Source organism: Streptomyces actinomycinicus, from assembly GCF_016741775.1.
GTDB lineage: Bacteria > Actinomycetota > Actinomycetes > Streptomycetales > Streptomycetaceae > Streptomyces > Streptomyces actinomycinicus.
In genome coordinates, this window is the sequence record NZ_JAERRK010000003.1 from 110,713 (window position 1) to 335,683 (window position 224,971).

Sequence of the window (224,971 nt, forward strand, 5' to 3'; positions counted from 1 at the left end):
CGGTTCCGGCGGGGAGCCCACCGGTTCCGGCGGGGAGCCCACCGGTTCCGGCGGGGGGGGGACTACTGGTTCCGGCCGGGGTCCCACCGGTTCCGGCGGGGGTCCCACCGGTTCCGGCACCCCGCAGCTCATGGCTCCAGCACCACCTTTCCGATCGTGCCGCGCTGCTCCAGGGCGCGGTGCGCGGCGGCCGCCTGTGCGAGCGGGAAGCGGGTGACGGCCGGACGCAGCCGGCCCCGGGCGGCCTCGTCGAGGGCGCGCAGTTCCAGCGCGCGCAGGCCGCCCGCCCTCTGCGGCATCGCCGGGCCGAGGACGGATTCCGAGACGCCGTCGGCGAAGTGACCGCGGCCCTCCGTGATGCCCTCGGCCGACCAGCCGAAGACCAGGTGCCGGCCGCCGGGGCCGAGCAGGGCGACGGCCTCGCGGGCGACCGTGCCCGCGACGCCGTCGTAGACGATGGTGGCCGCCCTTCCGCCGAGGTGGGCGCGGACCTCGGCGGGCCAGCCGGGGTCGGAGTAGTCGACGGCGAGGTCGGCGCCCTCCGCCCGTACCCGGGCTGTCTTCTCCGGGCCGCCCGCGAGTCCGATCACGGTTGCCCGGGCGTTCTTGGCGTACTGCACGAGCAGGGTGCCGATGCCGCCGGCCGCGGCCGGTACGACGACCACGTCGTCAGGTCCGGGCTCGGCGAACTGCAGGATGCCCAGCGCCGTACGTCCTGTGCCGATCATGGCCACGGCCGCGGCGAAGTCCAGGTTCCCGGGCACTTCGTGGAGGCGTTCGGCCCCGGTGACGGCGAGTTCGGCGTACCGGGCGCGTTCCCGAGGTGGGCCACCACCCGCTTGCCGAGCCAGGTGCCGTCGACGCCGTCGCCGAGCGCGTCCACGACTCCCGCCACCTCCCGGCCGGGCACGGTCGGCAGGCCGGGCAGTTCGGGCAGCGGACCCCGGTGGCCCTCGCGCAGAGCGGTGTCGAGCAGGTGCACCCCGGCGGCGGCGACGGTGATCCGTACCTGGCCGGGTCCCGGGACCGGGTCGGCGACCTCCTCGTAGGTCAGGTTCTCGGCCGGGCCGAAGGCGTGCAGGCGCACGGCGTGCATGGGACCCCCCAGGGGAGACGGCTTGGTGCGGCGGCTTGGTGCAGCGGCTTGGTGCAGCGGCTTCGCGTGCCCCCGAGCCTGTTACCTCAAGCGTGCTTGAGGTCAAGAGCGGCCCGGCCGGGTTCCGGCGGGAGCGGTCAAGGGTGGTCCGGCCGGGTTCCGGCGGGAGCGGTCAAGGGTGGCCCGGCCGGGTTCCGGCGGGAGCGGTCAAGGGTGGCCCGGCCGGGTTCCGGCGGGAGCTTTCCCGGCTCACGGCCGATTGTCAGTGGCGGGGTGCAGCATGGGGGCATGGTGAGGCGAGCGACGGGGAGCCGGCCGGCGGGCGGGCAGACGGTGAAGGGTGCGCGGCGGCCGGAGGTGCGGCTGCCGGCTCTGCTGCCCTGGGCCGGCGGGGAGCTGGAGCCGGACGGTGACTACGACGGGCTGGAGTTCCGGGAGGCGGACCTGGCCGGGCATGACGGCGTGGGCGCCCGGTTCATGGACTGCGCGGTCACGGGCTGCGCGGTGGACGGGACGGCGCTGGGCCGGGCGCGTGTGCTGGACTCGGTGCTGACCGGGCTGCGCGGGGTCGGTACGCAGCTCGCCGAGTCCACGTTCCGGGACGTGGAGCTGGTCGAACCACGGCTGGGCGGCACCCAGTTGCACGGCGCGGTGCTGGAGCGGGTCGTGATCCGGGGCGGGAAGATCGACTTCCTGAATCTGCGCGAGGCCCGGCTGACGGACGTGGTCTTCGAGTCCTGCGTCCTGATCGAACCGGACTTCGCCGGCGCACGGCTGGAGCGGGTGGAGTTCGTCGACTGTGCCCTGAAGGGCGCCGACTTCGGGGGCGCCGCCCTGAAGGACGTGGACCTGCGGGGTGCCGCCCCGCTGGAGATCGTGCGCGGCCTGGACCGCCTGTCCGGAGCGGTCGTCAGCCCGGCCCAGCTGCTGGACCTGGCTCCGGTGCTGGCGGCCGAGCTGGGGATCCGGGTGGAGGGCTGAGGTGTCAGGGCAGGCGGGGGAAGCGGGACTGGAGGGTCCAGATCGCCGGGTTCTCGGCCAGGTCGTCGTGGAGGTCGGTGAGGTCGGCCACGAGGTCGTGGAGGAAGTCGCGGGCCTCGCGGCGCAGCTCTGCGTGGGAGAAGGCCAGCGGGGGCTCCTCGGCGGGCTGCCAGTCGGAGGTGATGTCGACCCAGCCGAAGCGGCGCTCGAAGAGCAGCCGGTCGGTGGATTCGGTGAAGTCCAGCTCGGCCCGCTGGGGCCGGGCGGCGCGGGAGCCCATCGGGTCGCGGTCCAGCTGCTCCACGATGTCGCACAGCGCCCAGGCGAAGTCCAGCACCGGCACCCATCCCCAGGCTGTGGACAGTTCCCGGTCGCTGTCGGTGTCGGCGAGGTAGACGTCCCCGCAGAACAGGTCGTGCCGCAGCGCATGGACGTCCGCGCGGCGGTAGTCGGTCTGCGGCGGGTCCGGGAACCGGTTGGAGAGGGCGTAGCCGATGTCGAGCACGCAGCAGATGGTGTCACGCCGGTCGGCCGGGCCCTGCGGTCGGTGCGTGCCGCCCGCCTAAGATCACTGACATGTCCAGATCTGCGCGCCTTGTCCCGGCCGTCGCCGTCGCCCTCGCCCTCATAGGCACCGGATGCGACGGTGGTGTGCGGGGCACCCCGGGCGGCTCGGGCGTGCGCGACCCGTACTTCCCCAAGGCGGGCAACGGCGGCTACGACGTCGGTCACTACGCGCTCACCCTGGACTACACCCCGGCCGGCCGCCGTCTCACCGGCACGGCGGTCATCACCGCCCGGGCCACCCAGGACCTGTCGGCGTTCGATCTCGACCTCACCGGGCTGCACGTCGACTCGGTCACCGTCGACGGCAAGGACGCCCGCTGGAACCGCGCGGGCCAGGAACTCACCGTCCGCCCGCACGACGACCTCCGCAAGGGCGAGACGTTCCGCACGGCCGTCCGCTACTCGGGCACTCCGCAGACCCTCACCGACCCCGACGGCGCCGAGGAGGGCTGGCTGCCCACCGCCGACGGCGCCCTCGCCCTCGGCGAACCGGTCGGTTCCATGGCCTGGTTCCCCGGCAACGCCCATCCCTCGGACAAGGCCGCCTACGACATCACCGTCACCGTGCCCAAGGGCCTCCAGGCGGTCTCGAACGGTGAGTTGAGCGACCGGTCCGACGAGGGCGGACGCACGGCCTACCACTGGCACACCGCCCAGCCCATGGCGAGCTACGTCGCCACGGTCGCGATCGGCCACTACGACATCGGCCGTGCCACCGGCCCGCACGGTCTGCCCGTGCTCACCGCGGTCGATCCGGAGCAGGCCGGGGCGAGCGCGAAGGTCCTGGCGAAGATCCCCGGGATCCTCGACTGGGAGGAGACCAACTTCGGGCCGTACCCCTTCTCCTCCAGCGGTGCGATCGTCGACCGCCCGAAGGACGCCGGATACGCCCTGGAGACCCAGAACCGTCCCGTCTTCCCGGGTGCCCCCGAGACCTCCACCCTCGTCCACGAACTCGCCCACCAGTGGTACGGCAACTCGGTCACCCCGGAGTCCTGGCGGGACATGTGGCTCAACGAGGGCTTCGCGACGTACGCGGAGTGGCTGTACGCGGAGGACCACGGCGGCCCGAGCGCCCGGCAGACCTTCACCGAGCACTACGAGGACGACGACGCGGACATCTGGGCCTTCCCGCCGGCGAAGCCGTCCGGCGCCGCGCACATCTCCGACAGCCCGGTTTACGTGCGGGGCGCGATGGTGTTGCAGAAGATCCGCCAGAAGACCGGCGACGACACCTTCCACGACATCATCCGTGGCTGGGCCGCCTCCCACCGCCACGGCACCGTGAACACCGCGGAGTTCACCGCGTACGTGGAGAAGGCGGCCCCCGGCCTGGACTTCTCCGAGATCTGGCGGGACTGGCTGTACGGGGACGGCAGGCCGGCCCACCCGTGACGGGCGGACCGGGCTGCCGTGCGGGGCGTTACTTGACGTTGACCGCGGTCCAGGCCGCCGCCACCGCGTTGTACTCCGCGCTGCCCGGGTGAACCCGGGGGTTCGGTGAATCCGGGGGTTCGGTGAATCCGGGGGTTCAGGTCCGGGGGATACGTCAGACGTTCACGCCGAAGTCCTGGGCGATGCCGACCAGGCCCGAGGCGTACCCCTGGCCCACCGCGCGGAACTTCCACTCCGCACCGTTGCGGTACAGCTCGCCGAAGATCATGGCCGTCTCGGTGGCCGCGTCCTCCGACAGGTCGTAGCGCGCGATCTCGGCGCCGCCGGCCTGGTTGATGATGCGGATGTAGGCGTTGCGGACCTGGCCGAAGTTCTGGCCGCGGTTCTCGGCGTCGTAGATGGAGACCGGGAAGACGACCTTCTCGATGTCGGCCGGGAGGGCGGCCAGGTTGACGTTGATCGCCTCGTCGTCGCCGGCGCCTTCACCCGTGCGGTTGTCACCGGTGTGGACGATGGAGTTGTCCGGGGTCTGCTTGTTGTTGAAGAAGACGAAGTGACCGTCGGAGTAGACCTTGCCCTGCGTGTTCACCGCGATCGCGGAGGCGTCGAGGTCGAAGTCCGTGCCGGTGGTGGTGCGGACGTCCCAGCCGAGGCCCACGGTGACGGCGGTCAGGCCCGGAGCCTCCTTGGTGAGCGAGACGTTGCCACCCTTGGACAGGCTTACAGCCATGATTGGGAGTCCCTTCCCTAGTTCCGTGCATATCCGTGCACATCCGTCGTGCACGTCTGTGCCGACGAAGCTACCCTCACCCGGGAGAACGTCGAGGGGGGTCCCGGTGGTTCCGGATCCCTTTACCTTTTTTACCCAGCCGGAAATCCAGGTGACGTGGACCGGGCCGGACCGGGAACATGGAACGCATGTCCGGGCCCTATCTCATCCGTGGCTCGGTCTCGCTCCCCGAGGCCGAGCTGATGTGGCGTTTCTCCAGGTCGTCAGGGCCCGGCGGACAGCACGTCAACACCAGCGACTCGCAGGTGGAGCTGCGCTTCGACCTCGCCCGCACCGAGGCACTCCCTCAGGTGTGGAAGGAGCGGGCGCTGCAGCGGCTGGCCGGCCGTCTCGTCGACGGGGTGGTGTCCGTACGGGCCTCCGAGCACCGCTCCCAGTGGCGCAACCGCGAGTCCGCCGCCGTACGTCTCGCCACGCTCCTCGCGGAGGCCAGCGCGCCGCCGCCGAAGCCCCGCAAGCCGACCCGCATCCCGCGCGGCATCAACGAACGCCGGCTGCGGGAGAAGAAGCAGCGCGCGGATACGAAGCGGGGGCGTTCCGGACGGGACTGGGGTTAGGGCCTCTCTTTCGGATCTTGCCGCGCCCTGTCACATCTCCGGGTTCCGCGTCGTCAGTGTGGTGCAGGAGCACCGCGGACGACGGAGAGGCCGGGCCCACCGATGACCGACAACGACTTTCTCGCCGAGCGGTTCGAGGCGCACCGCGGGCATCTGCGGGCCGTCGCCCACCGCATGCTGGGTTCCGTCCCCGAGGCCGAGGACGCCGTGCAGGAGGCGTGGTTCCGGCTGAGCCGGTCCGGCACCCGCGAGGTGGAGAACCTCGGAGGCTGGCTGACGACTGTCGTCGGACGGGTCTGCCTCGACATGCTCCGTTCCCGGCGCTCGCGGGGCGAGGAGCCGCTGGACACCTGGCGCCCGGCCCCTTCCGCCGATCCGGACCCCGCGCAGGACGCCCTGCTGGCCGACTCGGTCGGGCTGGCCCTCCTCGTGGTCCTCGACACGCTGTCGCCGGCCGAGCGGCTGGCCTTCGTCCTGCACGACCTGTTCGGGGTGCCCTTCGAGGAGATCGGCGGCATCCTCGGCCGCACCCCGGCCACGGCACGGCAACTGGCCAGCAGGGCGCGGCGCCGGGTGCGGGGGGCCGAGGCGCCGGAGGTCGATCTGGTCCGGCAGCGGGAGGTGGTGGACGCCTTCCTCGCCGCCGCGCGGAACGGGAACTTCGAAGGGCTGCTCGCGGTGCTCAACCCGGACGTGGTGGCCCGCAGCGAGGCCGGGGTCACCAGCGGTGCGAGCCGGGTCGCTGCGGGCGCGACGGGCTTCGCCCACCTGGCGCGCGTCGCGCGTCCGGTCCTGGTCGACGGTGCGACCGGCCTGGCCGTGTACGCGGACGACCGCCTGGAGCGGGTCCTGACCTTCACCTTCGTGGCCGATCACATCTCGGTCGTCGAGATCGTCTCGGACCCGTCGCGCCTGGCCGGCTTCACCATCGAGCCCGCCTAGCCGGTCCGGCCGTCGCGAGGCGCGTGCGGGCCGCCCGGTCCGCTCCGGCCGGGGGCGGGGGAGCGGGCGGTGGGCCGGGGCCGGTCACAGGTCCAGCACGCCCACCGTCTCCCCTTCGGTCTGCTCACCGTTCTTGCGGAAGCCCAGGCCGAGGTAGAACTCCTCGGGTCCGTCCGGGCCGGGGTGCCAGCTGACGTAGAACTCCTTGCAGCCGCGGCGGCGGAGTTCCGTGGCCACGGCCTCGACGGCGAACCGGCCGTAGCCGCGGCCCTGTTCCCCGGCGGCGATGTTCAGCCGCCACAGACCGGAACGGTGCACGCTGCCGTCCTCGAACCAGTCGATGTCGAAGAAGGCCATCAGGAAACCGACCGGGCGGCCGTCGTCGACGATCAGCCGGGGCCATGCGACGCCGTCCGGATGGACATAGGCCTCGGCGAGGGACCTGAGGACGGGTGCGACGTTCTTTTCCTGCTCGGGCCGGACGCGGATGCCCACCGCGGCCTCGAAGTTCGCGGGGGTCACTACTTCCAGACGGATCGTCATCCCGGCACCTTAGGCATCCGCGTTTTCGGAAAACCACGGAATTTCGCCGGGCGCGGAATTCCGGGCTCAGTCCAGTTGCCGGTACCTGCCGCGGAAGTACATCAGTGGTCCGCCTTCCGCGACGGGCGCCTGCGCGGTGAGGACGCGGCCGATGACGAGGGTGTGGTCCCCGGCGGTCACCCGCTGCTCGGTACGGCATTCCAGGGTGGCCAGCGCACCCCCGACCAGCGGGGCGCCGGTGGCCTCGCCGCGGACGCAGGGAATGTCCTCGAAGAGCAGCCGGTCGCTGATGCGGCCCTTCATCGCGAAGCGGCCCGCGATGTGCCGCTGGCTCTCGGTGAGGACGGACACCGCCCACAGCGGCTGCTCGGCGAGCAGGTCGTCCATGCGGGAGCCCTCACGCAGGCTGACCAGCACCAGCGGCGGGTCCAGGGAGACCGACACGAAGGCGGTGGCGGTCATGCCGACGTCCTCCCCGCCGGGCGCCTGGGGGTCGTCCGGGTCGAGCGGCGGTTCCTGCGCGGTGACCAGGACCACGCCCGCGGCCAGCCGGGACATGGCGGCCCGGAACTCGTCGTTGCTCACCCCCTCAGCATGCCCGGTGGGCAGGGGGGTGATGGCAGAGGCAGTCTTCAGCACGCCGGAAACGCTAGTCTCCGGTCCGCGCGCACCGCATCGGCCCTCCGCCCGAGCCGGGTCCTAGGACCAGCGGCGCAGCGCCGCATTCACCGGCCCCTGGGACCGCCGGTGCATTCATACGTGCATCATGTGTACGCGCCCACAAAGCTTGCGTTCAGTAAACGCACAGCCCAAACGCAGAAACTCCACTCAATTGTTCACGTTCTTCTGTGACTTGAGTCACAAGGGGCAGGAATTGTTGACCCTGTGTACCGAGTGGGCAGCGCGCTGTGATTCAGTGGCGGGGAGCCGCAGGAGACACGTCGAAGTCACCGTAAGAGCCACCGTAGAGAAGCGCCGAAGACAACCCTTGATTCGCCTGCGAGGTCTCGGGGGGAGGGCGAGCATGGAGACCGAGTCGGAGCCGTATGTCCGCCTTGCGTCCCTGCGACAGCTGCACCAGGTCATGGCCGACATGAACACGGCACGCAGCCTGGCGGACACACTGCAGACCGTCGCCGACGGCGCCGTGGGTGCCCTCGGGTACGAGATGGCGGCCGTCAACCTCGTGCGCCAGGACGGCGACCTCGTGGTCGCCGCCTTCGCCGGGAACTCGGCCGCCGAGGCCCTCATCACCGGCCGGGTCGGTTCCCGCGAGTCCTGGGACCGGCGGCTGAACATGGGCGAGCACTGGGGCGACCTCATCTTCATACCGCACACCGAGGGCTGGGTCCTCGACGAGGACGACGTCCCGCAGTGGTACACCGACGGGCCCGCGCCCCGCTTCGAGGACGAGTGGCACCCCTCCGACCGGCTCTTCGCGCCCATGTACACCCCGGGCGTGCAGGGCGGCTCCTCCGGCGAGCTGCTCGGCGTCATATCCGTCGACCGCCCGCGCAACGGCCGCCGCCCCGGCGCCTGGGGCCGCGAGGCCCTGCAGATGTACGCCTTCCAAGCCGCCATCGCGATCAGCAACGCGCGTCTGCGTGCCAACATGCAGCGCGCCCTGGTCCGTCTGGAGCGCGAGCAGCAGGCCCTGCGCGCCAGCGAGGAGTCCTTCCGGCAGGCCTTCGAGTACGCCCCCTCCGGCATGGCCATCGCCGAGATGGGCGGCGACCAGCACGGCCGCATCCTGCGCACCAACGACGCGCTGTGCAGGCTGCTCGGCCGGCCCGCCTCCGCGATGCGCCGTTACTCCTTCTCCGACCTCGTCCACCCCGAGGACATCGGCACCCTCCTGCGCACATCGGCGGAGGGCGGCCGCGCGGAACTCCGGCTCGGCCGACGCGACGGCACGTACGTGTGGGTGTCCCTGCGCAACAGCGTCGTCGCGGACGCCGCCGACGGCCCCCGCTTCCTGCTGACCCACGTCGAGGACATAGAGGAGCGCAAGCGACGCGAGCTGCAGCTCGCCCACCGGGCCTCCCACGACTCGCTGACCGGGCTGCCGAACTCCGCCGAGCTGCGCTCGCGCCTGTCGGCCCGGCTCTGCCGGCGCCCCGCGCACGCCGGCGCGCCGGACTCCCTGGACGCGGCCTACGGCGGACTGCCCCCGGCGCTCGGCTCCGCCCGGGCCGCCGCCTTCGACGCCCCCGCCGGCCACGGCTTCGACTTCCCGCCGGGGCCGGAGGCGTTCGACGCCTACGACCACCATGTGCACACCGTCGCCCCCGAGGACGGCCGCGACGACGGCACCAAGGGGCTCGCCGTGCTCTTCTGCGACCTCGACGGCTTCAAGTCGATCAACGACCGCTTCGGGCACAACGCGGGCGACGCGGTCCTCATCGAAGTGGCCCGCAGGCTCTCCGGCGGGGTCCGCGACGGCGACACCGTGGCCCGTCTCGGCGGCGACGAGTTCGTGATCCTCGCCGACGGTCTCGGCCGGGCCGACGCCCAGGACCTCGCCGTACGGCTGCGCAACGAGATCATCCAGCCGATCCGCGCCGAGGGGCGGGCCGTCCGGGTGGGCGCGAGCTTCGGCATCGGATGGGCACACTGCGGCATGACGGCGGACGAGGTGCTGAAGTCCGCTGACGAGCGGATGTACGTAGAGAAACGATCTCGTCCCAAACAGCACCGACGCGCGGGATGATCCGCAGGTCAGCGAGTTGATGCGGCGCGAGTCACCCGTTTGGCTCAGTCAGAGCGGGTAGGCTCGCCATTCCAGACCTGTACCGCATCCACTCGCACCCGCTGAGGAGACCAAGGGATGACGCCCGGCGAAAACGGCCCGAGCACGCCCGAGGACGACCCGTTCGGCTACCTGTACGCCGATGGCCAGGCCAGAGGGGCCCAGCCGCCGTCCGGCGGCTACGGCTACCCGAACTCGGTCAGCAGGGTGCGCACGGTCGGTGAGCGCCAGTACAGCCAGCAGCAGGCGCCCTACGGCCAGCCGCCCACCGTCCCGCAGCAGGGCGCCTACGGTCAGCCGAACGCCCACTACCAGGCCCCGGAGACGCTGCCCGGCGGCGCCCCGGCCGGCCGCCGGCCCGCGCCGCCCGCCGGGGGCACCGGCCGCCGCGGCCCGAACACCAAGGGTCTGCTGATCGGCGCGATCGCGGTGGTCGCCGCGGTCGTCATCGGCATCGGCGTCGCGATGATCAACGGCGACACGGACGACGACAAGTCCGGCAACCAGGCCGGCGCGACCCCGACCCAGTCCCAGAGCCACGCTCCCAGCCCGTCGCGCAGCGGTTCCGCGGCGCCGGGGGAGCTGCCGAAGACGGACGCGAGCGCGCTGCAGCTCGGGCCCGGCGTGACGACGGCGTCGGACATCAAGGGTGCGCAGGCCAAGGGCGGAACCTATGTGACGGGCTTCAACCACGTCGGAGCGACGGTCACCTGGACGGTCGACAACGTCGAGAAGTCCGGCACCTACCGGCTGTACGTGCGCTACGGCATCCCGGGCGTGGATGCCGACGCGACCCTGGTGGTCAACAACGAGGTGGACTCGCGGCCGATCCAGATGAAGAACTTCGGTGGCGGCACGCCCCAGGGCGACTGGGAGAAGGGCTGGAAGACCACCTGGTCGAACGTGAACCTGAACAAGGGCACGAACACGATCCAGATCGCCTGCCAGAACGGCAACCAGTGCAACGCCGTCCTGGACCAGCTCTACATCGTCAAGTAGAGGCTCATCGGTCCTCGAGCGCTACAGCCGCCGGAGGTGTTGATCTCCGGCGGCTGCCGGACATCGTGGACTTCAGCTTGCCTGCGCAGGTGCCCGGCTTCAGAGCGGCCGGCTTGGTGCCGGTGGCACAGCCGAGGGTGGCCTTCCGGAAAGCCGGAGTGCGAGAAGTGATCTTGCCGACCGCTTGGCCGCCTCCGCCGTCAGAGGTTGCTATGCCGCGCTGAACTCCCCCGACACCGCCACCCGGTCGAGCAGTTCCTCGTAGGCCGTGCGGTCGAAGTCGCCCGCGGTGGTGGACCGTACGGTCGCCGCCGACAGGGCGACCGCGCGGGTGAGGCGGTCCGCCCAGGGGAGGTGGTCCGCGAGGCCGGACAGCAGGCCCGCGACCGCCGAGTCGCCCGCGCCGGTCGGGTTGCCGTGGAGGCGGGCGGGCGGGGTGGCACGCCAGCGGCCCTCCGGAGTGACGGCGAGCAGTCCCTCGGCGCCGAGGGAGGCGACCACCGCGTGGGCGCCACGCCGGCGGGCGTCCTGGGTGGCGCGCAACGGCTCGTGCGAACCGGTCAGTTCCGCCAGTTCGTCGGCGTTCGGCTTGATGACGTCCGGACGGGCGGCGACCCCGCGGCGCAGCGGCTCACCGCTGGTGTCCAGCAGCACCGGGACGCCGAGTGCCCGTGCGCTGCGTACGAGGCTCGCGTACGCCCCCACCGGCACCCCCGGCGGCAGGCTGCCGCACAGCGCCACCGCCGAGACACCGGCCAGCAGTTCCTGGTACCGGTCCAGGAAGGCGCCCCACTCGGCCGGTGTGATCTGCGGGCCCGGCTCGTTGAGCTGGGTGGTGTCACCGCACAGTTCGTCCACGACCGCGATCGTGCGCCGGGTCGCCCCGTGGACCGGCACCAGCGCGTCCACCACCCCCGGCGTGCCGGTGAGCCGTTCGCGCAGCACCTGGCCGGTCGGGCCGCCCGCGAAGCCGGTGACCGTCACCTCGTGGCCGAGCGCGGCCAGCACCCGGGCGACGTTCACGCCCTTGCCGCCGGGCCGCTCGACGACGTCCGAGACGCGGTGCGAGGTGTGCGGCCGCAGCGACCGCACGCGATAGGTGATGTCGAGAGCGGTGTTCAGTGTGACCGTGAGGATCACCCGGGCCGACCTCCCTCGAAGTCCCTGTGCCTGTCTTCGGTTTCCGGGGCCTCGATCATGCCAAAGAGAATGCGGCCGGCCCAGCCCCGGGTCGGCCGCCTTTTCCGGAAAACCTGGACGGATCAGGCCAGTTGGGGACCGACCACCCACTCGCCCTGCCGCATCACGCCCTTCAGCGTGAAGTCGGCGTCGAGCACCACCAGATCGGCGTCCTTGCCCGGCTCCAGGGAACCGATGCGGTCCGAGAGGCCGAGCAGCCGGGCCGGGTTGGCGGACAGGGCCTTCACGGCGTCCTCCACGGACAGCCCGTCGACGGTCACCGCCCGCCGGAACGCGCGGTCCAGGGTGAGCGTGGAGCCCGCGATGGAACCGCCCTCCACCAGCCGGGCCACACCGTCGCGGACCTCCACCTCCAGCGGGCCGAGCATGTAGCGGCCGTCGCCTGAGCCGGCCGCGTCCATCGCGTCGGTGATGAACGCGACCCGGTCCGCACCCGCGTGACGGAACGCCAGCTCCAGCGCCGCGGGGTGCAGATGCGTGCCGTCGTTGATCAGCTCCACCGTGACCCGCTCGTCCTCCAGGAGGGCGGCGACGGGGCCGGGGGTGCGGTGGCCCAGGGCGGGCATGGCGTTGAAGAGGTGGGTGGCGACCGTGGCGCCCGCGTCGATCGCCTCGACGGTCTGCTCGTAGCTGGCGTCCGTGTGCCCGACGGCCGCGATCACGCCGTGCTCCGCGAGCAGCCGTACGGAGTCGATGCCGCCCGGCAGCTCGGTGGCGAGGGTCACCATCTTCGCCTTGCCGCGTGCCGCGTCGATCAGCTTGCGGACCTCGGCCGGCTCGGGGTCGCGCAGCAGCTCCTCGGAGTGCGCGCCCTTGCGGCACGGGGCGATGAACGGTCCCTCGAAGTGGATGCCGGCGATGTCGCCCTGCTCGGCCAGCTCGCTCAGCAGGCCCGCCTGGCCGACGAGCAGGTCCATCTCGTCGGTGACGGTGGAGGCGACGAGCGTGGTGGTGCCGTGCAGGCGGTGGGTGCGGATCGCGGTGAGGATCTCCTCGGCGGTACCGAAGAAGGAGGCTCCGCCGCCGCCGTGGTTGTGGATGTCGACGAAGCCGGGGACGACCCAGTGGCCGGTGAGGTCGGTCACCTGGGCGCCGGCCGGTGCGGTACCGGCGATGCGCTTGCCGTCCACGGCCAGCTGCCCGCCCCGCACCGTCCCGGTGGGAAGGACCACGTTCGCGCCGGTGAGCACCTGCGGGCTCGTCGTGGCTGGTCGCGCAGTTCCTCGCGGCCCGTTGGGGGCGCTGTCCCGCTCGTTGGCCATCAGGTGCTTACCTCCGGAGTCGTAGGGGTGGCGGTCGTCAGCAGGTCCCGGGCGAGCAGCCCCGCGCCCAGGCAGCCGGCCGTGTCGCCGAGGGCGGCGGGGACGATGGTGGGCAGTTTCTGGAAGGTGACCCGTCGCCGGACGGCGTCCCGCAGCGGCTGGAACAACACTTCCCCGGCCTCGGCGAGCCCGCCACCGATGATCAGCGTGCGGGGGTCCAGCAGGGTGAGCGCGGTGACCAGGCCGTCGGCGAGCGCGTCCACGGCTTCCTGCCAGATCCGTACGGCGTCCGGGTCACCGGACGCGACGGCCCCGGCGCAGTCCGCGGCGTCCGCGTCCGGGTTCCCGCGGGCGGCGGCCCATGCCTCGGTGACGGCGGACGCGGAGGCGTACCGCTCCAGACAGCCGCGCTGCCCGCAGGGGCAGTCGATGCCGCCGGGGCGTACGACGACGTGGCCGATCTCGCCCGCGAAGCCGTGCGCGCCGGACTCCACCCGGCCGTCGATGCCGATGGCACCGGCGATCCCGGTGCCGAGCGGCACGAACAGGAACCGGTCCGCGCCCCGGCCCGCGCCGATCCGGCCCTCGGCGAGGCCGCCGGTGCGTACGTCGTGGCCGAGGGCGACGGGCACCCCGAGCCGGTCGGCTAGCAGGGCCCGCAGGGGTACGTCCTGCCAGCCGAGGTTGGCCGCGTAGACGGCGGTGCCGTGCTCCTCGTCGACGATGCCGGGAACCGCTATGCCGGCCGCGGCGGCGGGTTCGCCGTACTGCTCGAGGCCGTGGCCGCGCAGTTCGGCGGCGAAGTCGAGGATGCCCGCGACCACCGCCGCGGGGCCGCGCTCGCGGCCGGTGGCGCGGCGTGCGCGATGGAGCAGTGCGCCGTCGTCGCCGACGAGGGCGGCCTTCATCCCGGTACCGCCCACGTCCAGGGCGATGACATGTCTCACCACGGTGCCTAGTGTGGCCCTCCCACCCGGGAAAGGTCTAGTCCACTCGCGTGGTGTAGACCTTATGTGTCCACATATTGAACGGTCAGACAGCAGGGTTGGGGCTTTGAGCGTGCGTCGGCGTACGACAGGAACGATCGCGGTGGTGTCCGCACTGGGCATGACGGCGGTTCTCGGCGGCTGCGGGGGATCGGGCTCCTCCGACGTGACCCTCAGACTCGTCGCCGCCGACTACGGCGACTCCTCCGCCAACGGCTCCCAGAAGTACTGGGACACCCTGGCCGAGGAGTACGAGTCGAAGCACCCCGGCGTGAAGGTCGAGGTCAGCGTCTACTCCTGGAACGACGTCGACCGCAAGGTCAAGGAGATGGTGGACGCCGGCCACGCGCCCGACATGGCACAGATCGGCGCGTACGCCGACTACGCCGCCGCCGGCAAGCTCTACCCGGCCTCCGAGCTGCTCTCCATCCGCACCCAGGCCGACGTCCTCTCCCAGCTCTCCGACGCCGGAGAGTGGAAGCACACGCAGTACGGCATACCCTTCGCCGCCTCGACCCGGGTGCTCTTCTACAACAAGACCCTGTTCGCCAAGGCCGGCATCACCCCGCCCACCACGTGGGACCAGCTGGCGGCCGACGCCAAGGCGCTCGAGGGCAGGGGCGTGAAGTATCCCTACGCGCTGCCGCTCGGCCCCGAGGAGGCGCAGGCCGAGACCATGCAGTGGCTGCTCAGCGGCGGCAGCGGCTACACCGACGACGTCGGCACCTACACCCTCGACTCCGCGCAGAACGTCGAGACCTTCACGTGGCTCAAGGACGAGCTGGTCGGCAAGGGCCTGACCGGGCCGGTCGCCCCCGGCAAGCTCAACCGTGCGGACGCCTTCGCCGCGTTCGCCGACGGCCAGGTCGGGATGCTCAACGGGCACCCCACGCTGATCCAGCAGGCCGGCAAGAAGGGCGTGAAGTTCGGCATGGTGCCGATGCCGGGGCCCACCGGCAAGGCCAGGGCGTCGATGGGTGTCGCGGACTGGATGATGGGCTTCAGGCAGAACGGGCACGCCGAGCAGATCGGTGACTTCCTCGACTTCGTCTACGCCCGGAAGAACGTGCTCGACTTCTCGCGCCGGTACGGTCTGCTGCCGGTCACCAGCTCCGCGTCCAACGCCATGGCGGCGTCGGACAAGCCCGCGGACAAGGCCCTGCGCCCGTTCCTCGAGCAGCTGGCCACCTCGGAGCTGTATCCCGTCGGCAAGACCTCCTGGGCGTCGGTCAGCGCGGCCGTGAAGCAGAACATCGGCCAGGCGGTCGCCGCGAACGGCAGCCCGTCCGGCGTGCTGTCCCGGCTGCAGTCGACGGCCACGGCGGCGGACAGCAGCGACGTCGGCTAGGCCGGTTGTCGGCGGTCGGCGTTACGGTGGCTGCCATGGAACTGGGCAGCCGTGAGAAGGCCATCCTCGCGCTGGAGCGCCGGGGCTTCACCGGCCCCGGCGCGAAGGAACGCGCCATCCGTGAACAGCTGTCGCTGTCCCCGGTCCGTTACTACCAGCTCCTCAACGCCCTCCTGGACGACGAGCGCGCCCTGGCCCACGACCCGGTCACGGTGAACCGCCTACGCCGCCTCCGGGAAACCCACAGATCAAACCGCTGACACGGCCCTGACGCCCCCTTCCCCGCCAAGCGATCCGACTCCCACTCGCCCGGCCGCGGCCCCCCGCTCACACCGACGCGGCGGGGCACCCTCTCGGCCGACCGAGTCGGGTGGTGGGTGGGCGGGGTGGGGTCCAGGGGCGGAGCCCCTGGCGGGGTCTGGGGCGGAGCCCCAGGAGTGACTCCGGTCCGCGACGGATACTGTCGCGGTATGGACCCGCTGCCTACCCCGCAGACCCAGCAAGGCCGACACGGACTCGCCGCCCTGCTCGCGCAGCCCCGCACCGCGGTCATCGGCCTCGACTTCGACGGCACGCTCGCCCCCATCGTCGCCGACCCCGAACAGGCCCGCGCCCACCCCGACGCCGTACCCGCCCTGGCCGCCCTCGCCCCCGAGGTCGCCTCCGTCGCCGTGATCACCGGCCGCCCGGCCGACGTCGCGGTCCGCTACAGCGGCTTCGGCGACGTCCCCGGCCTGGAGCACCTGACCGTCCTCGGCCACTACGGCGCCGAACGCTGGGACGCGGCCACCGGCGAGATCACCGCCCCCGCCCCGCACCCCGGCGTCGCCGCCGTCCGCGCCGAGCTGCCGGCCCTGCTGGAGCGCGCCGGCGCGGGCCAGGGCACCTGGATCGAGGAGAAGGGCCGCGCGGTGGCGGTCCACACCCGCCGCGCCACCGACCCGCAGGCCACGTTCGAGTCCCTGCGCGCCCCCCTCGCCGACCTCGCCGCCCGCCACGGCCTGATCGTCGAACCCGGCCGCCTGGTCCTGGAACTCCGCCCGCCGGGCATGGACAAGGGCGTGGCACTCACCGAGCACGTCCGCACCACGGGCGCCCGCTGTGTCGTCTACGCCGGCGACGACCTGGGCGACCTCCCCGCCTTCGCCGCGGTCGACGAACTCCGCACCGACGGCACCCCCGGCCTCCTGATCTGCAGCGGCAGCACCGAGGTCACGGAACTGGCCGAACGCGCGGACCTGGTGGTGGACGGACCCGAGGGGGTCGTGGCACTCCTGCGGGCCCTGGCCGCTCAGCTCGGCTGACCGGTCAGCGCCTCCAGCTGATCCAGGAACCAACGGGCCGGCGGCAGCGCGGTCGCGGCTGCCGCCAGTCTCTTGGAGCGTTCCGCCCGCTCCTCCGCGGGCATGCCCAGCGCCTCGTGCAGCGCCCGCGCCGTCCCCCCGATGTCGTACGGGTTCACCGCGTACGCGTCCTCGCCCAGCTCCTCGTACGCCCCGGCCTCCCGCGACAGCACCAGCGCGCAGCCCTCGTCGGAGACGACCGGGACCTCCTTGGCGACCAGGTTCATGCCGTCCCGGATGGGGTTGACCAGGGCCACGTCGGCCAGCCGGTACGCGGCCAGGGAGCGGGCGAAGTCGTCCTTCACGTGCAGGACGACCGGCGTCCAGCCCGGCGTGCCGTAGCGCTCGTTGATCTCGTCCGCGACCCGCTGCACCTCGGCGGTGTACTCGCGGTAGACGGCGAGGTCCTGCCGGGACGGGTACGCGAAGGCCAGGTGGACGACCTTCTCCCGCCACTCGGGGCGGTCCTCCAGCAGCTGCTCGTAGGCCAGCAGCCCGCGCACGATGTTCTTGGACAGCTCGGTGCGGTCCACCCGGACGATCGTCCGGCGCGCGGTACCGTCCGGCGCCGTGCCGATCTCCTCCCGCAGTGCCGCCATCCGCTCGGCCACGTCCGGCTCGTGCGCCCGCTTGCGCAGGAAGTCCGCGTCCGCACCCAGCCCGTGCACGCCGATCCGGGTGCCGGAGGGGATGCCGGGGCCGAGCACCCGGTGGCAGCAGTCCTTGAACGCGTCCGCCCACCGCTGGGTGAGGAACGCGGCCCGGTCGGCGCCCAGGATGCCGGTCAGCAGCTCGGTCGCGATGTCGTCCGGCAGCAGGCGGAAGTAGTCCGGCGGGGCCCACGGGGTGTGCGAGAAGTGGCCGATGCGCAGGTCGGGGCGGAGGCGGCGGAGCATGCGGGGGGCGAGGGCCAGGTGGTAGTCCTGGATCAGCACCGCCGCGCCCTCGGCCGCCTCCTGGGCGAGCGCCTCGGCGAACGCCTGGTTGTAGGCCTCGTACGACGCCCACTGCCGCCGGAACCCGGCGTCGAAGACCGGCTCCAGCGGGGTCTGGTACAGCATGTGGTGCACGAACCAGAGGACCGAGTTGGCGATGCCGTTGTACGCCTCGGCGTGCACGGTCGCGTCGATGTCGAGCATCCGGACCCGCTGCCCGCCGGTGTCCGCGGCCGGCAGCAGCCCGCCGGCCGCGCGCCGCACGGCCTCCCGGTCGCCGTCGCCGAGCGCGGCGCACACCCATACGGAGTCCGCGTCCGGACCGATGGCGGACAACCCCGAGACCAGCCCGCCACCGCCCCGCCTGACGTGCAGCGAGCCGTCCTCGCCGACATGGTGGGAGACCGGGCCGCGATTCGACGCGACCAGCACCTGAGCCTTTTCCGCAGCACCGCGCGTGGAAGCCATACGCCTCAACCTAGCCCGGCCCGGAAACGCTCAAACGTACGTTCCGTCCGGGAACGGAAGGAAAGGGAGCCGTATACGGCCCGTTCACGCCACCTTCCGTTCGGCGTACTCGGCGATCTCCAGCATCGGCGGCCGTTCCTCGGTGTCCACCGAGTAGGTGCGCGGCTCGAAGCCGTCCTCGCCCCGCTCGAACTGGGTCAGCGCGGGCCGCACCAGATGGCCGCGGGCCAGCCGGAGCTGGGCCGTGCGGTAGATGGCGGCGGCCATCCGGCCGAGGGCCTGTCCGTCCTGGTGCCGGTGCCTGCGCACGCCCACGTCGACCTGGGCCAGCGCGTCCAGTCCGGCCAGGTGCAGCGCGTCCACGAGCATGCCCAGCTCCACGCCGTAGCCCACCGGGAACGGCAGCTGTTCCAGCAGCGAGCGGCGGGCCGCGTACTCGCCGCCCAGCGGCTGCACGAAGCCGGCCAGCTGCGGCCAGTGCATGTTCAGCAGCGGGCGGGCCATCAGCTCGGTGACCCGGCCGCCCTGCCCGCCGGTGCCGGCGAGGGGGCGGTCGTACATCGCCTTGACCAGTTGCACGTCCGGTTCGGTGAGCAGCGGGCCGACGATCCCGGAGACGAAGTCGGAGGAGAACTCCTTCAGGTCCGCGTCGACGAAGCAGACGATGTCCCCGCCGGTCACCAGCAGGGACCGCCACAGCACTTCACCCTTACCGGGGACGGCGGGCAGGCGGGGCAGGATGTCGTCGCGGTGGACGACACGCGCGCCCGCGGCGGCGGCGACCTCGGAGGTGCGGTCGGTGGAGCCGGAGTCGACGACGACGATCTCGTCGACCAGCGGGACCTGCTCCACGAGGTCGTGCCGGATGACCGCGACGATCTCGCCGACCGTCTCCTCCTCGTCGAGGGCGGGCAGTACGACGCTGATCGTGTGGCCCGTGCGCTGCTTGGCGGCCAGGATGCGGTGGAGCGGTCGATCGGCCACGGACCAGGACCGCTCGGCCAGCCAGCGCTCGACTTCTTCCAGCACGGTCTGCGGCTCCTCACTGTCGTGATCGCACGCGGTGACTGCGTGTGATCCATCTCGCGGTTCGGACGACTATCTCAACTGTCCTGGCCTTCGGTTACAGTCTTGAACAACACCGATGACCATCGCATGTCGGGGGTCACCGGCGTCCACAACCGCATACAGCTCATCCAGAGGGGCAGAGGGACACGGCCCGATGAAGCCCCGGCAACCCTCCAGTCGGTTCTCGTAGATCAGTCTTGATCGTTTCCGCGAGGCTCCCGGCTAGGGAAGGTGCCAAATCCGTCTCACGGCGAAGTGCGTCGTGAGGAAGATGAGGAGAAAGGGCCTCGCCTCCATGGCTGTGCAGACAGTTGCCACCACCAGCAATTCCACCGTAGACCTCGGTCCCGCCGCGGCGCTGAGCTGTCGCGAGTGCGGTCACCGGGTGCCGCTCGGGCCGGTGTTCGCCTGCGAGGAGTGCTTCGGGCCGCTGGAGATCGCCTACGACTTCTCCGCCTACGACACCGAGGAACTGCGGGCGCGCATCGAGGCCGGCCCCGCGAACATCTGGCGTTACGCGCCCCTGCTGCCGGTCCCGGCCGACGTCGCCGAGAAGCCGAACATCAACCCGGGCTGGACCAAGCTCGTCAAGGCCGACAACCTGGCCGGCGAGCTGGGAGTCACCGGCGGGCTGTACATCAAGGACGACTCCGGCAACCCGACGCACTCCTTCAAGGACCGCGTCGTCGCCCAGGCCCTGGAGGCCGCCCGCGCCTTCGGCTTCACCACGCTCTCCTGCTCCTCCACGGGCAACCTGGCCGGTGCCGTCGGCGCCGCCGCCGCCCGGGCGGGCTTCCGCTCCTGCGTGTTCATCCCGCACGACCTGGAGCAGGGCAAGGTCGTCATGGCCGCGGTCTACGGCGGTGAACTCGTCGGCATCCAGGGCAACTACGACGACGTGAACCGCTTCTGCTCCGAGCTGATCGGCGACCCGGCCGGCGAGGGCTGGGGCTTCGTCAACGTCAACCTGCGGCCGTACTACGCGGAGGGCTCCAAGACCCTGGCGTACGAGATCTGCGAGCAGCTCGGCTGGCGGCTGCCCGACCAGATCGTGGTGCCGATCGCCTCCGGCTCCCAGCTCACGAAGATCGACAAGGGGCTGCAGGAGCTGATCAAGCTCGGTCTGGTCGAGGACAGGCCGTACAAGATCTTCGGTGCGCAGGCCGAGGGCTGCTCGCCGGTGTCCGCCGCCTTCAAGGCGGGACACGACGTGGTCCGCCCGCAGAAGCCGAACACCATCGCCAAGTCCCTCGCGATCGGCAACCCGGCCGACGGGCCGTACGTCCTCGACATCGCGCGCCGCACCGGCGGTGCCGTGGAGGACGTGACGGACCCGGAGGTCGTGGACGCGATCAAGTTGCTGGCGCGGACTGAGGGTATTTTCGCGGAGACCGCGGGCGGCGTGACCGTGGGCGTCACCCGCAAGCTGATCGAGAACGGCGTGCTGGACCCGGCGCTGACGACTGTCGTGCTGAACACGGGGGACGGTCTGAAGACCCTGGACGCGGTGGCCGGCACGGGGCTGACCGCCACCATTCGTCCCAACCTGGAGTCGTTCCGGGAGGCCGGGCTCGCCTAGAGCCGTCGTCACGCTGCGGGCCGGCGGGGGCCGGTCGCGCAGCTCCCCGCGCCCCTGAGGCCGATCACCTGACCGGAGGTCACAAGCATGAGCGTCACCGTCCGCATCCCCACCATCCTGCGCACCTACACCGGTGGCCGGGCCGAGGTCAGCGCCGAGGGCGCGACGCTCGCCGAGGTCATCGCCGACCTGGAGAAGAACCACACCGGGATCTCCGCCCGCGTGCTGGACGACCAGGGCAAGCTGCGCCGGTTCGTCAACGTGTACGTCAACGACGACGACGTCCGCTTCGAGCAGGGCCTGGACACGGCGACCCCCGAGGGCGCGGGCGTCTCGATCATTCCGGCGGTCGCCGGAGGCTGATTATTACCTTGGGTAACCTCGGTTACCCGTTGTTCATGCGATTGCCCCCTCCGTGAGAGAAGCGGAGGGGGCAATTCTGTGTGATTGAGCGCGGTACAGTTGGGGAACACGGCCGTGGCCCTCGGGTCGCGGGCCCTGGATCCATGCCGCACGGCCCGACAAGAAGTAGCCAAAATGGGCGGGCTTTATGCGGCATTTGTTCTTTTTGTGGGGCCCGACTTGCCCTGAATTCAGGCGAATTCTCGCCACATTCCGGACCGCGTGCGTCCAGAATTCTCGTCCGATTGACCTGTTGCAGAGGGCAGTTGGGCAGATACATTCAGCCGCGGTCGACGCGTTCCGGCGCACGCCCCCGACCGGTTTGGGGGGCGAGGTCTGACCCGGGTCCGCGAAGTGCGGATCTGTGCAAGGGCCAGTAATAGGGGAGTTAGGCATGGCTCAGGGCACCGTCAAGTGGTTCAACGCGGAGAAGGGGTACGGCTTCATCGCGGTCGACGGTGGTGCGGACGTCTTCGTCCACTACAGCGCGATTCAGATGGACGGCTACCGCACCCTGGAAGAGGGCCAGCGGGTCGAGTTCGAGATCTCGCAGGGCCAGAAGGGTCCGCAGGCCGACATGGTTCGCGTCACCGCCTGAACGTTTCTTGCACGAAGGGCCCGCACCTCGCACAGGGTGCGGGCCCTTCGCCGTGTCCGGCGCTCCCGTGTTCGCGGGCGGCTGACGACCGCCCCGCACCCCCCTCGGGCGCTTGCACTCGACCATGCCGAGTGCTAATCATTGCGTTAGCACTCTGAAGGTGAGAGTGACAAAGAAGGACCGGGTCGGTGAGGCCCGCGGACCAGGTGGGGCAAGGAACCACAGGTCGGCGAGCCGTCCGTCGCGGGCGCGGGCGCGGTCCGAAGGAATCACCCCCAGTCCTGGAGGGACCACTTCACATGGCCAAGATCATCGCGTTCGACGAGGAGGCGCGGCGCGGCCTCGAGCGCGGCATGAACCAGCTCGCGGACGCCGTGAAGGTGACGCTCGGCCCCAAGGGCCGCAACGTCGTCCTCGAGAAGAAGTGGGGCGCCCCCACGATCACCAACGACGGTGTCTCCATCGCCAAGGAGATCGAGCTCGAGGACCCGTACGAGAAGATCGGCGCCGAGCTGGTCAAGGAAGTCGCCAAGAAGACGGACGACGTCGCCGGTGACGGTACGACCACCGCGACCGTGCTCGCCCAGGCCCTGGTCAAGGAAGGCCTGCGCAACGTCGCCGCCGGCGCCAACCCGATGGCCCTGAAGCGCGGTATCGAGAAGGCCGTCGAGGCCGTCTCCGCCGCCCTGCTGGAGCAGGCGAAGGACGTCGAGACCAAGGAGCAGATCGCCTCCACCGCGTCCATCTCCGCCGCCGACACCCAGATCGGCGAGCTGATCGCCGAGGCCATGGACAAGGTCGGCAAGGAAGGCGTCATCACCGTCGAGGAGAGCAACACCTTCGGGCTCGAGCTGGAGCTGACCGAGGGCATGCGCTTCGACAAGGGTTACATCTCCGCCTACTTCGCGACCGACATGGAGCGCATGGAGGCGTCGCTCGAGGACCCGTACATCCTCATCGCGAACTCCAAGATCGGCTCCGTCAAGGACCTGCTCCCGCTCCTCGAGAAGGTCATGCAGTCGGGCAAGCCGCTGCTGATCATCGCCGAGGACGTCGAGGGCGAGGCCCTGTCGACCCTGGTCGTCAACAAGATCCGCGGCACCTTCAAGTCCGTCGCCGTCAAGGCCCCGGGCTTCGGTGACCGCCGCAAGGCCATGCTCGGCGACATCGCCATCCTCACGGGCGGCGAGGTCATCTCCGAGGAGGTCGGCCTCAAGCTGGAGAACGCGACCCTGGACCTCCTGGGCCGCGCCCGCAAGGTCGTCATCACCAAGGACGAGACCACCATCGTCGACGGTGCCGGCTCCTCGGAGCAGGTCAACGGCCGCGTGAACCAGATCCGCGCCGAGATCGAGAACAGCGACTCGGACTACGACCGCGAGAAGCTGCAGGAGCGCCTGGCGAAGCTCGCCGGCGGTGTCGCGGTCATCAAGGCCGGTGCCGCCACCGAGGTGGAGCTGAAGGAGCGCAAGCACCGCATCGAGGACGCCGTCCGCAACGCGAAGGCCGCCGTCGAGGAGGGCATCGTCGCCGGTGGTGGCGTGGCCCTGCTGCAGGCCTCCCAGGTCTTCGAGAAGCTGGAGCTGGAGGGTGACGAGGCGACCGGCGCCAACGCCGTGCGCATCGCGCTCGAGGCCCCGCTGAAGCAGATCGCCGTCAACGCCGGCCTCGAGGGCGGTGTCGTGGTGGAGAAGGTGCGCAACCTGACCCCGGGCCACGGCCTGAACGCCGCGACCGGCGAGTACGTCGACCTGGTCGCCGAGGGCATCATCGACCCGGCGAAGGTGACCCGTTCCGCGCTGCAGAACGCCGCCTCCATCGCCGCGCTGTTCCTCACCACCGAGGCCGTCATCGCCGACAAGCCGGAGAAGGCCGCTGCGCCGGCCGGCGGCGGCATGCCGGGCGGTGACATGGACTTCTGATCCTCCCGGATCACCTGTCCTTCTCCGAGGGCGGTACTCCCAGCTTCTGGCCGGGGGTACCGCCCTCGGGCGTCTCCGGCGTCTTTGGCCCCCGGCGGGGGGCTCCGCCGGCGCTCGCGGACTCCGCCAGGGCCGCCAGGCGCCGCAGGCCGGCCTGCCGCTGCACCAGACTCAGCACCGTGACGGCGGCACCCAGCGCCAGCCAGCCCGCCGGACCGGCCGTCATCACCGCACCCGTCAGCAGCGGGGGGCCCACCGACTTCTGGACCGACTGCGCCATCCCGGCCACGCCCAGGTAGGAGGCCCGGGCACGAGGCGGCGCCAGGCTGACCGCCAGCTCCCAGGAACTCACCGAGCGCAGCAGTTCGGCCAGGGTGACCAGCATCGCGGCCGCGAGCATGGCGAGCGACGCGGACCAGGCCCCGCCACCGGTGGCGGTCGCGAGGACGAGGCAGCAGGCGAGCAGGGTCACGCCGTACCAGCCCACCGCCGAGGCGGCTTCGCGCGGACCCTCGGCCCGCGCCGAGACGCGCAGTTGCAGCACCACCACGAGCACGGTGTTGATCACCAGGAAGGCGGGGACGACCGCGTGCGGGGCGGTGGTGTGGTGCACCAGCCACAGCGGCAGGCCGACGCCCAGGACCGCGTCGTCCAGGTTCATGGGGATGTCGAGCAGCACGAAGAGCAGGTACCCGGGGTCCCGCCAGGGGCTTGGGGCCGGCTCGGGGGCGGGGGAGCGGCCTTGGCCGCCGTCGCCCTGTGCCACGACGAGCCCGTGCCCGGCCGGCTCCCGGGTCCGCCGGACCAGCACGGCGGCCAGGACGTAGGAGAGCGCGTTGGCCAGGATCAGCGCACGGTAGGCGTTCGTAGTGCCCACGGCGAGGCCGAGCGCGGCGACGCCCGCGCCGAGGGCGTACCCGGCGTTGGCCACGCTGCGGAACAGCGCCTGGTAGGTGGTACGCCGCTCACCGGCGACCCGGGTGGCGAAGAGCATCTCCAGCGTCTTGGCCGCCCGCTCGCCCAGACTGGTGAGCGCGACCAGGAGGAGCAGCGTGGTGAAGTCGTCGGCGACCAGCAGCGCGACCATCGTGCCCAGGCGCAGCAGGTGACAGCCGATCAGCAGTCCCCGTACGGAAAGCCGTTCGGCGGCTCGACCGGCGAGCGGTGACCCGGCGATCCCCGCGACCGCGCCCACTCCGAGGAGAAGCCCGAGTTCGCGCGCGTCCAGCCCGCTCACGAAGGTGAAGTAGAGCACGGAGGCCGCGGCCCATACGCCCGTCCCGGTCCGGTCCACGCACTGCGCCAGCAGCATGATCCGCGCGTCCCGCCCGCCCGGGGGCCGCCGCAGCTGGGCCAACAGCCCGCCCCTGCCGTCCCCGCCGCCCTTGCCGTCCCAGGCCCGTCGCATGGCCAGCCCCCGTCTCCGCCGTACCCAGCAATCTCGATATCAAGATACTTGATATCGACAAACTGGCGCTGGGCGGTGGTAGGCGGCGGTGCGGAGAGGGTCAGTCGGCGTAGGCCTTGAGCTTCTCGGTGTCGAGCGTGATGTCGACGGGGGAGGGGAGGATGACGGTGGCGCCCCAGGGATGGGACGAGGACTGCTGGTAGCGGCCGTCCTTCGGCTCGCTGAACACCGTGAGCGTGTTGCTGTCGCGGTCGATGAGGAGGTAGACGGGGATGTCGGCTTCTGCGTAGCCGACGGGCTTGTCGATTCGGTCGCGCTGGTCCGTGTCGCGGTCATGGGAGGTGATCTCTACGGCCATGAGAGCGCCGTCGGTGTCGGACCAGTTGCCGTGGCCCTTGAAGTGGCCGACGGGCGCGAGGAAACCGTCCGTGATGGCGCGGCCCTTGCGGTAGGCCTCGGCCTTGACGCCCCTCTCGGGCATGAGGTTCAGCTCGGGGCGCTGCTGCATGCACTGACGTAGCAGCCACATGAAGATCTCGCCGTGGTTGCCGTCGGGCATGGCCTTGACTACTACCTTTCCGTTGACGTACTCCAGCCGCACCGTTTCGGGGGCGGCGGCGGCCAGTTCCTCGAACTCCGCCACGTCGAGCGGCCCGTGCCGTACGCGCAGGCGCCCGCCGAGGAACTCCAGCCGGTTGCGCAGCTCCCGCGGAGCCCTGCGGACGAGTTCCTCGAAGTCCTCGACGGACATCTGCGGGCGTTCTCCGGTGTCAGGGGTCATGGCGTCGCCTCCTTCCCTCCATCGTGCCCCGGGGTTGTGGCGCCGGACCGTATGAGCGGTCATGTGGGTGTCCTTTCGTTTCGCCGTAGGGACATCGCAGCCCGGATCTCGCCTGCCCGTGCGTGGATGTCGGGGGCGGGCGGAGGCGTACGGGGGTGCGCGGGGGCGCGCTCGCCCCGGCAGCCTCCGCACACGCCCCCCGGTAGCGCTTCCGGCCGCCCCGGCACCCCGCACTCCGCGCACTCCAGTACCCGGCGCGGTGGGCGGGGGAGCGGTTCGGGCGGGAGCTTGTCGACCAGACGGCGGCGGACCAGGGCGGCGGGGTGATGGACCGGGGTGGGCAGGCCCTCGGTCAGCGCGCGGACCACGATCTCGTCGGTGGCTCCGCGTGTGAACCACTCCGCCAGCAGCGGGGCGAGCGCGGCGCAGTCGGCGGAGGAAAGGGACAGGACCGGGGCCGTGCGGCCCAGGGCGGCGAGGAGGATGTGGGCGCGGGAGCGGGTGGGGCCGGGGCGTTCGGGAGGGTGCGGGTCCTGTGGAACGTCGCCGCGCGTGAACGCAGCCCACCAGGCGTCGCCGCGTGCGGTACGGGACCACCACGATCGGGTGATCCAGCGCGAGCCGCCGGAGGCGGTCTCCAGCCGCTCCCGGCCTCGCCTCAGGTGGCCGGCCCGCTGGAGGTGGTTGAGGGCGGTGCGGAGCGCGCACTGGCCGTACGGCAGCTGCTTGGCCAGCGTTTTCACCGAGATGTCGGTGCCCTCGGGGAGGCGGTCGAGGTAGGCGGCGATGGCTGCTTCGCGGGGTGGGAGGTGTGCGAAGTCGTGGTTCGTGCGGGGGCGTTGGCCCGGCGCGGAGCGTTTGCCGTAGCCCGGGGTGGCCATCGGGTGGTCGGCGGGGGGTGCGTGCGTGGGCGTGGGGGCAGCACTAAGCTTGGTGTCAGCCACGGGATTGGTCTCGCAATCTCGTCGGTCAGCCGTGGGATTGGTCTCGCAATCCCGTCGGTCAAGCCCCCGCAGGTGTTGGTAGCACCTGGCGGGGGCTGTTCGTTATGCGGGACGTTAGAGGCTCGTGACTGTCCGTGGCAAATCGGTCGCTTCGCGTCAACTCGCGGGGTGGGAGGGTGGGTTGAGACCCACACCCATTCCATGCAAAGAGGGCTCGGGGCTCGGCGCCCGAGGCTCAAGCGCCGAGGCTCCTGAGGTTTTCGACGAACGCCGACCAGGCCTCGGCCCGGAACACGAGCTTCGGGCCGTCGGGGGCCTTGGAGTCGCGGACGGGGACGAGGGTGGGGAAGTCGTGGGTCACTTCCAGGCAGTTGCCGCCGTCTCCGCCGCTATAGCTGGACTTGTGCCAGGTCACCGCGTCCAGGTCATGCTCAAGGATGGTCCTCATGTGCGTAATCCTGCGCCACCACCTCGATCAGGGCCAGAGAGTTCTCCGGGCGGAGTGCGGAGGCCGTGAGGAGTTCGTAGGTGAATCGCTGGTGCCGGACGATCTCCGGATCGTCCTCCAGTCGGCCGGTGCCGACGCCCTCGAAGTAGACCAGTGGGGGCGCTTCCTCGAAGTCCATGAGTTTGACGGCACCCTGCATGGCTGCATGTGCTCCCGCCTCGAACGGCAGCACCTGCACGATGACTCGGCCTCGGTGTGCCAGGCCGGCGATGTGGCGCAGTGCCTCCGCCATCACTGCCCGGCCCCCCGTCACCCTGCGCAGCGCCGATTCGTCAATCACCGCCCACAACAACGGCTCTGTTGGGTCGTCGAGGAGGCGAGCGCGATCCACCCGGGCCGCCACCAGCTCGTCGATCACCTGCTGCGGTGCCGTCGGCTGATACGCGCGGCACACCGCCTGTGCGTACGCCGGCGTCTGGAGCAGCCCCGGGATCAGAAGCGGCGCGTACTCCCTGATCGCAGTAGCGCTTGCCTCCGCCTCCGCGGCCTCCGCAAAGTGCTCCGGATACTTCGACTTGGCAGCCGCCGCACAGTTCCGTTGGAAGAAGTCGTCCGTCCCCAGAGCGTCGTCCAGCATCCGCGCGTACTCCGCCTGCATCCGCCGGGTCCCCGCCTCCAGCTGTCCGATGAACGAGCCGCTCACGAACAGCCGCTGGCCGAGCTGGTCCTGGCTGAGTCCCTGCCGCTCGCGGGCGTGCCGTAACTCCGCGCCCAGCAGTGCGCGCGGCGATGACGACGGGTCGAGGTCCTTCGGTCCTGCCATGGCTGCTCCCGGTCCGACAACAGGGTCTGTTGGGACGTCGTGTCTGGCCAGGCTAGGGCGCCGACGGACACGCTGTGTGGTGAACGTGAACACTCAGCGTGGAGGAACCGGAGCGATGGAGACGAAGAAAACGGCCGGCGACGAGCGGCCCGCCCGGACCGCCGACGAGGCGGTGGAGCGGCTGCGGGACGCCCTGCGGGAGGTGGGGATCGTCCTTCCGTCCCTCCGGGTGGACCCGCTGAGCACTTCGGACGAGGACCCGTACGCCCTGGTCGACCTGGGACGCTGCAATCTCGGCGTGGCCTCGCGGCTGGCGGCCGTGCTGCGGGCGAGGGGCGTCGGCGCGTCGTCACCGGACGAGGTGCTGCGGGAGCGGGTGCGGCAGCTGAACCGGGACAGTGTGAGCGGGGTCACCTGAGAGGTTTCCGCGGGGCCGGAATGTGGGGCAGCGCATAGGCGGTTACTTAAGGAGCTGCAACAATGCGTGCTCACATACCGACCGGTTGCCCCCGCCACTCACGAGGAGCCCCCACGTGACCGTCACCACGCCCCCCGCCTCCCGCGCGGCCCAGGTCCTGTCCCGGCCGATCACGCTCAACGGCCTCACCGTCCCGAACCGGATCGTGATGGCGCCGATGACCCGCATGTTCTCCCCGGGCGGCATCCCCGGTGAGGACGTGCGCTCGTACTACGCGCGCCGCGCCGCCGCCGGCGTCGGCCTCGTCGTCACCGAGGGCACCTACGTGGGGCACGAGTCGGCCGGCCAGAGCGACCGCGTCCCGCGGTTCCACGGCGAGGAGCAGCTCGCGGGCTGGGCGAAGGTCGCCGAGGACGTGCACGCGGCCGGCGGCACGATCGTCCCGCAGCTGTGGCACATCGGCATGGTCCGCAAGCAGGGCGACGCCCCGTACCCGGACGCCCCGGCCCTCGGCCCGTCCGGCCTCGTCACCGCCGGTGCCGAGCCCACCGGCAAGGCCATGACGCAGAAGGACCTGGACGACGTCGTCGCCGCGTTCGCGCAGGCCGCCGCGGACGCCGAGCGCATCGGCTTCGACGGCGTCGAACTGCACGGGGCCCACGGCTACCTGCTCGACCAGTTCCTGTGGGCGGGCACCAACCGCCGCACGGACGCGTACGGCGGCGACCCGGTGGCCCGCACCAGGTTCGCGGCCGAGATCGTCGCGGCGGTCCGCGAGAAGGTGTCCCCCGACTTCCCCGTCCTCTTCCGCTACTCGCAGTGGAAGCAGCAGGACTACACCGCCCGCCTCGCCGAGACCCCCGAGGAGCTGGAGGCGATCCTCACCCCGCTGGCGGCGGCCGGCGTCGACGTCTTCCACGCCTCCACCCGCCGTTACTGGGTCCCCGAGTTCGACGGCTCCGACCTGAACCTGGCCGGCTGGACGAAGAAGCTCACCGGCAAGCCGGTCATCTCGGTCGGCTCGGTCGGTCTCGACGGCGACTTCATCAACGCCTTCCAGGGCGAGGGCTCCGAGGTCAAGGGCATCGACAACCTCCTGGACCGCATGGAGGCCGACGAGTTCGACATGGTCGCCGTCGGCCGTGCGCTGCTCCAGGACCCCGAGTGGGCGGCCAAGGTGCTCTCGGACCGCTTCGCCGAGCTGGCGCCGTACGACGCGGCGGCCGTGAAGACCCTCAGCTGAATTCCCGTCCCGCAACGGGCACTCGTGATCGCCGCCGGCCGTTCTCCTGATGACCAGTGAGGAGCGAGCATGACGACGAGCGAGTCCCCGGCCCCGGACACCGACGGCCCCGTGGTGCGCACCGCTTCCGGCGCGGTGCGCGGCCTGCGCGAGCAGGGTCTGTCGGTGTTCCGGGGCATCCCCTTCGCCGGGCCCCCGGTCGGCGAGGCCCGCTTCCGGGCCCCGCGCCCGGTGCGGCCCTGGGACGGCGTCCGGGAGGCGTACGCCTTCGGGCCGCCGCCCCCGCAGGACCTCGGCGTCCAGGGCGGCACGGTCACCGGGCCCGCGGGCGACGACTGGCTGACCGTGAACGTGTGGACACCCGAGGCGGACCCGTCCGCCGGCCGTCCCGTCATGGTGTGGATCTACGGCGGCTCCTACAAGATGGGCCACGCGGGCCAGCCCAGCTACGACGCGCAGGCCATCGCCCGGGACGGCGACGTCGTCGTGGTCACCCTCAACTACCGGGTGGGCGTGGAGGGTTTCCTCCGTCTCGACGGTGTCCCCGCGAACCGGGGCCTGCTGGACCAGGTGGCGGCGCTGGAGTGGGTGCAGGAGAACATCGCGGCGTTCGGTGGCGACCCCGGCCGGGTGACCGTCTTCGGCGAGTCGGCCGGAGCGGGCTCGGTGGCCTCGCTGCTGGCCATGCCGAGGGCCCGCGGCCTGTTCCGGCGGGCGGTGGCCCAGAGCATGCCGGGCACCTTCTTCTCCGACGAGCTGGCGCGTGACATGGCGGCGGTGCTGGCGGCGGAGGCGGGCCGCAGACCCACCGCGGCGGACCTGGCCGCCGTCGACCCGGGACTCCTGGTGGCGGCGGGCCAGGCGGTGAGCGCCAAGATGCCCCAGTACACCGGCAGATGGGGCCAGGCGGCACCGACGGTCACCCCCTACGCCCCGGTCGTCGACGGGGACGTCCTGCCCACCACCCCCTGGCAGGCCCTCGCGGCGGGCGCGGCCCGCGAGGTGGACCTCGTGGTCGGCCACAACCGCGACGAGTTCCGGCTGTTCATGGCGATGGGCGGCATGCTCGGCAGGATCACCGACGAGCGGCTGATGGGGACCCTGCGGCTGCTGGCCCCGGGCGGCGAGGCGGGCGAGCGGGCGTACCGCGCGGCCTTCCCGGACGCCTCCCCGTCCGACCTGTTCGAACGGGTCCAGACGGACTGGCTGTTCGCGATGCCGTCCCTGCACCTGGCGGAGGCCCAGCAGGAGGGCGGCGGCACCGCCCACGTCTACGAACTCACCTGGCCGGCGCCGGGATCCGGCGGTGTCCTGGGCGCCTGCCACGCCCTGGACGTCGCCCTGCTCTTCGGCACGTACGGCGCCGTGCTGGGCGGTCTGCTCTTCGCCGGGGCGGAGACACCGGACGGGGCTCGGGACCTGTCCGCCTTCTTCCGGCGCGCATGGACCTCGTTCGCGCACACGGGAGACCCGGGCTGGCCGGCGTACGACACGGAAGCACGCCTGGTACAGGTCCTGGACGCGCAGCCGCGGGTCACGGCCTACCCGGAGGAGCGGAGCAGACGCCTGTGGCAGGGGCACGCGTTCCTGCCCCTGCCCCTGCTCCCCTAGAGGTTGCCCATGGGCTCGATGTCGACGTAGACGGGGGTCCCCCACACCCGCAGCACCTCGTAGTCGGTGAACTCGTGCACGAGCCGGTACGCCATGGCGGGCCGGGAGCCGCGCCGCTGGGCGGCGAGATACGCCTCGGCCTCGTGCCGGTCCCGGCGGGGCGTCCCGCACAGCTGCCATTCGCGCCCGTTCCAGGCCTCGGGCAGCCAGCGCTGCTGCGGCTGGGGCCGGTCGGCACGGACGCCGTAGCGGGAGGGCGCCGTGGCGGGGACGGCCTCCGGCCTGCCGCCGCTCTGGTACTCCGCCCGCCGGGCCGCCCGGCGCCGGGTCTCGCACAGCAGGCACAGATCGGGGGCGCTCTCGTCCACGGGACCCTGCGGGTGCTCGGGGCACCGGGTGCTGGGCGCGGTGGAGGCGACGCTCTCGTCCAGCAGGTCCAGCGCCCTGCGCAGATCGGCCTTGATCTCGTGCAGCCGGGCGTCCGGGGTGTCGGCGGTCAGGGCCTCCCCGTGCTCACCGAGGAGCCGGAGGGCCCTGCCGAGGGCGGTGAGCTGGGCGTGGTTCATGGTGTCCGACGGTAGCGCGTCCCCCGCGGGACCGCGGCGGGCGGTGACCTCTCCACCCGGGGGCGGGTCAGGTCGCGGGCGCCGGGGCGGGGGCGGGTCTGAAGGCCAGGTAGGTCGCCAGGAAGCCGGTCAGATAGCCGGTGAGCAGGCCGCCCGCGTAGATCGCCGCGGTCAGGGCGGGACTTCTGTTCCCGGCCAGCAGGGGGAACAGGGCCCAGCCGGACGGGCCGATGGCCGTCGCCCCCACCTTGTCGCCGAGCATCGCGAAGAACCCGACGAAGGCGCCGCCGGCCGCCCCGCCCGCGCACGCCGTCACGAACGGGCGCCCCAGCGGCAGCGACACCCCGTAGATCAGCGGCTCGCCCACACCCAGCAGCCCGGCCGGGAGCGCCGACCTGATCGTCGTACGCAGCGAGAGGTCGTGGCGCAGCCGGACGTACACCGCGAGGGCCGCGCCCACCTGGCCGGCGCCCGCCATGGCCAGCAGCGGGAGCAGGACCGTGTAGCCCTGCTGGTCGATCAGGGTGGCGTGCAGCGGGATCAGGGCCTGGTGCAGGCCCAGCATGACCAGCGGGAGGAAGAGACCGCCGAGGACCAGGCCGGCCACGGCGCCGGTCGTCGCGAGCAGCCAGTTCGCGGCGGTGCCGATCGCCGTCGCCACCGCGCCGGCCGCGTACATCAGGCCGTACAGCGTCACCAGACCGGGGACGAGGACGGTCAGGGTCGGGGTCAGCAGCACGTCCAGCGCGCCCGGTACCCGGCCCCGGCACCACTTCTCCACCCGGGTCGCCAGGAACGCCGCCGCGAGCGCGCCCAGCACCCCGCCCTGTCCGGGCGCCAGGTGCGCCCCGAAGGCCGTCACCTTCGCCACGCCCGGGTACACGACCACCGCCGCCACCGCCCCGCCCAGCACGGGTGTGCCGCCGAACTCCTTCGCCGTGTTGTGCCCGACGAACACCGCGATCAGTGCCATGAAGGCGGAGGCGACGGCGGACAGGGCGGGGGTGAGCGCGGGCAGCCAGCCGGCGTTCACGAACAGGCCGCCCAGTCCGGCGAGGATGCCACAGCCGATGAGGGCCGGGATGAGCGGGACGAAGACGTTCGCGATGCGGCGCAGGGCGGTCTTGAAGGGGGTGCTGTTGCGGCGCCGGAGGTCCTCCTTCAAGCGGGCGCCCCGGGAGGCGGCTTGCTCGCCCGCCTGCCGCGCGACCGCCGCGCCCCGGGAGGCGCCTTGCTCGCCGACCTGTTGTGCGACCGCCGCCGTGACCGCCTCCACCACCCCCGGCCCGAGCACGATCTGCCGGCTGTCCCCGTCGGCCACCACGCCCAGCACTCCGGGCAGGGCCCGCAGGGCCTCCTCGTCCACGGCCGCCGGGTCGGCGAGGGTCAGCCGCAGACGGGTCATGCAGTGGGTCACGGAGGTGACGTTGGCCGGGCCGCCGACCCGGGTGAGGACGGCGGTGGCGGTGGAGGCGGGGTCGTTGCGCACGCCCCGAGCGTGCGGGTCAGCGGGGTGCGTGCGCCAGCGCGGCACGCAGATGACCGCCGGACTCCTCCAGAAGGCGGGCGGCCGTCGGGCCGTCGACCCCGGCGAGCAGGGCCAGGATGGCGTGCTTCACCTCGCCGCCCGTCTCCGTGAGGGCCTTCTCGATCTCGGTGTCGTCCGCTCCCGTGGCCAGGGACACGATCCGGTGCGAGCGCGCCCGGAGTTTGGCGTTGGAGGCCCGCACGTCGACCATCAGGTTCCCGTAGGTCTTGCCGAGCCGGATCATCGTGATGGTCGACAGCATGTTCAGCACCAGCTTCTGGGCCGTGCCGGCCTTCAGGCGCGTGGAGCCGGTGATCAGTTCGGGGCCGACGACGACCTCGATGGCGTGCTCGGCGGCGGCCCCGAGCGCGCTGTGCTCGTTGCAGGCCAGGCCGACGGTGAGGGCGCCGAGGGCGCGGGCGTGCGCGACGGCGCCGACCGCGTAGGGCGTGCGGCCGGAGGCGGAGACGCCGACCACGGTGTCCTCGGGGGTGAGCTTCAGGGCGTCGAGGTCTTCGCGGGCCAGTTCCCCGGAGTCCTCGGCGCCCTCGACGGAGGTCACCATGGCCTCGGGCCCGCCCGCGATGAGGCCGACGACCTGGGCGGGATCGGTGTTGAAGGTGGGCGGGCACTCGGAGGCGTCGAGCACGCCCAGCCGTCCGGCGGTCCCGGCACCGGCGTAGACGAGCCGGCCGCCGCGGGCCATGCGTTCGGCCACGGCGTCGATGGCGGCGGCGATCCGCGGCAACTGGGCGGCGACGGCCGCGGGTACGCCCGTGTCCTCGCCGTTCATCAGCCGGGCGATGTCGAGGGTGGGCAACTGGTCGATGTCGGACAGCTCGGGCCGGAAGGCCTCGGTGGTCAGCGAGGCCAGCTCGGTACGCAAATCCTGGGAGGTCATGGGGGGTGGCTCTCTCCGGTGCGGGTCTGGGCAGTTCCCTGGGGGCGCGGGCCTGTGCGTGCCGTGCGGCTCGGCCGCGGGGCGCGATCAGCCGCGTCCGGCCCGCGGATGCCCGCTGCGTCCAGTCCTACGGTCTAACGCGTGGTGCTGCGGTGCCGGTGCGCCAGCGCCTCGTACGACGCGGCCAGCGCCGGAGCCGCGGTCTCGTACGTCCGCTGCGCGACTCCCACGAACAGGCAGTCCACGACCAGCAGCTGACTCGTCCGGGAGGACATCGCGGCCGGCCGCAGTTCCGTCTCCCGCGAGGTCGAGGTGGTGAGTACGTGGTCGGCGTACTGGGTGACCGGCGAGTCGGGCCGGCCGGTGATGGCGACGGTGGTCGCCCCGTGCTCGAAGGCGACCCGGAGCGGCTCGATGACGTCCCCCGTGGACCCGGAGTGCGTGATCGCGATCGCCACGTCACCCGAACGGAGCTGGACCGCGTTGGTCACCGCGAGGTGCGGATCGCTGTGCGCGTGTGCTATGAGCCCTATCCGCAGCAGCTTCTGGGTCAGGTCCTGGGCGACGAGGCCGGACGCTCCTATGCCGTACACGTCGGTGCGGCGGGCACCGACGAGCGCGGTGACCGCCGCGCCCAGCTGCGCGGTGTCGAGCCCGGCGGCGGTGTCGGCGAGGGTCTGCTGCTCCTCGTAGGCCAGCTTGGCGACGACGTCGGCGATGGGGTCGTCCACGGCGATGTCGGTGGTGATCGCGGGGGCGCGGCCGGACTGCTGCTGGGCGGCGAGGCCGGCGAGCGCGAGGCGCAGGTCCCGGTAGCCCGGGTAGCCCAGCAGCCGGGCGGTGCGGACGACCGTGGCCTCGCTGGTGCCGGTGAGTTCGGCGAGTCCGGTGACCGTGAGGGCGGCGCAGCCGGCGGGGTCACCCGCCACGGCCTCGGCGACGCGCTGCATGGACCGGGTCATGGAAGGGGCGAGCGTGCGCACCTTCGCGGCGAGGGAGCCACCGGGACTGCCGAAAATTTCCTTCACGTCCTGGGTCACCTTTGAAAGATATTTTCGGTTCGGTGTTGCGGTCAAGAGTGCGCACAATGGGGGACATGGACCCCATCAGCCCCCTGGAGCAGGCGTTGCACGCGGCCCGCGCCCTGGTGCTCGCGGATCTGGTCGCGGGCCAGGTCGCCGAGGCGGACGTGGTGTCGCTGGTGGAGGAGTCCGTCGCGCAGCGGCGCTGGTGGGTCGAGCAGTGGCCGGACGGCGCCGCCTTCGTCGCCGGGCTGGTCGCACAGGACGTGCAGGACGCGCTGCTGGAGCGGTACGGCCGCTGGCCGTTGTGCCCCGTGTGCGGCTCGGGCGACCCGCACGCACTGGACGTGGAGCCGGAACTGGGCCCCGACCCGCACTGGGTGTGCCACAAGGCGGGCGTGAAGGTCGCGTCGGTGGGTTCCCTGGGCTCGGCCGCCGGCGGGACCTCGTCCTCGTGAGGCCCCGGTGACCGTCTACATCGACCCGCCGACCTGGCCCGGCCACGGGCGCATGTGGTCGCATCTGGTGAGCGACGCCTCGTACGAGGAGCTGCACCGGTTCGCCGAGAAGCTCGGCGTGCCCCGGCGGGCCTTCGAGCGCGACCACTACGACCTCCCCTCGCACCGCTACGGCGACGCGGTGGCCGCCGGAGCCGTGGAGATCAGCAGCCGTGAGGTGGTCCGCCTGCTGCGCGGCGCCGGGCTGCGCCGCCCCAAGGGGCGTCAGACACGGCGGACGTAGAGCCGGAAGCCGCCCTCCATGTCGTACTCCTCGCGGGCGGTCCGCTCCTCGTCCACGGTCGCCCGGACGAACCCGGCCCGGGCCGCCACGCGCTGCGAGGGCAGATTGCCGGCCTCGATCGTCGCGATGACCGTGTCGACGTCGTCCCGGGCCAGCGCCCACTCGGTCAGGGTGCGCACCGCGTCGGTCGCGCAGCCGCTGCCGCGGGCGTCCTCCAGCAGGTCGTAGCCGATCTCGACCCGGCCCTCCTCGTCCGGGGCGCCGTGGAAGCAGATGCCGCCGACGGCACGGCCGTCCTCGGGCCGGACGAGCGCGAAGACCCCGAACTCCGGCCGGTGGACGCCCGCTTCGTACGCCTTCATCAGGGACGCGCAGGCCTGCCGGGTGCCCTCGTGCGGGCCGCCCTCGAGCCAGTCGAGGCCGCCCGTGCCGCCCAGGCGCAGGTCGTCGGCGACGGCCGGGCGGATGCCGGTCAGGGTGACGCGCCCGGCGGGGATGACGAGGTTGTTGTACCAGGTCCACTCGGTGACCGGGGCGCGGCCGGGCAGTTCGCCGCGGCCGGTCGCCCACAGCAGGGTCGGCCACGGTTCGGGGCCGGGCTGGACGTGCGGGAAGAGCCAGGGGAGTGCGGCGGCGGCGAGTTCCGGGTCGGGTTCGTGCGGGACGCCGAGCCCGCGGGCGATGTCGTGGGTGTGCAGGAGCGCCTCGGTGACGCCCATCGCGGCGAAGCCCTCGCGGTCGGCGCTGCCGAAGGGGAGGGGGTGGAAGCCGCGGGCGCCGGGCGGCGCCGTGCGCACGGCCGCGGCCAGCAGGGCGCCGGCCGCCTCGATCACCGACAGCAGGCCGGCGTCGTCGGTGTCCTCGGGCAGTTCGAAACGCAGCGGGAGGCGCTCCTGGGCGCGGCCGGCGAGGCGGATCGCGTACGTGGCCAGGGCCTGGGCGATGTGGAAGGCCGTGGCGCGGCAGCTCCACTCCAGGCCGCCCGCGTTCACCGTGTCCCAGTCCCGGCCCAGTGCCGTGCGCAGGGTCGCCGTGCAGTCCGCGACGGCCGCCTCCACCCGGTCCCCGTTCATCGTCCGCATGTGCGCACAGTACGGGCGCCGCCGGTCTCAGGTCGACAGCATTTCCAGCTCGGCCGTGAGGTTGTACCGGGCGGTGGCCTCCCAGTGCTCCTGCCCCCAGGGGGTGCGGAACAGCCTTGGCAAGCCAAGGAGTTGGCGCAGGATCGCCGAACGTCCCTGGCGGAAGGCCTCGTTGGGGACGAAGTGGTACTCCTCGCGGACCTCGGCGGTGTAGGCGGCGTACGCCGACGGGGGCGCGGCCAGGACGGCGAGGTCGGCGTCGCACAGCACCCGGCCGTTGCGGTCGTCGTCGGCCGGGTCGTGGGTCACGGTGAGCCGGACCAGCCGGGCCACCTCGGCCGTCCCGGCCCCGGACACGCCGGCCTCCGGCAGGGCGCGCTCGGCCAGCCGCGCGGACCGCTCCTCGTTCTCGGACCGGTCGGGCAGGTAGACGGCGTCGTGGAACCAGGCGGCCAGGCGGACCAGGTCCGGGTCGGCGGCGTACTCCGCCAGGACGTCGATGTGATCGAGCACGGCGGTGAGGTGGGCCACCGTGTGGTAGCGGCGCTGTGGCTCCTGCCAGCGGGCGAGCAGGTTGTCGGCGAACGGCGCGGGGTCGGGGCCGGCGCCGGGGGCGCGGACCGCGTCCAGGGCGCGGGCGAAGCGGAGGCGCAGGGCGTCGAGGTCGGCCATGGTCGCCATTCTTCCGTGCCGGCCGCGCTCCGGCGCCCCTGGCGGGGGTGCGCCAGGGGATCGGGGCGTCGTGACGGCCGGTGGCGCCATGGCGCTCCGGGACCGGCGTACTCTTGAATTGGACTAGACCTGTAGTCGCCGAAGAATGGGGTGCCATGAGCGAGCGTGCAGTCCTGGAGGTGATCGCCCTCGACGTCGAGGACGCGGTCGCCGCCCAGGCCGGAGGCGCGGACCGGCTGGAGCTGGTCACCGAGATGGCGGCCGACGGGCTCACCCCCCCGGCCGCCACCGTCGCCGCGATCCGTGCCGCCGTCGACATCGACCTGCGCGTGATGCTCCGCCTCGCGGACGGTTTCGCGGCCGGGGACCCGGAGCGGCTCGTCGGGGCGGCCGGCGAGCTGCGGGCGGCCGGCGCCGACCAGTTCGTGCTCGGCTTCCTGGACGCGGACGGAGCGGCCGACCTGAGCGCGGTGGAGCGGGTCGTCGAGGTGCTCGGCGGCTGCCGGTGGACCTTCCACCGGGCCATCGACCGGGCCGCCGACCGCGACACCCTGCGCAAGCAGCTCGCCGACCTGCCCGGCCTGGACACCTACCTCACGGCCGGCTCCGCCACGGGCGTGGACGATGGCCTGCCCACCCTGCTCAGCGAGGCCGCACACGGCGGGAAGCCGGGGTACGAGCAGCAGATACTGGTCGGCGGCGGACTGCGCCTGGAACACGTGCCGCGGCTGAGGGCCGGCGGGATCGAGGCGTTCCACATCGGCGGGGCCGCACGCCCCGACGGCTGGGACGGGCCCGTCTCGGCCGAAGCGGTCGCCCGCTGGCGCACGGCACTGGACGGCGTCGCCGGCTAGCCATGCACGGTCCTGACCGGTCCGGTCGCCGTCGTCGTGCGCGCACGTCCCCCCCCGGTCGGCGGGGACGTGCCGGGACGGCACAGCGCCCTACGCGGCCAGCTGCGCGGGCAGCGGCGCCGCGTGCGTCACGATCAGCCCGGACACCGCCCGGGTCAGCGCCACGTACAGCCGGCGCAGGCCCGTCCGTTCGTCCGGTTCACCGTCCACCACGGCCTGCGGCTCGTCCAGGACCACGTAGTCGTACTCCAGGCCCTTGGCGAGTGAGGCCGGGACCAGGGTCAGCCGGGTCTCGCGGGTCGTCTCCTCACCCGGGGCCAGGAACCCGATACCGGCCGCGGTCAGTGCCTCGGCCAGTGCCGGGACACGGGCGTCGGCGGCGATCAGGCCGGTCGAGCCCTCGTTGCGCAGCAACTCCGTGCAGGCGGCGACGACTTCGGACGTCTCCGTGGCGCTGCGGACCTCGAAGAAGCCCGGGTTCTCCCGGACCGAGGCGACCGGGGTCAGGCCCGGCGCGATGTGCGGCAGCAGGCGGGACGCGTACGCGATGACGTCCGTCGGCACCCGGAAACCGGCCGTCAGCTCCTCGACCGCCCCCTCCTGCTTCCCGAGGTGGTCCAGCGCCTCCGCCCAGCTCCGCGTCGCCCACGGGGTCGTACCCTGCGCGAGGTCGCCCAGCACGGTGGCGCTGCCGGTGGTGCAGCGGCGGCCGACGGCCCGGTACTGCATCGGCGACAGGTCCTGCGCCTCGTCCAGCACGACATGGCCCAGCGAGGCGGTGCGCTGGATCAGGTCGGCGGCCTCGTCGATCAGCACCGCGTCCGCGGCCGACCACCTGGCGGACTTCACGCTGCGCACCGGCTTGGCCCACAGGATCGTCTTCTGCTCGTCCCCGTCCAGGATCCCCTCGGCGTGCTCGGCGAGGAACTCCGCGTCGGACAGCAGCCGCAGCACGAGCCTGGCCGGGTCGACGGCCGGCCAGACCGCCTTCACGGCCGCCTTCACCGCGCTGTTGCGTGCGACCGCGTCCTGCACCCGGTCGTCCGGGGCCTCCCCGGCCCGCTCCATCTGCACCAGCACCGCGTGCGCGATGCGCTGCGGCAGGGCCTCACGGGCGGCGCCGTAGCGGATGTCCCGGTCCAGCAACTCGCGGACAATCTCCTCCAGTTCGTACGCCGGTACCCGCCAGCGCCGCGAGCCGCGCACCACCACCACCGGTTCCGCCGGCAAGGTGACGTGCGCGTACAGGGCCCGGCGCAGCACCTGCGCCATCCGGGCGTCGCCCTTGACGATCGCGGCGGGGGCGTCGTCCGCGCCGCGCACCTCGACATGGGCGACGAGGTCGTCCACCGTCGCCTGCTGCACCGCCAGCTCGCCGAGCGCGGGGAGGACCTGCTCGATGTAGTGCAGGAACGACCGGTTCGGCCCGATGACCAGGGTGCCCGTGCGGGCCAGCCGTTCCCGGTGGGCGTAGAGCAGATACGCCACCCGGTGCAGTCCGACGGCCGTCTTCCCGGTCCCCGGGCCACCCTGCACGCAGACCGTGCCGCCGAGCCCGCTGCGCACGATCTCGTCCTGCTCGGGCTGGATGGTGGCGACGATGTCCCGCATCGGGCCGACGCGCGGCCGCTCGATCTCCTGCTGGAGCAGCTTGCTGGTGCCGGCGGCCTCCCCTGGGTCGGAGAGGTGCTCGTCCTCGTAGGCGGTCAGGTCGCCGCCGGTGTAGCCGAAGCGGCGGCGCAGGGCGATGTCCATGGGGTCCTTCTTGGACGCCCGGTAGAACGGCTGCGAGACCGGCGCCCGCCAGTCGATGACCATGGGGTCGCCGTCGGCGTCGTGGACGTGCCGCCGCCCGATGTAGAAACGCTCCCCCGCGGCGCCCTCGGCCCGCTCGGCGCCCGGCGCGTGCAGGTAGTCGAGCCGGCCGAAGAACAGCGGGGTGTCGCTGAGGTCGGCCAGCGCCTTGATGCGCTCGTCGATCTGGCGGGCCAGGACCTCGGCGTTGACCCAGTTCGCGGTGACATCGGTGATGTCCAGGGCCTCCACGTCCTCCCGCATGGCGCGCAGGGCGGAACGGGACGCGGCGAGGTGGGCGCCTTCCCGGGCCAGGGGGTCGTCGACAGGCGTGGACAAGGGGTGCCTCCGGTGGGCCTGGTGCGCGGGCTACGACGATGCCGTCCGGTTCCGGCCGGACGACGGCACTCCGTGAGGGAGGCGGGCAAGAGCGGAGATTCTAGGCGCGGCGGCGGGAGCGGTCCAACGAATTTCCGCCCGCACCGACCCTGTGGACCGATGCGGGGGACGGGGGTGCGGTTCCACCATGGAGACATGAGCGCAGCAACCATCACCCCCTCCTCGGGCAGGCCCCCGTCCGGCGCCACCGCCGTCGAGGGCGCCCATCACCACCCGCTGGGCAATGCCCTGCGCGCCGTGAAGGTCTTCCTGGAAGCGGCCTTCGGCGTCGTCGTCCTCGGCGAGTACGGTGAGGAAACGGGCGTACATCGCAAGTAGCAGCATAGGGTTATATCCGTGCGCAAACGGACGGTGACGCCCCGCCTCCCTGCCCTGACCCTCCTCGCAGTGTCCCTCGCCTCGTTCACCGCCCTCTGCGTCCTGCACGACGCCACGATGACCGACCTGCTCGTCTACCGGGCCGAGGGCGCGGCCGTGGCGCACGGCACCGACCTGTACGGCTTCACGGTCACCAAGTGGCACCTCCCGGCGACCTACCCGCCCTTCGCGGCGATCCTCTTCGTCCCCGCGGACTGGATGCCCGTGCCGGCCCTGAAGGCGGCGTCCCTGGCGGGCAACGCGCTCCTGCTCCTCGCCCTCGTCGCCCTCTCCGCCCGGCTCGCGCACCGCACCCTGTCCCTGCCCCTGCTCTGCACGGCCACCGCCCTCGCCCTCTGGCTCGAACCGGTCTTCCAGACGTTCACGTTCGGCCAGATCAACCTGGCCGTCGTCTGCCTGGTCCTGTGGGACCTGACCCGGCCCCCCGGCGCCCGCGCCAGGGGCCTGGCCCTCGGTCTCGCGACCGGCATCAAGCTCACACCCGCCCTCTTCGTGGTCCTCCTGCTCCTGCGCGGACACCGGAGGGAGGCGGCCACGGCGACGGCCGGCCTCGCGGCCACGGTCCTGCTCGGCGTCCTGCTGCTCCCCGCGGCGAGCGCCGACTTCTGGACCCGGCGCCTCTACGAGACCGGCCGGGTGGGCAAGGCGTGGATCGTCGACAACCAGTCCCTGCAGGGGCTCATCGCACGGGTACTGCACGACCCCGCCCCGGGTGTCGCCTGGACACTCCCCGCAGCGGCGCTCGCCGTGGCCGGCTCCGTGCTGGCAGGCCGGGCCCGCCACGAGAGCCACGGCATCCTGCTGACCGCGTTCACGGCCCTGCTGGTCTGCCCGATCAGCTGGACGCACCACTGGGTGTGGTGCGTCCCGCTCCTCGCGGTGCTGCTGGCGGAGGGCCGGACCCGTACGGCGGCGCTGGTGGCCCTCGTCTTCACCGCCCGCACGATGTGGCTGCTGCCCCACGAGGGCGCCCTCGACCTGGAACTTCCTTGGTGGCAGCAGCCGTTGGCGGCCGCATACCCCCTCCTGGGCATCGGGCTTCTGATCTCGTATGGCAGCATGATCGGCCGTTGTCCGATCCTTTCGACCGAGCAAACGGGGAAACAGGAATGCCCTTCTCGACCCTTTCGATCCGCAAGGCGGTGACCGGTCTGACCGCCGCCACCGCTCTCGCCCTCGGCGCCACCGTGCTGGCCGCGCCCGGCGCCTCCGCCGTCGGCTCCTCCGCGTGCACCAAGAACATCAAGGACAAGACCTTGCAGGTCGTCCAGTGGGACCACGCCGACATGTACACCAGCCCGAGCTTCCGGTCCAAGGTCAAGAAGTCCGTGTTCGCGGGCAGCAACGTACGCGTGTACTGCACCGCGAAGGGCGGCGACTGGTACTACGGCAAGTCCGGCAGGACCACGGGCTGGATGGAGTACCACGCCTTCTTCTAGACCGTCCGCCCAGGGCTGCGCCTAGCCTTCGGCGAGGATCTCGTCCGCGTCCACGATGCGGTAGGCGTAGCCCTGCTCGGCCAGGAAGCGCTGCCGGTGGGCGGCGAAGTCCTGGTCGATGGTGTCGCGGGCGACCACCGAGTAGAAGTGCGCCTGGTGGCCGTCGGCCTTCGGGCGCAGCACCCGGCCGAGCCGCTGGGCCTCCTCCTGGCGGGAGCCGAAGGTGCCGGACACCTGGATGGCGACCGTGGCCTCGGGCAGGTCGATGGAGAAGTTCGCGACCTTGGAAACGACGAGCACGCTGATCTCGCCCTCACGGAAGGCGTCGAACAGCTTCTCGCGCTGGGCGTTGGACGTCTCGCCCTTGATGACGGGCGCGTTCAGATGCTCGCCCAGCTCGTCGAGCTGGTCGATGTACTGGCCGATGACGAGGATCTGCTGCCCGGCGAACCGGCGGACCAGGGCCTGGGTGACCTTCCGCTTGGTGTCGGTGGTGGCACAGAAGCGGTACTTCTCCTCGGTCTCGGCGGTGGCGTACGCCAGCCGCTCGGAGTCCGTGAGGTTGACGCGGACCTCGACACAGTCGGCGGGCGCGATGTAGCCCTGCGCCTCGATCTCCTTCCAGGGCGCGTCGAAACGCTTGGGCCCGATCAGGGAGAACACGTCCGACTCCCGGCCGTCCTCGCGGACCAGGGTGGCCGTGAGCCCCAGCCGGCGGCGCGCCTGCAGGTCGGCGGTGAACTTGAAGACGGGGGCGGGCAGCAGGTGCACCTCGTCGTAGACGATCAGCCCCCAGTCCCGGGAGTCGAACAGCTCCAGGTGCGGGTAGACGCCCTTCCGTCTGGTCGTGAGGACCTGGTAGGTGGCGATGGTGACGGGCCGGATCTCCTTGCGCGTCCCGCTGTACTCGCCGATCTCGTCCTCGGTCAGCGAGGTCCGCTTCACCAGCTCGTGCTTCCACTGGCGGGCGGAGACGGTGTTGGTGACGAGGATCAGGGTGGTGGACTTGGCCTGCGCCATGGAGCCGGCGCCGACCAGCGTCTTGCCCGCGCCGCAGGGCAGCACGACGACACCGCTGCCACCGTGCCAGAAGTTCTCCACGGCCTGCTTCTGGTACGGGCGCAGCGCCCAGCCTTCCTCCAGCAGCTCGATCGGGTGCGCCTCGCCGTCGACGTACCCGGCGAGGTCCTCGGCCGGCCAGCCCAGCTTCAGCAGCGTCTGCTTGATCTGCCCGCGCTCGGAGGGGTGCACGACCACGGTGTCCGCGTCGATGCGCGCCCCCACCAGCGGGGCGATCCGCCGGGACTTCAGCACCTCCTCGAGGACCGGGCGGTCGGTGGTGCTGAGCACGAGTCCGTGCGCCGGGTGCTTGGTGAGGGTGAGGCGGCCGTAGCGGTCCATCGTCTCGGCGATGTCCACGAGCAGCGCGTGCGGCACCGGGTAGCGGCTGTACTGCACGAGGGCGTCGACCACCTGCTCGGCGTCGTGCCCGGCGGCGCGCGCGTTCCACAGGCCGAGCGGGGTGACCCGGTAGGTGTGGATGTGCTCGGGCGCCCGCTCCAGCTCGGCGAAGGGCGCGATGGCACGGCGGCAGTCGTCGGCCCGCTCGTGGTCGACTTCCAGGAGCAGGGTCTTGTCGGACTGGACGATCAGCGGACCGTTCACGCGCGGCTGCCTTTCTGAGGGCTGGGCCTGGCCAAACATCCAGTGTGCCTCATCGGGCGGGCATGCCCCGAGGCCCGCGGGGGCCGGGGACGGGACCGGTGCGGCTGCGGGCGGGCCGGGCCGGCGCTACTCCTCCGCCAGCTCGGCGACCCCGGTGATCCGGTGCAGCGGAAACGTCCGCACCTCGTCCGCCGTGTGGTCGTACGCCGTCACGAAACCGCCCTCCACCCGGATCGGTGCGATGACGCGCTGGCTGGCGGCACCGTCGGCGTTCACGTAACCGATCCACACGGCCTCGCCGGTCAGCACGGCCGCCTGCATGGTGGCCAGGGTCTCGGCCGAGGAGGTGCGCGGCAGCTCACCGCCCGCGAGAGGCTCGCCGACCGTCTTGCGCGGGGCGGTGGCGGCCAGGTCACCGGCCCGGATCGCCCGGATCGCCGCCGCGAGCAGCGTGGCGTCGGGCGGCGGCGGCCCGTCCGGCACCGGCTCGGGCGCGGTGCGCGGCGGGGTGCGGTGGGCATGGGCGCGGGTGATCAGGACGTCACCCTCGGCGGACTCGGCCGCGGGCGCGAACCCCATCCCGCGCAGCCCCTCCAGCAGCGTCGCCGGATCGGTCTGGGCGGCCAGCACGGTCGGCGCCAGCCGGCGCAGCCGCAGACCGGCGGCACGCTTGTCGGCGAGGATCTCGTTCAGCAGGGCGTCGTCGTCGCAGCGCACGTACGCCGAGGCCGCACCGACCCGCAGGTGGCCGTGCCTGCGGGCCACGTCGTCGATCAGGTAGGCGAGCGGCTGCGGCACCGGGGTGCGGGAGTGCTCGGTGAGGAAGGCGTGCAGGTCGCTCGCGGCCCGCCCGGCGTCCAGGGCGCGGCGCACGGACGCCGGCGTGAACCGGTAGACGGTCGCACCGCCCTTGGACTCCACGTCCGCGAGCACGCCCAGCATGTCGGCGAGCGGGCGCTGCAGCGGCCCCGGCGCGACGGCCGTCAGGTCGGCCTGGAGCAGCACGTGGTCCAGGGGCTCGGGCAGCAGCGGGGCGAGGAGGCGGGCCGCGGCGGCGGTCGCCACGGCCTGCTCGGCGGGCGGCAGCGGCGCGAGCCGGTCGGCCGGCCGGTGGTGGTGCACCGGGAGCTTGTCCCCGGGCCCGACGGGCTCCGCGGCGCCGGAAGCGGCGGCGGACGCGCCGGACCCGGCGGATTCGGCGGCCGGCGCGCCGAAGAGGGCACGCCCGTGTGCCGACAGGGCACCCCGCCCGGTCACACCCAGCAGTTCCGCCTCCGAGAGGGTCCAGCGGGCGAGCCGGGAGCGCAGATCGTCGCCGCCGTCCGGGTTCGCACCCCGCAGCGGCCGTTCCCAGCGCAGCCGGGCCAGTACCGACTCGGCGTCCGGGGCCGCGCCCCGCGGCAGCCCGGCGAGCAGGGACAGCACCCGGTGCCGCACCTCGGGCGCGGCGGACCGGTCCAGGCCCGGTCCGAGCGTCGACAGCGTCCGGTCCTTCGCGTCCCGGCCGCCGACCAGCCCCGGTGTGCGGGTGGCCGCCAGCCAGGCCTGGGCCAGCCAGGCCCAGCGCTCGGCCGGGGGCAGGTCCCGCCACTCGTCGTAGGCGGGGGTGGCGGCGTACCGCTCGTCGGCCTCGCCGTCGGAGGCGATCAGACCGGCCGCGTAGGCCAGCTCGCACCAGAAGGCGGCGACCGGCTCGGACACGTCCAGCGCCACGGCGGTCCGCTTCAGGTCACGGACGCTGAGCCCGCCCGCCCGCAGCACGGCCGGCCCGCCCTCGTCCCAGTCCTTCAGCAGCTCCTCGAGGGTGGCCAGGGCGGTGTACGCCTGCCCCGCCGCGGTCGCGTCCACCACCTGCGCGCCGTGGACCGCGGCCGGCGCCACGGCGGGCGGCAGCGGCTCGACGCCGCGGTGGGCACGGCCCGCGCGCAGGTGCAGGGCCACCTCGCGGGGCAGCACGACCGTGCCGGGCGCGGTCGGCAGCAGCAGGCCGCGGTCCAGCAGCCAGCGAAGATGCGCCGCGGGATCGGGGGTGACCTGCCCGTACGGCGGCCCCCACACCAGCCGGGACAGCACCTCGCGGGCGGCGTCCGGGGCCCCGGCGAGCAGCTTCGCCATCTTCCTGCGGTGGGTGAACAGCGCGGTCAGCGCGGCCGCGGCGGACACCGAGTCGTGGGTCGACGGCAGCCCGGCCGCCGCCACGATCTCCTGGATCCGGCCCGGCGACATGCCCGAGGTGGCTTCCTGCACGGAGGGTCCGAGCCCGGTCGGGGACGGATGCTGCGCCGAGGGGGCCAGCAGCTCGCGGGCGGTGCGCACCAGCCGCAGCCGGTCGTCCGCGCCCCACAGCAGGGCCTGCTCGCGCAGGGTGGCGACGGCATGCGGCAGCGCGCCGGCCACCGTCTCGTCCCCGGCGTCCCCGGCCATCAGCCCGAGCAGGGTGTCGTACGAGGCCGGGTCCGGGGCCACGGCCAGGGCCTCCGCGGTCTGCAGCGCGAACCGGTCCAGCCGCTCCAGGGCGCGCAGCACCGAGGCACGGGTGCCGGCGCGGGTGGCGAGCTGGGTGAGATCGGTGGGGACCGGGGTGATGAGGTCCGGGCGGCTGCGCAGCAGCGCGGCCAGGGAGGCGTCGTCCCGTGCGCGGAGCGCCTCCGCGAGGGACCGAGGGGCTGAGTGGGCCTCGGGGCTCATCCGGCCAACGGTAGCGGGTTACCTCCGGCGGTTCAGCCGAAGGACCGCGTCCCGGAACGCCGGGCGGCCCGGCCCGGGCCGGCCTGCGCTACCTTCGTCACCGCGGGGTAACGCAACGCACCGGCCCCGGAGGGGACTTCGTGGGTATTGAGAGCGACCAGGTCGTCTACGAGTATCTGAGCCGCGTCGGTGACATCGCGCAGCAGCGGCAGCTGCCGTCGGCCACGCGGATGCGGCTGGTGTCAGAGCTGCGGAACGAGATCGACCGGTCACGGTCGAAGGCGACGGTGGACTCACCGGCCGCCGTCCGCCGCATCCTGGACCGCCTGGGCACCCCGGACGAGGTGGTCGAGGCGGCGGGCGGCACCGCCGGGGTCCCGCAGCCGCCGGCGGCCGCGGTCCCGGCACAGCCCGCCTTCCGGGAGGGGGCGCCGAAGCCGGTGGGGGAGGAGCGGCCGAAGGGGCTGCGCCGGGTCGTGCCGCGCCCCCGTCCGGCCGAGCCAGGGCCGTCCGTCCCCCGGGACACCGCGTCCCCGCCGCACCTCGCCGCCGCGCACGAGCTGGGGGACGGTGCCGTGCCGCCCGACTGGTGGCGCGTGCGTACCGGCAGCGCCCTCGAGGACACCGATACGGTGCCGGGCTTCGTCGGCGGGGTGGAGATCCCGGAACTGCTCAGGAGGCCGCCGGAGCAGGCGGGCACCGAGAAGCGTGACCGGGCGGCGGGCCCCGCGGGGCCGGCGGAGCCGGCACCGGCCGCCGTCCCGGTCCGGCGCCGGCGCCTGTTCGGTCTCCTCCCCGCGCGGAAGGCGGCGGCGGAGCCCGACGCGGCAGCGCGCGGGCTCCGCTCCGGCTGGTCCAACCCGTTGCTGCTGCTGGCCGCAGCCGCGCTGGTCGCCGGCGCGGTGCTCGGCAACTGGTTCGCCCTGCTGCTGGGCTGGGTGATCGCCTACGGCTCCCGGCGGCTGACGCCCGCGGAGACCAAGTGGGCGGTGATGGTCCTGCCGGCCGGCGCGGTCGCCGCGGGCCTGGTGTGGCTGTGGGGCCGCAACGAGGGCCGCTGGGGGCGGCCGATCGCCGAGGGCCACATGAACGAAGCGGTGGGGGAGACCTGGCCGTGGGTGGTGCGGGGGGCGGCCGTGGCATCGGCCCTGTACCTGGTCTGGCGCTCCCAGAGAAAGCGGTAGCGCCGCGGGGGCTCACGGTGCGTGCCCGGCCGCGGCTGCGTCGTGCTTCTTCGCGCAGTTCCCCGCGCCCCTTGGGGGCTTGGGGTGTGTGTTCGGCTGGGGGTGCGTCGTGGTTGTTCGCGCAGTTCCCCGCGCCCCTGGGGTTGGTGAGCTGCAGCCGGCTCAAGGGGCGCGGGGAACTGCGCGACCAGCCCCGGACACAGCCGCACCCGGTGTTCGAGGGTCACCCTCGCGGCGCTTGCCCGTCAGCCCGGCACCCGCCCGCTCCCGGGATATGGCCGTCACCCCCGCGGCGCATACCCCCACCGCCCCGGCAGAATGACCCCCATGGCCTCCACCCTCACCGTCGGCTTCGACCTCGACATGACGCTCATCGACTCACGGCCGGGCATCCGCGCCTGCTACCTGGCCCTGTCGGAGCGGACGGGGACGTTCATCGACGCCGAGCTGGCGGTGACCCGGCTCGGACCGCCCCTCGTAGAGGAACTGGTGCACTGGTTCCCGGCCGAGCAGGTGCCGGCGATGGCCGATCTGTACCGGGAGATGTACCCGTCCATAGCCATCGCCGCGACACCCGCCATGGCCGGCGCCCGGGAGGCGGTCGACGCGGTGCGGGCGGCCGGCGGCCGGACGATGGTGGTGACGGCGAAGTACGAGCCGAACGCCAAGCTGCACCTGGCCCACCTCGGCATCGAGCCGGACGTGGTGGTGGGCGACCTGTGGGCCGAGCAGAAGGCCCTGGCACTGCGCGAGTACGACGCGGCCGTGTACGTCGGCGACCACGTCGGTGACGTGCGCGGCGCGCGCACCGCGGGCGCGCTCTCGGTCGCCGTCGCCACCGGCCCCTGCCCGGCCGCCGAACTGCACGCGGCCGGCGCGGACGTCGTCCTGGCGGACCTGTCCGCCTTCCCGGCCTGGCTCGCCGGTTACCGCGCGGCGTCCCGCCCCTGACGCCGGCCGGCGGCCACCGACCGCAGCACACCGGCACCGGCGACGAGGAATCCCACACCCATGAGCATGCTCAGCCCGAACATGTAGGTGGGAAAAGGCCTCGCGCCGAGGAACAGCGGAGCCACCGTGACGAGGGTGGCCACGGCCCCGAGGAAGAAGACGACGGCACCGGCGCGGATCAGTCGGTCACCGGGCGCGGCGGAATTCGTTTGGGTTTTGTCACGCACCGGACCAGGGTAGTTCCCTGCGCGAGAGAACAACCGGGGGACGTCTTGTCACCCGCCCGAAGAGCATTAGCCTTGGGAGCGCTTGGTAAGGGCGGGTCGTGGCCGACCCGCTCCAGTGCTATCAAGAGCCGTTTCCGAAGCAGTTTTCCCGACGAGTACGAGGACGAGGACAGACGTGCCTACCGGCAAGGTCAAGTGGTTCAACAGCGAGAAGGGCTTCGGCTTTCTCTCCCGCGACGACGGCGGTGACGTCTTCGTCCATTCCTCGGTTCTCCCCGACGGAGTCGATGTGCTCAAGCCGGGACAGCGCGTGGAGTTCGGTGTCGTCGCCGGTCAGCGTGGAGATCAGGCGCTGTCGGTGGTCGTGCTCGATCCGACGCCGTCGGTCGCCGCCGCACAGCGCAAGAAGCCCGACGAGCTGGCCTCGATCGTGCAGGATCTGACGACCCTCCTGGAGAACATCACGCCGATGCTCGAGAAGGGCCGTTATCCGGACAAGGCCTCCGGAAAGAAGATCGCCGGTCTGCTCCGCGCGGTCGCCGACCAGCTGGACGTCTAGGGCCTGCGGAACCCGTCAGGGAAACGCGAGCGCATCCGGGCCGAGGGGCGGGACGAGCCCCTCGGCCGCCGCGCGTGTGAGCAGTCCCCGGACCGCCGCGTAGCCGTCCTCGCCGAGCCCGGCGGTGAACTCGTTGACGTACAGCCCGATGTGCTGGTCGGCGACGGCCGGGTCCATCTCCTGGGCGTGCGCCATGACGTACGGCCGTGAGGCCTCCGGGTCGTCCCAGGCGGCCCGTACGGAGGCCCGTACGGAGTCGGCGAGCCGGCCGAGCGTGCCGGCGCCCAGCGCCCGCTTGGCGATGATCGCGCCCAGCGGGATCGGCAGCCCGGTGGTCCGCTCCCAGTGCTCGCCCATGTCGGCGAGCTTGTGCAGCCCGTAGTTCCGGTAGGTGAACCGGGCCTCGTGGATGACCAGGCCCGCGTCCACCTTGCCGTCCCGCACGGCCGGCATGATCTCGTGGAACGGCATGACCACGATCTCGCCGACGCCGCCCGGCACCGTCTCCGCGGCCCACAGACGGAACAGCAGGTAGGCCGTCGACTTCTCACTGGGCACCGCGACCGTACGGCCCGTCAGGCTCCCGCCGGCGAGAGCGTGGGGGGTGCCTCCGGTGTCCGGTTCCCGCGTGAGCACCAGCGGGCCGCAGCCCCGGCCCAGCGCACCGCCGCACGGCAGCAGCGCGTACTCGTCGAGGACGTACGGCAGGACGGCGTACGACACCTTCAGGACGTCGAACTCGCCGCGCTCGGCCATGCCGTTGGTGATGTCGATGTCGGCGAAGGTCACGTCCAGCGCGGGAGCGCCGGGGACGCGGCCGTGGGCGAGGGCGTCGAAGACGAAGGTGTCGTTCGGGCAGGGGGAGTACGCGATCCGCAGCGGCTCGGTGGCCGGCGGCTCGTCGGTGCTCAGCGGCTCAGTGCTCATGTGCGTTCCAACTCTCCCATGCGGGTCCGAGCTTCCCGAAGCACTCGGTGAGGGCGGCGAGTGCGTCACCGATGCGCCAGGCGGCACGGTCGCGCGGTCCGACCGGGTTGGAGACCGCCCGGATCTCCAGCACGGGCACCCCGTGCGCGGCGGCCGCCTCCGCCACCCCGAACCCCTCCATGCCCTCGGCGAGCGCGCCGGGGTGCCGGGCGCGCAGGGCGGCGGCACGGGCGGCGGTGCCGGTGACCGTGGAGACCGTCAGGACCGTGCCGGTAAGGGCGCCGGTGGCCGCGGACACGACTCGTACGAGTGAATCCGGCGGGCGGTGGGTGACGGCCCCGAAGCCGAGTTCGGACACCGGGAGGAAGCCGTCGGCGGTCTCGGCGCCCAGGTCGGCGACGGTGATCTCGTCGGCGACGACGAGGGAGCCGACGGGCGCCCCGGGCTCGAAGCCGCCGCCGATCCCGGCCGAGACGACCAGGCCGTAGGGGCGGCCGGCCAGCGCGGCGGCGGTGAGGGCGCCGGCGGTGGAGGCGGCGGCGAGCGCCGGACCGACGCCGGCGGCGAGCAGGTCCCAGCCCCCGGCCGTACGGCACAGGGCCGCGCCCGGCAGCCGTATGTCCTCGGCCGCCCCCGGCAGTGCCCGGGCCACCGCGTCCCGCTCGGCGGGGACCGCAGTGGCCACGAGGACAGGTGCCGACGTCGTGATCAGGCCTTCTTCAGCTTGAAGGTCCACAGGCCCTTCTTGGCCTTCTCGCCGCTCTGGATCGCGAGGGTGTTGGTCTCGCCCTGCGTGCCGTACTGGACGTTGAAGAAGGCGCTGCTCGGGATCGTGCGGTACGTCTCCTTGCTGACATCGCTGAACGGGCGGCCGTTGACCAGCACGACCCAGCCCTGCTTCGCGATCTCCGGGTCGACGCCGATGCGGACGGTCTCGTCCTGGCCGACCTTGATCGACTTGGCGTCGTCGGCCTTCTTGAGGCACTTCTTCAGCGACTCGGCGTCCAGCGCGTCGCCGTCGTTGTAGCAGAGCGCCTCGGAGTTGACCGAGTCCTGGCCGACGGTGAGCGTCGCGACGGGCGTCGGCTTGTCGCAGGCCGACAGGACGAGCAGTCCGGCGGAAACGGCGCCGGCGACGGCGACGGCGCGGCGTCGCACAACGGATTGCAGCGTGGTCATGGCCGAAGGCTATCGGGCGCCCGGAGCCGTCCGCCCACGTGGGGTGCGGCGTGCCCGGTTCGTTACGCCAGGTGCGCCCGGGGCGGACGGCACGGTGGCCGGATCGTTACGCCACCCGGGCCCGCGTACGCCCGCCGTGCCGGGCCGAGGCCAGCAGCCCCTTCAGCGTGGACAGCCAGCCGACGGCCACGAACGCGGCGCCGACCATCAGCCCCACCGTGCCGTTGAGCGGCATCACGATGCCGACCGCGCCGCCGAACACCCACGCCATCTGCAGCAGCGTCTCCGAGCGGGCGAACGCCGAGGTGCGCACCAGCTCCGGCACGTCCCGCTGGATCAGCGCGTCCAGCGCCAGCTTGGCCAGCGCCTGCCCGAACCCGGCGGCCGCGGCGAGGCAGGCCACCAGGAGCGCCCCGAAGAACACGGCGGCGACGACCGCGACACCGAGCACCCCCGCGACGACGGTGACGATGATGACCTCCGGCGCACGGGACCTGAGCCAGGCCCCCACGGCCGTCCCGAGGGCGTTGCCCGCGCCCGCCGCGACCCCCACTATCCCCAGCGACACCGCCGCGCTCTCCCCGGTCAGGGGATGCTCGCGCAGCAGGAAGGCGAGGAAGAAGATCAGGAAGCCGGACAGGCAGCGCAGGGCGGCGTTGGCGCCGAGCGCGTGTGTGACGGCGGGCCCCACGGTCCGCAGCCCCGGCCGCCTGGACGTCTTCCGGCGCGGCCCGTGCAGGTGCTCCTCGTCGGCGGCGAGCAGCGCCACGTCCTCGCCCCCGGCCGAGTCCACCGCGGGCGGCAGCGAGAACGACAGGAACGTGCCGGCGACGAAGATGACGAAAGCCCCGTACAGCGGCCACGGATCACCCAGGGCGTGCAGCCCCGCCCCGATCGGCGCGGCGACACCCGTGGCCAGCAGGCCGGCGAGGGTCACCCGCGAGTTGGCCTTCACCAGCGAGAACCGGGGCGGCAGCAGCCGCGGTACGACCGCGCTGCGGACCACGCCGTACGCCTTGGACGCCACCAGCACGCCCAGCGCGGCCGGGTACAGCTCCAGGCTGCCGCTCGCCACCGCGCCCGAGATGATCAGCGCGAGCAGCGCCCGCGCGAGCATCGCCCCGGCCATCGCCGCGCGCCGCCCGTGCGGCAGCCGGTCCAGCAGCGGGCCGATGACGGGCGCGAGGACGGTGAACGGCGCCATGGTGATGGCGAGATAGAGCGCCACCCGGCCGCGCGCCTCGTCGGTGGGCACGGAGAAGAACACGGTGGAGGCGAGCGCCACGGTGATCATGACGTCCCCGGCGCCGTTGACCGCGTGCAGCTCGATCAGCTTGCCGAGGCCCGACTCGCCCGCCCCGTGCGCGTGCGTGGCTCTGCGGATGCCGCGCGCCGCACCGGTGACGGGAAGGTGCAGGGCACGGCCGACCGAGCGGACGGCACCACCCACCCGGCCCGAACCGCCGCCCCGACCACTTGCCTTGTCCGCGGCTGCCACGACGTTCATAGTGCCCCGAGAAGCGGCCGGATAGTGCGGACACGGCGCGTATGGCGGCGTACGACTTCCTGCAACCGGTCCGTCGCTTCCCGGTCGGCGGGGGCAGGTGGGCGGGTGGGAAAATCGACGAATCCCGTCCGGTGTAGCGTGCCTGTCTCAGCCATAACGCAGAATGGATGGCAGAGGTGCGCCCGGGCGCGCGGATGCAGACGTCGATGCGGTCCCCAGGTCCGCTCCGTAGGCGAAACCGCCGGAGGCAGCCGCACTCGACGAGACGGCGTAGGAGAGAAGCGATACCTGTGAGCGCAGCGACAACGCGAAGCCGCACCCCCGACCGTCTGTGCGCCGAGGCCGTCGACCTCGCCCGCGGTGCCGCCGAGGAGGCCGCCGCGCCCGGCGTGGTCGGCGAGCACGCCGGCCTGGTGTCGGAGGGCGACCGTGTTGTCACGCACTTCTTCGCGTGCAAGGAACTCGGCTACCGGGGCTGGCGCTGGGCCGTGACGGTGGCCCGGGCCTCCCGCGCCAAGATCGTCACGCTCGACGAGGTGGTCCTGCTCCCCGGCCCCGACGCCCTGCTCGCCCCGGAGTGGGTGCCGTGGAGCGAGCGGCTGCGCCCCGGTGACCTCGGCCCCGGCGACCTGCTGCCCACCGACCAGGACGACCTGCGCCTGGAGCCCGGCTACACGGGCGAGGAGGAGCCGCCGCCGAACTCGGTGGTGTCCGAGCCGGTGCGGGAGCTTGCGGAGGCCGAGGACGCCGACGTCACCCCGGGTGCCCCCGCCGTCCAGCCGACGACGCCGTCGCGTGGCTCGATCGCCGCGGTCGCCGAGGAACTCGGCATGCGCCGGGCGCGCGTCCTGTCCCGTTACGGCCTGCACGTCGCCGCGGACCGCTGGGAAGAGGCCTTCGGCCCCAAGACCGCCATGGCCCAGGCTGCCCCGGCCACCTGCATGACCTGCGGATTCCTCAACCCCATCGGCGGCTCCCTCGGCCAGGCCTTCGGTGTCTGCGCCAACGAGTTCGCGCCCGCCGACGGCCGGGTGGTCTCCCTCGCCTACGGCTGCGGCGGCCACTCGGAGGCGGCGGTCATGCCTAAGCCTCCGCAGCCCGCCCCGCCGGTCATCGACGAGACCCGCGTCGACCCCTTCCCGCTCCGCCCGGCCCGCGACTCCGGCTCGGTCCCGGAGACGGGCGACGACGAGACGGCGGAACTGGGCCACTCGTAGCGGCTTCCCGCCCGGCCGCGGGTACTACCCGGCGGTCAGCTCGGTCGTGTGCAGGGTGTGCAGGGTCTCGTCCTCGCCGGTGCGTTCGAGGCGCAGGTGGGCCGAACGGCCGCGCAGGGTCAGGGTCATGAGCTGGTTGCCGAACCACGGCCCGCCCTGTTTGCGCCATTTCACCGGCGGACGCGGACAGCGTCCGTGCCGGGCGAAGAGCCGGCCGAGCAGGCGGGCCGGGGCGCTCCAGCCGAAGCGGAAGCCGATCCGCATCGTCAGGGGCACGGAGTTGTGCACGGGTGAGCAGGTGAGCTGGACGACGGGGACGCCAGGGCCGTCCGACCGCCAGGACGCCCGGGCGATGTAGCCGTGGTGGACGTCTCCGGACAGCACGCACACGCTCGCCGGGGCGTCCGCCCGGGACGCGGCCTCGGCGATGAGACCGGCCAGGTCGGCGAAGGAGCGGGGGAAGGCGGCCCAGTGCTCCAGGTCGGCCCCGCGGCGCAGCCACTCGCCGAAGCGGGCCCAGCGCTCCCCGCGTTCCCCGGCGCACAGGGCCGCGTCCCAGCCCTCCATGTCGTGCACCAGGTGCGGCAGCAGCCACGGCAGGGAGGTGCCGATCAGCAGGTGGTCGTACGCCCCTTCGTCGGCGAGCACCTGTTCCCGCAGCCAGTCGGCCTCGCCCGGGTCGAGCATGGCGCGGCGGTCCTCCTCCAGGACCCGCGCGGCCCGGGAGTCCACCATCACCACCCGGACCCGGCCGACGTCGCGACGGTAGCTGAAGCGGACCGAGGCCGGGTCGGAGTCGGCCCGTTCGGCGAGGGCGCGCAGCGCGTCCGTGCCGTCCGGCGTGGCGCGTACGGCGGCCCAGGCCGGGTCGTCGGCCAGTTCGGCGGGGGAGAGGTTGCCGAGGTGCTGGTGCACCCAGTAGGACATCAGACCCGCCATCAGCCGCTCCTGCCACCAGCCGGTGGTGCGCATGTCGGCGAGCCAGGCGGCCGAGGTGTTCCAGTCGTCCACGATGTCGTGGTCGTCGAAGATCATGAAGCTGGGCACGGTGGACAGCAGCCAGCGGACCTCGGGGTCGAGCCAGGACTCGTGGTAGAGCCGGCAGTACTCCTCGTAGTCCGTGACCTGGGCACCGGGCGGCTCGTCGAGGTCGCGGCGGCCGGCCAGCCAGCGCCGGGTGTCCTCGGAGGTCTCGTCCGCGTAGACCTGGTCGCCCAGCAGCAGCAGGACGTCGGGGCGCTCCGCGGCGGGGCCGGCCGAGATCCGGCGGGCGAGGGTGTCGAGGGCGTCGGGTCCGACCGGGTCCTTGCCGTCGGCCGGCGGTGCGGCCCAGCGGCAGGAACCGAAGGTGACGCGGACGGCCTCGCCCGCGCCGGGCGACCGGATGACGGAGGGCGGGAAGCGGGAGTCGGGCAGGGGCCAGACGGGCACGTCGTCCAGGAGGACCTCGTACGACGGTGCGGTGCCCGGTCGCAGGCCGGTCACCGTGACCAGCGCGTAGTGGTGCCCGGCCACCCGGAAGGTGGGGGCCGAGCCGCTCGCGCCGTCGGAGCAGCGCACCCGGGCCGTGCAGGGCCCGCTCGTCTCGACCCACACGGTCGCGCACGAGCCGTCGGTGTACCTCAGCAGTGGTCCCAGCCACAGTTCGGCCATGTGGGCGCCTTCCTGTCTCGCGTCGTACGAAAGGAACGGCCGTGGAGACCGTACCGGCCGGCCGGGCGGCACAGGCCCGCCCGGTCATGTACCGCGTCTGCCTCCGTCCGGCGCGGGCATGCGGAGGAGGACGGCGGCGGCGGTCCGGAGGCGGGACGCCGGCCGGCGGGCCGGGCCGGTCCGCCGATCGCGGGTGCGGCGGGTGAGGGGAGACGGGGACCATGGGGACGGTGGTGCACGTTCCGCAGACGCGGGACATGATCGGGGAGGAACTCTCCGGCGACGAGGCCTTCACCGCGCTGCGGCGTTACGGGGGTGCGCGGCTGCTGCTCGACGCCTTCTCCCGGTTCCGCTACGCCGACGGCTTCACCAACGCGCGGGCCCTGGGCTTCCAGATCGTGCTGGGCATGGTGCCGTTCACCATCGCGCTCGTCGGTCTCGCCACGGCCGCGCACACGGAGAGCGTGGGGCGCGTCATCGAGCTGACCCTGGGCCGGATCGTGCCGGGTGCCGGCTCGGACGTGGTCGAGGACGCCCTGCGCGGCACCCGCCGCACCGCGGGCTCCGGCGTGTGGAGCACGGTCGCGCTGTGCCTCGGGCTGGCCTTCTCCGTCCTCAACCTCGCGTCGGCCATGGGCCAGGTCGAGCGGGGCGCCAACCGCATCTACGGCATCGAACGCGACCGGCCCTTCCCGCGCAAGTACGGGCGGGCCGTGCTCCTCGCGTTCGCGGCCGGGGTGCCGATGGTCCTGGGCTTCCTGGTCCTGGTCGCGGGCGAGGCGGTCGGCGCGTCGACGGCCGAGGCGCTGGGCCGGCCCGCGCCGCCGGCGTGGTGGGGCGCCCTGGAGATCCCCGTGGGCACGGCCCTCGCCTGGGTCGCCTCCGCGGTCGTCTTCCGCTGGTCGCCGCGCCGGGACCAGCCCGGCTACACCTGGCTGGCGTTCGGCTCCGCCGTCCACCTGGTGCTGTGGGTCGGCGCGACCTGGCTGCTGACGCTGTACGTCTCCCGGAGCGGCTCCTTCGGCGCCGTCTACGGTCCCCTCACGGCCTTCGTGGCCCTGTTGCTGTGGGCCAACCTGACGGGTGTCGCGCTGTTCCTCGGCATCGCGTTCGCCGCACAGCTGGAGGCGGCACGTGCCGGCCTGGGCCGAGCGGTACGCCCGGACCCCGGCCCCGGCCCGTGACCCCGGCCCTGGCCCGTGTCCCTGACCCTGGACCGTGTCCCCGGCCTTGGGCCGTGACCCCGCCCCGGACCGTGACCCCGGCCCCGGAGGCCCGTGGCCCCGGTGCGGGGCCACGGAGGGGGTTCCTCTTTCGTGCGAACGGGCGGGCGCCCGGTCCCGCCCCCGCGGTCCGCCTCCCGGCTGCCGGGCCGCCCCGCCGCCTCGGTCTCTGTCCCGCCCGCCGCGCCGCCCTCCCGGCGCCGGGCCGACCCGCCCCTTCCGTCTCCCTCCCGCCCGCGCTGTACCTTCGTCTCACGCGGAGGAGTGGAGTGAACGTGAGCAAGTTCGTGCGGCCGGCGGCCGAGGGTGCCGACCCCTTCGGGACGGCCCGTCTGCGCCGCGGTGTCCTCGACGCCTGGGCGACCAGCCCGGCCCGGTTCCGGGAGGACGCCAACGCCGAGGAGGACCTCGTCCTCGGCGGGTACCGGGACCGGCTCGTCATCGAGCTGGCCCAGAACGCCGCCGACGCCGCCGCCCGGGCGAAGACGCCGGGACGGTTGCGCCTCACCCTCCGCGACGGCGTGCTCGTGGCCGCGAACACCGGCGCCCCGCTGGACGCGACCGGCGTCGAGTCGCTCTCCACGCTGCGCGCCTCCGCGAAGCGGGACACCGAGGCCACCCACGGTGCCGTCGGCCGGTTCGGCGTCGGGTTCGCCGCCGTGCTCGCGGTGACCGACGAGCCCGCGATCGTGGGCCGGCACGGCGGGGTCCGCTGGTCCCTCGCCGAGGCCCGGGAGCTGGCCGCCCAGACCTCCCGGCACAGCCCCGGGCTCGGGGACGAGGTGCGCCGCCGGGACGGGCACGTGCCCCTGCTCCGGCTGCCCTTCGCCGCCGAGGGCACCGCTCCGGAGCCGTACGACACCGCCGTCATCCTGCCCCTGCGGGACACCGCCGCCGCCGATCTCGCCGAGCGGCTGCTCGCCGGCGTGGACGACGCCCTGCTGCTCGCCCTGCCGGGGCTCGCGGAGGTCGTCGTCGAGATCGACGGACAGGCTCCCCGCACCCTCGGCCGGCGTACCGACGGCGCCTTCACGGTCGTGGAGGACTCCCGGGACGGCATCACGAACTGGCGCACCGCGTCCGCGCACGGGCCCATCACGCCCGACCTGCTCGCCGACCGGCCGGTCGAGGAGCGGCTGCGCCCCCACTGGTCGGTGACCTGGGCGGTGCCCGTCGACGCCTACGGCGCCCCGGTCCGCCCCCGCACCAGCCCGGTCGTCCATGCCCCGACCCCGAGCGACGAACCGCTCGGCGTGCCGGCGCTGCTCATCGCCTCCTTCCCGCTGGACACCACCCGCCGGCACGCGGCCCGGGGCCCCCTCACCGACTTCCTGGTGCAGCGCGCGGCCGACGCCTACGCCGAACTGCTCGCCGAGTGGCGGCCGGTCACGGACGGGATCATCGACCTCGTGCCCGGGCCGCTCGGCAAGGGCGAGCTGGACGGGGCGTTGCGGCAGGCCGTCCTCGAGCGGCTGCCGCGGACCGCCTTCCTGCCCCCGGCCGTCGAGGCGAAGGGCGACGACGAGCTGCCCGACGCCCTGCGCCCGCGGGACGCCGAAGTGGTGGAGGGGGCCGGGGCCGACACCGTACGGGTGCTCGCGGAGGTGCTGCCCACCCTGCTCCCGGCCGGTCTGGAGCGGCGCGTCGAGCTGCGCACCCTCGGGGTCGCCCGGCTGCCGCTCGCCGACGCCGTCGACCGCCTCGCCGGGCTGGAGAAGGACCCCGAGTGGTGGTGGCGGCTCTACGACAGCCTCGCCGGGGTCGACCCGGACCGGCTGTCCGGGCTGCCGGTGCCCCTGGCGGACGGCCGTACGACCATCGGGCCCCGCCAGGTGCTGCTGCCCGCCCCGGACGAGAGCCCCGTCGACCCGGAGATCCTCGGCAGGCTCGGGCTGAAGGTCGCCCACGGCGATGCCGCGCACCCTCTGCTGGAGAAGCTGGGCGCGCTGCCCGCGAGCCCGCGCGCGGTGCTGACCACCCCGCAGGTGCGGGCCGCCGTGGCCGCATCCCTGGACGACGAGGGCGGGACCGGCTGGGAGGACGACGCCCCGGACGCCGAGGAACTGGCCGACACCGTCCTCGCCCTGGTGCGCGACGCCGGCCTGGAGCCGGGTGACGAGCCCTGGCTGGGCGCCCTGGCGCTGCCCGACGAGGACGGGGAACTCGCCCCGGCCGGTGAACTGGTGCTCCCGGGCAGCCCCTTCGCCCAGGTGATCCGCGAGGACGAACTCGCCGCCGTGGACGCGGAGCTGGCGCGGAAGTGGGGCGAGCAGCCGCTGGCGGCCTGCGGGGTCCTGGCGGACTTCGCGCTGGTCCGCGCCACCGACGTCGTGCTCGACCCGGACGAACTGGAGCCCCGGCAGGGCGACTTCGCCGAGCCGGACGACGCGGGTCTGCTGGACGCGGTGGACGTGTGGTGCGAGGACATCCTCGACCGCTTCCCGGACAGCCCGGTGCCGCCGGTGGCCACGGAACTCGTCGCCGTGCGCGACCTGGACCTGGTCGACGACGAGCACTGGCCGCAGGCCCTCGCCCTGCTCGCCCGGCCGCCGCTGCGGGACGCCCTCACCCAGCCGGTGCGGATCCTGCTGCCCGACGGCACCCACGAGGTCGTCCGGCCGTACACCGCCTGGTGGCTGCGCGGCCACCCGGTGCTCGACGGCCGCCGCCCCGCGGGCCTGCTCGCGGCCGGCGGTGACCCGCTGCTGCGCGGCCTGTACGACGAGGCCGACGCCACCGGCTTCGAGGACGAACAGGTGCTGCGGGCGCTCGGCGTGCGCACCTCCGTCGGCTCGCTGCTGGACGAGCCCGGTGGCGCGGCGGAGCTGCTGGACCGGCTCGCCGACCCCGGCCGGCCGGTCACCCCGGCCCAGCTGCACGGCCTGTACAGCGCCCTGGCCGAGCTGGACCCCGAGCAGGTGACCCTGCCGGACGAGCTGCGGGCGGTGGTGGACGGCCGGGTCGAGGTCGTGGACGCGGCCGACGCGGTGGTCGTGGACTCGCCCGACCTGCTCCCCTTCACCTCCGGTGTCCCGCTCCTGCCGGTCCGCCCGGCCCGGGCCGCCGAGCTGGCCGAGCTGTTCCAGGTGCGGCGGCTGAGCGAGTCGGTCACCGGTGAGGTGCACTCCGAGGGGACCGAGCACGACGTCCCGGACCCGGTGCGGGTGCTGCTCGGCCCGCGCACCCCGCGGACGTACGTCGAGCACGGGGAACTGGTCGTGGACGGCGTCGAGATCGACTGGCGCCTCACCGACGACGGTGTGCTGCACGCGGCCACCCTGGAAGGGGTCGCGGCGGGTCTCGCCTGGGCCTCCGGCCAGTGGCCGCGGCGGTTCGAGGTGGCCGCGCTGCTGGAGGACTCCTCCCGGACGGAGGAGCTGGCCAGGGACCGCTGGTTCGACTGATGTGACCTCGAGCACAACCCACGGGATTGTTCAAAATCGAATACAACCCATGCCGGGTCTCACGAATCTGATCATGCGGCAACAGTCTTCATGATCACGGAGAGACACAACCCATGCGTATGCGAGCCGCAGGCACTGCCGTCATCGGCGCTCTGGCGCTGTCCGTCCTGGCCGTCCCGGCCGCTCAGGCGGCGGACGGCAGCCGCGGTGACACGAAGATCTCCGGCGTCGTGGTCAACGGTGGCAAGCCGGTCGTCGTCAGCGCGACCGGCACCAAGACCATCACCGTGTCCTTCACCGTCACGGACGACTCGGGCGTCAAGTGGGCCCAGGGGATCCTCTACCACGGCTCGGACATGGACCACGCCGACAGTGCCGCCCTCGCCAACACCGGGGACAAGCGTTCGGTCTGCACCGAGGTCAACGCCACCACCTCGACCTGCAAGGCGACCTACACCCTGACGGCGGGCGCGAACCTCATCAACTCCGTGGCCGGCGGCTGGAAGGTCTGGGCGATCGCCCAGGGCAACGACACCGACTACGTCAAGAAGGAGAACGCCAAGACCTTCCAGGCGCAGCGGCTGTCCAAGCTGACGGTCAACGCCTCGCCGGAGCCGGTGAAGAAGGGCGCGACCCTCACCGTCACGGGTGCGCTGACCCGGGCCAACTGGGACGCGGGCAAGTACTCCGGCTACTCCGCGCAGTCCGTGAAGCTCCAGTTCCGCAAGAAGGGCTCCACCAGCTACACCACGCTGAAGACCGTCAGGTCGGACTCCAGGGGCAACCTGAAGACCACGGTCAAGGCCTCGGCCGACGGTTACTACCGCTACTCCTTCGCGGGCACGTCCACCACCCCGGCGGTCAGCGCCGGCGGTGACTTCGTCGACGTGAAGTAGGCGCGGCCGGACTCCCACACCCCTTCCACCGCAGGGAACAACACATGCGTCTTCGTGCCACCGTGGCCGCCGTCTCCGGCGCCCTGGCCCTCTCCGCCCTCGCCCTGCCGGCCGCCCACGCGGCCGACGGCGGCTCCTCGTACCGCGCCCACGTCGCCGAGGTCGTCGCGCAGCACACGTCGGGCAAGGCGGGCTTCACGGCCACCGCCGCGCCGATCGGCGACCTGGACGTGTCGTTCTCCGACTTCAAGATCACCAAGGCGATCAAGGTCGGTACGACCAGCAAGGTCACCACGTGGGTCACCTACAAGCTGACCCACGCCGCCGACATCGACGTCACCGGCGACAGCGTCCTCACCGGCCCGCTCATCTACCGCGGTTCGGCCGAGCAGCCGGAGAACGTCCAGGGCGGCCAGAACCCGGCCACCTGTGTCGACGTCACGGCGACCACGGCCACCTGCAAGGGGCCGATCGACATCAACCCGCGCGAGACCGACGCCGAGGTGAAGCTGCGCAACACGCAGGCCGGCACCTGGCACGGCGGGGGCCTCGCCATGGACTTCGAGAACGACAAGTCCGCCGTCCAGTTCGGTCTGGGCAGCACCCTGGTCCAGCGCAACTCCACGCTGACGGTCAACGCATCCCCCGAGCCGGTGACGAAGGGCAAGACCCTCACCGTGACGGGCAAGCTCTCCCGCGCCAACTGGGAGGACCACAAGTACCACGGCTACACCGGCCAGTCCGTGAAGCTCCAGTTCCGCAAGAAGGGCTCCAGCACCTACACCACGCTGAAGACCCTCAGGACGGATTCCACGGGCAACCTGAAGACGACGGCCAAGGCGACGGCCGACGGCTACTACCGCTTCTCCTTCGCGGGCACGACGACCACCCCGGCGGTCAGCGCCGCAGGTGACTTCGTCGACGTGAAGTAGCGCGCGGCAGGCTGCGAGCAGCAGGCGTCCGGCCCCGGGAGTGCGTGCCACTCCCGGGGCTGGAACGTTTCTTCTCGGTTGTGCACGACCGGCCCGGTGCTCACCGTCAAGATCGTCACGTGCGGTGACGGCGGCGCACGGGCACCCGGCCGGACTCAGTCCGGGAAGCGGCGGCCGACCCACCTCCAGAGCTGTTCCAGGGCGGCCGCCGCCACCAGCGCCACCCCGACCGCCGTCCACGGCATCTGCATGCCGACCAGCTTCAGCGCGAAGAAGGCCTGCAGCACGGGAACGGCGAGCACCAGCAGGAAGGCCGCCCCCATCGCGGCCACCAGGGCCACCCGCCACCAGGTGTAGGGGCGGGCGATGATCGCCAGCACCCACATGGAGACCAGGAACAGGGTGAGGGTGGCGGCGCTGGTCTCCGCGTCCAGGGAGCCGGGGCCCGAGTAGTGGTGCCGGGCCAGCAGATACGTCACGAAGGTCGCCGTCCCGGCCACCAGGCCGCCGGGGACCGCGTACCGCATCACCCGGCGTACGAAGTGGGGCCTCGCCCGCTCCTTGTTGGGCGCGAGGGCCAGGAAGAACGCCGGGACGCCGATGGTGAGGGTGGACAGCAGCGTCAGGTGCCGGGGCAGGAAGGGGTACTCCACCTGCCAGCACACCACCAGCAGCGCCAGCAGCACCGAATACACCGTCTTCACCAGGAACAGCGTCGCCACCCGCGTGATGTTGCCGATCACCCGGCGGCCCTCGCCGACCACCGACGGCAGGCTCGCGAAGCTGTTGTCCAGCAGGACGATCTGCGCCACCGCGCGGGTCGCGTCCGAGCCCGAGCCCATGGCCACGCCGATGTCGGCGTCCTTCAGGGCGAGCACGTCGTTCACGCCGTCCCCGGTCATCGCGACCGTGTGCCCGTGCGACTGCAGCGCGCCGACCATGTCCCGCTTCTGCTGCGGGCTGACCCGTCCGAACACGGTGGCCGAGTCCAGCGCCCGAGCCATCCCCGGCCGGTCGCCGGGCATGCGCCGCGCGTCCACCGCCGTGCTCTCCAGGCCCAGCTTGGCGGCGACCGCGCCGACCGACACCGCGTTGTCACCGGAGATCACCTTGGCGCGGACGTCCTGCTCGGCGAAGTAGCGCAAGGTCTCGGCCGCGTCCGCCCGCAGCCGCTGTTCCAGCACGACGAGGGCGGTGGGCCGGGCGCCCCGGGCCGGCTCGGAGTCGTCCAGGTCCCGGCCCGCCCGGGCCAGCAGCAGCACCCGCAACCCCTGCTCGTTGAGGCGCTCGGTCTCGGTGAGGGCCGGGTCGCCGTCGGCGAGCAGGACGTCCGGGGCGCCCAGCAGCCAGGTGCTGGTCTCGCCGTCCCCCTCGCTGAACGCGGCTCCGCTGTACTTGCGGGCCGAGGAGAAGGGCAGCGACTCGACGCACCGCCACTCCTCGCTGTCGGGGTAGGCGTCGATGATCGCCTGGAGGGAGGCGTTGGGGCGCGGGTCGGACTCGCCGAGCGCGCCGAGCACCTTGCGGACGTAGCTCTCGTCGGCGCCGTCCAGCGGGCGCAGCTCGGTGACGTCCATGCCGCCCTCGGTGAGCGTGCCGGTCTTGTCCAGGCAGACCGTGTCGACCCGGGCCAGCCCCTCGATGGCCGGCAGCTCCTGCACCAGGCACTGCTTGCGGCCGAGCCGGATGACGCCGATGGCGAAGGCGACGGAGGTGAGCAGCACCAGTCCCTCGGGGACCATCGGCACGATCCCGCCGACCGTGCGGGCGACGGCGTCCTTGAAACCGTTGTTCTTGACGACGAGCTGGGTGACGACGAGTCCGACGGCCGCCGGGACCATCATCCAGGTGACGTACTTGAGGATCGTGGAGATGCCGGTGCGCAGTTCGGAGTGGACGAGCGTGAAGCGGGACGCCTCCTCGGCGAGCTGGGCGGCGTAGGCCTCGCGGCCGACCCTGGTCGCGGCGAAGGCGCCGCCGCCGGCGACCACGAAGCTGCCGGACAGGACCGGGTCGCCAGGGTGCTTGACGACGGGTTCGGCCTCGCCGGTGAGCAGCGACTCGTCGATCTCCAGGCCGTCGGCCTCCGCGCACACCCCGTCCACCACGATCTTGTCGCCGGCGCCGATCTCGACGAGGTCGTCCAGGACGATCTCGCTGGTGGCCACCTCGGTCGCCACACCGTCCCGCCGTACCGTCGGCCGGGCCTCCCCGATCACCGCGAGCGAGTCCAGGGTCTGCTTCGCGCGCCACTCCTGGACGATGCCGATACCGGTGTTGGCGAGGATCACGAAGCCGAAGAGGGCGTCCTGGATCGGCGCGACGACCAGGGTGATCAGCCAGAGCACGCCGATGATCGCGTTGAACCGGGTGAAGACGTTGGCGCGGACGATCTCACCGAGCGAGCGGCTGCTGCGGACCGGCACGTCGTTGACGAGGCCACGCTCGAGCCGGTCCGCCACTTCGGCGCCGGTCAGCCCGGCTGCGGGGCTCTTCGGCAGGGCCACGGGGTGCACGGGGTCCAGCTCGGCGCCCGCGTCTATATGGCTCATGCATTCGACGGTACGTGTGGATGTGCCCGCCTGCGCGCTTTCCGGCCGACCGAGCGGGGCGGGCGGGCCGGAAGGGGGAGCCGGCGGTGGTGCTCCTGGGGGCCCGTGCGGCCGACGGGGTTATTCGGCCGACGCCGAGGGCAGTGCCGCCGCCCGCTTGATGGCCGCGTCCCGCTTGCGCACGTACCAGATGCCGATCAGGCCGAGGCCGCCGCCCGCCAGGCAGGTCCACAGCCACCACAGGTGCCCGTGGTCGTCGAACCAGCCGTAGAAGGGGAGCTGGACGAGGAACAGCACGGACCACACGATCGTGCCGCCGGTGATGGTGGCGACCACGGGGCCCTCCAGGGGCTCGGGCGCCTCGTGCTTGGGGGTCCACTTGGCCATGGGGACAGCTTATGGGCCGCGGCGCGGGCCCCGGCGAGCCGATCACGTCTACGCGCGGAGATAGCGATCTCCCCCTCATACCTTCATACTGAAACCGTTTGTCTCTGACCGCTTCTGCTCGTATGAAACTCCAATGGGGCTCGGGGGAACCCCGTAGGTGATGAGGTCTCGCATGTCCACCTCGGCTCCCGCCAAGGTCCCCACCCCCGAGAAGCCGGGTGGTGCACCCGGTTTCGGCGCCCTCGACCGCTTCTTCAGGATCTCCGAGCGCGGCAGCTCCCTCGCTCGCGAGATCCGCGGCGGTTTCGCCACCTTCTTTGCGATGGCGTACATCATCGTGCTGAATCCGATCATCCTCGGCAGTGCGAAGGACATGTACGGGCACCACTTGGACAACGGCCAGCTGGTGACGGCGACCGCGCTGACGGCAGCGTTCAGCACGCTGCTGATGGGCGTCATCGGCAATGTGCCGATCGCCCTCGCCGCCGGCCTCGGTGTGAACTCGGTCGTCGCGCTCCAGCTCGCCCCGCGCATGTCGTGGCCGGACGCCATGGGCATGGTCGTCCTGGCCGGCTTCGTGGTGATGCTGCTGGTCGCCACCGGTCTGCGCGAGCGCGTGATGAACGCCGTGCCGTTCGGCCTGCGCAAGGCGATCTCCATCGGCATCGGTCTGTTCATCATGCTGATCGGCCTGGTGGACTCCGGTTTCGTCACCCGCATCCCGGACGTCGCCCAGACCACCGTCCCGCTCCAGCTCGGCGTCGGCGGTCACCTCAACGGCTGGCCGGTCCTGGTCTTCGTCCTGGGCGCGCTGCTCACCTTCGCCCTCATCGTCCGCAAGGTGCCGGGCGCGATCCTGATCTCGATCGTCGGCATGACCGTCCTCGCGGTGATCATCAACGCCGTCGCCACGATCCCGTCCTGGGGCCTGACCGTCCCGAAGTGGCCGGGCAACCCGGTCGCCACGCCCGACTTCGGCCTGGTCGGCCAGGTCAGCCTGTTCGGCGGCTTCTCCAAGGTCGGCGTGCTGACCGGCGTCCTCTTCGTCTTCACCGTGCTGCTCTCGTGCTTCTTCGACGCGATGGGCACGATCATGGGCATCAGCGACGAGGCCAAGCTGACCGACGCCCAGGGCTACATGCCCGGCATCAACAAGGTCCTGTTCGTCGACGGCCTCGCGGTCGCGGCGGGCGGTGCCAGCTCCTCCTCGGCCACCACGGCGTTCGTGGAGTCAACGGCCGGTGTCGGTGAGGGTGCCCGTACGGGTCTCGCGAACGTCGTCACGGGCGGCCTCTTCGCCGTGGCGCTGTTCCTCACCCCGATCGCCACGATGGTCCCGTCCCAGGCGGCCACCCCCGCACTGATCGCGGTCGGCTTCCTGATCCTGTCGAACTCCGTCAAGGAGATCGACTGGGCGGACTACACCATCGCGATCCCGGCGTTCGTGACCATGCTGATGATGCCGTTCACCTACTCGATCACGAACGGTATCGGCATGGGCTTCATCACCTTCACGGTGCTGCGCCTGGCCGCGGGCCGGGGCCGGGAGATCCCGGTGCCGATGTACATCGTCTCGGCCGTCTTCGCCTTCTACTACCTGATGCCGGCCCTGGGGCTCACGTGAGCCCTCAGGTGACCCCGTAGAACTTCTCCGTCTCCTCGACGGCGGCCTGGAACCGTTCGTCGAAGTCATCGCGAATGAGCGTCCGGACGACATAGTCCTGGACGCTCATTCCTCTTTTCGCCGCACGGTGCCGGAGCCTTTCGAGCAGCTCCCCGTCTATCCGCAGGCTGAACACAGTGGTCCCCATGGGTACGAGGGTCGCCACATCCGGCCACCCGGCGCGTCACTTTCAGGATCTCGCTCACCCATATGGGTGATCGGACGGTTCAGTGGCGGGCGTCACGGGCATCGCGGGCACGTCCGGTGGTCTTTAGTCAGGGTAATGAGTTACCCTAAAGAACATGCCGGACCTTTCCCATGGCGACGACGCTGCCGCCGTGAACGCTCTCCGCTCCGCCGTGATGCGGCTGTCCCGTCGGCTCAAGCACCAGCGGGTCGACGAGTCGCTGAGCCCCACCGAGATGTCGGTGCTCGGCACCCTCGCCCGCTGCGGCAGTGCCACCCCCGGTGAGCTGGCCCGCAAGGAGCACGTCCAGCCGCCCTCGATGACCCGCATCGTGGCGCTGCTGGAGGCCAAGGGCCTGGTCCGGCTGGAGCCGCACCCCGAGGACCGGCGCCAGAAGGTCGTCACCCAGACCGAGCAGGCCGAGGCGATGCTCGAAGAGAGCCGCCGCAAGCGCAACGCGTTCCTGGCCGGCCTGGTCGAGGGCCTCGACGAGGACGAGTGGGCCGCCCTGCGTGCCGCCGCCCCCGTGCTGGAGAAGCTCGCACACCTGTAAGCACCGATCGAGGAGGCGAACCCGTTTGAGTACGGGATCCGGAACACCTTCCGCCCCCGCACCGACCACCACTACCACCCCCGTTTCCCGTAGGTCCTCGATGTTCAGCTCGCTGAGGATCAGGAACTACCGCCTCTTCTTCCTCGGCCAGGTCGTCTCCAACACCGGCACCTGGATGCAGCGCATCGCCCAGGACTGGCTGGTGCTCAGCCTCACCGGCTCCTCCGCGGCCGTCGGCATCACGACGGCCCTGCAGTTCCTGCCGATGCTGCTCTTCGGCCTGTACGGCGGCGTCCTCGTGGACCGCCTGCCCAAGCGGCCCGCCCTACTGGTCACCCAGACCGCGATGGCCCTCACCGGTCTCGCGCTCGCCGCGCTGACCCTCTCCGGCCACGTTCACGTCTGGCACGTGTACGTCGCCGCCTTCGCGGTCGGACTCGCCACGGTGGTCGACAACCCCGCCCGGCAGTCCTTCGTCGCCGAGATGGTCGGCCCCGGGCAGTTGCAGAACGCGGTCAGCCTGAACTCCGCGAACTTCCAGTCCGCCCGGCTGGTCGGCCCCGCCGTCGCCGGCCTGATGATCACCGGCGTGGGCACCGGCTGGGCGTTCCTCGCCAACGGCCTGTCCTTCGCCGCGCCGATCGCCGGCCTGCTGCTGATGCGCGCCCGCGAGCTGCACGTGGTCGAGCGGGCACCCCGGGGCAAGGGCCAGCTGCGCGAGGGCCTGACCTATGTGGCGAAGCGGCCCGAGCTGATCTGGCCGATCGTCCTGGTCGGCTTCATCGGCACGTTCGGCTTCAACTTCCCGGTGTGGCTGTCGGCCTACGCGGACGACGTCTTCCACGCCGGCGCCGGCGCCTACAGCCTCTTCAACACCCTGATGGCCGTCGGCTCCCTCGGCGGCGCGCTCCTGGCCGCCCGCCGCGGGACGGCCCGGCTGCGCGTCCTGATCGCCGCCGCGCTGGCCTTCGGCGCGCTGGAGACCGTGGCCGCACTGGCCCCCTCGTACTGGTTGTTCGCCCTGCTCATGGTGCCGATCGGCGTCTTCGGCCTGACGGTGAACGTCACCGCGAACACGGCCGTGCAGATGGCCACCGACCCGGCCATGCGCGGCCGGGTGATGGCCCTGTTCATGATGGTGTTCATGGGCGGTACGCCGCTGGGCGCACCGGTCGTCGGCTGGATCACCGACACCTACGGCGCCCGGGTCGGCTTCGCGGCCGGCGGTGTGGTCTCGGCCCTCGCGGCCGGCGGCATCGGCCTGGTCCTGGCCCGCATCGGCGGCCTGCGGCTGTCGGTGGGCTGGCACCACGGCCACCCGCGGCTCCGTTTCGTCCCGCGCGAGCAGGAACGGCTGGCGACCGCGGCGTGAGCCGGCCCGGAGGGGCTACAGCACCCTCCGGGCCAGCACCTGCCCCAGCCACGCGTCCTCGCCGTGGGTGTACGGCTCGGTGCGGATGAAGCCGTTGCGCTCGTAGTAGGCGACCAGCTTGCCGTCGTCACCGGCGTAGCAGTCCACGCGCAGCAGGGAGATCCCGGCCCGCCGGGTCACCTCGGCGGCGTGCGCGAGCAGTGCGGCCCCGGCGCCGCGGCCCCGGAAACGCCGGTCGGTGGCGAACAGATGGATGTACCGCTCGGGCTCGTCGGCGGGCTCCAGATAGGGGGCGGGGCCGTCGGTGAGCGTGAGGGAGGCGGCCGGGACGCCGTCGAACTCGGCCACGTACGGCGTGCCGTCAGTGACGTACCGCTCGACGACGGCCACCGCCGCGGGGTCCGTCGACCACGGTTCCCTGCCCCACTGCCCGGTGCGGCCCTGTGACACCAGCCACTCCACCGCGCTGTCGAGCATGCCGAGAATCACCGGGGCGTCGCCGGGGCCGCCTTCGCGGATGGTGAGCGTCATGGGTGCCATCCTGCCCACGCCTGTCGTCGTGGGCGACGGCTTTTCCGTCTGGGAGGGTGAGCGCATGAGACTGTTCGCCGCCGTACTGCCCCCGGACGACATCGCGGAGGAACTCGCCGCGGAGGTGGCCCGGCTGCGGCGGCTGCCGGGCGCCGAGCGGCTGCGCTGGACCGGCCGCCCCGGCTGGCACTTCACCCTGGCCTTCTACGGCGAGGTCGCCGAAGACCTCGTACCCGAGCTGTCGGCCCGTCTGTCCCGCACGGCCCACCGTACGGCGCCCTTCCCCCTCGCCCTCGAGGGCGGCGGCCAGTTCGGCCGGGGACGGGCGCTGTGGACCGGCGCCCGGGGCGACGTGGAGGCGCTGCGCCTGCTGGCCGACCGGGCGGAGGCGGCGGCACGGAAGGCCGGGGTGCCGATGGGGGAGCACCGGCGGTACAAGGCGCACCTGACGCTGGCCCGGAGCCGGGACGCGGTGGAGGTGCGGCCGTACGTCGGCGTGCTCCACGAGTTCAGCGGCCGGACCTGGACCGTCGCCGACCTCGCGCTGGTGCGGAGCCGGCTGCCGAGGTCCGGGGTGCGGGGGGAGCAGCCGCGGTACGAGGTGGTCGAGCGCTGGGAGCTGGGCGGGGGCGGTTAGGCTCGAAGGCGTGGACCCGAAGACCCGGAACCGGATCATGGCCGGTGCGCTCGTTCTCATGTTCGTGGTGGTTGCCTTGGCGTCGGCCGTCAGGTAGCCGTGTGCGGTGCGCCCGAGGGGGCGGGGAGCGCGGCCGGGTGGCGGCCGCGGGCCGCGCCCGGCCGGTCGCGCAGTTCCCCGCGCCCCTTCGGGACGTCTACCAGGCGAACGCCTCCGGGGAGGGGCCCGGGCCCGGGAAGATCTCGTCCAGGGCGGTCAGCACCTCTTCGCCCAGTTCCAGGTCCACGGCCCTGAGCGCCGACTCCAGCTGTTCGGCGGTGCGCGGGCCGACGATCGGGCCGGTCACGCCGGGGCGGGTCAGCAGCCAGGCCAGGGCCGTCTCGCCGGGCTCCAGGCCGTGCTTGTCGAGCAGGTCCTCGTAGGCCTGGATCTGTGCGCGCGCCGTCGGGTCGTTCAGGGTGTCGGCTGCCCGGCCGGAGGCGCGGCGGCCGCCCTGGACCTCCTTCTTGATGATCCCGCCCAGCAGACCGCCGTGCAGCGGCGACCAGGGGATGACACCGAGGCCGTAGTCCTGCGCGGCCGGGATGACCTCCATCTCCGCGCGGCGCTCGGCGAGGTTGTACAGGCACTGCTCGCTGACCAGGCCGATGGTGCCGCCGCGGCGGGCGGCGGTCTCGTTGGCCTGGGCGATCTTGTAGCCGGGGAAGTTGCTGGAGCCGGCGTAGAGGACCTTGCCCTGCTGGACGAGGACGTCGATCGCCTGCCAGATCTCCTCGAACGGGGTGTTCCGGTCGACGTGGTGGAACTGGTAGAGGTCGATGTGGTCCGTCTGCAGCCGCTTCAGGCTGGCGTCCACCGCGCGCCGGATGTTCAGCGCGGAGAGCTTGTCGTGGTTGGGCCAGGCCCCCTCGCCGTCGGCGGCCATGTTGCCGTACACCTTGGTGGCGATGACGGTCCTGTCGCGCCGTCCGCCGCCCTTGGCGAACCAGTTGCCGATGATCGACTCGGTGCGGCCCTTGTTCTCCCCCCAGCCGTACACGTTGGCGGTGTCGAAGAAGTTGATGCCCGCGTCCAGCGCCGCGTCCATGATCGTGTGGCTGTCGGCTTCGTCGGTCTGGGGTCCGAAGTTCATCGTCCCGAGGACGAGCCGGCTGACCTTGAGTCCCGTGCGTCCGAGCTGCGTGTACTCCATGGTCCTCTAGCCAACGGCGTGGAGTGCGCTCTAGGCAAGGGCATTCGGGCCCGCCCGGGTCCTGGCCCGGGCGTCCCGGTGCCGCCGGTCAGCCGGTCAGGTCGCCGAACATGCCGGGCTCGTAGGCACCGCCCTGGTTGCGGACGATCACGCCGAGCCGGTTGGCCGCATTGATCATGGCGATCGTGTAGACCAGGGCCGTGATCTGCTCGTCGTCGTAGTGTTTGCGCACCTCGGCCCAGGTCTCGTCGGTGACGCCCCGGTGGGCGTCGGCGAGCCGGGTGCCCTCCTCGGTGAGCGCCAGCGCGGCCCGCTCGGCGCCGCTGAACACGGTGGACTCACGCCAGACGGCCACCAGGTGGAGCCGGAGCGCGGTTTCCCCGGCCGAGGTCGCCTCCTTGGTGTGCAGGTCGGTGCAGAACGCGCAGCCGTTGATCTGGCTGGCACGCAGCTCCACCAGGTCCTGAGTGGTCCTGGGCAGTGCCGACTGCATGATCGCCAGGCTGACGTTGCCGAACCGCTTGCCGAGCTTGGGGCCCAACTCGCCGGCCATCAGGTTGAAACGGGGTTCCATGACGTCGTCCCTCTCGTTGGGGTTCGTGCCGCGCGGATCGGCGGCGCGGTGCCGTGACGCCCACCAGACGCCGGCCGCCAGAACCCTGCGACAGGGCCAGAGGTGTGATCTGGGCCACTCGCCATGGATGTCACACGGGGGCGGGGAGCGGCGTCCTGTGCGTGTGCGGAACGACCGGGAGCCGACCAGACGGGAGAGGCCCATGAGCGAGTGTGGTGAGCGGACGGCGGAAGGCGCGGAACGGGACGCTCCCGACGGCCGCGCGGCCGTCGCCACCGAGGTGTTCGTCACCCACCGGAACCTGCTCTTCACCGTCGCCTACGAGATGCTCGGCTCGGCCGCCGACGCGGAGGACGTGCTGCAGGAGACCTGGCTGCGGTGGTCGGGCGTCGATCTCGGCACCGTGCGGGAACCGCGGGCGTACCTGGTCCGGATCACCACCCGGCAGGCACTGACCCGGCTGCGGACGCTGCGCCGGCGCAAGGAGTCGTACGTCGGCCCGTGGCTGCCCGAGCCGCTGCTGACCGCGCCGGACGTCGCCGAGGACGTGGAACTGGCGGACAGCGTGTCGATGGCGATGCTGCTGGTGCTGGAGACGCTCAGGCCGACCGAGCGGGCGGTGTTCGTGCTGCGGGAGGTGTTCGGCGTGGAGTACGGGGAGATCGCGGAGGCCGTCGGCAAGAGCCCGGCCGCGGTCCGGCAGATCGCCCGCCGGGCGCGCTCCCACGTCGCGGCGCGCCGGCCGCGCGGGAACGCTTCCGCGGCCGAGACCCGCGCCGTGCTGGAGGCGTTCCACCGGGCGGTCGAGATGGGGGACCTGCAACGCCTGCTCGACGTCCTCGCGCCGGACGTGGTCCTGCTGGCCGACGGCGGCGGGGTCGTACAGGCCGCGACGGAGCCGGTCGTCGGTGCCGAGCGGGTGGCCCGGGTGCTGGGCCGCATCGCCGCCGTGTCCCTCCGGCCGGCGCAGGTCAACGGCCGGCCGGCGCTGATCCTGCGGATCGGCGGCGAGGTCGACGCGGTGGTGGCGATGCGCGTCGACGACGGCCTGATCACCGGCCTCTACGCGGTGCGCAACCCCGAGAAGCTGTCGCGGCTGGAGCGGGAGACCGCGCTGTCCGGATGAGGGGGCGGTGAGGGGGTGGGCTAGTCGCGGGGGAAGCGGTCGGTCTTGAGGACGAGGTCGACCACGGTGCCGGTCAGGTCGACGTCGGTGCCGAAGTCCACGGACGTCCTCGTGGCGTAGTCACCGTCCTTGGGGTGGGTGTGGACGAGGCACCGCCCCTGGTAGGGATCGGCCACGACGTACAGGGGGACTTCGGCGACCGCGTACGCCGACTTCTTCGGGCCGTAGTCGTTGTGGGCCGTTCCCCGGGAGACGACCTCGGCGACGAACTCGACGTCCTGGTACCGCCAGTGGCCTTTGTCGTCCTTCTTCGCCCTCTCTCCGAGCAAGGCCACGTCGGGGCAGAAGCCGTTCTCGTGGCCCGGGAAGTCGATGCGGACGTCCGAGAACGCTTTGACGTCCATCCCGAACTTGTCCTCCAGTGCCCGCACGATCCGGCGGATGATGACCCAGTGGGTGTCCCGCTGCGGTGTCATGAAAACGTTGCCCCCGACGATCTCGACCCTGAATCCTTCGGGGACGGGCATCCGCTCGAGACGCTCGAACCACTCGTCCAGGCGCTCGGTGTCGGCGTCGGTGTCGGCCATCGCGATCCTGTCTTCGAGGACGGTCATCGGGGCGCTCCTCCCCGGCTGCTCCTCGACCGGGTTCAGCCGCGCTGTACAACGATACGCACCGTGACGGGGCAACGCCGGAATCCGGTCAGCCTGTTCCAGCCGCGTACGCCTGTCCGAGCCCCCACGCCTCCCGCATCGCCCCCGCGAACGCCTCCGCGATCCGCTGCTCCCCGCTCGCGTTGGGATGCGTGCCGTCGTAGGTGTCGGTGTGGATGTCGTACCCCTCCGGCGGCGAGGCCAGCAGGATCGGTGAGCGGGGTTCGTCCAGGTCGGCGACGGTCTTGGCGAGGAGGACGTTGAAGCGGTCCACCTGTTCGGCGAAGGGCTCGTCCGTCGCCGCCCGGATGTTGGGGATCACCGGCAGCAGCACCATGCGGATGCCGGGACCGGCGGCACGCGCGCGCGTGACGAAGTCCCGTACGTTCTCGGCCGTCTGCTCGGCGTTCGTGTAGAAGCCCAGGTCGATCAGGCCGAGGGAGACGAGGAGGACGTCGGGCCGGTGGGCGCGTACGGCGTCCCCGATCAGCGGGGCCATGTGCTGCCAGCCCTCTCCCCAGCCCGCCAGGTGGCCGCGCGGGAAGTCGGGGTCGGCGTAGGCGAGGGACGTGGGGGCGCCGGTCTGCTTGTCGTACAGCGTCTCGCGTGGGCCGACGAGGGTGAACGGGCCGTCGTACGTCTCGCACAGCCGGCGCCACAGCCGGTGGCGCCATGTGTGTTCGCCCGCGCTCCCGATCGTCATGGAGTCGCCCACGGGCATGAACCTAAGCATCCGCTCATGATGGACGATCACCGGTCCCCATGGGGTCCGTGGTGTCTGTGAGGCCGACCACGTCGTGGGAACGCGGGCGGCCGGTCCCCTGAACGCTCGGCGGTAATGGCAGGCTTGGGGCATGCGTCGATCGTTCGCCGTTCTCGCCGGGATGCTGCTCGCCGGCGCCTGTGCGCTGCCCGCCTCCGCCGCCGGCCCGGCCGCAGACGGAGCCGGCGACCAGGGGTTCACCATCAAGGACCCGCGGATCACCGAGTCCAGCGGGCTCGCCGCCTCCCGCCGGCACCCCGGCGTCTACTGGACGCACAACGACAGCGACGACGGGCCGTACCTGTACGCCGTGGACAGCGCGACCGGGAAGACCGTCGCCCGGATCACCCTGCGCGGCATCGGCTCCCCGCGCGACGTGGAGGCCGTCTCCATAGGGCCGCACGACGAGATCTACGTCGGCGACATCGGCGACAACTTCGGCGGCAAGTGGCCGTACGTGTGGATCTACAAGCTGCCCGAGCCGAAGCGGCTGACGGACCAGACCGTCACGGCCACGCAGTACGTCGTGAAGTACCAGGACGGCCCGCGCGACGCCGAGTCGCTGCTCGTGCACCCGAAGACCGGGCGCGTCTACATCGTCGACAAGAAGGAGGACGGCGGCCACCTGTACGAGGGCCCGGCCACGCTCTCCACGTCCGGCGCCAACGTCTTCAAGCCGGTCGCGGCCGTCGACCTCTGGGCCACCGACGCCGCGTTCTCGCCGAACGGCCGGCAACTCGCCGTCCGCGGCTACTTCGGCGGCGTCTTCTACGACTGGAACGGCGGCCGGATCCAGCGCAAGGGCCGCCTGGACGTGCCCCTGCAGGGCCAGGGCGAGTCCCTGTCGTACTCCGCCGACGGCAGCAGGCTGATGTACGGCAGCGAGGGCGCGGACAGCCCGGTCCGGGCGGAGGACGCGCCGGCCGGGGCGTCCGACAAGGCCCCGTCGGGCAACGGGAGTTCCGGATCGGGCGGCAGCGCGGCGGGTGGCAGCGGGAGCATCAAGATCGGTGCCGTCGTCGTCGCGGCAGGTGCGGCGGCCCTGCTCGGCCTGCGGATGCTGCGCCGGCGCCGCTGAGCGCCGGGCGCCGGGAACGGAGGAGGGGCGCCCGGTGACCAGCACCGGGCGCCCCTTCCGCGCGGCTTCGGTTACAGCTTCTCGATCACGTGGTCGACGCACTTCGTCAGCGCTTCGACGTCCGCCGGGTCGATCGCCGGGAACATCGCGATGCGCAGCTGGTTGCGGCCGAGCTTGCGGTACGGCTCGGTGTCCACGATGCCGTTGGCGCGCAGCACCTTGGCGACGGCGGCCGCGTCGATCTCGTCGGAGAAGTCGATGGTGCCGATGACCTGCGAGCGCTTGGCCGGGTCGGTGACGAACGGGGTGGCGTACTTGGCCTCCTCCGCCCAGCCGTACAGACGGGTCGCGGAGTCCTTCGTGCGGGCCGTGGACCAGGCGAGGCCGCCCTGGCCGTTGAGCCACTCCAGCTGCTCGTTGAGCAGGAAGAGGGTGGCCAGCGCAGGGGTGTTGTACGTCTGGTTCTTGCGGGAGTTGTCGATCGCCGTCGGCAGGCTGAAGAACTCCGGGACGTGGCGGCCGGAGGCGTGGATGCGCTCGGCACGCTCGATCGCGGCCGGCGAGAAGATGCCGATCCACAGACCGCCGTCGGAGGCGAAGGACTTCTGCGGGGCGAAGTAGTAGACGTCCGTCTCGGCGACGTCGACCGGGAGGCCGCCCGCGCCGGAGGTGGCGTCGACCAGGACGAGCGCACCCTCGTCGGCACCGGCCACGCGCTTGACCGGCATGGCGACACCGGTGGAGGTCTCGTTGTGGGTGAAGGCGTAGACGTCGACGCCCGCCTCCGCCTGCGGGTCCGGGTGGGTGCCCGGGTCGGAGGCGATGACGGTGGGCTCGGCCAGCCAGGGGGCGAGCTTGGCGGCCTTGGCGAACTTGGAGGAGAACTCGCCGAAGTTTAGGTGCTGCGACTTGTTCTCGATCAGACCGTGCGTGGCGATGTCCCAGAAGGCGGTGGAGCCGCCGTTGCCGAGGACGACCTCGTACCCCTCGGGCAGGGAGAACAGCTCGGAGATGCCCTCGCGGACCCTGCCCACCAGGTTCTTCACGGGCGCCTGGCGGTGGGAGGTGCCCAGCAGGGACGTACCGGTGGCGGCGAGGGCGTCCAGCGCCTCGGTCCGCACCTTGGAGGGACCCGCACCGAAGCGTCCGTCGGCGGGCTTGATGTCAGCGGGAATCTGGATGTCGGCCACGGAAGGAGGTTAGCCGGTGACGGAAAGGCGGTCGCAGACGTGTCCGTTCGATGAGACGAGATCACCGGTACGCGAGTTTGTGATGTTGTACGACTTCAGGGGTGAGGCTGTGGAAAACTTCCGGTGACTGTCCGTGATCGGATGCATCCTGGACCCATGACAGATCTTGCGGGCGAACTGCGCGGGGCCGTTCGGGGCGAAGTCGGCTTCGACACCACCTCCCGAGCCCTCGTGACCATGGACGCGTCCAACTACCGGCGTGTCCCGCTGGGGGTCGTGGCTCCCAAGGACGCCGACGACGTGGCCGCGGTGCTGGAGGTGTGCCGGGCGCGCGGGGTACCGGTGGTGGCGCGCGGCGGGGGCACCTCGATCGCCGGGCAGGCGACCGGCACGGGCGTGGTGCTGGACTTCACCCGGCACATGGCCGGCCTGCTGGAACTGGACCCGGGCAGCCGCACCGCCGTCGTCCAGCCGGGGCTGATACTCGACCGCCTCCAGGAGGCCGCGGCCCCGCACGGCCTCCGCTTCGGCCCCGACCCCTCCACGCACAGCCGCTGCACGCTCGGCGGCATGATCGGCAACAACTCCTGCGGCTCCCACTCGGTCGCCTGGGGCACGACCGCGGACAGCGTGCGCGAGCTGTCGGTCATCACCGCGCGCGGGCAGCGGCTGCGGCTCGGACGGGACTGGGCGGGCGCCCCGGCCGGCCTGCGGGACCTGGCGGAGAGCGAACTTGCCCGGCTGCGCACCGGCTTCCCGGAGCTGCCCCGCCGCATCTCCGGCTATGCGCTGGACGCCCTGCTGCCCGAGAAGGGCGCGGACGTCGCCCGCTCCTTCTGCGGCTCCGAGGGCACCCTGGGCATCCTCACCGAGGCGGTGGTCCGGCTCGTCGAGGCCCCCCGGGCGCGGGCCCTGGCGGTGCTGGCGTACGCCGACGAGAGCGCTGCCGCCGAGGCCGCCGCGGGCCTGCTGCCGTACCGGCCGCTGACGGTGGAGGGCATGGCCGCCGACCTGGTGCCGGCCGGGGCCGGGCTGCCCGCGGGCGGTGCCTGGCTGTTCGTGGAGACCGGCGGGGACTCGGCGCCGGAGGCACGGGCGCGGGCCGAGGAGATCGTTCGCGCGGCCGACGTGCTGGGCGCGCTCGTCGTCACCGACCCGGCGGCCCAGCGCACCCTGTGGCGCATCCGCGAGGACGCGGCGGGCACGGCCACCCGGATGCCGGACGGCACCGAGGCCTGGCCCGGCTGGGAGGACTGCGCGGTGCCGCCCGCCCGGCTCGGCGCCTACCTGCGCGACTTCCGCGCCCTGCTGGCCGCCCACGGACTGCGCGGCATTCCGTACGGCCACTTCGGCGACGGCTGCATCCACGTCCGCATCGACTTCGACCTGGTCACCGAGCCCGGCGTCGCCCGCTTCCGCCGCTTCTCCGAGGAGCTGGCCGACCTGGTGACGGCCCACGGCGGCTCGCTGTCCGGGGAACACGGGGACGGCCAGGCCCGCGCCGAGCTGCTGCCCCGGATGTACGGCGAGGAGACGGTCCGGCTCTTCGAGCGCGCCAAGGCCGTCTGGGACCCGGACGACCTGCTCAATCCGGGCATGCTGGTCCGCCCGGCCCCGCTCGACGCCAACCTCCGCTTCTCCGTCCTGCCGCGCCGCCCGGTCGACGTCGCCTTCGGCTACCCGGCGGACGGCGGCGACTTCGGCGCGGCCGTCAGCCGCTGCGTCGGCGTCGCCAAGTGCCGTACGACCACGGTGGCCGGCCCCGCGGTGATGTGCCCCTCCTTCCGGGCCACCGGAGAGGAGGAGCACTCCACCCGCGGCCGGGCCCGCCTGCTGCACGAGATGCTCGCGGGCGAGGTGGTCACCGACGGCTGGCGGTCCACGGAGGTCAAGGACGCCCTCGACCTCTGCCTGTCCTGCAAGGGCTGCCGTTCGGACTGCCCGGTCGGCGTCGACATGGCCACCTACAAGGCGGAGTTCCTGCACCACCACTACGCCGGCCGGCGCCGACCCGCCGCCCACCACAGCATGGGCCGGCTCCCGCAGTGGCTGCGCTGGGCCGCTCGTACACGGACGGCGCCGCTGCTCAACGCGCTGGCCGCGGTGGGACCGTTGGCACGCATCGGCAAACGGCTGGGCGGCATCGCGCCGGAGCGGGAGATCCCCCGGCTGGCGACGCGGACGTTCACCGCCTGGTGGCGCGGGCGCAAGCCCGTCCAGGGGGCCGGGGGTCCGGGGGACCTGGTCGTCCTCTGGCCGGACACGTTCACCGAGCATCTGTCCCCGTCCGTCGGCCGGGCCGCCGTCCGGGTGCTGGAGGCCGCCGGACTGCGGGTGGCGCTCCCGCCGACCCTGCTGCCCGGCCGCGGGGCGATCGGTGACGGCCGGACGACGGCGGCGACCGCGCTGCTCACGGCCCGCCGGGCCCGGGTGTGCTGCGGCCTGACCTACATCTCCACCGGCCAGCTCGACCGCGCCCGCGCGGTACTGCGCCGCACACTGGACCTGATGGAGCCGGTGCTGCGGGCCGGGGCCCCGGTCGTCGTCCTGGAGCCGAGCTGTGCCGCGGCCCTGCGCACCGACCTCCCGGAACTCCTGCACGACGACCCGCGGGCCGCCCGGCTGTCCGCCGCGGTCCTCACCTTCGCCGAAGCCCTGGAACGGCACGCCCCGGACTGGACCCCGCCCGCCGTCGACCGCCCGGTGGCCGGCCAGACCCACTGCCACCAGCACGCGGTGCTCGGCGACGCCCCCGACCGCCGGCTGCGCACCGCCGCGGGCCTCACCGGCGAGCTGAGCGGAGGCTGCTGCGGCCTCGCGGGCAACTTCGGCTTCGAGAAGGGCCACTTCGAGGTGTCCCGGGCCTGCGCCGAGGACCAGCTGCTCCCGGCGGTCCGCACGGCCCCGCAGGACGCGGTGGTCCTGGCGGACGGCTTCTCCTGCCGCACCCAGCTGGAGCAACTGGCCGGCGTGCCGGGCCGCCATCTGGCGGAGGTCCTGGCCGAGGCCCTGGACGCCACCGCGGGGGGCGCCGGATGACCGGGGAGTACACACGCGTGGCCGTGCTCTCCGACATCCACGGCGTCCTGCCCGCCCTGGAGGCGGTCCTGGCGGAGCCCGAGGTGGCCGCGGCCGACCGGATCGTCCTCACCGGGGACATCACGGCGGGCCCGCAGCCGGCCGAGGTGCTGGACCTGCTGCGGGAGCAGGGCGACCAGGTGCTGTGGCTGGCGGGGAACGCCGACCGGGAGCTGGTGGAGTTCCGGCGCGGGGAACGCACGCGGATCCCGGACCCCATCGGGCCGTTCGCCGCGCAGGCGCTGCGCGCGGACCAGGTCGCCTTCCTGGCCGCGCTCCCCCGGACCCGCACCCTGCGCGTCCGAGGCCTCGGCGAGGTGCTGTTCTGCCACGCCACCCCGCGCGACGACGAGGAAGTGGTCCTGGTCGACTCCCGCCCGGCCCGCTGGGCGGAGGTCTTCACGGGCCTGGCGCCCGAGATCCGCACGGTCGTGTGCGGCCACACCCACATGCCCTACGTCCGCCTGGCCCACGGCCGCCTGGTGGTCAACCCGGGCAGCGTCGGCATGCCCTACGGCCGCCCGGGCGCCCACTGGTGCCTCCTCGGCCCCGGCACCGACCTGCGCGTGACGCCGTACGACATTCCCGCGGCGGTCACCCGTCTGATCCGCGAGTGCGCCTACCCGGAGATCGCCGACTGGGCCGACTACTTCCTGCACGCACGGGCGAGCGACACGGAGGTACTGGCGGCCTGGACACCGGAAGAACGGGAGGAACGCGAACCGATCTGACGCCGGCGGGGCTTGCGGGACAGGGACCCACCCGGAGCGGCTATGGCCGTGCACGCTCCCCTGCTCGATGAGAAGGTGATCCTCGAGGCTTGGAACCGGGCTCGGACACCTGGCTGACCGGTCGACGCTCACGCGCGGGTGGGCGGCGAAGTCCCCGGTCGGGAGGTGGCGGCTGCTTAGGGTGGCCGAGACCACCGACCAACAGGAGTCCCGCACATGACCCTCACCCTTCGCGCCATCACCCGTGCCGAACACCTCGCCTTCGTGGCCGGGCGGCCGTCGGTCAGTCATATGCAGGTGCCGTCCTGGGGGGACGTGAAGCCCGACTGGCAGGCGGAGAGCCTGGGGTGGTTCGAGGGGGACGGGCGGCTCGTGGGCGCGGGCCTCGTACTGCTGCGGCCGTTGCCCAGGGTGAAGCGGTATCTGGCCTATCTGCCCGAGGGACCGGTCATCGACTGGCACGCGACCGACCTGGAGCGCTGGCTGGATCCGCTGCTCGCCCACCTCAAGCGCCGGGGCGCCTTCTCGGTGAAGATGGGGCCGCCCGTGGTGACCCGGAGGTGGAGCCCCGAGGCGGTCAAGGCCGCGATCGCCGACCCCGGGGCGCACCGGCTGCGGGACGTGCCGGGGACGTCGCACGAGGCGGCGGGCCTCGACCTCGCCGACCGGCTGCGACGCATGGGGTGGCAGCAGACCGAACCCGGCGGGGAGGAAGGTTTCGCCGCCGGGCAGCCCCGCTATGTGTGCCAGGTCCCCTTCGCCGGGCGCACGCTGGAGGACGTCCAGCGCGGGCTCAACCAGCAGTGGCGGCGCAACATCAAGAAGGCCGAGAAGGCGGGCGTGAAGGTCGTCCGGGGCGGCCCGGAGGACCTGCCGGTCTTCTACGGCCTCTACACCGAGACCGCCGAGCGCGACCGGTTCATCCCGCGCCCGCTGCAGTACTTCCAGCGCATGTGGACCGCGCTCACCGCGGAACACCCCGACCGGATGCGGCTGTACCTCGCCCACCACGACGGGGAGGTGCTCGCCGCGGCCACCATGCTGATCGTCGGCGGGCACGTCTGGTACTCCTACGGCGCCTCCACCAGCCGTAGGCGCGAGGTGCAGCCCAACAACGCCATGCAGTGGCGGATGATGTGCGACGCCCATGAACTCGGCGCCCACGTCTACGACTTCCGGGGCATCACCGACACCCTGGAGGAGTCCAACCATCTGCTCGGCCTGCTCCGCTTCAAGGTGGGCGCGGGCGGCGAGGCCGTGGAGTACGTGGGGGAGTGGGACTTCCCGCTGAACCGGCTGCTGCACAAGGCGCTCGACCTCTACATGGCCCGGCGCTGAGCCCGCTCTCGGCTCTCCGGTGAAGTGACCGGGCGATCGAGGACGCGGCGATGGCGGCCGACGCCCACGACCTCATCCTCCGGCTGCCCGACGGCTACGACACCCGGGTCGATCCCCACTCGGCCCGGCTCTCCGGCGGTCAAGCCGGGCGTTTGATCCCAGCATCCGGGACAGTTCTCTTCCGGGTGTACGCACCTGACCAAGTCCATTACCCTGGACTTGGCAGTACATCGCGATGAACGCACTCGATCAAGCCACAGGACCGCCCGTGACCACCGCATCCAGCCACGCCCAGCAGACCCCGGTCGCCCCCGTCGGAGGGCGGCGACGCCTCGGCTCGTCCGGCCCCGTCGGCCTGGTCCTGGCCGGCGGCATCTCGGTGCAGTTCGGCGGAGCGCTGGCCGTGACCCTGATGCCGAGGGCGGGCGCGGCGGGCGTGGTGACCCTGCGGCTCCTCGCCGCGGCGGTCGTCCTCCTGGTGGTCTGCCGCCCCCGCCTGCGCGGCCACTCGCGCACCGACTGGGGCACGGTGGTCGTCTTCGGCATCACCATGGGCGCGATGAACGGCATGTTCTACGAAGCGGTCGCCCGCATACCGCTGGGCCCCGCGGTCACCCTCGAGGTCCTCGGCCCGCTGGCCCTGTCCGTCCTCACCTCCCGCCGCGCCGTCAACGCTCTCTGGGCCGGCCTGGCCCTCGCGGGCGTCTTCCTGCTCGGCGGCGGGGGCTTCAACGATCTGGACCCCATCGGTGTCGCTTTCGCCCTGGGGGCAGGAGCCATGTGGGCGGCCTATATCGTCTTCAGTGCCCGTACGGGCCGCCGCTTCCCCCAGGCGGACGGCCTGGCGCTGGCCATGGCGGTCGCGGCGCTGCTCTTCCTCCCCATCGGCATCGCCGACGCGGGCACCCGCCTGCTGAACCCCACGACCGTCGCCCTCGGTTCGGCGGTGGCCCTGCTCTCCTCGGTCCTGCCCTACACCCTCGAACTCCTGGCCCTGCGCAGGCTTCCCGCCCCCACCTTCGCCATCCTCATGAGCCTGGAGCCGGCCCTCGCGGCGACGGCCGGCTTCCTCATCCTCGGTCAGGCCCTCTCCGTGGCGGAGGCCGCGGCCATCGCCCTGGTCATCGCGGCGAGCATCGGCGCGGTCCGCACCCAGGTCGGCCGGAACAAGGTGCCCCCGCTCCCGGCCGAGGGCCAGTGAGAACGGCGCCGCTCACAGCCGGCGCCGGCCGCCGGTAGCGGACGCCGGCTCCCGCCGGCCGACGACGCCCGCCGGAACCGCCCCTCACCGCGTGTAGTCGCCAGCGCGCGCAGTGCAGTCACGTCTGTGTAAGAGTGGGTTCCGTGACCGGTGAGAGCGCCCCCAGCCCGCGTGCGCTGGAGATCGCCGTCCGTGGCCGTGCGGTGCTCGCCGACCCGCGGATCAACCGCGGTACCGCCTTCACCGAGGCCGAGCGCCGCGCCCTGGACCTGGTCGGCCTGATCCCGCCCCGCGTGCTCAGCCAGGACGAGCAGGCCGAGCGCGCCTACGGGCAGTTCCGGGCGCAGTCGAGCGACCTGGCGAAGAGCGTCTACCTGACCGCCCTGCACGACCGTAACGAGGTGCTGTTCTACCGGCTCGTCGGTGACCACCTCGAAGAGATGCTGCCCATCGTCTACACCCCCACCGTCGGCACGGCGATCCGCCGCTACAGCACCGAGTTCCGCCGCCCGCGCGGGGTGTACCTCTCCGTGGACGCCCCGGACGACATCGAACGCTCCCTCCGCGCGAGCGGTCTGGGTGCCGACGACGTCGACCTGATCGTGGCCACCGACGGCGAGGGCATCCTCGGGATCGGCGACTGGGGCGTGGGCGGCATCGACATCGCGGTCGGCAAGCTCGCCGTGTACACGGCCGCCGCCGGCATCGACCCGCGCCGCACCCTGCCCGTCATGCTGGACGTCGGCACGAATCGCCAGGAGCTGCTCGACAACCCCCTCTACCTCGGCAACCGTCACCCGCGCGCGGACCGTGACACCTACGACGCGTTCATCGACGCCTACGTCACCACCGCGACCAGGCTCTTCCCGAACGCCCTGCTGCACTGGGAGGACTTCGGCACGGCCAACGCCCGCCGGATCCTCGACCGTTACCGCGAGCAGGTCTGCACCTTCAACGACGACATCCAGGGGACCGGCGCCGTCAACCTCGCCGCGGTCCTGTCGGGCGCCCGTGCCACCGGGGTGCCCCTGCCGGAGCACCGGATCGTCGTGTTCGGCGCGGGTACGGCCGGGATCGGTGTCACCGAGCAGCTGCGGGACGCGCTCGTCGCCGAGGGCCTGTCCGTCGAGCAGGCCACCGCCCGCTTCTGGTGCGTGGACCGCTACGGCCTGCTCACCGACGACCAGGGTGACAAGCTCAGCGACACGCAGCGGCCGTACGCCCGCCCCGCCGGTGAGGTCGACGGCTGGCGCCGGGACGAGAACCTGCCCGGGATCCCGCTGGACGAGGTGGTGCGCCGAGTCCGCCCGACCGTCCTGATCGGCACCTCCGGCCAGGGCGGCGCCTTCACCGAGCCGGTCGTGCGCGCCATGGCCGAGCACACCGAGCGCCCGATCGTGCTGCCCATGTCCAACCCGACCGAACTCGCCGAGGCCACCCCAGCCGACCTGCTGGAATGGACCGACGGCAAGGTTCTGATGGCCACCGGGAGCCCGTTCGCGCCGGTGGAGCGCGGCGGTAGGGCGTACGAGGTCGGCCAGGCCAACAACGCCCTGGTGTTCCCGGGGCTCGGCCTCGGCACGATCGTCGCCCGCGCCTCCCGGATCACCGACCGCATGATCCGCGCGGCGGCCGACGCGGTGGCCCGCAGCGCCGGTGACACGTCGGGGGAGCGTGCGCACGCGCCGGTCCTGCCGCCGATCCGTGAGCTGCGCGGCACCTCGGAGGCGGTCGCCGTGGCCGTGGCCCGGGCGGCGTTGGACGAGGGGACCGCCCGGGCAGCCCTGGACGACGTGGAGGCGGCGGTTCGAGCGGCCCGGTGGGAGCCGGTGTACCCCCCGGTGAAGGCGATCTGACCAGAGCCCCGGAACACGCCCACCGAATCCCCCGCCCCGCGGCAACCACCCGCCGAACCCGACCGAGCAGCCCCACCCCGCCCCGCCCGCCACTGTTGTCGGCCGACCGGCCCGAGGCGCGCCACCCGTCGAGCCGGCCGAGCAGACCTCCCCGGTCCGCCCCGCCCCGGCCGCCCGCCGAGCCGAGTGAGCGCGTCGCTCTCGGAGCAATTCATGCAAGCACGCTTGATTGTTTCCGTGCCCGCTGCCATGCTCCCACCCATGGCCGACCCGACGCCCGTCATCGAAGACCTGCGTGCCGAGAGCGACGAACTCGACCAGCTCGTGGCCGAGTTGAGCCCGGAGCAGTGGGCTCTTCCCACTCCCGCGCCCGGCTGGACCGTCGCCCACCAGATCGCCCACCTCGCCTGGACCGACCGCTCGGCGCTCCTGGCCGTCACCGACCCCGGTGCCTTCCAGGCGCTGGTCGAGAAGGCACTCGCCGCCCCCGGCTCGTTCGTGGACGAGGGCGCGGAGGAGGGTGCCGCCCGCCCGCCCGCCGAACTGCTGGCGGACTGGCGCGCCGGGCGGACGGCCCTCGGTGAGGCCCTGCGCGGTGCGCCGCCCGGCGGCCGTTTCCCCTGGTACGGCCCGCCCATGTCCGCCGCCTCCATGGCCACCGCCCGGCTCATGGAGACCTGGGCCCATTCGCTCGACGTCGCCGACGCCCTGGGTGTGGTCCACCCACCCACCGACCGGCTCCGGCATGTGGTCCGGCTCGGCGTGCGGACCCGGGACTTCGCTTTCGGGGTGCACGGACTCACCCCGCCCGCCGAGGAGTTCCGGGTGGAACTGACCGCGCCCTCGGGCGAGTCGTGGGCGTACGGGAGCGAGGGCGCCGCCCAGCGCGTCACCGGTCCCGCCCTCGACTTCTGCCTGCTGGTCACGCAGCGCGCCCACCGCGGTGATCTCGCCCTGACCGCCGTGGGCCCGGACGCCGACCGCTGGCTGGACATCGCCCAGGCCTTCGCGGGCCCGCCCGGCACGGGCCGTCCGCCGAGGGAGGGCACCCGGTGACCCCGCTGCGCATCGGCAACTTCTCCGGCTTCTACGGCGACCGCGCGGACGCCCTGCACGAGATGCTCACCGGTGGCGAGCTGGACGTCCTCACCGGTGACTACCTCGCCGAACTCACCATGCTCATCCTGGGCCGCGACCGGCTGAAGGACCCGGCCGCCGGATACGCCCGCACCTTCCTGCGCCGGCTGGAGGACTGCCTCGGCCTCGCCCACGAGCGCGGGGTGCGGATCGTCACCAACGCCGGCGGACTCAACCCGGCCGGACTGGCCGACGCGGTACGGGCGCTGGCCGGGCGGCTCGGCGTCCCGGTACGGGTCGCGCACGTCGAGGGCGACGACCTGACCCAGGCGCACCCCGGTGCCCTCGCCGCCCACGCCTACCTCGGCGGCTACGGCATCACCGAGTGCCTGCGGGCCGGTGCCGACGTGGTGATCACCGGCCGGGTGACCGACGCGGCGCTCGTCACGGGTCCGGCCGCCGCCCACTTCGGCTGGCGACCGGGGGACCCGGGGGCGTACGACCGGCTCGCCGGTGCCGTCGTCGCCGGGCACGTGCTGGAGTGCGGGACCCAGGCGACCGGCGGGAACTACGCCTTCTTCGGGGAGGGGAACGTACGCCGGCCCGGCTTCCCGCTCGCCGAGATCCACGCCGACGGCAGCTGTGTCGTCACCAAGCACCCCGGCACCGGCGGATTCGTGGACGTCGGCACGGTCACGGCACAGCTGCTCTACGAGACCGCCGGCGCCCGGTACGCCGGACCCGACGTCACCGCCCGGCTGGACACCGTACGGCTGAGTCAGGACGGGCCGGACCGCGTGCGGATCGAGGGGGTGCGCGGGGAGGCGCCGCCGGCGACGCTGAAGGTCGGGCTCAACCGGCTCGGCGGCTTCCGCAACGAGGTCGTCTTCGTCCTCACCGGGCTCGACATCGAGGCCAAGGCGGACCTGGTGCGCGAGCAGCTCACCGATGCCTTCGGCAAGTCGGCGCCGCAGGAGGTCCGCTGGGAGCTGGTCCGCACCGACCGGGCCGACGCCGGCACCGAGGAGACGGCCAGCGCGCTGCTGCGGCTCGTCGTGCGGGACCCGGACGAGCAGGTCGTGGGACGGGCGCTGAGCGCGGCCGCCGTGGAACTGGCTCTCGCCAGCTACCCCGGTTTCCATGTGCTGTCCCCACCCGGGAAAGGCGCCCCGTACGGGGTCTTCGAGGATGTGTACGTGCCCCATGGTGCCGTCGACCATGTGGCCGTCCTCTATGACGGACGCCGGGTGCCCGTGGCGCCGCCCCAGGAGACGCGGCCCCTGGACGCCGTCGTCTCCCCGCCGCTGCCGGAGCCCCTTCCGCCCGGCCCCACCCGCCGGGCGCCCCTCGGTCTGGTGGCCGGGGCCCGCAGCGGCGACAAGGGCGGGAACGCCAACGTCGGGGTGTGGGCCCGGACGGACGAGGCCTGGCGGTGGCTCGCGCACACACTGACCGCCGAACGGTTCCGCGAGCTGATCCCCGAGAGCCGGGACCTGCCGGTCACCCGGCACGTGCTCCCGAACCTGCGCGCACTCAACTTCGTCGTCGAGGGCATCCTCGGCGCCGGCGTCGCCTCGCAAGCCCGCTTCGATCCGCAGGCCAAGGCCCTCGGCGAATGGCTGCGCTCCCGCCACCTGGACATCCCGGAGACCCTGCTGTGACGGTTCTGCAGACCGCTCTCGACCCTGCCGGCCCCGACTACCAGGCCCACCGCGAGGCCATGCTCGGCAAACTCGCCGACCTGGAGACCGAGCACGCCAAGGCGCTCGCGGGCGGTGGTGAGAAGTACGTGGCCCGGCACCGCGGACGCGGCAAGCTGCTCGCCCGTGAACGCATCGAGCTGCTGCTCGACCCGGACACCCCGTTCCTGGAGCTGTCCCCGCTGGCCGCCTGGGGCAGCGACTACCCCGTCGGTGCCTCCCTGGTGACCGGCATCGGCGTGGTCGAGGGCGTGGAGTGCCTGATCACCGCCAACGACCCGACCGTGCGCGGCGGCGCCAGCAACCCCTGGAGCCTGAAGAAGGCCCTGCGCGCCAACGACATCGCCCTCGCCAACCGGCTGCCCTGCATCAGCCTGGTCGAGTCCGGCGGCGCCGATCTGCCCTCGCAGAAGGAGATCTTCATCCCGGGCGGCGCCGTCTTCCGCGACCTGACGAGGCTCTCCGCCGCCGGCATCCCCACCGTCGCCGTCGTCTTCGGCAACTCCACCGCCGGCGGTGCCTACGTCCCCGGCATGTCCGACCACGTGATCATGGTCAAGGAGCGGGCGAAGGTGTTCCTCGGCGGCCCGCCGCTGGTGAAGATGGCCACCGGCGAGGAGAGCGACGACGAGTCCCTCGGCGGCGCCGAGATGCACGCCCGCGTGTCCGGCCTCGCCGACTACTTCGCCCTGGACGAGCCGGACGCCCTGCGCCAGGCACGCCGCGTGGTCGCCCGCCTCAACCACCGCAAGGCGTACCCGGGCCCCGGCCCGGCCGCACCGCCGAAGTACGACCCGGAGGAACTCCTCGGCATCGTCCCCGGCGACCTGAGGACCCCCTTCGACCCGCGCGAGGTCATCGCCCGGATCGTGGACGCCTCCGACTTCGACGAGTTCAAGCCGCTGTACGGCACGAGCCTGGTCACCGGCTGGGCCGCCCTGCACGGCTACCCCGTCGGCATCCTGGCCAACGCGCAGGGCGTGCTGTTCAGCGAGGAGTCCCAGAAGGCGGCGCAGTTCATCCAGCTCGCCAACCAGCGCGACATCCCGCTGCTCTTCCTGCACAACACCACCGGCTACATGGTCGGCAAGGAGTACGAGCAGGGCGGCATCATCAAGCACGGCGCGATGATGATCAACGCGGTCAGCAACAGCCGCGTCCCGCACCTGTCGGTCCTCATGGGAGCGTCGTACGGCGCCGGCCACTACGGCATGTGCGGCCGGGCCTACGATCCCCGCTTCCTGTTCGCCTGGCCCAGCGCCAAGTCCGCCGTCATGGGCCCCCAGCAGCTCGCCGGCGTGCTGTCGATCGTCGCCCGGCAGTCCGCGGCGGCGAAGGGACAGCCGTACGACGACGACGCGGACGCCGCCCTGCGCGCCATGGTGGAGCAGCAGATCGAGTCCGAGTCGCTGCCCATGTTCCTGTCCGGGCGGCTGTACGACGACGGCGTCATCGACCCGCGCGACACCCGCACCGTTCTCGGCCTGTGCCTCTCCGCCCTGCACACCGCGCCCTACGAGGGCGCGCGCGGCGGCTTCGGCGTCTTCCGGATGTGAGGGACCCAGTGATCACTTCTGTCCTCGTCGCCAACCGGGGCGAGATCGCCTGCCGGATCTTCCGTACCTGCGGGGAACTGGGGATCCGGACCGTCGCCGTCCACTCCGACGCCGACGCGAACGCGCTCCACGTGCGCGTGGCCGACACGGCCGTACGGCTGCCGGGCGCGGCGCCCGCCGAGACCTACCTGCGCGGCGACCTGATCGTGAAGGCGGCCCTGGCCGCCGGCGCGGACGCCGTGCACCCCGGCTACGGCTTCCTCTCCGAGAACGCCGGCTTCGCCCGTGCCGTCCTCGACGCCGGCCTGCTGTGGATCGGGCCGCCGCCGGAGGCCATCGAGGCCATGGCGTCCAAGACCCGCGCCAAGCAGCTGATGGGCCTCGCCCCGCTCGACGCGGCCAGGGTCACCGAGGCCGACCTGCCGGTCCTGGTGAAGGCGGCCGCGGGCGGCGGAGGGCGCGGCATGCGCATCGTGCGCCGCCTGGACGACCTGCCCGACGCGCTGGAAGGCGCGCGTGCCGAGGCCGCGGGCGCCTTCGGCGACGGCGAGGTCTTCGTGGAGCCGTACATCGAGAACGGCCGCCACGTCGAGGTGCAGATCCTCGCCGACACCCACGGCACCGTCCTGCCGCTCGGCACCCGGGACTGCTCCCTCCAGCGCCGGCACCAGAAGGTCATCGAGGAGGCACCCGCGCCCGGTCTGCCGGCCGCGCTCACCGAGGAGCTGTACGAGCTGGCCGTGCGCGCCGCACGGTCCGTGTCATACGTCGGCGCCGGCACGGTCGAGTTCCTGGTCGCCGACGGCCGAGCGCACTTCCTGGAGATGAACACCCGCCTCCAGGTGGAACACCCCGTCACGGAGGCGGTGTTCGGCATCGACCTGGTGGCGGAGCAGATCCGCGTCGCCGAGGGGCGGCCACTGGAGGCCGGCCCTCGGCGGGCGCACGGCCACGCCGTCGAGGCCCGCCTGTACGCCGAGGACCCCGCCCGCGACTGGGCCCCCCAGACCGGCACCCTGCACCGCCTCGCCGTACCACCCGGCGTCCGCCTGGACACCGGCTACACCGACGGCGACGAGATCGGCGTCCACTACGACCCGATGCTCGCCAAGGTCGTCGCCCACGCCCCCACCCGCGCGGAGGCGCTGCGCCGGCTCGCGGGCGCGCTGGAGCGGACGGAACTCCACGGCCCGGTCACCAACCGCGACCTGCTCGTACGCTCCCTGCGGCACGAGGAGTTCACCGCCGTCCGCATGGACACCGGCTTCTACGACCGCCACCTCGCCGGACTCACCGAGTCCGCCCCCGACCCGCTCGCCCCCCTGGCCGCCGCCCTCGCCGACGCCCACGGCCGCTCCCGCTTCGGCGGCTGGCGCAACGTCCCCGCACAGCCGCAGGTGAAGCGGTACGAGATGGCCGGCGAGGAGCATGAGGTCCGGTACCGGCACACCCGGGAGGGCCTGGCGGCCGACGGAGTCCGGGTCGTGCACGCCGACGCGCGTCTCGTCGTACTCGAAGTGGACGGAGTGCGGCGCAAGTTCGAGATCGCACGCTACGGCGACCAGGTCCACGTCAATACCGCCCGCCTCACCGCCCTGCCCCGCTTCCCCGACCCGGCGGCCCAGCTCGCGCCGGGCTCCCTGCTCGCGCCGATGCCCGGCACCGTCGTACGCGTCGCCGAGGGCCTGTCGGAGGGGGCGGCCGTCACGGGCGGCCAGCCACTGATCTGGCTGGAGGCGATGAAGATGCAGCACCAGATCTCGGCACCGGTCACAGGCACGCTCACCGCCCTGCACGCCAAGCCGGGACAACAGGTCGAGCCGGGCCTGTTGCTGGCGGTGGTGCAGCCGACGTAAGGGGCGCGGGGAACTGCGCGCGCAACCACCATCAAGCCGCACCCGGAGGAATCGCATGACCACCCTCATCGAATCCGAGGAACACAAGGCACTACGGTCCGCGGTGGCCGCCCTCGGCAAGCGCTACGGCCGCGACTATCTCGTCCGCACCGTCGCCGAAGGCAAACCCCTCACGGAACTCTGGTCCGAGGCGGGAAAGCTCGGCTACCTCGGCGTCAACCTGCCGGAGGCGTACGGTGGCGGCGGCGGAGGCATATCCGAACTCTCCATCGTCCTCGAAGAGCTGGGAGCGGCGGGCTCCCCGCTGCTCATGCTCGTGGTGTCCCCCGCCATCTGCGGCACGGTGATCTCCCGTTTCGGCACCGAGGAGCAGAAGCGGACCTGGCTGCCGGGGCTCGCCGACGGCACCCGCCTCATGGCCTTCGGCATCACCGAGCCCGACGCCGGCTCCAACTCGCACCGCATCACCACCACCGCCCGCCGGGACGGCGCCGACTGGCTCCTCACCGGCCGCAAGGTCTTCATCTCCGGCGTCGACATGGCCGACGCCGTCCTGATCGTCGGCCGTACCGAGGACGCCCGCACCGGCAGCCTCAAGCCCTGCCTGTTCATCGTCCCGACGGACGCCGGGGGCTTCCACAAGCGCCCCATCGACATGGAACTCAACGCGGCCGAGAAGCAGTTCGAGCTGGTCCTGGACGACGTACGGCTGCCCGCCGACGCGCTGGTCGGCGACGAGGACGCGGGCCTGCTCCAGCTGTTCGCCGGGCTGAACCCGGAGCGGATCATGACGGCGGCGTTCGCGATCGGCATGGGCCGTCACGCGCTCGCCAAGGCCGTCGAGTACGCCCGCGACCGCACCGTGTGGAAGTCCCCCATCGGCGCCCACCAGGCCATCGCGCACCCCCTCGCCCAGGCGCACATCGACCTCGAACTCGCCCGGCTGATGATGCAGAAGGCCGCCCGCCTCTACGACTCCGGTGACGACACCGGCGCCGGTGAGGCCGCCAACATGGCCAAGTACGCGGCCGGAGAAGCCTGCGTGAAGGCCGTCGACCAGGCCGTGCACACCCTCGGCGGCAACGGACTCACCCGGGAATTCGGACTCGCCTCGTTGATAACGGCCGCGCGCGTGGCTCGTATTGCCCCGGTGAGCCGGGAGATGATTCTCAACTACGTCTCCCACCAGACCCTGGGTCTGCCCAAGTCGTACTAGGCGCCCGTCTTGGAGGAACCGTGTTCCGCAGCGAGTACGCAGACGTCCCGCCCGTAGAACTCCCCATCCACGAGGCCGTCCTCGGCCCGGCCGCCGGCTTCGGCGACCTGCCGGCCCTCATCGACGGCACGGACGGCACCACCCTCACGTACGAGCAGGTGGACCGGTTCCACCGGCGCCTCGCCGCCGCCTTCGCCGAGGCCGGCGTCCGCAAGGGCGACGTCCTCGCCCTGCACAGCCCCAACACCATCGCCTTCCCGACCGCCTTCTACGCCGCCACGCGCGCGGGTGCCACCGTCACCACCGTGCACCCGCTCGCCACCGCCGGGGAGTTCGCCAAGCAGCTCGGCGACAGCGCGGCCCGCTGGATCGTCACCGTCTCCCCGCTGCTGGGGACCGCCCGCCGGGCCGCCGAACTCGCCGGCGGGGTCCGGGAGATCTTCGTCTGCGACAGCGCACCCGGCCACCGCTCGCTGATCGACATGCTCGCCACCGCCGCCCCCGAGCCGGAGCCCCGCATCGACCCGGCCGAGGACATCGCCGCACTGCCGTACTCCTCCGGCACCACCGGCACCCCCAAGGGCGTCATGCTCACCCACCGGCAGATCGCCACCAACCTCGCCCAGCTGGACGCCCCGGTCCCCACGAGCCCCGGCGACCGCATCCTCGCCGTGCTGCCGTTCTTCCACATCTACGGCCTGACCGCCCTGATGAACGCGCCCCTGAGGAGGGGCGCCACCGTCGTCGTCCTGCCGCGCTTCGACCTCGAGACGTTCCTCGCCGCGATCGAGAACCACCGCATCACCGGCCTGTACGTCGCCCCGCCGATCGTCCTCGCCCTCGCCAAACACCCGGTGGTCAGCCGCTACGACCTGTCCTCCCTGAAGTACGTCATCAGCGCCGCCGCCCCCCTGGACGCCCAGCTCGCCCGCGCCTGCTCCGAACGCCTCGGCCTCCCCCCGCTCGGCCAGGCCTACGGCATGACGGAACTGTCGCCCGGCACCCACGTCGTCCCCCTCGCCGGCTCCGCGAGGCCCCCGGCGGCACGGTCGGCAGGCTCATCGCCGGCACCGAGATGCGGATCGTCTCCCTGGACGATCCCGGCAAGGACCTCGGCGCGGGCGAGACGGGCGAGATCCTGATCCGCGGCCCCCAGGTGATGAAGGGCTACCTCGGCCGTCCCGACGCCACCGCCGCCATGATCGACACCGACGGCTGGCTGCACACCGGGGACATCGGCCGCACCGACGCCGACGGCTGGCTGTTCGTGGTGGACCGGGTCAAGGAACTGATCAAGTACAAGGGGTTCCAGGTGGCCCCCGCCGAACTGGAGGCCGTCCTGCTCACCCATCCCGGCATCGCCGACGCCGCCGTCATCGGCGTCCGCAACGAGGACGGCAACGAGATCCCGCACGCCTTCGTCGTCCGCCGGCCCACCGCCGGCACCCTCGGCGAGAACGAGATCATGCTGTACGTCGCCGAACGCGTCGCCCCCTACAAGCGCATCCGCCAGATCACCTTCATCGACAGCGTCCCCCGCGCCACCTCCGGCAAGATCCTGCGCCGGCAGCTCAGGGAGCACATGTGACGGAACTCGTCGGACGCACGCGTGCGCGCTGCGTCGAAACCCTCAGCCTCGACTCCACCGGGACCCGCAACGCCCTGTCCGCGGCACTCGTCGCGGAACTCTCCGCCGCCCTCGCCGAGTGCGGCAAGGACCCGGACGTACGGGCCGTCGTCCTCACCCACACCGGCACGACGTTCTGCGCCGGAGCCGACCTGCGCGACCCGCCCGACCCCGACGCCCTGGTGGCCCTGCTCCGGCAGCTCATCGAGCTGCCCCGGCCGGTCGTCGCCCGGGTCACCGGGCACGTCCGGGCCGGCGGCCTCGGCCTGCTCGCCGCCTGCGACCTGGCCGCCGCCTCCGCCACGGCCTCCTTCGCCTTCACCGAGGTCCGCATCGGGGTCGCCCCCGCGGTGATCTCCCTCCCGCTGCTCCCGCGCACCGACCCCCGCGCCCTCGCCCGCTACTACCTCACCGGCGAACGCTTCGACCCCGCCGAGGCCGTCCGCCTCGGGCTGCTCACCGTGACGGCGGACGACGTCGACGAGGCCCTCGCCCCGGTCCTGGACGGCCTGCGCCGCTCCGCCCCCCAGGCCCTGGCCGAGACGAAACGGCTGCTCACGGCTAGGGTGCTGGAGACGTTCGACCGGGACGCGGCCAGCCTGACCGCGCTCTCGGCGCGGCTGTTCTCCACCGACCAGGCCCGGGAGGGGATGACGGCCTTCCTGGAAAGACGGGATGCGGCATGGGTGGTGTGAACACGACGTCCACGGCGGCTGCGGCGGCCAAGACGTCCACGTCGGCGGAGCGCGACCGCGTGCCCAAGCAGGACCGCAGCCGGGCCACCCGGCAGCGGCTCCTGGAAGCCGCCGTGGCCTGTCTCGCCGAACACGGCTGGGCGGGCTCCACGGTCGCCGCCGTCGCCGAACGCGCCGGCGTCTCCCGGGGCGCCGCCCAGCACCACTTCCCGACCCGCGAGGACCTGTTCACGGCTGCGGTCGAGTACGTGGCCGAAGAACGCTCCACCGCGCTCCGGGACCTCTTCCCGGGCGGCCCGGCCGACCGCCGCGCCGTCGTCACCGCCCTCGTCGACCTCTACACCGGGCCCCTCTTCCGCGCCGCCCTGCACCTGTGGGTGGCCGCCTCCAACGAGGACCAGCTGCGCGCCCGCGTGACCGAACTGGAGGCCCGCGTCGGCCGCGAGACCCACCGCATCGCCGTCGACCTCCTCGGCGCCGACGAGTCGCGCCCCGGCGCCCGCGAGACCGTCCAGGGCTTCCTGGACATGGCCCGCGGCCTCGGCCTCGCCAACCTGCTCACCGACGACACCGCCCGCCGCGCCCGGGTCGTCGCCCAGTGGGCCGACCTGCTGGACGAGTCCCTGCGCTGACCGCCGCGGCGCGGGGGAGCAAGACACAGGCTCCGCCCGGAGCGGTACGGCAAGCGGTACGGCTCTGCCCGGGAACCGGAGAAGTGAAGCCGGCCACACCGGTATCCGGCGGCGGGCAGTACTCTTTCCGCATGCTTCCGATGCTCGTCCGCCGCCGCCACGTGGACTACGTGCGCGTCACGAGCATGGGCTGTTGTCAGCGCGTCGCCGTCTGACCAGCCCCCTCTTCTCTTCCTTTTCCCTTTTTCCGGCACCCGGGGGCCGCCACACCCCTCGGCGGCCGCACCCGTGCCCCGTACACCCTGCGGACGCACCATGACCACGCACACAGCGACGTCGTACGACCAGCTCCCCGTCATCGACCTGTCGGCCGCCGACCGCGGACCCCAGGCCCGCGCCCTCCTCCACGCCCAGCTGCACAGCGCCGCACACGACGTCGGCTTCTTCCAGCTCATCGGGCACGGCGTGACCCGGGCCGAGACCGACGCACTGATCACCGCCATGCGCGCCTTCTTCGCCCTCCCCGAGGCCGACCGGCTCGCCCTCGACAACGTGGGCTCCCCGCACTTCCGCGGCTACACCCGCACCGGTGACGAACGCACCGCCGGCGCCCGGGACTGGCGCGACCAGCTCGACATAGGCGCCGAACGCCCCGCGCACGTCCCCGGGCCCGGCGAACCCCCGTACTGGTGGCTCCAGGGCCCCAACCAGTGGCCCGCCGCACTGCCCGGGCTCCGCACCGCCGCCCTCGCCTGGATCGACAGGCTCAGCGCGGTCGCCGACCGCCTCCTGCACGAACTCCTGACCTCGATCGGCGCCCCCGCCGACTTCTACGACCCGATCTTCGGCGACCGCGCCCACCCGCACCTCAAGCTCGTCCGCTACCCCGGCAGCGCGGGCGACGGCACCGACCAGGGCGTCGGCGCCCACAAGGACTACGGCTTCCTGACCCTGCTCCTGCAGGACACGGTCGGCGGCCTCCAGGTCCAGCGCGAGGACGGCCGCTTCCACGACGTACCGCCCCTCGACGGCGCCTTCGTCGTCAACCTCGGCGAACTCCTGGAAGTGGCCACCGACGGCTACCTGGTCGCCACCAACCACCGTGTGGTCAGCCCGCCCGGAGCGACCGAGCGCTTCTCGGTCCCGTTCTTCTACAACCCCCGCCTGGACGCCCGGGTCGAGCCCCTGTCCTTCCCCCACGCGTCCCAGGCCCCCGGCATCACGACGGACCCGTCGAACCCGCTGTACGCCGAGTACGGCTACAACGAACTGAAGGGCAAGCTCCGGGCCCACCCGCTGGTGGCGCAACGGCACCACGGGGATCTGCTGACACCGGCGTGAGGAACCGGCCCGCGGCGCCGTTCCCCGGGGGCGCGGGGAACCGCGCGACCGGCCGCCCCGGGCCCGCAGCCGCCCGCGCTCCGCACCGCCCCCGTCAGTGGGCGATGTCGGCGTACCCCGAGATGTCCTCCGGCCGGCGGGGCCCGGGCCCCACGTACCGGGCCGACGGCCGCACCAGCCGTCCCGTGCGCTTCTGCTCCAGGATGTGCGCCGACCAGCCGGCGGTCCTCGCGCACGTGAACATCGACGTGAACATGTGCGCCGGGACCTCGGCGAAGTCCAGCATGATCGCGGCCCAGAACTCGACGTTCGTCGCCAGTACCCGGTCCGGCCGCCGGTTGTGCAGCTCCTCCAGCGCCGCCTTCTCCAGCGCCTCCGCGATCTCGAAGCGCGGAGCACCCAGTTCCCGGGCGGTGCGGCGCAGCACGCGCGCGCGGGGGTCCTCGGCCCGGTACACCCGGTGCCCGAAGCCCATGAGCCGCTCACCGCGGTCCAGGGCCTGCTTCACATAGGCCTCGGCGTCACCCGTCCGCTCGATCTCCTCGATCATGCCGAGCACCCGGGAGGGCGCACCGCCGTGCAGCGGGCCGGACATCGCACCCACCGCACCCGACAGCGCGGCGGCCACGTCCGCCCCGGTGGAGGCGATGACCCGGGCCGTGAACGTCGACGCGTTCATCCCGTGCTCGGCGGCCGACGTCCAGTAGGCGTCGACAGCGGCCACGTGCTTGGGATCCGGCTCGCCCCGCCACCGGATCATGAACCGCTCCACCACCGAGTTCGCCTTGTCGATCTCCCGCTGCGGCACCATCGGCAGGCCCTGCCCGCGCGCGGACTGGGCGACGTACGACAGCGCCATGACGGCGGCCCGCGCCAGGTCCTCGCGCGCCTGCTCCTCGTCGATGTCCAGCAGCGGCCGCAGCCCCCACACGGGCGCCAGCATGGCCAGCGCCGACTGAACGTCCACCCGGATGTCACCGGAGTGCACCGGGATCGGGAACGGCTCGGCGGGCGGCAGACCGGGGTTGAAGGCACCGTCGACCAGCAGCCCCCACACGTTCCCGAAGGAGACGTGACCGACCAGGTCCTCGATGTCGACGCCCCGGTAGCGCAGGGCGCCGCCCTCCTTGTCCGGTTCGGCGATCTCCGTCTCGAACGCGACGACTCCTTCGAGCCCGGGTACGAAATCGGACATCAGGCGGCTCCTTGTGAAGTGCGGGCGGCGGTCACCCCGGTGATGCCCCGATCGGCCGGTGGTCACCCGTGGTCAACCCAACCGCAAGGGAAGCAGCACGATAACCTCCGGTGCCGGAGTTGGGGAGACCACTCGACACTGAGTGCCATACCCGTTCGATACGGCAAGATGACCGCGTGACCGACCGTGACCCGCTTTTGGATCCCGTCCTCGATCCCGCCGCCATGCGCAAGCAGTACCGGGCCGACGGCCTCGCCGAGGAGGACCTCGCCACGCACCCCATGGACCAGTTCACCCGCTGGTTCGAGGACGCCGCCCGCGCGGCCGCCCACGGCACGCTCTACGAGGCCAACGCGATGGTCGTCGCCACGGCGGACGCCCACGGCCGCCCCAGCTCACGCACGGTCCTGATGAAGCACTACGACACCGACGGCTTCGTCTTCTACACCAACTACGACTCCCGCAAGGCCCGCGACCTCGCGGAGAACCCGCACGTCTCGCTGCTCTTCCCCTGGCACCCGCTGGCCCGCCAGGTCATCGTCACCGGCACCGCCCGCCGCACCGGCCGCGAGGAGACCGCCGCCTACTTCCGCTCCCGGCCGCACGGCTCCCAGCTCGGCGCCTGGGCCAGCGCTCAGTCCGCCGTGATCGCCTCCCGCACCGAGCTGGACACGGCCTACGCCGACCTCGAAGCCCGCTACCCCGAGGACGAACAGGTCCCGGTGCCGCCGCACTGGGGCGGCTTCCGCATCGCCCCCGAGACGATCGAGTTCTGGCAGGGCCGGCACAACCGCCTCCACGACCGCCTGCGCTACACCGCCCGGCCGAACGGCACGTGGAAGGTCGACCGCCTCAGCCCCTGAGAAGACGCAGACGACCCGCGGGCTGGGTTCCTCCGAGGAGGAGCCGGCCGGACGTACCGGCAGCCCGCGGGTCGGGTGACTGCTGTGGGATCGGGCCGGCTGCACGCCTTCATGGCGCACTGGTCCGGCACCGCACATGGTGTGGTGACGGGCCGCTAGCCCGCAGCCACCTCACGCGTCCGGTTTCCATACATCTGCCGAACCACCTCCCTTCTCGTGTACCGACACCCTAAGAAGCGGCCGGGCAAGGACTCAACCGTTTTTTCGCTGTCGTCCCGTGCACGTTCTCCACTGCCGTCCGTGGACGTTTTCCCGTGCCGTCCCGTGCACGCCTGGACTACCGTCCAGGCGCATGACCGAACTGCGGATCGCTCCCGTCGAGGGCGACGACATGCTCGAACAGTGGCGGCACGTCCACAACGTCATCGTGCCGCCGGCTGCCATGTCCCTGGCGGACGTGCGGGAGCGGGCCGGGCGGAACCGGCTGGAGAACGCGTATCTCGGGGACGTGCTGATCGGGTGTTCCACGGTCCGGCCGCCGGCGGGGGAGGCCGGGGCCGCCACCGTCATCGCGCGGGTGCTGCCGGAGTTCCGGCGGCGGGGGCTCGGGAGCGTGCTCTACGAGAACGCGCTCGGACACGCGCGGGAGCTGGGGGCGACGGTGATCGAGACGTGTGTGCTGGCGGTGAACGAGGACGGGCTGCGCTTCGCCGGGCGGCACGGGTTCGTGGAGGTCGAGCGGTACGTGCTGGACGGGGAACAGGACGAGTGGGTGGATCTGCGGCTCTCGCCGGGCGGCGCCGGGGATTGATTCCTGCGATGTTGCGGGAACAGGATGTGGGCTGCGTCACGTTCCAGTTGAATGAAGGCCAGTGAGCGGACCGAGCGCCTACGTGCGCGGACGCAGCCTCAGGGGGTCCAGGTGAGTGCTTCGCGGCGGAGTGGGACCACCGACGAGCTGGGGCCGGACGAGCCCGGCGAGCCGGGAGGGTCCGACCTGCTCGCCGCGCTGCTGGACGGCATGGACGCGGCACTGTGTGCCTTCGACGCCGACGGGGTCGTGACGCACTGGAACCGGGAGGCCGAGCGGATCCTCGGCTGGACGGCCGCGGAGGCGGTGGGCCGGCACGGGTTCGCGGGGTGGGCGGTGCGCAGTGCCGACGCCGAGGAGGTGCAGGCCCGGCTGATGTCGGCGATGCACGCGCCGGGGCGGCAGGTGCACGAGTTCGCGTTGGTGACCAAGGACGGCGGGCGGGTGCTGGTGCGGACGCAGTCCGCCGCCGTGCGCGGGCCGGAGGGCAAGCCCGCCGGGGTGTACTGCGCGTTCAGCGAGGTGCATGCGCAGATCGACCTGGAGCGGTCGATCGCGCTGAGCGAGGCCCTGTTCGAGGACGCGTCCTGGGGTGTCGTGCTCGTGGACGCCGATCTGCGGCCCGCCGTCGTGAACGCGCATGCGGCGCGGGCGCTGGGGGTGGGGCGTACGTCGGTGCTGGGCCGGCCGCTGGGTGAGCTGCTGGCGCAGGGCGTGGAGGAGCTGGAGGCCGCCCTGACGCACGTGCTGGCCGAGGGCGCGCCGCCGGCACCGGCCGAGATGTGGGTGGCGGTGCGTACGCCGGAGGGGGAGAAGCGGCGCTGCTGGCGTAGCGGTTTCGTGCGGCTGGCCTCGCCGCTGGCGGAGGAGCCCGTGCCGCTCGGGGTGGGATGGCTGTTCCAGGACGTCACCGAGGCGAAGCAGGGTGAGCAGGAGGCGGCCCTGCTGCGGTTCCGGGCGAACCAGCTGCATCGCGCGGCCCGGGCCGCGGCCGAGTGCGAGGACCCGGTGGAGGCGGCCACGGTGCACCTGGACTTCGCACTCGCCGGTTTCGCCGACCACGCGCTCGTCGACAGGGTGGCGCCCGGCGCCCGGACGGAGGCGGAGGACGCCGACCCGGGCACGGTGCGGCTGGTGCGGCTCGCCGCCACGCCGGCCGGTGCGCCGGGTCCGAGTCTGCTCACGGGGGCGGCGGGGCTGCCCGTGCGGTACGGGGAGGGGCATCCGGCGCTGCAGTGCGCGGAGCGGGCCGGGACGGTGCGGGCCGACGCGGGGTCGGTCGCGGCCGAGCGGGCGCGGGAGTGGGCACTGGAGCGGCAGTGGCCGGGCGACGTGGTGCACGCGTTGTGCGCGGTCCTGCGCAGCCGGGGGCGGACGCTGGGCGTGGTGACGTTCCTGCGCGGCGCCGGGCGCAGCCGTTTCGAGCGGTTCGACACGGCGTACGCGGAGGACGTGGCCGTACGGATCGCGGTGGCCCTGGATCTGGCGGAGGCGGTGCGGGAGGGACCGGGGGAGCGGGCCCCCGGGTGAGCGGGGGCGCGGTGCGTGGCACGGCTCAGTGGCGGTAGAAGATCCGGTCGCCGTACTCCGCCATCACGCGGCCGTTCCATTCGTGTCCGCCGTCGACGTTGCCGGAGCGCAGCAGCGGGGGTTCGATGCCGCGGTCGGCGAGCGCGGCGGCGGCGGTCGCCATGACGGCCTGCATGAGGGCCGCGGTGACGACCGTGGAGGCCGGGGCGAAGGGGGCCGGGATGGTGTCGAGGGTGAGTTCGGCGTCGCCGACGGCGATCTTCGAGTCGAGCACGATGTCGCAGTGGTCCTTGAGGAAGGTGCCGGAGGCGTGCCGGGACTTGGTCTCGCCGGCGTACGCCACCGAGGTCACGCCGATGACCTTGAGACCGAGGGCGCGGGCGTTGAGGGCCATCTCCACGGGCAGGGCGTTGCGGCCGGAGAGGGAGATGATCACGAGGGCGTCGCCGGCGCGGGCCGGTGAGGTGTCGAGGACGGCGCCGGCGAGGCCGTCGACGCGTTCGAGGGCGGAGCCGAGGGTGGCGGGGGTGACGTCGACGCCGACGACTCCGGGGACGGCGAGCAGGTTCATGAGCGCGAGTCCGCCGGCGCGGTAGACGACGTCCTGGGCGGCCAGGGAGGAGTGCCCGGCGCCGAAGGCGAACAGCCGGCCGCCGGCGGCGACGGTGTCGGCGAGCAGGGTGCCGGCCGCGGTGATCGCGGCGGCCTCCTCGTCGCGGACCCGTTGCAGCAGGCCGATGGCGGCGTCGAAGAACAGGTCGGCAGGCGTGCCGTCGCTCATGCGGTGCCCCTTCGCAGCGTCTGTGTCGCGGATCACCGTGCGGTCTGGACCAGTGCGGTGTCAATACGGCCGCCGGGCGGTGCCCCGAAGGAGGGGGCACCGCCCCGGCGGGCCGGGCTGCGCCGGGACGGCGGGGTCACGGCCCTGGGGGCCCCTCCCGGCCGGGGGCCACGCACTCCCGCGGTGTCGCCCGTTTGCCCGGCGGCCCCCGCTTGTCGGTGGGATCCGGCAGAATTGAGTCCAGGGCCAGCGCACGCGCCGGGCTGCCGGCAGAGGTAATCGAGGGGCACGTATGTCCGGACTGATCGACACCACGGAGATGTATCTCCGCACCATCCTCGAACTCGAAGAGGAAGGCGTCGTCCCCATGCGCGCCCGCATCGCGGAGCGGCTGGACCAGAGCGGGCCGACGGTGAGCCAGACGGTGGCGCGGATGGAACGCGACGGTCTGGTGTCCGTGGCCAGCGACCGGCACCTGGAGCTGACGGACGAGGGGCGGCGGCTGGCGACGCGCGTGATGCGCAAGCACCGGCTGGCCGAGTGTCTCCTCGTCGACGTGATCGGGCTGGAGTGGGAGCAGGTGCACGCGGAGGCGTGCCGCTGGGAGCACGTGATGAGCGAGGCCGTGGAGCGGCGCGTGCTGGAGCTGCTGCGTCACCCGACCGAGTCGCCGTACGGCAACCCGATCCCGGGTCTGGAGGAGCTGGGCGAGAAGGACGGGGCGGACCCGTTCCTGGACGAGGGCATGGTGTCGCTGGCCGACCTGGACACGGGCGCGGACGGCAAGACGGTCGTCGTGCGCCGCATCGGCGAGCCGATCCAGACGGACGCGCAGCTGATGTACACGCTGCGCCGGGCGGGTGTGCAGCCCGGTTCGGTGGTGAGCGTGACGGCGTCGGCCGGTGGCGTGCTGGTGGGCAGCGGGGGCGAGGCGGCCGAGCTGGAGGCGGACGTCGCCTCCCACGTGTTCGTCGCCAAGCGCTGAGACGTGAGAGGGCCCCGGCGCCTGTGGCGCCGGGGCCTGACCTCCCCTGTGCTGACCCGGAGCCCCGAGCTCTCAGGGTCATTCCCCTCGGACCCCTTTTCCCCGAGTGGTCCGCCTCCCGCCTGAAGTGATCCCCGCGGGCGCGGCGATCATGCCTGGAGTGGTGTCACTCGAATGAGGGGTGTTGTCCGCGGAGACAGAATTTTCGAATGCGCATTCGATAGCCTGAAACAACTGGACGACGAGGCAGGCGGAGCTGGGGGTGCCAGGCCGATGGTGCGGCGTATCGACGTGACGGGAGCGGGCGGGGTGCGTCTGGCCGCCTGGGAGTTCGCCGAACCTCCCAAGCCGGAGGCGGAGCCGGACCCACCGGAGCCGGGCCCTCCGGGACCGGCGTCCGGCACGGAAGCGGAGGCGGAGTCCGGGGCTCCGGGCGTGCTCTTACTGCACGGCCTGATGGGCCGGGCCTCCCACTGGGCCGCCACCGCCCGCTGGCTCGCCGGACGCCACCGCGCCGTGGCCCTCGACCAGCGCGGCCACGGTCAGAGCGACAAGCCCCCACAGGCCGCCTACACGCGCGAGTCCTACGTCGAGGACGCCGAGGCCGCCCTCGAACAGCTCGGCCTCGCCCCCGCTCTCCTCATCGGCCACGCCATGGGCGCACTGACCGCCTGGCAGCTGGCCGCCAAGCGCCCGGATCTGGTGCGCGGGGTGATCATCTGCGACATGCGGGCCTCCGCGCTCGGAGCGGCCTCGCAGCGCGAATGGGCCGACTGGTTCCGGTCCTGGCCCGTCCCCTTCGCCAGCCTCGCCGACGTCCGTAAGTGGTTCGGTGAGGACGACCCCTGGGTGGAACGCCCGAACCCCGCGCGCGGGGCGTTCTACGCCGAGGTGATGCACGAGGGCGCGGACGGCTGGCGTCCGGTCTTCGAGGCGGCGCACATGCTCAGCTCCCGCGAGGCATGGGTGTACGACGCCCACTGGGAGGAGCTGGCCCAGGTGCGGTGCCCCGCGCTCGTCGTGCGCGGCCTGGACGGCGAACTGGGCCGCGCCGAGGCCCAGGAGATGGTCCGGGTCCTGCCGCACGGCGCCTACGCCGAGGTCGCGGACACCGGCCACCTCGCCCATTACGACCACCCGGACGCCTGGCGGGCAGCGGTCGAACCCTTCCTGAACCTGGTACTCGCCGACTGACGCGCCCTGAAGGGGCGCGGGGAACTGCGCGACGAGCCACGAGCCCACCCGCAGTCGCCCGCGCACCGAACCACGCAGACGGCTGCGCGACTGCGCGAGTGGGTGGGTGAGTGGGTGAAACCCTGGGCGGCCCGGCGAGCGGTTACCGGTCCCGGCCGCACGCGTAGGAGAGCGGTGAGATCAGTTCCTCCGCGTCCGGCAGCCACCGGTTCGCAGGCGTGGGCCGGCACGCCCACTGCACGGCCCCGCGGGAGCCGAACCGCGTGGGCGGCGCAGCCACGTACGCGCCCTCGCCCAGGGCCACCAGGTCCAGCGAGGACAGCGACCAGCCGAGCTTGCGCACCAGGTCCGGCACCTTCGCGGACGCCCCCGGCAGCACGAAGAAGTGCATCCGCCGGTCCGGGGCCAGCGTCACCGGCCCGAGCGTCAGCTCCATCCGCTCCATCCGGGCCAGGGCGAGGAACCCGGCGCTCTCCGGGACGGACAGCGCGTCGAAGGTCCGCCCGGTCGGCAGCAGGATCGACGCCGTCGGCTGCCTCTGCCACATCCGGCGCGCGACGGTCGCACTGCCGGTCGCCTGGGTCGCCCAGTCGGGGCGCGCGGGGTGCGCACCCGGCGCAGGGCAAGAGGTGTCGCCGCACGAGCAGCGCTGCATCCCGTCGACGGCTTCCAGCCAGGTGCCCGGGAACACGTCCCAGTGCCGTTCCTCGGCGTAGCGTACGGCGGTCTCCAGCAGCGATTCCCCGCGCTGCTGCGGAATGTGACCGGCCATCTGAGTGTCCTGGGCGCCCGCGATCGTCTCTTCCACGTTCCTCTCAACTCCCGCACCCACCTCGAGTTACGGCTGTAGCGCGCGCGGGGGAGGAGCATCGATTCCGCAGTCGGGGCGCACGGGTGCACGGGCGGGGGCGCGCGGGAGGAAGCGGGGCGTGGACTGGGTAGCCAGGGATGGGGGTGGCATCTGCCTTTACCCCGGCAAACCGCACATGTCACGCATTGACGGTATGTCAGCTGGGCAGTGATCTTCCCGTCCGGATCAAACCGGCCGGAACTACACGCTCCAGGGGTTCGCAGGGGGTAGCACATGGCCGCAAGGCCTCTCGTGGCGAGGCAGCCGAACGAACGGCTGCAGGCACTCATCCAGGAAGCGGGGTGCTCGAACGCCGGGCTGGCCCGGCGGGTCAACATGTGCGGCGCCGAGCACGGTCTCGACCTGCGCTACGACAAGACGTCCGTGGCCCGCTGGCTGCGCGGCCAGCAGCCGCGGGGCCGGGCCCCGGCGATCATCGCCGAGGCGCTCGGGCGCAAGCTCGGCCGTACGGTCACGATCGACGAGATCGGCATGGCCAACGGCAAGAACCTCGCCTCGGGAGTCGGTCTCCAGTTCTCGCCGACGGTACTGGGGGCCATCGAGCAGGTCTGCGAGCTGTGGCGCAGCGACGTGGGGCGCCGGGACTTCCTGTCCGGCTCCTCCGTCGCCGCCTCCGCGCTGGTCGAGCCGAGCCGGGACTGGCTGATCTCGGCGCCGGACGGCCAGGTGGCCCGGCAGGCGGGCCCGCGCGTGGGCCAGTCCGACGTGGCGGCCGTGCGGTCCATGACACAGGCGCTGGTGGACCTCGACCACCAGTACGGCAGCGGGCACGTGCGCCCGGTCGTCGTGCACTACCTCAACAGCGTCGTCTCGGGGCTGCTCGCGGGGTCGTACCGGGAGGCGGTCGGCCGTGAACTGTTCGCCGCCGTGGCCCGGTTGACCGAGCTGGCCGGGTACATGGCGGTGGACACCGGGCAACCGGGCCTGGCGCAGCGGTACTACATCCAGTCGCTGCGGCTGGCACAGGCCGCAGGGGACCGTGGTTACGGCGGTTACGTCCTGGCCGCCTCCATGAGCCACCTCGCCGCGCAGCTCGGGAACCCGCGTGAGATCGCCCAGTTGGCCCGGGCGGCGCAGGAGGGGGCGCGCGGGCAGGTGCCCCCGCGCGTGGAGGCGATGTTCCACGCGGCCGAGGCGCGCGGGCACGCGCTGCTCGGCGACGCGCGCACGGCACAGGTGGCCTCCGGGCGGGCGGTCGCCGCGATGGAACGTGCGGACGGCTCCTTCGGGGACGACCCGGTGTGGATCGCGCACTTCGACGAGGCCTACCTGGCGGACGAGTTGGCGCACTGCCACCGCGACCTCGGGCAGGCCGAGCAGGCGGCGCGGTACGCCGAGCAGTCGCTGGCGGGGCACCCCGAGTCCAGGGCGCGCCGGCGGGCGATCGGCTATGTGCTGCTCGCCACGGCCCAGGTGCAGCAGCGTGAGATCGAGCAGGCCTGCAACACCGGGACGAGAGCGGTGGAGTTGCTGGAGACGCTCCGCTCCAACCGGGGCGCCGAGTACCTGGAGGACCTGCAGCAGCGACTGGACCCCTTCCGGGACGAGGCGGTGGTGAGGGAGTTCGGGGCGCGGCTGGATCTGCAGCAGGCCGCGTGAACTCTGTCCCCGCGGGGGCGTGAACGGGCGGGAAACGGCACCCGGAGATGCGCCGGGTGCCATGTACAGCGCATCGTGAGGCCGTTTTGTTACCGCTGTCACAGGGAAGGAGATCGCGTCCTGAGCTGCGTGGCACCCGGCTCGGGGGACCCGGTAGCGTGAGCCGACGATTCACAAGGTCCCCCATTGGTAGGAGTCCCGGTGACGCAGAGTGGACAGGGCGAGCAGCCGTCGGCGCGGCCCGCGCGCGAGGGCATCGTGCTGCCCTCCGACGGAGGCGAGCCCCTACTGCCTGGCATGTCCGGAACACCGGCCCCCGCGGCTCCGGCCGGCGGTCAGGCCTGGGGCGGTTCCTGGGGCCCGGGGCAGCAGACGCCCCAGCAGGGCCAGGAGTGGGCCCCGTCGCCCGCCCCGCAGTGGACCGGCCCCGAGCAGGCCCCGTCCGCCGCGAACCCGGGTCCGCTGCCCCCGGAGGGCGCCCCGGGCCCGGCGTACGGCGGTCAGGCCCCGGCGTACGGCGGTGCGGCACCGTCCTACGGCGGCCAGGAGCCCGCCTACGGCGCCCCGCAGCCGCCCGGGTACGGCGACGCCCGCCAGCAGCAGCACCAGCCGCAGGCGCAGCAGCACCAGCCGTCCGCGCCGCAGTACCCGGCGCAGCCCGCGCCGCAGTACCCGGAGCGGTCCGCCGCCGCGGCGCCGCTGCCGCCCGCCGTCCCGGACGGATATCCGGCCGCGGGCGCCCCGCTGCCCCCGGCGGCCGACGGTGCGACCCAGTACATTCCGCCGGTGCAGGCCGGCCCGGCCGGCCCCGCGGACGAGGGGGCCACCCAGTACCTCCCGCCGGTGCAGGCCGCGCCGGCCGACGGCGCCACCCAGTACATTCCGCCGGTGCAGGCCGGTCCGGCCGGCCCCGCGGACGAGGGGGCGACCCAGTACCTCCCGCCGGTGCCGTCCGGCACGCTGCCGCACCAGTCGGCGGGCGAGGAGACGCGGTACCTCGGCCGTGTGCCCCAGCAGCCGGCGCCCGCGCCCTCCGACGCCGAGGCCACCCAGTACATCCCGCCCTACACGGCCCAGGCCCAGGGCGCCGACCGGCAGCCGCCGGCCGAGTTCGACAACCTCTTCCGCGGCGGTCCGGCGGGCGGCGACTCCCCGGCCGGTTCCACCCAGCAGCTGCCGCGCGTCCAGCAGGCGGACGCCTACCCCGGCCCGTCGTCGCACCGCCCGGGGCAGTCGTCGTACGGCCCGGACGTGGACGAGGACGACGGCGGGCGGCGCCGGGGCCGGTCGCGGGTGCCGCTGATCGCCGCCGTAGGAGTGGGCCTCGTGGTGCTCGGTGTGGGTGCCGGTGCGCTGCTCAGCAGCGGCGGCGGCAAGGACCAGGGCAGCGACGACAAGACGGTCGCCGCCGCCTCCCCGGCCACCCAGGACTCCGCCTCGCCCACCGCCGACCCGGCCCGGCAGCAGGCCGTCGACCTGGACAAGCTGCTCGCGGACAGCGGCAGCAGCCGCGCCTCGGTGATCCAGGCCGTGGGCAACGTCAGGCGGTGCGACAACCTGGACCAGGCCGCCGGCGACCTGCGGGACGCGGCCAAGCAGCGCAGCCAGCTGGTCACCCGGCTCGGCGAGCTGTCCGTGGACAAGCTGCCGGGCAACGCCGACCTGACGGCCGCGCTGACCAAGGCCTGGGAGGCGTCCGCCGCGGCCGACAACCACTACGCGGGCTGGGCCGACCAGGCCAAGGGCCGCAAGGTCTGCCACAAGGGCCACGCCCGCACCACCGAGGAGACCCGGGCCGGCAACCGGGAGAGCGGTACCGCCAGCGCGCAGAAGGTGAAGGCGGCGGCGCTGTGGAACACGATCGCGAAGAAGTACGGCCTGACCCAGCGCCAGCCCACCCAGCTCTGACTCCCGCGGCGGGCCCCGGGACCGGGGCCCGTCACGGCACGTCCGCGCTCTCCAGGGTCGAGGTCATGTCGGCGATGCCGTTGCTGCCGCCGATGCTCCTGCGGGCCGAGACCAGCTTGCCGCCCTGGACCACCTGCAGGGTCACGTTCGCGTTGACCAGCCGCGGGAAACCGACCCCGGCGAGCTTGCTCTCGTAGGGCCAGTGCAGGGCGGGGGTGAGGCCGCCGGTGGAGACCCGCAGGCCCTCGTTGAGGGTGCGCCGCACGCTGTCGGAGCTGACCTCGCCGTCGCCGATCTTCTCCAGGACGGCCTTGAGCACGGTGTAGGCGATCCACGTGGTCTGCACACCGGCGTCCGCGGGGTCGATGCGGTTGTCGCCGAACGCCTCCGCGTTGATGACCTTCTTCATCGGGTCCCAGCGGGAGTCACCCGCCGGCGGGTACCAGCCGGTGATGTACGAGCCCTCGTAGGGGCCGGACGCACCGCCCGTGGCGTTGATCACGGTCTGGTCGACGCTGCCGAGCACGGTGGCGGTACGCACGGACGGGAAGCCGTCGCGGGTGCGGCGGAAGGAGTCCATGAAGGTGTCCGTGCGGTCCCCGAGCGCGGGCACCACGCACCCCTTCTTCGTGATGCCCTCGGTGGCGTACCGCAGCGCCTGCTCGGCCTGGACGCCGTACTCGGTGGCGTCCTCGGCGGCGAGGTGGTCGCCGGCGTCTTCGTGGCCGCCGGCCTTCAGCCCAGAGTCGAGCATCGCGGGCAGCTCGTCGCCGGCGATGCTGTCGGGCCGGATGAGGGCGACGTTGCCGCAGGTGGCGGCGAGCGCCTTGCCGAGGCCGGCCAGCAGGGCGGGCTGGCCGCCGTTGACCGGGTACGACATGGAGCCGGTGAACTCGTCATTGGTGACGCCGTAGCCGCCGATGTAGGGGATGCCGGCGCCTTCCAGCGGGGCGAGGTAGGAGTCGCCGAACTGGCTGTAGGAGCCGACGACCGCGACCACGTTCTCGGTCGCGGCGCGCCGGGCGCACTTCGCGGCCCCCACGGTGTCGTTGTGGTCGTTGCAGGTCAGCACTTCGAGCTTGCGGCCGTTGATGCCGCCGTGGGCGTTGATCCACTTCGCGTAGGCGCGGGCCATCGCCGGCATGCCGGGCTTGTTGGTCGCGTCGGTGTTCTCGGGGGCCCAGGTCATCACCTTGACCGGGCCATCCCCGGAGCCCCCCGTGGCACCGGGGATGACCCCGCATGCGGCGGTGAACGACGCACAGAGAGCCATGGTGCCCGCGGTGAGGGCGGTGGCTCCGACGGGGCGGGGGAGTGCGGGAAAGCGGGTCGTGCGCGTGCGTCGCCTGCCGGTCATGGACACGCACGATTCCCTCACACCGCTAACCGCGGAGTGATCCTTGATCAACGAGAGGTGACGGAGAGGTGAATTACGGGGGCCGGTGGGACGCGCGGGACGGGGAACGTACGATCGATGACCGTGCAAGGTTCGGAGAACTCTTCCCGTCGCGGCCGTCGCTCCTCCACCATGGGCGGCATGCCCCTGAACGACATGCCGTGGTGGCGGTGGCGCAGCAACGTGCGCTCGGCGCTGCACATGCTCTCCGACCCGGTGTTCCAGCGGGACGTCTGGCTGGCCGGCACGGACGGTTACGGTGACGTCACCGACGCCGTGTACCGGCTGGTGGAGGACACCTGGCTGGACAACTGGTCGGCGGAGAAGTACGTCGGCACCATATTCCGGGACTCGCAGGAGGCGGCGCTCGTCGACACCGCCGTGCTCCGGGTGCTGCGGATCATGCACCAGGTCGGCCCGGACGCGCCGGTCGCCGCTTACCTCGAGCACGCCGGCTGGCCGGAGGCGGTGCGGGCGGCGCGCGACGCGCACGTACGGATGTCGGTGAGCGACGGGGAGGACCCGGAGACGCCGCCGAAGAGCCTGGAAGTGCTGCGGATCCTGACCAGGTCCGCGTAGCGGACCGCGGCCCCCGGCGCGCGGCCGGTATGGGACCCTGTAGTGCATGAATGAGCAGTCCGCCGCCGCGGCTCCGGCCGACCAGTACGTCCTCACGCTCTCCTGCCCGGACAAGCAGGGCATCGTGCACGCCGTGTCCAGCTATCTGTTCATGACCGGCTGCAACATCGAGGACAGCCAGCAGTTCGGCGACCACGACACCGGTCTGTTCTTCATGCGCGTCCACTTCTCGGCCGAGGCGCCGGTGTCGCTGGAGAAGCTGCGGGCGAGCTTCGCCGCGGTCGGCGACTCCTTCCACATGGACTGGCAGATCAACCGGGCCGACCAGAAGATGCGCATCCTGCTGATGGTCAGCAAGTTCGGGCACTGTCTGAACGACCTGCTGTTCCGGGCGCGGATCGGGGCACTGCCGGTGGAGATCGTGGGTGTGGTCTCCAACCACACCGACTTCGAGGAGCTGGTGGGCTCCTACAACGTTCCTTTCCACCACATTCCGGTCACGAAGGACACCAAGTCGGACGCCGAGGCGAAGCTGCTCGAGATCGTCCGCGAGGAGAACGTCGAACTGGTCGTCCTCGCCCGGTACATGCAGGTCCTGTCGGACGACCTGTGCAAGCAGCTCAGCGGCCGGATCATCAACATCCACCACTCGTTCCTGCCGAGCTTCAAGGGCGCCAAGCCGTACCACCAGGCGCATGCGCGGGGTGTGAAGCTGATCGGCGCGACGGCGCACTACGTCACCGCGGACCTCGACGAGGGGCCGATCATCGAGCAGGAGGTCGAGCGGGTCGGGCACGGCGTCTCGCCGGACCAGCTGGTGGCCGTCGGACGGGACGTCGAGTGCCAGGCGCTGGCCCGGGCGGTCAAGTGGCATGCCGAGCGGCGCATCCTGCTGAACGGCCGGCGCACGGTCGTCTTCGCCTGAAACCCGGCCGCGGGGGCTGCTCGGCCCCGCCCGGAGGCGTGCCCGGGCCCGCCGGCGGCTACTCGGGCACGGTGAAGTAGCGCGCGAACGCCGGCACGATCTCCGTCTCGCCGATGCTGCCGTCGCCGTCGGTGTCGAGGGCGGCGGCGACCTGCCGGGCGATGTCCTCCGGCACGTGGAAGACGCGCAGCACGCGCACGGTGTCACCGACGCCGACCCGCCCGTCGGAGTCCCCGTCGGCCACCGCCAGGGCCGCGTGCAGGAAGGGGCGGGCGATCTCGGCGAAGCGTTCGGGGTTGTCCCGCAGCCGCTTGACCGCGCCGCTGACGAACTCCTCGCGGGTGATGCGCTGGTCGCCGTCCCGGTCGGCGATGCCTGCCATGCCCTGCCAGAACGCCTCCGCGCCGGCGTACAGCGCCTGCCCCTTGTCGGAGCGGGCGGTCACGGAGAACTCGGTGAGCAGCGCCTTGGCCGCCGCGCTGAAGTCCTCGCGGTCGATCCAGCCGTTGCCGTCCTGGTCGAAGGTGGCGAACCGGGCGGCGATCCTGCGCTCGTACTCGGTGCTGACCATGTCTGTTCGGGCCGCCTTACGTGAGGGTCGTACGTGAGGGTCTTGTGCTGTGCGTCGGGTCGACCTGGCAGGGAGCGTACGACGCGAGCGGCCGTCGGGCGGCGGGAAACCGACGACTGTGCCAAGACCGGGGGAATTCTGCGACAACAGTGTGGACGAGTCGCGAAGCCGTGACGGTCGTTCAGGCCGACAGCGGGCCGGCCTCGTCCGTGGTCGCGGACTCGAGGTCGGGGCGGACGTCGAAGAGGCGGCGCACGCCGAGCGCGCCGAGGACGCGGTTGACGTGCGAACCGTCGTCGGCGCCCCGGTCCGGCAGTATCAGTCGCAGCCGGCCCTGACAGGAGCGGATCAGCCGGCGGGCGGCGATGAGCACGCCGACCCCGCTGGAATCGCAGAAGAACACGTCGGAGAGGTCCACGACGAGGCTGTGGTTCCCCTCGGCGACGACGTCGTGCACGCGTTGGCGCAGCACGGGTGAGGTCATCAGGTCCAGTTCCCCGGACACCCGGAGCACGGCCCACTCGCCCTGTTCGACGCCGGTCACGTTGAATGCCACGGCCATGCCCCTCCGCTCGCCGGATCCCCCGGAACCGCCCGGAAACGGAAGCGGTTCGTACGTTTCTTTCCGCGCGGCTGCCCAGCGGCCGTTCCCTGAAACGTGACGCGGCAAACGGTGAGCGATCGACAAGGGGCTTGTTTCGGTCACTATCGATCCTGTTCGATCAGAGACGCGCGCGCTTTGCGTGAAGGTTGTGTGAAGGGGGCACTATCACCTGCAGTGCTTCGGGGGGCGCACATTGGCACGAAGGGGCGTGCACTGTCGGACGTGCCGACTACATTCGAGAAGACAGGACCGACAGGCTGGACGGGCCGGAGACGGCGAGGGGAGGGGACCGCATGGCCAGGAAGGACGTACCGCCCCGCTGGGACCGCAAGATGCAGCAGCGGCTCGCCCGCGGAGAGGCGGCGGCCCTCGGCGAGCTGTACGACCGGTTCGCCTCCCTCGTGCACAGCCTCGCCCACCGCGTCCTCGGCGACGAGCAGGCCGCCGACGCCGTCACCCGCGAGGTCTTCGCCCACGTCTGGGAGCACCCCGAGACCTACGACCCCCGGCAGGGCCCGCTGCGCACCTGGATCGCCGGCGTGACCCACCGGGTGGCCGTGCAACGCCTGCGCGACCGGGAGGAACTGGAGCAGCCGCGGCGCGAGGAACTGGAGAGCACCGTCCGCCGCGCCTCGGTGGCCGCCCGCGCCGACTACATCGTCCACTCCATGCCCGCGCCGCTGCGCGCCGCCCTGGACCTGGCCTACTTCCAGCGCCGTGACTACCGCCAGACCGCGGCCGACCTCGGCGTCACCGAGGACGAGGCCCGCCGCCGGCTCCGCCTCGGCCTCCAGCTGCTGTCCACCGCCCATGACGCCGGGACACCACCGGCACACGGAGGTGCGGTGTGAGCGGCGCGGACCGGTTCGAGGCGCACGACGGCGGACCCGAGCCGGTCCCGCCGCCCCGTATTCCCACTCCCCGCACCTCCGTCGAGGACAGCGGACTCCCCCTGCCCGACCTCGCCGATCCGGGGGACCTCGCACCCGTGCCGCCCGACCTGTCACACGACGTCCTGAAATCGCTCCTCGGCGCCTGGGCACTGGCCGCCTACTCGCTGGCGGAGACCGCGGCCGTGGAGCAGCACCTGGGCGACTGCGGCAGCTGCGCCGACGAGGCCCGCCGGCTGCGCGAGGCGGTCGGCCTGCTGCACCAGCCGGAGAGCCTCGACCTGGACCCCGGCCTGCGTACCCGGGTCCTGCAGAGCTGCCTGCACCGCCGGCCGCCGCGCATCCCGGTGCCCGACTGGGCCGCGCCGTACGACGCCGAGGCCGCCCGGCTGGACGCGCTGTTGCAGGACTTCGGGGACGCGGAGTGGCATGCGCCGGTCGAGCTGCGGTGGTTCGAGGCCGACACCCGGACGAGCCGGCGCACCACCGTCGCCGGGGTGATCGCGCACCTGCTGTCGGTGGACGGGCTGATCGCGGCGGCCCTCGGCCTGGAGGACCCCCACGCCGAGGTCGCCGATCCGGCGGACCGGGGCACCGCGGGACCGACCGCGCGCACGGAGGCGTTCTGGCGGGCCTCCCACCTCGCGCCGGCCCTCCCCCACCCTTCGGACGGGGGCACCCCCCTCTCGCTTCGCTCGGTGCGGGGACCCTGGCGGGAGCAGAGCCACAGCCTGGTGCGGACGGTGTCCTTCACGGGCAGCCACGCGGGCGGGCTCTCGGTGTCGTACGGCGACTTCGCGCTGCCGCTGCACGACGCGATGCTGGACCGAGCCTTCGAGTGCTGGGTGCACGCCGAGGACATCGCCGACGCGGTGGACTACCCGTACGACCCGCCGGCCCCGCGTCACCTCAACCGGATGATCGACCTCGCGGCCCGGCTGCTCCCGGCGGCACTCGCCGAGCGCCGCCGCGCCGGCCTGTCCGCGCCGGCCGCCCGGACACCGCACCTGGTCCCGGCCGGTGCCCCCGGCCGCAGCCTCCGGCTGGAGATCGAGGGCGCGGCCGGCGGTGAGTGGCTCATCCCGCTGGACTCACCGGCGGCCGTCGGTTCCGCGGACCTCGAGGTGGCCCATGTGGCCCTGGACGGAGTGGAGTTCTGCCGGCTGGCGGCGGGCCATGTGTCCCCCGAGGACGCGGCGGCGGGCCAGGACGGTGACCGTCAGGCGATCAGGGACGTGCTGTTCGCGGCAGCGAGCCTGAGCCGCATGTGACCGGTCCCCCGCCGGGGGTCAGAAGCGGCTGCCCAGCCCGGGGACGTGGGGCGTCGGGATCGGCAGCGGGTTGACGCCGCTGCGCTCCCGCGCTTCCGCCGGGGCCTGGCAAGTGGTGTCCTTCGCCGGCAGCTTGCCGGTGGTCAGGTAGGCCGTGGCGGTCTTGTCGGCGCAGGACTTGGTGCCGTAGACGCCGTGCCCGACACCCCCGGCGACCGTGACCATCTTCGCGCCCTTCATGAGACGGCGCAGTCCCTGGCCGCTGGTCAGCGGTGTCTGGGAGTCCCACTCGTTCTGCAGGATCAGCGCGCCGACCTTGTTGTCGACCACGGTGGCGGGTTCGCCGCCGTTCTGCTTCCAGAAGGCGCACGGCTTGATGTTGGAGGCGAAGTCGCCGTACAGCGGGTACCTGGCCTTGTCCCGGACCGCGTCGCTGCGGTACTGCTCGGGGTCGCGCGGCCAGGCGCGGGTGTCGGCGCACACGACCGTCCAGAAGGCGGCGTCACCGTTGTCCTCGGGCGTGGCACGGGCGAACGACGGCGGAACCGGGGCCGGTGCCTTGGGCTTCGCGGCCGAGTGCCGGCCCGCGGCGGCCTTCTTCAGCTGGACGACCCAGTCGGCGGCGTCGCGCACGCTGAAGAAGACGGCACGGCCGTTGGAGCGGATGTCGTCACCGGTCATCCGCATGCCGTCGACGTCGATGGGCTTGCGGTCGGCGCGGGCGACCAGGTCGTAGAAGGTCTTGCGGACCGCCTCGGGAGTCCTGCCCAGCCGGTACGTGGAGTCCCGCTCGGCCGTCCACTCGGTCCACCGGGTGAACGCGGGCTCGGTGCCCTCCGCCCAGACCTGGATCATGCCGCGCCAGATGCGGGCGGGGTCCACGGCGCTGTCCAGCACGAAGCGGTCGGCGCGCTGGGGGAACATCTGCGTGTAGACCGCGCCGAGGTAGGTGCCGTACGAGTATCCGAGGTAGGAGATCTTCTTCTCGCCGAGCACGGCACGGATCACGTCCATGTCCCGGGCGGTGTTGCGGGTGGTGATGTGGCGGAGCTTGCCGCCCTGCCTGGCGTTGCACTTGTCGGCGAAGGCACGGGCCCACTTCACGTCCTTGGCGAACGTCCCGGGCTTGTACGGCCGGTCCCAGTTCAGCTCGTCGCCGGTCAGGCCGCAGCTGACGGGGGAACTCTGGCCGACGCCCCGCGGGTCGAAGCCGATCAGGTCGTACCTGGCCCGCACGGACTTCGGCAGCTCGTCCTTCAGGAACAGCGGCATCTCGACGCCCGTGCCGCCCGGCCCGCCCGGGTTGATGAGGAGCACGCCACGGCGCTCCGTGCTGCTGGTCGCCTTGATCCGCGATATCGCGAGGCCGACCTTCTTGCCGTCCGGGCGGGCGTAGTTGAGGGGCACCTTGATCGTGGCGCACTGGTAGGAGGCGGGGGCGGATCTGTCGCAGCGGTGCCACGCCGGCTTCTGCTGGAGGTACTGGCCGAGGGGATCCTCCGCGGCGGACGCCGTGACCGGGACGAGCGCGGGGACCAGGGCGGCGACGGCACTGACCGCCAGCAAGGGGGCTGTTCGACTGCTTCGCACGAGAGGGGAGTCCTTGGGTCGGGTGCGTATGGGACGCACCCACCCTTTCGCGCGCGCGAGTTGGGCGAATCCATCGAGAAGACATGATTTCTGCAACCAGCGACGGACCCGGAGGCGGACCGAATGGTCCCGGAGTCGGACAACCCCGGCCGCCTCCTTCCCGTCTTGCAGAGACAGCCCGGGAACTCACCGGGTATCAGGCAGGGATCGGCCGGGAACCGTGGTCGCGTCAAGGGGTCCGCCGGGGCGCCGGGGCGGAGAACCGCTCCCGCAGCTTGTACTTCAGCACCTTGCGCAGGGTGTCGTTGCGGGGGAGGGCGTCCACCACCTCCACCCGTTCGGGCAGCTTGTGCACGGACAGTCCCTTTCCGCGGAGGAAGGACACGATCTCCGGCAGGGTCAGCAGCGCGGTCTCCGGGCGCTGCTCCAGCACCGCGCAGACCAGTTCGCCGCGTTCGGCGTCCGGCAGGCCGACGACCGCGGTGTCGGCCACCGCCGGGTGCGTGGCCAGCAGGTCCTCGATCTCCTTGGCGGAGATGTTCTCGCCCTTGCGGATGATCACGTCCTTGAGCCGGCCGGTGAGGACCAGGTGGCCGGAGTCCGTCAGGTGCCCGAGGTCGCCCGTGCGCAGGAAGCCGTCGGGGTCGAAGGCCGCCGCCGTCTGCGCGGCGTCCAGGTAGCCCTGGCAGACGGCCTCGCCGCGCAGTCGTACCTCGCCGTGGACGATCCGGATCTCCATGCCCTCGGGGGGCCGTCCCTCGGTCGTGGCGAGGTTCTCGGGGCTGTCCTGCGGGTCGCCCATGGTGATCATCGGGACCTCGGTCATGCCGTAGCCGTGGGTGAGCTGGACGCCCATCTCGCGGACCACCGAGTGGTACAGCTCGGGCGGCTTGGGGGCGCCGCCGCCCGCGAGGAGCCGCAGGGAGGGGATCACCTTCCCGGCCGGCCGTTTGCGCTGCTCGGCCAGGAACATGGAGTAGAACGCCGTCGAGCCGCCGGCCACCGTCACCCCGTGGCGCCGGTACTCCGCCAGTGCGTCCGGCAGCGCGAAGTGCTCGAACATCACCGCCGGGAAGCCGTAGAGGAGGAGCATCACCGTGTAGTCGGGCCCGGCTATGTGGGCGTACGGGAAGGCCATCGAGCCCACGTCGTCCGGGGACAGGCGCAGGGCGTGGGCCAGGCAGGAGCCGCCCGCGATCAGGGATCGGTCCGTGTGCAGCACGCCCTTGGGATCGGAGGTGGTGCCCGAGGTCCAGTAGATCCAGCGCACCGAGGTGCCCTCGGCGGGCGGCGGGGGCAGCACGGACGGGTCGCCGTCGGGCAGGGCGTCGTACGCCTCGAAGACGCCCTTGGCGCCCAGGCGGTGGGCCATCCCGGTGTGGTCGTGGCCGCGCCAGACGCCCGGTACGGCGAAGAACTCAGCCTTCGACTCGCGCAGCGCGAAGCCGACCTCCCGGTCCCGGTAGAAGGGGATGACCGGGGACTGCACGGCGCCGAGGCGGGCCAGCGCGAAGGACAGCAGGGCGGTCTCGATGCGGGTGGGCAGCTGCCAGGCGACCACGGTGCCGGCGCGCACCCCCATGCCGTACAGGCCGGCCGCGACGCGTTCGGCGCGCGCGTGCAGCTCGCCGAAGGTCAGGCTGCGGCCGGCCTGCAGGAACACGGGGCGGTCGGGGGTGAGGGCGGCGCGCCGGGCGACCAGCTCCCACAGCGTGCGGGCGGAACCCAGGGTGTGCGGGGTCTCGTTCATGGCTGCCCCCTGCTTGGCTGACGACTCGTCAGCTGTCATGCTATCTGACGGACCATCAGATAAGTACCGCTCGGCGGAGGGGACCATGGCGACCGAACTGCCCCGCATCATCAGCGTCGACGACCACGTGATCGAGCCCGCCCACCTCTTCGAGACCTGGCTGCCCGCCAAGTACCGGGACCGCGGACCCAGGCCGCTGACCGCCGGGATCGGGGAGCTGGCGTACGTCGGCGGGAAGTACAGGATCACCATGGACCCGGAGGGCCCCCCGACCGACTGGTGGATCTACGAGGACCTGAAGTTCCCGTACAAACGGAACATCGCCGCCGTCGGCTTCGACCGGGACGAGATGACCCTGGAGGGCATCACCCGGGAGCAGATGCGGCGCGGCTGCTGGGACCCGAAGGCGCGGCTGGAGGACATGGACCTCAACCACGTCGAGGCCAGCCTCTGCTTTCCGACCTTCCCCCGCTTCTGCGGGCAGACCTTCGCCGAGGCGCACGACAAGGAGGTCGCACTGGCCTGTGTGCGCGCCTACAACGACTGGATGGTGGAGGAGTGGTGCGGGGGCAGCGGGGGCCGGCTGATCCCGCTGTGCCTGATCCCCCTGTGGGACGTGGAGCTGGCCGTCGCGGAGATCCGGCGGAACGCGGCCCGCGGGGTGCGGGCGGTGACCTTCTCGGAGATCCCCACCTGCCTCGGGCTGCCCTCCATCCACTCCGGCTACTGGGACCCGTTCTTCGCCGTCTGCCAGGAGACCGGCACGGTCGTCAACATGCACATCGGCAGCAGCTCCCAGATGCCCGCCGCCTCCCCGGACGCACCGCCCGCCGTCCAGGCCTCGCTCAGCTTCAACAACGCGATGGCGTCGATGATGGACTACCTCTTCAGCGGGGTCCTGGTGCGGTTCCCGCGGCTCAAACTGGCCTACTCGGAGGGCCAGATGGGCTGGATCCCGTACGCCCTGGAGCGTGCCGACGACGTGTGGGAAGAACACCGCGCCTGGGGCGGGGTGCGCGACCTGGTCCCCGAGCCGCCGTCGACGTACTACTACCGGCAGATCTTCTGCTGCTTCTTCCGGGACAAGCACGGCGTCGCCTCGCTGGACGTCGTCGGCCGCGACAACGCCACCTTCGAGACCGACTACCCGCACGTCGACTCGACCTTCCCGCACACCAAGGAGGTCGCGCTCGACCATGTGAAGGGCCTCGACGACGAGACCGTGTACAAGCTGATGCGGGGCAACGCCATCCGCATGCTCGACCTGGACCTCGACGAGTGATGGACCTCTCGTACACGCCCGAGGAGGAGGAGTTCCGGTTCCGGCTGCGCGAGTGGCTCGCCGAGGTGCTGCCCGGTCTGCCGGCCAAGCCGTCCCCGGACGACTGGCCCGGCCGCCGCGCCTACGACCTCGGCTGGCAGCGGATGCTGTACGACGCCGGGTACGCCGGCGTGCACTGGGACGCCTCACCGACCCTGCGGACGATCTTCCTGGAGGAGACCGAGAAGGCGGGCGCGCCCTATGTGGGCGCCGGCTTCGTGGGCCTGCTGCACGCCGGGCCGACGATCGCGGCCGAGGGCACGCCCGAGCAGCGGGCGCGCTGGCTGCCGCCGATCCTGCGCGGCGAGGAGGTCTGGTGCCAGGGCTTCAGCGAACCGGACGCCGGCTCGGACCTCGCGGCACTGCGCACGCGCGCGCGGCGGGACGGCGACGACTACGTGGTGACGGGGTCCAAGATCTGGACGTCCCACGCCGAAGTGGCCGACTGGTGCGAGCTGCTCGTCCGCACGGACCCGGACGCACCCAGGCACAAGGGCATCACCTGGCTCGCCATGCCCATGGACGCCGACGGCATCACCGTACGGCCGCTGCGCACGCTCGCCGGGTCGGCGGAGTTCGCCGAGGTGTTCCTCGACGAGGTGCGGGTGCCGGCCGTCAACCGGGTGGGGGAGGAGAACGACGGCTGGCGGGTCACCATGGTGACCCTCTCCTTCGAGCGCGGCACCGCCTTCGTCGGCGAGGTCGTCGCCTGCCGCCGTGTCCTCGGCGAGCTGGCCCGCACGGCCCGGGGGAACGGCCGCTGGGACGACCCCGTGCTGCGCCGCCGGCTGGGCCGGCTCGACGCGGAGTTCCGCGCCCTGTGGCGGCTGACCCAGTGGAACGTGAGCGAGGCCGAGGCGAGCGGCCCGGTCCCCGGTCTCGGCGGCTCGGTCTTCAAGCTGCGCTACTCGCACGCCCGGCAGCAGCTGTACGACACCGCGGCCGAGGTGCTCGGCCCCGACAGCCTCGACCTGGACCGGCCCTGGGTGCTCGACCGGCTGTCCTCGCTGTCGTACACGATCGCCGCCGGCACCTCGCAGATCCAGCGCAACATCGTGGCCGAGCGGATCCTCGGCCTGCCCAAGGGGAGGTGAGCGTGAGTCCTCGGCTCACGGCGGGACAGGGGCGGGTCGGCCCCGGCGGGAGGCGACCGTGCGTTTCCGGCTGAGCGACGACCAGGTCGCGCTGCGCCGGGGCGCGCGGAAGCTGCTGGAGGGGAGCTTCGGGAGACAGGCGTTGCGCGCTGCCGTCGACGCACCCGTGGGGCTCGACCGGGCGCTGTGGCGGGTCCTCGGAGAGGCGGGGTTCTTCGGCCTGCGGCTGCCGGAGGCGGACGGCGGGGCCGGCCTCGGCCTGCCCGAGGCGGTGCTGGTCTTCGAGGAGGCGGGGCGGGCGCTGCTGCCCGGGCCGCTCGTGGCCACGCACCTCGCGGCCGGCAGCGTGCCCGGCGCGGCCGGCGGCGAGACGGTCGTGGCGGCCGTCGACGGGGAGCTGGTGGAGTGGCTCGACGCGGCGGACGTCGTGTGCGGGGACACCTCCGGGGCCGTACCGCTGCGGTCGGTGGACCCGCTCACCCCGCTGCACCGGGTGGCCCGCGCGGGCGAGCCGGACCCGCGGGCCGCGCTCCTCACCGCCGCCGAGCAGCTCGGTACGGCCGGCCGGGTGTGCGAGCTGGCCGTGCAACACGCCCGGACCCGTGAGCAGTTCGGGCGGCCCGTCGGCGCCTTCCAGGCCGTGCAGCACCTGTGCGCGGAGCTGCTGGTGCGGGCCGAGACCGCACGCGCCGCCGTCTACGCCGCCGCCGTCACCGCCGACCCGGCCGACATCGCCGCCGCCCGGCTGCTCGCCGACGAGGCCGCCGTCCAAGGGGCCCGCGACTGCCTCCAGGTGCACGGCGGCATGGGGTTCACCTGGGAGGCGGACGTGCACCTGCATCTGAAGCGGGCCTGGGTGCGGGCCCGGCGTGCCGGGGGGAGCACACAGAGTGAGGAACTGCTCGCCGCCGGGCTGGTGGACTGAGCCGCCGGCCGCTTCCCGGGCTGCGGTGCCCGGGAAGCCTTGGCCCACGTTGTCGCGGATCGTGGCCTACCGGCATCACGGAGCGTCGATACCGGGTTGTGTCCTTCACGTGACTCGTCGCGACCTGGAGTCAGGGGCCCCCTCCGGTACCTTGTGTGGGATGCGAGTGGCTGCGCGGACGGGCCGAGCCGGCGGTACCCCTGGGGCGGTGCCGGGTCCTGCGGTGCGCGCCGCTGCTCGCAGGGCGGTCGGGCCCACCGCCCCCGCCTGTTCGACTCCCCGGCACGAGCGTCGCACAGTATGCCGCAGGCGTACTCCTTCGCGCGGGAATATGCCCGAAGCGCTTGTTGGGGTGACTGTACGTCAACCATGCTGTCTAGCAAGGGAGTCACAGACCGTGATCCTTGCTCTGGCCGTTGTTCTGGCCATGCAGAAAATGGCTACGATCGTGGCCCCCGTCGTGATCGCCGCCGCGGCTTCCGCCGCGGTGCGCGGTGGGCGAGGGGTCATGAGTCCGCCGGTTCGGATGGTGTGAGCGGTGCAGGTGCTTCAAGTGCAGCTGGAGATCCGGCCCGACCCCGCGGAGGTCGGGCGCGCCAGGAGATGGGCCCGCTCGCGGCTCTGCGGGTCGGGCATAACGGCCGACGAGCCGCTGGCCGAGACCCTGATCCTCCTCGTCTCCGAGCTGGTGACCAACGCCGTGGTGCACACCGGCCGTCCGGCCGTGCTGCGGCTCTGCCTGCCGGGCCCGGTGGCCGAGGACGCCGCGTCGGTCACGGTGCGGGTGGAGGTGGCCGACACCAGCTCCCGCGCCCCCGTGCCCCGCTGTGCCGGCAATGACGCCACCGGCGGCCGGGGCCTGGCCCTCGTGGACTGTCTCGCCGACCGCTGGGGCTGGAGCCCCGAGGGCGGGGGCAAGAGCATCTGGTGTGAACTGGACCGCTGTTCACGGCCCGGGAAGAGCGCGGCGATGGCGTACGGGGGCGGACAGTCCGCGTACGAGGACCTCGCCTTCGAGGCTGTGTAGACCCCCGTATCACGGGTGCGCCGGAGGTGCACCCGTGCGCGGTCGCCCCGAGCAGGCACTGAGCGATCCGTGTGCGCACCGGCGTTGACGTCCCCCGGGTGCCTGATCAGGCTGGTGGGCGTCGATTCGCCGCGAGGGGACGACGAGGGCCCGGCCGACGGTGGTCCTCGTCGAGTGTGGGTCGCACCGGATGGCGGCGCGTGCGCGTGACGGTGGGGGAGGCGCGCCGCCAGCCGCGTCATCCCGCGACGGCTCTCAGAGGACGGCCACCGGCGCCACGGGCGTTCCCGTCGCGCCGACGAACGGTTCCGGCATCGCCGACAGCAGGAACGCATACCGCCCCGCTTCTCCACAGGCTGTGGACAACTCTTCGAGATTCCAGTTCTGGCCCTGCAGCATTCCCATCTCCACCAGGTCCAGGGCATGCACGGGCAGCCACAGACCGTCGATCTCGGGCGGAAAGATCTCGAAGGTGAGCGTGTCGTTCGCGACGGCGGCCACATCGCGCGCGCGGAACCACTCCGGGCAGCGCACCGAGAGCCCCGGCGACGGATAGCCGTACCCGTGCTTGTCCCCGGCCAGATACACCTGCACCTGCCCGGTGCGCACGAGCGCGATGTCACCGGACCGCACGCGCGTACCGGCCAGCTCCTCCGCCGCCTCCAGGTCGTCGGGGGTGACCGCGTGGCCCCCCGCCAGCCGGTCCACGCCGCGCGCCCGGGCCACGTCCAGCAGTACCCCGCGCGAGACGACGTGCCGCGCCTTGTCGATGCCGCTGAACTCGGCGCCGCCGTGCGCGGTGACCGTGTGCGCCGGACGGCCGTTGTAGAGCTTCCCGGAGTGCGACACGTGCGTGAGCGCGTCCCAGTGGGTGCCCGCCTGAAGTCCCATGGTCACCGCGTCGTCGCTGCACGCCACCGTGCCCGGGCCGAACAGCTCCTGGTTGAGCTGCACCATCACGTGCAGCGGATCGACCCGGCCCGGGATCATCCCGGTCTGCACGCCGTCCCGCCGGAGGGGCAGGGCGAGCGGGACGCGGCGACCGGTGCGCACCTCGGCGGCGGCCGCGCGCACGACGTCGTCGGTGATCAGGTTCAGTGTGCCGATCTCGTCGTCTTGCCCCCAGCGCCCCCAGTTGTTCACGCGCTCGGCGATCTCGTGGAACTCCTCCGGCAGTGTCATCCGGTGCCTCCCGGGGCTTGTGCCCGCACGTCCGGCGGGCCCTAAAATCTAACGGACCGTCAGAAACCGCGGGAAGGGGCCGGACGTGGGGAACTTCTTGGCAGGGAAGGCCGTCGCCGTGACCGGTGCCGGGCGCGGTATCGGGCGGGCCGTCGCGCTCGCGGCGGCGGCCGAAGGGGCGAAGGTCGTCGTCAACGACTACGGGGTGTCGGTGGACGGCGCCTCGCCCACGAGCGAGGTCGCCGAGGCCGTCGTCAAGGAGATCGAGGCGGCGGGCGGCGAGGCGGTGGCGGTCGCCGACGACATCTCCACGATGGCCGGCGGGCAGCGGGTCGTGGACCGGGCCGTGGCGTCGTACGGCCGCATCGACGGGGTCGTGTGCGTGGCCGGGATCCTGCGGGAGCGGATGCTGTTCAACATGACCGAGGAGGAGTGGGACCCGGTCGTCGCCACACATCTGAAGGGCACGTTCACCGTGTTCCGGGCCGCCTCCGCCGTGATGCGCAAGCAGCGGACCGGCACGCTCATCGGTTTCACCAGCGGCAACCACCAGGGCTCCGTCTCCCAGGCCAACTACAGCGCGGCGAAGGGCGGGATCATCTCGCTGGTGCGCAGCGCGGCGCTCGGCCTGCACAAGTACGGGGTGACCGCGAACGCGGTGGCGCCGGTGGCCCGGACGCGGATGTCGGCCAACGTACCCATGGAACTGGCGGAGATCGGGGAGCCGGAGGACGTCGCCGCGCTGGTGGTGTACCTGCTGTCCGACGCGGCTGCCGCGCAGGGCGTCACCGGGCAGGTGTACACGATCGCCGGACCGAAGATCGCGGTGTGGGCCCAGCCGAGGGAACTGCGCGCCGCGTACGCCTCCGGCGGGTGGACGCCGGAAACGATCGCGGAGTTCCTGCCGGGGGTGGTGGGGGTGGACCCGATGCCGATGCTCGAGCGGGTGGCGGCGATGGAAGAGGCGGCGCGGAGCGGGACCCGGCCGAACGCGCGCTAGTCCGGGGGCCCGGGCGCCCACTGGTCCAGGGGCCGGGGCGGTCCGGCGGCTGCGGGTGCGGGGTGGGTTGCCCGCGCAGTTCCCCGCGCCCCTTGGGGGCGCGTGCCGGCGCAGGTGGCACCGCGTGAGCGCGGGCAAGCGAAACCGCCCCCGCCGAGCGCCGGCACCGGCGCCGGCGTCAGGGCCCGGCAATCAACCAGAGGTGGCTGACATGGAGTTCGGGTTCACCGAAGAGGACGAGGCGTTCCGGGGCGAGGCCCGGGCGTGGCTGGCCGCTCACGTCGACCCCGGTACGGACCGGCGTACCTGGGAACGCACGCTGGGCAAGGCCGGCTGGATCGGGCTCGGCTGGGGGGAGGCGGGGTACGGCAACCGGACCGCCGGTCTGACCCGCCAGGTCGTCTGGGCCGAGGAGTACGCCCGGTCGGCCGCGCCGCCCCGCTCGGGGCACATCGGCGAGAACCTGCTCGGTCCGACGCTCCTCGCCCACGGGACGCGGGAGCAGAAGGCCCGCTTCCTGCCCCCCGTCGCGGCCGGCGAGGAACTGTGGTGCCAGGGGTACAGCGAACCCGACGCCGGGTCGGACCTCGCCGGGGTGCGCACGGCGGCGGTGCGTGAGGGCGCGTACTACCGGATCACCGGGCAGAAGATCTGGACCTCGCTCGCCCACGAGGCCGACTGGTGCTTCGTACTGGCCCGGACCGACCCGGACACGCGCCGGCACCGCGGGCTGAGTTTCCTCCTCGTCCCCATGGACCAGCCCGGCCGCGTCGAGGTCCGGCCCATCCGGCAGCTGACCGGTACGAGCGAGTTCAACGAGGTCTTCTTCGACGGGGCACGCGCACGCGTGGAGCACGTCGTCGGCGGGGAGGGACACGGCTGGCGGGTGGCGATGAGCCTGCTGGGGTTCGAGCGCGGGGTGTCCACCCTGGCCCAGCAGATCGGCTTCGCCGAGGAACTGGCGGCGGTGGTCCGCACGGCCGTGGCCACCGGAGCCGCGGGCGACCCGGTCCTGCGGGCCGCGCTCGTCCGGCAGTGGGCCGAGCTGCGCGCCATGCGCTGGAACGCCCTGCGCACCCTCGGCGGCTCCGGCGACCCGGGCGCGCCCAGTGTGGCCAAGCTGCTGTGGGGCGGCTGGCACCAGCGCCTGGGCGAGCTGGCCGTCCGGGTCAGGGGAGCGGGGGCGGCCGTGGGACCCGCGGACTGGTCGGCCGCGGCACCGTACCCGCTCGACGCGGACCAGCACCTGTTCCTGTTCTCCCGGGCCGACACCATCTACGGCGGCTCGGACCAGATCCAGCGCACGATCATCGCCGAGCGCGTGCTCGGACTGCCCGGAGACCCGAAGGGGGCCGTGTGATGCGTGGAGTGGTGTTCGACGGCAAACAGGTGCAGGTCGTGGACGACCTGGCCGTACGGGAGCCGGGGCCCGGCGAGGTGCTCGTCTCGATCGCGGCGGCCGGGCTGTGCCACAGCGACCTGTCGGTGGTGGACGGAACCATCCCGTTCCCGGTGCCGGTGGTGCTCGGCCACGAGGGCGCCGGGGTGGTGGAGGCGGTGGGCGCGGGCGTCACCCATGTCGGCCCCGGTGATCACGTGGCGCTGTCCACGCTCGCCAACTGCGGGACCTGCGCGGAGTGCGACCGGGGGCGGCCGACCATGTGCCGGCGGGCCATCGGTCGACCGGGGAAACCGTTCACCCGGGGCGCGAACCTGGTGCACCAGTTCGCCGCCAACTCGGCCTTCGCGGAACGCACGGTCGTCAAGGCCGTGCAGGCGGTACGGATACCCGAGGACATTCCGTGGACGTCGGCCGCGCTGATCGGCTGCGGGGTGCTCACCGGGGTCGGCGCGGTCCTGAACCGGGCCCGCGTGGACCGTGGGGACACCGTGGTCGTCATCGGCACCGGAGGGATCGGCCTGAACGTCCTGCAGGGCGCGCGGCTCGCGGGTGCCTTCGCGATCGTGGCGGTGGACGCGAATCCGGCCAAGGAGGCGGTGGCCCGGCGGTTCGGCGCGACCGACTTCCTGACGTCGGCGGAAGGGGTCCGGGACCTGCTGCCGACGGGCGCCGACCACGTCTTCGAGTGCGTCGGCCGCGTCGAGCTGATCCGCCAGGCCGTCGACCTGCTCGACCGGAACGGCCAGGCCGTCCTGCTCGGCGTGCCCCCGGCCACCGCCGAGGCGTCCTTCCTGGTCTCGTCCCTCTACCTGGACAAGTCGATCCTCGGCTGCCGCTACGGCTCCTCGCGCCCGCAGCGGGACATCGCCCTGTACGCCGGCCTGTACCGGCAAGGGCGCCTGATGCTGGACGAGTTGGTGACGGCGGTCCATCCGGTGGAGGACTTCGAGAAGGCCCGTGAGGACGTGGAGGGGGGCCGGGTGGCGCGCGCGGTGCTCACCTTCTGATCCGAGTCGGCCCGTCGCGCCGGCCTGCTGAGCCGGGTCGGCCCGTCGCGCCGGTGTTCTGAGCCGGGTCGGCCCGACGTGCCGGCCTGCTGGGCCCGCCCCCGGCCCCGTCCTGCCGGCGGTCCGAGCCGCCGGCGGTCCCGCTGAGGCCGTCTCCTGAGGTGCCGTCAGCCGTGCCGTGCCGACTTGCCGGGCCGGCTTCGGTGCTGTCGGCGGGAGTTGTCCACAGGCGCTGGAAAAGGCGTCGGCGGTTGTCGGTGGTGGCCCCTACCGTCGAGGCATGAGTTACCGCGATGTCGCTTCCCGGCCGGTCCTGACCTGGGCCCTGGTGGCCATCGGCGCCCGTATGCCGGTGGCCATGGCCCCGCTGGCCCTGGTCTTCCTGGTCCGTGAGCGGCCCGATGGCTACACCCTGGGCGCGGCCCTCGCCGCCGCCTACGTCATCGGCGAGATCGTCGGCGCCCCCGTGCTCGGCATGCGCCTGGACCCCGCGCGGGCCCGCCCGCACCTGGCCGCCGGCCTCCTCGCGGGTGCCGCCGGCTTCGCCGGCCTGGGCGCGTTCCCCGGCGCGCCCGCCGCGGTGCTCGCCGCCTTCGCCTTCCTCGCCGGCGCCGGTCCCGCCGCGGCCCCCGGCGGGCTGCGCACCCTGCTCACCACCTTGGTGCCGGGGCACGCGGTGACCCAGGCGCTGTCCGCCGAGTCGGTCCTCACGTTCGGCGTCTGGGCGGCCTCCCCGGCGACCGTCACGGGACTCGCCCTCGGTGCGGACCGCCGCCTGCCCCTGCTGCTGGAAGCCGCCCTGATGGCCTCGGCCGCCCTGGGCCTGCGGCTCCTGCCGGCCGGCTGGGCGGCGTCAAGGGAGCGGGACGGGCAGGGCACGTCGAAGCTGCGTGTGCTGGCCCGCGCCTGGCCGGTGTACGTCACGGGCGCGGCGAGTCTGTCCCTGCTGGCCCTGGCCGAACTCGTGCTGCCCGCCCTGCTGGAACAGCGCGGTGTCGCCGTGGGCTGGGCGGGACTGCTGCTCACGGCGATGTCGGTGGCCTCGGCCGTCGGCGCCTTCCTCTACGGCCTGCGGTCCTGGCCGGGACGGCTCAGCACCCGCAGCGCCGTCCTGATGGCGGGCATGTCGGCCGCCGTGACCCTGCTCGCGCTGATACCCGCCGCGCCGGGCATGGCGGTGGCGCTGGCCGTGGCCGGGCTGCTCCAGTCGGGCGCGATGCTCACCCGCAACCTGTCCCTGCGCGAGGTGCTCCCGCCGGGCGCCCTGGCCGCCGGCTATTCGGTCATGTACGCCGCCGTCGGCGCCGGTTACGCGGCGACGGGCTCCCTGGCCGGCGCCCTGCTGCCGGTGGCCGCACCGTCGACGGCGATCCTGGCGGGGGTGGCCCTGACCGTCCTGCTGACGGCGGTCGGGTGGTGGGGCGAGACGCGGGCCGGCCGGTCAGCGCACGCCGACGTGCCCCGGCCGCTGGACGCCGCCGCCGGTCCGGAAGGTCCGCCGGTAGGCGGTGGGCGTGACCCCGAGCGCCGTCTGTAGGTGCTGGCGCATCGACTGGGCCGTGCCGAAGCCGGACTCCCGGGCCACCCGGTCCATCGGCAGGTCGGTGGACTCCAGCAGGTGCCGGGCGCGTTCCACCCGCTGCCGGGTGAGCCACTGGCCGGGACTGACGCCGGCCTCCTCGCGGAACCGCCGGGTGAACGTGCGCACCGACATGGCCTCCTGCTCGGCCATGTCCCGCAGCTGGATCGGCTCGTGCAGCCGGGCCAGCGCCCAGGCGCGGGCGGCGGTCGTCGTGGCCAGCTGGGGGTCGGGTACCGGGCGGTGTATGTACTGGGCCTGGCCGCCGTCGCGGTGGGGCGGTACGACCGTGACCCGGGCGACCTCGTTGGCGACGGCCGTGCCGAAGTCGCGGCGCACCATGTGCAGACACAGGTCGAGCCCGGCGGCCACCCCGGCCGAGGTCAGCACCTCCCCGTCGTCGATGAACAGCACGTCCGCGTCCACGCGGACCTTCGGGAACATCCGCTGGAAGCGCTCGGCGTCGGCCCAGTGCGTGGTCGCCGGGCGGCCGTCCAGCCGGCCGGCGGCGGCCAGGACGTAGACGCCGGTGCAGATGGAGGCGAGCCGGGTGCCGGGGCGGACGTGGGCGAGGGCGGCGGCCAGCTCGTCGGTGAGCCGGCCCTCCTCGTAGACCGGGCCGAGTTCGTAGGACGCCGGGACGATCACCGTGTCGGCGGTGGCCAGCACCTCGGGCCCGTGGCTGACGTGCACGGCGAAGTCGGCGTCCGTCTCGACCGGCCCGGGCGGCCGTACCGAGCAGGTCACGACGTCGTACAGGCGCCGCCCCCGTGCGTCGCGGGGGCGGCCGAAGATCCGGTGCGGGATGCCCAGTTCGAAGGGGAGCAGACCGTCCAGGGCGAGGACGGCGACGCGGTGCGGGCGGTACTCCTCTGCGCTCGTCATGGCCCGATCGTAGCGAAGGCTGTCCTCCGGGCCACTCGATGAGCGGGCATGCATCGCGGAGTCTGTGTGACGTGACTCAGACAAGCCCAGCAGCAGCTCCCGTCCAGGTTCCGCCGCCCGCCCGGCGCCACCGTGTGCACCGCGCCTGGTTCGTCGCCGCCGTCACCTTCGTCACGATCATCGGCGCGGCGGCCTTCCGCTCCCTGCCCGGTCTGCTCATCGACCCCCTGCACGAGGACTTCGGCTGGTCACGCGGCACGATCGGCGCCGCCGTCTCCGTCAACCTCGCCCTCTACGGCCTCACCGCCCCGTTCGCCGCCGCGCTGATGGACCGTTTCGGCATCCGCCGGGTGGTCGCCGTCGCGCTCACCGTGATAGCCGTCGGCTCCGGTCTGACGGTGTGGATGACGGCGGCCTGGCAGCTGCTGCTGTGCTGGGGCCTGCTGGTGGGGCTCGGTTCCGGGTCCATGGCGCTGGCCTTCGCGGCGACCGTCACCAACCGCTGGTTCACCACGCGGCGCGGTCTGGTCAGCGGCATCCTCACCGCGGCCTCCGCCTCCGGCCAGCTGATCTTCCTGCCGCTGCTGTCCTGGATCGTCGAACGCCACGACTGGCGGCCGGCCGCGGTCACCGTCGCCCTGGCGGCGCTCGCCGTGGTCCCCTTCGTGTGGCTGCTGCTGCACGATCACCCGGCCGACGTGGACCAGAAGCCCTACGGAGCGGAGGCGTTCGTGCCGAAGCCGGCCCCGGTCGCGGGAGCGGCCCGCCGCACGCTGGGCGTCCTCGCCTCGGCCGTGCGCACCGGCCCCTTCTGGCTGCTCGCCGGCACCTTCGCGATCTGCGGAGCGTCCACCAACGGCCTGATCCAGACCCACTTCGTGCCCGCCGAGCACGACCACGGCATGCCGGTGACGGCGGCGGCCTCGCTGCTCGCGGTCATCGGGGTGTTCGACGTCGTCGGCACGATCGCCTCCGGCTGGTTCACCGACCGCTTCGAACCGCGCCGGCTGCTCGCCGTCTACTACGCCCTGCGCGGCCTCTCCCTGCTCTTCCTGCCGATGCTGCTGGCCCCCGCGGTGCATCCGCCGATGCTCTTCTTCATCGTCTTCTACGGCCTGGACTGGGTGGCCACCGTGCCGCCCACCCTCGCCCTGTGCCGCGAGCGGTACGGCGAGGACAGCGCCATCGTGTTCGGCTGGGTGCTGGCCGCGCACCAGGTCGGCGCGGCCGTCGTCGCCTACCTCGGCGGAGTCGCCCGGGACGTCTTCGGCTCGTACGACGTGGTCTGGTACGCCTCCGGCACCCTGTGCGCGGCGGCGGCCCTGATGGCCCTGGTGATCAGGCGGCAGCAGGCTGCGGTTCCCGCGCTGCCCTGACCCGCGCTCAGCTCTCCCGGAGCCGGCCGAACCGCCCTCGGTGGAAGAGCAGCGGCTTCTGCGGTCCGTCCGCCCCGAGGGCGTCCACCCTCCCCACGACGATGAGGTGGTCGCCCCCGGTGTGCACGGCGTGCACGGTGCAGTCGACCCAGGCGGTGGCCCCGGCGAGCCGCGGGGAGCCGGACACGGGTGCCGGTTCGTACGCCACCCCCGCGAACTTGTCCGCACCGCTCACCGCGAAGGCCCGGCACAGCTCGTCCTGGCCGGCGCTGAGTACGTTGACGCAGAAGACGCCGGCGCGGGCGATCCGGGGCCAGGTGGTGGACGTGCGGCCCACCAGGAAGCAGACGAGGGGCGGTTCGAGGGAGAGGGAGGAGAAGGACTGACAGGCGAAGCCGGCGGGTCCGGCCTCACCGGCGCCGGCCGGCGCCGTGATCACCGTGACCCCGCTGGGGAAGCAACCCAGCACCCGCCGGAACTCCCCCGGTGCCACCGGGGCCCGCTCGTCCTCGCGGACGCACCGCAACTCCGGCCGCGGCAGGGCCTCCACGGGCCCCGGGGCCGCTCTCAGATACCGGACGGCCGCGGCCGCCGCCCCTGCGTGTCCCATCACGGCTCCATTGAACCTGACGACACGTCAGATGAGAAGCCCGGGGGAAGAGCCCGTGCGCACGCTGCATAGGCTGCGGCGATGGGGTGGGAGAACATGCGCGCGCGAGGGCGGACGGCCCGCGGGCTGTGGGACACCGGGGACCTGACCGCGGCGATCGCCGTGCACGCGGCGCAGTTGCCGGCGGCCGGGCTGGTGTCGTGGCTCACGACCGTCGGCCGGGACCGGTCCGGCAGCGACGACGACGGCGGCCCCTTCGGGTTCCTCTGCCTGCTCGTCTTCGCGCCACTCCTCCTGCCGTTGCTGGGCATGCTCGTCTCCGTCGTGCTGACGCTGCCCGCGGTGGTGTCCGCGCGGCTGGCGGGCCGGCGCCTCGGCGGGCCGGACCCGGCCTGGCGGCTGGCGGGGGCGGTGGCCACGGCCGCCGGCTGGGCCGCGGTGACGACGGCACTGTGGCACTGGCCGTTCGCCACCACGGCCGCGGTGCTGACCGCCCTGGGCGTGCTCCCCGCGCTGGTCAGCGCCTATGTCCGCACCCGCCCCTGGACGACATGGGGCCTGTGGTGGCGCTCTTCGCTCGGCTGTGCCGGTCTCGTCCTCCTGGTCCTCGCCGCGGCGATCCCGGCCACCGTGATCGGGTGAGCCGGGTGCTGCGAGCGCGCCCGGAGGGGTCGGGCGGTGCGAGCGTGGCCGGACGGGCTGGGCGGTGCGAGCGGGACCGGGCGGGGCGGGCAGTGTGAGCGTCGGGTGAGGCGAGCCGTACGAGCCGCCGGGGCTCGGTCAGCGGCCCCGGAAGTCCGGCCGTCCGCGTTCCGTGAACGCCCGCAGCCCCTCCTGGGCGTCCCGTGTCGTCATGTTGATCTCCTGCGCCCAGGCCTCGGCGGCGAAGGCGGAGGCGCGGTCGGTGTCGAGGGAGGCGTTCACCAGGTGCTTGGCCAGGGCCAGGGCGCGGGTCGGGGCGGCTGCCAGGCGCAGTGCCCACTCGCGGGCCGTCTTGTCCAGCTCCGTGTCCCGCACGACCCGGTTGACCAGGCCGAGGCGTTCCGCTTCCGGGGCCGGCAGCGCGTCGCCGAAGAACATCAGCTCCTTCGTGCGGTGCAGGCCGATCAGACGGGGGAGCAGGTAGGCGCCGCCGGCGTCCGGGACCAGGCCGCGGCGGACGAACACCTCGATGAAGCGGGCCGATTCGGCGGCCAGGACCAGGTCGCAGGCGAAGGCCAGGTGCGCACCGAGGCCCGCTGCCGTGCCGTTCACCGCGGCCAGGACCGGCTTCTCGCAGTCCAGTACGGCCGCGATCAGGCGTTGCGCGCCGGCGCGCAGGACGCGGGCCACGTCACCGGGGACACGCTCACCGGTCCCGGCGCCGCCGCGCAGGTCGGCGCCGGAGCAGAAGCCGCGGCCCGTGCCGGTCAGGACCACCGCCCGGACGTCCGGGTCCGCGGACGCCTCCGACAGCAGGCCGACGAGCCGGTCGCGCATCGACGGGGTGAGGGCGTTGAGGGAGTCGGGGCGGGTGAGGGTGATCCAGGAGACCTGGTCGCGGATCTCGTGGCGGATGCCGGTCACCGGCACACCACCAGCGCGTCCAGGGCCACCGCCCCTTGTCCCCGGGGCAGCACCATCAGGGGGTTGATGTCCAGCTCGGCGAGCTGAGGGCCCAGTTCGAGCGCCATGCGCTGGACCCGCAGTATCACCTCCACCAGCCCGTCCACGTCGGCCGGCGGGCGGCCCCGGACGCCGTCCAGCAGGGCCCGGCCGCGCAGCTCCGTCAGCATGGTGCGGGCCTGGTCCTCGCCGAAGGGCGGGACGCGGACCGTCGCGTCGTGCAGGACCTCCACCAGTACGCCGCCGAGTCCGGCCGTCACCGTCGGGCCGAACAACGCGTCGTGCGTCATCCCGACCATCATCTCCACGCCCTGCTCGACCATCTGGCACACCAGGACGCCGTCCAGCCCGACGCCCTCGTAGCGGGCGATGTCGTTCAGCTCCCGGTACGCGTCGCGGACCTGGCTCGCCGAGGTCAGGCCGATCTTCACCAGGCCCAGTTCGGTCTTGTGGGCGATCTGCGCGCCGGACGCCTTCATCACCACCGGATAGCCCACCTGCCCGGCCGCCCGTACGGCAGCAGCCGCGCTGGTGACCAGTTGTTCGCGCGGTACCCGGATGCCGTAGGCGCGCAGCAGCTGCTTGGCCGCGTGCTCGCTGAGCTGCCGGCCGGGCTGCATCAGGGCCTCGGCCTTGCGGAAGGAGGGGGAGGGGGTGCGCGGGGCCTCGTCGAAGGGGGAGCGGTAGTCGCCCACGAAGCGGTGGTGGTCCAGCCAGGCGCGGACGGCGGTCAGGCAGTTGCCGACCGTGCGGAAGGTGGCGACGCGGGAGGAGCCCAGCAGGACGTCCCGGTACGCCGGCTCCGTGCCGACCGGCGAGCCCCACACCACGCACACCAGCTTGTCGGTCTCCTCGGCCGCCGCGACCAGGTCCGCCACGAGTCTGTCGCTGAGCGGCGGGAAGGGGCCGGTGACCGGGCAGATCAGCACCCCCACGTCCGGGTCGGCCAGGATCGCGTCGATGATCTTCCGGCCGCGTTCGTCGCCGACCGGGTGGCCGCCGTTGTCCACCGGGTTGGCGACGTTCAGGTACTCCGGTATCCACTGGTGCAGCTCGGCCTGCTTGTCCGGGGACAGCGCCGGCAGCCGCAGCCCCGCCCCGGCGGCCAGGTCGGCGACGTGCGCGCCCGTGCCGCCCGAGATGGAGTAGACGACCACGCCTTCGGCCAGGGGTGCCTTCGCGCGGGCCAGCAGAGACGCCGTGTCCTGGAGTTCGTCCAGGGCGTCGACGCGGATCACGCCGTACTGCCGCATGGCTGCGTCGGCCACGTCGTCGGCGCCGGTGAGCTTGCCGGTGTGCGAGGCCGCCGTACGGGACCCCGCCTCGGTCCGGCCCACCTTCACGGCGACCACCGGCACCTTGCGGCGGGCGGCGCGGTCGGCGGCCAGCAGGAAGGCGCGGCCGTCCTTGAGGCCCTCCACGTAGCAGGCGATGGCGCCGACCTCGGGCTGCTCGGCGAACCAGGAGAGGAAGTCGGCGGTCTCCAGGTCGGCCTCGTTGCCGGTGGGCGCCCAGTGCGAGAGCCGGATGCCGAGTTCCTGCAGGGCGAAGACGGGCCGGCCCTGGTGCCCGGACTGGGTGATGAGGGCGATGGCCGGCCCTGACAGGTCGTCCCGGAACCGTTCGAAGGCGTTGAGGTTGGTGTTCGGCCCCAGCAGCCGCAGCCCCGAGCGCCGTACCGCCTCGGCCAGCCGCTCCTGGGCCTCGGCGCCCGCCTCCCCGGTCTCGGCGAACCCGGAGGCGAAGGCGACCGCGAACTTCACCTTGGTCTCGGCGAGTTCCTCGATCACGGGCAGCGGGTCGGCCACCAGCAGCACGGCCAGGTCGACCTGGCCGGGCAGGTCGGCGACGGAGGCGGCGCACGGGTGGCCGAAGACGGACGTCCGGGTCGGATGCACCGGGTGTACCCGCGCCCCGACCCGGGCGGCCCAGCCGAGCAGTTGCCGGGTGATACCGGTGTTGGGCCGTCCCTCGGTGTCGGAGGCGCCGATCACGGCCACGGACTCGGGCCGGAAGAACCGGGCGAGGTCCGGTACGTCGGCGTAGAGCGGGCGCCCGCTGACATCCAGGCCGTCCATGTCGTCGGCCCGGCCGTGCACGGCGGGTCCGGTCCGCTGCTCGCCGCAGGCGATGACCCGGGCCCGGCGGGCGTCGGTGGTGAGTGTGCCGTGGGTCGATCCAAGCATCGTTCCGCCCGCCTCCTGTGAGACAGCCATGTGTAGCTGACGCCCTGTCAGATTACTTAACTGACGAAGCGTCAGGAACGGGTCGGATAGATAAAGTTACCGCTGAGTGCCAAATCCCTTGGCCACGGCGTGCGCGATCTTCCCCGCGTCGATCGCCAGCTCCCGGAACATCCCGCTGATGGGATTGGTGAACCCGGTGAAGTACAGACCGGGTGCCTCGGCGGGCGTGCGGCCGCCGTGCACCACCGGCTTCCCGCGGTCGTCGAGCACCCCGAGGTGGCCGACGAGCCCCTCCAGCGCACGGACGTACCCGGTCGCCGCGATCACCGCGTCCGGCGAGGTCCGGCTGCCGTCGGCGTGCACCACCTTGCCGTCCTCGAACGCCTCCACGGCGGCCACGATCTCCACCTTCCCCCGGCGTACGGCGTCGACCAGGCCGACGTCCTGGACCGGGATCGAGCCCTCCTTCACCCTGCTGTACAGCCCGGTGTCCGGACGCGGCAGCCCGTGCGCCGACAGGTCCGGGGTGCTGAGCCGCCCCACCGGCCCGGCGAGCCGGTCCACGAGCCCCACCGGCAGCCGCCGCACCAGTACACCCGTGTACTGCGCGGCCCAGCCGAGGGTCGACCGGCGCAGGATGTGCGGTGCCGTGCGCACCGCCAGTCGCACCCGTGCGGCCCCGCCCTCCACCAGGTCGACGGCGATCTCCGCGCCCGTGTTGCCGATCCCGACGACGAGCACGTCCCGGCCGGCGTACGGCTCGGCGTTGCGGTAGTCGCCGGCGTGCAGCAGCTGCCCCTCGTAGTCCTCGCGGCCGGGCCAGTCGGGCAGGTGCGGGGTGTGGTTGTAGCCGGTGGCCACGACCACCGCGCTGCCGGTCAGCTCCCGGCCGCCGGAGGCGTGCAGCAGCCACCCGGTGCCGTCCCCGGCCGGCTCGACGCGGTGGACCTCCACCCCGGTGACGATCTCCAGCTCGTGGTGCTCGGCGTACTTCTCCAGGTAGCGCACGACGTCGTCCCGGGCGACCCAGCGGCCGAACTTCCGGGGCATGGCGAGGCCGGGCAGGGCGGAGAGCCGGCGGGTGGTGTGCAGCCGCAGCCGGTCGTAGTGGTTGCGCCAGGAGGCGCCCGGCCGGTCGGCCTTCTCCAGCACCACCGCCCGGATGCCCCGTGCCCGCAGCGCGTGGGCGGCGGCGAGGCCGCCCGGACCGGCGCCGACGACATAGACCGGGCGGTCGGCGGGGGTCGCCGACAGGTGTACGGGAGAAGGACGGGAGACGGCCATGAGCGGGAGCGTAATCACACACCCGGTTGATGGGTCTCGGTCAAGACCGGAATTGGTTGCGGATTGATCACGCCTGTGCGGGAACGGCGTCCGCGGGGCGGGGAAACGCGCCACGGGCCCGCGCCCGTGCGTCCAGGGAGCCCTGCCGCCCCTCTCGGCAAGCCGCCAGATCTGACATACCGTCAGATCCATGGATGCGATATGGCTGGACGGCGCCGAGTGGCTGGCGGTGCTGCGCATCGGCCTCGGCCTGTGGTGGCTGGAGAGCTGGCGGCACAAGGACAAGAAGGCCTGGTTCGAGCGGGGCAGCGGCATCACGTGGGCGGCGGAGATCGCCGGGAAACACCGCTGGGCACCGGTGCGCACGGGCTTCGAGACGGTCGTGAAGCCGTACCCGAAGCTGATGGCGTACGTCGTCGCCTACGCCGAACTCTCCCTCGGACTGGGCCTGATCCTCGGCTTCCTGACCCCGGTGGCCCTGCTCGGCGGGCTGCTGCTGAACGCGGTCTACTTCGTCCTCATGATCCACGACTGGGCGGAGCAGGGCCAGAACTCGATGATGGCGCTGATCTCGCTGGTCGGCTTCTTCGGGATGGCCTGGCAGACGTGGTCGGTGGACGCATGGCTCGGGTGGTTCTGATGGGCGGCCCGCGGCACGACGTCCCGGAGGCCGACGCCTTCACCCGCCCCTACTGGGAGGCGGCGGCCGAGGGCCGGCTGCTGATCCGCCGCTGCGGCGCCTGCGGCCGGGCCCACCACTACCCGCGGGAGTTCTGCCCGCACTGCTGGAGCGAGGAGGTCACCTGGGAGGAGGCGGGCGGCCGGGCCGTGCTCTACACCTGGTCCACGGTCCACCACAACGACCTCCCCCCGTTCGGCGACCGCACCCCCTACGTGGCCGCGGTGGTCGACCTGGCGGAGGGGCCGAGGATGATGACGGAGGTGGTGGACTGCGCCGAGGCGGAGCTGGCCGCCGGGATGCCACTCGGGGTGACCTTCCGGGAGGGCGTACCGGTGTTCGCTCCGGGGGGCGGGGCCCGGTCACGACCGTGACCGCCCCTCACGGCCACAGCAGGGACCGGCTCCAGCCGAAGCCCGTGCTGCGGTACTCCAGCCGCACGTGCCGCCGTTCGGCGTCCCCCTGGAAGAACTCCACGGTCTCCGGGCGCAGCCGGTACAGGGTCCAGGTCGGCGACGGCTCGTCCGGGTTCTTCCGGGCCCGCTCCCAGGCCGCCTCCGAGGCCTGCCGCAACTCGTCCACCGAGGACAGGTCCTCGCTCTGCCGGCCGGTCAGCGCGGCGGCCAGCGCGCCCGTGGAGCGCGCGTGCAGGTCGGCCTGGCTCTCCTCGGACGGCGCCGCCACGACCGGTCCCCGCAGCCGCACCTGGCGGCCCAGCGCCGGCCAGTAGAAGGCGAGGGCCGCATGCGGCCGGGCGCTGAGTGCGCGGCCCTTGCGGCTGGTGGCGTGCGAGGCGAAGGCCCAGCCGTCCGCGTCGGCCCCGTGCAGCATCACGATCCGTACGTCCGGCCTGCCCTCCTCGTCCACGGTCGCCAGCGACATGGTGTGCGGCTCCGGCTGCCCGGCGGCCACCGCCTCCGCGAACCAGCTCGTGAACAGGGCCAGCGGGGTGGGCGGGGCGGTCTCCGGATCGAAGGGCCGCAGCCGGGTCACCCCGGGTTCCCAGACCCGCAGCGACAGGAGCAGTTCGTGGAGATCCTTTTGTGCCATGGGGCGAGTATCACCCGCGCCGGGCGGCGCACTCCGGTCCTCGCACGGCATGTGCCGGAGACGGTCGCGCCCCGTGCCCCCCGGGTCCCCCCACGACACCGCCCACGACGTCGTCCCCGCCCGGGCACGACGGGTCGCCGGGAGCAGAACCGTTCTCCGGAGCCGGGGCGGATCGTCCTCCGCCCACGACGTCACCCCCGCCCGAGCACCACGGTCGCCGAGGAGCAGAACCAGCCTCCGGTCGCGGACGCCACGCCCAGCCTGGGCAGCCTTCCGTCGCGGCCCCGCACCTGGCGTTCCCCGGCCTCCCCGCGCAGCTGCCGTACCGCCTCCACCAGCAGGAACAGCCCGCGCATCCCCGGGTGCTGGGCCGACAGCCCGCCGCCGTCCGTGTTGACCGGCAGCTCGCCGCCCCGGACCAGCAGCCGGCCCTTCTCCACGAAGGCCCCGCCCTCGCCCTTGCCGCAGAAACCCAGGTCCTCCAGGGTCACCAGGGTCATGTAGGTGAAGGCGTCGTAGATCTCGGCGAAGTCGACGTCCGCCGGGGCCACCCCGGCACGCTCGAAGGCGAGCCGGCCGCTCACCGCCGCCGGGGACACGGTGAAGTCGGGCCACTCGGACATCGCCGCGTGCGAGACGTGCTCGCCGGTGCCGAGGATCCAGACCGGGGCCGTACGGCAGTCCCGTACGTACTCCTCGGCCGCCAGCAGGACCGCCGCGCCGCCGTCGGAGCGCGGGCAGCAGTGCAGCCTGGTGAAGGGGTCGGCGATCAACGGGCCGGACAGCACGTCCTCGACCGTGATCGGGTCGCGGAACATCGCCTCCGGGTTCAGGGCCGCGTTCGCCCTCGCCTGGACGGCCACCTCGGCCAGCTGCTCGATCGTCGTGCCGTACTCGGTCATGTGCCGGCGGGCCGCCATCGCGTACTTGGCGATCAGCGTGTGGCCGTAGGGCACTTCGAACTGGAGGGGGCCGCGGGAGCCGAAGGACAGGTTCCCGGTGCGGCGGCCCGCCTTGACGTCCGCCCGTGCGGTCGAGCCGTACGCCAGCAGTACGGCGTTCGCGTGGCCCGCCGCTATCGCGTCCGCCGCGTGCGCCGCCATGACCTCCCAGGTCGCCCCGCCGACCGAGGTGGAGTCCACCCAGGTCGGCCTGAGGCCCAGGTACTCCGCGACCTCGACCGGGGCCAGCGTGCCGAGGCCCGCCGAGGCGAAGCCGTCGACGCGGGCGCGGCCCAGGCCGGCGTCCGCCAGGGCGCGGCGGGCGGCCTGGGCGTGCAGGGCGTACGGCGTCGCGTCGTCCACGCGTCCGCAGTCGGAGAGGGCCACGCCGACCACGGCGACTTTCCTGCTCCCTGGCTTCATGGAATCTGACGGTACATCAGATATGGGGCCGGGCGGCAGGTGTCGCGGGTATGGGCATCCCTCCGCCGGACCCTTAACATGACGGGCCGTCAGATCGCGCGGGAAGGATCAGCCATGGACACGCGCCTCAGCCCCGAGCAGGACGAGATCCGCCGGACCCTGCGCGAGCTGCTGCGCAGACGCTGCGGCCCGGCCGAGCTGCGGGCCGCCGTGGAGACGCCCGCCGGACACGACCCCCTCCTGTGGTCCGCCCTCGCCGACCGGCTCGGACTGCCGGGGCTGGCGCTCCCGGAGGCGTACGGCGGGGTCGGCTGCTCGGTCACCGAGCTGGCCCTGGCCTGCGAGGAGACGGGCCGGTTCCTCGTGCCCTCGCCGCTGCTCGCCACCTCCGTCCTCACCGCCCCGCTGATCCTCGCCCTCGGCACCGAGGCCCAGCGTGCCGGGCTGCTCCCGCGCATCGCCGCCGGAGCCCTCACCGCCGCCCTCGCCGTCGCCGGGCCCGCCCTCACCACCGCCCTCGCCCTGACCGGCGGGAACGACGGCTACAGCGCCGGCGGCGGACGGGCCGGCGGGGTGCAGGCACGGCGGGCGGAGGGCGGCTGGCGGTTGTACGGCGAGGTGGAGCAGGTGCTGGACGGGCACACCGCCGGACTGCTGCTCGTCGCCGCGCACACCGGCGGGTACGCCCGGTCGCGCACGCTGCTGTTCCTGGTGCCGGGGGATACGGCCGGGGCGGTACGGACCCGGCAGACCGCCCTGGACGCCACCCGCCCGCAGGCACGCGTCCAACTGCGCGACACCCCGGCCGAGTTGCTCGGGTCCGAGGAGACGGACGTACGGCCCGCCCTCGCCGCACTCGGCGACCGCGTCGCCGCCGTGCTCGCCGCCGAGGCCGTCGGGGCGGCCGACCGGGTGCTGGAGCGGACCGTGGAGTACGCCGGGCAGCGGATGCAGTTCGGGCGGCCCATCGGGTCCTTCCAGGCCGTGAAGCACCGGCTGGCGGACGTGTACGTGGGGGTGCAGGCGGCACGGTCGGCCGCGTACTACGCCGCCTGGGCGGCCGGCCACGGGCAGCGGGCCGGCGCGCTCGCGCTCGCCCAGGCGCTGGAGGCGCTGCGCCGCGCCGCCGCCGAGGGTGTCCAGCTGCACGGCGGGATCGGGTTCACCTGGGAGCACGACGCCCACCTGTACTTCAAGCGGGCGGCCGGGGACGAACTGCTGTTCGGGCCCGTGCACCGGCTGCGGGACCGGGCCGCCGAGACGGCGGAGCTGTTCACGGGAGCGGAGGTGGCGGTGTGAAGGCCGGCGCAGGCGTACGGTTCGTGCAGAAGGCGTCCTCCACCCGGGCCTTCGCCAAGGTCGCCCCGCACGTCGTCCCGGCCCTCGACCGTGCCGTGCACCGGCTCACCCGGGGCCGGGTCCTGCTCAGCAGCCGGATGCTGCCCGGCGTGGTCCTCACCTCCACCGGCGCCCGCACCGGACAGCCCCGCCGCACCCCGCTGGCCTGCATGCCCGAGGCGGACGGCCGGAGCTGGATCCTCGTCGGCTCCAACTTCGGCCGCACCGGTCACCCCGCCTGGACCCACAACCTCCTCGCCCACCCGGCCGCCTCGGTCAGCTGGAAGGGCCGGGACATCCCGGTCACGGCCAGGCTCCTTTCGGGGAAGGAACGGGCCGCCGTATGGCGGGCGCTGCTGGAGTTCTGGCCGCCGTACGCCACCTATCAGGCCCGGGTGGAGCGGGAGATCAGGGTCTTCCGGCTGACGCGCGGGCAGGGCTGAGGCCGGTCAGAGCGTGGCCAGCCGTTCCACCAGCAGCAGTGCGCCGATCCCCAGCATCGCCGCCCCCGAGGTCCGCGTCACCGCACGGGCCGCCACCGGCCTAGCGGCGAGCAGTGCGCGCGACAAGGCGCCGACCGTGAGGTAGACGGCCGCGCAGGCGGCCATGTTGAGCACGCCGAGGACTGCCGTCTGGGCGGGGACGGGCAGGTGGGAGCCGTGCAGGGTGAGGAACTGGGGGAGCACGGAGAGGTAGAGCAGCAGGCCCTTGGGGTTGAGGCCGCTGATCGTGGCGCCGCGCAGGAAGGGACGCCGGTCGTCAGCGGTCGCGCCCGCCGTGCCGGGGACCGCCGGCCGGCGCAGCACGCTCCAGCCGAGCCAGAGCAGATAGCCCGCGCCCGCCACGGTCAGGGCCGTCAGCAGCCGGGGCGAACCCGCGACCAGTACCGCGAGGCCGGCCGTCGCCAGGACCGTGTGCAGGGCATAGCCGCAGACCAGGCCCGCGACCGCGCGCGGGACCGAGCTGCCGCGCAGGGCGGTCGCGATGACGTACGCCCAGTCGGCGCCCGGCACGCACACCAGCAGCAGGTCCACGGCGAGGAAGGAGAAGAGCAGTCCCGGATCCATACCGGGGACATTAGGCGTGAATGGCCCGAAAGTGTTCCTGAAGTTTGCTCGTGATCTCGTACTCTGAGCAAATATCTTCTTCATGGACGACGTGGACCGGAAAATCCTTGCCGAGCTGCAGCAGGACGGGCGGCTGACCGTGACCGAGCTGGCCGCCCGGGTGCGGCTCAGCGTCTCGCCCTGCCACCGGCGGCTGCGCGAGCTGGAGCGGTCCGGCGCCATCCAGGGATACCGGGCGCAGGTCGACCCGGCGGCACTCGGGCTGAACTTCGAGGCGCTGGTCTTCGTGTCCATGCGGCAGGAGGACCGGGACACGGTCGTCGAGTTCGAGCGGGCCGTCAGCGAACTGGATCACGTGCTGGACGCCCAGCGGCTGTTCGGGGAGCCGGACTACCTGCTCCGGGTCGCCACCGCCGACCTGGCCGCCTTCCAGCGGCTGTACGACGAGCGGCTGGCCACCCTGCCGGGGGTGCAGCGGCTGACGTCGACGCTGGTGATGAAGCACGTGGTGCGGGACCGGCCGTTGCCCGCGTAGACGGCAGGCGGTGGCTCATCGGATGAACCACCGCCTGCCAGACAGGACTTGGAACCTGGAAAAAAGGGGGCGCGCGCCGCGGGCTACTTGGCCGGCTTCTTGCCGGTCACCCCGAGGTGCACCAACAGCGCCAGATTCGGCTTGAGTTCGGCCTGCTTCACGCCCCAGGAGGAGAAGCCCTTCTGGTGGGAGGCCACTGCCGCGAGCATCGCGACCAGCGAGCCGGCCACCGCCGCCGGGTTCACGTCCTTGTCGACGCGGCCCTTGGACTGGAGTTCCGCGATGGAGTCCGCCAGGGAGTTGTTGACCGAGTTCAGGATCTTCATGCGGAGCTTGTAGAACCGTTTGTCCCCCTCGGCCGCGCCGAGGTCAACCACGCGCAGGATGGCGTCGTGCTTCTTCCAGAACTCCAGGAATCCGTCGACCAGTTCCTGGGCGGTCTGCCAGCCCGACTTGCCGGCCCAGGTGCGTCCTTCGAGGAGTTCGGTCAATCCCGCGCCCTCGGCCGCCATCTGCTCGGCGATCTCCAGGACGGCGCCTTCGACGTCCGGGAAGTACTGGTAGAAGGTCGCGGGCGAAGTGCCCGCCTTCCGGGCGACATCGATGACCTTGACGTCCCGGTACGGGGAGGAGCTGAGCATCTCGCTGAGGCAGTCGAGCAGCTTCTGCCGGGTCGCCTGCCCACGTCGACCGGCCACGCGGCCGTCGACGGTACGCACTTGTCCTGTCATGCCGTCAGCTTACCGAGGGGTGATCGGAGCGCGATTCGGCCGACTGCAAATGGGGTGCACGGGGACGGCGGGGGTGGTGTGCCTGGTCTGCGGGGTGCGCGCGGCCCGGTTACTTTGGCGGCATGGCCGAAAACAGGGCATCTGCCGACGAAGAGGTGTACCAGGAGGGCGTCCCTTGCTGGGTGGACGTACAGCTGCCCGACGTCGAGGCGGGCAAGCGGTTCTACGGTGAGCTCTTCGGGTGGACCTTCGAGGCGTCGTACGGCTCCTCGGTGTGGGCCCTGCTGGACGGCGACCGCGTCGCCTCGCTGGCCCCCAAGACGGACGGCCGCATGCCCACCGTCTGGACGGTGTCCTTCGCGACCGCGGACGCCGGGGCCCTCGGCCGGCGGATCACGGCGGGCGGCGGCCAGGTCGTCATGGCGCCGTTCCCGGTCGGCGAACTCGGCACCGCGGCCCTCGCCGCCGACCCCGAGGGCGCGGTGTTCGGACTGTGGCAGCCCGGCACCCACCGCGGCTTCGGGCGGCGGCACGCACCCGGCACCTTCGTCTGGGCGCAGCTGTACACCCGGGACACCGCCGGGGCCAACGTCTTCTACGGCGGCCTCTTCCACGACGCCCTGTTCGGCACCGATACCGAGCCCGACTTCGGCCGCGCGGACGTCACCGAGGTGTTCCCGGCCGAGATGCCCCCGCACTTCGTCACCCACTTCCGGGTCACCGACCTGGCGGACGCCCTCGGGACGGTGCAGCGGCTCGGCGGGCGGGTGCAGGCGCCACCCTTCGAGACGTCGTACGGACGAGTGGCCGTCGTCACCGACAATCAGGGGGCGTCGTTCGCACTGTTGCAGCGCTGAATCGTCCGCTTTGGCATGAGACACCCCGATTTCTCACCGGGTTCGCAACCAGCCGCCCGGCCAGGAAGAATCAGGGTGCGTGCCGCCGAGGCGGTGCGGTGGTGAGACGCTGCACTTCGGTCGCGTACATATGGAGAGTGGCGCGGCTCGTACGGGGAGGTGGCAGGCAAGTGGTGGATCAGCTGACGCAGCACGATCCGCGGCGGATCGGGCCGTTCGAGGTGCTGGGCCGGCTGGGCGCCGGCGGCATGGGGCTGGTCTATCTCGCGCGCTCGGCGTCCGGCCGGCGCGTGGCGATCAAGACGGTCCGCACGGAGCTGGCGGAGGACCAGCTGTTCCGGGTCCGCTTCACCCGTGAGGTGGAGGCGGCCCGGGCGGTGTCGGGCTTCTACACGGCCGCCGTGGTCGACGCCGACCCGCGTGCGGCGGTGCCCTGGCTGGCCACCGCCTACGTTCCCGCGCCCTCCCTCGAGGAGATAGTGAACGATTGCGGGCCGCTCCCGGCGCAGGCCGTGCGCTGGCTGGCGGCGGGCGTGGCGGAGGCCCTGCAGTCCATCCACGGCGCGGGCCTGGTCCACCGCGACCTGAAGCCGTCCAACGTGCTCGTGGTCGAGGACGGCCCCCGGGTGATCGACTTCGGTATCGCCTCCGGCGTCTCGAACACCCGCTTGACCATGACGAACGTCGCCGTCGGCACCCCCGCGTACATGTCCCCGGAGCAGGCCAAGGACTCCCGCAGCGTCACCGGCGCCAGCGACGTCTTCTCCCTCGGCTCCATGCTGGTCTTCGCGGCCACCGGTCACCCGCCCTTCCACGGCGCCAACCCGGTCGAGACCGTCTTCATGCTGCTCCGCGAGGGTCCCGACCTCACGGGTCTGCCCGACGAGCTGCGCCCGCTCATCGAGGTCTGCATGCAGATGGAGGCCTCCGCCCGGCCCACCCCGGCGGACCTCCAGGCCCAGCTCGCCCCCCATCTCTTCGGCTCCGGCTCCGACGACAGCGGCACCGCCTCCGCCTGGCTGCCCGAGAAGGCCGTCGCCCTCATCGAGTCCCGCCGCGGCGGGAGACCCGCCGCCAAGCCCGCCCCGGCCGCGACCGCCGGCCCGCGCAGCGCCGGCCGCCCGGCCGTGCCCCCGCCCCCGCCGTACGACCCCCCGGTGCCCGCGCCCGTCCCGGCCCCGGTCGGCGCTCCCGACACCGGCCCGGTCCGGCTGGCCGGCGCCCAGGTGCCCATCGGGCCGGGCCCCCGCGTGGCCGACGCCCGCGCCGCCGCGGTGAAGGCGCCGCCGCCGGAGGCCGGCCTGGTGGCCAGCTGGTCCCGGCCCCGCCCCGGCCTGGCCGGCGCCGACCCCGCCGTACCGCCCGTGCCCGCCACGCCCCCGGAGACGGCGAGCGGCTGGCGGCCCTGGCGGTTCCGGATGTCCAACGACGTCTGGGGCACCCCGTCCGTCGACGGCGACCTGGTCTACGTCACCTCCTTCGAGGTGCACGCGCTGGACGTGGCCACCGGCCGCCGCCGGTTCAAGACCCGGGACGTCGCCTGGTCGATGGGGGTGGCCGACGGCCGTATCCACGCCTCGGACGGTCCCACCCTGTTCGCCCTGGACGCCCGCGAGGGCACCGACCTGTGGCGGCTGTCCACGGACGCCTGGGTGTACTCCCTGAAGGCCGACCGCGGCACGGTCGTCACCGGCACCCGGGGCGGCGGCGTGCAGGCCTGGGAGGCGGCGAACGGCCAGAAGCTGTGGGAGATCACCGGCTGCCAGACCGACTTCGAGTCCCCCGAGGCGGGCCCGGTCGTGCACGACGGCACGGTCTACGTCTGGCAGGACGCCCGGCTGCGCGCCCTGGAGGCCCGCACCGGTGAGGAGCGCTGGTCGTACCCCATCGGCGACGCGGCCTCCTGCGGCGGGGTCCCGGTCCGGCTGGCCCCGGCGTCCGACGGGTACGTCTACGTCTCCGCCGGCACCCGCGTGCTGGCCGTCGAGGCGGCGAGCGGCATGGTGCGCTGGCACTTCGAGGCCCCGGCGGTCTTCCTGTGCCCGCCGGCCTTCGCCCCGGGCCCGGCCGTCACCGGCGGCGGCGTCTACCTCGCCGACTACCTCGGCACGGTATACGCCCTGGACGCCACCGACGGCCGCGACCGCTGGCGCATCGCCACCGAGGCCCGCTCGTCCGTGGAGCCGGTGCTGGTCGCCGCCGGCCACGTGCACGTCGGCAGCGGCAAGGGCCTGTACACCCTGGACGCGGTCACCGGCACGCCCAAGTGGCGCTTCCAGGCGGGCGGCGACGTGGTGGGCGCCCCCGCGGTGGCCGAGGGCCGCATCCACTTCGGCTCCACCGACCATCTCCTCTACACCCTGAAGGCCGACGACGGCCGGCTGCGCTGGAAGCTCGCCACGGGCGGCGAGATCACCGGCTCCCCGGTGGTCAAGGACGGCGTGGTGTACGCGTGCAGCAAGGACCGGTGCGTGTACGCGCTGGACGCGGAGAAGGGCACGGGAACCGCGCGGACCGCGTAGCGCGTGACGGCCGTCGTACCGGGTTTGTCACGGAAGGGCTCCAGACGGCGGCCGTCCAGGGCTGACGCTACCCCCGGCGCCGGGCACCCGCCAGACGGTTCGGCCCGGTGGTTAGGGTGATGTCATGGCCATGCACATACGGATGCGCACGCTCAGGTTCACGGCCGTGCTGACCCTCGTGGTCCTCGCTCTCACCGGCTTCTCGGCCGGCCGGCACGGCCGGCACCACGGGAGCGGGGGCGGTGGGGGCGGCTGCAGCAGTTCCCACCAGGACCACGACAGCTCGTCCTCGTCGTCCTCGGGCGGCTCCTACGACGACCCGGCCGACGACGGCTACGGCGACCCGGCCGACGACACCTACGGCAGCGGCGGCACGAACACCTCGGGCGGCACCGGTGGCGGCACCTACCACCGCAGGCCCACCCAGCGCTCCACGTCCTCCCCGGGCAGCGGGACGGCGCTGAAGGACGGGAAGGCGAGACTGGTGAGCTGCGCCACCGAGAAGGCGCGGTACGCGACCGTCGAGGTCAGCAACCCGAACGGCCGTGAAGCCGACTTCAAGGCACACGTCGAGTTCGACGACGGGCAGGACTCGGCGATCGGCGACAACGCCGCCACGGTCACCGTCCCGGCCCATGGCACGGCCCGCGTCCAGGTGGAGCTGGTCGGCAGCTTCGGGGTGCGCGACGACGGCCTCGTCCTCCGGCTCGACCACTGCACCGTGGACCCGGTCGCCCGGCTCGGCACCTAGCCGGGCCGTGCCCGAGGGCACGGCCTACCGCACCCGGTACCCCTTCGGCCTGCCCGCGAACAGCTCCGCCTGCCGTCCGGCCGGCAGATTGCCGAGGGCGATGAGATGCGGTGCCTGGGCGAACGCCTGCGCACGCGCCGCCTCCCGGGCCGCCCACAGCGCCCGCACGGTCCCCTGCACCCCCTCCGGCGGATACCCGGCGATGACGGCGGCACAGCGCACGGCACCGTCCAGCGCGCCTCCCGCCACCGTGACTTCGGAGACCAGCCCCACCTCATGGGCCCGCCGGGCGGAGATCCGCTCGGCCGTGCCCATGAGCATCATCCGCGCGACCTCCCCGTACGGCATCCGCCCGGCCATGAGCACGGACTCGTAGGCGCTGACCATGCCGTACGTGGTGTGCGGGTCGAAGAAGACGGCGGTGTCGTCGGCGATCACGAACTCGGCCTCGCCCAGCAGGTAGAAGGCCCCGCCGCAGGCCATGCCGCGCACGGCCGCCACGACCGGCTTCCACAGGCCGTTCGCCTTCGGGCCGACGCCCAGCAGCGGATCGTCCTGCATGTACGGCGACGAGGGCTGCGGCACGACGGCGTTGCGGTCGATGCCCGTGCAGAACGCCCGCTCCCCGGCCCCGGTGAGCACGACGGCCCGCACGGAGTCGTCGAACCGCAACTCGCGCCACACCGAGGTGAGTTCCTCCACCATCTCCAGGTCGATGGCGTTCAGCCGCGCGGGCCGGTCCAGGGTGACGACGGCGACACCCGTCTCCTTGTCGGCGGTGAGGCGGACGGTGTTCACGCGAGCACCCACTGCGGAAGCCCGCCGGAGAAGACCGCCTGCACCCGGGCACCGATCCGGATGCGCGCCGGATCGACGGAGTCCAGCCGCGCCCCCGGACCGCTGACCAGATTCCCGACCAGCCGTATGCCCGGGTCCTCCGCCAGCTCCACGACGACCACGTTGTACGGGGCCTGTTCCGCGTAGTCGGGCAGCAGCGGCGGATGCGGGACGACGAAGGACCACACACGCCCGCGCCCGGAGACCGGCCGCCACTCGCTCGCGAAGGACTGGCAGTGCGGGCAGCAGGGCCGGGGCGGGAAACGGAGTACGCCGCAGTCGCCGCACGCCTGGACGCGCAGCTCGCCGCGGTCCGCGTACTCCCAGAAGGGCGCGCCGGCGGTGTCCGTGACCGGGATCAGCATGATCAGCTCCTCAGCAGGAGAGCGGAGGTGGGAACGCCTTCACCGGCCGTGACCAGGCAGGTGGCAGCGCCGGGGACCTGGGCGGTACTGGTCCCGCGCAACTGTTTGACGCCCTCGTTGATGAGGTTGAAGCCGTGCACGTACGCCTCGCTGAGCCCGCCGCCCCCGGTGTTGACCGGCAGCCGCCCGCCGGTCTCCAGGGCGCCCTGCTCGGTGAAGGCGCCGCCCTCGCCGCGGGCGCAGAAACCGTAGCCCTCGAGGGACAGCGGGATCAGGGCGGTGAACGCGTCGTAGATCTGGGCCACGTCGACGTCGTCCGGGGTGATGTCCGCGTGTTTCCACAGGTGCCGGGCAGCCGTCCAGGCGGGGCCGGTGAGGGGGTCGTCGTTCCAGTAGTTGACCATGCCGTGGTGCTGGGCGGGCAGGCCCTGCGCGGCGGCATGCACGTACACCGGCTGCCGGGCGCAGTCCCGGGCCCGCTCCCGTCCGACGATCACACAGGCCAGTGCGCCGTCCGTCTCCAGGCAGTTGTCGTAGAGGCACAGCGGCTCGCTGATCCACCGGGAGGTCATGTACATCTCCCGGGTCAGCGGCCGTTCGTACATCACGGCCGCCGGGTTCTGGTTGGCCCGGTTGCGGCAGGCCAGGGCCACGTTGAAGAGGTGGTCCCGGGTGACGCCGTACTCGTGCATGTACCGCCGGGTCAGCATGGCGATCTCGTCGGCCGGCCGCAGCAGCCCGAAGGGCCGCGTCCACTGCGCCGGAGTGGGCAGCTGTACGGCGGTGTTCGTCCACGGCCGGGGCCCGCTGCCGCGCTTGCGGGACCGCCAGGCGACGCCCACGGTGGCCTGCCCGGCGGCGATGGCGGCGGCGAGGTGCGCGACCGTGGCACAGGAGCCGCCGCCCCCGTACCCCACCTTGCTGAAGAAGGTCAGGTCCCCGAACCCGACGGCCTTCGCCAGCTCCACCTCGTCGGTCTCCTCCATCGTGTAGGAGGCGACCGCGTCGACCTCGCCGGGCGCGATGCCCGCGTCGTCGAGGGCGGCGAGCACGGCCCGGCAGGCGAGCGTCCTCTCGTCCTCCGGGAGGTGCTTGGCGAAGGCGGTCTGTCCGATCCCGACGACGGCGGTGGCGTCCTTGAACCCTGGTCCTGCCATGTGGAACCCCTCTCCTGACAGGCCGTCAGATTACCGCTAATCTGACGGTTAGTCAGCTCGTGGGGTCACTGAGCGGGGAGGCGGCCGTGGCCGAGTGGGACACCATCCCTGAACTGGTCCGGTCGGCGGCCGGGCGCTACGCGGACACCGAGGCCGTGGTCGACGGCCGCACCCGCGTCACGTACGCCGAACTCGGTGCCCGCGTCGAACGCGCGGCGGCGGCCTGCCTCGCGAGCGGCGTCCGGCCGGGCGACCGGGTGGCCGTCTGGGCCCCCAACTCCCTGGACTGGATCGTTGCGTCACTCGGTGCGGTGACGGCGGGCGCGGTCCTCGTCCCGCTGAACACCCGCTTCAAGGGCACGGAGGCGGCGGACGTCATGCGCCGCAGCGGGGCCCGGCTGCTGTTCGTGACGGGAACCTTCCTGGGCGCGTCCTACGTCGCCGCACTGCGCCGGGCGGCGGGCGCAGGAGTGCCCGACGGCCGGGGTCCGCTGCCCGGACTGCCGGAGCTGGAGCGGGTGGTGGTCCTGTCGGAGGACGCACCGCCGGACTTCCACACCTGGAAGGACTTCCTGGCGGCCGGAGAAGGGGTGCCGCCGTCGCACGTGCGAGCGAGGTCGGCCCGGTCGGACGGGTCGGCGGTGTCGGACATCGTCTACACCTCCGGCACGACGGGCCGCCCGAAGGGTGCGGTGATCACACACGGCCAGAGCCTGCGCGCGTACGAGATCTGGGCGGACCTGGCCGGCCTGCGCCACACGGACCGCTACCTGATCGTCAACCCCTTCTTCCACACCTTCGGCTACAAGGCGGGGGTGCTCGCCTGTCTCATGCGCGGGGCGACGATGATCCCGCAGCCGGTGTTCAACGTGGACACGGCACTGGCGAACATCGCGGCGGAACGGGTCTCGGTGCTGCCGGGCCCGCCGACCCTGCACCAGCAGCTCCTGGACCACCCCGCCCGCGACGCGTACGACCTGTCGGCCCTGCGGCTGGTGGTGACGGGCGCGGCGGTGGTGCCGCTACGGCTGGTGGAACGCCTGCGCGGGGAACTGGGCGTGGACACGGTCCTGACGGCGTACGGCCTCTCGGAGGCGAGCGGCATCGTCACGATGTGCCGGCGCGGTGACGCACCCGCGGTGATCGCCGCCTCCTCCGGGCGGGCGATCCCCGGCACGGAGGTACGGGTGGCCGACGCACACGGAACCCCGGTGCCCGCCGGCACGCCGGGCGAAATCCTGGTCCGCGGCTTCAACGTCATGCGCGGCTACTACGAGGACGCCAGGGCCACCTCGGAGGCGATCTCCCCGGACGGCTGGCTGAGCACCGGGGACGTGGGCGTCCTGGACCCGTCCGGCAACCTGCGCATCACGGACCGCATCAAGGACATGTACATCGTCGGCGGCTTCAACGCCTACCCGGCGGAGATAGAGCAACTGCTGGGCATCCACCCGGACGTGGCCGACGTGGCGGTCATCGGCGTACCGGACGCCCGCCTCGGCGAGGTCGGCAAGGCCTACGTCGTCCGCCGCCCCGGCTCGCTCCTCACCGCCGACGACCTGATCGCCTGGGCCCGCCGCGAGATGGCGAACTACAAGGTGCCGAGGGCGGTGCAGTTCGTGACCGAACTGCCGCGGAACGCGAGCGGGAAGGTGGTGAAGGGGGAGCTGCGGGGGCGGGGCTGATCCGTACGGACCCCTGCGGCCGGTCAGCGGTGCGAATCTCGCTCCGGACACACCTCGGCCGCGACGGCTCCCCCTCCGCGCCGCCGCGGCCGATCCCCCGTCAGATCACCGTCAGATCCGCTCTCCCGAGGCGTGGTTGTCCATGACGGTCAGCTCTTCGTCGGAGGCGTGGTTGTCCTGCGGGGCCACCCCGGCCTCGGACGTCGCGGCCTTCTTCTTCGCGTTCTTCGCGGCGGTAAGGATGTTCTCATCCACCAGCGACGCGTGGTTGTCGAGCGGCTTGACGACGTCGCCGGGCTTCTCGGTCTGACTCATGATCATCAACTCCAGCTACATGCAGCAAAGTTCGGAAGGTCCGTCCGACGACTCCCCCGGGTGTCGTCGGACGGACGCACGGGCCGCTCACCCTAAACGGTGAAGCCCCTGCCGATTCCGCCTGCCCCCCGACGCGGCGGCTCGGTAAGGTCAAGGCTGCCGGTCCGCGATAAACGAACGATGAACGGCCGGTCCTCGCAGCTCAGGCAGCGGTGGCGGGGTCGAGGAGTTCCCGTACCTCGGCGGCCTCCGGAGATCCGAGTCGCACGTAGATGGAGAGGGCCTCCTGCCAGCAGGCGTGGGCCCGGTCCGCCTGCCCCAGGCCGGTGAGCGCCTTGCCCAGGACCGTGAGCACGGTACCCCGCCGCCACTCGCCGCCGATGCCTTTCAGGGCGATCGCCTGCTCCGCATGGCTCGCCGCCATCGTGTGGCGCCGGCCCGCCAGATACACCTCGGCGATACGGAAGTGTGTGACGCCTTCCCAGAGGGGCTGCCGATTCTCGTGGAACAGCTCGAGCGCCTGGGTGAGCTGGGACAGGGCCTCCTCGAGCCGGCCCGCCTGGGTCAGTGCGATCCCGAGGGCGTAACGGCCATTGGCGAGCCGCAGGGTGAGGCCCATGCGGTCGTAGATGTCGATGCCCCGCTGGGCCAGTTCGATGGCGCTGGCCGTGCGCCCCATGGCCAGGCGGATCCGGGAGAGGTTGCACAGGGCGCTGGCCTCGCCCACATGGTTGCCGTCAGCCCGGAAGTTCTCGATCGCCTGCTGCAGATACCGCTCGCCGTCGACGTGGCGGTTCTGATAGATGGCGATGATGCCGCGGTCGTTGGGGGCCCAGCAGTTGGGAAGCGGGTCGCGGGCGTCGTCCGCCAGAGCCATGGCGAGCCGGGCCTCGGCGTCCGCATCGTCGAACCGGCCGGCGACGAGGTGCACGTTCGTCAGCGCTGTGCGGGCGCGCGCTTCCGCGCGCGCGTCCCCGGCCGCGCGGGCCGCGTCCCGGACGGACAGCGCCGCCACCTCGTACTCACGGGCGTTGGCCCCCGACTCCGCCAAGTCCTTCGTGGCCCAGAGCAGGTCGACGGCCCTTCGGAGCCGGCCGGTCCCGCCGGACTGCCGTACGCAGGCCATGACGCAGTTGGCCTCGGAGTAGAGCCAGTCCTGGGCGGCACGGGACGAGTGGAGCGTCAGCCCCGGGTACTCCGTCGGCTCCAGGTGGTCCACCAGCCGGTCCCCCGGCCGCTCGATCGCGTAGACCCCCGCCGCCGTGGCCAGGTAGAAGTCCAGCAACCGCGACAGCGCCGCCTCCCGCTCGCTCGGTGGCTGTTCGTCCCTCTCCGCGCAGGCCCGGGCATACAGGCGCACCAGGTCGTGGAACCGGTACCGCCCGGGTGCCGCCGACTCCAGCAGGGACGTGTCCACCAGGGACTCCAGCAGGTCCTCGGTCTCCTCCACGGGGAGGTCCAGGACGGCCGCCGCCGCCGCGACGGAGATGTCCGGGCCGTCGGCCAGGCCCAGCAGGCGGAAGGCGCGGGCCTGGACCGGTTCGAGCTGGCCGTAGCCGAGTTCGAAGGTCGCCTTGACCGCGAGGTCACCCGCCTGGAGTTCGTCCAGGCGGCGGCGTTCGTCGGCGAGCTTGGCCGCCAGCACCGACACCGTCCAGGTGCGGCGGGCCGCCAGGCGGGAGGCCGCGATGCGGATCGCCAGCGGCAGGAAACCGCACGCCGCGACCACGTCCAGCGCCGCCTCCCGCTCCGACGCCACCCGCTCCTCGCCCACGATCCTGACGAACAGGGCCAGCGCCTCGTCGGGGGACATGACGTCCAGGTCGACCAGGTGGGCGCCCGCCAGGTCCAGCATCCGGACCCGCGAAGTGACCAGGGCCGCGCAGCCCTCCGTGCCGGGCAGCAGCGGGCGTACCTGGGCCGCGTCCTTCGCGTTGTCCAGCAGGACCAGCACCCGTCTGCCGTCCAGGACCGAGCGGTAGAGGGCCGCCCGTTCCTCCAGGCTGTCCGGGATCGCCGAGTCCGCCGTGCCCAGCGCGCGCAGGAACGAACCCAGCACCGTCTCCGGTTCCGCCGGGCGCGGGCCCGCACCCTGCAGGTCCACGTACAGCTGGCCGTCCGGGAACGAGGGGCGGGCGCGGTGGGCCACGTGCACCGCCAGCGTCGTCTTGCCCACGCCGCCGATCCCGGCCAGCGCCGACACCGCCATGACCCGGCCCTCCGCCTCGGACGCGGAGGACAGCACCTCGCTCAGTTCCGTGACGAAAGCCGTGCGGCCCGTGAAGTCGGGAACCGACGCGGGGAGCTGGGCGGGGCGGACGGCGGCCACGGCCGGCTCCGCCACGGGGGCCGAGGGTTCCGCCAGGGCCGGGTCGGCCTGCAGGATCCGCTGCTGGAGTTCACGCAGGCCGGGGCGCGGGTCCACGCCGAGTTCCTCGGCCAGCAGGCGGCGCGTGTCGGCGTACACCGCGAGGGCCTCCGCCTGCCGGCCGCTGCGGTACAGCGCCAGCATCAGCAGTTCCCGCAGCCGCTCCCGCAAGGGGTGCGCCGCGGTCAGCGCCGTCAGTTCCGAGACGGCCTCGGCGTGGCAGCCCTGCTCCAGGTCCATGTCCAGGCGGGACTCCAGCAGGCCCAGGCGCCACTCCTCCAGCCGGGCCCGCTGGGCCTCGGCGTACGGGCCGGGGACGCCCGCGAGCGGCTCGCCGTCCCAGAGCGCCAGGGCGCGGTTCAGCAGGTCCCGGGCCTGGCCCAGGTCCCCGGCGCCGCGGGCCTTCTCGGCCTCCGCCGCGAGGTCCTGCCCGACCGCCGCGTCCAGGGCGCCCTCGCGCAGGCCGCGGACGGCGTAGCCCCCGGACTCGCTGACCAGCACCCCGGGGTCCAGGATCTTGCGCAGCCGGGACGCGTACGTGCGGACCGCCGCCAGCGCCTGGGAGGGCGGCTCGGACCCCCACAGCGCGTCGATGAGTTCCGCCGCCGTGGCCGTACGGCCCTCCCGCAGCAGCAGGGCGGCGAGCAGGGCGCGCTGCTGGGGGGAGCCGGTGCTGAGCGCCACCTCGCCGCGCCAGGCCCGCACCGGGCCGAGCACGCCGAAGCGCAGCAGGTCCGGCTCCGCGATGGCCGCGGAGCCGGCACGCCGCTGCTCAGGTACCCGCGGCCCACCGTCCATGCGTTCGTCCCCCTCGGCGTCACGAACAACCCTGTCAGTTTGCCTTGTTCCGGCCGGTTGCGTCAGCCGTGCGAGACGCCGATCACAGGGCTCGGCCCGCGGTCCACAAGGCCCTCACACGGTCTTCGCACGGCGGTTGCCCGGGAACAGTAGCTGACGGATCGTCAGATCGGCGCTACCGTGAGCGGCATGGAGACCACACAGTTCCCGCTGATCATCTCCGTCGACGACCACACCGTGGAGCCTCCCGGCGTGTGGCAGGACCGTCTGCCGCGCAGGTACCGGGAGGCGGGCCCCCGGATCGTGCGTGCTCCGCTGAAGGAGATGACCTTCCTCGGCGGGCGGTTCAAGCCGGTCATGGGCGACCCCGGCGGCACGGACGGCCCGGTCGGCGACTGGTGGGTGTACGAGGACCTGCGCCGCCCGCTCACCCGCCTCGACACCGCCGTCGGGTACGCCAGGGACGAGGTCCGGCTCGAGGTCATCACCTACGAGCAGATGCGGGCAGGGTCGTACGACGTGCCCGCCCGCCTCGCCGACATGGACGCCAACCACGTCCAGTCCGCCGTCTGCTTCCCGACCTTCCCCCGCTTCTGCGGCCAGACGTTCACGGAGGCTGCCGACAAGGAACTCGCCCTGCTCTGCGTCCGCGCCTACAACGACTGGATGGTGGAGGAGTGGTGCGGGCCCCAGGCGCACGGCCGGCTCATACCGCTCACGCTCATCCCCCTGTGGGACGCCGGGCTGGCGGCCCAGGAGGTGCGGCGCAACGCCGCTCGCGGGGTCCGGGCCGTCGCCTTCTCCGAGATCCCCCCGCACCTCGGGCTGCCGTCCGTGCACACCGACGACTGGGACCCGTTCCTCGCGGCCTGCGCCGAGACCGGTACGGTCGTCGCGATGCACATCGGCTCCAGCAGCCGGATGCCGTCCACCTCGGCCGACGCCCCGCCCGCCGTCGGCTCCACCATCACCTTCGCCAACTGCTGCTTCTCGATGGTCGACTGGCTGATGAGCGGCAAGTTCGAGCGCTTCCCCGGCCTCAAGGTCATGTACGCGGAGGGACAGATCGGCTGGATCCCGTACATCCTCGAGCGCGCCGACGTCGTCTGGGAGGAGAACCGGGGCTGGGGCGGGGTCGCCGACAAGGTCCGCCGGCCACCGTCCGAGCTGTTCGCCGAGCACGTCTACGGCTGCTTCTTCGACGACGCCTTCGGACTCCGCAACCTCGACTCCATCGGCGTCGGCAACGTCCTGTACGAGACCGACTACCCGCACTCCGACTCCACCTGGCCCAAGTCCCGCGAGGTCGGCGAGGCGCAGATGGGCCACCTCCCGGCCGACGTGGTCCGGCGCATCGTCCGCGGCAACGCCGTAGAACTGCTGGGGCTGACCGGGGACGGGCTGTGGGGCGGCGCCTGACCTGGGTGAAGTCCCTGTGAAGATGCTGGTCGTTCGGTATGGTGATGCCCTGAACAAGGGGGGCGTGGCGTGCCGTACACCGCAGAGATCAGCCGGACGAACCCGGGTTGCTTCATCTTCCTCGTGGACCAGTCCGCCTCCATGAGCGATCCGATGGTCAGCGGGGAGCGGACGCAGGCGCGGGCCGAGGTCGTCTCGGACGCGATCAACCGGCTGCTGACCGAGCTGTCCGTCAAGTGCGCCAAGGAGGAAGGCGTACGCGACTACTTCCACGTGGCGGTGATCGGTTACGGCCACAACCACGTGGGCTCCGCCTTCCAGGGAGCGCTGGCGGGACGCGATCTCGTCCCGCTCGGCGAGGTCGCCAACAACCCGGCCCGGGTGGAGAGCCGTACCAAGAAGGTGCCCGACGGCGCCGGCGGCCTGGTCGAGACGTCCGTCCAGTTCCCCGTGTGGATGGACCCGGTGACCAACGGCGGCACGCCCATGACCCGGGCCCTCGGGTACGCCGACTCCCTGGTGGCCAACTGGGTGGAGGCGCACCCGAGCGGCTTCCCGCCCATCGTGCTGAACCTGACCGACGGTGAGTCCACCGACGGCGACCCCACCAGCGCCGCCATCTCGCTGGCCTCGCACGCCACCGCGGACGGCGCGGTGCTGCTGTTCAACCTGCACGTCTCCGGCAGCGGTGGCACGCCGGTCACCTTCCCGGACACCGAGGAGGGGCTGCCCGACACCTACGCGCGGCTGCTGTTCCAGATGTCCAGCGTGCTGCCCAGCCACATGCGTTCCTACGCGGCCTCGCAGGGGCACCGCGTCGGCGAGACCACGCGCGGCTTCGTCTACAACGCCGACATCACCTCCATCGTGGAGTTCCTCGACATCGGCACCCGCGCCACGGAACTGCGCTGATCATGGAGGACGTCGCCGCGCTGCTGGAGTGCCAGCAACTGCGGATCCACAAGGCGGGCAGCAGTCCCGAGGAGTGCGAGGACGCCGAGCGGGTCTGGTCCGGTGAGACCCGGCCGGACGGCCGGGGGAACACCGTCGTCCCGCTGTACGCCGCCGTGTCCGACGGAGCCTCGGAGAGCCTGCTCGCCGGAGCGTGGGCCGACCGGCTGGTCGCGGACGCCGTCGACTGCCTGTCCGGCGCCCACGACTGGTGGGACGACCTGGGCGGCTTCGTCGAGGAACTGATGACCCGGTCGGCCGGCCGGTGGGCGGCCCACCTCGCGCAGTACCGGGCCGAGCGCGAGGCGCGGGGACGCCCCATCACCTGGTACGAGCAACCGGGGCTGGCCAAGGGCGCGTTCGCGACCCTGCTCGGCGCGGAGGTCAGGGCGACCGTGTCGGACACCGGCGCCTGCAGCTGGGCCTGGCACGCCTTCGCCCTCGGCGACAGCTGCCTGTTCCAGCTGCGCGACGGCGCCCTGGTCCGGGCGTTCCCGGTGGAGAGCGCGGAGGACTTCGGCGTCACCCCGCAGCTGCTCGGCAGCCGCAACCACGACACGGCCCTGGTCACGGACCGGCTCGCGGTCGCCCACGGGACGCTCGAGCCGGGTGACGAGATCCTGCTGGCCACCGACGCGCTGGCGGCCTGGCTGCTCTCGCCGCGGCACGGGGGCGTGGCCCCCGGCCACCAGCTGGCGATGGTCCTCGAACGGGATCAGGAGTCCTTCCCCGAGTGGGTGGACGACCAGCGGGCGCGGGGGCACATGCGCAACGACGACGTGACCCTGATCCGGATGAAGGTGAGAGCGGAGGCCTGATGGCGGTGTCCCGCGGCGGGCGGCCCGCCACCGGTACCGGAGGGTCCAGAAGGTTCCCCACCGGCGCGAACTACGCGGAGGCCCTGCAACACCCCGAGCTGTGTTTCCGCGATCCCGACCTCAGGGACGGCAGTGTCCGGCAGAGCCCGGTGCTCGGCCCCAAGGCGATCTCCGGCAACTTCGCCAGCGTCTTCTCCGTCACCGCGCAGGACGGTCAGCGCTATGCGCTGAAGTGCTTCACCCGGGACACCTCCTCCATCGGCACGCGCTACGCGGCGATCAGCGCCGCGCTGGGCGCGCTCGACCCCGGCGCGCTCTCCCAGCCGTGGCCGGTGCGCTTCGAGTTCCTGGAACAGGGCGTCCTGGCGCTGGGCGACTGGTTCCCCGTGGTGAAGATGGCATGGGTGCAGGGCACCGACCTCCTCACCTGGATCGAGCGCCACCGCCAGGACACGGCCGCGGTCCGGGCCCTCGCGGACCGCTTCCTCGCGGTGGCCCGCGACCTGGAGGACCACGGGATCGCCCACGGAGACCTGCAGCACGGCAACATCCTGGTGGCCGCCGACGGCACCCTCAGACTGGTCGACTACGACGGCATGTACGTGCCCGCGCTCAAGGGCGTGGCGGCGACGGAGAACGGCCACCGCAACTACCAGTCGCCGCGGCGCACCGCGGCCGACTTCGGGCCGGCCATGGACCGGTTCTCGGCCTGGCTGATCCATCTCTCCCTGGTCGCCGTGGCCACCGACGCCGGCCTGTGGACCCAGCTCCACGACGACCAGGGCGAGTACCTGATCCTGTCCGAGGCCGATTTCACGGACCCGGCGACCTCCCTGGCCTGGCCGCTGCTGCTCGGTCATCCCGACGAACGGCTGCGCGCCGAGGCCGAACGCGTGCACGGCTTCCTCGGACAGCGGTGCTCGGCGCTGCCCCGTCTGACGGCGGCCGCCGTGCCGCCGCCCGCGTCCCGCACCGGGCAGAAGCGCACGAAGCGTTCCCCGGCACCGCCGGTGGCCGCCGGTGCCGGTGCGCCCGCCCCGGCGGCGCCCCGGACGCCCGGGACACCCACCGGCCGGGCGATACCCGCGTGGATGGCGGGCCGGGTGGGCACCGGGGGCACCGCGGTCCCGGCGGCCGCCACGGCGACGGCCGGCGCCGGTGCGGCCCCGGGCTCGTCCGCCACCGCGGGGCCGGCGGTCACCGCTGCGCCCGCCGCGGTCGCGCCCTTCGCCGGGCGCCGCCCGGCCGACCTGCTCGCCGCCGCCACCGCCGTGCTCGGCACGGCCGCTCCCGGAGTGCTGACGGTCACCGCCGCCCCGCCGCAGGGGTTCCTGCCGCTCGCCCAGGGGGCCGCACTGCTCGCCTCCGCCGCCGCGATCGGACTCGGACGGCGCCGCCGGCCCGAGCACCGCTCGGCCCGGCGGCACGTGCGCGGCCTCCGGCTGCGCGCCCGCGAGCTGAAGGACCCGGCGGAGGTCCACCGGCGGCTGGAGCAGGAGATACAGAAACTGGACCAGACGGCGGCCAAGGAGAACCAGGCCTCCGACAAGCGCATCAAGAGCCTGCAGACGGAACTGCGGGACGGCCTGGCCCGCATCACCGTGGACCTCAACCGCCGTACCGACAGGGCCCGCAAGCGCCAGGCGGAGCTGCCCGCCAGGGAACAGCGGATGATCAACGACGCGCTGGCACCCGAGATCCGGGCGCACATCGAGAAGAAGCTGCGTCAGACGTCGGTCCACGAGGCACGCAGCCTCCCGAACATGGGCGCCAAGACCATCAAGGCCCTGACCGACGCGGGGATCCGCACCGCCGCCGACTTCACCGGGGTGTCCTTCGCCCAGGGGCCGGGCACCGGCCAGCGCGCCGCCTACTTCGTCCTCCGCAGCGGCATGCACGTGCGGGTGCCCGGGATCGGCGAGGGCAGGGCCACCACGCTGGCCGGCTGGCGGCAGTCGCTGGAACAGCGGGCCAGGGTCTCCGCCCCGGCCACACCGTCGGGGCCGGCCCTGTCGAGGATCCGTTCCGAGATCGCCACGCTCCGGGCGCAGTACGACGGGGAGGTCAGGCAGGCGGAGGGCAAGGCGCAGCAGGACCGGGACGCACTGCAGAAGCGGGTCGCCGACGAGCGGCAGCGACTCACCAGCGAGCGGCAGCAGCGGGGTGTGGAGGCCCAGCGCAAGCGGGCGGACCTGCTGCGGCGGCAGAAGCAGCTGGCCGGGGCGCAGACGGAACGAGCGCGGGTGGCGGGCGAGCTGTCGGCCGCCCGCACGGACACCCGGCGCACCCTCGGGGTCGGCAGGTACCTGAGGTTCCTGGTGACGGGCCGCTGAACCCGGCCGGCGCCGTATCGGGGCGTCGTCCCTCTTGATTGATGGGGCGCCGGACCCCACGATGGGCCACGCCAAAATCTGACGGTCCATCAAAAAGTGGGTGAGCCCCGTGAACCACCCGGTACGGCTGTCGTACGGCATCCAGCTGCCCGTCCAGTCCCAGAGCACCCTGTACACGGAGGCGTGGGAGGCCGCCGCCGGGCCGGAGGACCTGGTGGAGATCGGGCGGGCCGTGGACCGGGCCGGGTTCGGCTATCTGGCCTGCTGCGACCACGTCGCCGTCCCGCGCCGGCTCGCGCGGGCGATGAGCACGGTCTGGTACGACCCCGTCGCCACCCTCGCCCACCTCGCCGCCGTCACCGAGCGGGTGCGGCTGCTCAGCCATGTGGCCGTCGTCGGGCTCCGGCATCCGCTGCTCACCGCCAAGCAGTACGCCACCTTGGACCATCTGTCCGGCGGGCGGCTGATCCTCGGGGTCGGGGCCGGGCACGTGCGGGAGGAGTTCGAGGTCCTGGGCGTGGACTTCGAGCAGCGTGGTCCGGTGCTCGACGAGGCGGTCGACGCGCTGCGGGCCTCCCTCGGGCCGGAGGAGTTCCCGGAGCACCACGGGAAGTTCTACGACTTCGCCGGGCTGGGACAGCGGCCCCGGCCCGCCCAGCGGCACCTGCCCCTCTGGGTCGGCGGGTCCTCACCCGCCGCCGTCCGGCGGGCCGCGCTCAAGGGCGACGGCTGGCTGCCGCAGGGGGACCCGCGGGAGCGGCTGCCGGCGCAGATCGCCCGGATCCGGCGCCTGCGCGAGGAGGCCGGACGCGACGGGGAGTACACGGTCGGCGCCATCACCGAGCCGCTGTACGTCGGCCGGGCCGGCTGGGACGTCGGGCGGCGCACGCTCACCGGGACGCCGGAACGGATCGCCGAGTCGCTGCGGGCCTACCGGGCGCTGGGCGTGGACCAGATCCAGGTGCGGTTCCGCAGCCGGAGCCGGGCCGAACTCATCGAGCAGGTGGGCTTGTTCGGGGCGGAGGTCGCGCCCCGGCTGGACTGAGGAGGCGGTATGGGCAAGCTGGACGGACGGGTCGTCCTCGTCACCGGGGCGGCGCGCGGGCAGGGCGAGCAGGAGGCGCGGCTGTTCAGGGCGGAGGGCGCGCAGGTGGCCGTCGCCGACGTGCTGGACGGCCAGGGGGAGGCGCTCGCGAAGGAGATCGGGGCGCTCTACGTCCATCTCGACGTGGGCACCGAGGACGGGTGGCGGGAGGCCGTCGGGGCCGTCAAGCGGGCGTACGGCCGCATCGACGGGCTGGTCAACAACGCGGGCATCCTGCGCTTCAACGCCCTCGTGGACACCCCGCTGGACGAGTTCATGCAGGTCGTCCAGGTCAACCAGGTCGGCTGCTTCCTGGGCATGAAGACCGTGGCGCCGGAGCTGCCGGACGGCGGGACGATCGTCAACACCGCCTCCTACACGGCCCTCACCGGGATGGCGGCCGTGGGCACGTACGCGGCCACCAAGCACGCGGTGCTCGGGCTGACCCGGGTGGCCGCGCTGGAGCTGGCGGCCCGGCGGATACGGGTCAACGCCATCTGCCCGGGCGCCATCGACACGGCGATGTCCAACCCGGCCCGGCTGGATCCGGACGCCGATCCGGTGGAGATGGGCCGTGCCCTGGACGAGCTGTACCGCAAGCTCGTGCCGCTGGGCCGGGTCGGGCGGCCGGAGGAGGTCGCCCGGCTGGCCCTCTTCCTGACCTCGGAGGACTCCTCGTACATCACCGGGCAGCCGTTCGTGATCGACGGTGGATGGCTGGCCGGGGTGTCCGTCGTCTGAACCCGGCCAGCTGACTGGCCGTCAGCTATTGACCATCGGGACGGCCGGTGCGACAGTCGGCCGACACACGCAATCTGACGAAGCGTCAGAAAAATTTGGGACGGTGAACCGCCGTGGAATTCGGGCTCTTTGTACAGGGATACGTGGGCAAGCGCGCCGAGACCGACCCGCTGGCCGAGCACAAGGCGCTGATGGAGGAGACCGAGTACGTCATCCAGGCGGACACATCCGGCTTCAAGTACGCCTGGGCCTCCGAGCACCACTTCCTGGAGGAGTACTCGCACCTCTCCGCCAACGACGTCTTCCTCGGCTACCTCGCCCACGCGACCGAACGGATCCACCTGGGCTCCGGGATCTTCAACCCGCTCGCCCAGGTCAACCACCCGGTCAAGGTCGCCGAGAAGGTCGCCATGCTCGACCACCTCAGCGAGGGCCGCTTCGAGTTCGGCAGCGGACGCGGCGCCGGATCGCACGAGATCCTCGGCTTCCTGCCCGGCATCACCGACATGAACCACACGAAGGAGATCTGGGAGGAGACCATCGCCGAGTTCCCGAAGATGTGGCTCCAGGACGAGTACGAGGGCTTCCAGGGCAAGCACTGGCAGCTCCCGCCGCGCAAGGTCCTGCCGAAGCCGTACGGGAAGTCGCACCCGGCGATGTGGTACGCGGCCGGCTCCCCGCCGTCGTACGCCATGGCCGCGAAGAAGGGGCTCGGCGTGCTCGGCTTCAGCATCCAGAAGGTCTCCGACATGGAGTGGGTGCTGGAGCAGTACAAGACGGCCGTCGTGAACGCGGAACCGGTCGGGGACTTCGTCAACGACAACGTGATGGTCACGACCACGGCCATCTGCGCCCCGACCCACGCCGAGGCCATCGACATCGCGGTCAACGGCGGGCTGCACTACCTGCCCTCGCTGGTCTTCCGGTACCACGACACGTTCCCCCGGCCGGAGGGGTTCCCCGTGTGGCCGGAGACGCTGCCCGCGTACACACCCGAGTTCGTGGAGCTGCTCATCGAGGAGGAGCTGCTGATCTGCGGCGACCCGGACGAGGTGCTGCGCCAGTGCAAGCGGTGGGAGCAGGCCGGCGCGGACCAGCTGAGCTTCGGACTGCCGGTGGGCGTGCCGAAGGAGGAGACGCTGCAGACGATCCGGCTGATCGGTGAGCACGTGATCCCGAAGATCGACACGGATCCGGTGCACCGGACTTCGCGGTTCCGGGCTGCCGTGTGAGCGCCGCGGGCGGGTGCGGGTCCGTCGTGGTCGCTCGCGCCCGCGCGGCGGAGCCGCATACCGACACGGTCCCGCGCCCCTAGGCAGGTCAGCCTCCCGGAGTCGAAGAGGAGCCCTCATGCTCGATCACGTCATCAAGGGCGCCACCGTCGTGGACGGCACCGGCGCGCCCGCTTACACCGCCGACGTCGGCGTACGAGGTGGCCGAATCTCCGTCATCGGCAAGATCACCCAGGGTTCCCGCACCAGCGAGGACGCGCACGGCCTCGTCCTCGCCCCCGGCTTCGTAGACCCGCACACCCACTACGACGCCCAGCTGTTCTGGGACCCGTACGCGACGCCCTCCCTCAACCACGGGGTGACCACCGTCGCCGGCGGCAACTGCGGCTTCACGCTCGCGCCCCTGAACCCCGGCCGCCCCGAGGACGCCGACTACACCCGGCGGATGATGTCCAAGGTCGAGGGGATGTCCCTGGTCGCCCTGGAGCAGGGGGCGCCGTGGAACTGGCACGGCTTCGGGGAGTACCTGGACGCCCTCGAGGGGCGGATCGCGGTCAACGCCGGCTTCATGGTGGGCCACTGCGCGCTCCGCCGGTACGTCATGGGCCCGGACGCCGTCGGCGGGCAGCCGAGCCGGGCACAGCTGGACGCGATGGTGGCGCTGCTGCACGAGGCCATGGACGCCGGGGCCTGGGGGCTCTCCACCACCCAGTCCAGCACCCACTCGGACGGGGACGGGCAGCCCGTGGCGTCCCGGCACGCGGAACCGGCGGAGCTGCTGGCGCTCTCCCGGGCCGTCGGCGAGCACGAGGGCACGCAGATCGAGGCGATCGTCGCCGGCTGCCTGGACCAGTTCAGCGACGCCGAGATCGATCTGCTGGTGGAGATGAGCGCGGTCGCCGGACGCCCCCTGAACTGGAACGTCCTGACCATCGACGCGGCCGTCCCGGAACGCGTGCCCCGGCAGCTGAGCGCGAGCGAACGGGCACGGAAGGCCGGCGGCCGGGTGGTGGCCCTCACCATGCCGATCCTCACCCCCATGAACATGTCCCTGGGCACCTTCTGCGCCCTGAACCTGATCCCCGGCTGGGGGCCGGTCCTCGGACTGCCCGTTCCCGAGCGGATCGCGAGGCTGCGCGACCCCGGGGTCCGCGCGGAGATGCTGCGGCGGGCCGAGTCGAAGGAGGCGGGCGTCTTCCGGCGGCTGGTGGACTTCGGCCGGTACGTCATTGGGGACACCTACAGCGCGGCCAACCGCGGGCTGACCGGCCGGGTGGTACGGGACATCGCCGCCGAGCGCGGACAGGACCCCTTCGCCTGCCTGGTCGAGATCTGCGCCGCCGACGAGTTGCGTACGGTCCTGTGGCCGATGCCGAGCGACAACGACCCCGGCTCCTGGGCGCTGCGCGCCGAGACCTGGCAGCACGAGGACGTGCTGCTGGGCGGCTCGGACGCGGGCGCCCACCTGGACCGGATGTGCGGGGCGCCGTACACCACCCGGTTCCTCGGGGACTGTCTGCGTGGCCGGAAGCTGGTCGGTCTGGAGCAGGCGGTGCGGATGCTGACCGACGACCCGGCCCGGCTGTTCGGGCTGCGTGAGCGCGGGCGGCTGCGGGAGGGCTGGCACGCGGACCTGGTGCTGTTCGACCCGGAGCGGATCGACGCCGGCCGGGCCCGGCTGGTGCACGACCTGCCGGGCGACAGCCCCCGGCTGGACTCGAGGGCGCTCGGGGTGCGGGCCGTGTGGGTCAACGGCGTCGAGGTGATCCGCGACGACGTGGTGACCGGTGCCGTGCCGGGCCGGGTGCTGAGGTCCGGGCGGGACACCCGGACGGTGAGCACCCGGTGAGCGGGGGACAGCCCCTGTTCGTCGGCGGGGCGTGGGTGGAGCCGGACGGCGGGCACCACCCGGTGACCGACCCGGCCACCGAGGAGACCGTGGGCCGGGCGCCGGAGGCCTCGCCGGAACAGGCGCGGGCGGCCTGCGCCGCGGCCCGGGAGGCGTTCGGGGCGTGGTCGCGGACCCGGCCGGAGGAACGGGCGGAACTGCTGGGCCGGGCCGCCGCGATCATCCGGGACCGGCTGGTGCCGTACGCGGACCTGGCCCGCGCCGAGACCGGGGCGACCCTCGGGACCGCCCGCGCGATGCAGGTCGGCGTGGCCGCCGCCCGATTCCGCCGGTACGCGGCCGTGGAGCCCGCCGAGTGGGCCGTAGCCCCGCAGATCAACGACGCCGGACCCATGGGGAGGGCCGGGGTGATGGGGGCGCTCGCCGTGCGGCAGCCCGTCGGGGTCGTCACCTGCATCACCTCGTACAACAACCCGTGGGCCAACCCCGCCGGGAAGATCGCCCCGGCGCTGGCCATGGGCAACACGGTGGTGGTGAAACCCGCACCGCAGGACCCGCTGTCCGTGTACCGGATGGCCGAGGCGCTGGCGGACGCCGGGGTGCCGCCGGGCGTCGTGAACGTCGTCTCCGGACGGGACGTTTGCGTGGGCGAGGCCGTGGTGGCGTCCGGTGACGTCGACATGGTGAGCTTCACCGGGTCCACGGCCGTCGGGCAGCGCATCGCCGAGGTGTGCGGCCGGGACATGAAACGCCAGCTGATGGAGCTGGGCGGGAAGGGGGCCGCGCTCGTCTTCGACGACGCCGACCTCGCCTCGGCCGTCGCCGGCATCGGCACCACCTTCTCCTTCTACAGCGGGCAGATCTGCACGGCACCGACCCGGGTGCTGGCCCAGCGCGGCGTCTACCAGCGCCTGGTCGAGCAACTCACCGGATATGCCAGCCGGTTGAAGGTGGGGGATCCACGGGAGCCGGACACGGTCGTCGGGCCGCTGATCTCCGCCGAGCACCGGGCACGTGTGGAGTCCTACGTCGAACTCGGCCGGAAGGAGGGCGCGGTCGTCGTCACGGGCGGCGAACGCCCCGCCCTCGAGCGGGGGTTCTACGTCGCCCCCACCCTGCTCGCGGACTGCACCAACGACATGCGGGTGGCCCGGGAGGAGATCTTCGGGCCCGTGGTGGTGGTGATCCCCTTCGACGACGAGGACGAAGGCGTGGCCCTCGCCAACGACTCCGACTACGGGCTCATCGACTACGTCTGGTCCGGTGACGTGGCCCGCGCCTTCCGGGTGGCACGGCGGCTGCGGGCCGGTGGCGTCGGCATCAACACGGTCGGCCGCAACATGGAGGCCCCGTTCGGCGGGTTCAAGAAGAGCGGGGTCGGCCGGGACGTGGGCGTGTACGCCCTGCACGCGTACAGCGAGGTCCAGGCTCTCGTCTGGCCGGGCTGACTCCGCCGTCGTGGCGTCCGTGGAGCAGCCGCTGAACCCCGGCGGCCGCCCGGCTCACTGGGTGAAGAGCGACGCGGGGTGCCGGGGGTCCGCCGAGCAGGTGTACAGGCCCGCGTGACCGCCCCGGCCGACCGTCATGCCGGTCGGTTCGCGGGCCGCCTCCTCCTGCGACGTGTGCGGCTCCAGGTGGCGTTCCTCGAGGGGCCGGAAGCGGTGCGGCAGGCCCTCGGGGCCGAAGGGGCCCGGCTGGTACTCGCACGTGTCGCACTGGAGGAAGAGTTCCAGCGGAGCACCGCAGGCACCGCAGTCGAGCCGCCGGGGCATGTCCGTGACGCCCCAGCCCATGCTGCCGCCCAGCTTCCAGCCGGGTATCACCGAGACGTCGTCGGACAGCCCCCGCTCGTCCAGCCAGGCCTCGAACCGCTCCGCCAGGCCCGCCGGCAGTTCCTCGTGCCACGGGTACTCGGTCAGCCGCTCCGGATGCAGCAGGCACGCGCGCGGGACCATGTCCTCGTCGTAGGCCCAGTGGTCCTCGGGATCCGGCTGCCGGGTGAGCGGATCGGTCACGTCGGCGGCCCGGCGCCAGAACAGCCGGCAGGCCTGGCCCCAGCCCTCCGGGTGCGGCTGGTCGTGCCAGTCGGGGCACCACAGCAGCTGGACGAGGTCGGTGCCCGCCGGGAACCGGATCCCGGGGAAGTCCGCCGCCGTGAACTGGGCCACCGCGACCAGCGGGTACGGGCCCTCCGGGCGGCCGTTGACGTCCTTGTGCCCGGTGCACTCCGGCCAGGGCTCGGCCGCCGGCCACCACAGCGGGCCCCCGAGGTGGCTGTCGCGCGGACCGGGTGTGCCGCGCCGCGGATGCAGCCGGACGGTGGTGCGCGCGTGGGGTGCCAGCTCCGGGAAGTCGACGGCCGGGTCGACGGCGGAGGGTGCGGTGGTGAGGTTCACGCGCGCAGTGTGGCAGACCCGCCGGGCCCGTCCCTCAGTCCGTCAGGTCCACCCGTACCGTCAGCAGGTCCGTGCCGAACGCGCGGACGGCCGCGCTGTTGAAGCGGGGCAGGGTGCGCAGCCGGGCCAGGGCGTCGTCGTCGGGGAGGAGGTGGGCGGTGCCGTGGTGCCAGCGGCCGGCGATGCGGACGCGCACCTCGGGACGGGCCTGGATGTTGCGCACGTACTGCGACCTGAGGCCGAACTCCGAGACCAGCCAGAAGGAGTCCCCGACCCGGCGCCCGCCGACCGGGGTCTGCCGGGGCAGGCCGGACGTGCGCCCGGTGGTCTCCAGCAGGGTCTGGAAGGGCAGCCGCCGGTTGAGCGGGTTGGCGAGGTGCCGCTGGAAGCGGGTCACGATGCGGTGCTTGCGGTCGGCGCGGCCTGACATGTCTGAGGTTCTCCTGCTCTTCCCCGGCACGGCCTTGCGCACTGCGGGGATGCCGTGGCGGCCCCCGTGCGGGGCGCGCGTCGCGTTCACGGTCGGGTGCGGACGCGTGCCAGCCTCCCGCGCGGCCGCGAGGCAGGCAACGGGGGGCCCGGCAACGGGAGCCGGGCGGTGGTCAGCGGATCGGCTGCGCGGCCTTCGCCTGGACGTGGGCGACGTAGCGGACGGTGAAGACCATCGGGAGGACGAAGCCGGCGACCTGGATCAGGGTGGCGGCCGTCGAGTGGCCGTGTCCGGCGTGGGCGGCCACGGCGAGGGCACCGGCCGTCAGGGCGAACGCGGTGGTCCACACACCGGTGATGATCACGTTGGTCCGGACGAACGGCTTCAGGGACCACAGCTCGCGGGGGGTGGTGCGCTTGGCGATCCCCAGGGTGAACGGCCGGCCTGCCGCGAGCGAGAGGCCGGCGATGACGGCGAGGGTGCCGGAAGAGAGGGCGGCGGAGTAGTCGTGCACGCCCGAGTGCGGATCGGCGAAGGCGACGGCCGCGAGGACGGCGAAGAAGACCGCGGAGCCCGTCTCGATGACCAGGGCGTCGAACCCGGTGCCCGACCGCTTCTCCCGGGCTATGAGTGCGACGGAGACCGCCAGGGCGGCCAGGGCGCCCCACTGCCAGTCCCCCGAGGGGAAGACGGCGAAGACGATCCACGGCAGGAAGGTGCGCAGGTACGACATGGGATCCCCCGATCGGTCCGGTTCACAGGCTTGAGTTCCTGTTTCGACATGTCAAAAGTAGAAGGTCGTGCCTCGACATGTCAATACTGGAAGGTAAGGTGGCGGTATGAGCCTCAGACACGCACTGCTCGGCCTGCTGTCGGAGCGTTCCGCCAGCGGCTACGACCTGTTGAAGACGTTCGACACCTCACTGGCCAACGTCTGGCCCGCGACCCAGAGCCAGATCTACACCGAGCTGACCAAGCTGGCCGGCTCCGGGCTGATCACCGTGGCCGCCGAGGGCCCGCGCGGCCGCAAGGAGTACGCCCTCACCGGCGCGGGCATGGCCGAGCTGCGCCAGTGGCTGACCGAGACCCGGCCGCAGCGCAACACCCGCAGCGACCTCCTGCTGCGGGTCTTCTTCCTCGGCGTGCTCGAACCCGCCCAGGCGCGTGCCTACCTGACCGGTCTGATCGAGATGTCCCGTACGGAGCACGAGCAGTTGCGGCAGCTCGCCGACTCCATCGACTGGGACGACGGCAACCTCTCGGTCCACGGCCGGATCGCCCTCGAGTACGGCCTGCGCTTCAACGCGATGCGCCGGGAGTGGGCCGAGTGGGCCGCGGAGCAGATCGGCTAGCGGCCGGGTACGGGTGCCCGACTCACCGGCCCAGGAACACCGGGTTGGTGAAGGCCGCCATCACCCCCGGCACCGGCCCGGCCGCCGTCTCGTGCCGCAGCTCCGCCCGGACGTAGGCCGCGTACGCCGGAGTGGTCCGCCACTCCACCGTGCCCGTGCCCGAGACGGGCAGCGGCCCGCCGGTGAACAGCACGCCCTGGTCGGTGACGAACCGGACCGAGCAGCGCGGCCCGCCCGTCACCTCCAGCCGGACGGTCACCGCGGTGCCGGGTCCGGCCGCCAACCGCTCACCGATGCCCGCCCGTTCACCTCCCTCGGCCGTCACCGAGAAGGCCAGCGAGACGTTCCTGGACTCGGCCACGTACGACCGGCCCGCCCGCAGCCCCTCCTGGACGGCCTCCCTGGTCAGCTCGTCGGCGAGGACGACCGTCTGCGGCATGCCGACCACGTCCGGGTCGCGGTGCGCGTCGCTGTCGCCCATCGCCGGCAGCCACGCCCGATCGCCCCGCACCGATGCGACCAGCTGCGCGTCCCAGGCGGCCAGGGTCACCTCGTCGTCGGGCGTCCAGGCCCCGTTCCACACCTCGACGACGTCCGCCTCCGCGAACCCGAACCTCCAGCCGCAGCCCACACAGGTGGCGTGCGGATGGGCCGGTACGACCAGACCGCCGGCCCGGTGGATCGCCCGTGCGAAGTGGGCCCAGCGGTTGTCCCGGGCCCGGTAGCGCCAGTCGACGAAGGTGCCCGGCTCGATGCCGAGCGCCAGGACGTGTCCGTTCCTGGTCGTGACCTCCTCTCCGAGCAGCACCAGCAGGTCGTCGCCGGCGGCGTCGGCCCAGTGTGCGTGCGACGCGTTGGTGTTGTGGTCGGAGCTGTTGATGAAGTCCAGCCCGGCCGCGCGGGCCAGGTCCGCGATCTCCGCCGGGGTGCGGCGGCCGTCGGAGTGCCAGGAGTGCAGGTGGCAGTCACCCCGGTACCAGTCCCGGCCCCGCCCCGGGGCCCCGCCGGGCGGATACACCGGCTCCGGCGCCCGCCCGCTCTCCCCGGCGGTCAGCGTGACCGTCACCTCGTACGACAGCCCCTGTGGCGCCACCGTGTAGGGGCCGAGCGCGATGTGCCAGGTGCCGGGGTGCAGCGGTCCGGGGAGGTAGCCGGGCGTCGCCTCGTCGGCCCGCACGGAGAACTCCGTCCGGGCGCCCCCCGACCAGCCCCGGAAGCCCCGGCCGCCCAGCTCGGTACCCCGGCTGTCGAAGAGCCCGATGTCGAGGGCGTTGCCGGGGGTGCCGGCCGGGACGGGGGGCCTGTCGTAGGTGTAGGAGACGTGCAGCTCGGCTGTGCCCGGCGGGACTTCGACCGGGAGGTAGACGTAGTCGGGGGAGCCCGGGGGGAGGGTGCCGCGGAAGCTCGTCACACCCTCAACGTAAGCCGCCCGGGCGGCACGAGGAACAGCGCAACGAGCCACAGTCGGCCCGCACCGGCGGAGGGCCGTCGGCCACCTCCCGCCGCCACCTCCCGCCGCCACCTTCCACCACCACCTCCCGCCGCCACCTTCCACCACCACCTCCCGCCGGGCCGGCCACCCTCCGGTGCCACCCCCCCCTGCGGCCACCCCACGCTCACGCGGTCACCTCACGCGGCCGGCTCCCGCGGACCGCGAACACCAACCAGTCGGTATGGACAGTCCGTAGTGCAGCCGGTACAGATGACCCATGCGTATCGCCGTCACGATCTTCCTCACGGACGAGACCATCACCCCCGCCCGGCTCGCGCGTGAGCTGGAAACCCGCGGCTTCGCCGGCCTCTACCTCCCCGAACACACCCACATCCCCGTCGAGCGCACCACCCCGTACCCGGCCGGCGGCGACCTGCCCCGCGAGTACGGCCGCACCCTCGACCCGTTCGTCGCCCTCGCCCAGGCCGCGGCCGTCACCCGGCGGCTGGCGCTCGGCACCGGCATCACCCTGGTCGCCCAGCACGACCCGATCGCCCTGGCCAAGCAGATCGCCACCCTCGACCACCTCTCCGGCGGTCGCTTCACCCTCGGCCTCGGCTTCGGCTGGAACGTCGAGGAGGCCGCCGACCACGGCGTCGAGTGGCGCGAACGCCGGGAACTGGTCCGGGACCGGATGGGCCTCATGCGCGCCCTGTGGTCCGAGGAACCGGCCGGTCACACAGGGCGGTTCGGCGGTGTCCGGCCGAGCTACGCGTTCCCCAAGCCGGTGCAGAAGCCGCGGGGTCCGGTGGTGGGGCCGCGCACGCTCGTCGGCGGGGCAGCGGGGCCCGGGCTGTTCGCGCACATCGCCGAGTACGCGGACGGCTGGATGCCGATCGGCGGGCGCGGTCTCACCGAGTCCCTGCCGGTGCTGCGATCCGTATGGGCGGACGCCGGCCGCGACCCGTCCGCGCTCCAGATCGTCCCGTACGCGGTCCTGCCGTCCCCGGGCAAGCTCGCGCACTACGCGGAGTCGGGCATCGGGGAGGTGGTGCTCCAACTCCCGCCGGCGCAGGAGGAGGAGGTGCTGCGGGTGCTCGACGGATACGCCGAGTACGTGTGAGCGGAGGGCGGCGACGGCCGGCTCGGCGGCGCGGGGCACCGCCCGACCAGCCGGGACGGACCCGCACCCGCCGACGCGCTGCCCCCCCCCGGAGCCGGCTCCCCGACCTCGCCGAACCGGCGTAGCCCCTACGTATGCTCAAGAGATGACGACTTCCGCGACCCCCGGAACCGGCCCCACCGAGAACTCCATGCGTCGCGCCCTCAAACGCGCCCGGGACGGCGTCGCCCTCGACGTCGCCGAGGCGTCGGTCCTGCTCCAGGCGCGCGGCGAGGCCCTCACCGACCTCGCCGCGTCCGCCGCCCGGGTACGGGACGCGGGCCTTGAGGCGGCGGGCAGGTCCGGCGTCATCACGTACTCGAAGAGCGTCTTCATCCCCCTCACCCGGCTGTGCCGGGACAAGTGCCACTACTGCACCTTCGTCACCGTCCCCGGCAAGCTGCGCCGCGCCGGGCACGGCTTGTTCATGTCCCCGGACGAGGTGCTGGACATCGCCCGCAAGGGTGCCGCCCTCGGCTGCAAGGAAGCCCTGATCACGCTCGGCGACAAGCCCGAGGACCGCTGGCCCGAGGCGCGCGAGTGGCTCGACGCGCACGGTTACGACGACACCATCGCCTATGTCCGGGCCGTCTCCATCCGCATCCTGGAGGAGACGGGCCTGCTGCCCCACCTCAACCCGGGAGTGATGAGCTGGACGGACTTCCAGCGCCTGAAGCCGGTCGCGCCGAGCATGGGCATGATGCTGGAGACGACCGCCGAGCGGCTCTGGTCCGAGCCCGGCGGCCCGCACCACGGCTCCCCGGACAAGGAACCGGCCGTACGGCTGCGGGTGCTGGAGGACGCGGGCCGCTCCTCCGTCCCCTTCACCTCCGGCCTGCTCATCGGCATCGGCGAGACCTACGAGGAGCGCGCCGAGTCCCTGTTCGCCCTGCGGAAGGTCTCCCGCGCCTACCACGGCATCCAGGAACTGATCATCCAGAACTTCCGCGCCAAGCCGGACACGGCGATGCGCGGCATGCCGGACGCCGAACTGGACGAGCTGGTCGCCACGGTGGCCGTGGCCCGGCACATCATGGGCCCGAGCGCCTGCCTCCAGGCCCCGCCGAACCTCGTCGACTCCGAGTACGAGCGGCTGATCGGTGCCGGCATCGACGACTGGGGCGGGGTGTCGCCCCTGACCATCGACCACGTCAACCCCGAGCGCCCCTGGCCGCAGATCGAGGAACTCGCCGAGAAGTCCCGGGCGGCCGGCTTCGAACTGCGTGAACGCCTCTGCGTCTACCCGGAGTTCGTCCGCCGTGGCGAGCCCTGGCTGGACCCCAGGCTGCGCCCGCACGTCGACGCCCTGGCCGACCCGCGGACGGGCCTGGCCCGCCCGGACGCGGTTGTCCAGGGCCACCCGTGGCAGGAGCCCGAGGAGGTCTTCGTCGCGTCCGGCCGTACGGACCTGCACGCCGCCGTCGACACCGAGGGCCGCACGGGCGACCGGCGCGCCGACTTCGACGAGGTGTACGGCGACTGGGAGGCGCTGCGCGAGGCGGCGGCCCCCGGCATGGCGCCGGAGCGCATCGAGGCCGACGTGCGCGAGGCGCTGCGCACCGCGGCCGACGACCCGACCCGGCTGACCGACGCCGAGGCCCTGGCCCTGCTGCACGCGGACGGCCCGGCGCTCGACGCGCTGTGCCGGGTCGCCGACGACGTCCGCCGGTCGGCCGTCGGCGACGACGTCACCTACATCGTCACCCGCAACATCAACTTCACCAACGTCTGTTACACCGGCTGCCGCTTCTGCGCCTTCGCACAGCGCCGCACCGACGCCGACGCGTACACGCTCTCGCTGGAGCAGGTCGCGGACCGCGCACAGCAGGCCTGGGAGGTGGGCGCGGTCGAGGTGTGCATGCAGGGCGGCATCCACCCGGACCTGCCCGGCACGGCGTACTTCGACATCGCGAAGGCGGTCAAGTCCCGAGTCCCGGGCATGCACGTGCACGCCTTCTCCCCGATGGAGGTGGTGAACGGCGCGACCCGGACGGGCATGTCGATCCGGGAGTGGCTCTCCGCCGCCAAGGAGTCCGGCCTGGACACCATCCCCGGTACGGCCGCGGAGATCCTGGACGACGAGGTCCGCTGGGTGCTGACCAAGGGCAAGCTGCCCACGGCCACCTGGACCGAGGTCGTCACGACGGCGCACGAGCTGGGCATCCGCTCCTCGTCCACGATGATGTACGGCCACGTCGACCAGCCCCGCCACTGGCTGGGCCACCTGCGCACCCTGGCCCGGATCCAGCGCGAGACGGGCGGCTTCACGGAGTTCGTGACCCTGCCCTTCATCCACACCAACGCGCCGGTCTACCTGGCGGGCATCTCCCGCCCCGGCCCGACGATGCGGGACAACAGGGCGGTCACCGCGATGGCCCGGCTGCTCCTCCACCCCTGGATCCCCAACATCCAGACAAGCTGGGTGAAACTGGGCACGGAGGGGGCGGCCGAGATGCTCCGATCCGGCGCCAACGACCTGGGCGGCACCCTCATGGAGGAGACGATCTCCCGGATGGCGGGCTCGTCGTACGGCTCGTACAAGTCGGTCCGCGACCTGGTGGCGGTGGCCGAGTCGGCGGGCCGCCCGGCCAGGCCCCGCACCACGCTCTACGGCGAGGTCCCCGAGGAACGCCGACGGGCGGCGGAGGCCTCCGACGGACACCTGCCGGAGCTGCTGCCGGTCCTGGACTGAGTACGATGATCCGACCCACGGTCCCGTACGGGGACCCGTAGCGGAGGAGATGCGTACCCGTGGCTGCCCGACTGCCCTCGTGGGCCTGGGTCACCGGTCTGACAGCGGGAGCGACCGCGGCCGTGGTCGTCCTCGCCGTTCAGGCGGACCACGGGCCGCATCCCACGGCCGCGGTGACGCGGCCCAGCGCGTCGGCGTCGCCGCACCCGCACGCGACCGTGACACCGAAGGAACCGGCGGATCCCGCCCTGCCGGACCAGTCCGGGGACGGCCGGCGGATCGTCTACTCGGTGGGCGAGAAGCGGGTCTGGCTGGTCGACGCGACCGGCCGGGCGACCCGCACGTTCACGGTGTGGCCGGGCACGGTCAGCCCGCAGCCCGGCCGCTACTCGATCACCCTGCGCACCCAGTCCCTCAAGGGCTCGGACGGCGTGGAGATCGAGCACGTCATGTACTTCACCAAGGTGTCCGGTGTGAACGTCGCCTTCTCCAACGCCCTCGACGGCGCGTCGCCGCCGCCGGCCAACGGCCAGAAGCTGGGCGGCATCCGCATGCACAAGGAGGACGGCGCCGCGCTCTGGTCCTTCGGCGATCAGGGCACCAAGGTGGCCGTCGTCGACTAGCGTCCGTTCAGGACGCCGAGGTGGCGGTCGTCAACTGGCGTCCCGCCGCGCGGCGGGCAGCTGGTTGACGATCAACGCCACCCCGCTGAGCAGGAACACCCGGGCCGCAGCGTCCAGCCCGTTCCAGGTCTTCGACTGCCACATCGAGAACCACTCACCGCCGATCGCGATGAATCCGGCGCCGAAGAGCAGCAGGAGCATCAGCAGCCCGTAGGTGGAGAACCGCCGGGCGCGGTCGTCGTCGCGCCGCGCCCAGAGCCACGTCCCCCAGATCAGCACGAGCGCCGAAACCGTCTCCCAGGCGATGATCAGCACATAGGCCGTGTCCTGCAGGGCGGTGCTCGTGATCGCCCGCCACATCAGGTCGTCGTCCTGGAAGGTCGTGTCCATCGCCAGCACGTGCCGCACGAACTGCTGGTTGGTCCCGAAGTCGGTGATGTTCCCCAGGGCGACCAGGGCGATGTAGAGCGCGAGTATGCCGGTGAGCACACCGGCGGCCAGGGCGGCTGCGGTACCTGAGGCGCGTGTGGTGGCAGTGCCGGAAGATGTGGGGGTGGTGGTCATGGCTGGATTCTCCCCGACGGGAGTCGCCTTCCCCCACCCGCATTGCGTCAGAATCACAAGGGAGTTGGCCGATCGGCGTGCGGCGCCCCGCCCGTGCCGGACGGAGCACGGAGGGGACGCGGCTGCCGGGACGATCAGCCCTCCGGCAGCTGCGCCTTCAGCTTCCGCAGATCGCGGGCGTCGAGGCCGAGGGCCTTCTCCTGGTACGCGGAGAGGGAACCGTAGCCTCCCGTCTCACCCCGCCGTGTCCGTGTCGTCACGCGTCCGGGCAGGGACCCCCGGCGAGCCGGGTCCCGCCTATCCGCGACCCGGTGAACACGGCGCGCTTGGTGCGGACTTGGGGTGATGTGTCGTACCGGGTCGTGGCGGGGTGTGACCCGGTGGCCCCCGACCCCGGAAGACCAAAGAACCGGGGAAAGAACCGAACCCGCCCCCACCGCCCCCGTCGATCACCCGCCGGAGTGAATATGCCCAACGCAACTGGCGCGGCACAGCAGTTGTCGTGCAGTGTCGGCGACGACCACCCGGACATGCATCGGCCCTCGCCGGGACTGGCATCCCAGTGCGAGGGCCTGATCACCAAGGAAAAGCAACTTCCTCGTGACTGACAAGCAGCGTAACGCGTCCGCGCGCCCCAAGACCCGGCATTCGTCCGGCGTCACCCACGTGAACGAACCCCACCACGACAACTTCACCGTGGTCGGCAATCATCTGGCTCAGCACGCCGAGCTGTCGCTCGTGGCCATCGGCCTGGCGCTGCACATCCAGTCGCTGCCGGAGGGCACCCCGATCGGCATCAAGGCGCTGGCGGCGAAGTTCCCCGAGGGGGAGATCCGGATCGCCGCGGCATTGCGCGAGCTGGAGGAACACGGATACCTCTCGCGTCCCAGGGAGCGTCTTCAATCGGGACAGGTGACGACCCGGACGATCTCGTACAACCGGCCGAGGCTCGCCGTGGCCGCAGCGGCCCCCGTCCCCGACCCGACCGGGTCGACCCGGTCGGCCCGCCCGGCCCCGCCGGCTCAACCTGCCCGCCCGGCCGAACCGAAGGTGCCCGCGCCACCGCGCACAGCCACCGACCTCCTGGCGGCCCTCCGCGCCCACGACTCCCGCCTGCTGCTCACCGAGCGGGACGTGCACCACCTGGCGCCGGCCGTCTCCGAGTGGCTGGAGCGGGGAGTGCCACCCACGGCCGTCGTCCGCACGCTCACGACCGGCCTGCCCCAGGACCCGATCAAGCACCCGGCGGCCTTCCTGCGGCACCGCCTCACCACGCAGCTGCCACCCCAACTCCCCGTGGCGCCACCCCGCCCGGCGCAGCACCGCCCCTCCCCACTCCAGACCTGCGACGGCTGCGACCGCGCCTTCCGCGCCCCGCACCCGGGCCGCTGCCGCGACTGCCGGCCGTCATCCGTGGCCGTGGCATGAACACCGCGTCGGGTGCCGGCGCTGATCCAGCAGTTCTTCGAAGCGACGACCAACGCCCGGCAGCCGCGGCAGCCTCGCGCCGCTGCGGGCCGTCGTGCACTCCTGGGCCGTATTCACCGGGATGACGACCGTCTTCAGCGTGCCGTAGGCCAGGGGATCGGTCGTGACCACGGTCTCCGCGTACTCCGACCACTCCCGTGCCGGCCACGCGGACCGGTCCGGCCCCATGGTCACCACCTTCGCCGGCTTCTTCGCGAGTTCGGGCTCGACCGCATCCGGGACGGCGTCGAAGCGCTTGTCGCCTCCGGCGCGTAGGGCCGGCCAGGGCCGACGGCGGCTTCGTGGCGGCGTCGATGGAGCAGCTGGCCGGAAATGACCCTTCAGGGGCGTTTCCGCCCGCTGAACGGACCGTTCCTGGTCGATTACAGTGCCTAGCGTCGTACGGGCGGACGGTGCCGTGAGGAGGTCTGGTGACGATGACGTCCGGTGCCGTCTGGGGCCGCGCCGAACAGCAGGACTTCCGCAGCAGGGTGCGCGGCACCCTGCTCGGCGGCGCCGTGGGCGACGCGCTGGGCGGGCCCGCCGACCCGCTGTCCCTGGAGGAGATCCGGGCCGCGTACGGCGGCGAGGGCCTGCTGGACCTGGCCTTCGGGCAAGGCCGGCGCGGCACGGTCACCCACCACACCCAGCTCACCCTGTTCACCGTCGACGGGCTGATCCGTGCCCAGGTGCGCCGCGACACCGGCGCCTGGCATCCGCCGACCGACCTGCACCGGGCGTATCTGCGCTGGGCGGCCACCCAGCGGGACTGGGGTCCCGACGAGCGCCGCAAGGACGACGGGTGGCTGGCCCGGGAGGAGTGGCTGTACGCCCGCCGTGACCCGACCCGGGCCCTGCTCATCGGGTTCGGCGACGAGACCATGGGCACGCTGGAGGTCCCGAAGAACCCCGGCGAGCTGGGACCGGAGGCCGTGACCCGCTCGGCGCCGTTCGGACTGCTGGTGGGCTGGGAGCCGCAGCTCGTCGTGCAGCTGGCCGTGGAGTGCGCGGCCCAGACCCACGGGCACCCGATCGCCTACCTCTCGGCGGGCGCGTACGCGGTGATCGTGCACGCGCTGGCCCGCGGCGACAGCCTGGACGGCGCGGTGCAGCGGGCCCTGGCCCTGCTCGCCGTCCGTCCCGGCCACCAGCCGGTCTCGGACGCACTGCAGCACGCACTCGGCGCGGTACGGCAGGGGATGCCGACTCCGGCGCGGGTGGAGGAGCTGGCCGGCGACGGCACGGCGGACGGCCTGCTGGCCGCGTCCGTGTACTGCGCGCTGGTGGGGGAGGACGTACGGCACGGCCTGTGCCTGGCGGTGAACCAGAGCGGTCCCTCGGCCGCCGCGGGTGCCCTCACCGGTGGTCTCCTGGGCGCCCTGCACGGCGAAACGGCCCTCCCCCCGGCCTGGCTGGCCGAGCTGGAGGGCCGCCCCACGATCCTGGAGCTGGCCGACGACTACGCGATGGAGATGACCCAGGGCCCGGCCCTGCACGGCCCCGCCGGCTCGTCACCGGGCTGGCTGGCCCGGTACCCGCGGGCCTGACCTCAGGCGCGCACGCGGTCAGGCGATGACGGCGTGGAAGAACAGGACGGCGGGGAAGAAGGCCGCCCCGCCCGTAAGGGCGGCTTCCTGCGGACTGGCGCCACCCCATGCCCGCAGGGCTGCCGCCGCGATGCTCACGAACAAGCTCAGCGCGAGGACGAGTGCGGTGCGCTGACTGAGCAGCGGATCACGATCGTTGGGCACGGAGGACTCCTGATGGGTGGCCGTAGACCCGCAACGGTAGCGCTGACGCACAGGAGTTGGGAAGTGATTCGGAGTAGTCCCAGCTCAGACCGGGTTCCTCAGACTCTGTAGCAGCCTGCCCGTCTCGGTGACGATCCAGAAGCTCCAGCCGTTCCGGTTGGGCTTCACTTGCGGGTTCAACGCCTGCAGGACGGCAGTGGCTGCGCCGCTCGGAGTGCGGTAATTACCGGCCGCCGGACCGGCGTTGATGGCCAGTGCGTGAGTGACCGGGTGGTATTCACCCTCGATCCGCACGCCGTCGTAGAGGGCATGCACCGCTACGCGCCGATCGTTCGCGGTCGGGGCCTGTGAGGCGGCCTCAGGACGCTGAAAGTGCTCGATCAGCTTGCGTACGGCCTCCGCAGGGCTCACGTTCCAGGCCCGTGCAAGCAAGTTGACCTGGGTGAACGTAGCGTCGTCCACGTCGTGGATGCTGTTGCTCATGCCCTCAGCCTACCCACCAGCGTGAGCAAAACGGAGAATTGTGAGGGCAGGCGAGACCTATGCCGGTCTCACCCGCCTGCTTCGCTCAAGGAGCCCGGCGACTATTCCTTCACCGCCGGTGCGATCACGTCGTCCCCGGCCCCCGCAGGCACCGGTGCCGCCGCCGCACCCCCGTCCGTGTTGACCCTCTCGATCACGGCCAGCCGCTCCGGGGTGTCCTCCGGCTTCACGTAGCCGATCAGGACGTACAGGAGCAGGGAGACCGCGAGCGGCACCGAGACCTGGTACTGGAGGGGGACTCCGCCGTCGACGTTCCAGTTGACGGGGTAGTTGACCAGCCAGAAGGCCAGCAGGCCCGCCGCCCAGCTGGTGAGGGCCGCGGTCGGGCCGGAGCGGCGGAACGGGCGGAGCAGGCCGAGCATCATCGGGATGGCGATCGGGCCCATCAGACCGGCCACCCACTTGATGACGACGGTGATGATGTCCTTGAAGGCGGGGGAGTCGACCTGGGTCGCCACCGCCATCGACAGACCGAGGAACACGACGGTCGTCACCCGGGCGGCGATCAGGCCCGACCGTTCGCCCCAGGCCCGTGCGCGGGACGACAGCACCGGCGCGACATCGCGGGTGAACACCGCCGCGATGGCGTTGGCGTCGGAGGAGCACATGGCCATGGTGTGCGAGAAGAAGCCGACGATGACCAGGCCCAGCAGGCCGTGCGGCAGCAGTTGTCCGGTCATCAGGGCGTACGCGTCCGAACCGTCCGGCTTCTGCGCGTGGACCAGGAGCGGGGACATCCACATCGGGAAGAACAGGACCACCGGCCACACCAGCCACAGGACCGCCGACAGCCGGGCGGAGCGCTCGGCCTGGCGGGCACTGCCCGTGGCCATGTAGCGCTGGGCCTGGTTGAGCATGCCGCCGTTGTACTCGAAGAGCTTGATGAACAGGAACGCCAGCAGGAACACCGTGCCGTACGGACCGACCAGCGGCTTGCCGTGCCCGTGCAGCGCCGGCTCGTCCCAGGCGCCGAAGAAGCCGATGTCCTTGTCGCTCAGCTTCATCACGACGGCCACGAACATCGAGATGCCGGCCAGCAACTGGATCACGAACTGCCCCAGTTCGGTCAGCGCGTCCGCCCACAGGCCGCCGATCGTGCAGTAGATCGCGGTGATGGCGCCGGTGATGAGGATGCCCTGGTTCAGGGACACCCCGGTGAACACGGACAACAGGGTCGCGATCGCCGCCCACTTGGCGCCCACGTCCACGATCTTCAGCAGCATGCCGGACCAGGCGAGTGCCTGCTGGGTGCGCAGGTCGTAGCGGTTCTTCAAGTACTCCAGCGGGGAGGCCACATGGAGCCGCGACCGCAGTCGGTTGATGCGCGGCGCGAACAGCTTCGACCCGATGGCGATGCCGAGCGCGATGGGGAAGGACCAGGTGATGAAGGAGGTGACGCCGTAGGTGTAGGCGATGCCCGCGTACCCGGTGAACATCACGGCGCTGTAGCCCGACATGTGGTGCGAGATGCCGGAGAGCCACCAGGGCATCTTGCCGCCGGCCGTGAAGAAGTCGGAGACGTTGTCCACGCGCTTGTGCGACCAGACGCCGATCGCGACCATCACACCGAAGTAGCCGATGAGCACGGCCCAGTCGAGACTGTTCATGTGCCCGATCGTGGGTGCGAGAACGTGAACACGACAAGCAAGGGGAAGGTCAAGTCACGGTAAAAGTGTTTGTGTGATTGACCTCTGTTCATGCACATGAACAAAGTGATGGGCGCTTCTCGGCCTCTCAGCGCATCAGCTCACCCGCGTTGACCAGCAGGGACTGACCCGTGATCGCCCGCGACCGGTCCGAGGCCAGGAACACCGCCGCGTCCGCGACATCCCCGTCGGTGGCCAGCTCCGGCAGAGCCATCCGCTCGCTCAGCCGGCTCAGCACCTCGTCCTCCGGCACCCCCTCCGTCTGCGCGGTGAACTGCACGTACGCCTGCACCGGCGGCCCCCACATCCAACCCGGCAGCACGGTGTTGACCCGGATCCGGTGCGGCCCCAGCTCCCGCGCCAGCGAGTACATCGCGCTGGTCAGCGCCCCCTTCGAGGCGGCGTACGCGGCCTGCCGCACCTGCGAGGGTGCGGCCACCGCCGACTGCGTCCCGATGAACACCACCGACCCGCCCCCGCCCGCCTTCAGTGCCGGCAGGCACGCCCGGGTCATCCGCAGTGTGCCCAGCAGGTTCACGTCGATGACCGACTGCCAGGTCGCGAAGTCGGCGTCCTCCAGCCCGCCGAAGTACGAGTCCCACGCCGCCACCTGCACCACGGCGTCGATCCCGCCGAACCGCTCCCGCGCCAGCGCGGCCAGAGCGTCGCACTGCCCCTCGTCGGTGATGTCGGTCGCCCGGTACGCCGTGCGCGCGCCGTCCGGATCGATCCCGGCGACGCTCTTGGCGAGGTTCGCCTCGGTGCGCGCCCCCAGTACCGCGTTCCCGCCGTCCCGTACGACGGCCGCCGCGACCTGATGACCGAGCCCGGCCCCGACCCCCGAGACGACGACGGTCTTGCCCGCGAGCAGAGACATTCCGGCCTCCCCGGCTATGGCGCTTCATCTGACGGAGCGTCAGAGTATGGGCGACCGCACGAAAGGGGAACCGCATGAGCGAGGACACCCGCAGCGACCTGTACGCCGAACTGGCCGCCGTCGGCCCCTACGGCATCCGCCCCGGGCATGCCCTGATCACGATGGTCGAGCCGCACCCCGGCCACGAGTACGCCTACAACCGCTGGTACGAGGACGACCACTACTACGCCGGCGCGATGGCCATGCCCTGGATGTACGCCGGCCGCCGCTGGGTCGCCACCCGCGATCTGCAGCTCCTGCGCCGCCCCGAGAAGTCGGCCGTCGCCCAGCCGGTCACCGCGGGCTGCTACCTCTCCACGTACTGGATCACCGACGGCCGCTACGACGACCACATGAAGTGGACGGTCGCCATCAACAAGCGCCTCAACAGGGACGCCCGCGTCTACCAGGACCGCACCCACGTCTTCACGGCCTTCCAGGACCACGAGACGACGGTGTACCGGGACGGCGCCGCGGGCCCGCGGGACCACCACGCCCTCGACCACCCCTACGCCGGGCTCGTGCTGGAGGTGATCGACGCGGAGTCGGCGGAGCAGCGGGCACGGCTGGTGGACTGGCTCGCCAGCCGCCACCTGCCCCGGCGCCTCGCGGGTTCCCCGTCCGCCATGGTGACGCTGTTCCGCCCGACGCCGCTGCCGGGCGACCGGATGACCTATGTGAAGCAGGTGGAGGGGGTGGACACCCGGCTGACGCTGCTGTGGTTCCTGGAGGCCGATCCGCGGGAGTGCTGGGAGGAGCACTTCACGGGCCTGGAGGAGCAGGTGGCCGAGTCGGGGTTCGGCCGGATGGAGCTGCTGGCACCGTTCATCCCGACGGTGCCGGGCACCGACCGCTACGTCACCGCGCTACGGGGAGCGGAGTAGCACCCCCGCCGCCCGGACCCTCCCGCCTCCGGCCGAGATGCACCCGCTGTCACGTGGACCGGACCGACCAGCTCTGCCGGACCGACTGGACCGACCGGACCGACCGGACCGACCGGCTCGGCCGGGCCGACCGGACCGCCCTGCCCGGCCGGGCGAGCGGAAGGCTCACCTCAGCTCGTCGGGGCACGGCGTACCGCGCGGCAGCTGGTAGGGCGCGGCCAGCCGGTACGTCCCGGCCCTGGGCGCGACCAGCACGGTCCACTTGTCCCCGTCCGCGTCCTCCTCCGTGCCCATCACACAGGCGTGGCCCTTCTCGTACGGCAGGCTCTTCCCGTGCTCGTCGACGATGCTCAGCCACGGCGAGTACGGGATCTTGACGAGGATCCGCCCGGCTTTGCTCACGTCGAGCGTCATCTCACCCTGCTCGGCCCGCTGCACCACCGCGTTCGGCTCGGCGAGCGGGGCCGGGTCGGTCACCTTGAACAGCTGCCAGTTGGTGTCGCCCCAGATCTGCTGCAGATACGGCATCCCGCGCCGCACCAGCGCCCGCTCGCGCTCGCCGCCGTCCCCGTCCGGGTTGTCCTTGGGCAGCACCACGAAGTGCACCGCCCACCGCTGGAGCCAATCGTGGTAGTTCGCCGAGTTGAGCGTGTCGTCGTAGAAGAGCGGGTTGCGCTCCATGTCGGCCTGCCGGTTCCAGCCGCGGGCCAGGTTGACGTACGGCGCGAGCGCGGAGGCCTCGCGGTGCGAGCGGGCCGGGATCACCTCGACACGGCCCTTCTCGGCACCGTTCTTCTGCAGCTCGTGCACGAGCGGGGCGAGTTCCCGCGCCCAGGACGCGGCCGGGGTGGTGTGGATGATGTCGTCCACCGTCTTGAATCCGACCCAGCCGGTGAAGCCGAGGAGCGCCAGCACGGTCACGTACCACTTGCGCGACTTCGGCACCGTGTACGGCAGGACGGCGACCAGCGTCGCACCCGCGAACAGCATCGGCAGCCGCGAGATGTTCGTGCCGATCTGCGAGCTGATGAGCCACACCAGGACGACGCCGAGGCTGTACACGGCGGCCGTCAGCCGGACGGTCACCCACTCCTTCGGCACCAGGAACAGGCAGAGCAGGCCGTACGACAGCGGAAGGATCACCGAGCCGAACGCCATCGGCTGGGTGCCCGAGAACGGGAACAGCCACGCGGACACCGCGACCACCGCCGTCGGCGCGAGCCCCAGCGCCCAGGCGCCCGGGCGCCGCTTCTGCAGGAACATCCCGGCCGCGATCAGACCCACGAACAGGCCCGCCACCGGCGAGGACATCGTGGCGAGCGCGGCCAGCGGGGCGGTGACCAGTGCCTTCGCCCAGCGCTTGTACCGCCACCGGTACGGCCAGCAGAAGACGGCCGCGGTGGCGCCCAGCGCGAACATCGTGCCGAGGCCGAAGGTCACCCGGCCGGATATCGCGTTGCACAGGAGCGCGGCGACCCCGGCGAGCGCGGCCCACAGCGGGTTCTTCACCGCCCGGCTGCGGATGAGGACCAGCGTCAGCAGGCCCGCGGAGACCGTCCCGGCGATCATCATGGTCGTACGGACGCCCAGCACCGACATCAGGTACGGCGACACCACGCTGTACGACACCGGGTGCATGCCCCCGTACCAGGCGAGGTTGTACGCCGAGTCCGGGTGCCGGCCGACGAACTCCGCCCACGCGTCCTGCGCCGCGAGATCGCCACCGCTGTTCGCGAACGTGAAGAACCAGACAATGTGCAGCACGCCCGCGAGGGCGGTCACGGACAGCACCGGGTGCCGCAGCAGCCGCTGCCGGAGGGGTTCGAGGGCGGCGAGGGGACGACGGGCGCCTCGGCCGGCCGGAGCCTCGGTACGGTTACTCTCCGTGTGCGAGTCGGTGACCGCCGCAGTGCGTGCGGCCGTGTCCGTCCCCCTGTCCGCCACCGCGCCGGTCGCGGTGTCAGTCATGGACAGGCGTATTCGCGGCCCGGGTACCGGGCCCGGAACTGCGTCGTCGGCGCGTGTCGGCTCCGTTGTGGCCACCTGAAGGCACTCCCCGTGTCCCGTCTTCTGTTCTCGGCCGCTTTTCACAAGGTTCCCGGCCGCTTCCCGTCCAGTTCGCGGCCCCGTCCCCCCGGACCGGCGAGCTGCCCCGATTCGTGACGCTAGCACGCACCCCGCCGCGGGGCTCCCGGGTGGGGCTCCGCAGGCGGGGTGCGCGGGTGGGACAGGGGAGGCGCGATCAGCCCAGGCGGGTCAGCTTCGCGCCGAGACCGGGCTCGGCCAGGTCCTGCTGCAGGGCCACCGGAACCTTCACGGCACCGGCCGAACCGTCACCCACGGTGAGCGTGCCGACCCTCGTGCCGGCCTTCGCGGTGTGCGGCACGCTGCCGGAGGCGAAGGACAGCTTCACCTTCAGCCCGGCCCAGCCGACGGCGGGGACGTCCTTGGTGGCCACCACCGGGGTGTGGCCGCCGAGCCCGTCGTCCACGTAGCCGACCACATCGCCCTTCTTCAGGATCTTCGACGAGGTCAGCGCGGACTGCGCGGCACGCAGCGCGGTCTCGCTGACCTTGTTGACCGTCTCCAGGATCTTCTCCTTGTGCTGGCCGAGGATCGCGCCGACGATCGTCACCGTCTGCCCGCCGACCTGCTTGCGGGAGGCGAAGAGCAGGTTGCCGCCGGCCGCGGTGGTGCTGCCGGTCTTGATGCCGATCGCACCCATGTGGAACGGCAGCTCGTTGTAGTTGGGCCAGAACTTGCCGGACGGGTCGGTCCAGCTGGCCGCGCTGCTGATGGCGACCAGCGCCGGTACCTTGACGAACGCCTGGCCGAGCTTCACCTGGTCCTCGGCGGTGGAGACGGTGGTCTCCTTCAGGCCCGAGGGATCGGTGTACGTGGTGTGGGTCATCCCCAGTTCCTTGGCGGTGGCGTTCATCTTCTTGATGAACGCCGCCTCCGAGCCCGAGTCCCAGCGCGCGAGCAGCCGCGCGATGTTGTTGGCGGAGGGGATCATGACGGCCGACAGGGCCTGCTTCTCGGTGAGGTGGTTGCCTGCCTTGACGGTGTTCAGCGTGGACTCGCCGTCCTTGAAGTAGCCGCCCTCCGTCTCGGCCTTCGCGTCGATCTCGATCTTCGGGCCTTCTTCGCCGGGCTTCAGCGGGTGTTCCCTGAGGATGATGTACGCGGTCATGGTCTTGGCGACCGAGCCGATGGCCACGGGCGTCTGCTTGCCGAAGCTGCCCATCGTGCCGATGCCGGCGCCGTCGATCCAGCCCTGGCCCTCGTTCGGCCAGGGCAGCTGCAGCTTGTCACCGGCGAACGTGTAGCTGTCCTTGCCGGTGAGCTGCAGGGTGGGGGACGGCAGCGGGCGGAACGCCTGCACGACCGCGATGACGATCGCCAGGACCAGGACCAGGGGGGTCCAGATCTTGACCCGGCGCACGAGCGTGCGGACCGGGGTCTCCGGGGGCGGCGGCGTGTTCGTCAGCTCCGCCAGCAGGTCCAGCGGGGGCTTGGGCGGGAGCGGCTGCTGGGTGGTGCGCTCGGGGCCGACGTGCGGGACGGTGGTGGTGGTGTCGCGGGCGGGAGCCGGGGCCTTCGCCTGCGGCTGCGGCTTGGCCGGGGGCTGTGCCGGCGCCGGTGCCTTTGCCTGCGGCTTGGCCGACGGCTCTGCCGGTGCCTTTGCCTGCGGCTTGGCCGACGGCTCCGCCGGTGCCTCTGCCTTCGGCGTTGCCTTCTCCTGCGCCTGTGTCCGTGGCTTTCCGGCCGGGCGCATGTCGTCCTTGAGCGCGACGAACTTGCTCGTGCGCTCGGAGTCGGACTCCGGGGGCTTGGGCTTGCCGCCGAGCTTGAGCATGGTCGTCGGCTGGTCGACGGCGGGCTTCCTGGGCTGTACGGCCTTGAAGACGGCGGTCGGCTGATCGACGGGGCGGGCGTCTGTGGGGCCGGACTCCGCCTCGGCTTCGCCTTCGGCGTCCGTCTTCCCACCCGCACCACCCGTGCGGGTCTCGTCGTCGGCCGCGGGTGGCCCCTGCGGGTCGTCCTCACCGTCGGCGGCCTCCGGCCCGTCACCGGCCTCCCCGGCCTCGGCTACGCCTTCGCCCCCAGCAGCCTTCGTGCCGGCACCAGCCTCACCGTCCGCGTCAGCCTCCGTGCCGCCCTCTGACTTGGCGTCCGCGTCGGCCTTCGTGCCGGCGCCGGGCTCGCTGTCCGCGTCAGTCTTCGTGTCGCCCTCGCGCTTGGCGTCCGCGCCGGCCTTCGCGCGAGCATCAGCCTCGCCGTCCGCGTCAGCCTTCGCGCCAGCGCCAGCCTTCGCGCCAGCGACAGCCTCGCTGTCCGCGTCAGTCTTCGTGCCGCCCTCTGGCTTGGCGTCCGCGTCGGCCTTTGTGCCGGCGCCGGGCTCGCTGTCCGCGTCAGTCTTCGTGTCGCCCTCTGGCTTGGCGTCGGCGTCAGCGTCTGCCTCTTCCTTTGCGGGCGCGTCAAGCTTGGCCTCTGCCTCAACCTTGGTGTCTGCCTCGGTTTCGGTGCCGGCCTCGGTGTCCGCTTCAGCTTCGGCGTCCGCTTCGGCCCCGCTGTCGGTGTGCGTGTCGGCCCCGGTGCCTGCGGTGGATTCGGTGTCCGTCGTGTGCTTGGGCTTCGTGTCGGCCGGGGGCGTGGCGTGGGACTCTGCCTTGGTGTCAGCCTTGGTGGGCCGGGCGCCCTTTGGGGTGTCGGTGGTATTCGACGGGCTGGCCGTGTCCGTGGTCGCCCCGGGGGCCGTCGCCGGGGTCCCGGCGGCGGGCTTCTCGTCCTCGGTGTTCTCGGGCTTTGCACTCGCGTCGGCTCGCGGCTCGCGTACCCACGCCGACACCGCCGCGCGCAGGGCGGTGTCCTGAGGGTCGGCGTCGGCCGGTTCCTCCGGTGTGGACGGGGTTTCGGACCGTATCGTCAGGATCTTCGTCGCGGTGTCCGCGGCGCCGTCCGAGGAATCCTTTTCGCGGGCCACTGCGAGACGCGGATCGCGCGCCTCGGGAACCGAACCCGCGCTCCCCGACGTCGGTTTCGCCGACGACTCGCGCTGCTTCGACCTGTCGGGGGACTCGCCCGCCACCGATGCCTCCTCATGCGCCGCACGCCTAAGCGCGCCCTGTCCGAACCATGTACCAGTGTCCTGTGTGAGGGCTTGGCCCCTGCGGTAGACGAGAACGACATACCTACCGGTTCCCTCACGAACCGGTCACGCGCCCTCGACAGACCAATGTGAGAGGGGTCACCCTGTCATTCATCCACGCGGGGAGGCATGGATGGGCAGGAGCCGCAGAACACTTCCGGAGGAGCTTCTGCTGCTGGCACTGGACCCGGCCACGGGTACCACTGCACAGCCGCAGTCGCTCGACCTCGGTCTGGCCGGTGCGCAGCTAGTGGAGCTGGCGCTGGCCGGACGGATAGCCCCAGACGGGGATCGTATCGCCGTGGTGGTGCCACGGCCGACAGGAGATCCGACTCTGGACTGCGCGTTGGAGTTGCTGCGAAGGCGTGGCGCTCCCGTGCGTGCCGTCCATTGGATCGGTGGGCCCCGGTTGGGCCTCAGGCAGACCTACCTGTCACATCTGGAGCGGTGCGGCATGGTCGCCGCCGTACCGGGCCAGATGTGCGGGGTGCTGCCGACGACCCGCTACCAGGCCACCGACACCGACATCAGCCGGGAGATCCGCGCCCGGCTGGACTCCGCGATCCGCACCGGCGTACCGCCGGACCCGCGGACCGCGGCGCTCGCCGCCCTGGCACACGCCGTCGGGCTCGGCAAGCACCTGTATCCGGGCAACGAGGGCCGGTCCTCGCGGTCCCGGCTGCGGGACCTGATCCGGCACGACCCCATGGGCGGGCTCGTAGCCCACGCCGTGATGGACGTGCAGAACGGTGCGGCCGCCCAGCCGCGCCGGAGCCCGGCCCCGGCGGGCCGGCAGGCCGCGTCCGGTGCCCGGGCCACGGCGGAACCCGCACGCGGGGTTCCGATGCAGCCGCGCCACGGATCCATGGCGCGCGCCGTGGCCCACTGAGCCGTAACCCCGGTCCCACAAGACCCGGTTCGGGAGCCGCTGGTCCGAGCGGGGCGGCGAGACGCTTGCGGTCTCGCCGCCCCGCTCGACTGCGTCCATGCCGCATATCCTCCGTTTCCCAGCGGTAGAAACCACCTTGGTGGCAGTCTGCTCAACAGCAGATACGGAAAGTGTTAAGCAACAGGCAGGCAGCCGGAGGTGCACGTCCCGTGGCGTCCAATGTCAATCCCACCGTCAGACGACGCCGGCTGGGCCAGGAGCTGCGCAGGCTCCGCGAGCTCAAGGGCATGACGGCGGAAGAGGTGGCGGAGCGGCTGCTCGTGTCGCAGTCGAAGATCAGCCGGTTGGAGAACGGCCGCAGAAGCATCAGCCAGCGCGATGTGCGCGATCTGTGCGGGGTCTACGAGGTCGAGGACCAGCGGATCGTCGACTCGCTGATGGAGATGGCCCGGGATTCCAGGCAGCAGGGGTGGTGGCACACCTTCGGGGACATCCCGTACAGCGTCTACATCGGTCTGGAGACCGACGCCGAGTCGCTGCGCGTGTACGAACCCCAGCTGGTGACCGGTCTGTTGCAGACCCGCGCCTACGCCGAGGCCCTGGTGCAGGGCGCGTTGCCGGAGACGTCGACGGCCGAGATCGAGAAGCGGGTCCAGGTGCGGATGCGCCGACAGGAACGTATCACCGCCGAGATCAACCCGCTCCGGCTGTGGGTCGTGCTGGACGAGGCGGCGCTGCGCCGGGTCGTCGGCAGCAAACTGGTGATGCGTGAGCAACTGGAGCACCTGATCGAGATGTCCCAGCTGCCGCACGTCACCGTGCAGGTGCTGCCGTTTGAGGTGGGCGCGCATCCGGGGCTCAACGGCCAGTACGCCATCCTGGAGTTCGCCGACGCGGCCGACTCCAGTGTGGTCTACCTCGAGGGCGTCACCAGCGACCTGTACCTGGAGAAGGCGCAGGACGTGCAGAAGTACGCCGTGATGTACGAGCATCTGCGGGCACAGTCCCTCAATGTGGAGGCGTCCCGGCAATACATCGCCGATGTGGCGAAACTGTACGCGGACTGACGTCATCTCGCAGAGGGCGCCGGATCGTACACCGTCGGTCCACTCCAGTGGAAGGCTCACCTGGAATATGCCATCCGGTTGAGTGAACGACTACTCCGGCAAGGGCGGTTGCCCGGTAGCGTCGATCACGCCAATCAGACGACATGGTTGGCGTGAACCGCACTACCGCAACTCGCAACAGGAGTGGACATGGCACTGATTCAGGGCGCTTCGGAGACGTGGATGAAGTCTTCCTATTCCGCGGGCAACGGCGCCTGCGTCGAGGTCAAGTCGCCCACCACCGCCGAACTCGCCGTCCGCGACTCCAAGGTCTCCGAGGGTCCGATCCTGGCCTTCCCCGCCACCGCGTGGAACGCCTTCGTGGCCTCGGTCAAGGCGTAAGGGGATCTCCCTGACCCTGGTCCGGACAACTGCACAAGCATCACCAGGAGAGCCCTCTCGACCAGTCGCCGTCCTTGCCGAGAGGGCACCCTCTTTCCCGGGCCCCGGGCTCTCCCGGGCCCGGGTCGTTCCGGGCCCCGGCTCTCCTGGGCCCCGGCTCTCCTGGGCCCCGGCTCTCCCGGGCCCCGGCTCTTCTGGGCCCCGGCTCTCCTGGGTGCGGGTGGTTCCGGGCCCCGGCTCTCCTGGGTGCAGGTCGTTCCCGGTCTCGGTCCGCCTCTGGGCGCACTTCACGGCGCGCCCTTCGGCTCACTTCCGGCTCACTTCCGGCTCACGTCCCGTACGTTGCCGTGCGGACGCCCACCGGGTCACCGCACCGGGAACGCCACATCGCACACCGGATCCTCGGCTCCCGCCGCCTCCCAGTCCGCGAAGTACACCTCCCGGCAGGGCCCCGCCGTCTCCAGTCCCTCCGCGGCCACCCACTGCTCCACCGCCTCGAAGGCGGCCAGGATCTGCGGATGCGCCACCTGCGCCTTGGTGATCCGGGCGTAGGCCAGCCGGGCGGCGGGCTCCACCCGGACCGTCGTCTCCCAGGCCCGGCCCTGCCGCGCGGCCCACGCCCGGGCAGCCGCCTCGTCCGCCACCGGCACACAGGACTCGGCCGGTCCGTCGCTCTCCATCGACACCTCGGAGTGGTAGACGACGAACGGCGCACCCGTGACGCCCCCGCACTCCCGGGCCGCCGACTCCAGCCGTCCCAGGGACGCGCCGATCCAGGCCGGCAGTTCGTCCGCCAGGGTGTGCCGTGACTCGGTGATCACCACCTGTGCCGGCACGTCGACGGTCTCGATCACGAACTTCTCGTACATCTCGGAGCTCCTCCCCGACAGTCGTCCACGGAGGTAGGCGGCGAGGGTGCGCTGCCCGGCGACCCGGGCCTCCACGTCCGCCCAGTAGGCGGCGAGCCGGTCGGCGGCCTCGGTGCCCCCGGCCCCGAGCACCTCGGAGATCCGGGCGAGCGGCATGTCCAGCTGCCGCAGCAGGGCGACCAGACGGGCACGGTCGACCTGGTCGGCGCGGTAGTAGCGGTAGCCGCTGGCCTCGTCCACCTGGGCCGGGGCCAGCAGGCCCAGCCGGTCGTACAGCCGCAGAGCCTTGGCCGACAGCCGGGCCCGCGCGGCGAAGGCGCCGATGGTGAGCAGCTCCTCGTTCACGATTGCCATCCTCCGTCACCGGGCGGTTCCGGTCCGCCCGGCGAGGAGGAGGCTGGTCCTTGCCCCAGGGACAAGGTCAAGCAGGGCTCAGCCGAGCTGGCCCTCGACGGCCGCGACGACCTCGGCCGACTCCGGCTCGGTCTGCGGCGAGAACCGCGCGACGACCTGGCCGTCCCGCCCGATCAGGAACTTCTCGAAGTTCCAGCGGATGTCCCCGGTGTGCCCCTCGGCGTCCGCGAACCCGACCAGCCGCTCGTACAGCGCGTGCCGGCCCTCTCCGTTCACCTCCACCTTCTCGGTCAGCGGGAAGGTGACGCCGTACGTGGCCGAGCAGAACTCGGCGATCTCCTCGGCGCTGCCGGGCTCCTGCCCGAGGAACTGGTTGCAGGGCACGCCCAGCACGGTGAAGCCCTGGCCGGCGTACCGCTCCTGGAGCCTCTCGAGGCCCGTGTACTGCGGGGTCAGGCCGCACTTGGAGGCCACGTTCACGATGAGCACGGCCTTGCCGGCGTACTGCGGCAGGTTGGCGGAGCCGCCGGTGAGGGCTCCGATCTCGACATTCAGCACGTTGTGGTCAGCAGTCGTCATGCTCGGATGCTAGCCCCGCCGGATCACCCCCCGACCCGGAGCCCCACCGCCCACACCCCCATCCGGCCTGACCGGACCCAGCCTCACCGATCACGCCCCGACGGCCGGGATCTCGTCCCGCCTCACCGATCACGGCCCGACGGCCGGGATCTCGTCCCGCCTCACCGATCACGTCCCCGACGGCCCGGATCTCGTCCCGCCTCGCCGATCACGTCCCCGACGGCCCGGATCTCGTCCCACCGCGCCGGTCGCGTGCTCGTCGGTCCCGAGTCCGCCCAGTCTCACCGGTCGGGTCCGCGTCGGTCGCGGGTTCCCCGGTCTCGCTGGTCGCGTGCCCGTCGGTCCCGAGTCCGTCCGGTCTCGCCGGTCGCGTCCTCGTCGGTCCCCGTCACCCGCCCGCCGCGTCCACCAGCACGTCTCCCGCCGCCGTCCGCGCATACAGCACCGAGCGCCCGGCCCGCCGCCGCTCCACCAGCCCCGCCTCCCGCAGCACCTTCAGGTGCCGCCCCACCGAACCCAGCCCCTGCCCGGTCACCGCGGTCAGCTGGGTGGTGCTCATGGGGGAGGCGAGGAACACCAGCACCGCGGCCCGGCCAGCCCCGAGCAGCGCACCCAGACCGGCGGGCACGGCCCCGGCACCGTCCCCGGCGAGCGCGCCGGCGCAGGGGTAGACGACGGCGTACCGCTCCCCGTCCTCCCCGCCGTTTCCTTCCTCCCCGTCCTCCCCCTCCTTCTCGTCCCAGGCGACCCATCCCACCCGCTGCGGAGTCACCGGCACGAACACCAGCTCGGCGCCGGAGATCTCACGCGGTGGATACTCGTGCAGGTTGACCTGGAAGCGGTTCTCCCCGAGCCACCGCGTGCCGCCCGGCCGCAAGGAGTCCAGCACGCTCGCCCAGCCTGCCCGGCTCACCTGCGCGGTGCGCGCCACCACGTCCGCCTCCAGCACTCGCCGACGCCGCTCCCAGTACGGCCGTACGGTTTCCTCCCACACCCACTCCAGCAGCGAGGCCGCCCGTGCCGACAGGTCGTCCCGGTCGAGTTCGGCCGGCAGCGGCCCGGCGAGCGAGAGCCGCAGATGGGCGCGGGCGTCGTCGGCACCGACCGCGCGCACCCGGGCCACTTCCTCGCCGAAGTTCTCGTCACCGCGAGGCGTGGGCGTCAGGAAGTCCGCGATCCAGTCCCGCCCCAGCCCCGCCCGCACCAGCCGCGCCGTCACCGGATCGGCCGCGAGGCGCTCCCGGTAGCCGGGCAGATGGACGCGCAGCCACTCCTGCTCACCGGGATGGGCACCGGCGCCCGAGTGCAGCAGCTTCAGGCTCGCGAAGGTCTCGGAGAGCGGGGAGACCACGAACCGGCAGCGCGCCAGTGTGTCCGCGTTGAGCTGCCACCACCCCAAGACTCCGCCCTCCCCGTCCCACTTCGTCCACCCCGACGCACTCCGCCCGAGCGCGTCTCGTACCACGCCGCCCGAGCAAGACCTCGGCCCGTACGCCCCACCGCCCACCGAGGTGCACCCCACCGCCCACTGATGTGCCCCCTCTTTGCCCGGCGACGTACCTCCACCGGCCGCTGAAGTGCCGCCTCTTTGCCCGGCGACGTATCCCCGTCGCCCGCTGACGTGCTGCTCTTGCCCTGCGACGTGACCCACTGTCCGCTGTGGCCGCCCCGATCCAATCCCCCGGACCCGGACCTTTCGCGTGTCGGCGAAACAATATCGAGTCCTTTCCGCCCCGCCCGAGACTCCGGGCCATGCCCCGTTACCGATCGCTGATCCGCACCCCGGAGTTCACGCCGCTCTTCCTCGGCACTGCCGCCCAGAACGCCGCCGCCACCGTCGGCGGTCTCGCCCTCGCCACGCTCGTGTACCGGGCGACCGGCTCCCCGCTGCTGTCGGCGGTGAGCATGTTCGGACCGTCGCTCGCGCAGGTGCTGGGCGCGACGTTCCTGCTCTCCGGCGCCGACCGGCTGCCCCCGCGTACGACCCTGACCGCCGTCTCGCTGGCTTTCGCGGCCGGCACGGCACTCCAGGCGCTGCCCGGCCTCCCGACCGGCGCGCTCCTCACCGTCGTACTCCTGCTGGGCCTGGTCGCCTCGCTGGGCGGCGGGGTCCGCTGGGGCCTGCTGAACGAGATCCTCACGAAGGACGGCTACCTGCCCGGCCGTTCGCTGTTCAACATGATGAGCGGTCTGACGCAGATCACCGGCTACGCCACGGGCGGTGCCCTGCTGACCGCCCTCTCCCCGCGGACCTGCCTGCTCCTCGCCGCGGCCCTGTACCTGACGGCCGCGCTCACCCTGCGCCTCGGCCTGACCGCCCGCCCGCCCAGGGCCACGGGCCGGCCCTCCCCGTCGGCGACCTGGCGTACCAACGCCGAGCTGTGGTCGTCCCGCCCGCGCCGGCTCACCTACCTGGGCCTGTGGCTGCCCAACGGCCTGGTGGTCGGCTGCGAGTCGCTGTACGTGGCGTACACCCCCGGCGCGGCCGGCACCCTGTTCGCGTGCGCGGCGCTCGGCATGTTCGCGGGGGACGTGACGGTGGGCCGCCTGCTCCCGCCCGCCGCCCGCTCCCGCGCGACCACCCCCCTGCTGCTCCTCCTGGCCGCGCCCTACCTCCTCTTCCTCCTGCACCCGCCACTGCCGGTCGCGGCGTTCTGCGTGGCCGTCGCCTCCGTGGGCTTCGGTGCGAGCCTGGCCCAGCAGGAGCGCCTCATGGCACTGACCGCCGACGAACTGGCCGGACACGCCCTGGGGTTGCACTCGGCGGGAATGCTGACCCTGCAGGGCCTGAGCGCGGCACTGGCGGGCTCGCTGGCCCAACTGACGTCACCGGCAGTCGCGATGGCGGCGACGGCGGCGACGTCACTGCTGGCGACGCTGGCGCTGGCTACGGCAACTCGTCGCGCCCAGCCCCCTGCTGCGGCGGAACCCCAGTCTCCCCCGTCCAGCTCTTCTCGCTCTTCTCGTTCTCGCTGTTCTTCTCGCGCGGCCTCTCGCTGAGGTCGGCGTCGATCTTCGCCACGGCCCGGTCGAAGTAGCGCAGCAGCTCGACCGGGAACGGCATGACGAGCGTGGAGTTCTTCTCGGCGGCCACCTCGACGACGGTCTGGAGGAGCCGCAGCTGCATCGCCTCGGGCGTGTCCGACATGATCCGGGACGCGTTGGCGAGCTGCTGCGCGGCCTGGAACTCACCGTCCGCGGTGATGACCCGGGCCCGCCGCTCCCGCTCGGCCTCGGCCTGCCGGGACATGGACCGCTTCAGCGACTCCGGAAGCTGTACGTCCTTGATCTCGACCCGGTCGATGTGGATGCCCCACCCCGCGGCCGGGCTGTCGATCATCAGCGCCAGCCCCTCGTGCAGCCGCTCCCGGTCGCTCAGCAGGTCATCGAGATCGCTCTTGCCGATGATGGACCGCAGGGAGGACTGGGCGACCTGGCCGACGGCGAAGACGTAGTCCTGCACCTCGATGGCCGCGCGCACGGGGTCGGTCACCCGGAAATAGACGACGGCGTCGACCTTCACCGACACGTTGTCCCGGGTGATGCCCTCCTGGGTGGGCACCGGCATGGTCACGACTTGCACGTTCACCTTGCGCATCCGGTCGGCGAACGGGATCAGGAAGGTGATGCCGGGCTGCCGGTGGGTCGGCAGGGCCTTGCCCCACCGGAACACGACCCCGCGCTCCACCTGGTTGACGACCCGCATCCCGCTCTTCAGCACGAGCAGCAGAAGCACGGCCACGACCACCACTGCGACGACGGTGCCTTCCATGGCACTCCCATCTTCGACGCGACACGGACATGGGGGAGGACAGCGTGAAGGGCGCCGACGGATGCGACCCGGGCGTCAGGGAAACGTAAAGAAACCGCCGGACGACCGTCAGGAGCAAGTCCGTTCAGACCATCCGGACACCCTCGCCGGGCACAGGACGCCCGCAATGGACCGGCCCCGCGGACTCGCCGCAGACGGACTCGGGCTCGAGAACGCTGGCAGGGCTACGAGGCCGGTGAATCGGAGACCCCGTACCCCACCACTGCGAACTCTGGGCGTGACGGTCACCGAGGTCTCCCGGGCACGTCAGCCGGCCGCCTGAAGCAGATGGCGGACAGCCGCCACTGCCTCCTCCGCAGTCGTCGTCTCGGCGAGGACCTCACCCATGTAGTTGGCGCTAATGGTGTAGGGCTTCTCCCGGTGAGCGTCCAGGCACATCGGAACGACGGTGAGGTCAGGGCGGATAGTGGTAGAAAATCGAAGCGTCCAGTGGCTGGTGAACGGGTAGAGGCAGCGCAGCGTCGGCTCGGCATACGCCGCCTCGATGAGCGCGCGGTACTCGGGCCAGTCCTGCTCGCCCGCTTCTGTGCGCAGATGCTGCCACTCGGACTCGGTCAGTTGCGCCGAATCGGGTTCTGCCACTTCGTAGCGGCCGGTGAGATGCACGAACGGCGCCGCTCGCTGGATGTCGGCCAGCTCCGCCCCTTCGTGCCAGGCTTGCGCAGCACGGACGGCCTGGGTCAGGTCCTCCGTCCATCCATCGATGAGTGCCAAACCCTGAAACGCCTCGCAGCCACGGATCGACCACCGCCGTTCGACCACCCACCCCGAGATGCCCAAGACCGTCCGGTGTGGAACCGTGCTCGCCACGGCGGCATAGCGCAGCGGGTCAGACTCCGAGACCTGGAACGGGACGGAGATGCCGTCCCTGGCCGCAACGGCCTGGAGCGCTGCTGCGAGGCTACCTTCGGCCGCAATGTCGGGATAGAGAGCTGCTAGATCAGGTGACTTGGCCATGGACCAAGATTGTGCCGCAGCCACTCGAATCAGAAGCCGAAGAAGTGAAGGGCCGGGCCTCTGACTTGCGCCCCTGAGATCGATCAACGCTGCGACCTGCGACTTGGCTGTCGGTGGTTGTCAGCGTTGGTCGTCGTTGAGCGACCTTCGACGGCCCCAGGACGGCCCGCATGGCTTCCGGCTCGCTGGCGTGTCAGTGTCACGTCTTTATCTGCTGGGAGCGAGGTAACTGCCTGCGGTACTGGGGAAGGGGAGGCAATTGGCTTCGTGGGTTACGCCGCTTCCGGGTGGTGTGGGCGTTGTCAGGGCAGCGGCGGCAGGCCCTTTGGTCACAGGCACGATTCAGAACCGTCGCGACGCCCGGCTCATCGCTGATCTCGAACGCAATTGGGAGCTGCTGGCCTTGACTGATCCGACACCGGGTGTGCTTCAGACGGAGGGGTGATTGTCGGCAAGCGGCCGGCTGGTGAAGCTCGCCTGGCAGAGGCGCTCGTAGGCCTTCTGCACCTTCACCCCCGTCACCCAGTCCGCCGGACTCCGCGTCATCCGGCTGCACGACGCTCGGCACGGCACCGCCACGCTGCTCACGGCTGCCGGGGTCGCGCCTCGCGTCGTGATGGAGATCTTGGGCCACTCCCAGATCAGCATCACCACGGACGTCTACACCCACGTCGTCCAGGACACGCAGCGCGAGGCCATGAGCCACATGGATCGCCTGCTGCGGAGGCGTCCCGGTCGTCAGTGACCGACCCCGTTGATGTCAGAAGTAGATGTCAAAGGCCCCGGACCATGATCGGTCCGGGGCCTTTTCCCTTGTGCCCCCGGCAGGATTCGAACCTGCGACACCCGCTTTAGGAGAGAGGCGGGGGAGTGGGGTCGCTGGCCTGGGGCTTCGATACCTGGCCAGGCTGCCGCGAACTTCGCCGTGTGGCGCCCCTGTTGACCGTGGCTGACCCCTGCATCTGGCACGGCAGTGGCACGAACTTCAGCCGACGACAGCCAGCCACGATGGCGGGTGCGCCGGCCGTCCAGGCGCGCGTGTGCCTCGCTGTAGCCCCACCGGCCCTAGCCACGCTGCCATGCCATTGACTAGAGCAACCCGCTACAGCCGGCCGGTGAGGACGATGCGGGAGCTCGCTCTTTCGGCGTGGGTCACAGGAGGACAATGTCAACTAATGCTGCCTATCCATTTCTTCTTGTCGACTGCGTGCTAAGGATGACTTCAAATGCAAGAAGTCGAACAAGGTCGATGTCTGGCCCGAGAGCCTCTGCTTCATCACTCTGAGGTAGCAATGCCGGTACGTTCTGATATTTAGGATCATCCTTAGAATGTACAATCCTGTTTCGAATTCTGTACACCCGGTCAGCCACTTGGTGCGCAAGTGGCGTATTTCGATTTTCGGGATTGATGCTGTCTGTAATCCCCCTGATCGGCCCCTGCTTGCTGAAATACTTCCCCCAGTCGTGTTCTGTGAAGAAATCTTGCAGGACGCCACCTCGCACGAACTCCTGCAACAGTACGCGGAGCTGCGTGGACTCTGAGGAGCTAGCGGCGTTCTCCGCCACGGAAAGAATGCGCATCAAGTACTTATCCTGACTGGCGTCGAAACGCTGATCGGAAAGTTCGAGCTCTAGTTGCCGCAAGGCGCTTCTTCTGATCGCGACAGGGAAAAAATTCTCCAGGACTTGATAGTAAGAGAGAAAGGCCAGGGAGGGATTCCCTGTAGCGCTGCCCGCAAATCCGAACAATACTGAAACGTCTGGATCGATCTTCGTGCGTGGGAAGCGAACCACCCGACTAGGACGCTCACGACGCAAACGGTGTCGGCGGTCAGTCCTCGTTGGCCAGCGAACAAGTCTCATTTTGGCGCCGTTCCGAACTTCTAGCTCATAAACGAACGAGTTCAGGAGTAGCTCGGCTTCAGCTTCCAGCTCATCTTGTTGGGAAGGAGAACCGAACTCTACTTTTACGCTGAGAGGAAACCTTGCCCGGTGCTGGTATCCCACGTTAGCGAGGACATGGCATGCGGGAGACGGGGCGGAGATCTCCATGCATATGCCTGAATCTGAAACATGGAGCGATGGAATTCGGTCTCTGGCGTTCAGGACTCCGGCTGACACTGTTAGGAAGGCGTTGGCCTCAAGCTTATGTTTGCAGTCGCCGTCAACTTCCTCGGGCACTGCGTGCATCAATGACCGTAGGAGCGAATTACTGCTAGGAAGAAACGCGCTGTTGGCACGGAGTAGCACCTCAACATATCCGCGACTCGGAATAGTGATGCCTGCCCATTTCTTGCAAGAGTTGACTCCAAGTTGGAGCTGGTTCAGCAGAAGGCTCGATTGCTGCCGGGGGATGGCTGTGCCGTACGCCGCGCCCTCGTCCCAGTTTGGATGTGCGGAAAATGATAGATAGTCCTCCCCTGTCTCCTTGATGTCGATTTTGTGACTTGATAGATCGCGAACAACGTTCTTTTCGGTCGATGACAATTCTGTAGGCTGGGAGAGGTTGCTTGCGGCTTCGACTGCCCCCAGTTCCGATACCTCTTCGTCGGCCTCGTTCCATTCACTATCATTAGCGAGTTCTGACACGTAGCACCCCTCCTATGGCGAAGAGCAACGATGTTAGTCGGCATCCAAGCTCTGTGGAGTGGTTTTGATGAATGGTTGGCCCGGTCCTGGATCGACCTGATCGGGTGCTTGTGCGAACTCGGCAACCCGGGCCGGCTACGACGTGCGAAAATGTGCATAAGAGCCCCTGACCGTCGCCTCCCAGCCACGATGTATCCCTTCCTCGCATCAGGCAACTGACCGTTGTACGCGTGGCACGGGCGCCGGCCGGGCTGGAGCGGGGCGGAGACAGGAGCGCAGGCCCGGCCGGGGGCCGGGCCGCGCGCGGTGAGCGGAGCGAGCCGCCTTGAACCTGTAGAGAAAGTTGTAACTCAGTCTGTCTGGGGGGGGCTTGAAGTCGTGTGCGCACGCCGGTAGTTCGGCCGCCTGACGGTGTGCGAGTGGCAGGAAGAGCACCGGTCGGATCGTCCAGGTGATGCGGGTCTTGGCGTGGGTCACTGACACCGTGCACGGTTCGGCGCGCAACAGGGCTCGGCGGGTTTCGATGCGGCCCTCGTACAGCCACTCCCATGCCTCATCGGAGGCGTCTGCGTCCAGGGCCGGTGAGATCGTGCGCAGTGCGACCGCTACCCAACGGTCGGCCTGGGGCGCCGAGTATGCGTCGAACGATGCCAGCAGTGCCGGCCCCCACTGCTCGGTCAGGTCCTCGGTCCAGCACTCGCACCAGTAGCCCCGCTGCGGCGGCTTCAGCATGGGTGGCCTCCTAGCGGACCGTCCGCGTACAGCTCCGCGGTGACCGTGTGGCCCTGGTCGCTGTCGTGCACGACCACCCGGTGGGCGATCGCGCTGACCATGCGCAGTCCTCGGCCGTGCTCGGCGTCCTGGTCCTGTTGCTCGACCTTCGGGGCCGTGGCCGTGCCGCCGTCGTCCGTGACCGACACCGCCACCACCTGAGCTGAGACCGCGACCGCCAGGTGGAAGCTGCCGTACTCCCGGCCGCTGGCCGTGTGCAGGATCGCGTTCGCGCTCAGTTCGCTCACGATCAGTTCGGCGTCTTCGGCTAAGGGGGAGCCGCGCAGGATGTCGCGGGTCCAGCGGCGGGCCCGGCTCACTTCTTCGGGGAATCCTGGGCAACTCAGTCCCCAGACCCGGGCTGTACTCGTATACTCGTGCATACAAGTTCCTTCGTGCTGGTAGGCCGCCATGTGCAGCGGGTTCGGGCTAGACGAGTTTCACGCCGTCGTGGGCGCGGATGGCCGGCGGGGTCGTCGCGTCGAGTGCGTCCAGGACGCGGATCGCGTACGCCTCGTCGGCAAGCTCGGTGACCTCTTCGCGGGTGGCCCAGCGCAGTGCGCGGGTCTCGTCACCGGTGGTGGGCACACCGTTGGCGGCTTCACAGCGGAAGACCAGCGAGACGATCAGGCCCTTCATGTTCTTGTAGACGCCGGTCAGGATCGCCGGGAGGGCGATCTTGATTCCGGTCTCTTCGAGGACTTCGCGCTGGAGGGCTTCCGGGATGGTCTCCTCGCGTTCGAGGACGCCGCCCGGCGGCTCCCAGTGGCCGTTGTCCCGGCGCTGGATCAGGAGGGCCCGGCCTTGGTCGTCCACGACGACCCCGGCGACGCTCACGGAGTGCGGGCGTTCAGTGCTCACGTTCCTCGGCCCTCTCGGCTGGCTAGGCTCTCCACCGTAGCAACAACACTCGCCCACTCGTCTAGATACCTAAAGGAGTACTCACGTGAGCCCTCTCCCTTCGGGCCTCCTCGGTGATCTCGACCCCACGAGCGATCGTGCGGTCTTCCGGCAGATCGCCGACCAGCTGCGCGAGGCCATCGACCGTGGGCGATTCCGTGAGGGCGAGAAGCTGCCCTCCGAAGCCGACCTTGTCGACCACTTCGGCGTTTCCCGGATGACGGTCCGCAACGCCTTCTCCATCCTCCAAGGTGAAGGCCTGGTGCACGCCGAGCACGGCAGGGGAGTCTTCGTACGACCACGACCGCCCGTGCGGCGGCTCGCCTCGGACCGCTTCGCCCGGCGGCACAGGGAGCAGGGCAAGTCCGCGTTCATCGTGGAGGCCGACGCGGCCGGCAGTCACCCCCAGGTGGACAGCCTGGAGGTCAAGGAGGAGAAGGCCAGCCAGGACGTCTCCGCCCGGCTGGGATCAGTGCGGCGCGTGCTGGCTCGGCGGCGCCGGTACCTGCTCGACGGGCGGCCGGTGGAGTTCGCCACCTCCTACCTCCCGCTCGACATCGCCCGCGGGACCCCGATCGCGGAACCCAACCCCGGGCCCGGCGGCATCTACGCCCGCCTGGAAGAGCTGGGTCACCGCCTCGACCACTTCGAAGAAGAGATCCGCGCCCGGATGCCCTCGCCCGCCGAGGTGAAGACGCTCCGGCTGGCCGCCGGCGTGCCGGTCATCCACCTCATCCGGACGGCCTTCGACACCGAGGGTCGTGCCGTCGAGGTCTGCGACACGGTGATGGCGGCGGACGCGTACGTCCTGTCGTACCAGCTTCCTGCGACCTGATCGGCACGATTTGCGGTGGTGCGCGGGGACGCTTTTCCGAACTCGTACACCCCAACACGCTTACTCGTATAGACGAGTGGGCAAGTTGTGTGGCAAGGTGAGTACGCGATCCCGATCAAGGGATTCGCAGAACCCATCTTGTATAGACGAGTAGATAGGAGTGTGCCTTGCGCACCATCCGCGTGGAGACCTCCACAGCGACGATCCTCCTCACCGAGGCCCCCGAGCCGAAGGTCCGCGACCGGCAGACCGGCGAGATCGCCAAGGACGCCAACAGCGGTGAGGCGCTGATGACCATCGGCGTCGTCTACATCGAGGACGGCGAGTCCTCGCTGATCAAGGTCACCGTTCCGGAGGGCGGCATCTCCGAGGGGCTGACTCTCGGCGCGCCGGTCTCGCTGCCGGGCCTCGTCGCCCGGCCGTGGGAGTCCGTCTTCAACGGCCAGCAGCGCCACGGCATCGCCTACCGCGCTGCCGCCGTCACTCCGGCCGCCTTCCCGGCCGCGACCGGAGCCGCCGCCTGATGTCCGACCTGACGACGCTTCTGGAAGTGGGTGGTCCTGTCGCCGCACTCGGCGGCGGGGCCGCCTACGCCCGGGCCAAGCACCCGGCGGCCTACTGGTCAACGGTCGGTCTGCCGGTGTCCACGGTCCGGCTGCTCAGCTCGTACGGCTCGGTCATGGAGGCGTGCGGCCTGACCGTGGCGCCCTCCCGGCTGCGGGTGCTCGCCGTGAAGGCCATGACGCAGCGCGAGGTTCGCCCCGTACCGCCGCGTCGGGGCCTCATCCGGCCCACCACGACCGGGCTGCGGATACGCCTCCGCCTGGCGCCGGGCCAGGAACCCGCCGACGTCGCCGCCTCGGCCGAACGACTCCGGCACGCGTGGGGCGTTCACGCCGTGTACGTCACCACCGTCAAGCCGGGGGTCGTCGAGCTGCGGCTCGTGGGTTACGACGTCTTACGGCGGGTGCGTATGCCGCGCAAGATTGCGGGCGGTTTCCTTAAGGTGCCGGTCGCACTGCGAGAGGACGCTACGCCGTTCGTCCGCGACTACCGCACCATCCCCCACCAACTCACCCTCGGTGCCACGCTGTCCGGCAAGTCCATGTACCTGAGGCACCTCATCGCCGGACTCGCTCCTCAGCCGGTCGCCCTCGTCGGCATCGACTGCAAGCGGGGTGTCGAGCTGGCTCCCTTCGCCCCCCGGCTCTCCGCACTCGCGACCGACCCGGAACAGGCGGCCGAGCTGCTGCCCGTGCTGGTGAAGGAAATGGAGGACCGCTACGACCTGATCAAGGCCCGACAGGGCATCGCCCCCGGCACCCCGGACGAGGAAATCACCTCTGACATCTGGGGCCTGCCCGAGCACGAGAGCCCGGTGCCGGTAGTGCTGTTCGTGGACGAGGTGGCCGAACTCTTCATGGTCGCCACAAAGAAGGACGAGGAACGGCGCGACGAGATGGTCACCCAGCTCATCCGCCTCGCCCAGCTCGGCCGTGCCGCCGGCATCTACCTGGAAGTGTGCGGACAGCGCTTCGGCGCCGAACTCGGCAAGGGCGCCACCATGCTCCGAGCCCAGCTCACCGGCCGCGTTTGCCACCGCGTCAACGACGAAGCCTCCGCCAAGATGGCCCTGGGCGACATCGCCCCCGAAGCGGTCTCCGCCGCCTGCTCCATAGCCCCGGAACGGCCCGGTCTGGCCGTGGCGGGTGACACCTCCGGCGGCTGGTCCCGCATCCGCACGCCGTACCTCTCCCTCGGCGACGCTGCCGAGACCTGCCGCGAGTCGGCCCACCTGGTGCCCGACCTCCCCGCCCTGAAGCCCTTCCGGCCCGACGTGCCCGAGCATCCGGTCGAGAGCACGTCGCCGGTCGTCCTGCCGCATCCAGTCACCGACTGACCTTCCCCTGCCCGACTCCGGAAGGAGCCGCATCATGCGTGCCCACCTGGCCCGCGTCGACGCGGTGCTCGTCCAGGCATTCATCGCTGCCGCGCTGTCCTTCGCCCACCTCCATGACGTCGCCGTGGCCGCCGGACAGGACGGATGGAAGGCGTGGGCCTACCCGGTCTCTGTCGACCTGCTGCTGGTCGCCGCCTGGCGTCGACTGCGTTCCGGGCACGGCAAAGCGGCGGCCTGGTGCTGGTTCGTCATCGCGCTCGCCGCCTCCCTCGGTGCCAACGTCGCCACCGCCGGCCTCCTCGACCTCGGCAACGTCCCGGCCTGGCTGCGGATCCTCGTCGCGGGCTGGCCTGCAATCGCCTTCCTCGGCGGAACCCTCCTCGCTCACACCGCGCCCAAGACTGACCCCGAACCCGAGGTCATCAAGGACCAGGAGGAAGAGCCCGAAACCGCGCCCGAGCCACCTGCCCAACCGGCCATCGAGGCACCACCGCAACCCCCGCCCGTACCCGTCCCGTCCGCCCTGGTCGACCACGCCCGCAAGGTCGCCGCCGAGCACCACGCCCGCACCGGCGTCCCGATCGACACCCCTACGCTCCGCACCCGCCTGGGCGTCCCGGCCCCGATGGCCGAAGCCATCGCTGCCCACCTCTGAGAGGAGACCCCGTGTCCCCCAACCGCAGCTTCCGCAAAGTCACCCGCATCGGCCCCGTTCAGGTCGGCACCGCTTACGACAGCCGGGGCCGTGAGAAGCACACCGCGGCCTGCACCGCCCCGCGCTGCGGCTTCTCCGCCGACTACGACAGCCGCGCGGCCGCCGAACTGGCCGCCCGCACCCACCGCTGCCCCGTCCGCTGAAAGGACCCGGACAACCGTGACCGTCAGCCTGCCGCTCGTCGTCGTCCTCGGCTTCTTCGCCTGGGGAGCGATCAAGTTCCTCGGCGTCCGTACCTGGATCGTCGTCCTGATCGCCCTGTTCGGCTTCTGGCTCTCGCACACCTTCCTGGCTCCCGCCATCGAGTCCGGCACGCGCTCCGGCGTGAGCGTCATAAACGGCTCACATGCCTAGACGAGTAGATAAGGAGAGGCCTGCCGTGTTCCTGCCCAAGTACCCGGACAGCCCCACCCCGCCGCCCGCCCACACCCACGCGCCGACCGACCCGGCTCCCGTCCGACGCGGCCTCCCGTCGCTCCCCGTGGATCAGAAGACGGTCGCGACGGTGCTCGTCGCCGGCGTGGTCCTCACCGCGCTCCTGGCCGCCGTCGCCGTCACGGCCATATCCGTGGCCGTCGCCGCTGTCGTCGTGCGCTCCCTGCTCCGCGACCAGTACCGGCGCTGACAAGCCGAACCGCACCCGGGGCGGCCGCGACACGGCCAAGCATCCGGCCGCCCCGGGCCATCACTCCTGACCGATCCAGTCAGAAGGAGACCGCCATCTTCACCCGCGCCACCCCGCCCCCGCTCCCGGAACTCGCAAGGCTGGCCGAAGGCGGCACCCTGCCCGGTATCCTCCGGCAGCTCTCCGGGCTCGGCGGCTGCACCAACCCGATCCGCCTCGACGGCCACCGCACCGAGTACGACATCGACACCACCACCGGCGAGATTGGCCGCGTCCTCCACCACCTCGACTCGACCGCCCTCCCGGCCGGCCAGCTCCTCGTCCGCTGCAACAACCGCCGCGCTACCCGCTGCCCGGCCTGCGCCGAGGTCTACCGCCGCGACACCTTTCACCTCATCACCGCCGGACTGCGCGGCGGCAAGGGCACCCTGGAACACGTCGCCGCCCACCCCCGCGTCTTCGCCACCTTCACCGCCCCCGGCTTCGGCCCGGTCCACAACCGCCGCACCGACGGCCGCCCCTGCCGCTGCGGTACCCACCACGACCAGGACGACGACGCCCTCGGTACCCCGCTCGACCCGGACACCTACGACTACGAGGCGGCCGTCCTCTGGAACGCCCATGCCGGGCAGCTCTGGCGGCGCTTCTCCGTCTACCTGCGCCGGGAGGTGGCCAAGCGGGCGGGCCTGTCCCAGCGCCGGTTCCGCGAGCACGCGCGCGTGTCCTTCGCGAAGGTCGCCGAGTACCAGAAGCGAGGAGCCGTCCACTTCCACGCGGTCATCCGCCTCGACGGCTCCAGCGGCGGAGAAACCCCGCCCCCGCCATGGGCAACGGCCGAACTCCTCACCGACGCCATCGAGGCCGCCGCCGCCAAGGTCCACGTCGACGGCCCGGTCATCGACGGTCGCGCCCACACCTTCGCCTTCGGCCGCCAGCTCGACGTCCGCACCATCCGCTCCGCCGACTTCAACGACGGCCAGGAGCTGACCGAGCGGGCCGTGGCGGCGTACATCGCCAAGTACGCCACCAAGGGAGCCGAGACCGCGACGGGCGCCCTCGACCGCCCGCTGAAGTTCGCCGCCGAACTGGCCCAGCTCGGCATAAGCGAGCACGCCCGCCGCCTCATCCGAACCGCCTGGACGCTCGGCGCGCGCAAGGACCTGGAACACCTCCGCCTGCGCGCCTGGGCCCACATGCTCGGCTTCCGCGGCCACTTCTCCACCAAGTCCCGCCGCTACTCCACCACCCTCGGCGCCCTCCGCGACGCCCGCGCCCAATGGCGCCGAGCACAAGCCGCAGCAGCCAACGGCCCGGAGCCCGAGACGACGTACGTCCTCGCCCACTGGGTCTTCGCCGGCACCGGCCTGTCCGACGCCGAAGCCTGGCTTGCCGCATCCCTCGAACCTGCCCCTGGAACGGAAGGAGAACCCATCCATGGCTGACCGCTACCTGACCGTGGCGCAGGTGGCCGAACTCCTCGGCACGACGGAACGCTTCCCGCGTCGCCTGATCGCCGAGCGACGCATCGTGTTCGTCAAGGTTGGCCGTCACGTCCGCATTCCGGAGAGCGCGCTGAACGCCTTCATCGACGCCAACACGGTGCAGGCGATCGGCCATCGGCGCAGCTCCCTGGGGAGGGCTGCCTGATGGCCAACAAGAAGGGCAGGCGCCGGGACTTCGGTTCTGTCCGACAGCTTCCGTCCGGCCGCTGGCAGGTCCGCTACCGAGACCCGGATACGGGGCAACTGCGTCCCGCTGAGAAGACATACGCCACCAAGACCGACGCCCAGGTCGCCCTGACGCACATCGAGTCGGACATCGCGCGCGGGCAGTGGTCGGACCCGGACGCCGGGGCGGTGAACTTCGCCGAGTACGCCACCGCGTGGCTGCGGGACCGGAAGCTCGCCGACCGCACCCGCGAACGGAACGAGTCAGTGATGCGGCTGCACATCCTGCCCACCTTCGGCGCCGGAACGGTGGCCGACGTGACGACTGCCCGTGTGCGGAGCTGGCGCGGCAAGCTCCTGGCGGCTGGCGTGGGTGAGCCATCGGTCGTCAAGGCGTATCAGCTGCTGCGGGCCCTGATGAACACGGCCGTGGACGACGAGTTGATCCGACGCAACCCGTGCCGCATCAAGGGCGCGGACCGCTACGACGTGCCGGAGCGACCGGTCCTCACGGTCGCGGAGGTCTTCTCCGTCGCTGACTCCATCGCGCCGCGCTACCGGCTGCTCGTCCTCTTGGCGGCCTTCACCACTCTGCGGTTCGGAGAGCTGGCGGCCCTGCGGCGTCGCGACATCGACCTGGAGGGACTGACGGTCACCGTTCGCCGCGCGCAAGCCGAGCTGCAGGACGGTCGGCTCTTCGACAAGGCACCGAAGTCCGCGGCCGGGGTGCGCTCCGTCTCCTTCCCAGCCGAACTCCTCGACGAGGTGACGCGCCACCTGGAGCAGTTCGCCGCGCCTGGCCGTGACGGTCACGTCTTCGTCGGCCCCCAGGGCGGGCAACTGCGGCGGAGCAACTTCCGGGACGACTGGGTGAAGGCTCGGAAGGCTGCGGGTGTATCGGCCGAGCTGCATTTCCATGATCTGCGGCACACGGGCAACACGCTGGCCTCCACGGCCGGCGCCAGCACTCGGGAGCTGATGACCCGCATGGGCCACAGCAGCTCGCGCGCCGCCCTGATCTATCAGCACATGACCAGCGACCGGGACCGGGCCATCGCGGATCGGCTCGGGGCCATGATCCGGGGCGGTGGGGGAGCGGTCTCCGACTCGGCCGAGAGGGACCCTGCGGGCCCGTAGTGGCACGCGTGTGGCACGGTGCCTGATACGGCTAAGGGCCAGCCTGGGAGGGAAACCCTCCTGAGCTGGCCCTTCTGTCTGTGCCCCCGGCAGGATTCGAACCTGCGACACCCGCTTTAGGAGAGCGGTGCTCTATCCCCTGAGCTACGAAGGCATGGGTGGGCGTCCTGGTGGGCGCTCGGTCCACAGGGTACCGGATCAGGGCGTGGGCGGGGCGGGGTCCCGGGGTCAGGTCAGGGGGGTTCGGGTGAAGCGGGATGCGGTGTGCAGGTCGGTCTGGATGTCGTCGGCGGTCTTGCGCAAGGCGGGGAGCAGGTCATCGACGCACTCGGTCAGCGTGCGGCGGGCCGGGTGCGTGGAGATGTTCAGCGCGGCGATCGCCCTGCCCGTCCGGTCCCGTGGCGTTGTGCCCGGTTCGGGTGCGCGGAGGGTGGCCGGTGGCGTTGTGTCCGGTTCGGGGTGTGCGGAGGATGGCCGGTGGCGTTGTGCCCGGTTCGGGGTGTGTGGATGGTGGCCGGTGGCGTCGTGCGCGGTGCCCGGGCCAGGCGTGTGAGCGCTGCTCGCCGGTGTCGGCCTTCGGTTCCGTTCACGCCCGGGTGATCCGTATCCGGTAGTTCCCGTCGGGGTCCGTGTCCAGCACCTCGACCGTGATGCCGTGGCCCGGATCCTTGAAGCTCTCGCCCGTTGTGAAGGGGGCGTCCGAGAGTTCGGCGTGGACGTTGGGGCTGCGGGTGCAGCCGCCGCTGCCGCGGTGGCTGTCGTAGACGGTGACCGGTCCGCGGCCGGTGTCCACCATGGCGTCGACCTTGTAGATGAGGAGGCCCGGCCGGCACACCGCCTCGTCGTTGCCGCCCTGGGCCCGTACCTCCATGGCGTAGGTGCTGCGCCCGGTGACCGGGACCAGCAGCAGCTTGCCGCCGCCCTTCTTGTACAGCGGGGACAGGGTGTACTCGGCGCGGCCGGGTGCCGCCGCGCAGCCGACCTGGTTGCCGTCCAGCCAGCCCAGCTTCCACTTGTGCCAGCCCAGCAGGTCGTTGTTGGCCCCCCAGTCCTCGCTCATGATGTCCCAGTGCCCGACCGCGCCCCCGCCCTCCTGGGTATAGAGGTCGGGCAGGCCGAAGGTGTGGCCGTTCTCGTGCGGCAGCACCCGGTAGCCGGTCTGGGTGTAGGAGCCGGAGCCGTCGTCCTGCCGGGAGTAGACGAAGGACGCGTTGGATATGCGGATGCCGTCGGCGACGGGGGCGTCGTCGTTGCCGGCGAAGGTCACGGACAGCACGGTGTCGAGGGCGGAGGGGCCGGCGTTCGGGGTGACGAGCACGTTGAGCAGGTCGTAGTCGCGGAAGTCGACCGTCGGGTCGGCGGCGGCCACGAGGTCCTGCACCAGGCGCCGGTAGCCGGGGTCGAAGGGGGCACCGCGCTCTATGCCGTAGTCCCGGAACCGTTTCGGCATGCGCAGCCAGGAGGTGACCGGGGTCTCGGGGTGGTAGTCGAGACGGCCGTAGGACGCCGTGTGGAACCACTCCTGGGTCTGCGGGAAGAACTCGTGGAAGCGGTCCATGGCGCTGCCCTGGCCGGGCGCGTCGGGGAAGTCGACCATCAGGGTCAGGGCGTGGACCGTGCCCGTGGAGCGGGAGTAGCCGGCCGGGGTGGGCAGGCCCTCGGTCATCTGCACGTCGAGACCACTGTGCAGCAGGCACGGTACGAGGGCGGAGGAGCGGGCCAGGCCGATCGGCCCGGCGGCGGTGGGCGCCGGGGGGCGTCCGGTCCCGGCCGAGGTGCTGACCGCGAGGGTCAGAGCGGTCACGACGGCGAGGGAGGCCACCCGGCGCGGGCGTATGCGGCTGCGTGGGCGTACGCGGTGACGCGGACCGGTGCGGTGCCGTGGGCGAATGCGGTGGCGCGGCGGCTGCGGCTGCATGCAGGGACCCTTCGCTCCACGGCAGCCGCCGATCTCCGGCTGCACCCTTGCGATCACCCTGTGTGGATGGGGTGGCGGGCGCGCGCTGGAGGAGACCGATCGTGGGAATGAGGGTCCGCACGGGGGTGAATCCCGACCCAGGATGAGTGTGGCTCAGGTCACAGTGATTTCCCGGAAGGCGGGGAAATAACCGGGGACGCTTTCCCCGTTTAACCCAGCGTCCGAGTGAAACGGGGACCTGGTCCCCGGATCGTCACCCTCAAGCCTCTTACCTCGTCGTCCCAACTCATCAAGGAGTCCACCGTGTCGGCCACCACCGCCCCCGCCGTGCGCAAGGCGCCCCGGCCCCGCGCCGATGCCCTGCGCAACAGGGAGCGGATCGTCACCGCCGCCCGCGAGATGTTCGTCGAGCACGGGCCGGACGTGCCGCTCGACGAGATCGCCCGCCGGGCCGGCGTCGGCAACGCCACGGTGTACCGCAACTTTCCCGACCGGGACGCCCTCGTCCGCGAGGTCGTGTGCTCCGTGATGGACCGCACGGCCGAGGCGGCCGAGCTGGCCCTCGCCGAGACCGGGGACGCCTTCGCCGCCCTGGAGCGCTTCGTGCACGCCGCCGCCGACGAGCGGATCAGCGCGCTGTGCCCCATGGTGTCGAGCACCTTCGACCAGCACCACCCCGACCTGGAAGCCTCCCACGGCCGCATCGAGCGGCTGGTCGAGGAGATCATGGGGCGGGCCGAGGCGGCCGGCCAGCTCCGGCCGGACGTCGGTGTGGGCGATGTGCTGATCGTCGTGGCGCAGCTGAGCCGGCCCCCGGCCGGCACGGACTGTGTCCTCGGCGACCGGTTCGTCCACCGTCATCTGCAGCTGTTCCTCGACGGCCTGCGGGCCCCCGCCCGCTCCGCCCTGCCGGGCCGGGCCGTGAACATCAAGGAGCTGCGCACCTCCTGAACGATCACCTCCGGCGGACGAGTACCTGACCGGTCGCCCCCGGCCGATGAGTTCGGCTCCCGTCTCCAGTCCTTCACCTGGCGAGCCCGTCAAGTAGCGCGGGTTGCAGGGCCGTTCTTTCCCTCTTTGCTGCGTTTTTTCGCTCTTTTCCACCACACAGTCTTTTCCGTCACCCCGTCACCCCGTCACCCCGTCTTCCGTCCCGAAGTCCTGAAGTCCCGAAGTGGGTATCTCCATGTCCGAAACAGCCCGCAAGGCTCCCGGCGCCGTCGCCCCGGCCGGCGACGCCAACCGCTGGAAAGCGCTCGTCTTCATCGCGCTCGCCCAGCTGATGGTCGTCCTGGACGCCACCATCGTGAACATCGCCCTGCCCTCCGCCCAGACCGACCTCGGCATATCCGACGGCAACCGGCAGTGGGTCGTCACGGCCTACGCCCTCGCCTTCGGTGGTCTGCTCCTGTTCGGCGGCCGCATCGCGGACCTGTGGGGCCGTAAGCGTGCGTTCGTCCTCGGCCTGGCCGGCTTCGCCGCGGCCTCCGCGCTCGGTGGTGCCGCCACCTCCGGCCCGATTATGTTCGGCGCCCGTGCCCTCCAGGGCGTCTTCGGCGCCCTGCTCGCCCCGGCCGCGCTGTCCCTGCTCGCGGTGATGTTCACCGACGCCAAGGAGCGTGCCAAGGCGTTCGGCATCTACGGCGCCATCGCGGGCGGCGGCGGTGCCGTCGGCCTGATCCTCGGCGGTTTCCTCACCGAGTACCTGGACTGGCGCTGGACCTTCTTCGTGAACATCCCGTTCGCCGTCGTCGCCGCGCTCGGTGCCTACTTCGTCGTCCGTGAGCCGGAGGGCGGTCGCAACCGCTCCCCGCTCGACATCCCCGGCGTGATCCTCTCCACCCTGGGCCTGGTCGCCCTCGTCTACGGCTTCACCCGTGCCGAGTCCGACGGCTGGAGCGACGCCGTCACGGTGTCGATGTTCGTGGCGTCGGTGGTGCTGCTGCTGGCCTTCGTGGTCGTCGAGTCCCGGGTCAGGACGCCGCTGCTGCCGCTGCGCGTGGTGACCGACCGCAACCGCGGTGGCATCTACCTCTCCCTCGGCCTCGCGATCATCGGCATGTTCGGTCTGTTCCTCTTCCTGACCTACTACCTCCAGGTCGTGAAGGGGTACTCCCCGGTCAAGACCGGCTTCGCGTTCCTCCCGATGATCGCGGGCATGATCACCGGCTCCACCCAGATCGGCACCCGGCTGATGACCCGGGTCCCGGCCCGGCTGCTGATGGGCCCCGGCTTCCTGGTCGCCGGCCTCGGCATGCTGCTGCTGACCCAGCTGGCGGTCGACTCCTCGTACACCGCCCTGCTGCTGCCGGCGATGCTGCTGCTCGGCCTCGGCATGGGTACGGCGTTCATGCCGGCCATGTCCCTGGCCACCATGGGCGTCGAGCCGCGGGACGCCGGTGTCGCCTCCGCGATGGTCAACACCTCGCAGCAGGTGGGCGGCGCGATCGGCACCGCCCTGCTGAACACGATCGCCTCCTCGGCGACGACGTCCTACGTCCGGGACCACATCGCCCGTGCCACCGCCAAGCCGCAGCAGAAGCTCGTCCAGCTGCAGGGCCTGGTGCACGGCTACACCGCGGCTATCTGGTTCGCCGTCGGCATCCTGGGCCTCGCCTCCCTGATCGCGTTCACCTTCGTCAACGCCGGCCGTCCCGGTTCCACCACGGTGGCCTCGGGTGCGGGCGAGGGCGTCGAGGACGAGCTGCCGGTGCCGGTGGTGGCCCACTGAGTCCGGCGGCACATCGAGTCCGGCGGTCCGCTGAGTTCGGCGGTGCATCGAGTCCGGCGGGGCCACCGAGTCCGGCGGTCCGCTGAGTTCGGCGGGGCCACTTCGTCCGGCGGCTCCGCTGGCCTCGGGCCGTCAGCGGAGCCAGGGCAGGTCCGCGCCCGCCTCGTCGGGCTGGAGGCCCTCGGCGACGATCTCCATGATCTCGCCGAGGGCCTTCTGCTGTTCCGGGCTCAGCCGCTCGAACAGGGCCTGCCGTACGGCGGTCACATGGCCGGGCGCGGTGCGCCGCAGCACCTCGTGGCCCTCGTCGGTGAGCACCGCGAACTGGCCGCGCTTGTCGGAGGGGCAGTCCTCCCGGCGCACCCAGCCGTTCTTCTCCAGCCGGGCGATCGCGTGCGAGAGCCGGGAGCGGGTGATCTTCGCCTGCATCGCCAGCTCGGTCATCCGCAGCCGGCGGCGCGGTGCCTCGGCGAGGCCGACGAGCAGGCCGTAGTAGATGTGCGGCATGCCCGCGTCGCGCTGCAGCTGCCGGTCGAGGTGGTCCTCCAGGAGGGTGGTGGCGTGCAGGTAGGCGCGCCAGACGCGCTGTTCCTCGTCCGTGAGCCAGCGGTGCTGTGCGGCGGCGGGGTCCGGTGCCGTGTTCATGCTCCCACTGTACGAGGCAGCTCCTTGAAACTTGAACAAGTCGGGCGTACAGTTCCCCTTGAACTTGAGAGTTAAAGCATCTGGAGACGCAGGGAGCCGCCGCGATGTCCGCCACCGCCCAGGAACGCATGCCCGCCCTGTACCTCAGTCACGGCGCCCCGCCGCTCGCCGACGACCCGGTCTGGCCCGGCCAGCTCGCCGCCTGGTCCGCCACCCTGCCCCGCCCCGAGGCGATCCTCATGGTCTCCGCCCACTGGGAGGAGGCCCCGCTCGCCCTCGGCGCGGTGGAGACCGTCCCCCTCGTGTACGACTTCTGGGGCTTCCCCGAGCACTACTACCGGGTGCGGTACGCAGCCCCCGGGGCACCCGCGCTCGCCGAATCCGTCCGCAAGCTGCTGCGCGCCCCCGGCACCCCCGTCCAGGACATCCCCGGCCGCGGCCTGGACCACGGCGCCTACGTCCCCCTCGTCGAGATGTTCCCGGCGGCCGACATCCCCGTCCTCCAGGTCTCCCTGCCCACCCTCGACCCGGTCCGCCTGATGGACATCGGCCGCAAGCTCGCCCCGCTGCGCGACGAGGGCGTGCTGATCGTCGGCTCCGGCTTCTTCACCCACAACCTCGCCGCCCTGCGCCACACCGGCCCCGGCGTGCCGAGCTGGTCGGCCGAGTTCGACGACTGGGGCCGGCGGGCCCTCGAAGCCCGCGACTGGGACGCCCTGCTCGACTTCCTGGCCAAGGCTCCGGCCGGCCGTTACGCCCACCCGCGCACCGAACACTTCGCCCCGCTCTTCGTCACCATGGGTGCGGCCGAGGCGGGCGGTGAACTGGATGCGCAGCGGTCCGTGATCGACGGGTTCTGGATGGGCATGGCGAAAAGGTCGGTGCAGTTCGGCTGAGCCTCCCCGGCACGCCGGCTCCGGCCGGCCTGGCGCACCCCGGATTTCGCCGGGACTCCCGCTCCCTGGCAACCATTGGCCGGTGCCGCCCGTCTTCCGGGTGGGAGAGCAGTCGAGGACGCTGCTCCTCCGGGGTGAAGGTCGCGCTGTCGACGGTGATGGCCGTCTCGCGAACGCAGTGGCGGGAGATCGCCGCGAGGGCGTCGAGGTCCCCTCGGCCCACGGCCTGACCTGCGCCTCAGTACGTTCCGGCGGTTTCACGCCATGTTGCGGGGCCGACAGGGTACTGCATGATCAGAAAAATCGGGGGGCGGGTTGGGAATTCTGTCCGGTTTCCAGTCGTTGTTCCCCACGGATGCAGGGCACTCGGAGAGAGTCCCCGAGACAGTCATCTCAGTGCCCGGCGTTCACCAGGACCACCCGCCAGCCCACCAACGCAAGGGAGCACGCATGGCAACCCGTGCCGTCGCCCGTCGTCAGTCCGCCACCGGCGAGACGGCCGACTCGGCAAGCAGTGTTCGCGCTCATGGCGGCGAGATCGCAGACCGCGACCTGGTCGGCATGTACCTCGACGAGATCGCGCGTACGCCACTGCTCGACGCCGCCAAGGAGGTCGAGCTGTCCCAGACCATCGAGGCGGGTGTCTTCGCGAGGCAGGTGCTCGACGGCGAGGAGGAGTCCGCGTCGGACGCCTCCCGCGAGGAGCTGGAGGCCTTGGTCGCTGCCGGTGAGCGCGCCAAGGACGTCTTCATCCGCTCCAACCTCCGCCTGGTCGTCGCCGTCGCCCGGCGCTACCCGCGCAGCGGCCTGCCCCTCCTCGACCTGATCCAGGAGGGCAACGCCGGCCTGGTGCGCGCCGTCGAGAAGTTCGACTACCGCAAGGGCTTCAAGTTCTCGACGTACGCCACTTGGTGGATCCGTCAGGCCATCACCCGCTCCATCGCCGACCAGTCCCGCACCATTCGGCTCCCCGTCCACCTGGTGGAGGAGCTGGGCCGCATCCGCCGTATCCAGCGCGAGTTCAACCGCGAGAACGGCCGCGACCCGGAGCCGGCCGAGATCGCCGCGGAGCTGGGTTCGACACCGGAGCGCGTCACCGACGTCCTCGACTGGGCCCGCGACCCGGTCTCGCTGAACATGTCGGTGGACGACGAGGGCGAGACCCAGTTCGGCGACCTGCTGGAGGACACCTCCGCGGTCTCGCCCGAGCAGTCGGTCCTCACCCTGCTCCGCAGCGAGGAGCTGGACGACCTGATCGGCCGCCTGGACCAGCGCACGGCCTCCATCATCAAGATGCGGTACGGCATCGAGGACGGCCGCGAGCGCACCCTGACCGAGGTCGGCAAGGAGCACGGCCTGACCCGCGAGCGCATCCGCCAGATCGAGAAGCACGCCCTCCTCGAACTGAAGAAGCTGGCCCGCAGCACCGGCTTCGACGCGGCGGCGTAACGGGTGCACCAGGGCGCCGTGCTTGGGGTACGCGGTGCCGTGACGGACGTACCGGGTGCACCAGGGTGCCGTGCTTGGTGTACGCGGTGCCATGACGGACGCACCGGGGCTGCCGTAACGGGCGTACGGCGGGGTGGCGCGCGAGGCGTGGGGAGCCTTGCACGGTGCGCACGCCGGGTGGCGAAAGACGGCGCAAACATGGCGTAGTCCCGTCGCTTCAACCGGAGGGCCCGCGGGAACAACCCTTCCGAGCCCAGGAACAGCAGCCCCGGGTACCGCACTCCCCACCCGCATCCGCCCGCACAGCACCCCGGCCGACCTCGGCCGACCCCCACGCAAGCCACGTCCCGCCGCAATCCCCCCCCCCGGCGCCGGGACGTTCCCCGAGCCGGGCTTCGGCGCCCACCCCCCCCGGGCGCCGGAGCCCGGCTCTTGCGTGTGCGCAGGCAGGTGGCCTGGTGTGCGCGGGCGGACCGGCCGACGGACGCAGGCAGCGGGGTCGCCGCCGTGTGCAGGCCGACGGCTCGTGTGCGCAGCCGGACGGACCTCGGGCGCGCAGGCGGACGGGTCTCGGGCGCGCAGCCCGGAGCGTGGAGAGCGGGTGCGCGGCAGGCGGACCATGCTGGAGCGGCGGCCCACCCCGTACCTGAACCCCGGGGTGGACCGCCGGATGGCAGATTCTGCCACACGGGCATAGCCTGCCGGGATGAGCACCGCCCGCAACGCCGCCCACCAGCCGTTTTCCGCCTCCGCGCAGCCCAGCCTCACGGAACGCCGGAAGGCCGAGACCCGGATGGAGATCGCGCGGGCGGCGGCAGCGCTCTTCGTCCAGCAGGGCCTGCGGGCGACCCGCGCCGAGGACATCGCCCAGGCGGCCGGCATCGCGCCGCGCACGTTCTACCGCTATTTCGCCACCAAGGAGGAGTCGGTGGCCCCCCTCTACGCGGCCGGTGCCCAGCGCTGGGCGGAGGCGGTCCGCGCGGCCCCGGCCCACCTCACCGCCCCGGAGGCACTGGAGCACGCCGTCCGCCACACCCTCACCCCGGGAGCCGCCGTCTCCGCCGCCTCCTGGGAATGGGTCCGCACCCTGATCCGTCTGGCCGACACCAGCACGGCTCTGCGCAAGGTCTGGGCGGAGGTGTGCCAGGCGTCGGAGGGGGCGCTGGCGGAGATCCTGGCGGCGCGCAGGCCCGCAACGGCCGGCGAGGCGCCGGTTCCCCCCGGTCTCCGGTTCGCCGCCGCGGTGGCCGGCGCCGCCGTCCGGGTGGCCGTGGAGACCTGGGCCGCTACCGAGGCCCCGCCGACGGGACCGGACGGACCGGCGGCCCTGGCACTGCGTCATCTCGCGGCGCTGCGGGGGTTCACGTGGGGGGAGGAGGGCTAAACCTGTCCGGCGGATCCTGTGATCACCGTGGCCTCTGGTCGTCGGCATGGCCATGGGGCGGGGACATTCGACTGACACGGGGCGGGGCCAGTCGAGCCGGCCGCATCACCGGCCGCCACCCGCGCGCCACCCGCACGTTCGGCCCGACCACCTCGGTGGCGACAAGGCGTACGCTTCCCGCCGCAACCGCCGCAACCGCCGCAACCGCCGCAACCGCCGCAACCGCCGCAACCTGCGCCGCCGCCGGATCGAGCAGCCCACCATCCCCCGCCTGTGGCTTCGAACAGCGGTCCGTTCGGCCTCCTGGTGATCAGCCGTTGACCTGAAGTTTGGTTGAGGTCCTACCTTCATGGTCATCGGCAGCAGTCAACCGAGGAGGCACCCGGCATGGCCACGACCACCGTTCCCGAGACCTACCGCAACGCCGTGATCGCCCACATCATGATCGACGGCGCCGCGGCCGCGATCGACTTCTACGTCAAGGCCTTCGGTGCCAAAGAGCTGTTCCGCATCGACGGCCCGGACGGACGCGTCCTGCACGCCGAGGTCAGCGTGCAGGGGGCCACCATCATGCTCGGCGACGCCGAAGCACCCCTCTTCAGCGCACCGACCACCATCGGCGGCACCACCGTGGGTCTGCACGTCTTCGTCGATGACGTCGATGCTCTCGCGGACCGGGCCGTCGCGGCCGGTGCCGAACTGCTGCAGCCACCGGCCGACCAGTTCCACGGCGATCGCACGTCCATCCTGCGGGACCCCTACGGGCACGTCTGGGTCTTCCTCACTCATCTGGAAGATCTGACGTCGGACGAGGTGGCTCGCCGAGCCCAAGAACTCCTGCACTGAACATGATCCGCCGGACTGTCCCTGGGCCGCCTCATCGAGCCGCCTCATCGGGCCTTGCCTCTCAGGCCGCCTCATCGGGCCCAGCGATCGGGGCCGTGGGGGCCGTCGGGGCCGTGGGGGCCATGGGGCCGCATTGATCGGCCTGGCGCGACGCGGTGGCGGAACGCTAGCCGAGACGGCCCTCGCCGCCCCCGGCCCGTGCCAGCCGGCCGCCCAACTCGCGGACGAATTCCGCCAGTTCCGCGGGCTTCCGGACCTCGAACTCACACCCCGCCATGGCCAGCCGCACCGTCAGCCACTCCATGGGGCCACCGGTGGTGCCCCGCAGGACACAGGCGTCCGTGCCGTCGGCCTCGGGGGTTCCGAGCCATCCCGGCACGCGTGCGGCAACCTGGCCCGCCGGTGCGGCGAACCGCACCTCGAAGGCGTAGGTGTCCTGGCGCCGGTGGATGGACTGCCGTAGGTACTCGGCGGCGCTGCCGGTCGGCAACTCCCGGGGGGTGAAACGGACTCCGGTCGCGTGCGGCTCGCTCACACGGTCCACCCGGAAGGTGCGCCAGTCCGTCCGGTCGAGGTCGTAGGCGACCAGGTACCAGCGCTGCCCGGTCGACACCAGCCGGTGCGGTTCCGTGAGCCGGCGGGACGCGCTGCCGTCCTTGTCGCGGTAGGCGAACCGCAGCCGCTCGTGTCCCGCGACCGTCGACGCCATCACGGTCAGCGTCTCGGGGGCGATGCTCGGTCCGTCACCACTGGTCAGCGGCGTGGTCGCGGCCTGCAGCGTGGACACGCGGTGGCGCAGCCGGGACGGCAGCACCTGCTCCAGCTTGGCCAGGGCCCGTACGGACGCCTCGTCCACGCCCTCCAGGGCGTGCCCGGCGCCGGCCCGCAGGCCCACCGCGATGGCCACCGCCTCCTCGTCGTCCAGCACCAGCGGCGGCATCGCCTTGCCCGCGACCAGCCGGTACCCGCCGTCGGACCCCTTGGTGGCCTGCACCGGGTAGCCCAGCTCGCGCAGCCGGTCGATGTCCCGGCGCACGGTGCGGCGGGACACCCGAAGCCGCTCGGCCAGCTCGCCGCCGGGCCACTCGCGGGGCGTCTGGAGGAGGGAGAGGAGCTGCAGCAGCCGTGCCGGAGTGTCGGTCGTCATAGAGAGGAGGATGCCGCAGAAGTAGGACATGATCTGACCTAATGAGGTCCTACCTTGTTCTCATGACACCGAACGTCTCCGATCGCACCCGCTGGTTCGCCCTCGCCATCGTCATGACCGCCGCCTTCATGGACCTGGTCGACGTGACGATCGTCAACATCGCCATTCCGTCCATCGAGCGGACCGCGCACGCCTCGGTCAGCCAGATCCAGTGGATAACCGCCGGCTACGCCCTCGCCTTCGCCGCCGGCCTGATCACCGGCGGCCGGCTCGGCGACATCCACGGCCGCAAGCGGGTGTTCCTCATCGGCATCGGCGGCTTCACCCTCGCCTCCGCCCTGTGCGGCTTCGCCGCGAACCCGGAGATGCTGGTCGCCTCGCGCATCCTGCAGGGCGGCATGGCGGCGATGATGGTCCCGCAGGTGCTGTCGATCGTGCACGCCACTTTCCCCGCCCACGAGCGCGGCAAGGTGTTCGGTCTCTTCGGTGCGATCGTCGGCCTCGGCGCGGTCTCGGGTCCGCTGCTCGGCGCGCTGCTGACGGAGTGGAACCTGTTCGGCCTGGAATGGCGTCCGATCTTCCTCATCAACCTGCCGGTCGGTGTCGTCTCCTTCCTCCTCGGCCGCCGCTTCATCACCGAGTCCCGCGCCCCGAAGGCGCTGAAGCTGGACCTCGTCGGCGTCGCCCTGGTCTCGCTGGGCCTGCTGATGCTGCTCTACCCGCTCACCCGCGGGCGCGAGCTGGGCTGGCCGCTGTGGGGGTACGTCTCGATGGCGGGCGCCCTCGGTGTCTTCGTGGTGCTGGTGGCGTACGAGCGGCGCAAGGCCGCCCGGGACGGCTCGCCGCTGGTGGAGCTGTCGCTGTTCAAGGTGAAGAGCTTCGCCGCGGGTATCGCCGTGCAGACGGTCTTCGGTGTCGCGCTCGGCATCTTCTTCCTGGTCTGGACGCTGTACATGCAGATCGGCCTGGGCTGGCGCCCGCTGCGGGCCGGCCTGACCGGCGTGCCGTTCTCCCTCGCGGTGTCCACGGCTGCCGGGCTGTCGGTGCAGAAGCTGGTCCCGCGGTTCGGCCGCAAGGTGCTTCAGGCGGGTGCCCTGGTGATGGGCGCGGGTGTGCTGCTCTACCTGTGGGAGGCCCACCGGTACGGCCTCGGCATCGCCTCCTGGCAGATGGCCCTGCCGCTCGTGGTGATGGGCGTCGGCATGGGACTGATCGTCGCCCCGCTGACCGACGCGGTGCTTTCGGAGGTGCCGCGCGAGCACGCCGGCTCGGCGTCCGGGCTGATCAACACCGTGCAGCAGATGGGCAACGCGCTCGGTCTGGGGCTCGTGTCGGTCGTGTTCTTCGGGGAGATCGGGGACCGGCTGACCTCGGTCCAGATCGGCCCGGCGTTCGTGCACGCCTTCCAGCACGCGCTGTGGTACGTCGCCGGGATCATGGGCGTGATCTTCCTGCTGATGTTCGCCCTGCCGAAGCGGCCGGCCCAGCATGTGGAGGGCGCCGGCGGCGAGGAGCCCGCGGTGGTGGACAAGGAGGGTGCACTCGTGGCCTGAGCGTCCTGAGCAGCCGCGAGAAGGGGCTCGTGCCGACGAAGGTACGGGCCCCTCTGTCGTACGGGCTCGTACCGACCCAGGTGCGAGCCCCTCTGTCGTACAGGCTCGTACCGACCCAGGTGCGGGTCCCTCTGTCGTACGGGCTCGTACCGACCCAGGTGCGAGCCCCTCTGTCGTACGCCGGGTCTCCTCTCCTTGCCGTATCGCGTGCCGGGTCCTCCGTCGGCCGCCATCGGGCCCGGTCGGCCGGCCCCGGCCTGAGACCGAAGCCCCGCCCGAAGTCCGTTCATGCCCGAATGCCACCCGAACCTGTTTACTTCTCGGAAATCCGGACGTACTCTCGCTGTGAAACCACACGTTCGGGCATGTCATCGGAAACGACCGGGCATCGAGGCGGAGGCGAGCGGACATGTACGCACCGGAACGGCAGCAGGAGATACTCCGGCTGGCCCGTGACGGCGGCCGGGTGGACGTGCTGTCCCTGGCCGAGGAGTTCCAGGTCACCGCGGAGACCATCCGACGCGACCTGAAGGCCCTCGACCGCGCAGGCCTCCTCCGCCGGGTGCACGGCGGCGCCATCCCGGCCGGCCGTCTCGACTTCGAGCCGGACCTCGCCGAACGCGAGTCCACCGCCGCCGACGAGAAGGACCGCATCGCGAAGTCCGCCCTGACCGAAGTGCCGGCCGAGGGCACGATGATCCTCGACGCCGGTACGACGGTGGCGCGCCTGGCCGCCGCGATTCCGCTGGAGGCCTCCCTCACCGTCGTCACGCACAGCCTGCCCATCGCCGCCCGCCTCGCCGACCACCCGGGCATCCAGCTCCATCTGGTCGGGGGGCGCGTACGGCACCGCACGCGCGCCGCCGTGGACGCCTGGGCGCTCCGCGCGTACGGCGAGATCCGCGCCGACGTCCTCTTCGTCGCCGCCAACGGCTTCTCCGCCGAGCACGGTCTGACCACCCCCGACCTCGCCGAGGCGGCGGTCAAGCGGGCGGCGATCGCCGCCGCGCGGCGCGTGGTGCTCCTGGCCGACTCCGCCAAGCACGGCCAGGAGCACTTCGCCCGGTTCGGCGGCCTGAGCGATGTGGACCTGCTGATCACCGACAGCGGGCTGGACCCGGAAGACACCGCGGCCATCGAGCGCGGCGGGACGGAAGTGGTACGCGCATGATCCTCACCGTCACCCCCAACCCCTCCCTCGACCGCACCTACGAGGTCCCCGCTCTGGAGCGCGGCGAGGTCAACCGCGCCAGCGCCGAGCGCATGGACCCCGGCGGCAAGGGCGTGAACGTGTCGCGTGCCGTCGCCGCCGCCGGCCGGCGCACGGTGGCCGTGCTGCCCCTGGGGGGTGCGCCGGGGGCGCTCGTCGCCCATCTGCTCGACGCGCAGGGCATCGAGGTCGCGCCGGTGCCGGTCGCCGGCGCCACCCGCTCCAACATCGCCCTCGCGGAGTCCGACGGGGTCCTTACGAAGATCAACGCGCCCGGGCCCGAGCTGTCGGCGGCAGAGCAGGAACTGCTGCTGGAGACGGTGCGCGAGCAGTCCCGCGACGCCGACTGGATCGCGTGCTGCGGCAGCCTGCCCCGGGGGCTTGCACCCTCCTGGTACGGCGACGCCGTCGCGCGGGTGCACGCCGGGGGCGCGCGCATCGCCCTGGACACCTCGGGGCGTGCGCTGCTGGAGGCGCTGGGCGCGCGGCCCGACGTCGTGAAGCCGAACGCCGAGGAACTGGCGGCAGCGGTCGGGCGCCCCCTGGCGACCGTGGGCGATGCGCTCAAAGCGGCCGAGGAGGTGCGCGCGCTGGGCGCACGCGCCGTGCTGGCGAGCCTGGGTGCCGACGGCCAGCTCCTGGTGTCGGACACCGGCGCCTGGTTCGGCTGCGCCCGTGTGTCCTCCGTCCGCAGCAACGTCGGCGCCGGCGACGCCTCACTCGCCGGCTTCCTCATCGCCGGCGGCACCGGTCCCGAGGCCCTGGCCTCCGCCGTCGCCCACGGCGCAGCCGCCGTACGACTCCCTGGCAGCGTGATGCCGGCCCCCGCCGACCTGGACCCGGCGGCGGTCACGGTCACGGCCGACATCCCGGTCGACCGAGAACTCATGGAGCCGGTGTCATGAACCACCCCACCCTGCACGGCACCCGTCCCGGCACCCGGCACCTGGGCGGCGGACGCCCCATGCCCCCTCGCCCGGACACGTCCCAGCGCCCGAGCGTGCCCGCCCGACCCACCCCCGCACGGCAAACCGCCTCGCCCCTGGCCGCACCACCGCGAGGGCACGGCGACCTGCTCGATCGCACCGCCCCGGGAAGGCGCGGCCAGCCGATCGGGTGCACCGTCGCCGGAGGGCACGGCGACCTGCTCCACCGCACGGCCCCGGGAAGGCGAAGCCAGCCGATCGGGTGCACCGCCGCCGGAGGGCACGGCGACCTGCTCCACCGCACGGCCCCGCGGGTGCACGGCCGGCCGATCCGTCCCTCCGCCGCAAGCAGGCCGCGTTTCCCCGGCGCAGCCTCCCGCACCCTCCCGTTCCCGCACCGCACCCCCGTCCCAACCTCCGCCCGCCCCTCCCCCCGGGCGATACGCGTGCATTGGAGCCCGCGATGAGCGACATGATCACCGCGGACCTGGTCGACCTCGACCTGTCCGCCGAAACCAAGGAAGCGGCGGCACGCGCCCTCGCCCAGCGCATGGTGGCCCAGGGCCGGGTGACCGACCTGGACGGCTTCCTCGCCGACGTGGCCGCCCGTGAGGCCCAGATGCCGACGGGGCTCGACGGCGGCATCGGCATCCCGCACTGCCGCAGCGCCCATGTCACCGAGCCGACCCTCGCCTTCGGCCGCAGCGCCGCCGGAATCGACTTCGGCGCCGCGGACGGCCCGGCGGACCTGATCTTCCTGATCGCGGCACCGGCCGGCGCCGATGACGCCCACCTGACGATCCTGTCCTCCCTGGCCCGCCAGTTGATGAACTCCGCGTTCACCTCCGCGCTGCGGGCGGCGAGCGACGCGGAGACGGCTGCGGCGCTGATCCGGGGGGACGAGGCGCCGTCGGGGGAAGCAACGGAGCAGGACGCCGGCAAGGCCACGCGACAGGATGCCGCGAGCGCCGCTCCGACCGGCGGGGGAGCTTCAGCTGGCGAGGGCACTGCGAGCGCCGATGGCGCGGAAGGCACTGCAAACGCCGCTCAAGGCGAGCCGGGGGCCGCTGAAGGTGCCACGGACGCCGTTCAGGGCGCGGCGGGGACGGCTGAAGGCGTCACGGACGCCGTTCAAGGCGCGACGGGGACGGCGGGGACGGCTGAAGGCGTCACGGATGCCGTTCAAGGCGC

The 224,971-nt window shown here is 72.3% G+C and carries 204 protein-coding genes, 2 tRNA genes, 4 pseudogenes and 1 riboswitch (1 of these 211 cut by a window edge); of the genes and pseudogenes, 121 read left to right on the top strand and 89 right to left on the bottom strand.

The annotated features are described in order from the left end of the window. Positions 1 to 128 precede the first annotated feature (128 nt). Positions 129 to 1,096: pseudogene (locus JK359_RS07510) on the bottom strand (zinc-binding dehydrogenase). 288 nt (positions 1,097 to 1,384) lie between these two features. On the opposite strand from JK359_RS07510, the gene JK359_RS07515 reads away from it, so the two are divergent. Next, the gene (locus JK359_RS07515) at positions 1,385 to 2,077 is read left to right on the top strand and encodes a pentapeptide repeat-containing protein (protein WP_201833115.1); all 693 of its coding nucleotides are present in this window, start codon (positions 1,385 to 1,387) and stop codon (positions 2,075 to 2,077) included. Positions 2,078 to 2,081: 4 nt separating this feature from the next. Here the strand turns inward: JK359_RS07515 and JK359_RS07520 are convergent, their stop codons facing one another. Continuing rightward, positions 2,082 to 2,582 (bottom strand): hypothetical protein, encoded by a 501-nt coding sequence (locus tag JK359_RS07520; protein WP_201833117.1) that lies wholly within the window; start codon positions 2,580 to 2,582, stop codon positions 2,082 to 2,084. Between the two features lie 71 nt (positions 2,583 to 2,653). Between JK359_RS07520 and JK359_RS07525 the strand changes: the two genes are divergently transcribed. Then, entirely contained in the window at positions 2,654 to 4,039 is a 1,386-nt protein-coding gene (locus tag JK359_RS07525) for a M1 family metallopeptidase (protein ID WP_201833119.1), read from the top strand. Between the two features lie 154 nt (positions 4,040 to 4,193). On the opposite strand, the gene JK359_RS07530 is transcribed toward JK359_RS07525, so the two are convergent. Further along, entirely contained in the window at positions 4,194 to 4,769 is a 576-nt protein-coding gene (locus tag JK359_RS07530; protein WP_201833121.1) for a TerD family protein, read from the bottom strand. A 179-nt stretch (positions 4,770 to 4,948) separates the two neighbouring features. Between JK359_RS07530 and arfB the strand changes: the two genes are divergently transcribed. Both arfB and JK359_RS07540 read left to right on the top strand, forming a co-directional pair. Further along, positions 4,949 to 5,386, top strand: a complete 438-nt coding sequence (gene arfB, locus JK359_RS07535; RefSeq protein ID WP_201833123.1) for an alternative ribosome rescue aminoacyl-tRNA hydrolase ArfB — start codon at positions 4,949 to 4,951, stop codon at positions 5,384 to 5,386. A 102-nt stretch (positions 5,387 to 5,488) separates the two neighbouring features. After that, positions 5,489 to 6,328 (top strand): sigma-70 family RNA polymerase sigma factor, encoded by an 840-nt coding sequence (locus JK359_RS07540; protein WP_201833136.1) that lies wholly within the window; start codon positions 5,489 to 5,491, stop codon positions 6,326 to 6,328. 84 nt (positions 6,329 to 6,412) lie between these two features. Here JK359_RS07540 and JK359_RS07545 read toward each other — a convergent pair whose 3' ends face one another. Together JK359_RS07545 and JK359_RS07550 are read right to left on the bottom strand one after the other, a co-directional pair. Then, entirely contained in the window at positions 6,413 to 6,871 is a 459-nt protein-coding gene (locus JK359_RS07545) for a GNAT family N-acetyltransferase (protein WP_201833138.1), read from the bottom strand. A gap of 66 nt (positions 6,872 to 6,937) precedes the next feature. Further along, entirely contained in the window at positions 6,938 to 7,456 is a 519-nt protein-coding gene (locus tag JK359_RS07550; RefSeq protein ID WP_201833140.1) for a flavin reductase family protein, read from the bottom strand. A gap of 439 nt (positions 7,457 to 7,895) precedes the next feature. On the opposite strand from JK359_RS07550, the gene cdgB reads away from it, so the two are divergent. Both cdgB and JK359_RS07560 read left to right on the top strand, forming a co-directional pair. Continuing rightward, complete coding sequence (gene cdgB, locus JK359_RS07555; RefSeq protein ID WP_201833148.1) at positions 7,896 to 9,581, top strand: diguanylate cyclase CdgB; 1,686 nt, start codon at positions 7,896 to 7,898, stop codon at positions 9,579 to 9,581. A 117-nt stretch (positions 9,582 to 9,698) separates the two neighbouring features. Then, positions 9,699 to 10,619 carry a carbohydrate-binding protein gene (locus tag JK359_RS07560; protein WP_201833156.1) on the top strand — a complete coding sequence of 307 codons (921 nt, stop codon included), beginning with the start codon at positions 9,699 to 9,701 and terminating at the stop codon, positions 10,617 to 10,619. Positions 10,620 to 10,829: 210 nt separating this feature from the next. Here JK359_RS07560 and JK359_RS07565 read toward each other — a convergent pair whose 3' ends face one another. From JK359_RS07565 to JK359_RS07575, 3 genes are all read right to left on the bottom strand, one after another. Next, positions 10,830 to 11,759 (bottom strand): 1-phosphofructokinase family hexose kinase, encoded by a 930-nt coding sequence (locus JK359_RS07565; RefSeq protein ID WP_201833158.1) that lies wholly within the window; start codon positions 11,757 to 11,759, stop codon positions 10,830 to 10,832. Between the two features lie 122 nt (positions 11,760 to 11,881). Beyond that, on the bottom strand, positions 11,882 to 13,009 hold the full coding sequence (gene nagA, locus JK359_RS07570) for an N-acetylglucosamine-6-phosphate deacetylase (RefSeq protein WP_201833945.1): 1,128 nt from the start codon (positions 13,007 to 13,009) through the stop codon (positions 11,882 to 11,884). Between the two features lie 71 nt (positions 13,010 to 13,080). After that, positions 13,081 to 14,028 carry an ROK family protein gene (locus JK359_RS07575; RefSeq protein WP_201833947.1) on the bottom strand — a complete coding sequence of 316 codons (948 nt, stop codon included), beginning with the start codon at positions 14,026 to 14,028 and terminating at the stop codon, positions 13,081 to 13,083. A 64-nt stretch (positions 14,029 to 14,092) separates the two neighbouring features. On the opposite strand from JK359_RS07575, the gene JK359_RS07580 reads away from it, so the two are divergent. The 3 genes from JK359_RS07580 to otsB all read left to right on the top strand — a co-directional run bounded on the left by JK359_RS07580 (position 14,093) and on the right by otsB (position 16,719). Then, positions 14,093 to 15,415 carry an ABC transporter substrate-binding protein gene (locus JK359_RS07580; protein ID WP_201833160.1) on the top strand — a complete coding sequence of 441 codons (1,323 nt, stop codon included), beginning with the start codon at positions 14,093 to 14,095 and terminating at the stop codon, positions 15,413 to 15,415. Positions 15,416 to 15,450: 35 nt separating this feature from the next. After that, positions 15,451 to 15,675 carry a DUF3263 domain-containing protein gene (locus JK359_RS07585; protein ID WP_201833162.1) on the top strand — a complete coding sequence of 75 codons (225 nt, stop codon included), beginning with the start codon at positions 15,451 to 15,453 and terminating at the stop codon, positions 15,673 to 15,675. A gap of 210 nt (positions 15,676 to 15,885) precedes the next feature. Continuing rightward, on the top strand, positions 15,886 to 16,719 hold the full coding sequence (gene otsB / locus JK359_RS07590) for a trehalose-phosphatase (RefSeq protein WP_201833171.1): 834 nt from the start codon (positions 15,886 to 15,888) through the stop codon (positions 16,717 to 16,719). On the opposite strand, the gene JK359_RS07595 is transcribed toward otsB, so the two are convergent. Both JK359_RS07595 and JK359_RS07600 read right to left on the bottom strand, forming a co-directional pair. Next, on the bottom strand, positions 16,707 to 18,161 hold the full coding sequence (locus JK359_RS07595) for an alpha,alpha-trehalose-phosphate synthase (UDP-forming) (RefSeq protein WP_201833173.1): 1,455 nt from the start codon (positions 18,159 to 18,161) through the stop codon (positions 16,707 to 16,709). The genes otsB and JK359_RS07595 overlap by 13 nt on opposite strands. Positions 18,162 to 18,245: 84 nt before the next feature. Beyond that, positions 18,246 to 19,190, bottom strand: a complete 945-nt coding sequence (locus JK359_RS07600) for a glucosyl-3-phosphoglycerate synthase (RefSeq protein WP_201833175.1) — start codon at positions 19,188 to 19,190, stop codon at positions 18,246 to 18,248. Positions 19,191 to 19,350: 160 nt separating this feature from the next. After that, a riboswitch (SAM riboswitch) is annotated at positions 19,351 to 19,507 on the top strand. A gap of 17 nt (positions 19,508 to 19,524) precedes the next feature. Between JK359_RS07600 and thrC the strand changes: the two genes are divergently transcribed. The 4 genes from thrC (at position 19,525) to groL (ending at position 23,730) form a co-directional block, all read left to right on the top strand. After that, positions 19,525 to 20,808 carry a threonine synthase gene (gene thrC, locus JK359_RS07605; protein WP_201833176.1) on the top strand — a complete coding sequence of 428 codons (1,284 nt, stop codon included), beginning with the start codon at positions 19,525 to 19,527 and terminating at the stop codon, positions 20,806 to 20,808. A gap of 87 nt (positions 20,809 to 20,895) precedes the next feature. Then, complete coding sequence (locus JK359_RS07610) at positions 20,896 to 21,171, top strand: MoaD/ThiS family protein (protein ID WP_201833178.1); 276 nt, start codon at positions 20,896 to 20,898, stop codon at positions 21,169 to 21,171. Between the two features lie 433 nt (positions 21,172 to 21,604). After that, a complete protein-coding gene (locus JK359_RS07615) occupies positions 21,605 to 21,808 on the top strand; it encodes a cold-shock protein (RefSeq protein ID WP_004986573.1) in 204 nt (67 codons plus the stop codon). Between the two features lie 299 nt (positions 21,809 to 22,107). Next, positions 22,108 to 23,730 carry a chaperonin GroEL gene (groL, locus tag JK359_RS07620; protein ID WP_031170937.1) on the top strand — a complete coding sequence of 541 codons (1,623 nt, stop codon included), beginning with the start codon at positions 22,108 to 22,110 and terminating at the stop codon, positions 23,728 to 23,730. A gap of 10 nt (positions 23,731 to 23,740) precedes the next feature. Here the strand turns inward: groL and JK359_RS07625 are convergent, their stop codons facing one another. The 5 genes from JK359_RS07625 to JK359_RS07645 all read right to left on the bottom strand — a co-directional run bounded on the left by JK359_RS07625 (position 23,741) and on the right by JK359_RS07645 (position 28,134). Continuing rightward, on the bottom strand, positions 23,741 to 25,138 hold the full coding sequence (locus JK359_RS07625) for an MFS transporter (RefSeq protein WP_201833180.1): 1,398 nt from the start codon (positions 25,136 to 25,138) through the stop codon (positions 23,741 to 23,743). 100 nt (positions 25,139 to 25,238) lie between these two features. Then, positions 25,239 to 25,919, bottom strand: a complete 681-nt coding sequence (locus JK359_RS07630) for a Uma2 family endonuclease (RefSeq protein WP_236677463.1) — start codon at positions 25,917 to 25,919, stop codon at positions 25,239 to 25,241. 59 nt (positions 25,920 to 25,978) lie between these two features. Further along, a complete protein-coding gene (locus JK359_RS07635) occupies positions 25,979 to 26,800 on the bottom strand; it encodes a hypothetical protein (protein WP_201833951.1) in 822 nt (273 codons plus the stop codon). A 298-nt stretch (positions 26,801 to 27,098) separates the two neighbouring features. After that, complete coding sequence (locus JK359_RS07640) at positions 27,099 to 27,311, bottom strand: DUF397 domain-containing protein (protein WP_201833182.1); 213 nt, start codon at positions 27,309 to 27,311, stop codon at positions 27,099 to 27,101. After that, a complete protein-coding gene (locus JK359_RS07645; RefSeq protein ID WP_201833184.1) occupies positions 27,295 to 28,134 on the bottom strand; it encodes a helix-turn-helix domain-containing protein in 840 nt (279 codons plus the stop codon). Before JK359_RS07645 ends, JK359_RS07640 begins: the two co-directional genes overlap by 17 nt. Positions 28,135 to 28,249: 115 nt before the next feature. Here JK359_RS07645 and JK359_RS07650 point away from each other — a divergent pair, with 115 nt between their 5' ends. The 3 genes from JK359_RS07650 (at position 28,250) to JK359_RS07660 (ending at position 31,406) form a co-directional block, all read left to right on the top strand. Next, positions 28,250 to 28,552: a hypothetical protein gene (locus tag JK359_RS07650; RefSeq protein WP_201833186.1), complete on the top strand. Its 303-nt coding sequence runs from the start codon at positions 28,250 to 28,252 to the stop codon at positions 28,550 to 28,552. Between the two features lie 115 nt (positions 28,553 to 28,667). Beyond that, on the top strand, positions 28,668 to 29,795 hold the full coding sequence (locus JK359_RS07655) for an NADH:flavin oxidoreductase (RefSeq protein ID WP_201833188.1): 1,128 nt from the start codon (positions 28,668 to 28,670) through the stop codon (positions 29,793 to 29,795). A 69-nt stretch (positions 29,796 to 29,864) separates the two neighbouring features. Next, complete coding sequence (locus JK359_RS07660; RefSeq protein WP_201833190.1) at positions 29,865 to 31,406, top strand: carboxylesterase/lipase family protein; 1,542 nt, start codon at positions 29,865 to 29,867, stop codon at positions 31,404 to 31,406. Here the strand turns inward: JK359_RS07660 and JK359_RS07665 are convergent. The 4 genes from JK359_RS07665 to JK359_RS07680 all read right to left on the bottom strand — a co-directional run bounded on the left by JK359_RS07665 (position 31,403) and on the right by JK359_RS07680 (position 35,441). Continuing rightward, complete coding sequence (locus JK359_RS07665) at positions 31,403 to 31,972, bottom strand: hypothetical protein (RefSeq protein WP_201833192.1); 570 nt, start codon at positions 31,970 to 31,972, stop codon at positions 31,403 to 31,405. The two genes, JK359_RS07660 and JK359_RS07665, sit on opposite strands and share 4 nt — an antisense overlap. A gap of 67 nt (positions 31,973 to 32,039) precedes the next feature. After that, positions 32,040 to 33,461, bottom strand: a complete 1,422-nt coding sequence (locus JK359_RS07670; protein WP_201833193.1) for a PTS transporter subunit EIIC — start codon at positions 33,459 to 33,461, stop codon at positions 32,040 to 32,042. 16 nt (positions 33,462 to 33,477) lie between these two features. Next, the gene (gene murQ, locus JK359_RS07675; protein WP_201833199.1) at positions 33,478 to 34,401 is read right to left on the bottom strand and encodes an N-acetylmuramic acid 6-phosphate etherase; all 924 of its coding nucleotides are present in this window, start codon (positions 34,399 to 34,401) and stop codon (positions 33,478 to 33,480) included. 134 nt (positions 34,402 to 34,535) lie between these two features. Continuing rightward, positions 34,536 to 35,441, bottom strand: coding sequence for a MurR/RpiR family transcriptional regulator (locus JK359_RS07680; protein ID WP_201833201.1), 906 nt, complete (start codon positions 35,439 to 35,441; stop codon positions 34,536 to 34,538). A gap of 56 nt (positions 35,442 to 35,497) precedes the next feature. Here JK359_RS07680 and JK359_RS07685 point away from each other — a divergent pair, with 56 nt between their 5' ends. Together JK359_RS07685 and JK359_RS07690 are read left to right on the top strand one after the other, a co-directional pair. Next, positions 35,498 to 35,881: a DUF8819 family protein gene (locus tag JK359_RS07685; protein WP_201833203.1), complete on the top strand. Its 384-nt coding sequence runs from the start codon at positions 35,498 to 35,500 to the stop codon at positions 35,879 to 35,881. 7 nt (positions 35,882 to 35,888) lie between these two features. Then, complete coding sequence (locus JK359_RS07690) at positions 35,889 to 36,164, top strand: DUF4031 domain-containing protein (RefSeq protein WP_201833205.1); 276 nt, start codon at positions 35,889 to 35,891, stop codon at positions 36,162 to 36,164. Here the strand turns inward: JK359_RS07690 and JK359_RS07695 are convergent. Both JK359_RS07695 and JK359_RS07700 read right to left on the bottom strand, forming a co-directional pair. Further along, positions 36,146 to 37,222, bottom strand: a complete 1,077-nt coding sequence (locus tag JK359_RS07695; protein WP_201833953.1) for a GNAT family N-acetyltransferase — start codon at positions 37,220 to 37,222, stop codon at positions 36,146 to 36,148. The genes JK359_RS07690 and JK359_RS07695 overlap by 19 nt on opposite strands. Before the next feature lie 51 nt (positions 37,223 to 37,273). Continuing rightward, complete coding sequence (locus JK359_RS07700) at positions 37,274 to 37,918, bottom strand: HD domain-containing protein (RefSeq protein ID WP_201833207.1); 645 nt, start codon at positions 37,916 to 37,918, stop codon at positions 37,274 to 37,276. A gap of 155 nt (positions 37,919 to 38,073) precedes the next feature. Between JK359_RS07700 and JK359_RS07705 the strand changes: the two genes are divergently transcribed. Continuing rightward, positions 38,074 to 38,772, top strand: coding sequence for a copper homeostasis protein CutC (locus JK359_RS07705; protein ID WP_201833209.1), 699 nt, complete (start codon positions 38,074 to 38,076; stop codon positions 38,770 to 38,772). A 90-nt stretch (positions 38,773 to 38,862) separates the two neighbouring features. On the opposite strand, the gene JK359_RS07710 is transcribed toward JK359_RS07705, so the two are convergent. Next, positions 38,863 to 40,905, bottom strand: coding sequence for a HelD family protein (locus tag JK359_RS07710; RefSeq protein ID WP_201833216.1), 2,043 nt, complete (start codon positions 40,903 to 40,905; stop codon positions 38,863 to 38,865). A 195-nt stretch (positions 40,906 to 41,100) separates the two neighbouring features. Here JK359_RS07710 and JK359_RS07715 point away from each other — a divergent pair, with 195 nt between their 5' ends. The 3 genes from JK359_RS07715 to JK359_RS07725 are packed head-to-tail and all read left to right on the top strand — an operon-like array spanning position 41,101 to position 42,782. Beyond that, on the top strand, positions 41,101 to 41,283 hold the full coding sequence (locus tag JK359_RS07715) for a hypothetical protein (RefSeq protein ID WP_201833218.1): 183 nt from the start codon (positions 41,101 to 41,103) through the stop codon (positions 41,281 to 41,283). 18 nt (positions 41,284 to 41,301) lie between these two features. Beyond that, on the top strand, positions 41,302 to 42,489 hold the full coding sequence (locus tag JK359_RS07720) for a glycosyltransferase 87 family protein (RefSeq protein WP_372445362.1): 1,188 nt from the start codon (positions 41,302 to 41,304) through the stop codon (positions 42,487 to 42,489). Next, entirely contained in the window at positions 42,453 to 42,782 is a 330-nt protein-coding gene (locus tag JK359_RS07725) for an SH3 domain-containing protein (protein WP_201833219.1), read from the top strand. The genes JK359_RS07720 and JK359_RS07725 overlap by 37 nt, the downstream gene beginning before the upstream one ends. Before the next feature lie 21 nt (positions 42,783 to 42,803). Here JK359_RS07725 and JK359_RS07730 read toward each other — a convergent pair whose 3' ends face one another. Further along, positions 42,804 to 44,447 carry a DNA repair helicase XPB gene (locus JK359_RS07730; RefSeq protein ID WP_201833221.1) on the bottom strand — a complete coding sequence of 548 codons (1,644 nt, stop codon included), beginning with the start codon at positions 44,445 to 44,447 and terminating at the stop codon, positions 42,804 to 42,806. 126 nt (positions 44,448 to 44,573) lie between these two features. After that, a complete protein-coding gene (locus JK359_RS07735; protein WP_201833224.1) occupies positions 44,574 to 47,135 on the bottom strand; it encodes a helicase-associated domain-containing protein in 2,562 nt (853 codons plus the stop codon). Between the two features lie 140 nt (positions 47,136 to 47,275). Between JK359_RS07735 and JK359_RS07740 the strand changes: the two genes are divergently transcribed. Continuing rightward, positions 47,276 to 48,319, top strand: coding sequence for a hypothetical protein (locus JK359_RS07740; RefSeq protein WP_201833226.1), 1,044 nt, complete (start codon positions 47,276 to 47,278; stop codon positions 48,317 to 48,319). Positions 48,320 to 48,637: 318 nt separating this feature from the next. Next, a complete protein-coding gene (locus JK359_RS07745; protein WP_201833228.1) occupies positions 48,638 to 49,270 on the top strand; it encodes an HAD family hydrolase in 633 nt (210 codons plus the stop codon). Here the strand turns inward: JK359_RS07745 and JK359_RS07750 are convergent. Continuing rightward, entirely contained in the window at positions 49,246 to 49,497 is a 252-nt protein-coding gene (locus JK359_RS07750) for a hypothetical protein (protein ID WP_201833230.1), read from the bottom strand. The genes JK359_RS07745 and JK359_RS07750 overlap by 25 nt on opposite strands. Before the next feature lie 175 nt (positions 49,498 to 49,672). On the opposite strand from JK359_RS07750, the gene JK359_RS40085 reads away from it, so the two are divergent. Further along, entirely contained in the window at positions 49,673 to 50,056 is a 384-nt protein-coding gene (locus JK359_RS40085) for a cold-shock protein (RefSeq protein ID WP_201833233.1), read from the top strand. A gap of 15 nt (positions 50,057 to 50,071) precedes the next feature. Here JK359_RS40085 and JK359_RS07760 read toward each other — a convergent pair whose 3' ends face one another. The 4 genes from JK359_RS07760 to JK359_RS07775 form a co-directional block, all read right to left on the bottom strand. Then, complete coding sequence (locus tag JK359_RS07760) at positions 50,072 to 50,983, bottom strand: 1,4-dihydroxy-6-naphtoate synthase (protein WP_201833235.1); 912 nt, start codon at positions 50,981 to 50,983, stop codon at positions 50,072 to 50,074. Further along, complete coding sequence (locus JK359_RS07765) at positions 50,973 to 51,719, bottom strand: futalosine hydrolase (RefSeq protein ID WP_307788004.1); 747 nt, start codon at positions 51,717 to 51,719, stop codon at positions 50,973 to 50,975. Before JK359_RS07765 ends, JK359_RS07760 begins: the two co-directional genes overlap by 11 nt. Next, positions 51,692 to 52,162: a DUF2771 domain-containing protein gene (locus tag JK359_RS07770; RefSeq protein WP_201833237.1), complete on the bottom strand. Its 471-nt coding sequence runs from the start codon at positions 52,160 to 52,162 to the stop codon at positions 51,692 to 51,694. The genes JK359_RS07765 and JK359_RS07770 overlap by 28 nt, the downstream gene beginning before the upstream one ends. Positions 52,163 to 52,268: 106 nt before the next feature. Beyond that, a complete protein-coding gene (locus tag JK359_RS07775) occupies positions 52,269 to 53,669 on the bottom strand; it encodes an MFS transporter (protein WP_236677468.1) in 1,401 nt (466 codons plus the stop codon). A 290-nt stretch (positions 53,670 to 53,959) separates the two neighbouring features. Here JK359_RS07775 and JK359_RS07780 point away from each other — a divergent pair, with 290 nt between their 5' ends. Beyond that, on the top strand, positions 53,960 to 54,886 hold the full coding sequence (locus JK359_RS07780; RefSeq protein ID WP_201833239.1) for a DUF3027 domain-containing protein: 927 nt from the start codon (positions 53,960 to 53,962) through the stop codon (positions 54,884 to 54,886). A 24-nt stretch (positions 54,887 to 54,910) separates the two neighbouring features. On the opposite strand, the gene JK359_RS07785 is transcribed toward JK359_RS07780, so the two are convergent. Next, complete coding sequence (locus JK359_RS07785) at positions 54,911 to 56,539, bottom strand: alkaline phosphatase D family protein (protein WP_201833242.1); 1,629 nt, start codon at positions 56,537 to 56,539, stop codon at positions 54,911 to 54,913. A 221-nt stretch (positions 56,540 to 56,760) separates the two neighbouring features. Between JK359_RS07785 and JK359_RS07790 the strand changes: the two genes are divergently transcribed. From JK359_RS07790 to JK359_RS07805, 4 genes are all read left to right on the top strand, one after another. After that, on the top strand, positions 56,761 to 57,723 hold the full coding sequence (locus JK359_RS07790; protein WP_201833244.1) for a YihY/virulence factor BrkB family protein: 963 nt from the start codon (positions 56,761 to 56,763) through the stop codon (positions 57,721 to 57,723). Positions 57,724 to 58,037: 314 nt separating this feature from the next. Next, a complete protein-coding gene (locus JK359_RS07795) occupies positions 58,038 to 61,166 on the top strand; it encodes a sacsin N-terminal ATP-binding-like domain-containing protein (protein WP_201833246.1) in 3,129 nt (1,042 codons plus the stop codon). Positions 61,167 to 61,279: 113 nt separating this feature from the next. Further along, positions 61,280 to 62,062, top strand: a complete 783-nt coding sequence (locus tag JK359_RS07800; RefSeq protein ID WP_201833248.1) for a DUF5707 domain-containing protein — start codon at positions 61,280 to 61,282, stop codon at positions 62,060 to 62,062. 44 nt (positions 62,063 to 62,106) lie between these two features. Continuing rightward, entirely contained in the window at positions 62,107 to 62,994 is an 888-nt protein-coding gene (locus tag JK359_RS07805; protein WP_201833250.1) for a hypothetical protein, read from the top strand. 155 nt (positions 62,995 to 63,149) lie between these two features. On the opposite strand, the gene JK359_RS07810 is transcribed toward JK359_RS07805, so the two are convergent. Then, positions 63,150 to 65,546 carry an HAD-IC family P-type ATPase gene (locus JK359_RS07810; RefSeq protein ID WP_201833252.1) on the bottom strand — a complete coding sequence of 799 codons (2,397 nt, stop codon included), beginning with the start codon at positions 65,544 to 65,546 and terminating at the stop codon, positions 63,150 to 63,152. A gap of 120 nt (positions 65,547 to 65,666) precedes the next feature. Beyond that, complete coding sequence (locus JK359_RS07815; protein ID WP_201833254.1) at positions 65,667 to 65,933, bottom strand: DUF2530 domain-containing protein; 267 nt, start codon at positions 65,931 to 65,933, stop codon at positions 65,667 to 65,669. Between the two features lie 172 nt (positions 65,934 to 66,105). Here JK359_RS07815 and JK359_RS07820 point away from each other — a divergent pair, with 172 nt between their 5' ends. Beyond that, on the top strand, positions 66,106 to 67,557 hold the full coding sequence (locus JK359_RS07820; protein WP_201833256.1) for an NCS2 family permease: 1,452 nt from the start codon (positions 66,106 to 66,108) through the stop codon (positions 67,555 to 67,557). 4 nt (positions 67,558 to 67,561) lie between these two features. On the opposite strand, the gene JK359_RS07825 is transcribed toward JK359_RS07820, so the two are convergent. Further along, positions 67,562 to 67,744, bottom strand: coding sequence for a ribbon-helix-helix protein, CopG family (locus JK359_RS07825; protein WP_201833266.1), 183 nt, complete (start codon positions 67,742 to 67,744; stop codon positions 67,562 to 67,564). Between the two features lie 154 nt (positions 67,745 to 67,898). Between JK359_RS07825 and JK359_RS07830 the strand changes: the two genes are divergently transcribed. Together JK359_RS07830 and JK359_RS07835 are read left to right on the top strand one after the other, a co-directional pair. Next, positions 67,899 to 68,336 carry a MarR family winged helix-turn-helix transcriptional regulator gene (locus JK359_RS07830; RefSeq protein WP_201833268.1) on the top strand — a complete coding sequence of 146 codons (438 nt, stop codon included), beginning with the start codon at positions 67,899 to 67,901 and terminating at the stop codon, positions 68,334 to 68,336. Between the two features lie 25 nt (positions 68,337 to 68,361). After that, the gene (locus JK359_RS07835) at positions 68,362 to 69,708 is read left to right on the top strand and encodes an MFS transporter (RefSeq protein ID WP_372445363.1); all 1,347 of its coding nucleotides are present in this window, start codon (positions 68,362 to 68,364) and stop codon (positions 69,706 to 69,708) included. Positions 69,709 to 69,723: 15 nt separating this feature from the next. On the opposite strand, the gene JK359_RS07840 is transcribed toward JK359_RS07835, so the two are convergent. After that, positions 69,724 to 70,239 carry a GNAT family N-acetyltransferase gene (locus JK359_RS07840; protein WP_201833277.1) on the bottom strand — a complete coding sequence of 172 codons (516 nt, stop codon included), beginning with the start codon at positions 70,237 to 70,239 and terminating at the stop codon, positions 69,724 to 69,726. A 64-nt stretch (positions 70,240 to 70,303) separates the two neighbouring features. Here JK359_RS07840 and thpR point away from each other — a divergent pair, with 64 nt between their 5' ends. Then, positions 70,304 to 70,876 (top strand): RNA 2',3'-cyclic phosphodiesterase, encoded by a 573-nt coding sequence (gene thpR, locus JK359_RS07845; RefSeq protein WP_201833960.1) that lies wholly within the window; start codon positions 70,304 to 70,306, stop codon positions 70,874 to 70,876. A gap of 196 nt (positions 70,877 to 71,072) precedes the next feature. Here thpR and JK359_RS07850 read toward each other — a convergent pair whose 3' ends face one another. Together JK359_RS07850 and JK359_RS07855 are read right to left on the bottom strand one after the other, a co-directional pair. After that, a complete protein-coding gene (locus tag JK359_RS07850; RefSeq protein ID WP_201833279.1) occupies positions 71,073 to 72,068 on the bottom strand; it encodes an aldo/keto reductase in 996 nt (331 codons plus the stop codon). A gap of 88 nt (positions 72,069 to 72,156) precedes the next feature. Beyond that, positions 72,157 to 72,642: a carboxymuconolactone decarboxylase family protein gene (locus JK359_RS07855; protein WP_201833286.1), complete on the bottom strand. Its 486-nt coding sequence runs from the start codon at positions 72,640 to 72,642 to the stop codon at positions 72,157 to 72,159. Positions 72,643 to 72,844: 202 nt separating this feature from the next. Between JK359_RS07855 and JK359_RS07860 the strand changes: the two genes are divergently transcribed. Continuing rightward, a complete protein-coding gene (locus JK359_RS07860; protein WP_201833288.1) occupies positions 72,845 to 73,768 on the top strand; it encodes an RNA polymerase sigma-70 factor in 924 nt (307 codons plus the stop codon). Positions 73,769 to 73,788: 20 nt separating this feature from the next. Here the strand turns inward: JK359_RS07860 and JK359_RS07865 are convergent, their stop codons facing one another. Continuing rightward, positions 73,789 to 74,382: a Uma2 family endonuclease gene (locus tag JK359_RS07865; RefSeq protein WP_201833290.1), complete on the bottom strand. Its 594-nt coding sequence runs from the start codon at positions 74,380 to 74,382 to the stop codon at positions 73,789 to 73,791. An 88-nt stretch (positions 74,383 to 74,470) separates the two neighbouring features. After that, complete coding sequence (locus tag JK359_RS07870) at positions 74,471 to 75,154, bottom strand: SGNH/GDSL hydrolase family protein (RefSeq protein WP_201833292.1); 684 nt, start codon at positions 75,152 to 75,154, stop codon at positions 74,471 to 74,473. Positions 75,155 to 75,275: 121 nt separating this feature from the next. On the opposite strand from JK359_RS07870, the gene JK359_RS07875 reads away from it, so the two are divergent. Beyond that, entirely contained in the window at positions 75,276 to 76,262 is a 987-nt protein-coding gene (locus JK359_RS07875) for a TolB-like translocation protein (RefSeq protein ID WP_201833294.1), read from the top strand. A 71-nt stretch (positions 76,263 to 76,333) separates the two neighbouring features. On the opposite strand, the gene serC is transcribed toward JK359_RS07875, so the two are convergent. Beyond that, complete coding sequence (gene serC / locus JK359_RS07880; protein WP_201833302.1) at positions 76,334 to 77,452, bottom strand: phosphoserine transaminase; 1,119 nt, start codon at positions 77,450 to 77,452, stop codon at positions 76,334 to 76,336. Positions 77,453 to 77,608: 156 nt separating this feature from the next. On the opposite strand from serC, the gene JK359_RS07885 reads away from it, so the two are divergent. From JK359_RS07885 to JK359_RS07950, 14 genes and pseudogenes are all read left to right on the top strand, one after another. Then, positions 77,609 to 80,491, top strand: a complete 2,883-nt coding sequence (locus JK359_RS07885) for an FAD-binding and (Fe-S)-binding domain-containing protein (RefSeq protein WP_201833304.1) — start codon at positions 77,609 to 77,611, stop codon at positions 80,489 to 80,491. Then, positions 80,488 to 81,261, top strand: coding sequence for a metallophosphoesterase family protein (locus JK359_RS07890; RefSeq protein ID WP_201833306.1), 774 nt, complete (start codon positions 80,488 to 80,490; stop codon positions 81,259 to 81,261). Before JK359_RS07885 ends, JK359_RS07890 begins: the two co-directional genes overlap by 4 nt. A 216-nt stretch (positions 81,262 to 81,477) precedes the next feature. Further along, complete coding sequence (locus JK359_RS07895; protein ID WP_201833316.1) at positions 81,478 to 82,599, top strand: lipid II:glycine glycyltransferase FemX; 1,122 nt, start codon at positions 81,478 to 81,480, stop codon at positions 82,597 to 82,599. Between the two features lie 235 nt (positions 82,600 to 82,834). After that, a complete protein-coding gene (locus JK359_RS07900) occupies positions 82,835 to 83,800 on the top strand; it encodes an EamA family transporter (protein WP_201833318.1) in 966 nt (321 codons plus the stop codon). Positions 83,801 to 83,943: 143 nt separating this feature from the next. Further along, complete coding sequence (locus JK359_RS07905; protein ID WP_201833320.1) at positions 83,944 to 85,656, top strand: NAD-dependent malic enzyme; 1,713 nt, start codon at positions 83,944 to 83,946, stop codon at positions 85,654 to 85,656. Between the two features lie 261 nt (positions 85,657 to 85,917). Then, the gene (locus JK359_RS07910) at positions 85,918 to 86,712 is read left to right on the top strand and encodes a TIGR03084 family metal-binding protein (protein WP_201833322.1); all 795 of its coding nucleotides are present in this window, start codon (positions 85,918 to 85,920) and stop codon (positions 86,710 to 86,712) included. Then, on the top strand, positions 86,709 to 88,394 hold the full coding sequence (locus tag JK359_RS07915; protein ID WP_201833324.1) for an acyclic terpene utilization AtuA family protein: 1,686 nt from the start codon (positions 86,709 to 86,711) through the stop codon (positions 88,392 to 88,394). The genes JK359_RS07910 and JK359_RS07915 overlap by 4 nt, the downstream gene beginning before the upstream one ends. Then, on the top strand, positions 88,391 to 89,989 hold the full coding sequence (locus JK359_RS07920) for an acyl-CoA carboxylase subunit beta (protein ID WP_201833326.1): 1,599 nt from the start codon (positions 88,391 to 88,393) through the stop codon (positions 89,987 to 89,989). Before JK359_RS07915 ends, JK359_RS07920 begins: the two co-directional genes overlap by 4 nt. Before the next feature lie 8 nt (positions 89,990 to 89,997). Next, entirely contained in the window at positions 89,998 to 91,845 is a 1,848-nt protein-coding gene (locus JK359_RS07925) for an ATP-binding protein (RefSeq protein WP_201833328.1), read from the top strand. Between the two features lie 55 nt (positions 91,846 to 91,900). Next, positions 91,901 to 93,061, top strand: coding sequence for an acyl-CoA dehydrogenase family protein (locus JK359_RS07930; protein ID WP_201833330.1), 1,161 nt, complete (start codon positions 91,901 to 91,903; stop codon positions 93,059 to 93,061). A gap of 20 nt (positions 93,062 to 93,081) precedes the next feature. Then, positions 93,082 to 94,649, top strand: a pseudogene (locus JK359_RS07935) (4-coumarate--CoA ligase family protein). Next, positions 94,646 to 95,383, top strand: a complete 738-nt coding sequence (locus JK359_RS07940; RefSeq protein ID WP_201833332.1) for an enoyl-CoA hydratase family protein — start codon at positions 94,646 to 94,648, stop codon at positions 95,381 to 95,383. The pseudogene JK359_RS07935 and the gene JK359_RS07940 overlap by 4 nt, the downstream one beginning before the upstream one ends. Beyond that, positions 95,371 to 96,015, top strand: a complete 645-nt coding sequence (locus JK359_RS07945) for a TetR/AcrR family transcriptional regulator (RefSeq protein ID WP_236677470.1) — start codon at positions 95,371 to 95,373, stop codon at positions 96,013 to 96,015. Before JK359_RS07940 ends, JK359_RS07945 begins: the two co-directional genes overlap by 13 nt. A gap of 315 nt (positions 96,016 to 96,330) precedes the next feature. Then, positions 96,331 to 97,356 (top strand): isopenicillin N synthase family dioxygenase, encoded by a 1,026-nt coding sequence (locus tag JK359_RS07950; protein ID WP_201833334.1) that lies wholly within the window; start codon positions 96,331 to 96,333, stop codon positions 97,354 to 97,356. Between the two features lie 94 nt (positions 97,357 to 97,450). Here the strand turns inward: JK359_RS07950 and JK359_RS07955 are convergent, their stop codons facing one another. Continuing rightward, positions 97,451 to 98,551 (bottom strand): citrate synthase 2, encoded by a 1,101-nt coding sequence (locus JK359_RS07955; RefSeq protein WP_201833336.1) that lies wholly within the window; start codon positions 98,549 to 98,551, stop codon positions 97,451 to 97,453. Between the two features lie 176 nt (positions 98,552 to 98,727). Between JK359_RS07955 and pdxH the strand changes: the two genes are divergently transcribed. The 3 genes from pdxH to JK359_RS07970 all read left to right on the top strand — a co-directional run bounded on the left by pdxH (position 98,728) and on the right by JK359_RS07970 (position 101,755). Then, positions 98,728 to 99,414, top strand: a complete 687-nt coding sequence (gene pdxH / locus JK359_RS07960; RefSeq protein WP_201833338.1) for a pyridoxamine 5'-phosphate oxidase — start codon at positions 98,728 to 98,730, stop codon at positions 99,412 to 99,414. A 352-nt stretch (positions 99,415 to 99,766) separates the two neighbouring features. Further along, positions 99,767 to 100,225, top strand: a complete 459-nt coding sequence (locus tag JK359_RS07965; protein WP_201833340.1) for a GNAT family N-acetyltransferase — start codon at positions 99,767 to 99,769, stop codon at positions 100,223 to 100,225. Positions 100,226 to 100,336: 111 nt separating this feature from the next. After that, entirely contained in the window at positions 100,337 to 101,755 is a 1,419-nt protein-coding gene (locus JK359_RS07970) for a PAS domain-containing protein (protein ID WP_201833354.1), read from the top strand. A 25-nt stretch (positions 101,756 to 101,780) separates the two neighbouring features. On the opposite strand, the gene JK359_RS07975 is transcribed toward JK359_RS07970, so the two are convergent. Further along, on the bottom strand, positions 101,781 to 102,536 hold the full coding sequence (locus JK359_RS07975; RefSeq protein ID WP_201833356.1) for an SIS domain-containing protein: 756 nt from the start codon (positions 102,534 to 102,536) through the stop codon (positions 101,781 to 101,783). 292 nt (positions 102,537 to 102,828) lie between these two features. Here JK359_RS07975 and JK359_RS07980 point away from each other — a divergent pair, with 292 nt between their 5' ends. Together JK359_RS07980 and JK359_RS07985 are read left to right on the top strand one after the other, a co-directional pair. Next, positions 102,829 to 103,521 carry an iron-dependent transcriptional repressor DtxR gene (locus tag JK359_RS07980; RefSeq protein ID WP_201833358.1) on the top strand — a complete coding sequence of 231 codons (693 nt, stop codon included), beginning with the start codon at positions 102,829 to 102,831 and terminating at the stop codon, positions 103,519 to 103,521. Between the two features lie 273 nt (positions 103,522 to 103,794). After that, positions 103,795 to 104,715 carry an alpha/beta fold hydrolase gene (locus JK359_RS07985; RefSeq protein WP_201833360.1) on the top strand — a complete coding sequence of 307 codons (921 nt, stop codon included), beginning with the start codon at positions 103,795 to 103,797 and terminating at the stop codon, positions 104,713 to 104,715. A gap of 142 nt (positions 104,716 to 104,857) precedes the next feature. On the opposite strand, the gene JK359_RS07990 is transcribed toward JK359_RS07985, so the two are convergent. After that, on the bottom strand, positions 104,858 to 105,523 hold the full coding sequence (locus tag JK359_RS07990; RefSeq protein WP_201833377.1) for a bifunctional DNA primase/polymerase: 666 nt from the start codon (positions 105,521 to 105,523) through the stop codon (positions 104,858 to 104,860). Between the two features lie 276 nt (positions 105,524 to 105,799). Between JK359_RS07990 and JK359_RS07995 the strand changes: the two genes are divergently transcribed. Beyond that, positions 105,800 to 107,185 (top strand): NsdA family TPR-like regulatory protein, encoded by a 1,386-nt coding sequence (locus tag JK359_RS07995; protein WP_201833379.1) that lies wholly within the window; start codon positions 105,800 to 105,802, stop codon positions 107,183 to 107,185. A gap of 201 nt (positions 107,186 to 107,386) precedes the next feature. Continuing rightward, on the top strand, positions 107,387 to 109,093 hold the full coding sequence (locus JK359_RS08000) for a hypothetical protein (RefSeq protein WP_201833381.1): 1,707 nt from the start codon (positions 107,387 to 107,389) through the stop codon (positions 109,091 to 109,093). 31 nt (positions 109,094 to 109,124) lie between these two features. Here JK359_RS08000 and JK359_RS08005 read toward each other — a convergent pair whose 3' ends face one another. Continuing rightward, positions 109,125 to 110,450, bottom strand: a complete 1,326-nt coding sequence (locus JK359_RS08005; RefSeq protein ID WP_201833383.1) for an ABC transporter substrate-binding protein — start codon at positions 110,448 to 110,450, stop codon at positions 109,125 to 109,127. A gap of 117 nt (positions 110,451 to 110,567) precedes the next feature. On the opposite strand from JK359_RS08005, the gene JK359_RS08010 reads away from it, so the two are divergent. Next, positions 110,568 to 111,068: an SCO4402 family protein gene (locus tag JK359_RS08010; protein ID WP_201833385.1), complete on the top strand. Its 501-nt coding sequence runs from the start codon at positions 110,568 to 110,570 to the stop codon at positions 111,066 to 111,068. A 46-nt stretch (positions 111,069 to 111,114) separates the two neighbouring features. Beyond that, positions 111,115 to 111,993: a formyltetrahydrofolate deformylase gene (gene purU / locus JK359_RS08015; RefSeq protein ID WP_201833386.1), complete on the top strand. Its 879-nt coding sequence runs from the start codon at positions 111,115 to 111,117 to the stop codon at positions 111,991 to 111,993. A gap of 58 nt (positions 111,994 to 112,051) precedes the next feature. Here purU and JK359_RS08020 read toward each other — a convergent pair whose 3' ends face one another. Both JK359_RS08020 and JK359_RS08025 read right to left on the bottom strand, forming a co-directional pair. Further along, a complete protein-coding gene (locus JK359_RS08020) occupies positions 112,052 to 112,564 on the bottom strand; it encodes an EF-hand domain-containing protein (protein ID WP_201833388.1) in 513 nt (170 codons plus the stop codon). A 181-nt stretch (positions 112,565 to 112,745) separates the two neighbouring features. Further along, a complete protein-coding gene (locus JK359_RS08025; protein WP_201833390.1) occupies positions 112,746 to 113,126 on the bottom strand; it encodes an STAS domain-containing protein in 381 nt (126 codons plus the stop codon). Between the two features lie 335 nt (positions 113,127 to 113,461). Between JK359_RS08025 and JK359_RS08030 the strand changes: the two genes are divergently transcribed. Continuing rightward, entirely contained in the window at positions 113,462 to 114,019 is a 558-nt protein-coding gene (locus JK359_RS08030) for a sigma-70 family RNA polymerase sigma factor (protein ID WP_201833393.1), read from the top strand. Beyond that, positions 114,016 to 115,329: an MDMPI N domain containing protein gene (locus JK359_RS08035; RefSeq protein WP_307788008.1), complete on the top strand. Its 1,314-nt coding sequence runs from the start codon at positions 114,016 to 114,018 to the stop codon at positions 115,327 to 115,329. Before JK359_RS08030 ends, JK359_RS08035 begins: the two co-directional genes overlap by 4 nt. Before the next feature lie 18 nt (positions 115,330 to 115,347). Here JK359_RS08035 and JK359_RS08040 read toward each other — a convergent pair whose 3' ends face one another. Together JK359_RS08040 and JK359_RS08045 are read right to left on the bottom strand one after the other, a co-directional pair. Next, complete coding sequence (locus JK359_RS08040) at positions 115,348 to 116,919, bottom strand: alpha/beta hydrolase (protein ID WP_201833395.1); 1,572 nt, start codon at positions 116,917 to 116,919, stop codon at positions 115,348 to 115,350. Positions 116,920 to 117,148: 229 nt separating this feature from the next. Next, positions 117,149 to 118,669, bottom strand: coding sequence for a class I adenylate-forming enzyme family protein (locus tag JK359_RS08045; RefSeq protein ID WP_201833397.1), 1,521 nt, complete (start codon positions 118,667 to 118,669; stop codon positions 117,149 to 117,151). An 85-nt stretch (positions 118,670 to 118,754) separates the two neighbouring features. Here JK359_RS08045 and JK359_RS08050 point away from each other — a divergent pair, with 85 nt between their 5' ends. The 4 genes from JK359_RS08050 to JK359_RS08065 all read left to right on the top strand — a co-directional run bounded on the left by JK359_RS08050 (position 118,755) and on the right by JK359_RS08065 (position 123,036). Then, the gene (locus tag JK359_RS08050; protein WP_201833399.1) at positions 118,755 to 119,951 is read left to right on the top strand and encodes an amidohydrolase family protein; all 1,197 of its coding nucleotides are present in this window, start codon (positions 118,755 to 118,757) and stop codon (positions 119,949 to 119,951) included. Further along, positions 119,951 to 121,084 (top strand): acyl-CoA dehydrogenase, encoded by a 1,134-nt coding sequence (locus tag JK359_RS08055; protein WP_201833401.1) that lies wholly within the window; start codon positions 119,951 to 119,953, stop codon positions 121,082 to 121,084. The genes JK359_RS08050 and JK359_RS08055 overlap by 1 nt, the downstream gene beginning before the upstream one ends. Positions 121,085 to 121,142: 58 nt before the next feature. Beyond that, positions 121,143 to 122,009 carry an acyl-CoA dehydrogenase family protein gene (locus tag JK359_RS08060; protein WP_201833403.1) on the top strand — a complete coding sequence of 289 codons (867 nt, stop codon included), beginning with the start codon at positions 121,143 to 121,145 and terminating at the stop codon, positions 122,007 to 122,009. Positions 122,010 to 122,562: 553 nt separating this feature from the next. Next, positions 122,563 to 123,036, top strand: coding sequence for an ATP-binding protein (locus tag JK359_RS08065; RefSeq protein WP_201833965.1), 474 nt, complete (start codon positions 122,563 to 122,565; stop codon positions 123,034 to 123,036). A gap of 255 nt (positions 123,037 to 123,291) precedes the next feature. On the opposite strand, the gene JK359_RS08070 is transcribed toward JK359_RS08065, so the two are convergent. Beyond that, positions 123,292 to 124,218 carry a cyclase family protein gene (locus tag JK359_RS08070; protein ID WP_201833405.1) on the bottom strand — a complete coding sequence of 309 codons (927 nt, stop codon included), beginning with the start codon at positions 124,216 to 124,218 and terminating at the stop codon, positions 123,292 to 123,294. Positions 124,219 to 124,303: 85 nt separating this feature from the next. Here JK359_RS08070 and JK359_RS08075 point away from each other — a divergent pair, with 85 nt between their 5' ends. From JK359_RS08075 to JK359_RS08090, 4 genes are all read left to right on the top strand, one after another. Then, positions 124,304 to 125,218 (top strand): SDR family NAD(P)-dependent oxidoreductase, encoded by a 915-nt coding sequence (locus JK359_RS08075; RefSeq protein ID WP_201833407.1) that lies wholly within the window; start codon positions 124,304 to 124,306, stop codon positions 125,216 to 125,218. A 211-nt stretch (positions 125,219 to 125,429) separates the two neighbouring features. After that, entirely contained in the window at positions 125,430 to 126,578 is a 1,149-nt protein-coding gene (locus JK359_RS08080) for an acyl-CoA dehydrogenase family protein (protein ID WP_201833409.1), read from the top strand. Further along, entirely contained in the window at positions 126,578 to 127,627 is a 1,050-nt protein-coding gene (locus JK359_RS08085; RefSeq protein ID WP_201833411.1) for a Zn-dependent alcohol dehydrogenase, read from the top strand. The genes JK359_RS08080 and JK359_RS08085 overlap by 1 nt, the downstream gene beginning before the upstream one ends. A 280-nt stretch (positions 127,628 to 127,907) precedes the next feature. Beyond that, on the top strand, positions 127,908 to 129,164 hold the full coding sequence (locus JK359_RS08090) for an MFS transporter (RefSeq protein ID WP_201833413.1): 1,257 nt from the start codon (positions 127,908 to 127,910) through the stop codon (positions 129,162 to 129,164). Here JK359_RS08090 and JK359_RS08095 read toward each other — a convergent pair. Further along, positions 129,069 to 130,091, bottom strand: a complete 1,023-nt coding sequence (locus JK359_RS08095) for a GlxA family transcriptional regulator (protein WP_201833415.1) — start codon at positions 130,089 to 130,091, stop codon at positions 129,069 to 129,071. The two genes, JK359_RS08090 and JK359_RS08095, sit on opposite strands and share 96 nt — an antisense overlap. A 71-nt stretch (positions 130,092 to 130,162) precedes the next feature. On the opposite strand from JK359_RS08095, the gene JK359_RS08100 reads away from it, so the two are divergent. Then, positions 130,163 to 131,467, top strand: coding sequence for an MFS transporter (locus JK359_RS08100; protein ID WP_201833417.1), 1,305 nt, complete (start codon positions 130,163 to 130,165; stop codon positions 131,465 to 131,467). A 7-nt stretch (positions 131,468 to 131,474) separates the two neighbouring features. Here the strand turns inward: JK359_RS08100 and JK359_RS08105 are convergent, their stop codons facing one another. Next, entirely contained in the window at positions 131,475 to 132,077 is a 603-nt protein-coding gene (locus tag JK359_RS08105) for a flavin reductase family protein (RefSeq protein ID WP_201833419.1), read from the bottom strand. Between the two features lie 81 nt (positions 132,078 to 132,158). Between JK359_RS08105 and JK359_RS08110 the strand changes: the two genes are divergently transcribed. After that, positions 132,159 to 132,719, top strand: a complete 561-nt coding sequence (locus JK359_RS08110; RefSeq protein ID WP_201833421.1) for a hypothetical protein — start codon at positions 132,159 to 132,161, stop codon at positions 132,717 to 132,719. Positions 132,720 to 132,857: 138 nt separating this feature from the next. Here the strand turns inward: JK359_RS08110 and JK359_RS08115 are convergent, their stop codons facing one another. The 3 genes from JK359_RS08115 to JK359_RS08125 all read right to left on the bottom strand — a co-directional run bounded on the left by JK359_RS08115 (position 132,858) and on the right by JK359_RS08125 (position 137,152). Next, on the bottom strand, positions 132,858 to 133,649 hold the full coding sequence (locus JK359_RS08115; protein WP_201833423.1) for an enoyl-CoA hydratase/isomerase family protein: 792 nt from the start codon (positions 133,647 to 133,649) through the stop codon (positions 132,858 to 132,860). Next, a complete protein-coding gene (locus JK359_RS08120; RefSeq protein ID WP_201833425.1) occupies positions 133,640 to 135,868 on the bottom strand; it encodes an acetate--CoA ligase family protein in 2,229 nt (742 codons plus the stop codon). Before JK359_RS08120 ends, JK359_RS08115 begins: the two co-directional genes overlap by 10 nt. 96 nt (positions 135,869 to 135,964) lie before the next feature. After that, positions 135,965 to 137,152, bottom strand: a complete 1,188-nt coding sequence (locus JK359_RS08125) for a flavin-containing monooxygenase (protein WP_201833427.1) — start codon at positions 137,150 to 137,152, stop codon at positions 135,965 to 135,967. A 190-nt stretch (positions 137,153 to 137,342) separates the two neighbouring features. Between JK359_RS08125 and JK359_RS08130 the strand changes: the two genes are divergently transcribed. Together JK359_RS08130 and JK359_RS08135 are read left to right on the top strand one after the other, a co-directional pair. Next, positions 137,343 to 137,792 carry a DoxX family membrane protein gene (locus JK359_RS08130; RefSeq protein WP_201833429.1) on the top strand — a complete coding sequence of 150 codons (450 nt, stop codon included), beginning with the start codon at positions 137,343 to 137,345 and terminating at the stop codon, positions 137,790 to 137,792. Next, the gene (locus tag JK359_RS08135) at positions 137,792 to 138,205 is read left to right on the top strand and encodes a Zn-ribbon domain-containing OB-fold protein (protein WP_201833967.1); all 414 of its coding nucleotides are present in this window, start codon (positions 137,792 to 137,794) and stop codon (positions 138,203 to 138,205) included. The genes JK359_RS08130 and JK359_RS08135 overlap by 1 nt, the downstream gene beginning before the upstream one ends. 7 nt (positions 138,206 to 138,212) lie before the next feature. On the opposite strand, the gene JK359_RS08140 is transcribed toward JK359_RS08135, so the two are convergent. After that, complete coding sequence (locus JK359_RS08140) at positions 138,213 to 138,881, bottom strand: pyridoxine/pyridoxamine 5'-phosphate oxidase (RefSeq protein ID WP_201833431.1); 669 nt, start codon at positions 138,879 to 138,881, stop codon at positions 138,213 to 138,215. Between the two features lie 191 nt (positions 138,882 to 139,072). After that, entirely contained in the window at positions 139,073 to 140,245 is a 1,173-nt protein-coding gene (locus JK359_RS08145) for a thiolase C-terminal domain-containing protein (protein ID WP_201833433.1), read from the bottom strand. A gap of 114 nt (positions 140,246 to 140,359) precedes the next feature. On the opposite strand from JK359_RS08145, the gene JK359_RS08150 reads away from it, so the two are divergent. Both JK359_RS08150 and JK359_RS08155 read left to right on the top strand, forming a co-directional pair. Continuing rightward, positions 140,360 to 141,544 (top strand): acyl-CoA dehydrogenase family protein, encoded by a 1,185-nt coding sequence (locus tag JK359_RS08150; protein WP_201833435.1) that lies wholly within the window; start codon positions 140,360 to 140,362, stop codon positions 141,542 to 141,544. After that, positions 141,541 to 142,026, top strand: a complete 486-nt coding sequence (locus JK359_RS08155; protein WP_201833437.1) for a nitroreductase/quinone reductase family protein — start codon at positions 141,541 to 141,543, stop codon at positions 142,024 to 142,026. Before JK359_RS08150 ends, JK359_RS08155 begins: the two co-directional genes overlap by 4 nt. Before the next feature lie 6 nt (positions 142,027 to 142,032). Here JK359_RS08155 and JK359_RS08160 read toward each other — a convergent pair whose 3' ends face one another. Continuing rightward, positions 142,033 to 142,650, bottom strand: a complete 618-nt coding sequence (locus JK359_RS08160) for a LysE family translocator (protein ID WP_201833439.1) — start codon at positions 142,648 to 142,650, stop codon at positions 142,033 to 142,035. Positions 142,651 to 142,732: 82 nt separating this feature from the next. Here JK359_RS08160 and JK359_RS08165 point away from each other — a divergent pair, with 82 nt between their 5' ends. Next, on the top strand, positions 142,733 to 143,185 hold the full coding sequence (locus tag JK359_RS08165; RefSeq protein WP_201833441.1) for an Lrp/AsnC family transcriptional regulator: 453 nt from the start codon (positions 142,733 to 142,735) through the stop codon (positions 143,183 to 143,185). 83 nt (positions 143,186 to 143,268) lie between these two features. On the opposite strand, the gene JK359_RS08170 is transcribed toward JK359_RS08165, so the two are convergent. Next, a complete protein-coding gene (locus tag JK359_RS08170; RefSeq protein WP_201833970.1) occupies positions 143,269 to 143,904 on the bottom strand; it encodes a TetR family transcriptional regulator in 636 nt (211 codons plus the stop codon). A 134-nt stretch (positions 143,905 to 144,038) separates the two neighbouring features. Here JK359_RS08170 and kbpA point away from each other — a divergent pair, with 134 nt between their 5' ends. The 3 genes from kbpA to JK359_RS08185 all read left to right on the top strand — a co-directional run bounded on the left by kbpA (position 144,039) and on the right by JK359_RS08185 (position 148,046). Beyond that, entirely contained in the window at positions 144,039 to 144,773 is a 735-nt protein-coding gene (gene kbpA, locus JK359_RS08175) for an AfsK-binding protein KbpA (RefSeq protein ID WP_201833443.1), read from the top strand. 170 nt (positions 144,774 to 144,943) lie between these two features. Continuing rightward, entirely contained in the window at positions 144,944 to 147,295 is a 2,352-nt protein-coding gene (gene afsK / locus JK359_RS08180) for a protein serine/threonine kinase AfsK (RefSeq protein ID WP_201833445.1), read from the top strand. 124 nt (positions 147,296 to 147,419) lie between these two features. Further along, entirely contained in the window at positions 147,420 to 148,046 is a 627-nt protein-coding gene (locus tag JK359_RS08185) for a hypothetical protein (protein WP_307788010.1), read from the top strand. 24 nt (positions 148,047 to 148,070) lie between these two features. On the opposite strand, the gene JK359_RS08190 is transcribed toward JK359_RS08185, so the two are convergent. From JK359_RS08190 to JK359_RS08200, 3 genes are read right to left on the bottom strand one after another with little or no spacing between them, the layout of a single operon-like run. Then, complete coding sequence (locus JK359_RS08190) at positions 148,071 to 148,844, bottom strand: enoyl-CoA hydratase/isomerase family protein (RefSeq protein WP_201833447.1); 774 nt, start codon at positions 148,842 to 148,844, stop codon at positions 148,071 to 148,073. Further along, positions 148,841 to 149,248, bottom strand: coding sequence for a Zn-ribbon domain-containing OB-fold protein (locus JK359_RS08195; protein ID WP_201833449.1), 408 nt, complete (start codon positions 149,246 to 149,248; stop codon positions 148,841 to 148,843). Before JK359_RS08195 ends, JK359_RS08190 begins: the two co-directional genes overlap by 4 nt. Before the next feature lie 2 nt (positions 149,249 to 149,250). Continuing rightward, positions 149,251 to 150,405: a lipid-transfer protein gene (locus JK359_RS08200; RefSeq protein ID WP_201833451.1), complete on the bottom strand. Its 1,155-nt coding sequence runs from the start codon at positions 150,403 to 150,405 to the stop codon at positions 149,251 to 149,253. An 86-nt stretch (positions 150,406 to 150,491) separates the two neighbouring features. On the opposite strand from JK359_RS08200, the gene JK359_RS08205 reads away from it, so the two are divergent. Next, on the top strand, positions 150,492 to 152,090 hold the full coding sequence (locus tag JK359_RS08205) for a FadD3 family acyl-CoA ligase (protein WP_201833453.1): 1,599 nt from the start codon (positions 150,492 to 150,494) through the stop codon (positions 152,088 to 152,090). Between the two features lie 111 nt (positions 152,091 to 152,201). Here the strand turns inward: JK359_RS08205 and JK359_RS08210 are convergent, their stop codons facing one another. Together JK359_RS08210 and afsR are read right to left on the bottom strand one after the other, a co-directional pair. Next, entirely contained in the window at positions 152,202 to 152,405 is a 204-nt protein-coding gene (locus JK359_RS08210) for a hypothetical protein (RefSeq protein ID WP_201833455.1), read from the bottom strand. Positions 152,406 to 152,607: 202 nt separating this feature from the next. Then, positions 152,608 to 155,571 (bottom strand): SARP-family global regulator AfsR, encoded by a 2,964-nt coding sequence (gene afsR / locus JK359_RS08215; RefSeq protein WP_201833457.1) that lies wholly within the window; start codon positions 155,569 to 155,571, stop codon positions 152,608 to 152,610. A gap of 189 nt (positions 155,572 to 155,760) precedes the next feature. Between afsR and JK359_RS08220 the strand changes: the two genes are divergently transcribed. From JK359_RS08220 to JK359_RS08260, 9 genes are all read left to right on the top strand, one after another. Beyond that, positions 155,761 to 156,990, top strand: a complete 1,230-nt coding sequence (locus JK359_RS08220) for an amidohydrolase family protein (protein ID WP_201833458.1) — start codon at positions 155,761 to 155,763, stop codon at positions 156,988 to 156,990. 69 nt (positions 156,991 to 157,059) lie between these two features. Further along, positions 157,060 to 157,902 (top strand): vWA domain-containing protein, encoded by an 843-nt coding sequence (locus JK359_RS08225; protein WP_201833459.1) that lies wholly within the window; start codon positions 157,060 to 157,062, stop codon positions 157,900 to 157,902. Positions 157,903 to 157,904: 2 nt separating this feature from the next. Next, a complete protein-coding gene (locus tag JK359_RS08230) occupies positions 157,905 to 158,759 on the top strand; it encodes a hypothetical protein (protein ID WP_201833460.1) in 855 nt (284 codons plus the stop codon). Further along, positions 158,759 to 161,092, top strand: coding sequence for a hypothetical protein (locus JK359_RS08235; protein WP_201833461.1), 2,334 nt, complete (start codon positions 158,759 to 158,761; stop codon positions 161,090 to 161,092). Before JK359_RS08230 ends, JK359_RS08235 begins: the two co-directional genes overlap by 1 nt. A gap of 100 nt (positions 161,093 to 161,192) precedes the next feature. Beyond that, entirely contained in the window at positions 161,193 to 162,137 is a 945-nt protein-coding gene (locus JK359_RS08240) for an LLM class F420-dependent oxidoreductase (RefSeq protein ID WP_201833462.1), read from the top strand. A 9-nt stretch (positions 162,138 to 162,146) separates the two neighbouring features. Next, a complete protein-coding gene (locus JK359_RS08245) occupies positions 162,147 to 162,917 on the top strand; it encodes an SDR family NAD(P)-dependent oxidoreductase (protein WP_201833463.1) in 771 nt (256 codons plus the stop codon). Positions 162,918 to 163,030: 113 nt separating this feature from the next. Continuing rightward, on the top strand, positions 163,031 to 164,149 hold the full coding sequence (locus JK359_RS08250; protein WP_201833464.1) for an LLM class flavin-dependent oxidoreductase: 1,119 nt from the start codon (positions 163,031 to 163,033) through the stop codon (positions 164,147 to 164,149). A 13-nt stretch (positions 164,150 to 164,162) separates the two neighbouring features. Beyond that, positions 164,163 to 165,998: an N-acyl-D-amino-acid deacylase family protein gene (locus JK359_RS08255; protein ID WP_307788011.1), complete on the top strand. Its 1,836-nt coding sequence runs from the start codon at positions 164,163 to 164,165 to the stop codon at positions 165,996 to 165,998. Then, the gene (locus JK359_RS08260) at positions 165,995 to 167,446 is read left to right on the top strand and encodes an aldehyde dehydrogenase family protein (protein ID WP_201833468.1); all 1,452 of its coding nucleotides are present in this window, start codon (positions 165,995 to 165,997) and stop codon (positions 167,444 to 167,446) included. Before JK359_RS08255 ends, JK359_RS08260 begins: the two co-directional genes overlap by 4 nt. Positions 167,447 to 167,500: 54 nt before the next feature. Here the strand turns inward: JK359_RS08260 and JK359_RS08265 are convergent, their stop codons facing one another. From JK359_RS08265 to JK359_RS08275, 3 genes are all read right to left on the bottom strand, one after another. Then, on the bottom strand, positions 167,501 to 168,394 hold the full coding sequence (locus JK359_RS08265) for a YwqG family protein (protein WP_201833469.1): 894 nt from the start codon (positions 168,392 to 168,394) through the stop codon (positions 167,501 to 167,503). Positions 168,395 to 168,428: 34 nt separating this feature from the next. After that, complete coding sequence (locus JK359_RS08270) at positions 168,429 to 168,824, bottom strand: nitroreductase/quinone reductase family protein (RefSeq protein ID WP_201833472.1); 396 nt, start codon at positions 168,822 to 168,824, stop codon at positions 168,429 to 168,431. Between the two features lie 172 nt (positions 168,825 to 168,996). Then, complete coding sequence (locus JK359_RS08275) at positions 168,997 to 169,557, bottom strand: hypothetical protein (protein ID WP_201833474.1); 561 nt, start codon at positions 169,555 to 169,557, stop codon at positions 168,997 to 168,999. Positions 169,558 to 169,663: 106 nt separating this feature from the next. Between JK359_RS08275 and JK359_RS08280 the strand changes: the two genes are divergently transcribed. Continuing rightward, positions 169,664 to 170,176 (top strand): PadR family transcriptional regulator, encoded by a 513-nt coding sequence (locus JK359_RS08280; RefSeq protein WP_201833476.1) that lies wholly within the window; start codon positions 169,664 to 169,666, stop codon positions 170,174 to 170,176. A 22-nt stretch (positions 170,177 to 170,198) separates the two neighbouring features. Here the strand turns inward: JK359_RS08280 and JK359_RS08285 are convergent, their stop codons facing one another. Then, positions 170,199 to 171,587, bottom strand: coding sequence for a CehA/McbA family metallohydrolase (locus JK359_RS08285; protein ID WP_201833478.1), 1,389 nt, complete (start codon positions 171,585 to 171,587; stop codon positions 170,199 to 170,201). 298 nt (positions 171,588 to 171,885) lie between these two features. On the opposite strand from JK359_RS08285, the gene JK359_RS08290 reads away from it, so the two are divergent. From JK359_RS08290 to JK359_RS08300, 3 genes are all read left to right on the top strand, one after another. Then, the gene (locus tag JK359_RS08290; protein ID WP_201833481.1) at positions 171,886 to 172,731 is read left to right on the top strand and encodes an LLM class F420-dependent oxidoreductase; all 846 of its coding nucleotides are present in this window, start codon (positions 171,886 to 171,888) and stop codon (positions 172,729 to 172,731) included. Between the two features lie 145 nt (positions 172,732 to 172,876). Next, positions 172,877 to 175,462, top strand: a complete 2,586-nt coding sequence (locus tag JK359_RS08295) for a bifunctional FO biosynthesis protein CofGH (protein ID WP_201833483.1) — start codon at positions 172,877 to 172,879, stop codon at positions 175,460 to 175,462. A gap of 59 nt (positions 175,463 to 175,521) precedes the next feature. After that, positions 175,522 to 176,085, top strand: a complete 564-nt coding sequence (locus tag JK359_RS08300) for a hypothetical protein (RefSeq protein ID WP_201833484.1) — start codon at positions 175,522 to 175,524, stop codon at positions 176,083 to 176,085. A 30-nt stretch (positions 176,086 to 176,115) separates the two neighbouring features. On the opposite strand, the gene JK359_RS08305 is transcribed toward JK359_RS08300, so the two are convergent. After that, the gene (locus JK359_RS08305) at positions 176,116 to 176,649 is read right to left on the bottom strand and encodes a DUF2165 domain-containing protein (RefSeq protein ID WP_236677474.1); all 534 of its coding nucleotides are present in this window, start codon (positions 176,647 to 176,649) and stop codon (positions 176,116 to 176,118) included. 134 nt (positions 176,650 to 176,783) lie between these two features. Further along, complete coding sequence (locus tag JK359_RS39805; RefSeq protein WP_269138976.1) at positions 176,784 to 176,909, bottom strand: hypothetical protein; 126 nt, start codon at positions 176,907 to 176,909, stop codon at positions 176,784 to 176,786. 340 nt (positions 176,910 to 177,249) lie between these two features. Between JK359_RS39805 and JK359_RS08310 the strand changes: the two genes are divergently transcribed. Then, on the top strand, positions 177,250 to 178,077 hold the full coding sequence (locus JK359_RS08310) for a helix-turn-helix domain-containing protein (protein ID WP_307788013.1): 828 nt from the start codon (positions 177,250 to 177,252) through the stop codon (positions 178,075 to 178,077). Here the strand turns inward: JK359_RS08310 and JK359_RS08315 are convergent. After that, positions 178,057 to 178,305, bottom strand: coding sequence for a hypothetical protein (locus JK359_RS08315; protein ID WP_201833485.1), 249 nt, complete (start codon positions 178,303 to 178,305; stop codon positions 178,057 to 178,059). The genes JK359_RS08310 and JK359_RS08315 overlap by 21 nt on opposite strands. A 242-nt stretch (positions 178,306 to 178,547) precedes the next feature. Here JK359_RS08315 and JK359_RS08320 point away from each other — a divergent pair, with 242 nt between their 5' ends. Further along, a complete protein-coding gene (locus tag JK359_RS08320) occupies positions 178,548 to 179,663 on the top strand; it encodes an ADP-ribosylglycohydrolase family protein (protein ID WP_201833486.1) in 1,116 nt (371 codons plus the stop codon). Between the two features lie 18 nt (positions 179,664 to 179,681). On the opposite strand, the gene JK359_RS08325 is transcribed toward JK359_RS08320, so the two are convergent. The 4 genes from JK359_RS08325 to JK359_RS08340 form a co-directional block, all read right to left on the bottom strand. Further along, entirely contained in the window at positions 179,682 to 179,867 is a 186-nt protein-coding gene (locus tag JK359_RS08325; protein WP_201833487.1) for a hypothetical protein, read from the bottom strand. 84 nt (positions 179,868 to 179,951) lie between these two features. Then, the gene (locus tag JK359_RS08330; protein WP_201833488.1) at positions 179,952 to 180,350 is read right to left on the bottom strand and encodes a hypothetical protein; all 399 of its coding nucleotides are present in this window, start codon (positions 180,348 to 180,350) and stop codon (positions 179,952 to 179,954) included. Positions 180,351 to 180,451: 101 nt separating this feature from the next. Next, positions 180,452 to 182,017, bottom strand: a complete 1,566-nt coding sequence (locus JK359_RS08335) for a sodium:solute symporter family protein (protein ID WP_201833489.1) — start codon at positions 182,015 to 182,017, stop codon at positions 180,452 to 180,454. Positions 182,018 to 182,144: 127 nt separating this feature from the next. Next, the gene (locus JK359_RS08340; RefSeq protein WP_201833491.1) at positions 182,145 to 182,933 is read right to left on the bottom strand and encodes an SDR family oxidoreductase; all 789 of its coding nucleotides are present in this window, start codon (positions 182,931 to 182,933) and stop codon (positions 182,145 to 182,147) included. 74 nt (positions 182,934 to 183,007) lie between these two features. Here JK359_RS08340 and JK359_RS08345 point away from each other — a divergent pair, with 74 nt between their 5' ends. Next, positions 183,008 to 183,856, top strand: a complete 849-nt coding sequence (locus JK359_RS08345) for a hypothetical protein (protein WP_201833496.1) — start codon at positions 183,008 to 183,010, stop codon at positions 183,854 to 183,856. A 165-nt stretch (positions 183,857 to 184,021) separates the two neighbouring features. Here JK359_RS08345 and JK359_RS08350 read toward each other — a convergent pair whose 3' ends face one another. Both JK359_RS08350 and JK359_RS08355 read right to left on the bottom strand, forming a co-directional pair. Continuing rightward, complete coding sequence (locus JK359_RS08350; RefSeq protein ID WP_201833502.1) at positions 184,022 to 185,899, bottom strand: DUF8823 domain-containing protein; 1,878 nt, start codon at positions 185,897 to 185,899, stop codon at positions 184,022 to 184,024. A gap of 199 nt (positions 185,900 to 186,098) precedes the next feature. Further along, positions 186,099 to 188,948, bottom strand: coding sequence for a D-alanyl-D-alanine carboxypeptidase (locus JK359_RS08355; RefSeq protein WP_201833504.1), 2,850 nt, complete (start codon positions 188,946 to 188,948; stop codon positions 186,099 to 186,101). Positions 188,949 to 189,141: 193 nt separating this feature from the next. Here JK359_RS08355 and JK359_RS08360 point away from each other — a divergent pair, with 193 nt between their 5' ends. From JK359_RS08360 to JK359_RS08370, 3 genes are all read left to right on the top strand, one after another. After that, on the top strand, positions 189,142 to 189,897 hold the full coding sequence (locus JK359_RS08360) for a GOLPH3/VPS74 family protein (RefSeq protein ID WP_201833506.1): 756 nt from the start codon (positions 189,142 to 189,144) through the stop codon (positions 189,895 to 189,897). Positions 189,898 to 190,106: 209 nt separating this feature from the next. After that, positions 190,107 to 190,964 (top strand): helix-turn-helix domain-containing protein, encoded by an 858-nt coding sequence (locus JK359_RS08365; RefSeq protein ID WP_201833508.1) that lies wholly within the window; start codon positions 190,107 to 190,109, stop codon positions 190,962 to 190,964. A gap of 189 nt (positions 190,965 to 191,153) precedes the next feature. After that, entirely contained in the window at positions 191,154 to 191,345 is a 192-nt protein-coding gene (locus tag JK359_RS08370; protein ID WP_201833510.1) for a DUF397 domain-containing protein, read from the top strand. A gap of 365 nt (positions 191,346 to 191,710) precedes the next feature. Here the strand turns inward: JK359_RS08370 and JK359_RS08375 are convergent, their stop codons facing one another. The 3 genes from JK359_RS08375 to JK359_RS08385 all read right to left on the bottom strand — a co-directional run bounded on the left by JK359_RS08375 (position 191,711) and on the right by JK359_RS08385 (position 194,546). Further along, on the bottom strand, positions 191,711 to 192,559 hold the full coding sequence (locus tag JK359_RS08375) for a MerR family transcriptional regulator (RefSeq protein WP_372445368.1): 849 nt from the start codon (positions 192,557 to 192,559) through the stop codon (positions 191,711 to 191,713). Positions 192,560 to 192,646: 87 nt separating this feature from the next. Beyond that, a complete protein-coding gene (locus JK359_RS08380) occupies positions 192,647 to 193,147 on the bottom strand; it encodes a glutathione peroxidase (RefSeq protein WP_201833514.1) in 501 nt (166 codons plus the stop codon). A gap of 388 nt (positions 193,148 to 193,535) precedes the next feature. Beyond that, a complete protein-coding gene (locus tag JK359_RS08385; protein WP_201833516.1) occupies positions 193,536 to 194,546 on the bottom strand; it encodes a winged helix-turn-helix domain-containing protein in 1,011 nt (336 codons plus the stop codon). 353 nt (positions 194,547 to 194,899) lie between these two features. Here JK359_RS08385 and JK359_RS38830 point away from each other — a divergent pair, with 353 nt between their 5' ends. Beyond that, a complete protein-coding gene (locus tag JK359_RS38830) occupies positions 194,900 to 196,147 on the top strand; it encodes an MFS transporter (protein ID WP_236677476.1) in 1,248 nt (415 codons plus the stop codon). On the opposite strand, the gene JK359_RS08390 is transcribed toward JK359_RS38830, so the two are convergent. Together JK359_RS08390 and JK359_RS08395 are read right to left on the bottom strand one after the other, a co-directional pair. Further along, complete coding sequence (locus JK359_RS08390) at positions 196,035 to 196,919, bottom strand: slipin family protein (RefSeq protein ID WP_236677477.1); 885 nt, start codon at positions 196,917 to 196,919, stop codon at positions 196,035 to 196,037. The two genes, JK359_RS38830 and JK359_RS08390, sit on opposite strands and share 113 nt — an antisense overlap. Positions 196,920 to 197,225: 306 nt before the next feature. After that, a complete protein-coding gene (locus JK359_RS08395) occupies positions 197,226 to 197,936 on the bottom strand; it encodes a DUF6193 family natural product biosynthesis protein (RefSeq protein ID WP_201833518.1) in 711 nt (236 codons plus the stop codon). 505 nt (positions 197,937 to 198,441) lie between these two features. On the opposite strand from JK359_RS08395, the pseudogene JK359_RS08400 reads away from it, so the two are divergent. Beyond that, positions 198,442 to 198,681, top strand: a pseudogene (locus JK359_RS08400) (tyrosine-type recombinase/integrase); the annotation flags it as partial. A gap of 71 nt (positions 198,682 to 198,752) precedes the next feature. Here JK359_RS08400 and JK359_RS08405 read toward each other — a convergent pair. The 5 genes and pseudogenes from JK359_RS08405 to JK359_RS08420 form a co-directional block, all read right to left on the bottom strand. Next, a tRNA-OTHER gene (locus JK359_RS08405) sits at positions 198,753 to 198,827 on the bottom strand. Positions 198,828 to 199,118: 291 nt separating this feature from the next. Continuing rightward, the gene (locus JK359_RS08410; protein ID WP_201833520.1) at positions 199,119 to 200,525 is read right to left on the bottom strand and encodes a hypothetical protein; all 1,407 of its coding nucleotides are present in this window, start codon (positions 200,523 to 200,525) and stop codon (positions 199,119 to 199,121) included. Positions 200,526 to 200,891: 366 nt separating this feature from the next. After that, a pseudogene (locus JK359_RS38835) lies at positions 200,892 to 201,257 on the bottom strand (hypothetical protein); the annotation flags it as partial. Continuing rightward, the gene (locus tag JK359_RS08415) at positions 201,251 to 201,679 is read right to left on the bottom strand and encodes an ATP-binding protein (protein WP_201833522.1); all 429 of its coding nucleotides are present in this window, start codon (positions 201,677 to 201,679) and stop codon (positions 201,251 to 201,253) included. The pseudogene JK359_RS38835 and the gene JK359_RS08415, both read right to left, overlap by 7 nt. A gap of 46 nt (positions 201,680 to 201,725) precedes the next feature. Beyond that, complete coding sequence (locus JK359_RS08420) at positions 201,726 to 202,133, bottom strand: NUDIX hydrolase (RefSeq protein WP_201833978.1); 408 nt, start codon at positions 202,131 to 202,133, stop codon at positions 201,726 to 201,728. Between the two features lie 109 nt (positions 202,134 to 202,242). On the opposite strand from JK359_RS08420, the gene JK359_RS08425 reads away from it, so the two are divergent. From JK359_RS08425 to JK359_RS08470, 10 genes are all read left to right on the top strand, one after another. Then, positions 202,243 to 203,031, top strand: coding sequence for a GntR family transcriptional regulator (locus JK359_RS08425; protein ID WP_028421051.1), 789 nt, complete (start codon positions 202,243 to 202,245; stop codon positions 203,029 to 203,031). A gap of 167 nt (positions 203,032 to 203,198) precedes the next feature. Then, positions 203,199 to 203,555, top strand: a complete 357-nt coding sequence (locus JK359_RS08430; protein ID WP_201833524.1) for an SCO3933 family regulatory protein — start codon at positions 203,199 to 203,201, stop codon at positions 203,553 to 203,555. After that, the gene (locus tag JK359_RS08435; protein ID WP_201833526.1) at positions 203,555 to 204,931 is read left to right on the top strand and encodes an FtsK/SpoIIIE domain-containing protein; all 1,377 of its coding nucleotides are present in this window, start codon (positions 203,555 to 203,557) and stop codon (positions 204,929 to 204,931) included. The genes JK359_RS08430 and JK359_RS08435 overlap by 1 nt, the downstream gene beginning before the upstream one ends. Before the next feature lie 34 nt (positions 204,932 to 204,965). Further along, entirely contained in the window at positions 204,966 to 205,586 is a 621-nt protein-coding gene (locus tag JK359_RS08440) for a DUF2637 domain-containing protein (protein ID WP_201833528.1), read from the top strand. Between the two features lie 11 nt (positions 205,587 to 205,597). Then, entirely contained in the window at positions 205,598 to 205,789 is a 192-nt protein-coding gene (locus JK359_RS08445; protein ID WP_201833530.1) for a mobile element transfer protein, read from the top strand. Positions 205,790 to 205,805: 16 nt separating this feature from the next. After that, on the top strand, positions 205,806 to 206,000 hold the full coding sequence (locus tag JK359_RS08450) for a hypothetical protein (protein WP_014673671.1): 195 nt from the start codon (positions 205,806 to 205,808) through the stop codon (positions 205,998 to 206,000). Between the two features lie 25 nt (positions 206,001 to 206,025). After that, positions 206,026 to 206,271 (top strand): SpdD protein, encoded by a 246-nt coding sequence (locus tag JK359_RS08455; RefSeq protein ID WP_189294835.1) that lies wholly within the window; start codon positions 206,026 to 206,028, stop codon positions 206,269 to 206,271. Between the two features lie 140 nt (positions 206,272 to 206,411). Continuing rightward, complete coding sequence (locus JK359_RS08460) at positions 206,412 to 207,713, top strand: replication initiator (protein WP_201833980.1); 1,302 nt, start codon at positions 206,412 to 206,414, stop codon at positions 207,711 to 207,713. Beyond that, positions 207,706 to 207,918 (top strand): helix-turn-helix domain-containing protein, encoded by a 213-nt coding sequence (locus JK359_RS08465; protein ID WP_201833532.1) that lies wholly within the window; start codon positions 207,706 to 207,708, stop codon positions 207,916 to 207,918. The genes JK359_RS08460 and JK359_RS08465 overlap by 8 nt, the downstream gene beginning before the upstream one ends. Next, entirely contained in the window at positions 207,918 to 209,075 is a 1,158-nt protein-coding gene (locus JK359_RS08470) for a tyrosine-type recombinase/integrase (RefSeq protein ID WP_201833534.1), read from the top strand. The genes JK359_RS08465 and JK359_RS08470 overlap by 1 nt, the downstream gene beginning before the upstream one ends. An 81-nt stretch (positions 209,076 to 209,156) precedes the next feature. On the opposite strand, the gene JK359_RS08475 is transcribed toward JK359_RS08470, so the two are convergent. After that, positions 209,157 to 209,229: transfer RNA gene (locus JK359_RS08475), tRNA-Arg, on the bottom strand. Positions 209,230 to 209,661: 432 nt separating this feature from the next. Continuing rightward, complete coding sequence (locus JK359_RS08480; RefSeq protein WP_201833536.1) at positions 209,662 to 210,993, bottom strand: M6 family metalloprotease domain-containing protein; 1,332 nt, start codon at positions 210,991 to 210,993, stop codon at positions 209,662 to 209,664. Between the two features lie 303 nt (positions 210,994 to 211,296). Between JK359_RS08480 and JK359_RS08485 the strand changes: the two genes are divergently transcribed. Beyond that, positions 211,297 to 211,944, top strand: coding sequence for a TetR/AcrR family transcriptional regulator (locus JK359_RS08485; protein WP_201833538.1), 648 nt, complete (start codon positions 211,297 to 211,299; stop codon positions 211,942 to 211,944). 235 nt (positions 211,945 to 212,179) lie between these two features. Beyond that, a complete protein-coding gene (locus JK359_RS08490; RefSeq protein ID WP_201833539.1) occupies positions 212,180 to 213,724 on the top strand; it encodes an MFS transporter in 1,545 nt (514 codons plus the stop codon). A 132-nt stretch (positions 213,725 to 213,856) separates the two neighbouring features. Here JK359_RS08490 and JK359_RS08495 read toward each other — a convergent pair whose 3' ends face one another. Next, on the bottom strand, positions 213,857 to 214,369 hold the full coding sequence (locus JK359_RS08495) for a MarR family winged helix-turn-helix transcriptional regulator (protein ID WP_201833541.1): 513 nt from the start codon (positions 214,367 to 214,369) through the stop codon (positions 213,857 to 213,859). Between the two features lie 104 nt (positions 214,370 to 214,473). Here JK359_RS08495 and JK359_RS08500 point away from each other — a divergent pair, with 104 nt between their 5' ends. The 4 genes from JK359_RS08500 (at position 214,474) to JK359_RS08515 (ending at position 218,944) form a co-directional block, all read left to right on the top strand. Beyond that, entirely contained in the window at positions 214,474 to 215,265 is a 792-nt protein-coding gene (locus JK359_RS08500) for a dioxygenase family protein (protein WP_201833543.1), read from the top strand. 450 nt (positions 215,266 to 215,715) lie between these two features. Further along, positions 215,716 to 216,714, top strand: a complete 999-nt coding sequence (locus JK359_RS08505; protein ID WP_201833545.1) for a sigma-70 family RNA polymerase sigma factor — start codon at positions 215,716 to 215,718, stop codon at positions 216,712 to 216,714. Positions 216,715 to 217,507: 793 nt separating this feature from the next. After that, positions 217,508 to 218,098, top strand: a complete 591-nt coding sequence (locus JK359_RS08510; protein ID WP_201833982.1) for a TetR/AcrR family transcriptional regulator — start codon at positions 217,508 to 217,510, stop codon at positions 218,096 to 218,098. A gap of 387 nt (positions 218,099 to 218,485) precedes the next feature. Further along, the gene (locus tag JK359_RS08515; protein WP_201833547.1) at positions 218,486 to 218,944 is read left to right on the top strand and encodes a VOC family protein; all 459 of its coding nucleotides are present in this window, start codon (positions 218,486 to 218,488) and stop codon (positions 218,942 to 218,944) included. Positions 218,945 to 219,110: 166 nt separating this feature from the next. On the opposite strand, the gene JK359_RS08520 is transcribed toward JK359_RS08515, so the two are convergent. Beyond that, positions 219,111 to 220,091 (bottom strand): helix-turn-helix transcriptional regulator, encoded by a 981-nt coding sequence (locus tag JK359_RS08520; protein WP_201833550.1) that lies wholly within the window; start codon positions 220,089 to 220,091, stop codon positions 219,111 to 219,113. A 41-nt stretch (positions 220,092 to 220,132) separates the two neighbouring features. Between JK359_RS08520 and JK359_RS08525 the strand changes: the two genes are divergently transcribed. The 4 genes from JK359_RS08525 to JK359_RS08540 form a co-directional block, all read left to right on the top strand. Then, positions 220,133 to 221,644 (top strand): MFS transporter, encoded by a 1,512-nt coding sequence (locus JK359_RS08525; RefSeq protein WP_201833552.1) that lies wholly within the window; start codon positions 220,133 to 220,135, stop codon positions 221,642 to 221,644. A gap of 409 nt (positions 221,645 to 222,053) precedes the next feature. Beyond that, on the top strand, positions 222,054 to 222,815 hold the full coding sequence (locus JK359_RS08530; protein WP_201833554.1) for a DeoR/GlpR family DNA-binding transcription regulator: 762 nt from the start codon (positions 222,054 to 222,056) through the stop codon (positions 222,813 to 222,815). Next, complete coding sequence (gene pfkB / locus JK359_RS08535; protein ID WP_201833556.1) at positions 222,812 to 223,759, top strand: 1-phosphofructokinase; 948 nt, start codon at positions 222,812 to 222,814, stop codon at positions 223,757 to 223,759. Before JK359_RS08530 ends, pfkB begins: the two co-directional genes overlap by 4 nt. A gap of 484 nt (positions 223,760 to 224,243) precedes the next feature. Beyond that, positions 224,244 to 224,971, top strand: the beginning of a protein-coding gene (locus JK359_RS08540; protein WP_201833558.1) for a fructose-specific PTS transporter subunit EIIC. The gene runs 1,618 nt beyond the window's last position; the window shows 728 of its 2,346 coding nt (coding positions 1-728); it begins with the start codon at positions 224,244 to 224,246; its stop codon lies beyond the right edge, outside the window.

What these genes read in the sequence shown, in the direction of transcription:
- JK359_RS07515 (WP_201833115.1), top strand. Translation starts at nt 1,385, where the DNA reads ATGGTGAGGCGAGCGACGGGGAGCCGGCCGGCGGGCGGGCAGACGGTG.
- JK359_RS07525 (WP_201833119.1), top strand. Translation starts at nt 2,654, where the DNA reads ATGTCCAGATCTGCGCGCCTTGTCCCGGCCGTCGCCGTCGCCCTCGCC.
- JK359_RS07530 (WP_201833121.1), bottom strand. Translation starts at nt 4,769, where the DNA reads ATGGCTGTAAGCCTGTCCAAGGGTGGCAACGTCTCGCTCACCAAGGAG.
- arfB (WP_201833123.1), top strand. Translation starts at nt 4,949, where the DNA reads ATGGAACGCATGTCCGGGCCCTATCTCATCCGTGGCTCGGTCTCGCTC.
- JK359_RS07540 (WP_201833136.1), top strand. Translation starts at nt 5,489, where the DNA reads ATGACCGACAACGACTTTCTCGCCGAGCGGTTCGAGGCGCACCGCGGG.
- JK359_RS07545 (WP_201833138.1), bottom strand. Translation starts at nt 6,871, where the DNA reads ATGACGATCCGTCTGGAAGTAGTGACCCCCGCGAACTTCGAGGCCGCG.
- cdgB (WP_201833148.1), top strand. Translation starts at nt 7,896, where the DNA reads ATGGAGACCGAGTCGGAGCCGTATGTCCGCCTTGCGTCCCTGCGACAG.
- JK359_RS07560 (WP_201833156.1), top strand. Translation starts at nt 9,699, where the DNA reads ATGACGCCCGGCGAAAACGGCCCGAGCACGCCCGAGGACGACCCGTTC.
- JK359_RS07580 (WP_201833160.1), top strand. Translation starts at nt 14,093, where the DNA reads ATGTGTCCACATATTGAACGGTCAGACAGCAGGGTTGGGGCTTTGAGC.
- JK359_RS07585 (WP_201833162.1), top strand. Translation starts at nt 15,451, where the DNA reads ATGGAACTGGGCAGCCGTGAGAAGGCCATCCTCGCGCTGGAGCGCCGG.
- otsB (WP_201833171.1), top strand. Translation starts at nt 15,886, where the DNA reads ATGGACCCGCTGCCTACCCCGCAGACCCAGCAAGGCCGACACGGACTC.
- JK359_RS07595 (WP_201833173.1), bottom strand. Translation starts at nt 18,161, where the DNA reads ATGGCTTCCACGCGCGGTGCTGCGGAAAAGGCTCAGGTGCTGGTCGCG.
- thrC (WP_201833176.1), top strand. Translation starts at nt 19,525, where the DNA reads ATGGCTGTGCAGACAGTTGCCACCACCAGCAATTCCACCGTAGACCTC.
- JK359_RS07610 (WP_201833178.1), top strand. Translation starts at nt 20,896, where the DNA reads ATGAGCGTCACCGTCCGCATCCCCACCATCCTGCGCACCTACACCGGT.
- JK359_RS07615 (WP_004986573.1), top strand. Translation starts at nt 21,605, where the DNA reads ATGGCTCAGGGCACCGTCAAGTGGTTCAACGCGGAGAAGGGGTACGGC.
- groL (WP_031170937.1), top strand. Translation starts at nt 22,108, where the DNA reads ATGGCCAAGATCATCGCGTTCGACGAGGAGGCGCGGCGCGGCCTCGAG.
- JK359_RS07625 (WP_201833180.1), bottom strand. Translation starts at nt 25,138, where the DNA reads ATGCGACGGGCCTGGGACGGCAAGGGCGGCGGGGACGGCAGGGGCGGG.
- JK359_RS07630 (WP_236677463.1), bottom strand. Translation starts at nt 25,919, where the DNA reads ATGACCCCTGACACCGGAGAACGCCCGCAGATGTCCGTCGAGGACTTC.
- JK359_RS07635 (WP_201833951.1), bottom strand. Translation starts at nt 26,800, where the DNA reads ATGGCCACCCCGGGCTACGGCAAACGCTCCGCGCCGGGCCAACGCCCC.
- JK359_RS07640 (WP_201833182.1), bottom strand. Translation starts at nt 27,311, where the DNA reads ATGAGGACCATCCTTGAGCATGACCTGGACGCGGTGACCTGGCACAAG.
- JK359_RS07645 (WP_201833184.1), bottom strand. Translation starts at nt 28,134, where the DNA reads ATGGCAGGACCGAAGGACCTCGACCCGTCGTCATCGCCGCGCGCACTG.
- JK359_RS07650 (WP_201833186.1), top strand. Translation starts at nt 28,250, where the DNA reads ATGGAGACGAAGAAAACGGCCGGCGACGAGCGGCCCGCCCGGACCGCC.
- JK359_RS07660 (WP_201833190.1), top strand. Translation starts at nt 29,865, where the DNA reads ATGACGACGAGCGAGTCCCCGGCCCCGGACACCGACGGCCCCGTGGTG.
- JK359_RS07665 (WP_201833192.1), bottom strand. Translation starts at nt 31,972, where the DNA reads ATGAACCACGCCCAGCTCACCGCCCTCGGCAGGGCCCTCCGGCTCCTC.
- murQ (WP_201833199.1), bottom strand. Translation starts at nt 34,401, where the DNA reads ATGACCTCCCAGGATTTGCGTACCGAGCTGGCCTCGCTGACCACCGAG.
- JK359_RS07685 (WP_201833203.1), top strand. Translation starts at nt 35,498, where the DNA reads ATGGACCCCATCAGCCCCCTGGAGCAGGCGTTGCACGCGGCCCGCGCC.
- JK359_RS07700 (WP_201833207.1), bottom strand. Translation starts at nt 37,918, where the DNA reads ATGGCCGACCTCGACGCCCTGCGCCTCCGCTTCGCCCGCGCCCTGGAC.
- JK359_RS07705 (WP_201833209.1), top strand. Translation starts at nt 38,074, where the DNA reads ATGAGCGAGCGTGCAGTCCTGGAGGTGATCGCCCTCGACGTCGAGGAC.
- JK359_RS07715 (WP_201833218.1), top strand. Translation starts at nt 41,101, where the DNA reads ATGAGCGCAGCAACCATCACCCCCTCCTCGGGCAGGCCCCCGTCCGGC.
- JK359_RS07725 (WP_201833219.1), top strand. Translation starts at nt 42,453, where the DNA reads ATGCCCTTCTCGACCCTTTCGATCCGCAAGGCGGTGACCGGTCTGACC.
- JK359_RS07735 (WP_201833224.1), bottom strand. Translation starts at nt 47,135, where the DNA reads ATGAGCCCCGAGGCCCACTCAGCCCCTCGGTCCCTCGCGGAGGCGCTC.
- JK359_RS07745 (WP_201833228.1), top strand. Translation starts at nt 48,638, where the DNA reads ATGACCCCCATGGCCTCCACCCTCACCGTCGGCTTCGACCTCGACATG.
- JK359_RS07760 (WP_201833235.1), bottom strand. Translation starts at nt 50,983, where the DNA reads ATGAGCACTGAGCCGCTGAGCACCGACGAGCCGCCGGCCACCGAGCCG.
- JK359_RS07770 (WP_201833237.1), bottom strand. Translation starts at nt 52,162, where the DNA reads ATGACCACGCTGCAATCCGTTGTGCGACGCCGCGCCGTCGCCGTCGCC.
- JK359_RS07775 (WP_236677468.1), bottom strand. Translation starts at nt 53,669, where the DNA reads ATGAACGTCGTGGCAGCCGCGGACAAGGCAAGTGGTCGGGGCGGCGGT.
- JK359_RS07785 (WP_201833242.1), bottom strand. Translation starts at nt 56,539, where the DNA reads ATGGCCGAACTGTGGCTGGGACCACTGCTGAGGTACACCGACGGCTCG.
- JK359_RS07790 (WP_201833244.1), top strand. Translation starts at nt 56,761, where the DNA reads ATGGGGACGGTGGTGCACGTTCCGCAGACGCGGGACATGATCGGGGAG.
- JK359_RS07800 (WP_201833248.1), top strand. Translation starts at nt 61,280, where the DNA reads ATGCGTATGCGAGCCGCAGGCACTGCCGTCATCGGCGCTCTGGCGCTG.
- JK359_RS07805 (WP_201833250.1), top strand. Translation starts at nt 62,107, where the DNA reads ATGCGTCTTCGTGCCACCGTGGCCGCCGTCTCCGGCGCCCTGGCCCTC.
- JK359_RS07810 (WP_201833252.1), bottom strand. Translation starts at nt 65,546, where the DNA reads ATGAGCCATATAGACGCGGGCGCCGAGCTGGACCCCGTGCACCCCGTG.
- JK359_RS07815 (WP_201833254.1), bottom strand. Translation starts at nt 65,933, where the DNA reads ATGGCCAAGTGGACCCCCAAGCACGAGGCGCCCGAGCCCCTGGAGGGC.
- JK359_RS07820 (WP_201833256.1), top strand. Translation starts at nt 66,106, where the DNA reads ATGTCCACCTCGGCTCCCGCCAAGGTCCCCACCCCCGAGAAGCCGGGT.
- JK359_RS07825 (WP_201833266.1), bottom strand. Translation starts at nt 67,744, where the DNA reads ATGGGGACCACTGTGTTCAGCCTGCGGATAGACGGGGAGCTGCTCGAA.
- JK359_RS07830 (WP_201833268.1), top strand. Translation starts at nt 67,899, where the DNA reads ATGCCGGACCTTTCCCATGGCGACGACGCTGCCGCCGTGAACGCTCTC.
- JK359_RS07840 (WP_201833277.1), bottom strand. Translation starts at nt 70,239, where the DNA reads ATGACGCTCACCATCCGCGAAGGCGGCCCCGGCGACGCCCCGGTGATT.
- thpR (WP_201833960.1), top strand. Translation starts at nt 70,304, where the DNA reads ATGAGACTGTTCGCCGCCGTACTGCCCCCGGACGACATCGCGGAGGAA.
- JK359_RS07850 (WP_201833279.1), bottom strand. Translation starts at nt 72,068, where the DNA reads ATGGAGTACACGCAGCTCGGACGCACGGGACTCAAGGTCAGCCGGCTC.
- JK359_RS07855 (WP_201833286.1), bottom strand. Translation starts at nt 72,642, where the DNA reads ATGGAACCCCGTTTCAACCTGATGGCCGGCGAGTTGGGCCCCAAGCTC.
- JK359_RS07860 (WP_201833288.1), top strand. Translation starts at nt 72,845, where the DNA reads ATGAGCGAGTGTGGTGAGCGGACGGCGGAAGGCGCGGAACGGGACGCT.
- JK359_RS07865 (WP_201833290.1), bottom strand. Translation starts at nt 74,382, where the DNA reads ATGACCGTCCTCGAAGACAGGATCGCGATGGCCGACACCGACGCCGAC.
- JK359_RS07870 (WP_201833292.1), bottom strand. Translation starts at nt 75,154, where the DNA reads ATGCTTAGGTTCATGCCCGTGGGCGACTCCATGACGATCGGGAGCGCG.
- JK359_RS07875 (WP_201833294.1), top strand. Translation starts at nt 75,276, where the DNA reads ATGCGTCGATCGTTCGCCGTTCTCGCCGGGATGCTGCTCGCCGGCGCC.
- JK359_RS07885 (WP_201833304.1), top strand. Translation starts at nt 77,609, where the DNA reads ATGACAGATCTTGCGGGCGAACTGCGCGGGGCCGTTCGGGGCGAAGTC.
- JK359_RS07890 (WP_201833306.1), top strand. Translation starts at nt 80,488, where the DNA reads ATGACCGGGGAGTACACACGCGTGGCCGTGCTCTCCGACATCCACGGC.
- JK359_RS07895 (WP_201833316.1), top strand. Translation starts at nt 81,478, where the DNA reads ATGACCCTCACCCTTCGCGCCATCACCCGTGCCGAACACCTCGCCTTC.
- JK359_RS07900 (WP_201833318.1), top strand. Translation starts at nt 82,835, where the DNA reads ATGAACGCACTCGATCAAGCCACAGGACCGCCCGTGACCACCGCATCC.
- JK359_RS07910 (WP_201833322.1), top strand. Translation starts at nt 85,918, where the DNA reads ATGGCCGACCCGACGCCCGTCATCGAAGACCTGCGTGCCGAGAGCGAC.
- JK359_RS07930 (WP_201833330.1), top strand. Translation starts at nt 91,901, where the DNA reads ATGACCACCCTCATCGAATCCGAGGAACACAAGGCACTACGGTCCGCG.
- JK359_RS07945 (WP_236677470.1), top strand. Translation starts at nt 95,371, where the DNA reads ATGGGTGGTGTGAACACGACGTCCACGGCGGCTGCGGCGGCCAAGACG.
- JK359_RS07950 (WP_201833334.1), top strand. Translation starts at nt 96,331, where the DNA reads ATGACCACGCACACAGCGACGTCGTACGACCAGCTCCCCGTCATCGAC.
- JK359_RS07955 (WP_201833336.1), bottom strand. Translation starts at nt 98,551, where the DNA reads ATGTCCGATTTCGTACCCGGGCTCGAAGGAGTCGTCGCGTTCGAGACG.
- JK359_RS07965 (WP_201833340.1), top strand. Translation starts at nt 99,767, where the DNA reads ATGACCGAACTGCGGATCGCTCCCGTCGAGGGCGACGACATGCTCGAA.
- JK359_RS07975 (WP_201833356.1), bottom strand. Translation starts at nt 102,536, where the DNA reads ATGAGCGACGGCACGCCTGCCGACCTGTTCTTCGACGCCGCCATCGGC.
- JK359_RS07980 (WP_201833358.1), top strand. Translation starts at nt 102,829, where the DNA reads ATGTCCGGACTGATCGACACCACGGAGATGTATCTCCGCACCATCCTC.
- JK359_RS07985 (WP_201833360.1), top strand. Translation starts at nt 103,795, where the DNA reads ATGGTGCGGCGTATCGACGTGACGGGAGCGGGCGGGGTGCGTCTGGCC.
- JK359_RS07995 (WP_201833379.1), top strand. Translation starts at nt 105,800, where the DNA reads ATGGCCGCAAGGCCTCTCGTGGCGAGGCAGCCGAACGAACGGCTGCAG.
- JK359_RS08005 (WP_201833383.1), bottom strand. Translation starts at nt 110,450, where the DNA reads ATGACCGGCAGGCGACGCACGCGCACGACCCGCTTTCCCGCACTCCCC.
- JK359_RS08010 (WP_201833385.1), top strand. Translation starts at nt 110,568, where the DNA reads ATGACCGTGCAAGGTTCGGAGAACTCTTCCCGTCGCGGCCGTCGCTCC.
- purU (WP_201833386.1), top strand. Translation starts at nt 111,115, where the DNA reads ATGAATGAGCAGTCCGCCGCCGCGGCTCCGGCCGACCAGTACGTCCTC.
- JK359_RS08020 (WP_201833388.1), bottom strand. Translation starts at nt 112,564, where the DNA reads ATGGTCAGCACCGAGTACGAGCGCAGGATCGCCGCCCGGTTCGCCACC.
- JK359_RS08025 (WP_201833390.1), bottom strand. Translation starts at nt 113,126, where the DNA reads ATGGCCGTGGCATTCAACGTGACCGGCGTCGAACAGGGCGAGTGGGCC.
- JK359_RS08030 (WP_201833393.1), top strand. Translation starts at nt 113,462, where the DNA reads ATGGCCAGGAAGGACGTACCGCCCCGCTGGGACCGCAAGATGCAGCAG.
- JK359_RS08045 (WP_201833397.1), bottom strand. Translation starts at nt 118,669, where the DNA reads ATGAACGAGACCCCGCACACCCTGGGTTCCGCCCGCACGCTGTGGGAG.
- JK359_RS08050 (WP_201833399.1), top strand. Translation starts at nt 118,755, where the DNA reads ATGGCGACCGAACTGCCCCGCATCATCAGCGTCGACGACCACGTGATC.
- JK359_RS08055 (WP_201833401.1), top strand. Translation starts at nt 119,951, where the DNA reads ATGGACCTCTCGTACACGCCCGAGGAGGAGGAGTTCCGGTTCCGGCTG.
- JK359_RS08070 (WP_201833405.1), bottom strand. Translation starts at nt 124,218, where the DNA reads ATGACACTGCCGGAGGAGTTCCACGAGATCGCCGAGCGCGTGAACAAC.
- JK359_RS08080 (WP_201833409.1), top strand. Translation starts at nt 125,430, where the DNA reads ATGGAGTTCGGGTTCACCGAAGAGGACGAGGCGTTCCGGGGCGAGGCC.
- JK359_RS08085 (WP_201833411.1), top strand. Translation starts at nt 126,578, where the DNA reads ATGCGTGGAGTGGTGTTCGACGGCAAACAGGTGCAGGTCGTGGACGAC.
- JK359_RS08090 (WP_201833413.1), top strand. Translation starts at nt 127,908, where the DNA reads ATGAGTTACCGCGATGTCGCTTCCCGGCCGGTCCTGACCTGGGCCCTG.
- JK359_RS08095 (WP_201833415.1), bottom strand. Translation starts at nt 130,091, where the DNA reads ATGACGAGCGCAGAGGAGTACCGCCCGCACCGCGTCGCCGTCCTCGCC.
- JK359_RS08105 (WP_201833419.1), bottom strand. Translation starts at nt 132,077, where the DNA reads ATGGGACACGCAGGGGCGGCGGCCGCGGCCGTCCGGTATCTGAGAGCG.
- JK359_RS08110 (WP_201833421.1), top strand. Translation starts at nt 132,159, where the DNA reads ATGGGGTGGGAGAACATGCGCGCGCGAGGGCGGACGGCCCGCGGGCTG.
- JK359_RS08120 (WP_201833425.1), bottom strand. Translation starts at nt 135,868, where the DNA reads ATGCTTGGATCGACCCACGGCACACTCACCACCGACGCCCGCCGGGCC.
- JK359_RS08125 (WP_201833427.1), bottom strand. Translation starts at nt 137,152, where the DNA reads ATGGCCGTCTCCCGTCCTTCTCCCGTACACCTGTCGGCGACCCCCGCC.
- JK359_RS08130 (WP_201833429.1), top strand. Translation starts at nt 137,343, where the DNA reads ATGGATGCGATATGGCTGGACGGCGCCGAGTGGCTGGCGGTGCTGCGC.
- JK359_RS08135 (WP_201833967.1), top strand. Translation starts at nt 137,792, where the DNA reads ATGGGCGGCCCGCGGCACGACGTCCCGGAGGCCGACGCCTTCACCCGC.
- JK359_RS08140 (WP_201833431.1), bottom strand. Translation starts at nt 138,881, where the DNA reads ATGGCACAAAAGGATCTCCACGAACTGCTCCTGTCGCTGCGGGTCTGG.
- JK359_RS08145 (WP_201833433.1), bottom strand. Translation starts at nt 140,245, where the DNA reads ATGAAGCCAGGGAGCAGGAAAGTCGCCGTGGTCGGCGTGGCCCTCTCC.
- JK359_RS08150 (WP_201833435.1), top strand. Translation starts at nt 140,360, where the DNA reads ATGGACACGCGCCTCAGCCCCGAGCAGGACGAGATCCGCCGGACCCTG.
- JK359_RS08160 (WP_201833439.1), bottom strand. Translation starts at nt 142,650, where the DNA reads ATGGATCCGGGACTGCTCTTCTCCTTCCTCGCCGTGGACCTGCTGCTG.
- JK359_RS08165 (WP_201833441.1), top strand. Translation starts at nt 142,733, where the DNA reads ATGGACGACGTGGACCGGAAAATCCTTGCCGAGCTGCAGCAGGACGGG.
- kbpA (WP_201833443.1), top strand. Translation starts at nt 144,039, where the DNA reads ATGGCCGAAAACAGGGCATCTGCCGACGAAGAGGTGTACCAGGAGGGC.
- JK359_RS08185 (WP_307788010.1), top strand. Translation starts at nt 147,420, where the DNA reads ATGGCCATGCACATACGGATGCGCACGCTCAGGTTCACGGCCGTGCTG.
- JK359_RS08195 (WP_201833449.1), bottom strand. Translation starts at nt 149,248, where the DNA reads ATGCTGATCCCGGTCACGGACACCGCCGGCGCGCCCTTCTGGGAGTAC.
- JK359_RS08200 (WP_201833451.1), bottom strand. Translation starts at nt 150,405, where the DNA reads ATGGCAGGACCAGGGTTCAAGGACGCCACCGCCGTCGTCGGGATCGGA.
- JK359_RS08210 (WP_201833455.1), bottom strand. Translation starts at nt 152,405, where the DNA reads ATGAGTCAGACCGAGAAGCCCGGCGACGTCGTCAAGCCGCTCGACAAC.
- afsR (WP_201833457.1), bottom strand. Translation starts at nt 155,571, where the DNA reads ATGGACGGTGGGCCGCGGGTACCTGAGCAGCGGCGTGCCGGCTCCGCG.
- JK359_RS08220 (WP_201833458.1), top strand. Translation starts at nt 155,761, where the DNA reads ATGGAGACCACACAGTTCCCGCTGATCATCTCCGTCGACGACCACACC.
- JK359_RS08230 (WP_201833460.1), top strand. Translation starts at nt 157,905, where the DNA reads ATGGAGGACGTCGCCGCGCTGCTGGAGTGCCAGCAACTGCGGATCCAC.
- JK359_RS08235 (WP_201833461.1), top strand. Translation starts at nt 158,759, where the DNA reads ATGGCGGTGTCCCGCGGCGGGCGGCCCGCCACCGGTACCGGAGGGTCC.
- JK359_RS08245 (WP_201833463.1), top strand. Translation starts at nt 162,147, where the DNA reads ATGGGCAAGCTGGACGGACGGGTCGTCCTCGTCACCGGGGCGGCGCGC.
- JK359_RS08270 (WP_201833472.1), bottom strand. Translation starts at nt 168,824, where the DNA reads ATGTCAGGCCGCGCCGACCGCAAGCACCGCATCGTGACCCGCTTCCAG.
- JK359_RS08275 (WP_201833474.1), bottom strand. Translation starts at nt 169,557, where the DNA reads ATGTCGTACCTGCGCACCTTCCTGCCGTGGATCGTCTTCGCCGTCTTC.
- JK359_RS08280 (WP_201833476.1), top strand. Translation starts at nt 169,664, where the DNA reads ATGAGCCTCAGACACGCACTGCTCGGCCTGCTGTCGGAGCGTTCCGCC.
- JK359_RS08290 (WP_201833481.1), top strand. Translation starts at nt 171,886, where the DNA reads ATGCGTATCGCCGTCACGATCTTCCTCACGGACGAGACCATCACCCCC.
- JK359_RS08295 (WP_201833483.1), top strand. Translation starts at nt 172,877, where the DNA reads ATGACGACTTCCGCGACCCCCGGAACCGGCCCCACCGAGAACTCCATG.
- JK359_RS08305 (WP_236677474.1), bottom strand. Translation starts at nt 176,649, where the DNA reads ATGACCACCACCCCCACATCTTCCGGCACTGCCACCACACGCGCCTCA.
- JK359_RS08315 (WP_201833485.1), bottom strand. Translation starts at nt 178,305, where the DNA reads ATGGGGCCGGACCGGTCCGCGTGGCCGGCACGGGAGTGGTCGGAGTAC.
- JK359_RS08330 (WP_201833488.1), bottom strand. Translation starts at nt 180,350, where the DNA reads ATGAGCAACAGCATCCACGACGTGGACGACGCTACGTTCACCCAGGTC.
- JK359_RS08335 (WP_201833489.1), bottom strand. Translation starts at nt 182,017, where the DNA reads ATGAACAGTCTCGACTGGGCCGTGCTCATCGGCTACTTCGGTGTGATG.
- JK359_RS08340 (WP_201833491.1), bottom strand. Translation starts at nt 182,933, where the DNA reads ATGTCTCTGCTCGCGGGCAAGACCGTCGTCGTCTCGGGGGTCGGGGCC.
- JK359_RS08345 (WP_201833496.1), top strand. Translation starts at nt 183,008, where the DNA reads ATGAGCGAGGACACCCGCAGCGACCTGTACGCCGAACTGGCCGCCGTC.
- JK359_RS08360 (WP_201833506.1), top strand. Translation starts at nt 189,142, where the DNA reads ATGGGCAGGAGCCGCAGAACACTTCCGGAGGAGCTTCTGCTGCTGGCA.
- JK359_RS08370 (WP_201833510.1), top strand. Translation starts at nt 191,154, where the DNA reads ATGGCACTGATTCAGGGCGCTTCGGAGACGTGGATGAAGTCTTCCTAT.
- JK359_RS08380 (WP_201833514.1), bottom strand. Translation starts at nt 193,147, where the DNA reads ATGACGACTGCTGACCACAACGTGCTGAATGTCGAGATCGGAGCCCTC.
- JK359_RS38830 (WP_236677476.1), top strand. Translation starts at nt 194,900, where the DNA reads ATGCCCCGTTACCGATCGCTGATCCGCACCCCGGAGTTCACGCCGCTC.
- JK359_RS08390 (WP_236677477.1), bottom strand. Translation starts at nt 196,919, where the DNA reads ATGGAAGGCACCGTCGTCGCAGTGGTGGTCGTGGCCGTGCTTCTGCTG.
- JK359_RS08395 (WP_201833518.1), bottom strand. Translation starts at nt 197,936, where the DNA reads ATGGCCAAGTCACCTGATCTAGCAGCTCTCTATCCCGACATTGCGGCC.
- JK359_RS08415 (WP_201833522.1), bottom strand. Translation starts at nt 201,679, where the DNA reads ATGCACGAGTATACGAGTACAGCCCGGGTCTGGGGACTGAGTTGCCCA.
- JK359_RS08435 (WP_201833526.1), top strand. Translation starts at nt 203,555, where the DNA reads ATGTCCGACCTGACGACGCTTCTGGAAGTGGGTGGTCCTGTCGCCGCA.
- JK359_RS08440 (WP_201833528.1), top strand. Translation starts at nt 204,966, where the DNA reads ATGCGTGCCCACCTGGCCCGCGTCGACGCGGTGCTCGTCCAGGCATTC.
- JK359_RS08465 (WP_201833532.1), top strand. Translation starts at nt 207,706, where the DNA reads ATGGCTGACCGCTACCTGACCGTGGCGCAGGTGGCCGAACTCCTCGGC.
- JK359_RS08470 (WP_201833534.1), top strand. Translation starts at nt 207,918, where the DNA reads ATGGCCAACAAGAAGGGCAGGCGCCGGGACTTCGGTTCTGTCCGACAG.
- JK359_RS08480 (WP_201833536.1), bottom strand. Translation starts at nt 210,993, where the DNA reads ATGCAGCCGCAGCCGCCGCGCCACCGCATTCGCCCACGGCACCGCACC.
- JK359_RS08490 (WP_201833539.1), top strand. Translation starts at nt 212,180, where the DNA reads ATGTCCGAAACAGCCCGCAAGGCTCCCGGCGCCGTCGCCCCGGCCGGC.
- JK359_RS08495 (WP_201833541.1), bottom strand. Translation starts at nt 214,369, where the DNA reads ATGAACACGGCACCGGACCCCGCCGCCGCACAGCACCGCTGGCTCACG.
- JK359_RS08500 (WP_201833543.1), top strand. Translation starts at nt 214,474, where the DNA reads ATGTCCGCCACCGCCCAGGAACGCATGCCCGCCCTGTACCTCAGTCAC.
- JK359_RS08505 (WP_201833545.1), top strand. Translation starts at nt 215,716, where the DNA reads ATGGCAACCCGTGCCGTCGCCCGTCGTCAGTCCGCCACCGGCGAGACG.
- JK359_RS08510 (WP_201833982.1), top strand. Translation starts at nt 217,508, where the DNA reads ATGGAGATCGCGCGGGCGGCGGCAGCGCTCTTCGTCCAGCAGGGCCTG.
- JK359_RS08515 (WP_201833547.1), top strand. Translation starts at nt 218,486, where the DNA reads ATGGCCACGACCACCGTTCCCGAGACCTACCGCAACGCCGTGATCGCC.
- JK359_RS08520 (WP_201833550.1), bottom strand. Translation starts at nt 220,091, where the DNA reads ATGACGACCGACACTCCGGCACGGCTGCTGCAGCTCCTCTCCCTCCTC.
- JK359_RS08525 (WP_201833552.1), top strand. Translation starts at nt 220,133, where the DNA reads ATGAGGTCCTACCTTGTTCTCATGACACCGAACGTCTCCGATCGCACC.
- JK359_RS08530 (WP_201833554.1), top strand. Translation starts at nt 222,054, where the DNA reads ATGTACGCACCGGAACGGCAGCAGGAGATACTCCGGCTGGCCCGTGAC.
- pfkB (WP_201833556.1), top strand. Translation starts at nt 222,812, where the DNA reads ATGATCCTCACCGTCACCCCCAACCCCTCCCTCGACCGCACCTACGAG.